Source organism: Bacillus sp. JZ109, assembly GCF_053903135.1.
This window is the reverse complement of the sequence record NZ_CP096388.1, coordinates 633,365-864,050: the sequence shown is the minus strand read 5'-3', so window position 1 is coordinate 864,050 and position 230,686 is coordinate 633,365. Positions and strand designations below refer to the sequence as shown.

The following is a 230,686-nucleotide window of genomic DNA, read 5'->3' as shown; positions in this document are numbered from 1 at the left end:
TTTTTGGATACATCTGCTTGGATGGCGAAGGCTTGCCAGCCAGCTTTTCGAATCTTTTCCACTGTTTCCTCCGCTTCTGATTGCGAGCGTGAATAATTCACCGCCACAATCGCCCCGCGCTTTGCCAATTCCATACTGGCTGCTTTTCCGATTCCTGTGCCGCCCCCCGTTACGAGAGCTATTTTGTTCAAGACATTCATTGCCGCCACTCCTTGCTGTTGACTAAAGTATATTTCTGATTCCATTGTAATCCAGCTTTGATGTTACGTATAATGATTGTTAAAGATACTAGATATCACTTAGATTGATAGCAAACGAACGGAGGAGTTCAAAATGGAAAGCGGAGATTTACGTGTGTTTCAAATGGTAGCTCGTGAAGGAACCATTACGAAAGCAGCCCTGCAGCTTGGCTATGTACAATCGAATGTCACGGCCAGAATTCAGCAATTGGAAGCTGAGCTGGGTACCACACTGTTTTTGCGCCATAATCGGGGCATGACACTTTCTGCAAGCGGAAAATTGCTGCTGGACTACGCAAATAAAATTATCGGCCTGCTTGATGAAGCGTCTAAAGCGCTCTCATCCTCCGCAGAACCAAGCGGGCCGCTTATGATCGGCTCCACTCAGACAACCGCCGCGGTAAGGCTTCCAAAGCTCCTGGCATCTTATTATGAAGAACATCCAAACGTCCAGCTATCTTTAACAACAGGACATACGCAATTTCTCCTTGATAAAGTTCTTCGTTATGAATTGGATGGCGCGTTTATCGGATGCGAATGCCATCATCCTGAGCTCGAATCCTATCCTGCGTTTGAAGAAGAACCAGTAGTTGTTTCGGCTGCCTCCGTGCCCGATGTTGAGGAAGCCATCACAAAGCCGATTCTCGTTTACAGCACAGGCTGTTCGTATCGAGAAACACTTGAAAAATGGCTGCGTTCCGTCGGTGTCACACAGCCGGTCATTATGGAATTTGGGACGCTTGAAGCAATTATCGGCGGAGTTACAGCAGGTCTTGGCATCTCGTTGCTGCCAAGAACGGTTGTGCAGAAACATGAAGCAGAAGGATCAATTCGATTGTACCCGCTGCCTGAAGCGCTCAGCCAGATGAAAACAGAGTTTATTGTTCGAAAAGATTCGTTTATCAGCAGCGCGCTGAGAACCTTTATGGATTCCTTTACGCCAGATAAAACGGCTGAATCACAAAAAAGCAGTCTGCAATAATGAACAGACTGCTTTTTGGCTATTGTTTGTTTCGATGCGCTTCATTTAATTCCTTAATATGCTGAATGATCTCTTTAATGCCCTGCTTTGCATCAGGGTATGTCGCATTCCAATGCTTAGCGAGCGGAGGCATGCTTTTGGCTATATGGGTGTACAAAATCCATTGCTTCACTTCTTCTTTTAGCTCATCGTTTGTCTCACCAAGCAGAAGCTCAGTATACTTCTCCAGCAATCCATCCAGCTGCTCCTGAAGTTTTTGTTCCATTTGCCATCTTCCTTTCGAAAAAACAGCAAGGAGCTTTCTCAATTGAAAGCTCCTTCGCTGCGTTATTTATCCATGCGATGTGAAAGCCGCTTCCTGGACAATGCATCTGCCCCTGCCATGAGGAATGCAAAGAGGCGTTCCGAAGAGCGGGTCCTGTGTAACCTGACAGTTCATAGAAAATACATTTTGCACAAGATCACAAGTGATGACCTCTTCCGGACGGCCTTCTGCATAAATCCGTTTATCTTTTATGGCCACAAGATGATGCGCATAGCGGCACGCCAAGTTTAAGTCATGGAGTACCATAACAATCGTCCGGCCTTCCTTTTCATTCAGCTCAAACAGCAAATCAAGAATTTCAATTTGATGCGTCATGTCTAAATACGTCGTCGGCTCGTCAAGAAGGATGATATCCGTTTCCTGGGCAAGCGTCATCGCAATCCAAGCCCGCTGGCGCTGTCCGCCTGACAAAGAATCAACGGCGCGGTCAGCCATGTCCTCAAGCTTTGTTGCTTTAAGCGCTCTTTCAACTGCTTCCTCATCCTCTTTTGACCACTGCTTCAGCCAGTTTTGGTAAGGATATCTTCCTTGCTTCACCAGCTGATGCACCGTCAGCCCCTCAGGAGCCGAAGGACCTTGAGGCAGGATAGCGAGCTCTTTTGCGACTTCCTTCGTCGGAAGCTTGGCAATCGCTCTTCCTTCCAGCAGCACTGAACCGCCTCTCGGCTTCATCAGGCGCGCTAATGAACGTAAAAGTGTCGATTTTCCGCAGCCATTGCTGCCAATAAATACGGTAATTTCACCTTTGGGAATTGTTAAATTCAACTCATCAATAATAACGGCATCCCCGTATCCTAAGCTCAGCGTTTCTGTAGAAATTGCACTCATACCCATAACCGCTCCTTTTTGCTGGCTTTTTAGCAGCACTATGTATTGCACGTTTTCTATATACATGCTTTTAAGTCAATTATCATCAATGCAAGTGATTCCGATATTCAGCCATTTGATATGGTCATATATCCCTCATTGTAGCAGAAAACACTGACTTTGAAAATCATTTTCAATTAGTTTTATGGACATAATTGACGTTTATGGGTTTTTTATCACAAGATTACTTCTTGATTTCTCTGATGGAGCCGTCCTTCAGCTTCAATTTTAAATCGATATGATCATAATGACTGTCCAGATTAAATGCTGCCAGCACACTGTGTATCACTTCTGTTTCAGCCATTTGGTCTGTCACGGAAAGCTCGCTCAGAATCATTTTCATCTCATCCAATGCTTCTTCTCCCTCCTGATTGACACCGGAGAGCTTATCCTGTATTTCCGCTTTTTCCTGAGTCCCGTTCTTTGTATAGATTCCTTCATAACGGTTATGCTCACCATCCCCGTAGCTCACACGAAGCGAAAAATTGCTGTAGGGAACGGACTTCAGCTGGGTGACGGCTGTATTTTCTCCTTCTGCCTGCTGCTGGTCTTCATTGAAACGGCAGCCCGCAATCAGAACCACTGCGAGACATACAGCCCCGGCTGCTCTGATCAAATGCATATGTTTCTCCCCCCTGTAGGATTCCATTTATTTTAGGTATATCCAGAGAATGAAATCCTCATTCAGAGAAGAATTGAAAAAGCCGGGGCATATAACGCCACGGCTTTTTCTTTAAGATTCGGTCATTTGTAAAAAGGTTTCGGCGTCACGCACAGCCAGCTTGATGGCATTCTCCCAGAAATCGCGCTTTGTGATGTCAGCGCCCAAATGCTTCATCGCCAAATCCTCCACTGTCATAGAAGCCGTATCGCGCAATAGCGCCATATACTTCTCTTCGAATGCATTTTTTTCTTCAAGCGCCAGCGCGTAAATGCCAAGAGAAAACAGGTAGCCGAATGTATAAGGGAAATTGTAAAACGGCACCCTCGTGATGTGAAAATGAAGCTTTGATGCCCAAAAAAGCGGATGATATTCTTCTAACGCATTGCAGTATGCCTCTCTTTGCGCCTCTTCCATCAGCTCATTCAAGCGGCTGGCCGGTACCACTCCCCGCTTTCGTTCCTCGTAGAATCTCGTTTCGAATAGAAATCTTGCGTGAATGTTCATGAAGAACGCAACGCTTCTTTGCACTTTATCCTCCAGAAGAACAAGCTTTTCTTCCCTCGTCTCGGCCTGCTGGACAGTCGCGTCCGCCACTATCATCTCTGCAAACGTTGAAGCTGTTTCTGCAACGTTCATGGCGTAGGAACGGTTTAACGGCCTGACGTTGAGCATTGCTTCCTGATGGAACGCGTGCCCGAGTTCATGCGCAAGGGTAGAGACATTTGAGGCGCTTCCCGAAAATGTCATGAAAATCCGGGATTCCCCGCTGTCCGGAAAACTGGTGCAAAAGCCGCCGACTCTTTTTCCGCTCCTGTCTTCCGCCTCAATCCAGCCGTCCCGAAACGCTTTTTCAGTGAATGAGGACAGTTTTTTGCCAAACGTTGAAAACTGGCTGGTAATGATATTTGCGGCTTCATCATACGAATAGACCTTTCCGTCAGAACCGATCGGTGCCTCGACATCGTACCAGCTGAGTTTTTCAAGGCCGAGCATGGATGCTTTCCGGTTCAAAAACTGAACGAACGGCTTCTTGTTTTCAGTGATGACCTGCCACATCGTATCAAGTGTTTCTTTTTTCATCCTGTTAATTTGCAGCGGTTCCTTCAGGACATTCTCCCAACCGCGCGCTTTATAGGTTTCAAGCCGGAATCCCGCCAAATGATTCAGCGTGCTGCTGAAAATATCTTGCTTACTCTCCCAAGCTTGGCGGAAACGTTCATATACTGTTTTTCTGACAGTACGGTCTTGATGGTCCATCATATTCTCCGCCTGACCGACAGACAATTGCTTGTTTTCACCGTTTTCCTCATACGGGATCGTCATTTTCCCGACAATCATATTGTATAAGTCACTCCAAGCGTGATATCCGTCCACCGCAAGGTTCCCGATCAGTTTTTCTTTACCGGGGCTAAGCTTTTCGGCAACCCTCTGTCTTCTTTCATTTAATATGTAAGAAACATCGCGCAATCCCGGTTTTGTTAACAACCTATTCCACACTTCTTGATCAATGTCCACAAGTTTATGATCTAATGTAACGAGCGACGATTGAAAATCTGCGGAAAGCCGGTTCATGAGTGCCTGATGCTCTATAGCCTTTTGATCATTGATATTCTGGGCCTGAAGACAGGCAACAAACGCGCCGGCCTGCTGAAGCTTGACGGATGTCTGTTCGAATAAATCAAGCAACGCGGTCAGCCCTTCAGCCTCTTCAGGCGATTCAGGCACCTGAAACGCATCAGTCCTGTCTTGAAATGCACGCAGACTTTGTGACAGCTTCTCAATATAACCTTTGAATTCTTCCGATTGGCTCCCGCCCTTAAAAAATGAATCAAGATCCCATCTTTGGCCTACCCCTTGCAGCGCCATATCACAAAACCCCTTTCCTTCTTTCGTTCTATTATAGAACAATTCTGAATTGTTGTATAAAAATTTCTTTTTACAGGCGTCATCTCCTGTTCAGGATAGTACAATAGCTGTAGCCGTTTAATAGGAGGTATAGGATGAATAAAAAAATAGCCATCGTAACAGGAGCGTCCAGCGGCTTCGGTCTGCTGGCAGCTGTAAAGCTTGCCCGATCATTTTTCGTGATAGCCACATCAAGACAGCCTGAAAAAGCGGAACAGCTTCGAGAATTGGCTGCAGCACACAATGTGTCTGATTCTATTCACATTACAGCTCTCGATGTCACCGATGAACAATCTATAGTCTCATTCGGAAAAGCCATTAGTGCTTACGCCCCGATCGACTTACTCGTTAACAACGCCGGAACGGCTTATGGAGGATTTATCGAGGATGTGCCGATGGAACATTTCAGAGAACAATTTGAAACGAATGTCTTCGGTGTGATCCATGTGACAAAAACCGTTCTCCCTTACATAAGAAAGCATGGCGGCGCAAAGATTATAAACGTGAGCAGCATCAGCGGACTGACCGGATTCCCAGCGCTGTCGCCATATGTTTCTTCCAAGCATGCATTGGAAGGTTTTTCTGAAAGCCTGCGTATCGAGCTGCTTCCGTTCGGTATCGAAACCGCTTTGATCGAGCCGGGCTCATACAAGACATCGATCTGGTCAACGTCATTATCAAATTTTATGTCGGTGCCTGCTGACGATTCAGCCTATCATCAATACTATAAAAAGATCCTTTCCTACGTTGAAAAAAACGGAGAAGAAAGCGGAGATCCCCAAGAGGTTGCCGACCTCATTTATCAATTGGCAACAAAACAGCATATCAAGAAATTGCGATACCCGATCGGAAAGGGCATCAAGCTCACCCTGCTGTTCCGATCGCTTTTTCCTTGGTCTGCGTGGGAGTCTATCCTGAAGAAAAAGCTATTCAGCTGATCTAAATTATAATTATTATAATTTAGTATTGATTTTTATTTAGTATATGATATAATTAAGTCAACAGATCACAAGGAGGACGTTATCTTATGAAAACTGAAAACGCAAAAACAAATCAAACATTAGTTGAGAATTCAATGAACACACAATTATCAAACTGGTTTCTTTTATACTCTAAGCTCCACCGTTTTCATTGGTATGTGAAAGGGCCTCATTTCTTTACATTGCACGAGAAATTTGAAGAACTTTATGACCATGCGGCTGAAACAGTGGATACCATCGCTGAGCGCCTGCTGGCGATTGGCGGACAGCCTGTTGCCACAGTGAAAGAATACACTGAGCATGCATCTATCACAGACGACGGAAACGAAACATCAGCTTCAGAAATGGTACAAGCATTGGTAAACGACTACAAACAAATCAGCAGCGAATCTAAATTCGTGATCGGCCTGGCTGAAGAAAATCAAGACAATGCGACAGCGGACTTGTTTGTCGGATTAATTGAAGAAGTTGAAAAACAAGTGTGGATGCTTTCCTCTTACTTAGGATAAAAAAAGCTGAACCCTATTTGGGTTCAGCTTTTTGTTTTTTTCTTAGCTTGAACTGCTTTCTGTCTGCTTGGTCAGTGTCGCGTTCAACGTTTTCGTTTTTCCCTTTCGCAGCACTTGGATTGTTGTTTTATCTCCGACTTTTAAGTCTTTGTAAAGGATCTGACGGATATCCGCACTGCTTTCCACGTCTTTACCGTTTAGTTTGACAATGACATCCTCAGATTTAATACCTGCTTTTTCTGCCGGCGAATTTGCTTGAACTTCTTTTACATAAACACCTTTGCCCAATTGATCTCCAAACAGGCCGAGCGTATTTTCCTGATAGGTTTCAGGAACTTGTGACATGTCAATCATCTGCACGCCTAAAAACGGACGGTCCACCTTCCCGTTTTGCAGCAGCTGGTCAACAATCGGCTCGACATCATTGCTTGGGATCGCAAATCCAAGTGATTCCACGCCGCTTTCGCTCACCTTCAAGCTGTTGATGCCGATGACCTGGCCGCTTGCATTGATTAATGGGCCTCCGCTGTTCCCCGGATTGATCGCTGCATCGGTTTGCAGCACGTTCATTTCCACCGTCCCTTGTGTTGTATCCACATCAATTGTCCGGTTCAGTCCGCTAATGATGCCTTGTGTCACCGTACCGGAAAACTGCTGTCCGAGCGGGTTACCGATAGCGATTACCTTTTCGCCAGTGCGCAGCTGTGAAGAATCACCAAAGCTCGCCACTTTTTTGACGTTCTTGCTGCTGATTTCCAAAACTGCCAAATCAGTAATGGTATCGCTGCCGACAAGCTTGGCAGTTTCCGTTTCTCCGTTGTATAGCGTAACAGTCAGCTTGTTCGCGCCTTCAACGACATGGTTGTTTGTAATGATATACGCTTTATCGCTGTCTTTTTTGAAAATAACACCTGACCCGGTTCCGCTTTCACTTTCTGAGCTGGAGCCTCCTCCCGTGCCGAATGTGTTATTTTGAGAGGTTTGGATATTTGAGATTCCGACAATCGTAGGCTCTAAATCCTCTACCATATCAGCGATGTTTGATGCGTTCGTTATCGGCGCCGTTGTAAAATTATCAGACTGCACCTGTTTATTTGCGGAAGCGGTTTCGGTCGCCTGATTTTGGTCTGACGGCAGATAAGGCGCGATGCCAAGCATGAGGCCCCCGCCGATAATACCGCCTAAAATCGGGCTCAGCCATGCGGCTCTCCGTTTCTTTTCTTTTTTCACAGCCGTTTCTTGCTTTTCCATTTCTAAAGCAGAAGCCGTTTCCTGCCGTCCCGCTTCATACGACACAGGCGCGTCAAGCAATTCTTGTTCAGAATGTCCAATCAGCTTCTGGTTTTCTGTATTCTGCTGTTCTGTATGTGAAGGTTCAGTTTGATGTTGATCGTTTTGGCCATCACGTCGATAATCCATGTTCTTACACTCCTTTAACGGTTATTCATTTATCGTTACATATTCATCGCATGTACAAGTTCAATTGTCCCAATAATGAGGAGAAAAGCAAAGCACCAAAATAGAATATGTTTGATCATCCTACATCTTCCTCGCTCTTTTTCTCTTCCTTTCTTCCCTTATACATATCATAAACAAACATTGTGGGATAAAAATGAAAAGAATATGTGAAATTATGAAAATTGCCTGCCGTATGTTAAAACTAGTTTATAATGACGTTGAAAGGATGTGAAGAGCCTTGTCATACACCATTTATCTAGTTGAAGATGAGGATAACCTGAATGAACTGCTGACGAAGTATTTAGAGAATGAGGGCTGGAACATTACATCTTTTACGAAAGGTGAAGACGCCAGAAAGAAAATGACACCGTCTCCCCACCTATGGATTCTCGATATCATGCTGCCGGATACCGACGGCTATACATTAATAAAAGAAATCAAGGCGAAAGATCCTGACGTGCCGGTCATTTTTATTTCCGCCCGAGATGCGGATATTGACAGAGTGCTTGGCTTAGAGCTTGGCAGCAATGACTACATTTCCAAGCCGTTTCTGCCGCGGGAGCTGATTATCCGTGTGCAAAAGCTGCTGCAGCTCGTATATAAGGAAGCTCCTCCTGTCCAAAAAAATGAAATTGCCGTCTCCTCGTATCGGGTTGCTGAAGACGCCCGCGAGGTTTATGACGAAAACGGGAATATCATCAATTTGACGTCAAAGGAATTTGATCTGCTGCTATTATTTATCCATCATAAAGGGCATCCGTACTCTCGTGAGGATATCCTCCTAAAAGTGTGGGGACATGACTACTTCGGAACAGACCGGGTCGTTGATGATCTCGTCCGGAGACTGCGCAGAAAGATGCCTGAATTGAAGGTGGAGACGATTTACGGTTTCGGCTACAGGATGATGTCATCATGAAAAACAAGCCGCTCGCGTTTCAGATATGGGTTGTCATATCCGGCATCCTGTTAGCGATATCGATTTTACTGCTTGTGTTATTTTCAAACACGCTGCGAGATTTTTTCACTAATGAAACGTATACGACGATTGAAAATGAGCAGCATGTTCTGACAGAGTACCGCCTGCCAGGTTCGATTGAAAGGCGCTATTACAGCGAGGAAGCGACGGCACCGACAACTGTCCGCTCCGTACAGCACGTGCTCCTTCCTGAAAATGAAGAGGCTTCTTCAGACAAGGATTTAAGCATTCTGTCATCTTCATTTATCCACAAGGTGTACAAGCTGGCTGATAAGCAGGAAGCTAAAAAGAAACGTTACAGCGCCGACGTCAATGGAGAGAAAGTGTTTTTTGTCATTAAAAAGGGACTTTCAGTCAATGGACAATCAGCGATGATGCTCTCTTACGCGCTTGATTCTTATCGGGACGATTTGGCCTATACCTTGTTCAAACAGCTTCTGTTTATTATAGCTGTCGTCATTTTATTAAGCTGGATTCCGGCTATTTGGCTTGCAAAGTATTTATCAAGGCCTCTTGTATCATTTGAAAAACACGTCAAACGGATTTCTGAACAGGATTGGGATGACCCAGTAAAAGTGGACCGGAAAGATGAAATCGGCAAATTGGGCCATACCATCGAAGAGATGCGCCAAAAGCTTGTGCAAAAGGATGAAACAGAAAGAACTCTATTGCAAAATATCTCTCATGATTTAAAAACGCCGGTCATGGTCATCAGAGGCTATACACAATCAATTAAAGACGGGATTTTTCCCAAAGGAGACCTTGAAAACACTGTAGATGTTATTGAATGCGAAGCTCTTAAGCTGGAGAAAAAAATAAAGGATTTATTATATTTAACGAAGCTGGATTATTTAGCGAAGCAAAAAGTGCAGCACGACATGTTCAGTATTGTGGAAGTGACAGAAGAAGTCATCGAACGATTGAAGTGGGCGCGGAAAGAACTATCGTGGGAAATTGATGTAGAAGAGGATATTTTGATGCCGGGCGATCCGGAGCAATGGAACAAACTCCTCGAAAACATTCTAGAAAATCAAATCCGCTATGCTGAGACAAAAATAGAAATCAGCATGAAACAAGATGATCGAAATATCGTGATCACCATTAAAAATGACGGTCCGCATATTGAAGATGAGATGCTCTCCAGCCTCTATGAGCCTTTTAATAAAGGGAAGAAAGGCGAATTCGGCATTGGTCTAAGCATCGTAAAACGAATTTTAACTCTTCATAAGGCATCTATCTCAATTGAAAATGACAAAACGGGTGTAACATACCGCATAGCAGTGCCAAAATAGACTGTAGATGTTTTGCAGTCTATTTTTTTATGTGAAAGAATAGCCGTTAAAATCTCTGTAATTTGTTTTGAGCGGCTGTTTGCATTGATGAACCCATTTTTTCTCTGACAAGGTCTGCTTCGGATATTTGACTTTCTCCACTTTGATTCCTCTGTTTCGCAAGCGGCTGATCATTTCGTCCAATTCTCTCATTCTAGATTCACCCTTTCGCTTGAGCTTTGACCATTCGGTCATCTCAATTTATAATATAAATAATACATGATAAAAAAACAAGTTACAATAAGGTTAATTTTATAACAGACGGTGTGACTATATGGTCATATCCTAGCAGGCCTCCGGGCTCCGAAAGGGTGGAACCATTGAAGGAAAAAGAAAAACTGATTATTGAAACAGCCTTAAAACTATTTGCCCAAAAAGGATACAACTCAACATCAGTCCAGGAAATCGCAAAAGAGTGCAAAATATCTAAAGGCGCTTTTTATATTTATTTTCCTTCGAAAGAAGCGCTTCTTCTCTCTATGCTGAACTACTATTATGATAAAACGTTTACCCGAATTTTAAATATTAAAACGAAGGGCGACAGCCCCAGAACGGCTTACCGTAAACAGCTGACCGTCCTCTATGAAAACATTCTTGAACACAAAGATTTTATCAGCATGCAGTTGAAGGAGGGTTCTCTGCCTTACACAGAAGAAGTGGAGCAATGCGCAAAAAAAATCCGCCAGTCCTCACTTCAATTTCATATCGACAGCCTGCTGAACATCTATGGAAAAAAAGCGGAACCGTACACTGCTGAGCTTTGTTTTTTAATAGAGGGCATCAGCCAGATTTACCTGGAATGCATGATTTTGCTCGGGTACACTGTGAAGCCGTCTCAATTAGCTGATATCATTATGAATCGAATTGATGATATGGTAAAAGGCATGTCTGAACGAAACGATAAGCCTTTCATCACATTGGAAGAGGCGAGCTCTTTATTCGGGCCTCTTACGCACGGACGGCCTGACCCGCTGACTGAATCGATTGTGAAAAGCCTACGTGACAAAATTAACAGCTTAAACACAAACTCCTCTCTTGAATTATCGGAGAGCTTGGACATACTTGAAGCAGAAATGAAGAAAAAAACACCGAAGCTGGCGATCATAAAAGGAATGATTCATAATCTGACGGAGTCTGAAGCTCTCGCCAAAGATGCGGAACAGCTTAAATATTTATTAAAACAGCAACATATTTAGAAGAACGGCTGCTTAAAAAGCAGCCGTTCTTTCTTACTATTACGCCTTTGGTTTTACCATGTCTTCCGGCTTAACCATTTCGTTAAATTGCTCCTCTGTCAGCAATTCAAGCTTCAAAGCTGCTTCTTTGAGCGTCAATCCCTCTTTATGTGCAAGCTTGGCGATTTTCGCCGCGTTTTCATAACCGATATGCGGGTTCAGCGCCGTAACAAGCATTAATGAATTTGACAGGTTTTCCTGAATGGTTTCTTTATTAGGCTCAATACCGACAGCACATTTATCATGGAATGAATTCATGCCGTCACTGAGCAGCTGCACAGATTGCAGGAAGTTGTAAATAATAACAGGCTTAAACACGTTCAGTTCAAAGTTTCCCTGACTCGCAGCAAAGCCGATTGTAGCATCGTTCCCCATGATTTGCGCTGCGATCATTGTTAACGCTTCGCTTTGTGTCGGGTTGACTTTACCAGGCATAATGGAGCTTCCCGGCTCATTTTCAGGAATGACGATCTCCCCGATGCCGCAGCGAGGTCCGCTTGCGAGCCATCTGACATCGTTCGCGATTTTCATTAAGTCAGCCGCAAGCGCTTTTAATGCGCCATGCGCATAAGTGATTTCGTCATGGCTTGTCAGCGCGTGAAATTTATTCGGTGAACTGCTAAACGTTTGGCCGGTCAGCTTAGTGATCTCTTCTGAGACAAGCTCTCCAAACTCTGGGTGGGCGTTGATACCCGTTCCGACAGCCGTTCCACCAATTGCAAGCGCACGCATTTTATCTGTCGCTTCCAAAATCATTTCCTTCGAACGGTCCAGCATGTGAACCCATCCGCTGATTTCCTGTCCGAGGGTCAGTGGCGTAGCATCCTGAAGATGCGTGCGTCCGATTTTGACAATATCATTGTATGCTTTTGCTTTTTCATCCAGTGTATTGCGAAGCTGATCAAGCGCCGGCACAAGCTGCTCGTAAACAGCCAAAACAGCGGCAACATGCATCGCCGTCGGGAATGTGTCGTTTGAGCTTTGGCTTCGGTTCACGTCATCATTTGGATGAATCGTTTGATCAGAGTTCTTCTCTTTTAATAAAGCAGTCGCACGGTTGGCTACCACTTCGTTCATGTTCATATTGCTTTGTGTGCCGCTTCCGGTCTGCCATACGACAAGCGGGAAGTTGTCATCGTACTTGCCTTTGAGCACATCATCACAAACCGCTGCAATCGCTTCTGCTTTTTCAGCATCCAGATTGCCGAGGCGTTTATTAGCTAAAGCAGTGCTTCGTTTTAAAATTGCAAACGCCTTCACAACACGCATCGGCATTTTTTCAGAACCGATCTTAAAGTTCTCCTTACTTCGCTGTGTTTGGGCGCCCCAAAATTTATCAGCAGGAACTTTTACTTCTCCCATGGTGTCTCGTTCAATTCTGTATTCCATTTATGTATCCCTCCATAACGGTTGCTTCAATAGATCATAATTCGCCAATGACACAAAAAATCCTTTTTATTTTTCGATCTTGGCAGATTTTAATTTTAATTCAAGATATACGCGGGAATCCTTTGAATATTTGTATTTTGGATTCGTCCTTCCGTACTCCTTTGATGTATAAGAGACATCATAATGCTTTTCAAATGATCTAATGAGCTGTTCAATTTCTTCTTGTTTTCCAGCTAGCCTTACCTGTGCCACTTCGTATCCTCCGCTTTCATAAAAAAACTTACTCCATGAAATACTCTAACACAGTATATCATTTTTTTAACAGGAAAAGATAACCTCTACTAAGGTTTTGGATAAGAGGTGACCTCATTGGAACAAACAGAGTTTAAGGAATATATACACGATAATTTAGCATTGGTGCTGCCAAAATTAAAAGAAAACGATGATCTGGTGAAAAACAAAAAAATGCTTGCGAACGGACTGGTTTTTTACTATCTCTATTTCAGTGAACTGACTGATGAGAATAAGGTGTCAGAAGCCATTAAAACTTTAATTAAAGATGAGGAGACCTTAACGCTTGACCAGGTCAAAAAACGCCTTGACCAGCTTGACGCAAGACCTGTTGAAACCGCAAAAAAAACGATTGAATCGATTCTCAACGGCAATTGTGCTGTGTTTATCAACGGATTGGATAAAGCCTATATTCTGACCACAGGAAAGAAAAAAACAAGAAGCCTGACAGAGCCGACAACTGAAAAAGTGGTACGCGGCCCAAAAGTTGCGTTTGTAGAGGATATTGATACAAATCTCGCTCTGATCAGACAAAGAACCTCTCATCCGAAATTGATCACCAAAAAAATCATGATCGGCGAAAACAAGCTGAAGCCCGCAGCCATTATGTACATTGAGGGCAAAGCGAAAAAGTCCGTCATAAAAGAAGTGAAGGCGCGGCTTAAAAATATCCAGCTGGAAGATATCCAGGACAGCGGAACGCTCGAGGAGCTCATTGAAGATAATAAATATTCACCATTTCCGCAGATACAAAATACGGAAAGACCTGACAAAGTATCTTCAGCCCTGTTTAACGGCCGTGTGGCAATTTTGGTCGACAGTTCACCATTTGTGCTGCTGGTGCCGGTTTCTCTCGGCATCCTGATGCAATCCCCGGATGACTACTATGAACGCTGGATTTCAGCATCTCTTATCCGGTCGCTGCGCTTTGCTTCTATCTTTATCACCTTGTTTTTGTCATCGATTTATATAGCACTTGTTTCCTTCCATCAGGGGCTGCTGCCGACCGCGCTCGCCGTTACAATTTCGGCGAACAGGGAAAACGTGCCGTTCCCTCCGATATTTGAAGCCCTGCTGATGGAAGTCACCATCGAGCTGCTAAGGGAAGCCGGACTGCGACTCCCCAATCCGCTCGGACAGACGATCGGCCTCGTTGGGGGCGTAGTCATCGGACAGGCTGCTGTAGAAGCGAATCTCGTCAGTTCGATTATGGTCATTGTCGTCAGTGTCATTGCCCTGGCATCCTTTACCGTTCCTCAATACGGAATGGGTCTGTCTTTCCGGGTGCTGCGTTTTATTTCGATGTTTTCCGCCGCTATTTTAGGGCTGTACGGCATTATTTTATTTATGCTTGTCGTTTATACGCACTTAACGAGACAAACGAGCTTTGGGTCTCCGTATTTTTCGCCAAACGGATTCTTTAGCCTGAAAAATACGGATGACTCCATTATCCGTCTCCCAATTAAAAACAAACCAAAAGAGGCGAATAATCCAAATGAGCCAAAAACAGACTCCACTGAAACTTAATACCTTTCAAGGTATTTCTATTGTTGCAAATACAATGCTTGGGGCCGGACTTTTAACATTGCCGCGAGCGCTGACCACTAAGGCTAATACGCCTGACGGCTGGATCACGCTGATATTAGAAGGTTTCATTTTTATTTTCTTCATTTATTTAAACACGCTCATTCAGAAAAAACATCAATACCCTTCACTCTTTGAATATTTGAAGGAAGGGCTTGGGAAATGGATCGGCAGCATCATCGGCCTTTTGATCTGCGGCTATTTCCTCGGCGTAGCCAGCTTCGAGACACGGGCAATGGCTGAAATGGTGAAGTTTTTCCTGCTGGAGAGAACCCCAATTCAAGTCATTATTTTAACGTTTATTTGCTGCGGTATTTATTTAATCGTCGGGGGTTTAAGTGATGTGTCGCGGCTGTTTCCCTTTTATTTAACGGTAACCATTATTATTTTGCTGGTTGTGTTTGGGATCAGTTTTAAAATTTTTGATATTAATAATTTGCGTCCTGTTTTAGGCGAAGGCCTTGGACCCATTGCAAACTCCCTTACCGTCGTTTCCATCTCTTTTTTAGGAATGGAAGTGATGCTGTTTCTTCCTGAACATATGAAGAAAAAGAAATACACGTTCAGATATGCGTCTCTAGGATTTCTGATTCCGATTATCTTATATATCCTTACGTATATTATCGTTGTCGGAGCTTTGACCGCTCCCGAGGTAAAAACGCTGATTTGGCCGACTATTTCTCTCTTTCAGTCCTTTGAGCTTAAAGGCATATTTATTGAACGGTTTGAATCGTTTTTACTGGTGGTCTGGATCATCCAGTTTTTCACCACATTTGTCATTTACGGATACTTTGCCGCTAACGGGCTAAAGAAGACATTCGGATTATCGACTAAAACAAGCATGGTGATTATCGGCATAACGGTCTTTTATTTTTCTCTCTGGCCGGATGACGCCAATCAAGTCATGGTGTATAGCGATTATCTTGGCTATATTTTTGTCTCCCTGTTTCTGCTTCCCTTCATTCTCTTTTTCATTGTAGCTCTCAAGAGGAGGATTACAGCAAAATGAAAATCCGGATTTTATGTATGTTTATATGCACCCTATTGCTGTCCGGATGCTGGGACAGTGAGAATATCGAGGAATTAAGCTTAGTGATCGGAGTAGGGCTAGACAAGCCTGACGATGAAAACTTAGAGCTGACACAGCAAATTCTCGTGCCGAAAAAAATTAGTGCCAAGGAGGGCTCTTCATCTGATCCGACACAGCTTTCTATCACAAAGGGTGAAACTGTCCATCAAATGATGAGAACCTCTGCATTAAAGCATAATCCTACGTTTTCACAGCATTTGCGTCTCATTCTGCTTTCCAAAAGCGTGATTGCGGATCAAATTGGAATGGACGCGATCATTAACCAGTTTGTCAGAGACAACGGAACAAGGAGGAGTTCCTATGTCTTTATCACCAACGGCCGAACTAAGGATATATTTAACATGAATGATGAAGGCGAACCCGCATCCAACGTGATATATGATCTGACAGAGAATAATAAGGTGACGATCAGAATGATGGAGCCAGTTACATTGGGGGAGATCTCAGAACACTTAACCTCTGACGATTCATTCCTCATCCCTCATGTCGGTAAGGAAAACGGCAAGCTCGCGATAAACGGAGCCTCTATCATCAAAAATAAATTATGGCACCGGGATCTCACCCCGATTGAGGTTCAAAATATTAACTTATTTTCAGGCACTGTCGAGGGAGGCGTCATTGACTTGAAGCGCGATGGCCATCTCTTTTCTTATGAAGTATATTCGAGCAATCGGAAGATCAAGACGGCCTATAAGGACGGAAAGTTCAAATTCACCGTCACCCGCACTATTGAAGGTCGTCTATCTGAGGACTGGAATCCCAGTGAAGATTCGTTTAAGGATTCATATATTAAAAGCATTGAAAAGGCAGTCGAAAAACGAATACACAAAACAGTAACGACATTTATTACAGAGAAGCTGCAGAAAGAGATCAAAGCGGATGTGACCGGATTGGGAAACCAAGTCAGAATTCATTATCCTCAAAAGTGGAAAAAGATCGCAAGAAAATGGGATGATGATTATTTCAGCAATGCGGAAATAGACTACCGGGTCAATGTGATTGTCAGAGACTTCGGAACGAAAGGCGCAAACAAATAGGAGCCGCCTATTTGACGAGATGATTTCGATGCGCGTACACCGCCGCCTGCGTCCGGTCACTGACATCCAGCTTTGATAAAATATTGGTAATATGTGTTTTGACTGTTTTAATCGTAATAAACAGTTCCTCGCCTATTTCTTTGTTTGTCTTTCCTTCTGCGATCAGGCAGAGTATTTCGAGCTCCCGTTTCGTCAGCGATTCATGCGGGAGCGCGTTTTCACCTGAGTGGCGCAGCCTGGATAATACTTTTCCCGCCACTTTTGACTCCAGCTTCGGCTCTCCCTTGCTTGCGGCGCGGATGGCATCGGCGATTTCTGCCGCTTTTGAGGTTTTCAACAGATAGCTGAGCGCGCCAGCTTCAATAACCGGGTACACTTTGTCATCATCAATGAAGCTAGTGAGCACAATAATTTTCGGGTCGGAAAGCTCCCGGCAAATTTGCTTTGTAGCTTCAATGCCATCCATGCCCTCCATGACAAGGTCCATTAAAATGACATCCGGCGACAGTTCCGCAGCAAGCCGAACACCTTCGCTGCCGTCCGATGCTTCGCCGATGACTTCAATATCGGGCTGCGCCTCCAAAAAAGCCGCGAGCCCCATTCTGACCATTTCATGATCATCAATCAATAATACTCGAATCACGTTCGTTCTCTCCTTTTTCTTCCGGGAAAATCGGGACCTTCACTTCAATTTGGGTGCCTTTTCCTTCTACTGAAATCACTTCGGCGACCCCGCCGATTTCACTTGCACGTTCCTTCATAGAATTCAAGCCGTATGAGGATGCTTTCACCTGGTCCATTTTAAAGCCTTTTCCATTATCAATCACCTTCAGACGGAGCTGGCTGTTCTTTATGCCCAGAATCACGGTTACTTTTGACGCTTTTGAATGTCTAAATACGTTTGAAAGGGCCTCCTGCACGATTCTGAACAAGTGGTCTTCAACACCCTTGGATATCGCTGTGTCCTGTATATCCCACTCAATATCAATCGGCTGCTTTTTTCGGAACTCGTCCAAAAGCTCCGTAAGGCCCTCCTTCAGCCCTTTTCCTTCAAGGGTAACAGGCCGTAAATGGAGCAGCAGCGCCCTCATCTCATTTTGGGCTTCGCCTGCCATATGCTCGACCATCCTGATCCGCTTGACTGTTTTGTCATCAGCATCCTTGACATGTTCCAGCACGGCTGATGTCATCATCGATATGGCAAAGAGCTGCTGGCTGACCGCATCATGAAGATCTCTAGCCAATCGCTGGCGTTCTTCTGAGATAACCGACTTCTTCATTTGAGCCTGCCATTCCGCACGTTCATTGGAAAGTTTCTGGAGGGATGCGACTTGAAGCTCCACGCGCTTCGCCATTTCGTTCAGCTGATCAGCAGCCAGGCCGATTTCATCATCACCGAGCGGCGGTATCCGATAAGCGAAATTGCCGTTTTCAAAGGTTAAAATGGATTCAATTAATGTATCAATCCTTGTCTTCAACCGGTTGCCGTACATATACCCTGAGGCGAAACCGACGGTCACGCTGATCAGAAGCAAAATCAGGATAAACGGAATTCCGAACCAGCTTGATGACAGCAAAACAAGCGGATCGAGCCGATAGTAAAACATCATAAAGGAAATCAGGCAGGCAAAAAGGAGCAGGCTGATTCCCGTTGTCATGCGGATGGCGCGCCACTGGAGGCTGGCAAGCATTTTTTTTCTCATACGTACTTCACATCCACATCACCGATAAATAAGGAAACGGACACTTTGACACGGCGCTTTGACTCGCTGAAATCGGTTGACGCGGCATATACCTTCGTGCTTAATCCGCTTTTCTTCGAGCCGATCAGATTGATGTCACCTATAAAAACAGCTGAGCTGACAGCCACTTCAAGGTCCGATGGTACATAAATATCAACGTTACCAATGACTCCGCTAATGACGATTGTACTTTCTCCCTCGGGAATCATCGCTTTAGATAAATCGATTTTGATATCACCGATAAAACCAGAGACATTTAAATCATTCAGGTCAAACGGCTGCTTCATCATTTGCAGCTCACCGATAAAAAAGCTGCGCATGTCGGGATGTTTTACATCTTTTGGCGGATCATGATGTTCTTTTTTATTGAGGTTGACCTGTTTCTCATTCGGTTCGAATATCGGCTTCCCTTTGACAAGCCTGTAGCCGGCGTAAATCAGAAATGCGGCAAACGCATAGCCGAATAAATTAAAGGTGATGCTGAAGAGGTTTTTCAAAAATAGAAACGCGGCAAAGATATACATGACGGAGCCAAGCCAATCACGGGAATATTTTTTAAGGAAATAGCCGGCAATCAGAAAAAAGAGCGGCCAAAACAGCAGATCGCCTATTCCGATAATTTGCAAAAACATACTGATGCCGAATAAAGCAATGATCAATCCGAGAAGCTGTTTTTTTGTCATTCCTGGTGTCCGCCTCCTTTCTTCTGCCTGGTGCTACCGTATCGCTAGATCCCCGCTGTCCGTTTTGATGTCGATTGGATGCCGGCCGCTTCCTTGCGTGCCTGTGATGTGATGCTGTTCTTTATGTGCTTTGTCAGCAAATGAATACGGCGAACTGACGTCACCGCTTGCTGATAAAGCATTGACTGCAAAGCTGCCGTTTTGGGGAAGGCTTACATTAGCATCACCGCTTGTCAGCGTGACAGATACGGGACCGGTTACCTTTTTCAATACAGCATTAAAATCTCCTGAAGTCATTTTCACATCAAGAGAGCCTGATACATGAACCAGATTTGCGTCCCCTGAAGCTAAATCAATGCCGGCTGTTTTGGAGACGGTATTTGAAATGGAAACATCCCCCGATGATGCCTTCACTTTCAGGTCTTGAATGCGGACGTCCGTCACGCTCGTATTTCCGCTCGCAGATACTGCGTTCAGCCCGGAAAGCGCAAGATGGTCATTCCCGGCCACAGACACGTCACCGCTTGAGGTTCGTACTGCCAGATCACCTTTATAATCATACGGAAGCCTGACGATAAGAGTTGAACGGTTAAACCCATTCAAAAATTGAAATTCTTTTTCCTTTACGGTCAGCTCCAGTTTTCTTTTGTTTTCAGTAACAAATAACTTTCCTGAGTCTCCTGAAATGCCTGCCGATATGTCACTTCGTTCTTCCGCTATAATCCGGACATCCTTGCTATCCGACTCAATGACCATACTGTCAATGTCCCGCGGCGATGCGCTGGCTGAATCGGCTTCTGTGCCATTTATGAAACCCAGGCCTGCAGCAAACACATCTTTTACGACGACGGCGAAAAAAACCAGAATACCGGCAGTGATCAACAGTTTGCCAAGCATTTTTTTCATTCGGTTTCATCCTTCTCATTCATTCTATTATAAAGGAAAAGCTTGCGAATTGATACGTGCGGAAGGGAAGGACTTGACCGCAAATCCTTCCCCGTTCCGCTTATTCATTTGCCGCTTGTGTCTGGTCTGATTTTTGCAGTGAAAGTGTCCGCATTTTTTCAATCTCTGCTTCCACATCGTCTGCGAATTCTTTACGTGTAAGTTCTGCGCCGGCTTCCGCTGACTTTGAATAATTCGCGCGGATTTCCATTTCTTCAATACGATTTTCAATACGCAAAAATTCACGATACGCGCTTTCACTGTCAATTTTGTCAAATGTCGTATTCATATGCTCTTTAGCTTTCGCCGCATTTGCCCGCGCAATCAGCGCCTGTTTTTTATCCTTTACGTCCTGAAGCTTTGTTTCAAGTGCAGCCAGCTGCTCTTTCAGATCGGCCAGCTGACTGTTTGCCTGTTCATAGGAAGCTTTATGCCCAGCCGCCTTTCCTTCTAAATACTTCATTTCAGTCAGCGCCTTTTTCGCCAGTTCTTCTTCACCTGCGTCAAATGCGAGCTGTGCCTGATTTTTCCGTTTGCCAGCCACTTCAGCGGCTTCTTCATATTTTTTCTTAAATTGATAGACAATCGTGTGCTGTTTCACAATTGTTTGCTTTGCTTTTGCGATGTCGCTTTCCATATCGCGTACATATTGATTCAGCATCACCTTTGGATTCTCCATTTTATCAAGTCCTTCATGAACTGACGCAACAAACATATCTCTGATTCTTTTTAATACCATACCTAATTCCTCCTAATATATTGATATTATTTTTTCTTCAAAAATTCTTCCCATTCGTCATCAAAGTGAGATTGGTAGGCAGCAGAAGCCGGTTCAGGATCAAAAGATGATACACCGTTATCAGCTGATCCGTTTTTCATCAGCTTCCAGCCGTAATACACCATAGCGGCCGCCAATGCGATTCCGACGACAAACGGAAGTGAGCAGATGAGCATAATGGCCCCGATACCGCCCACGATGATTCCCGTGATGGTTTTTCCCGCGGCAAACCTTTTGATTCCTGCGTATGTCATCAAGCTCCCGATGGCGAGCGGGATGATAAAGCCGAAGCTTCCTCCTCCAAAAAAGACAGAGATCCCAAATACAATTAATAAGAATCCGCCTATTGTTTTCTTGTTTATCTTCATGCAGATCCTCCTTTCGTTTTCCTTGTCTTCATCTTATACAAGTTGGAAGATATGCAAAACGAATCAGAGATTGATTTTTATATAAGACCGGAGTCGTATCTCGCACCGGACCCATCGGCACAAAAAAAGCCATGCACGAGGCATGGCGTTTTAAAACCCTTTACAGATGAACACTTGCTTCCCTTTCTTTAATCAGGTCGGACCTTTCTGCTTTGGCCAGTTTTGTAAACAGCAAAATTCCGATACCCGCAATAATTTCGACAATCCCGCCGGCAGCAATCACTTTACCTGAGCCGAAAGCATTAGCGGCATACCCGCAAATGACAGCTCCAGCGGGGATCGAAATATTTGAGATCATATGTATAACGGCGTAAACCTGCGGCTGATCCTCACTATCCACAGACGTCTGGATAATCGTGTACTCAGGAACATTAACAGCACTGACTGCGGCACCAAAGGTAAAAGCAGCGAAAAAGACGAGCGGCAAAAAGGTATTCATCCCGGTAATAAAGAAAGCAAATCCTTCAATAATGCCAGCAGTGACGAATAACAAGCCGTACCTGTTTACCTTGACTTTCGCCAGCACAAACCCTAATAAAAACGCGCCCGCGGCGGTGGTGGCCTTTAAAAGCGAGTATACGATCGGCTGGCCGTTTAAATCTTCCGCTACGTATACGGCAGAGAGCGCTTCCCATGGGGCAGCCGCGAAATTCATAAAGATACAGTAAATGGCGAGCGGATATAAAATCTGGTGTTTTCTGACGAGCCTAAAGCCGCGTTTCAGTCTTCCGATATATGTGCCTCTCTGTGTAACAACCGCAGACTCTGATTGAGATTCAACCGCAGTGTACTTAATAAAAAGAACGAGAAAACCTGACACCAAATAGAGCACAAGTGCGATAAGCATGGTATAAGAAGGACTGATAAATGTAAGAAAAGCGCCGCATAATGTGACAGCCCCGAGCCTGACAATTTGAGCGGAGGACTGCAGCACAGCATTTGCTTTTTGAATGCCCTGTTCATTGACGATTTGAGGAATCAAAGCGATAGAGGCGGGATTGTAGGCAGCTCCAGTAGCTGAATGCACAATCATAAGCGTCATGACAAACCACAGCGGAGAGAAGCCCGCAAAATGACATAGAGGGATAATCAAAACAATCGCCGCCCTTGTCAGATCTGAAAAGTACATCCAAAATTTCAGCGTGGTCTGTTTCATAAAAGGCCCCGTCACAGGCGCCAGAACGGCTTCCGGCAAAAAAGTGACAGCAATCAATAAAGCAGTGCCGATCGCACCTTTGCCGTCATAAATTAAAAACCATAATATTGAATTAAATGCGAACATATCGCCGGATATCTTGACTATTCTTGAGAAAAACAGATAATTGAAATTTCTCTTCCAGATGCTATCACTTTCAATCAATTTCACCATCCATCAGAGCCCCCCGTTGCCTATTTTTTACATCTATTTATTACAATATCTCATTTTTCCATTTTTCAGTCAATAATTCATAAGGTTCATTTTTTGTCGTAAAATGGGAAATTGACAGAGTGAAAAACAAAAAAGCCGGCATGTATTTGAACACGCCGGTTTTCGTTTTCACTTTTTATGATTCACTGCTGTCTCGGTCCCGAAACACAATGGCACTTCTTTCATATTCTACATCGCCAATACCGTTTCTTGCATTCACAACCCGTGCGGCGGCAAAGAAATAATCGGACAGACGATTGAGATAACGCAGCACTGTTTCATGAATCTCCTCCGATTTCATCAGCGCCACCACTCTTCGTTCTGCCCGCCTTGTAATAGTGCGTGCGATATGGAGAAGCGAAGCACACTTTGATCCGCCTGGAAGAATAAATTTCTTCAGTTCCGGCGCTTCTGCTGTATAGGCATCAATGCGCGTTTCTAAAAAGGAAACAGATTCTTCCGTTAGTTTGTAGTCTTTTCTTTCTGTGACGATTGCCAGATCGCCTCCGCAGTCAAACAGCTCATGCTGGATGGTCAGCAGCTCGGCTGTCAGATCTTCAAAGCCGGGCTGCCCGGAAAGCTCTGCCAAAGCAAGCCCGATAAAGCTGTTAAGCTCGTCAATCGTGCCGTAGCTTTCGACGCGTAGGCTGTCCTTGTCCGTTCTGCCCCCGACTAAGCCCGTTTGTCCCTTATCGCCTGTTTTTGTGTATAGTTTCATACCCTGAATCTCCTTTACAGACTTATTCAAACAACTCAGCAGCCTCTTTTATACATTCAGCTGTCCCTTTCTTTATCAATTGATTCAGCCGATGTTCTATGTTTTCGGATTGCTGAGTTTGAGTCGCGGCGATGAGAATATCACCTGTGCCTCCTCCGTCTCCCAGCACTTTCGTCCGTTCTGCTTCGGCAGCCATAAGAGCTTTGATGAAGAATTGATCTGCCGCATAGCCGTTTATCAAAATCCAAATCGAAAAGCCGGTCTGAACGCATATGAAAACGGATAACTCTCTGTCTTCATACGTTCGATACACGAAACGGTCAAGTCTTTCTGAAGAAGCCATCGCACACGTCTCCTGCAGTTGAAAACCGCTTTCTGAAAGACAGGCCGTAAGTCCTTCTATCGGATCTGGCTGATCTGGCAGCCGTTTATGGATCAGCGTCCTGCTCCACGAAAACCCTGCACCGATAGGCGTCGAGGACAATGTTCGAAGCGGGATTTCCGTTTGCAGAAGAATGTTATCACGTCCCGCTTGGAGCAATGCTTCAAATGGGATAGACTGCCGCTTCGCGCTATCTTTTTCAGGCTGAATCACAATCATCGGTTTAGGTGAGCTTTGATGTACCAAGGCGGTGACATCTGTATCGTACACCGCCTTTATGCTTTGTTCTGTGACAGCATATTCCGGTTTTTGCTTAGGACCAGCGGCACCGTTTTTCATAAACATGAGCTCATCACAGTACAGGCTTGCGGTGTTCAGATCATGAAAAACGCTGACAGCTGCCAATCCGCTTTCTCTCGTCAGGCGTTTGATCAGATCAAGCAGGTCTTTTTGATAAGCCAGATCGAGAAAATTAGTCGGCTCGTCCAAAAATAAAATACGCGGCTGCTGCGCCAAAGCTTGTGCCAAATACACCCGCTGCTGTTCCCCTCCGCTTAGTTCGCGAATAGGCTTTTGCGCAAAATCGGCCACTCCTGTTTGCTCCATTGCTTCCTGTACAATGGCTTCATCCTTTTCAGTCTGCTGTCTGAACAGCCCCGTTTGGAATGGATATCTGCCAAAGGCTACAGTTTCTTCGACGGTAAAGGTGAAGGCTTGATCCGTTTTTTGCGGCAGGACGGCCATGATTTGCGCCAGTTCCTTCGGTTTATAGTCCGCCAGCAGTTTTCCGGCCAGATAAACGCTGCCTTCCTTGGCCGGCAGCGTACCTGTCAGCAAGTGCAAAAGCGTGGTTTTTCCGCTTCCATTAGGGCCAAGAATTCCGAGAAATTCTCCCTTCTCCACTGTTAAGCTGACATTGTTGATTAGGCGGCTGTCGCCGTATCCTCCCGACAGCCCTTCTGCCTTCATCATAAGCTTCTCCTCCCGCGGTGCTGCCGAATTAAAATAAGAGCGAACACAGGCGCTCCCGCCAAGGACGTAATGATCCCGATCGGCAGTTCAATCGGCTCAATGATGGTTCTGGAAAGCAGATCGGCTAAAACGAGAAACCCTGCCCCTAGCAAGGCGGACAGCGGCAGTAAATGCCGATGGTCCGTTCCCCACAATAGCCTTGTGATATGCGGAATCACAAGGCCGACAAAGCCAATCGTACCCGATACTGCCACAGCGCTTCCCGTCAAAAGAGATCCGGCTATTAGAATCATCATCTTCCTCTGCTGAACGCTGACTCCAAGAAGCTTTGCTTTATCTTCTCCATATGTCATCACGTTCAGTTCCCTTCCGTTTATAATCAATAAAATGGTTCCCAAAAGAAAAAACGGGAGAAACAAAATAACATAGCTCCAGCCCCTCATTGAGACGCTGCCAAGCAGCCAATGCACAATCGGAAGCAGGTTGTCTCCTGTCAAGGCGATGATAAGAGAAATAAATGCGCCCAAAAAAGAGTTGGTGATGACACCGGTCAAAATGAGGGTGGAAACAGACATCGAAGCATGAACGAGGCGGCTGAAGAAAAGGACCGCCGCCATCGTGGCAAGTGCCGCGGCTACACTCACAACCGGGAGTGTAAACCCTCCGATGACAGGAAGGTGCAGACCTAAGAACAGAGTCACAACAGCTCCGACTGAAGCACCGGATGACACACCTAGCGTATAGGGATCAGCAAGTGGATTTTTCAATAATCCTTGAAAAGCGGCCCCTGCAATAGAAAGAGCCGCCCCCACAAGGGCGGCCAGCACAACTCTCGGCAGTCTGATATTCATCATAATATTAGTGTACATCGGATCATCAGAACCAATGGAGCCGCCGAAGCCTTGATGCCAAAAGACACGAAAAACAGCGGGAATAGGAATATGCAGGCTGCCGCAAGAAATTCCTAAGATGATGCTCACGGCTAAAAATGAGAAACCAATGATATATGCGGCATAACGATTATTCCTTAAACGTATCCGGGTAAATGCTTTCCGCAAGTTCTTCGACCCCTTCGATCAGACGGGGACCGGAACGTGTCACAAGATCAGGGTCCACATCATATACACGATGATGTTTCACAGCATTGATTTCGCTCCAGCCATCGCGTTTTTCCACAGCTTTCGCTTTCACACCGTCCGTTGTAACAATTGCATCAGGATTGAGTTTTACGATCGCCTCATCTGTCATTTGCACCCATCCTGTCTGATCCGCAGCTGCGTTTTTAGCATGGATGACATTCAGCATTTCATTCATAAACGTATCTTTTCCGGTTGTATAAATGTCAGGATCAGGAGAAACCTCGATAAATACGCTTTTCTCCTCGTCTTTTGAAATGGTTTTCGCTTTTTCTTGAATATCCTTTAGATCTGATTTCATGCTTTTCACGAGCTGATCGGCTTTTTTCTCCGCCCCGCCAGCTTCTCCGATCATTTCGATTGATTTGTACACCTCGGAGAATGATTGTGCATCATTGACAGTCAGCACTGTAATGCCCGCGTCCTTCAGCTGTTTGATGGCATCTGCTGATGCTGACATGGAAGACTCATGGGCCAGAACGAGATCTGGTTTTAGAGAAATGACTTTTTCAACGTTTACATTCATATCTCCGACTTTCTCAACCTTTTTGACTTCCTTTGGATAGGTATCGTTTGTGGTGACACCGACCACTTTGTCACCAAGGCCGAGTGCGTATGTAATTTCTGTGTTGCTCGGCATTAATGAAACAATCTTTTTTGGCTCTTTTTTGATGGTTACATCTTGATTTGACGCATCATCAATGGTGACAGGAAACGCTTCTGTTTTTTGTTTTGCCTTTGAATCCTTCTGATCCGCAGGATTGCCGCAGCCTGCCAGCATAACAACAGCCAACAGGAGCGCAGTCCATATCCCGGCTCGTTTTTTCATAATCTTTTCCTCCTAAACGAACTAAAAAAGCATCTCTACGACGGTAAAGATGCTGTAAACAACACAAAAAAGCCTATTGTTTACACATCATCTGTCCTCGCAGAATTCGTGCTGATCAAACAGGCAGGTATCCTGGCTCTTAGCGCTTGGCCAATTACAGTGGCGGGACCGCACCGGCTTTTACCGGTTTCCCTTTTAAGCCGGCTGTTGTTCACGGACCGGCACCTATTTGACATTCGTATCCTTTTTTCGGAGTAATTATACTATATGACTGACAGGCTTGTATATGTGTCCTGAATGACTTTTCCCCGTATTGTGTATGGGAGCAAAATCCTCGTAAACACTAAATTTGATCTTGTATACTTAATACCATCATCAATCAAAAGGAATGATTCTTATGGATTTACAGCTAAAAGACAAACTCGTCTTAATCACCGGCTCGACGTCCGGTATCGGGAAAGCCGCCGCAAAAAGCTTTCTGCAAGAGGGTGCGGCAGTCATTGTCAACGGACGCAAACAGGAGACTGTCGATCGCACCATTGAAGAGCTTTCTGGCTATGGAACAGTGCACGGTGCTGCTGCCGATTTGTCAAAAACAGATGAAGCAGCGGCTTTTATCGAAAAAGTAAATGAAATCGGTGATATCGATATCCTTGTCAACAACCTTGGTTTCTTCGAGGTAAAAGACTTCGCCGATGTGACAGATGAAGAGTGGAATCAATATTTCGAAGTGAACGTGATGAGCGCCGTTCGGACAAGCCGTCACTTCCTTCCAAAAATGCTTGCCAAAAACAGCGGCCGCATTTTAAATATTGCAAGTGAAGCAGGCGTCAAACCGCTGCCAACGATGATTCCATACTCAATGACAAAAACGGCGCTGATCAGCCTTTCAAGAGGAATGGCTGAAATGACAAAAGGCACAAATGTGACGGTTAACTCAGTGCTCCCGGGACCTACTTGGACAGAGGGCGTGGCATCCTATATGGAAGGTGCCGCACAAGCAGCCGGCCAGGATACAGATTCATTTATCAAAGACTATTTCAAGGTCAATGAGCCAACCTCACTTATTCAGCGATACGCGACAGCAGAAGAAGTCGCTAACACAATCGTATTCCTCGCGTCTGACGCCGCATCCGCCATTAACGGCACGGCACAGCGTGTGGAAGGCGGCATTATCCGTTCTCTGTAGTATAAAAAAACGCATCCGTGTTTCGGATGCGTTTTTTTTATACGTCTCCAGCAAATGGTACCGGCTGATATCCGCCTGTTTCCAGTTGTGCTGAAAACAACCCTCCAGCGTGAGGCTGCTCGTATCTCTCTTTTTCTGTCATTTGTTCTGTTGCCGTTGTAATGTAAAGGGTTTTTAAGTCTCTGCCGCCGAACGCGCAGCACGTGACATATTTAGCCGGCACGCTGATTGAATTGATTTCTTTTTTCTGAAACGGGTCAATGTGAACAACGCGGCTGCCGCCAAACAGCGCCACCCACAGCATGCCATTTTGGTCAATTGTCATGCCGTCCGGCAATCCGTCTGACTGATCAAAACGATAGACAGGTTCTGGATTCGAAACATCTCCGCTTTGAGGATCATAGCTGTAACGCACAATCTCCTGCGTCGGCGTGTCGATGTAATACATCAAATTCCGCTCGCGGTCCCAATCCAAACCGTTTGAGGTGGAGACTTGATCCTTGATTTTGACAAGACTGCCGTCTAGATTCAAACGGTACAGCGACGCCTGTTTTTGCTCGCCTTCCATGCTCGTTGTCCCCGCCCAAAGCCTTCCGTACGGGTCACATTTAGCATCATTAAATCTCAGGCTCTCATGCATGTCCTTCGGCTGTTTAATTTTTTCCAAGCTGTCATCCCGAAGATGATACAGGTAAAACCCGTCCTTCATCGTCATAATCAGTTCATCCTTTGAATATTTCGCAAGCGCCGTCACAAAGGATTTGAATTTGATTGATCGGTTGATTTTTTCTTCAGGGTCAAAGATATGGAGCTCGCTCCCCAGGATATCAACCCAATATAAGCGGCCGTTTTCTTCATCCCATAACGGGCCTTCTCCAATCACTGCCCGAGTGTCTGCTTCCAATACTGCATCCATGTGTTACACCTCTTTAGCTTCAGTCTATATATTGTTATTCCCGGCAAAGAGGTGTCCAAACCACTTGATGTTTATTGTTTTTTAAAAAGGATGGTAATGACCGTTCCAATGTTCATTCTGCTGTTCACATGGATCGTTCCGTTATGGAGATGGACAAGCTCCTTGGCAATCGCGAGCCCGAGACCCGTTCCGGCAGTTGAATCTTTTGTGTTCGTCCCTCTGTAGTAACGGTTAAACAAATGGGTAATCGTTTCTTCATCCATTCCTTTCCCATTGTCCTTCACCTTTAAAGATATATGATTTTTTGTTTGCTCCAGAATGACTTGAATCTCTGTTCCTTTGTCGTTGTGCTTCACGGCATTCCCAAGGAGGTTTTCTAATATGCGCCTGAACCACGCTTCATCAAGGGCAAATTCAATATGTTCTTCTTTGGATACAAACGAGATATCATAGCCTTCAGAAAACGGATTTTTCTTAAAATCCTCAATGACATTTTTAAAAAACGGGATAAGGCTAGTGAGATTTCTCTCAATAGGAAGAGCATCATTTTTCAGGCGATACGTTAAATTTAAGTCTTCAATCAACTTGGACATGTATTCAGATTTTTCTCTGACAACCTGCCCCATTTCTTTCACTTCTTCCGGCGACCAGTCATACTGCTTCGACTCGAGCATCATGCTGTAGCCGTAAATGCTGCTGAGCGGTGTTTTTAAGTCATGCGACAAACCGGCAATCCATTCTTCCCTTGTCGCCTGGATTTTTTCTCTGTTTCTTTTATCCCTTCTCAGCGTTTCAGTCAGCTGATCCATTGATTCAAATATCTCACCGAAGAAGCGGTACGGCTGTTTGATTTTTCCCTTTTTATTTTTGCTGACAGGACGGCCGTCCCGGTTTCTGGGTTCCTCAAGCTTCCCTTTTGACAGATTGACCAGCCATCTAATCGTATGAAAAATCGGCAGCCCGAATCGGAACATATACCAAACGGTCATCCAAATGATATACATGAACAAAACGGCCATCACGAGAAACATCGCTTTTAATACAACCTTCAGGAACGATTTGTTAAACTCCTGATCGGTTACATAGACTGGGTTTGGCACCGTAGCGACCATCCATCTGTCTTTATTGAGGATCTTAACGGAAATTTCCCGCTTATAGTTCCAAGGTTTAGAGCTGTATTTAAGCAGCTCCAGCTGGTTCATCGTTTTTCTTTCGCTTTTTGTGCTGTTGATGCTGTCGAGAATCTTTCCATTACTGTCTAACAGGTAAATGGCGCCTTTTTTCCGTTTAATATAGTCGATGGTACTAGACTTATAGTGCGCTAGTGAGTCTATCTTTTGTTCGCGCTTTTCAACGGAAGTCAGGAGCTGTTCACTTTTTGATTTCCAGCCGGACAATAGAAGATACGACTTATCTTCAATATTGATGGCCCAATAATTCAGTTTATAGTTATGAAGCTTTTTGGTTTTATAAATAGACAAAAGCTCTTTCTTGGTATAGGTGCCCGGCACGTCTTTTGGCACGCCGTAAGAATAATCAGTGTTTCCTTCCGAATCAATGATTTGCATCCAGCCGTGCTGTTTATCAACAGATTTCTTCAGGAAATTATCCACTTCCCATGTCCCGTCTTCGTTTACATCGAGATATGCCTCAAGTGTGTCGGTCGTTGCCTTCGTCAGCCCTGAATTGGATTCCGCATCGCTAAAACGAGCGTCTAAATAGAAAAACGACGCAACAAGCATAACCGTAAGCAGCAGGATCACAATCAGCATCTGGCCGAAAAAGTGAAACAAAAACTTCCATCTTAACCTCATGACCGCTTGCCTTCAGGATTTGGGATAAAACGATAGCCGAGACCTCGAACGGTTACAATATACTCCGGATTGCTCGGATCGCGCTCAATCTTCTCCCTAAGCTTGCGAATATGTACCATGACGGTGTTGTTGTCACCGTAGGAAGGATAGCCCCATACTTTTTCATATATTTGATCTTTGGAAAGCACCACGTTAGGGTGTTCACAAAAATACTGCAAAAGCTGCAGAAGCTGGGCTGAACAGGCAACGGCTTCCCCGCCTACGATCAACTCGGCATTTTGCGGAGAAAAAGTAAAGTAATCATATGTGTAGGTTTGATTTGAACTCGTTTCTTTCGATTGATATGTACGCTTGAGATGCGCTCTGATCCGCGCCGCTAATTCCAGCGGATTAAATGGTTTTGTGATATAGTCATCAGCTCCAACCGCAAAGCCCGATAATTTGTCCGCGTCGGATGATCTTGCCGTCAGGAAAAAAATCGGAGCGTCTGAATACTCTCTGATCAATGTGCAGGCTTCAAAACCGGACATTCCGCCCATCATGACATCCAGCACAATCAAGTCAACCTTATTGGCCTTCACAACGGGAATCGCTTCTTCTGCGCTTGCCGCATTCAGTATATTTCGATAACCTTCTTTTTCGAGAACGCGTTTGATCATGTCCACAATCGCTTTCTCATCGTCTACGATTAAAATTGACGCATTTTCCACTTTTATGTTCCTTTCTGTCACTGTTTTTTTTCATCTTATCATTATATCGTTTATTTATGGTACATTTTTGAATACATTGGAGCTTGGCAAATCAAAACAGCAAAAAAGGAGCAAACAAGCGCTCCCTTTTGATGTTTTTTCATATGAAAATATTATGAGTTCTCATCTACCATGTACAAAATAAACTCCCAAAATCCCGGGACATCCTGACATAAAAGCATATCAGCTTTTTCAAACATTTTGATCTTCAGCTCTTGCTCTAAATCTTCTCTTTCTTGATAGGACGTATTGCTGAGTTTTTTTCTGATCATCGGTGAAAAGCATGCAATCAGATGCTCAATGTCATAAGTCTCGTCTTTTTGTTTCTTTTTTTGTTCAAACTGGCCGTCCACAGCTTACTTTTCCCCCTTTTTTTGCGCCGCTAGCTGCTTTCTAATATTCTCCAGCCCCTTTTTATGAATGTTGGAAATGTTTTGTCGGGACTCCCCTAATGAATCTGCAATCTCCTGCATCGTGGCACCGTGAAGATACACTTTCGTCAGCACACTTTTTTGTTTGTCAGTCAGATTCTGAATCGCTTGGTAGAGCTGATAATCCTGAACATGCTGGCTCAAATCATCCTGCCTGTCTAAAAATTCTTCAAATGCATCGCTTCCTGTTTCGGAAGGAAGCCGATCTCCTGCCTCCGGATGATCAACCGTCAGCGGATACCGTTTTTGATTTTTGCGAACCCGCTTATCAAAATCAATAGAAAAGATGCGAATCATTGAATTCATATACTTGACGATGCGGATTTCTTTATAAAACTGCTTAAATAGCTCGTCCAATGATTTTGCATCTTTTTCGTTAGGGCTTTCCATTACGTTTTTGAACAAACGGTAATGCTGAGGATTGCTCAAAAAATGCTTCACGATGGGATGCTTCATTATCTCCTTACATTTTGACCGTAAAAGACTTTGATAGTCCATCAAACCGCCTCCCTACTAAATTAAATGAAGGAAAGCAAAAAAAAGTAAACTACTACTTTCCGACTAGTGTCTTCCAAAATACTTTGCAGCAGTTTACGTTTTATCGGTTTTCCTTCACTTACATACATGACTGCAGAAAAAGAAGGGAGGTATTTTCCTATGGATCAGGTTTTTATAGAGGAAGTCGTAAAACAGATCGGCAATTTGGGGTTTCCCGCGCTGATTGCAATGTATCTGCTGACCCGATTCGAAAAGAAGTTTGATCAACTAATAGAACTAATGACAGAACTGAAAGATCATGCAAAAAAATAATTTTTCAATCGAAGTTGACTTTTCACTGGTTTTTTTCACTTAACAAAACAGAAGGGAAAACGAAAGGCCTTTCACCTTCTCTTTCTGCTATCACATTTAAATGTAAGGAGGAAATATTTCATGAAAAAACAAAATGACATTCCGCAGCCAATTAGAGGAGACAAAGGAGCAACGGTAAAAATCCCGCGCAATATTGAAAGAGACCGGCAAAACCCTGATATGCTCGTTCCGCCTGAAACCGATCATGGCACCGTCAGCAATATGAAGTTTTCGTTCTCTGATACTCATAACCGATTAGAAAAAGGCGGATATGCCCGTGAAGTGACAGTACGTGAATTGCCGATTTCAGAAAACCTTGCATCCGTAAATATGCGGCTGAAGCCAGGTGCGATTCGCGAGCTTCACTGGCATAAAGAAGCTGAATGGGCTTATATGATTTACGGAAGTGCAAGAGTCACAATTGTAGATGAAAAAGGGCGCAGCTTTATTGACGATGTAGGTGAAGGAGACCTTTGGTACTTCCCGTCAGGCCTGCCGCACTCCATCCAAGCGCTGGATGAGGGAGCTGAGTTCCTGCTCGTGTTTGACGATGGATCATTCTCTGAAAACAGCACGTTCCAGCTGACAGATTGGCTTGCCCACACTCCAAAAGAAGTTATTGCTGCGAACTTCGGCGTGACAAAAGAAGAGATTGCCAATTTACCTGACAAAGAAAAATATATATTTGAAAACCAACTTCCTGGCAGTTTAAAAGATGATATTGTGGAAGGGCCGAATGGCGAAGTGCCTTATCCATTTACTTACCGCCTTCTTGAACAAGAGCCGATCGAATCTGAGGGAGGAAAAGTATACATTGCAGATTCGACAAACTTCAAAGTGTCTAAAACCATCGCATCAGCGCTCGTAACAGTAGAACCCGGCGCCATGAGAGAACTGCACTGGCATCCGAATACCCACGAATGGCAATACTACATCTCCGGTAAAGCTAGAATGACCGTTTTTGCATCTGACGGCCATGCCAGAACGTTTAATTACCAAGCCGGTGATGTCGGGTATGTACCATTTGCAATGGGTCATTACGTTGAAAACATCGGGGATGAACCGCTTGTCTTTTTAGAAATCTTCAAAGACGACCATTATGCTGATGTATCTTTAAACCAATGGCTTGCCATGCTTCCTGAAACATTTGTTCAAGCGCACCTTGACTTGGGCAAAGACTTTACTGATGTGCTTTCAAAAGAAAAGCACCCAGTAGTGAAAAAGAAATGCAGTAAATAAGAGACTTGCGGCTTGCAGAGAGCACTCGTTCTCTGCAAGCCTTCATAAGGAGCTGAACCAGTGAAACATCAAAACCCTTCAAAACGCTTATTGCGGCTCTCCATAAAGTACTTGCTGGCCGCAGCAGCAGTGGTGTTGACCTATTTTGCTGTCATCTATATATTGTTTTCTTTAGCGGGAACGAGCTACCGCTCAGCAGCTCATGTCCTGCTTTTTGCCGTGGTATTCCTTGTTCTAGGATTATGCTTTGAACCATTTGAAAGGCTGATGATACATAGCTTTACATTTTTCAAGACAGGAAAACGTCTATTCATTCTCCTTGCCGGCATCGTACAGCTGCTGTTTTTGTGGATGACTGCTCATACAACAGACCAATTGATCAGCGACATCTGGCTGTCCACCACAGAAGAAATGATTGTCGCAGCCGTTTTTTTGATTTTAGACAAATGCAACTCGGCTCTTCCCAGCTAAAAAAAGAACGCATTCCAATTGGATGCGTTCTTTTTATTCATAGCGAAGCGCGTCTACAGGCTGAAGCTTCGAAGCCTTGATAGACGGAAGCAAGCCGAAGATAATGCCGACTGCCATTGAAAAGATGAGTGCTCCGACAACAGCTGGAATGGAGACGATAAAAGGCATCGGAAAAATGACCGTCAGCAGCTTGGCGATGCCGAAGCCCGCCAGCACACCGAGTATTCCGCCAATGCTTGTCAGCACAACAGCCTCGGTTAAAAATTGAAATAAAATCACACGCCGCTTAGCACCGAGCGCTTTCTTAATTCCGATTTCCCTCGTGCGCTCCGTTACGGAAACGAGCATAATGTTCATGACGCCGATACCGCCCACCAAAAGTGAAATACTGGCGATTCCGCCAAGCAGCAATGCAAATGACTGATTAAAGGACTCCACTTCCTGCGCGATCTCCTGAAGATCCATTACACTGTACTCTGCTTTTTCCAGCTCAGCTTCTGACAGTCCCTGATTTAAAAGATCTGCAGCCATTACACCCGCTTCTTGGATATGCTCAGAAGAATCAGCCTGCACGGCAATCTGCGTTGGCGCGTCAAACCCTTCAATAAGCGGCCACACTTTTTTCGGCACGTACAAAACCGGGTTCGCGTAGTCGCCTTCAAACATGCTTTCCTGTTGATTTTTTTCTTTAAAAACACCGACGACCTTAAACGGCACACCATTCATCTCAATGCTTTTATGCAGAGCTTCTCCGTCCGGAAACAGTTCATCTCTGACAGCTTCATTGATCATCACCACTTGGTGTGTGCTGTTTAAATCATTTTCCGTCAGCTTTCTCCCTTCGGTTATTCGGATTGGAAACATGTCGAAGTAATCATCGTCCACTCCATACACTTGGGGATACGAAACGTTTGTTAAATGAAAAACGCTCGCGCCTTCTGACAAGTAATATAAGGATAATCCTTTGACCATCGGATCTGATTTGATCGCCTTTACTGTTTCTTCCGCTACAGGCGGCGCGGACGCATACGACACCTGAGGGCCGCCGCTCTCCTCTTCTCCGCCAGACGGCTGGTAGACAACATTGATGGCGTTGTTTCCCATGCCGATCATACTTTGCTTTAATTGCTCACTTTGGCCCTTCAGCATTGAAACAATCGCGATGATTGCCGCTATGCCGATAATCACGCCGAGCATTGTCAGAATCGATCTTAATTTATGAGAAAAAATGGATTGAAAGGAGATGCGAATATGTTCAAGCATGGCTGATATCCCCTCTCTCATCTAATACCAGCTCTCCGTCTCTGATAAAAACGGTTCTGTCAGCTTTTTTGGCAACGTCCGGGTCGTGGGTTATCATAATAATGGTTTTGCCTTCCCGATGCAGTTCGGAAAACAGTGACAAAATTTGTTCACTTGATTTGGTATCAAGCGCCCCGGTCGGTTCATCAGCTAAAATAAACCTCGGCTGATTGACAAGGGCCCTCGCTATCGCCACCCGCTGCTTTTGGCCGCCGGACAGCTTAGGCGGTTTGTAGGAGACCCTGTCTTTTAATCCGACTTTTTCCAGCGCTTCATATGCCCGTTGTCTTCTCTCTTTTTTCTTCACTTTATTGTAGATCATCGGCAGCTCGACATTTTGCAGCGCGGTGAGACGCGGCAGCAAATGGAAAGTTTGAAACACAAACCCGATTGATTCATTGCGAATTTCGGCTAAAGCCCCGTCTTTCCCTTTCAATATATCGATCTGGTCAAGCATATAGGTTCCTGAGGTTGGCCTGTCCAAACAGCCGATAATATTCATTAACGTTGACTTTCCAGAACCTGAAGGCCCCATAATAGCTAAAAACTCCCCCGCCTGAACAGTCAGATTGATATGTTTCAAGATTGGAACTTCTTCTTTTCCCAGCTTGTACGACTTCGAAATATTATTCAGTGTCAGCATTGACTGTAACCTGCTTTCCTTCCTTGACCGCGGGATCAGGATAGATCACATAATCTTCCGGCGTCAGGCCGCTCTTAATTTTCACCATGTCATTTTCATCAGTCTCTCCGATTTCAACAGGCTGCTTAACCGCTTTGTGATTCTCATCAGCTTTCCACACATACGGTTCGCCGTCATCCTGAATGACCATGTCGGACGGCAGCTTGATCGTATCCGCATCAGCATTATCACTCATCACTTCGATGTTGACATGATAGCCGACTTCAAGACCTTTATGGCTGTCTAATAAAATGGTGAAAGGATAGTTAGAGGACTGGGGGTTCATTTCTTCATCAGCAAAGCTTTCTGATTCTTCACCCTCGCCTGCTCCCGCTGGAAGCTTGCCGATCGAGGTGACCTTTCCTTTCCACTCGCCCTCACCGCCTGTTTTCAGCGTGACCCTGACTTTGCTGCCTTTTTTGATCGTGTCCATTAACAGCTCATTGATTTGGCTTTTGACCAGATATTTGCCCGTCGAAACAATCTGGATATACGGGCCTGCTGCCTGGTCACCTGTTGCACCGTCAGCGATATCCTGATTGACGCTTTGAACGATTCCGTCATGCTTGCTTGTAATGACATTGGAACCTTTGTTTTTCGTCAGGCCAGCCAGTTCTTTTTGATGCTGCTTCAGTTCGAGCTGGCTTGTTTTCAAATCGAAATTGGCCTGATCAAGTTCATCTTGAAGCTGGGTTTTCTCTTCTTTTCCTGCCGCTTTCAGCTTCTTTTCCGTTTCCGTTATTGATTTTTGCAAACGGTTGATTTGCAGATTTGTCATTTCAATTTGCAAATTGGCTTGCTCCACTTCATCAGAATGATCCTCGCCCTCATACTCAAAAAGCTTATCGCCCTTTTTAACCTGATCGCCTTCTTTGACGTATGTTTTTTTAATGCTGCCTTTTTCTGAATCTATGTATACTTTCTGCTGTTTCTCAGGTTCAACCTTTCCAGAAAACGTTTGGCCTGATTCTGAATCTCCTCCCATGTATACCGCGACCGATTCAGCATAGGGCTCCGATGATACGGCAACTTGGTTCATGTGGGTAAAAAAGTAAAAACCGCCAGCGCCGATCCCAGCCAATACAAGCACACCGGCACATATCGCACCGCCAATAAGCCATTTTTTCTTCTTGGACACAACGATCTCCTCTTTCTGTAAACTATGTAATATTTTCGAAACATTCTAACCAATATTATCTATTAATTCAAAAAGACTTGCAATCCTTTTATTGAAATGACGGCATCAAATAGAAAAATTGTATTTTCAAAGCCGAATAAAAAAAATCCCGGCTTCAAACCGGGATTTTTTCATACAGTAACTAGCTCTTTTTCATTTTTAATCAAGTCATAGGTCAAGCATACAGGTTTATTTGTACGGGGATCAGTCACGATTTCGGCATCAATCTGAAATACCTGCTTCAAAATGTCCGGTGTCATGACCTCCAGTGCAGTTCCTTCCTTGATGACCGTGCCTTTTTTGAGCGCGATCATATAATGAGAAAAACGAGCTGCATGGTTAAGATCATGAATGACCATTAAAATCGTCCGCCCTTGCTCTTTGTTGAGTCTGTCAAGCAGCTGCAGAATTTCAAGCTGATGTGCAAGATCAAGATACGTTGTAGGTTCATCCAGCAGAAGCAGTTCCGTACCTTGCGCAAGCGCCATGGCAATCCACACGCGTTGACGCTGTCCGCCTGACAATGCCTCAATCGGCCGTTCAGCATATTCAGCCATGCCTGTTTCTTCAAGCGCCCATTTGATAATCCGGCGGTCTTCGTCATTTAATCTGCCGAATCCTGATTGATGCGGAAACCTGCCGTACGACACCAATTCGTGCACTGTTAGGCCGCTCGGCGCTTCAGGTGTCTGTGGAAGAATCGCCATATCTTTCGCAATGTCCTTTGTAGACATTTTATGAATCGCTTTGCCGTTTAAATAGACGGCACCTGCATGTGAACGCATAATTCTGGACATTGTTTTTAAAATCGTTGATTTCCCGCAGCCGTTCGGGCCAATTAAGGTGGTAATTTTCCCTTTAGGAATCGATATATTTAAATCCTCTACAATCACCCTGTCGCCATAACCGATTCCAAGCTGTTCCGTTGATAATGAATTCATATTCGGCCCCCTCCTCTAATTCGCTTTCATCAATAAATAAATAAAGTAAGGCGCACCTAGCACGGAAATGACAAGTCCGACCGGAATTTCTGATGGTGCCAATACATTTCTCGCCAGCGTATCAGCAAGCAAAAACAGGAATGAGCCGATGAAGGCGGAGACCGGTATCAGCGTCTGGTGACGTGGACCGGTCAGCCTTCTAGCCACATGCGGCGCGATCAATCCGAGAAACGCAATGCCCCCCGCAGCTGCCACGCATGAAGCGGCAAGAGTGACCGCTGCCAGAAGAAGAATCCGTCTTTCCTTTTCAACAGCGGTGCCCAGCCCGGTCGCCAATTGGTCTCCGAGCTGCATAATGTTCAAATAGCGTGCCTTATATAAAGTAAACAGAAGCAAGATCACAATCCAAGGGAGAATCGCCCAGATCATATTCCAGTTCGCCCCCCATATTGAGCCGGATATCCAAACCGCGGCTTGCATAAAATCATGAGGGTCCATCTTAAGCTGAAAAATCAGCAACAGGGCATTGAATCCGGCATTCACCCCTATGCCGACTAAAATCAGCCGAATCGGTGTCACGCCTTTTTTCCATGCCAGAATATAAATGAGAAACGCAGCGAGGATTGCTCCTGCCAAAGCACTGAACGGCAGCATAAATGTTCCGAAAAAGCTGAGATCTGAAGCTGACCCTTGAAAAAAGTATATAAAAAGCACTACAGCAAGTGAACCGCCGGCGTTAATTCCGAGAATACCAGGCTCGGCAAGTTCATTTTGAGACACGCTTTGCAAAATGGCTCCAGCTACGGAGATCCCTGCTCCAACAAGCAAAGAAAGGATGATCCTGGGCAGCCTGAACTCAAATAAGACAAGTTCATCACGCGCCGTTCCTTGGCCGAAAAAGACCTGAAGCGTTTTAAGCGGTGCAATTTTGATAACGCCCAAATTGAGACTGATAAAAAAGACCACCACGATAAGCAAAAAGGTCACAGCCATTACAATAAGCGGTTTGTTTGTTTTTGTTTTCATTACAGCCCTCTCCTTTCACGACGTGCCAAATAAAAGAAAAAGGGAACGCCGATCAGAGAAGTCAGCGCGCCGACAGGCGTTTCAAAGGGCGCATTTACGAGTCTGGCCGCTATGTCAGCAAAAACAAGCAAAACAGCACCGAGCACCGCCGAGCAAGGAATGATCCACCGATAATCCACACCGACCAAAAAACGGGTAATATGCGGAATGATCAGCCCGATAAATGCAATGGTGCCGGCAATGGAAACCGCAGCTCCGGTCAGAATTACTACAATAAGCATGCCAACCAGTTTCACCGCTGATGTATATTGTCCAAGCCCTTTTGCCAGATCGTCACCGAGACTTAACACTGTCACAGACCGGGCGATGAAAAACGCGAGCGTTAAACCGACAGCCCCTGCAATAAGCAAAAGCTGGACCCCCGGCCATTTCACACCCGCTACCCCGCCTGCGTACCAAAAGCTGATATCCTGAGCGACATCAAAGCGGATTGCAATGGCAGTTGAAATGCCGGTAAAGAAATAAGTAACTGCCGTACCCGCCAGAGCAAGCTTTACAGGCGTAAGTCCGCCCCTTGAAAACATGCCTATGCCCATTACCGTCGATGCCCCCAGCCCCGCTCCCGCAAAGGACCATAGCACAAGCCCCATTGCAGAAAGCCCGGGAAAAAAGGCAAACGCAATCGAAACCGCAAACGCAGAGCCTGAAGTCACACCCATAATCGAAGGCTCTGCCAAAGGGTTTCTCGTCATCCCCTGCATGATTGCTCCCGACACTGCCAACAATGCGCCTACAAGCGCGGCAGCCGCCGTTCTAGGCAGTCGAAGATCATGTATAATTTGGTGAGATGTCTTTGTCGGCTGATAATGAAAAATGGCGTCCCATACAGTGCGCAAATGAATATCCGCTGCACCGAGGGATATGGATAAAAATGCGCCAAGGCAAAGCAGGCATAGACCTGCAATAAGGACGATGATCGCGCCATATGTCCTTGACGTCCATTGGATTTCTTCTGATGCAGTCCGTATATTTTTATGTTGACTCAACTGCCGTACTTCCTTTCTGTTACTGATAATGATTATCAATTGCTGTTTCAGTATATCACTTTTTTCAGCTGATTTAATAGAGTGTTTTGAACAAAAATGAAAATGCATTTGCAAAAATATCGTGTCAACCGGCACTTGCAGTGGTATAATCACAGATGATAATGATTCTCTTTTTCATCTATCTTTTAGAAAGAAGGTATGAGATATGACCCATATATACAAGAAACTCGGAGCCGCGTTTTTTGCCCTGTTATTGATTGCAGCGCTGGCAGCCTGCGGGAATAACTCAGAAAGCAAAGGTTCTGCCTCTGATTCAAAAGGCGCAGAAACCTTTACATACAAGGCTGAAAACGGAAATGTAAAAATCCCGAAGCATCCTAAACGGGTGGTTGTCATGGCAGACGGCTATTACGGCTACTTCAAAACACTCGGCATCAACGTTGTCGGTGCGCCTGAGAATGTATTTAAAAACCCTTACTACAAAGGAAAAACTGACGGCGTCGAAAACATCGGAGACGGCACTTCGGTTGAAAAGGTCATTGATTTGAACCCTGACCTGATTATCGTCTGGACAACACAGGGCGCTGATATTAAAAAGCTTGAAAAAATTGCGCCGACTGTCGCAGTAAAATACGATAAGCTCGACAACATCGAACAGCTGAAAGAATTTGCAAAAATGACGGGAACTGAAGATAAAGCTGAAAAATGGCTGGCCGAGTGGGATAAAAAAGTTGCGGCCGCTAAAACAAAAATCAAAAAAGCGGTCGGTGACAAAACCATTTCCATTATGCAAACGAACGGAAAAGACATTTACGTATTCGGTAAAGACTTTGGAAGAGGCGGAAGCATCATTTACAAAGACCTTGGCCTGCAGGCTACAAAGCTGACAAAAGAAAAAGCCATTGACCAGGGGCCAGGTTATACAAGTATTTCATTAGAGAAGCTCCCTGACTTCGCCGGAGATTACATTTTCGCGGGCCCATGGCAATCAGGCGGTGATGATGGCGGCGTTTTTGAAAGCTCCATTTGGAAGAACCTGAATGCCGTTAAAAATGGCCATGTCTACAAGATGGATCCGATCGGATTCTATTTCTCTGACCCGATTTCATTAGAAGGACAACTGAAGTTTATTACGGAAAGCTTGACTAAATAAACAAAAGAGCCGCCTGCCCGCGGCTCTTTTGCTTATTTATAAGGAACGGCTCAATTTGAATCATATCGGATATTTTCTTTGAGCCATTCATATTAAGCTGCATCCTCAACACGATCAGTTTTTTTATGCTGGAGAGACTGAAAAACGTTTTTTGCATATTTAACGAACGGATTCCTAACAGGAGAAATTGTGATTTTATAAAAAAGACACCTGAGCAAATCAGGTGTCTTTTCATTATGCTTGTTTTTCTTTCTGGAACTTTTTACTCACAAATGGATAAACGATTAAGCCGACAAAGAATAAACCGATGCCGAGGATAAATGTCGTTAAATCTGCTGTGCCTGTTACGATAACAAACACGGAGTATGCACACGCCAGTATTGCGATCAATCCGTCTCTTACACGGGAGCCTTTCAGCTGGTCATACGTTTCACCTTTGATGACTACCTTCAAGCTGTAGATTGCAGATACTAGATACGGAATTAAATATGCGAGTGTAGCCGCTGTCGTTAAAAATGTAAATGCGTCACTTATTGTCCGGGAAATAACCGAGAAAATGAAGACCTGTGACATGACGTTTGTAATAATGAGTGCAATGACCGGACTTCCCTTTTTATTCGTTTTTGCAAAAAATGCCGGGAAATCTCCCGCTTTAGCTGCTTGGTATGGCACCTCAGAGCCAAGCAAAATCCAGCCGAGCATCGTTCCGAATAAACAAAGGATAGCCAAAAGCGCCATAATCACGCTTCCCGCGTTTCCAACAATCGCATAGAGTACATCAACAAATGGTTTTTCAGAGCCGACAAGCTTATCATGCGGCAGAACACCCATCGTAATTAAAGTCACAATAATATATATGCTCAAGGCAATCAGCAAGCCGGTAATTGTCGCACGTTTCACATCACGCTGAGAGCGCGCACGGCCGGACAGGATCACCGCGGATTCAATTCCGACAAACGCCCACAGTGTAGAAATCGCGGCGTTATGAACCTGGCCGCCAATTCCAATGCTTGTGCCGTTTTCTCCTTGAACCGGGAAATAAAAATGACCGAATAATGTCGTTTGAAACACAAATAAACCAGCAACGATAAAGAAGACAAAACCTAATACTTTAGAAAGCGTTGTGACAAAGTTTAATTTACTTGCGCCGTTAATGCTGGCAACAAGAATCGCGTGCGTTCCCCATAACAAGATCGTACATACGGCAAACGTCAGTAATTGGCCGAGTGTCACCTCTTGCCCGCCGATCGAAAACATCTCACGTTTATCAACCAAGATCGGGAAGAACGAAGTCAAGTAACCGGCGAGACTTGTGATGATCGCCACGTTACTGATCCAGCTCGCCACCCAGTAGCCCCACACCATTGTGAAACCGGCAGCGTTGCCTTTTTTCGGGTCAGAAAACAGCGCTCTTGCATAACTTTGCGGTCCCGCTGTCAGTTCAGGCTTGCGAATGGACAAGTGTCCGAACACAAGTGCAATCATCAGCACGCCGGCACCTGTCAAAAGCCAGGCGGACGTAGCTCCAAACGGACTCGCAATTGAAGCAAGCGAGCTCGGCAAGGAGAAAATTCCTGATCCAACCATATTTCCAACGACAAACGCCGTTAATAACCAAAAACCCCATTTTTTTGTCTGTTCCATTCCAGTACCTCCATGATTCTTTGTACGGACCAGACCCCGAGATCATATAAACGCAAAAAAAGCCTGAACAAAAGTCCATGCTTAAAGAAACACACACCCTTGATCTCCGGATAGCCCTCCGCGAAAAAGCACGCGGCAGTCCTGCACTTATTCAGATACAGTCCCAGCATAGAGAAGGATCGGCTTTCTCCACACTTCGGCGCTGATGCCTTTTACACATGTTTAACAGCTCCTGTCAGCCTGGCATGTGTGACTTATCATCCGCGCAACCTCTACCTCACTGAGAAAGAGTGAGGATTTAATTATTCAGTTACTCCCAGAAGGTTATCAAAGAAAGGATGATCTGTCAAAGGGAACAGATGGAAAATACGGATAGAGCCAAGCTCTATCCGCATGTGGTTATCGATTATTTTTCTTTTTTTGCACAGCTTCTTGAAGCGGATCATCTTTTAGAGCTGAACCAGCATCTTCAAGAGCTCCTTGGATTACGTTTTTTTCTTTTTCGGAACGTTTTCCTTTATCTTTATTAAAGAAACCCATTCGTATCACCTCTTTTAAAAAATAGGTACATGTTTAAGATGCCTCTTTCCTGAAAAATTATGCGGGATATTTTTTATCGTCCAAAGTCCTGTTGATCAAACATACATTCTCTTGATATATTTGTAATTCAGAGATTTTTTGCAAAAGATAAAAGGAGAAGCGGCAAATGACAGGAAAAACACACATCATGGGAGGCATCGCTTCTTGTACGGCAGCGGCTTATTATTATGGATTTGATCCAGTGCTTATGGCTGCGTCAGGCGCGGTTGGAGCATTAATACCCGATATCTGCCACACACAAAGCAAAATCGGGAGAAAATTTCCTATTTTATCGAAAGTGGTCAGCTCCGTTTTTGGCCATCGTACATTTACACACAGCTTGCTGTTTATGCTCATCATGTTTTTTATCACTTCTACATACATTCCAGATAAAAACATATCAGCCGGCCTGATGATCGGAATGGCGAGCCACTTGTTTCTTGACGCTTGGACGGTGAACGGAATCAAATTATTATTCCCTTCAACGATCCGCGTTCGGCTTCCATTATATATGAAGACAGGCAGTTTTTCTGAGCAGCTCGTGCTAGCCGGCCTGACCCTTGCTTCATGTTACTACTTTTATATGCTGTTTCATGGGCGCATGTTTTAAACACATGAGTGCTGAGACTTGTCTGAACCGGCTGTTTTTAGTAGGTTTTACTTAAGAAGCATTTCATGCAGATGATCAAGAAAACGTGAGGAGTCATATTGATGAAAGGAACCTTTTTTCACAATCAGCGGTTTTTATGTTTTTCGATCTTATTTATGTGGATCAAAACGTATGTGATATATAAACTCGGCTTTGATTTGCAAATCGATACTCTGTTGGAGGAGCTAATGCTGCTGGTCAACCCGCTCAGCTTTATTCTTCCTTTATTCGGGATCGGCCTGCTTCTGAAAGGAAACAAGCAGCGGGCTTTTTTGCTGATTGCCAATTTGGTTCTGACTGTTATCTTGATCTCTAATACGATTTTTTACGGCTTTTATATCGATTTTATTACCATTCCGGTTTTATTTCAGGCGAGCAACATGAGCGATATGGGAAGCAGTGTAAAAGAATTGTTCCATCCTCTGTTTATCGCCCTGTTTGTGGATTTGGTTTTTCTGCTGCTGTTCGCCAGAAAAACCAAACACCCACAGACAAAAGCCGCTCCCCGCACGATCAAACGGTACTATGCAGCTTCCTGCGGCATGCTTTTATGCACACTGGCACTTGCAGAAGTACAGCAGCCGAAGCTTTTGGCACATTCTTTTGACCGGGAAATGCTAGTCAAAAGCATCGGCCTGTTTCAGTTCCATATTTACGATACAATTTCTCAGACTGTTAATATCAGCGCGAAAGCTTTTGCCGATGAAGACAGTATAACTGCCATTAAAAACTATACAGAGGCTGATTACAGCAAGCCTGATCAAAGCAAATTCGGTCTTGCAAAGGGGCGCAATGTCATCTTTGTAACACTTGAATCGACCCAAAGCTTTGTTCTGAATGAAAAAGTAAATGGAAAAGAAATTACCCCATTTATGAATGATCTCATTAAAAAAAGCTATTCCTTTGATCATTTCTATCAGCAAACAGAACAAGGGAAAACATCTGATTCAGAATTCATCGTTGCTAACTCGCTGTATCCTTCCCTTAGCGGCGCCGTCTTTTTCACGAAAAGCGACCATCAATTTCATACGATGTATAAATCGCTGAAGCAGCACGATTATTATTCAGCCGTCTTTCATGCTAACCATAAAACATTTTGGAACAGAGATGTCATGTACGATACATTTGGCATTGACCGCTTTTTTGATGTTGATGATTTTCATGTCACTCCCGGGACATCGACAAGCTGGGGCTTAAAAGACAAAGAATTTTTAGAGCAGTCCGCCGAAAAGCTGAAAAGCCTGCCGCAGCCGTTCTACAGCAGTTTTATCACGTTAACGAATCATTTTCCGTTTGAGATTGATGAAAAGGATCAGCTGATAGATGAATTCGATTCAAGCAGTGATCTGTTAAACCGCTATGTGACCACGGTTCGCTATGAGGATGAGGCATTGAAGCATTTTATCAAAAAACTGAAGGACGAAGGCTTATACGAAAATTCGATGATCGTATTTATGGGAGATCATTACGGCATTTCTGAAGCCCATAACGAGGCCATGGCTGAGTTTTTAGGGAAAGACGAAATCACACCGTATGACAACGTTCAGCTCCAGCGGGTGCCGTTTATCATACATATCCCGGGAATCACCGATCAAAAGCCGGAAACCATCCCTGATGCCGGGGGACAGGTCGACGTCAGGCCGACGCTGATGCATTTGCTCGGCGTTGAGACAAAAGGCGATATCCAATTCGGCAATGATTTGCTGTCGGGCGACCGCACCCCATTCGCCGTTCTGCGAAACGGCAGCTTTATTACGAACGATTATATATACACAAAGAACACGTGCTATAGCCAAAAAACAGGTGAAGTGCTGGAAGATCAGGATGCGTGCCTCCCTTACAAGGAGAAAGCAAACGAAGAACTTTCTCTCTCTGATAAAATTTTAAATGGTGACCTGCTCAGGTTTTCCGAATGAAAAAATCCCTCTATCAAGAGGGATTTTTTACGTTTCCAACATCACCTTGCCAGTCAGCTTCGTTTCATAGCCGTTTAAATGAGACAAATTCGCCTTGTATTCCTCAGAATTCAAAATCTCCTTCACGGCTTTCAGCAGCTGCTCATGTTTTTTCAAAACAACGATATCATATTGTTCGTCGATGAGCGGGATAAAATCAACACTGCCCATATGTGCCGCGTGCTGCGCCCCGATTCCCGCGTCAGCCTGTCCGCTTGAAACTTGTGAAGCGGCAGCGTAATGATCGGTCACGATATCGCCGTATCCCTTTACATCAGCCGGATTCACACCAAACAAGCCAAGCTGTTCATCAAGGAGCACCCTTGCGCCAGAACCCTTTTCCCTGTTGATGATCCGGATATCGGCTCTTTTCAAGTCTTTCCAGCCTTGAATGTTTTTCGGATTCCCTTTTTTCACATACAGTCCTGCTTTGCGGAGAACGACATTGATGAGACAAAACGGTTCACCTGTCAAAATCCGTTTTACATAAGGAGCGTTATACTGGCCCGTTTCAGCATCGTACAAATGGAGGCTGACAATGTCACACTTGCCTTGATACATATCAATCAGGCTGTTTAAGCTTCCTTTGTATTTACGGAGCGGCGTCTCCTGAATGGCATTCTCCAAATGCTTGCTGAGAAGATCCATCGAAATGTCCTGTCCGCTGATCATGACATTCGGTCTGCCGTCCGGCTCAGCCTCCTGCACCTGTTTCGGCGCTTCTGTTGCAGCGATGGGCTGAGACATTCTCATATTCGTTTTATATTGCTTTAAATCTTCTTCATCCACACGCATCTGCCTTCCGACACGATAAGCAGGCAGCACGCCTTTTTTAATCAAATCATAAACGGTCAGCTTTGATACCTTCAGCAGACCTGCAACTTCTTCTATCGTATAGGAAGAGGTTTCATTCATCATCATCACTCTCCTATTTTATTATACCTTTTCGCCGAATGTAAAAAAACCCACATAAACCAAACATAATCAGTTATAATTAGTTATATCTAATGATAAGGGGTGCAATCATGTTTAAGAAGTATTCTATTTTCATCGCAGCCTTAACTGCTTTTCTCCTTGCAGCAGGCTGTTCTTCAAACCAGTCTTCAACGGACAGCGAGAAAAAAGTAACGTTAACCATCTCAGCTGCCGCCAGCGCGCAGGATGCACTTGAGGAAATCCAAAAAAATTATGAAAAAGAGCATCAAAATATTACCATCCAAGATAACTATGGCTCATCCGGCGCCTTGCAAAAACAGATTTCTCAAGGAGCAGGAGCAGATCTGTTCTTCTCAGCTGCTGAGGATAAATTTAAAAAGCTGGTGGATGATGGAGATATCGCAAAAAAAGACAGCACTGATTTAGTCGGTAATGAAATTGTGCTGGTCGTACCGAAAAACGGAGATTCACCTGTGACAAGCTTCAGCAATCTGGCTGAATCAGAAAAAATCGCCCTTGGCACTCCGGAATCCGTACCGGCAGGAGCTTATGGGAAAGAATCACTGACAAAGCTGTCTTTATGGGAAAAAGTGAAGGATAAAATTGTGTATGGAAAAGACGTTCGCCAAGTTCTTTCTTATGTTGAAACCGGCAATGTAGACGCAGGTATTGTTTATAAAACAGATGCCCTGGTCTCGAAAAAGGTCAACATTATTGACGAGGCAAAAGCAGATACACACAGCCCAATTGTCTATCCGTTAGGAATCGTAAAAGATACAAAACACCGTAAGGAAGCGAAGGAATTTTACGAATACCTGCAATCTGATGAAGCAATGAAAGTATTTGAGAAATATGGCTTTACTGCCGAGTAGCATAAGCACTTCAGAATTTTTCACACCCGTTGTGCTTTCCTTTCAGGTGGCGGCAGTTGCCGGAATTGTTGTCATTATTCTCGGAACACTTGCTGGAGCATGGATGTCACGGGCATCATTTTTCGGAAAAACGGCACTCGAAACATGTTTTATGCTTCCGCTCGTTCTTCCGCCTACTGTTGTCGGTTTTATTTTGATCGTCATTTTCGGAAAGCACAGCTTCATCGGACAAGCCATCGAGTGGATTTTCCAGCAGCCTGTCATTTTCACCTGGTGGGCCGCTGTGATCGCCTCGGCTGTTGTAGCCTTTCCGCTTATGTATCAATCAGCCAAAACCGGATTTGCTGACATTGATCCCGATATACAAGGTGCGGCAATGGTAGACGGCGCTAGCAGATGGAAAGTGTTTATCCATATCTCCGTCCCGCTTGCCTATCCTTCGTTACTGACCGGAAGCATCCTCAGCCTTGCGCGGGCGCTCGGAGAATTTGGCGCAACACTCATGTTTGCAGGAAACATCCCCGGTGTTACGCAAACACTGCCGACGGCGATATATGTCGCATTGGATTCCGGCAACAATACCCTTGCTTGGGCGTGGGTCGTCTGTATTGTTGTCATTTCCTTTTTGATGCTATTTTTCATTCAACAGAAAAAAACGCACTAAAAAAACTCCCCATAACGGGGAGTTTTTTGATTAAAACAGAAGCTCATCAGGATTTGGGCCGACACGCTCATCTTTATTTAATGCGTCAATTTTGTCCATGTCTTCTTGAGACAATTCGAAATCAAAAATATCAGCGTTTTCGATGATACGGTGTTCTTTAATGGATTTTGGAATGGTTACAACTTCATGCTGCAGATCCCAGCGCAAAATCACTTGAGCCACAGATTTATTGTGTTTTTCAGCAATCTGTGTCAGCACTTCGTTATCCAAAAGCTGTCCCTGCATGAGCGGAGACCACGCTTCCAGCTGAATGCCTTGCGCTTTGCAGTAATCTCTTAATTCTTTTTGCGTCAAACGAGGGTGAAATTCAACTTGGTTCACCATCGGTTTGATTTCAGCATCTTTCAACAGCTCTTCTAAATGATGAACTTGGAAGTTGCTGACGCCGATCGCGCGAATTTTGCCATCTTTGTACAGCTTTTCAAGCGCGCGCCATGTATCTTTATATTTATCTTTGCCAGGCCAATGGATCAAATATAAATCTAAGTAATCAAGCTGTAATCTTTCCAGGCTTTTTTCAAAGGCAGCAAGCGTTGTTTCGTAGCCTTGATCTTCATTCCACACTTTTGATGTGATGAAGAGCTCTTCTCTTGCCACACCGGATTCTTTAATCCCGATGCCAACGCCTTCTTCATTTTTGTAGATCGCTGCTGTATCAATACTGCGATAACCATTTTTAATTGCCGCTTTCACTGATTCAGTCGCTTCATTACCATTTTCTACTTTAAAAACACCCAGACCGAACCAAGGCATTTCAACTCCGTTATGTAACTTTACAGTATCTTTTAAACTTGTTGGCACTTGAACATCCACCCTTTCACTGAAATGTAAGCGTCTATATTATCTCACATTCCTCTCAGCCGATACCAATAATACGCTTAAGACCCTCTTTTTGCTTCTTTTTTCACAGCACAGGCAAATTCAAACACTATTTTTTTCCTATTTTAACAATATTGAGATTACAAATACATTGAGCAGGGTATGCGTGTAGTGTAACCAAATGAAAACAAAGGAGGAAACAACTTGAAACGTATTCGTATCCCAATGACACTTGCTCTTGGTGCCGCTTTGACAATTGCCCCTTTGTCCTTTGCTTCCGCTGAAGAAAATCCTGCTCCGAAGATGTCGCAGACAACTACTGCTGGAACAACTGCCGCTGATGTAGGTTTAAACGTCAACCTGGATGTACTTGGAATTGCCAACCAGATCGCTGATGCCATCAAATCCGCACAGAATAGGGATGGCTTTGTGAAAAACCTCATGGAGTCTTCCTTCTACGCGTCCGGCCAAAAATATAACGTCATGGTCTTTAATTTAAGCCAGGAATATGAAGATCATTTGAACGGTGTGCAATTTTACGGCTCAGCCGTTTACGACGGCATTACGTATGGCATTTGGGTATTTGAAGACGGAACCTTTACAAACAAAGGCGATGGCGGCTGGATCAACTGGGCCTTCAGAGGCTGGTTCGACCGGGATGGCAGCACTGTCGCATTTCATCGCCCTTAATATAAAAAAAGCTGGCGCTCTAACGCCAGCTTTTTTGCTGCATTTATTCGCCGCCTTCAAGCATGGCGGCTTCGACATCATTAATGTATTGGCGAAGCTCATGGGAGATGTCCCGGGAAATTTCTCTTTCCTCGAAAAGTGTTTGAATTTCATTTCTGATCGCCTGTACAGCCTTCAGCTTCACTTCCAGCTTCTGATTTTCAAAATGGGCGCTTGATTTCAGCTCATGATGGCTGTGCTCCAGCCTGAAAATTAACTGTTTATAGAATGTAATGACAGATAAAAACACTTCTTTATGCTCTTCCGTCTTGTGTTTTTCCAGATATTCTATCGCTGCTTTTGCCGTTTTCACTCTTGTTGCCCGTATCAATCCCGCTTCATTTAAAATCGACATCTCCGGCTTTTTATGTTCACCGAAGAAAATCCAATACATCAGCCTCTTGAGCCTTGTTTTTGATAATCCGACTTTAAACGGGTTCGCATACAAAATTTCCAACTCGTTAAATCGTTCTTGCAGCACATTTGCTGTTTCTTCCGGGATGTCTCCCCGCTCCAGCATTTTCATCAGCGCCTCTTGCTCTGCCTTAACCCCTTGGGCACGGACTTTACGCTCGTGCTTTTTGATGCGATTAGACGATGTATATTGCTGAAAACGAAGATTTTTCATTTTCTCATTGTATTCAGCTATCACCGCAAGAGAGGCCGTTTTGTTTGTCTCATTCATGTCCTCTTTAATCGTTTGAAGGGCTGTTTTGATCAATTTGCGTCTCGCCGTCAGCAGCTTCTTGTTTCGTTCCTCGTCCTCTTCTTCTTTTTCAGTCAGAATCGGCAGCACAACGGTAGCAATGACAAGCGTGCATAAAATGACGCCGGCTGCTAAAAAGAGAATCAGATTTCTTTCCGGAAACGGCGTGCCGTCCTCCAGGAAATACGGAATGGAAAAAGAACCTGCAAGCGTTACTGCTCCACGCACACCGGAAATCGAAATTAACAGCGTCGAACGAAGACCCGGTTTATAGATGTTCTGATCTTTATTAAAGAACCATTTGCCGTTCCAGAAGAACAGCACCCACAGGAATCTCAGGAGCATTAACGTAAATGTGATGACTAGGATATAGCCGATCACCTTCATGTTGCTGATGGCAGTGTCGTTAAAGATAACAGAAATAACATCAGGGATTTGCGTACCGAGAATAACGAAGACCAGGCCGTTCAAAATAAATAAAATAATGTTCCACGTACTTGAGGAGACAATTTGCAGCTTGATCATCGTTGATTCCAGACGATCCTGTTCAACCGCATGGGTAATACCGCCAGCCACAACAGCTAAAATGCCGGAAACGCCGATTTCTTCAGCTGCCAAATAAATCACAAACGGCGTCAGAATTTGAATCAGCATATGCATCGTGACATCCTGCATGCCAAGGCGGCGCAGAAATAGGCGAAAACGAATAATCAAAAATGAAATGACAACCCCGCACAGCAAGCCTCCGAGAGAAATAAAGACAAAGCTGACAGCCGCTTGTGCTAATGAAAATGCACCAGTCACTGCCGCTGCAATCGCAAACTTAAAGGCCACCAGACCTGATGCATCATTCATCAGCCCCTCACCTTCCAGCAGGCGAAGAATCCCTTTTGGCATTTTCACTCTTCCTGATAATGCGCTGACAGCGACGACATCAGTCGGTGAAAGAATGGCCGCAAGTCCAAAGGCCGCTGCCAGCGGAATAGCAGGAATCATCCAGTGAATCGTGTAGCCGCCTACAATCACAGTCGCAAATACAAGGCCGAGTGCAAGCAATAAAATCGGAGCCCTTAAATTCCAAAGCTCTGCCCGCGGTGTCCTCTTTCCATCATTAAATAGCAGAGGCGCGATAAACAGAACAAAAAACAATTCGGTGTTTAATTCAAAATGAAGACCCTGTGGAAATGAGGCGGCAAGAATCCCAAGAGCCACTTGAATCAGCGGCACCGGAATAAACGGAATAAACCGGTTCACGATATTAGAAATCGCAATAATCGTTAATAATACGAGCACAACTAAAAATATGTCCAAATGCATGACCTCCTTCGTCTGTTGTGTGTCGGCATGATGAGCCAAAAAATCTGTTTGTCTAAAAGCCGCTAAGCTAGTCTGGCCTTGCATCCGCTATGTGGTTTCGCAGGAGTTCCCTCCACACTTGTCTTCTTTTATAGTACCCTTTTTAGGGTATTTTTTCTCATGATATGCTCACAGTGAACTTTTTTGCAGCAGAGCAAATTACAGAAAAAAGAGACAGGAAGCTATTCCCTGTCTCTCTTCTTAGTTTTCTCAATCATGAAAATTCGTACCGTCAGTTGTTGCTTTAATAATGCCCGCACGGATGACGAAGTCACCGAAATGCTCGCCTTCCTCGCGTTCTTTCGCATAGCGGGAAAGAAGGACGCGCAGCTCGCTTAAAATGTCTGCTTCACCGATGTTTTCACGATACATTTTGCTTAAACGGCTTCCGTCAAACGCAGCGCCAAGATACATATTATATTTGCCCGGCGCCTTTCCGATAAATCCGATCTCACCGAGCGCATGACGTGCGCAGCCGTTCGGGCATCCTGTCATGCGAATGGTGATTTCCTGATCACGAAGGCCATTTTCGTCAATAATCTCTTCAACCTTATCTAACAGGGTCGGCAAATAACGTTCTGCTTCAGCCATTGCCAATCCGCAGGTCGGAAGAGCGACGCATGCCATCGAGCTGCGGCGAAGCGCTGAATAATGCTTGCCGTCAGTTAATCCGTATTGTTCAATTAAAGCACTGATTTCTTCTTTTTTATCGCTTGAAACGTTCGCAATCATTAAGTTCTGATTGGCCGTCAGCCGGAACTCGCCTGTATGAACTTTGGCGATTTCCCGCAAGCCTGTCATCAGTTTATAGTCATCGTAATCTGTTACACGGCCGCCTTCGACAAACAGCGTAAAATGCCATTTATCCTCAATGCCTTCCACCCAGCCGTAACGGTCGCCGTTATGATCGAAATGATACGGCTTCGCTTCTTCCAGGCTCCAGCCGAGACGGTTTTCCAATTCTTCTTTTACGTTTTCTAAACCGAGGCGGTCAACTGTGTATTTGAACCGCGCATTTTTACGGACAGAACGGTTGCCGTAATCACGCTGAATCGTAATCGTTTTTTCAGCAACGTCATACATTTGCTCAGGCCGGCAGAATCCGATCACCTTGGCTAATTGCGGATATGTCGCAGTATCGCCATGCGTCATTCCCATACCGCCGCCGATCGCCACGTTAAAACCGATCAGCTTGCCATCCTCGACAATCGCAATGAATCCCAGATCTTGAGAAAAGACGTCAATATCATTAGACGGCGGAACGGCAATACCGATTTTAAACTTCCGCGGCAGATAGAGCGGTCCGTACATTGGCTCGACTTCTTCCTCCGGCGTGCCGGCAACTCTTTCCTCATCAAGCCAAATTTCATGATAGGCTCTCGTCCGCGGCAGCAGATCATCACTTAACTTTTTAGACCACTCGTATACCTCTGAGTGGATTTCAGATTGATAAGGGTTTGATGCACACATGACGTTACGGTTTACGTCTCCGCAGGCTGCGATCGTATCCAAAAGTGCTGAGTGGATCGTCTGAATGGTTTTCTTCATGTTCCATTTCAGAATTCCGTGCATTTGGAATGTTTCACGTGTCGTCAATTTTAATGTGCCGTTCCCGTATTTCTGGGACAGGTCATCCATGACAAGCCATTGTTCAGGCGTCGAGACGCCCCCTGGCATACGCACGCGCAGCATGAACTGATATGCGGGCTCAAGCTTCTGCTTTTGGCGTTCATTTCGGAGGTCGCGGTCATCCTGCAAATAACTGCCGTGGTGTTTCATCAGGCGGTTGTCATCATCCGGAATTCCGGCACTGATTCGATCGAGCATCACTTCTTTCAGCGTGCCGCGCAAATAATCACTTTCTTTTTTAATGCGTTCAACATCACTTGGAGAGCCGTCCGGTGCTTTTAGAATTTTGGTCACCATGTTGAAAAACTCCTTTCAAGTCAAATCAATATACATCACGCTGATAGCGTTTTTGCTGCTGCATATCGGCAAGATAAGCCTCCGCTTCTTCGCGGCTCATATTGCCTTCTTTTTCGATAATTTCAAGTAATGTGTGATGGACGTCATGCGCCATATGCTTTTCATCTCCGCAAATGTAAACAGCCGCTCCTTCTTGAAGCCATTCAAACAATTCTGCGCTGTGTTCGAGCATGCGGTGCTGCACATATACTTTTTCTTCCGTATCACGTGAGAACGCCACATCCATTTTTGTCAGCACACCGTCTTTGAGCCAATTCTGCCACTCTGTCTGGTAAAGGAAATCCGTGACAAAGTGCTGATCGCCAAAGAACATCCATGCCTTTCCTTCCGCTCCCGTCTCCTCACGCTCCTGCATAAAGGAACGGAAAGGTGCGACGCCTGTCCCAGGGCCCACCATGATAATCGGTGTTTCAGGGTCTTTCGGAAGCTTAAAGTTTTGATTGTGCTGTACATAAACCGGCAGTGTGTCACCCGGCTGCAGACGTTCCGCGCACAAAATCGAGCAGACGCCTTTTCGTTCACGGCCGTGCGCATCGTAGCGGACTGCGCCGATTGTTAAATGCACTTCATCCGGATTTGCGGATAAACTGCTTGCAATCGAATAAAGGCGGGCAGGCATTTTTCGCAAAATAGAGACAAACTCCTGCGCAGATACACTAAATGGGCCATAGTCACGGACGAGATCAAGCAAATCGCGCCCTTCAATATAGGCTTTTACATTCTCCTCATTTCCCGGGGCTAAAAGCTCTCTAAGCTCATCGTTCCCTGTCAGCTGGGCTGCCTGTTCAAGAAGCGGTTTTGTGAGAACGGTAATCTCATAGTGATAAATCAGCGCTTCTTTCAGCGGACGGACATCACCTTGCTTATTAAGCGTCACAATTTCTTCCGGGTCCCAATTCATTTCCTTTAGGAGCAGCTCGACAAGTTCCGGATCGTTTTCCGGATAGACGCCGAGGCTGTCACCAGGCTCGTAAGTCAGGCCAGATCCTTCAAGAGACAGCTCCACATGGCGTGTTTCTTTATTTGATCCTCTGCCGTTTAAATTTAAATTTTCTAACACTTCAGCCCGAAACGGGTTTGTTCTGGAATACGAAGACTCACCGGTTTGTGACGCAGCCGCCGGCGCAGGCGCGGCGCTTCCGACCCCAGCTTCATTTAATCCCTTCAATACACCCTCAAGCCATTCGGCTGCCGGTTCATCATAGTCAAGATCGCAATCAACGCGCGGAGAAATCCGTTTTCCGCCGAGTTCTTCTAAGCGCTGATCAAATTCTTTCCCTGTCTGGCAGAAAAACTCGTACGAACTGTCACCAAGCGCCAAAACGGAAAAGCGCAGGTCTTCAAGCTTAGGCGCCCGTCTTCCGTGCAGAAATTCGTGAAACGACAGCGCGTTATCAGGCGGCTCGCCTTCTCCATGCGTACTGACGACGATTAAAAGATTGGTTACCTTCTTCAGCTGATTCGGCTTAAAATCGCTCATGGATGAGACGGTCACTTGAAAACCGCTCTGTTCAAGCTGCTTGCCGGCATTTTCTGCAAGCCCCTGTGCGTTTCCCGTCTGTGAACCATAAAGAACGGTCACTTCTTTTGAAACGGCCGGTGCTGGTGCTTCCGCAGACACAGCTGCCGCCGGCGCACCCGCAGCTTCTTGGGCGGAAACAGATTGAGCGGATAAATATCCGCTCAGCCAGATTTTCTGGGATTCGGTCAAGGTCGGCAGAAGGCGGTTAAGGAGCTCTGCCTGCTCCTGATTAAACGGACTGTTCATTACCTGAAGTTGCAACGTATCCACCTCACAAAGTTATAAACTGATCGAAAATTGCATCTAATTGAACTTTACCGGAATACTAGGCTTAAGTAAAATATATTTACATGATGATAACTATTAAGAATCCTAATGATAAAACGGCTATGCTTCATGTAAATAGAAAAAAGAGAAGGACTCCCTTCTCTTCATTCAGCAATCTGATATAAGTGAGGCGGCACAGCGGTTACAAACGGACTGGCTTCACCTGTATAAAATACCGCCAGCATGTGCATCGCACGGGTGCACGCAGTATATAAAAGCCTGCGGTCGTGCTCTGTATGATAGTGTTCTTCAGATGCATCATAGACAAGCACTGCGTCAAATTCAATTCCCTTCGCTAAATACACCGGAATCACGCAAACACCCTTTTGGAATGGTTGATTTTCTTTATGAATCAGGCGAACATCTGTATATTCACTCATGTGGGCGTGCGCCTGTATGCATTGCTGCGCAGCCTTGCAGATGACGGCTATTGTTTCGTGCCCTTTTTTCTTGAGCCGGCCAATTTCTTGCGCGAGCTTTTGGCAAAGGCTCTCATGTCCTTCAGTTTTGACAACGAGCGGCATTTCCCCGCTTCTATTAAACGGCTCAATATCCGCTCCATCTTGAAGCATCGCTTTGGTAAACTCGACAATCTGCCTTGTTGATCTGTATGTTCTCTTTAAACGAACATACTCAGCAGGATCATCCTCAAAGCACGCATCCATACGCTGATCCCCGTGTATGGTATGCGCGTAGATGGACTGATTGATATCACCGAGCACTGTCATGCTGGCAGCCGGAAAAATACTTCTCATGTAAGCCATCTGAAACGGTGAATAGTCCTGGGCTTCGTCAATAAATAGATGTTTGATCTTCGTATTTTTCTTTCTGCCCTCAATCAGATCCTGCATATAAAGAAACGGTGCCGCGTCCTCATAGAGCAATTTATTATCCGTAAATGCCGAACGGGTCAGCTCACCTATCACGGCCATCTTCTCATGCTGAAATTTCCCTCCCCAGCCAGAAAACAATTGCAAATACAGCTGTGAAACATCAAGAAATGCAAGGAGCCTGACTGCCTGCTTGAGCGGTTTGAAAGCTTTTTTCACAATGATGGCGGCAAGCAGCTGCTGCTCTCTTTGATAATCGTTAAACGTACTCTCGCTGAACCGTTTCCTTTCTTGCAGTTTTTTGTACACGTCCAAGTAGTCCTCTTTGTCAAGCAGCTCAGCTTCATGAACGACCCAATCCTTTCGCCGTTCCTTTTTCTCAAGCTTGTTAAGCTCACTCAGCAGCCACTTCGCGGTTTGCTCCATCCGATTCGGAATGGAGTGATTTTGATCCAATGAGTAAAAATAGGATTGAATTTGCTCCTTTGTGATCAGCTTTTGTCCGCGGAATATAATATTTTTAAAAATCATCCCTTCAGAGGAAAGCCGTGTGACGTATTCATTAATGAATTGCTGAAAGGATAAACCCGCCTTCCATGTGATTCCCGCAAGCCTTGTTGGAAAATCGCCTCCCTTTGTTTCGGTCAGGCAATATTCGAGCTGATCAAAGGGGCTTTCACATTTGAACTTGCGGCCAAGACGATGCTCGATATATTCCTGAAACGTCGCCTGCTCCATATTCTCTTCTCCTAACTCCGGCAAAACAGAGGAGACATAGCTGTTAAATAAGAAGTTGGGAGAAAACAAAACGATTTGTCCGGCATCAATGACGCCACGGTGCCTGTATAACAAATAAGCGACACGCTGAAGCGCAGCCGATGTTTTCCCGCTGCCAGCCGCTCCCTGCACGATCAGGATCTTGCTTTTTTCATTACGGATAATCTGATTTTGTTCTTTCTGAATCGTAGACACGATGTTTTTCATTTGGGTATCGGAGTGATGGCTTAATACCTCTTGCAGCATTTCATCACCAATCGTCATATCGGTATTAAACATCGCCTTGAGAGTGCCGTTTTTGATCATAAACTGGCGTTTCAGCACCATTTCCCCTTCTATCGTTTCACCGGGCACCTCGTACTCCGCTTTACCTGGGGAATAATTGTAGTACAAACTTGATATCGGCGCCCTCCAGTCATAAATCAGAAAGTGTTCCTCCTTCTCATCCAAACAGGAAGCTAAACCGATATAAATTCGCTCTGCCTGCTCCTCGCCGTTTTCAATAAAATCAATCCGGCCGAAATAAGGCGATTTTTTTAATTGATGAATTCGTTTGAGCTGCTGATCCATGCGCCGATGATTGTGTTCCCGATCAGACAGCAGCTCTGCCTGCTGCTTAATGCTTGCCATCGTTTCAATCGCTTCATGGGCATCATCAAAATTAACCTTAACATCCTCCCAAAAGCTTTTTCTTAATCCGATGATATCATGCTTCAACCCGCCCGCAGACGTTTCCAGAAACCGCTCTTTTTTTTCGAGCTCCTGCAGCACCTCATCTATTCTCGACTGCTCTTCCTTCCATTCCTTATCCTGCTGATTCATGAACGGCACCTCCAGAAAATAGTTGACAAACATAGATGAAATACTGTAAAATATAATTGGATACATATATCGAATGTATAACGAAACTGGCAAATACAATTTATCTTAGCACATTCACCCAATACCAATCAAGGTTTGGGTTATTTATATGCAGAAAAAACCGATTTCAACTCGAAATCGGTTTTTTCTCTTATGATTTCACATTGATCACTGTTGGAGGTGCTTTTCTTAGGTTGCGAATCTTCTCTTTCATCAGTATCGATTCCTTATTCCATTCAATCTTCGATATAATATTTCTTTTTCATTTTAAAAACACCGCAGAGCTTTACCGTGTTTGTCTGTTCATCTAACGTGAAGAATGACTAAACTGGCTGTTATTGTCATCTTCCATAAAGCAACTACATCCTTGCTATCGTATCTATAGTCGCAGTAAAATAGTCATTTTTCATCCAATTTCGACATATTTCAACAAATTGAAGTTTTTCATTTGGGAGAATAGGACGATGTTACATTATTTCTCTCGGTTTATGATATAAACATGAAGAAAGAACCAGAATTAGTTAGGAGGAAATACTCAGTGAAGAAAAAGCTATCTATGATGTTGCTGGCATTCGTCGTAGCCGTAACAAGTTTTACGGCAATTGACCTAGTAAACAACAAAGCGGAAGCTAAAGATTGGGTTAAAAAAGGTCAAATATGGAGTACTCATTACCATTCGGGCTCATTTAAAAACTATACTTACTCGCCAACATTTCAGATTTATTATCCAGGACGAGGAACTTGGGCCAACATGACAGCAAACGGATCAGGCAGCGGGAAAATTACAGCAACTCTGCAACAAAAGACAAATAAAGGCTGGAAAAATGTTAAAACTTTTTATGCAACGAAAAAAGGCTCTACAAATTTAAGTTACAAACAAGCTTCTAAAAGCTACAAAACAAAATACAGATTCAAATTCACTAACACAGGAACTAAAAAAACCATCAGCTATACCTTTTGGGCTACCTATTAATTTTCAATAGCTTTGCTCTGCGCGTCAGCATTCGAAAAGGACTTTTTATTTGATCCCGGCAGGCTACCATAAAAGAAACCTCTCCATGACGGAGAGGTTTCTTTTATTTTACTGACTATCTAAGCGAAAAGAACGGTTTGGCAGCTTCCAATTAAACATATAGGAACAAACCCGGCAAACAACGAGCACGAAAAACAGAACGTACAAGCCGAACGAGTTTCCCAGCCAGCCCAAGCCGACGATTAAACCGCCGAGAGCCGCCCAGACTGCATAAATTTCTGCCTTCAGCACAAGCGGTTTGCGCCCGGCAAGAAGGTCGCGGATGATTCCGCCCCCGCTTCCCGTCAGCACCGCAGCCACGATCACGGCACTAAGCGGATGGCCCATTTTGACAGCATACAGTGCGCCTTGGATAGCAAAGGCAGCGAGGCCGATCGCATCTGATAAATTGCCCCACTTATTCCAATGCTTCAGCAGCAGCTTCGGAAACAGAAACACAATTGTAATAGATAAAAGCGCGATTTGAAAGTACGCTCCCTGCTCCCATAGCGCTGACACCGGAACACCGATCAGCAAATTGCGGATCGCTCCTCCTCCAAAAGCGGTGACAATCCCTAATATATAAACTCCTAAAATATCATATTCCTCTTCCATCGCAACAATTGCGCCGCTGACTGCAAACGCAATGATGCCAATCACACTGAGCAGCTCCCAAGCCATTCTGATGACTCCCTTTTATGTTTGTTAAATTTTCTGACGACCTCTAGATTTTATAATCGCTCCAGCGTAAAATCAATAACATTTTTATGAGAAAAAAAGATAAATTTAGAGGGAATACGGCTATTGCTGATGGACATGAGTTTGCGAAATTAAAAAAGCGCCCGGCATACGCGGGCGCTTTTTTTGTTATTCAGATTTTTCGCCTTTCAGCAGGCACATAAAAACGATAATCAGGATAAAAGCAATCAGGGCCAGGAATGGAATCGTAATAAAACCAAACCAGTTAATATATTGGCCCGAGCACGGCACGCCGCTTACACACGGCTTAATGCCGCTAAAACCGGGCACTTTTTGCTCTAAGTAATGCATAGTCGAAATGAATGCCCCTATAATCGCCATCGGGAGCACATATTTTTTCACTCGTATGTCCCCTTGAAAGGTGGCGATGCCTAAAATCAGGACGAGTGGATACATGAGGATACGCTGGTACCAGCACAGTTCACATGGAATAAACTTTCTGATTTCACTGAAATACAGGCTGCCCAGCATAGCGATAAGAGCCACAACCCAGGAAGCATATAAAAATACGATTCTATTTTTCATATCGTTACTTCCCTTTCAGCTCTTTTTCTATTGTCTCTTTGATTTCATCATAATTCGCAAAATTTTTGATCACTTTATCATTGACGTAAATCGTCGGTGTTGCCTGTATGTTCATTTTTTGATTAAGGTCAGAATCCTTTTCCACTTGAGAAGCGAATGTTTCCTTATCAAGATTTTCCTTGAGTGTCTCAGGTTTTATCTTTGTGGTGTTTTTTGCAAGATCACCAAGGAGGCCTGGGGTTACCCATTCCTGTTCCGTATCCGGCTGTTTTTCGAACAGCTTTTCATGGAAATCCCAGAAAGAGTCAGGGTCTTCCTTCCATACTTCTTCAGATGCAAGAGCCGCTAATCTTGAACCTTTTCCATGGAACATGACGTTCACGAAAGAAAATTTCACATCGCCCTTATCAATAAAGTCTTTTTGTATTTTTGGAAAGATGTCACTGTTAAACACCTTGCAAGACGGACATTTGTAATCTCCGAATTCTACTACAGTTACCGGTGCATCGTCCTTGCCAAGCACAGGCTGCCCTTTGATAGACGGCTGCCCGGACACCGCATCATTACCTTGTTCCGTTTTGTTATTAATGATGACAATGGCTGCTAGCAATACAACAACCACAACCGTAAGGATGACCGCGAATTTCGCAGAAGACTGCTGTTTCTTTTTCACTCCGACACCTCATCGTTTTAAAATTAAAAAAGAAGCGGATCGCAATTGACCCACTTCTTTATTTTAACAAGACAAGCGCTGATAAGAAAACCCCGAAAAAATGAATTCTCTCCGACAATTTATTTGTTTTTGAGACGCATGACGCGCATGGCGTTCGCCACAGCAAGCAGTGTAACGCCGACATCTGAGAAAACCGCTTCCCACATGGTCGCAATTCCAAATGCACCAAGAATGAGAAAGATCGCTTTCACACCTAAAGCAAAGCCGATGTTTTGCCACACGATTCGCCGTGTCCGTTTCGCAATCCGAATCGCTTCCGCTATTTTTGACGGCTGATCTGTCATCAGCACGATGTCTGCGGCTTCTACTGCGGCGTCTGAGCCAAGGCCTCCCATCGCGATCCCTATATCTGCGCGGGCAAGCACCGGCGTATCATTGATGCCGTCACCGACAAAAATGAGTTTTTCATTAGGTGAAAGCTTAGCTTCCAATGCTTCGACCTGCGCGACTTTATCTTGCGGCAGCAGCTCTGCATATACCTCACCAATCCCAAGCTGTTTTCCGACGGCTTCTCCCGTTTGTTTCGAATCACCCGTCAGCATAGCTGTCTGTTTGATCCCAAGCGACTTCAGATCAGCAACCGCTTGTGCTGCGTCTTCCTTTATCTCATCCGCTATGATGATTGCTCCGGCATAGCGTTGATCAACAGCAACGTGTACGATTGTTCCAGCATTTTCATCCGGGACATCCTCAATTTGTTCTCTTTCCATGAGCTTTTTATTCCCAGCAAGGATCTCAGTTCCATTTACCTTTGCAAAAATGCCGTGGCCAGAGATTTCTTCGTATGACTCAATCTCATCGGAGGAAAGCATTTTCCCGTAAGCTTTACGCACAGATTCAGCAATTGGATGCTGTGAATGAAGCTCAGCGTATGCCGCCGCTTCAAGTAATCTATCCTTTGTAAAACCTTCCGCGGGTTTGATTTCTGTCACTTCAAAGCTGCCTTTTGTTAGTGTTCCCGTTTTATCAAACACCGCGTATTTGACTTGATTCAAAGCTTCTAAATAATTGCTTCCCTTTACAAGCACTCCGGCCTTTGAGGACGCTCCGATTCCGCCGAAGAAACCGAGCGGAATGGAGACAACAAGCGCACAAGGACAAGAAATCACTAAAAAGATAAGCGCGCGGTACACCCAATCGGAAAGCGCGGCGCCAGAAAGAACAAGCGGCGGAACAAAGGCCAGCAATACCGCGATGATCACAACAGCAGGTGTATAATACTTGGCAAACTTCGTGATAAAGTTTTCTGTCCGGGCTTTACGGCTGCTCGCATTCTGAACCAAGTCTAATATTTTTGATACTGCTGATTCCTGATAGCCCTTTGTAACTTCAATATGCAGAACGCCGTTTTGATTGATAAAGCCTGACATTACATCTTGTCCTTCCGCAGCTTTTCTCGGAACGGACTCACCTGTTAAAGCAGATGTATCAACCATCGCTGACCCTTGCACGACCTTACCGTCCAGGGGTATGCTTTCTCCCGGATTAACCACAATGATGTCTCCTGTCTGAACATCCTCCGGGGAAACCTGTTCGATGCCGTTCTTTGTTTTGAGATTGGCGTAATCAGGCCGTATGTCCATTAACGCACTAATTGATTTTCTGGAACGGCTGACCGCGGCACCTTGAAAAAGCTCACCGATTTGATAAAACAGCATAACGGCGACGCCCTCAGGGTATTGCTGAATCAGAAAGGCGCCGATTGTAGCAAGAGCCATTAAGAAATGCTCATCAAACACCTGACCGCGGATGATGTTTTTGACTGCGCGGATCATAATGTCACCGCCGATGATCAAATAAGCAGCGAGGAAAAGGAAAAGTTCAATGGTTCCCGAATGAACCAAATATGCCGCTGCGCCGAGAATGACAGCCGCCGCCATTCTGATCAGCATATTGACCATTCGATTACGATAGCCATCATCAGCTGATTTCTTTATATGCTTTTGGCGAACCGTTACATGCGGATCAATTGATTTCACTTTTTTCTCTACTTTATTCGTGACCCATTGCTCTTCTTTCCCATCGGCTGAGACAGTTAAGGTGCTTGCCGCAAAATTTACCGCGCATCCGTCAATGCCTTTTATGCCTTTGACTCCATTTTCGATTTTTTGGGCACAATTGCTGCAATCCAAACCGTCCAGAACGTATTCCTGTTTCACTAGTCTCACCTTACCTTCCGATTTAGGGTTCCCTTTTCAAAGCGTATCAATGAGTATTGCATTCATTTTAATATATATGAGCATATACTCATATATAAGTTACACCTATTATATGTTGTTTTCCAAGAAAGTGTCAATGAAAAACAAAAACCGGCATATAGCCGGTTTTTCATTTTACTTTTTGCAGACGAAGAGCATTCAGAACAACGGAAACGGAGCTGAATGCCATTGCTGCTCCTGCTATCCACGGTGCTAAAAATCCAAGTGCTGCGATTGGGATGCCGAGGCTGTTATAGCCAAGCGCCCAGAATAAATTTTGTTTAATGTTTTTCATTGTCAATCTGCTCATGCGGATTGCGTCGGCAATACTGTTCAGATCGCCGCGAATCAGTGTAATGTCTGCTGTTTCCATGGCAATGTCCGTGCCAGTTCCAATCGCCATGCCGATGTCAGCTGTGGCAAGCGCCGGCGCATCGTTAATTCCGTCGCCTACCATTGCTGTCTGGCGGCCTTCTTTTTGCAAGCGGGCAATTTCTGCTGCCTTTTGTTCAGGAAGGACTTCCGCAATGATATTCGTAATTCCCGCTTCCTTCGCGATGGCTTCTGCGGTTCTGCGATTGTCTCCTGTCATCATGATGACATCAAGGCCCAACTCTTTCAGACGGGCAACAGCCTTCCGTGACGTATCCTTAATCGTATCTGCAACCGCTACTAGCCCCGCTGCTTCTCCATCAATGGATACAAGCATAACTGTTTTCCCTTCGGCCTCTAGCTCTTCCATTTGGGCGAGAAGAGCACCATGCTCAACCTGTTCGCTCTCCATTAATTTTCTTGTGCCGACGAGAATGCTTTTTCCTCCGGCTTCAGCCAAAATGCCTGCGCCGACTTTTGCTTCAAAGCGGGTAAGCTTCGGTATCTCAAGCCCTTTATCTTTCACGCCAGCAATAATCGCTTCGCCAAGCGGATGCTCTGATCCCGTTTCCGCTGCCGCTGCAAATTGAAGCAAATCTTTTTCTTCAAAACGGCCGAATGGAATGGCATCCGTCAGACGCGGCTTCCCGTTTGTCACGGTTCCGGTTTTATCAAGAACAATGGTATCGAGACGATGTGTTTTTTCTAAATGCTCGCCGCCTTTAAATAAAATCCCGAATTCAGCAGCGCGTCCAGATCCAGCCATTATGCTCGTCGGAGTGGCAAGACCGAGGGCGCAAGGACAGGCAATGACAAGAACCGCAATGAACTTGCTGATCGCTTCAGCAAAATCGCCAGGAGCCGCCCAAAGATACCAAATGAGAAAAGTGAGAACGGCAATCCCCAATACAATGGGTACAAAAATGCCTGAAATCTGGTCAGCGAGACGCTGGATCGGCGCTTTTGACCCTTGTGCTTCCTCAACAATTTTGATGATATGAGAAAGCGCAGTATCCTTTCCGACGTTGACAGCTTTAATTTTCAGGAAACCGTTTGCGTTAACGGTTGAACCTGTCACGCTGTCACCAGGATTTTTGTCAACAGGAAGACTTTCTCCTGTAATCATCGATTCGTCAACCGCTGAACGGCCTTCAACCACTTCTCCGTCGACAGGAATTCGTTCGCCAGGTTTGACGTAAACAATGTCATTAACAAGCACTTCGTCGATCGGGATGATTTGCTCCTGTCCGTCTCTTACAACAGTCGCTGTTTTCGCTTGAAGCTTCATCAGCTTTTTAATCGCATCCGAGGAACGGCCTTTAGCTTTTGTTTCAAACAACTTGCCTAATAAAATCAGCGTCAGCAAAATCGCGCTTGTTTCATAGTAAAGGCCATCTGTATGCCCGTGAGAGCCAAGGCTTTGAAAAGTAAGATAAAGGCTATAAGCGTAAGCAGCCGTCGTACCGAGGGCGACCAATACATCCATATTGGCGCTTTTATTTCTGAGCGCCTTATACGCACCCACATAAAACGGCCAGCCGATCAGAAATTGGACTGGTGTCGCCAGCGCAAATTGCATCCACGGATTGAGAAATATATCGGGTACCCAAATGAATGATGTAAATGTAAAATGGCTCACCATCGCCCAAAGCAATGGAAACGACAGGACAGCTGAAAAAATCAGTCTCGCCGTTTGCTTCCGTTCTTCTTTCTTTTTAGCAGCAGCAGCCTCACTGTCCTGTTCCCCCTTCAACTTTAGCTTATATCCAAGCTTATCTACCGCTTCTTTCAAATCGCTGACAGACGCTTCTTTTGGATTGTATTCGACCGTAACTGTTTCTAAAGCGAAGTTTACTGGAGCATTTGCGACACCTTCTATTTTGTTAAGCCGTTTTTCAATCCGATTGGCGCAAGCCGCACAGGTCATGCCCTCAATATCGAATTCAGCTTTTTCTGTAACGACGTGATAGCCCAACTTCTCTATTTTTTCCTGAATCGCTGCAGTCCCTGTTTCAGCAGGATCGTAGATTACATTTGATGTTTCCGTTGCCAGATTAACATTTGCATCCGTGACACCGGGCATCCGCTTCAGGCCTTTTTCAATTCTGGCAGCACATGCCGCACAGGTCATACCAGAGACCTGCATCGCGATTTCCTTTTGTTCACTCAACATACTCACTCCTTTATATACACCTGGGGGGTATATAAAAATGAAAGAAATATCGCGCCTCCCTAAAGGCGCGATACCTTGAATCACTCAGCTACGTCATAGCCCTGATCTTCTATCGCATCCGCAATATCTTTGACTGATACTTTGTCAGCATCAAACGAAACATCGACTTTACCCGCTTCCAGATTGACATGAACGGCACTGACGCCGTCCAGTTCTCCTACGCTTGTTTCTACTGCTTTGACGCAGTGCTGACAAGACATTCCTTCAACTTGCAATGTTTTTTGTTCCATAATCAATTCCTCCTGTTTATTCTTTCTATTTTCATCCTACCATACCCCCGTAGGGTATTACAATAAAAAAACGCTTTATGATTTTGTGAACTTTTTAAATACGTCCAAAAGCTCAGAAATGGCCTGTTCCCCGTCTCCGCTTTTGATGGCATCTGCTACACAATGATGGGCATGATCCTCAAGCAAATGAAGCGCCACATTTTTCATTGCCGCCTGAACAGCTGAAATTTGCACAAGAATATCTACACAATATCTGTCGTTTTCCACCATGTTTTGAATGCCTCGGACTTGACCCTCAATCCGCTTAAGCCGGTTTGTAATCTGATCTTTTTCTTTCGAGCTTTTATGGTTTAATGTTTTATGTTCGTTATGCTTTTCCATGCGTACACCTCTGTTTAATGATATTAATTCCCATTATACTGATTGTCCAAACGGTTGTCTAAGCATGCCGACGCAAAAAATGAATCAGTTAGGTTTTACCATTTGATCAGGAGGGTATATACTTCTGTTGATAACGCTTTTAAAGGGGAGAAGAAAAGTGGATACGATCAAGGTTGGAATATTAGGATACGGATTGTCCGGTTCTGTTTTTCACGGGCCGCTGCTGGATGTTCTGGATGAATATCAAATCAGCAAAATCATGACATCTCGGACAGAAGAAGTGAAACGGGACTTTCCAGATGCTGAGGTTGTACATGAGCTTGAGGAAATCACAAATGACCCTGCCATTGAGCTTGTCATTGTCACCACCCCGAGCGGCCTTCATTACGAGCATGCTATGGCATGCATACAGGCCGGAAAACATGTTGTGATGGAAAAACCAATGACAGCAACAGCCGAAGAGGGGGAAACATTAAAAAGGGCTGCCGATGAAAAAGGCGTATTATTAAGCGTATATCATAACCGACGCTGGGATAACGACTTTTTAACGATTAAAAAGCTGATCTCTGAGGGATCTCTTGAAGATATCAATACATATCAAGTTTCCTATGACCGCTACAGACCTGAAGTTCAAGCGCGGTGGCGGGAAAAAGAAGGCATTGCCACTGGTACGCTGTATGATCTCGGCTCCCACATCATAGACCAAACCCTGCATTTGTTTGGGATGCCTAAAGCCGTGACTGCAAACGTGATGGCCCAGCGGGAAAATGCCGAAACGGTTGACTATTTTCATTTAACCCTGGACTATGGCAAGCTTCAAGCCATTCTATACGGGGGATCAATCGTTCCGGCAAACGGACCTCGTTATCAAATCCATGGAAAAGATTCCAGCTTTATCAAATACGGAATTGACGGACAGGAAGACGCACTCAGAGCGGGAAGAAAACCAGAGGATGACAGCTGGGGTGCAGATGATCCGGAGTTTTACGGACAGCTTACAACCATTCGTGGCTCCGACAAAAAAACAGAAACGATTCCATCAGTAAATGGCTCCTACCTTACTTATTACCGCAAAATAGCGGAAAGCATACGGGAAGGTGCTGCGCTGCCAGTCACTGCTGAGGAAGGTATTAATGTCATCCGCATCATTGAAGCCGCGATGAAAAGCAGTAAAGAGAAACGAACCATTATGCTGGAGCACTAAAACAAAAGCCTCCCCAAATAAGGGGAGGCTTTTTCATTAGAATGTTTTTCCTGCTTCTTTCGCACGCGCAATCGCGTCTTCTTTGATTTGCTGTGCTTTATTAGGCTCCGCATTATGTCCCTCTACGAAAATGCCTTCGAATGATGGTACGCCGAAGAAGTTCATCATGATGCCGATGTAGCGGTGTCCCATTTCCATCTCAGCCGCAGGGCCTTCTGAATAGTAGCCGCCGCGAGCTTGGATATGAATTGCTTTTTTATCAGTCAACAAGCCGACAGGACCTTGTTCTGTGTATTTGAATGATTTTCCTGCAACAGCAACAGAATCGAGATACGCTTTCATCACTGGCGGGAATGAGAAGTTCCATAAAGGTGTAACAAATACGTACTTATCAGCTGATGCAAATTGATCGCTAAGCTCTCCCAAACGGCCTACTTTCGCTTTTTCGCTTTCAGAAAGCTCTTCAAAGCCTGTACCTGACTGAAGCTTTCCCCATCCGCTGAATACATCTGCGTCAATGTGCGGGATGTTTTCTTTGTACAAATCGATATGTACAACTTCATCATTTGGATTTGCTTCTTTGTAAGATTCGATAAATGCTTTACCTGTTGCCATACTGTACGAAGTTGCTTCGTCATGCGGATGAGCAGTGATATATAATACTTTTGCCATTTTTACCAGCCCTTTCGTTTTTAAAAATCACACACCAATTATTATCATACAGATGCATAATGATTATTCTGTCTCTCTTAGACTTTATTATAGAGACAAAGAAATTTACTTTCAAGTAAAACATCTCGAATTAAAGATTATTTAACTTTCCAAACAGCTTACTTTTCAAAAGCTGTTCTCAAGCCTGAATACAGCGCGGACAATTCTTTACTGATTCGAGGATAATGAGGAACATGCGGCACTTGAATATCCGCAGGTATCCTTTTCATGATAAAGGATTGCTGAGCCTGTTCAAAAAACGCCCGCAGCTGGTTGATCTCTTCATCAGAAAACGGAGCAGGCGGACGGCGGTGAGCTTGGGCCGAGAGCAAATAGTACCCTAAGTGCTGAGCACCGGAAATGGCAGGCCAGAGCGCATCAGCATTCGCATGAGGAAACTCTCCAAGCGCCTTGTCATACGCATCCCGAAGCCTGACAAGGCTCACCCTTAACTTGTGTTCGTCGGCTTTCTGCCCGGTTAACAGTTTCTCCATAAACTGCCCTTCCAACCGGATGACGTTCCTCATCAGTTCAGGCAGCCGCTTTGTTGAAAACCGCCGCCACAAAAGCATTGTTCCCAATAGCCCGATCACGCTGCCGACAGCTACGTCCGTCAGCCTCGCTATCATAAAATAACCGGCTCCCGCGCCGCCATGCATACTTTCTGTGATAACAAGCGCATTTGCGGTTAAAAAGGGAACAGCCAGCGCATAATTGCGGACGATCAGCATCTCAAGAAGACATTGCAGCGCTGCAATACATAACGCAATATAAACACCGCCCGGCTTAAAAAACAGGATTGCGCCAGCCAGCATTACCCCGATCACCGTTCCGGCCGAACGCTGAATAGCCCTGTGAAGCGTAAAAACAACAGTAGTGCCAAGCATGACTGCTGCTGCCGAAAGCGGAATCCAATAGGAGCGTGCAAAGCCGAATGCGAGGGCAAACATATCGGCGGCAAACAGAACAATTCCGTACTTTAACGCTCTAATCAAAACCGGAGACTTCCAGTCAAAGGCATTTCTCAAAAAGTAAAAAGAGGATGGCAGGCGGCTCGGTTCCCCGTCAAGCTGCTTATCAAAACGTCCTGAAGCGATATGCAAAACCTCATTGATTTCTTCAAACAGCTTCCGCCTAGGCTCAGATTCATTTTCATTAATCTGAAACGTATTGAAAACCCGTGCATTCGCAAGCATATCTCCGGTTTGGCGAAGTGCCTTTTCAATCTGCGCGGTCTCTCTGTCCGGCGTTTCAGCTGAAAAATGAATAATGGCAATGAATATATCGTCAGCTTTTTCAAGGAGGCGGAAAAATCGTTCATCATGCTGCGATTTTTTCCATTTATCCCCTTTCCCAAGAACCGTTTGGCGGGCTGTTCTAAGCATGAGCACGGTCTGATGCTGTGCGTTATGAAAACCTGGCGTTCCGACGGCTGAAAGACATGCAGCCAGCTGATGATATGTTTTTTGCAACACCGCTTCCTCCGGTCCATGTTTGTTCCATAACCAGCCGATTAGCGCGATGCCCATGGCGAAAATGCCGCCGAGAAACGTCAGTCCCGCTCTGAACAGCGCTTGTGAAGGATCGGCCGGCAGCCCGGAACTGACTAAAAAGGCAAGGACAAAAAACATCGGCGCAGGGCCTTGAATGCCGAGCGCGCTAAAAATAAACATCGCCGCTGCACCGACCAGCCCCAAAACAGCCGCCATTATCCAAAGCGTCCCGGACAAAAGCGTCCCTAAACCAAATGAGAGGGCGATCCCAATAGAAACCAAGAGCAGCTTCAAGGCGCGCTTTTTGTACGATTCACCGCCCGCATATAAATAAACAAAGCCTCCGATACTTGCAATTAATCCGTAATCCGTGTGACCTGCCAATGCACCGACCAGCACAGGAAACCCTGAAGCGAAACCTGATCCGATAGCCTTTTTCCAAGGAAATGGATTTGCATGAATGCGAAAGGCATCCTTCACGATAGGCATGATTCTTTGATTGTTCGCAGCAGTTTTGTTCATTTGACAAAATCCTTTTCAATGAATGTGTAGAACTTTTCCCGTTTCTTCGCTTTAGTATGCCCAAAAACACGGTTAGCTTCTCAATTGGTGCGCCCGATAAAAAAACAGAGACTTATACCGTCTCTGCTTCATTACATCAGTTTATTATCATAAAAGCGGCACCTGTCAGGACTGTTTTGTCCTTCTGCCTTCCTTCAAGAGCAGGTGAATAAAAAATAAAGGATAAATCAATAGATACCCATTAAACAGCCACCACACAAGATCAAAGTCACTGCTGAATGTCCAGAATGATAGCGCCTGCAGACCTGAACAACAGGTCAGCATAAGAGAAATCAGCGCCATCAGCTTCCAGTCAGCACGATTCACCTGCTGTAGGTACAAGCTGTACAACCCTGTGACAGAAATCAGGATATCCAGCGGAAAAAAAGACCAGTTCCAAGCGATCATAAACGGATGGTCATGATGTTTAAAAGCCCAGCTTTCCGGTATGAGCGAAAACCCGGCTGACAACCAGTACAAGATAAAACCGATATCAGTCACGAGAAAAAACAGCTTCATATATCTCATTTGTACTGCCCGCTTTTATGTACCGGCTCAGACACCGCAGCATGCTCGATCAGGTTTAAAGACACAACACCGGCAATAATCAATCCAATTGAAATGACTTTGATGACACTAACATGTTCTTGAAAAAACAAAAAACCAACGACTGTAATCAGGACAATTCCCATCCCTGACCATACAGCATAAGCAACTGATACATCAATGGATTTAAGCGTAAGCGTCAGAAAGAAAAGACTCCCTCCATAAAAGAAAATCAACAGCAAACTGGGAGTAAGCTTTGTAAAACCAGACGATAGCTTCATGCTGACCGTTCCCGCAACCTCAAACAAAATCGCCAAGCATAGAAACACCCAATTCACGTGGCATCAGCCTCCTCATCAGCTGTTATACCGTTAAACAAAACATCTACAATTGATTCAAGTACCTCTCCTGTCGTGAACTGATGTTTCAGTGGATATTCAGGGTCATACACTTGGTTGATGCTCCCTATATACATGTGAATAAACAGGTCCGGATTAATGTTTCTGATTCTCTTTTGCTGTTTGCACTCGTTTAATAATGCTAGGACAATGGCCCATTCTGCCTTAATAAACGTGTCTAATGTAAGCCACGCATCGTAATGGTATTTCTTTAGTTCATTTAATAATCCCATGTTCAGCAGTTCCATCCCCTGCGGAAGGCTGAGCAGCATTTTTTTCACCTTTTCAAGCACATTTAAACTTTCATTTTCATAGATGTCTCTTTCCATTTGCTTCATTTCGGCTAAAAATTGTTCGACAACCGCCTCAACAAGCTGATCTTTAGATGAATAATATGCATAGAGCGTCCGTTTGCTCGTTCCCAGCGCTGCAGCCAAATCATTCATCGTAAATGAAAATCCTTTTTGCTTGATCAGCCGGAAAGTTTCCGCCAGAATTCTTTTATCCATATTAATCCCCCGCTTTCGGTACCAAGAAAACTATTTCGGTACCAATATTATACGGCAGAAATTTATGGAAATCAACAATATATAAAAAACCTCTCCTGTTGGGAGAGGTTTAAAAGACACTGCGGACCAAACCGCCGTCCGCCCGAAGTGCCGCGCCATTGATCGCAGAGGAAAGCGGGCTGCTTAAAAATGTAACGAAGTGGGCGATTTCTTCCGGACGGATCAGTCTTTGAATAATAGATGTCGGCCGGTTTTCTTTCATAAAACGTGCCTCAGCTTCTTGAACAGTCAGGTTTTCACCAGGATACAGCGAGTTCAGCATGGTTTCCACACCCTCTGTTAAGGTAGAGCCCGGCATGACGGTGTTGACTGTGACATTCGTGCCGGTTGCCAGCTCCGCCAAACTGCGGGAAATGGACAGCTGCATCGTTTTTGTCGCACTGTAATGGGCCATTTCCTGTGACGGCATAATCGCCGCTTCACTGGCAATGAAAATCACACGCCCTTCTTTTTTCTCTATCATGTTATGCAAATACCTGCGTGTCAGCCTTACACCGCTCATAATATTCACTTCAAAAAAACGAAACCATTCATCGTCGGGAATATCAAAGTACTCCGCCGGTTCAAAAATCCCTAAATTGTTGACCAAAATATCAACCTCTGGATATGCCTGAAACAGCTCATTGCAGCCTTCTTCAGTTCCCAAATCAAATGCGGCCGGATAAAGAACCGCTTCAGCATGTTGTGTTTTCAGTTCATCTATCGTCTGATTCACTTTCTCTTCCCGGCGTCCGTTAATGATCACTGCCGCACCTTCTTCAGCTAACGAAGAGGCAATAGCTTTTCCGATCCCTGATGTCGAACCGGTCACCAGTGCGGTTTTTCCTTGTAAATTCAGCTTCATTATTCATCCCTCCGTTTTTGATTCCTCTTATTTATTGACAGAAATCTGATTGGTGAAACATCTGCTCTGCAATCAGTATGAAACAGCTGGGTTTGAAATGGAAGTACGCACTTTTTGGTGCCTGTGGTTTGGAGAAAAAATAAAGCAGAACCTCTTAAGAGGTTCTGCTTTATGCTCATTATGTATGGAGACAGCGGGAGTCTATTACCATGGTATAGTTATGTTTTAAAATAGTTACAAACCGTTGATATATAAGCCTTTACGTATGATAAAAAATCAGTTTAAAAACTATAATTTTATATTTTTGTTATCAAAATGTTACCGCAAATGTCATGGACCTACACACATACTCAATGCCTTGAATTCTGCTACGATGCGGTAGGTCCATTTACCGATCGTTCCCCTCCCTCCTCATTTTCCCTGTTCTGGTCCATAATCACCTTATCATTCAACCTAAGGGTAATTTTTACATGATAGCTAACACTTTGATTTGATTTATTTTAAAAATAATTCTTTGTTTATCAATATACTCATTATCTAAATCTACTTTAAAAAATGGAACCGCCCTTGTAGAACTTTCTGCCTGCAAATAAAAAGGGCCTTCACTAGGAAAGGGCCTTTTCCATTCCTCTCTAAAAATGGAGGAACTTGATTCCAGATTGTAATTCTAACATTTTAAAAGCAAAGACAAACATTCCTTTAAAATGGTTTCCGCCAAAAAGTCTCACTAGATATAATTGAATTATGTGCATATGTGCTTTAAAGATAGAGGTGAATATATATGAAATTAACTTTGATCCGCCTGTTGATATGGGGTGTGGGTGATACAGAAAACACAAATGAGCATGACAAATTTTGAACGCAAGTTATATCAGTTTTTTGTTAATATGCGGCTTTACAGAAAAAAAGAAAGACCGTAAAAAGTGAACAGGAAATACGTGATACCACGAAAACCTTATCCGAAAAATGGATTGTTTAGAAAGTCCTACTCGATGAGGACTTCTTTATGAATAGGCTAAATTCTCTTCAAAATAAATTTTACATTTGGTAAAATAATGGATATATGAAGGAGAGTGATTGATACATGTTGCTATTTATAGGTAAATTCATATTGCTCTATATCTTCTGTTCTTTTGCTTATTATTTATTTAAAGTCGCTTATTACAATATTGGTAAAAAATTAGCGCTAAGCACATCGGAAGGAACTAAAGCGAATTGGGTCGCAAACGTGTTTATTAAAAACGGTACTAAGCTAACTGATGGTGATTATTTTATGGTTGCAGTTGTTTCAGCATTGTGGCTTTTACTTAGGTAAAATAACAAGCCTCCCTTTACAGGAGGCTTGTTTTTATTCAGTTGGATAACCATTTGCCTTACAGAAACTCTTAATATATTTGTTTTTGCTAGCAAATTTTCTGCAAGCTTTATTCATCCCAGCGTTATAAACTTCTTTCAAGAATTGTTGAGCTATCCCAGCCAGACCAATTGCAGTAAGAAGAGCAATAAGCTCTTGCAATCCAATATATACTACCCACGGGAGTGCTGGAACAATTGCAGTGGAGGCATCTCCAACTTTGACTTCTTGTCCTTTGTTTTGCTCTAACCATTTAACCTGTTCAGTTGGAATGCTAGCATAAAATAATGAAAGGTTAAAGATTTCATCACCAGTATAACCAATTTGTTTAGCTTTTTCTTTATCTACGCTGTATGTAAAATCATCGTTGAGTTTTAAAGCTTCTTTGACAAATTTCTCTGCTTTCTCAAAATCAGCTTCCGTTGCATGCTTTAATGCCTCGCTTACCTTCTCTTTCGATGTTAAATTGTCCATAATTGATTTTGCTTCTACGGTGTTGGCAGGAGTGCTTAAGAGGACAGTGACTAAAAGGGCAAAAGACGACAAAATGACAATTATGCTACTTTTTAGCTTACTCATTCCTTTAATCATTCCTTTCTACTAATTTGTTACATGCTAAATATTATCATATTTGGAATTTAATTTACATTACAAAACTGTGACATTTAAACTTTTTACACATCAAAAAAGCCCTGCTCATACGAGGGGGCTCAATTATTATGCGGACGATATTTTTTATTTGTTTCAAGCTATTCTTTCAACGCCTCCGCATCTTGCTAGTAAAGACAAACTTGTTCCCTATCTTTTTTTTTACAGCTTCAATGCGTTTGTCACTTATCAATTTACTCATGCGCTGCTTATTTCCCCCTAAAATCTCGGCAACTTCAGAAGTGCTGAGGACCTCAGTTTTCAGGAAGCCTTCAACCTCCTCACGACCGCCGAAACATTAAACACGTATAGTCACCTTTATCCGTCTGCACAACGTGAGGTTATTGGCTTTATGAAAAACGAAAAATTTTAAAAGTGTTACCAAAATGTTACCGCAGTGCCCTCAAAAGCTTTAAAAGCCTTGATAGCACTGCGGTTTCAAAGTATGTATGGAGACGGTGGGAGTCGAACCCACGTCCAGAAACATCGATTACTTAAGCGTCTACGAGCGTAGCCTGCATATTTATGGTTTCACTCATCTTCTTGCCTGCGGGCGGGCCTTCCGAGAGCTAGTCTGTTCATCTCTTCTTACGTTCTCAGACAGGAACGCAAGCGTAGCCTACTTGGATGTGCTCTTCACAGACACATAGGCAATGTCAGGAAGAGCTCGCTGCGCTTATTAGGCAGCTAATGCTACGTTTTGGTTAAAACTGTTAGTTTTGCCAGTTATATTTAAGTGCGTGTTTACGAGATCGCCTCTCGGCTCGCAGCTCAAGCTCGATCCATCCCTGTCGAATCCGTAACGTCCCCTTGGTATAAGGGAAATACGGGAGAAAATATCAAGCTCTCACTCAAACTGGCTATAGTCTTATTATAACATGATCACGGCTCTTTTCAATTGTCAAATCCTTCAAATGAATAGCGACGTGATCTGATCGTGAACACAGTATAGCACAGGCCTGATTTTCGAATCAAGCACTATGCCTTTAGAAGCCTTTTTGACTGTCTCTGAACGCTCTTTCGATTTCCCGCTTCGCGTCCTTGCGCTTCAGATCTTCCCGTTTGTCATAGTTCTTCTTCCCTTTTCCAAGGCCGAGAAGCACTTTGGCAAAGCCGTTTTTTAAATACAGCTTCAGCGGAACGAGAGAATAGCCTTTTTCCTTTGTTAACCCGATCAGCTTATTAATCTCCTTGCGGTGCATTAACAGCTTTCTTGTCCGAAGCGGATCGTGGTTATAGCGGTTTCCCTGCTCATATGGGCTGACGTGCATATTGTGGAGAAACACTTCTCCCCGTTCGATTTTGGCGAAGGAATCCTTAAGGTTTACGCGGCCGGCGCGAATCGATTTGATTTCGGTTCCTTGCAGAACGATGCCTGTTTCATAGGTTTCTTCTATAAAATAATCGTGATTGGCTTTCTTATTTTGAGATAATACTTTTCCTGACCCTTTTGGCATGCCAGAACCTCCTCTCTCTAAGGAAAAACTGTCCACCTTTTGCGATACGCTCTATTTTACCAAATGTCACGTACTGCTACAATGAAAAGATGTTTCCGAAAGAAAGCAAATAGAGCGCTGCGGCCCTATTTGCTGGTTGAGCTGCTATTTCTTCTTTTTCCGTTTCTGTTTCGGAGCATTCTGGAAGCCGCGTTTTTTCTTTTTCTTCTTCGGCTTAGTGAACCACTCCCCTTTTTCCTCAGACGGAGCTGGAGAAACAGGTGTATTGGTGCTTTGAACACGTTTTCTGGCAGGCTTTCCGCGTTTTCTGCTCCGGCTGCTGTCCAATTCTCTCGGACGCCGCGGAGTGCCCTTCATGCCGACAATTTCAAAGTCGATATTGCGCTCATCTTTATTGACATCGACAACCTTGACTGTGATTTCATCCCCGATGCGGAAGACGTTGCCTGTCCGCTCGCCGATCATTGCGAAATGCTGTTCGTCAAAGCGGTAGTAGTCATCTGTCATAAAGCTGACGTGGACGAGTCCTTCAATTGTATTCGGCAGCTCGACGAACATTCCGAAGTTTGTCACAGAGCTGATCATGCCGTCAAACTCTTCACCGATTTTATCAAGCATGTATTCCGCTTTTTTCAGATCATCCGTCTCACGCTCGGCGTCAACTGCACGGCGCTCCATTGATGATGTATGTTCGGCGATATCCGGCAGGCGTTCAGCCCACTTTTCCTGAGTCGCTTCATCGACTTTGCCGTTGATCAAATACGTTCGGATCAGGCGGTGAACGATTAAGTCCGGATAACGGCGGATCGGCGATGTGAAATGCGTATAGAATTCCGTTGACAGACCGAAGTGCCCCAAGCTTTGCGGGTCGTATTTCGCCTGTTTCATCGAACGGAGCATAACAGTAGATATAACCGTTTCCTCTGGTCTGTCACGCACAGCGTCCAGAATGCTTTGCAGCGCGCGCGGATGAATATTCCCCGCCGTTCCTTTCACCACATAGCCAAATGTCGTCACAAATTCTAAAAACTTTTGCAGCTTTTCAGCATTCGGCTCTTCGTGAATCCGGTATATAAACGGGACGTTCATCCAATGGAAATGCTCTGCCACTGTTTCGTTTGCTACAAGCATAAATTCTTCAATCAGCTTCTCGGCGACAGAGCGTTCTCTGATCACAACGTCTTTAACCGCTCCTTCGTCATCAACAAGCACCTTTGCTTCTTTGAAATCAAAGTCAACGGCGCCGCGGTCCATCCGCTTATCGCGAAGAATTTGAGCCAGGCGCTCCATGTCTTTGAACATCGGAACAAGAGGCTCGTATTTTTGCTTCAGCTCTTCATCATCGTCAACAAGAATTTTATTCACATCTGAATATGTCATTCTTTCCGTTGTTTTGATGACACTTTGGAAGATCTCGTGCTCTGTCACCTGTCCCTGACTGTTAATTGTCATTTCACAAGAAAGCGTCAGGCGGTCAACCTTTGGATTTAAGGAGCAGATGCCGTTTGACAATCTGTGCGGAATCATCGGGATGACACGGTCAACCAGATACACACTTGTCCCTCTTTCAAGCGCTTCTTTGTCAATCGGTGAGTTTTCGGTTACGTAATGGCTGACATCAGCTATGTGAACGCCAAGCTTGTAGCTTCCATCATCAAGCTTCGTCACGGTAACTGCATCATCCAAATCCTTCGCATCCGCACCATCAATGGTGACAATCACCTGGTCACGGAGATCACGGCGGTCTTTCAGATCTTTTTCATCGATAGTGTCAGGCGTACTTGATGCCTGTTCCATCACTTCAGCTGGAAATTCACCCGGCAGGCCGTGCTTATGAATGACCGATAAAATATCAATGCCCGGGTCGTTTTTGTGGCCGAGAATGGTTTCAATCTCACCCTCAGCGTTCATGCGGCCTTCAGGATAGCTCGTCAGCTTGACAACAACCTTATGCCCTTCCGCAGCTCCGTTTTTCCCATTTTTCGGAATGAAGATGTCACTCGTGATTTTTTTGTCATCCGGAATGACAAAGCCGAAGTTTCTCGTTTCTGTATACGTGCCGACAACCCGCTGAATCGCTCTTTCTAAAATCCGTATGACGGTTCCTTCCTGCCTGGAGCCGCTTGACTGTGAATTCAGACGAACCATGACGATATCGCCGTTCATTGCCGTATTCAGCTCATTAGGCGGAATAAACACATCACTTAACGACGTATCCTCAGGCAGCAAAAAGGCGAATCCTTTCGCATGCGCTGAAATCTTTCCTTTTATTAAATTCATCTTCTCCGGAATGCCGTAACGGTCGCTTCTCGTCCGTACGATAAGCCCTTTTTCTTCCAAGGCGACTAACGCTTTGACGAGCTCTTTAAACTCCTCGGCTTCCGTAATATTTAACATCTCCTCAAGTTCCTGAACGGTCAGAGGTTTGTACGCCTCTTCCTTCATAAACGAGAGAAGCTTTTCCATAAATGCTTCTTTTTCCATTATCCGACCTCCTGTTGATTACCAATCGAGCTTCTCTAAAAATTCATACACATCCTGATGGACGAGGTCACGTTCTTTGTCGAGTGTAATGACATGCCCTGATTCCTCGTACCATTTCAGCTGTTTATCATCAGTTTCCACTTCGTTGTAAATAATATTGGCGCTTTCGGTATTAATCATGTGGTCATGACGGGCCTGCACCACAAATGTCGGTGAATAAATCATATCGACATTATTCCGCACATCAGCAATTAAGTCTTGCAGCGCCTTGAGGGTATTCATCGGCGTTTTTTCGAATTCCTTCATTTCCTCTTCAATTTGCTCCGGGCTTTTCCCCTCAAACTTTTTGTAATTGCGAGCGTATGAAAGAACGCCCTGATACATGACCTCTTCACTCTTAATATGCATCGGTGCGCACATTGGGACAATTCCCTTTATGGGTACAGTGTAACCCAATTTCAGCGAAAAAACCCCGCCAAGCGACAGTCCGCAGGCAGCAATGCTCTCATAGCCTTCAGATTTTAAGTATTCATAGCCATCCATTACGTTTTTCCACCAGTCTTCGGGCCCCGTATGTACAAGTTCTTCAGGCGGGACGCCATGTCCTTCATATTGAGGCGCGTGGCACGTATAGCCGCGTTCATTCAAATATCGTCCCAGCATCCTTACATCCGCTGTATTTCCTGTAAAGCCATGCAGCAAAAGCACCGCTTTGTCTCCGCCTTTAAATGTAAATGGTTTTGGTGTCACAACTTTCATGCTCATGTCTCCCTTTCTATCTGCACGATCATTTTAGTTTTCCACAGTTTAATCAGAAAAAAACGTTTTGAATATCATCCAGAAACGTGAAAAAGGCCTGACTTCACATCAGACCTTATACAAACATTGCCCTATAGGATATAAGCAAGCGCAATCGTTAACACGAAAAACAAGACTGCCAGCACTACCGTAATGCGGTGCAAAATTAAATCAAGACCTCTTGCTTTTTGTTTCCCGAAGAGCTGCTCCGCTCCGCCTGAAATCGCACCAGATAATCCGGCGCTTTTACTAGATTGAAGCAAAACGACAATAATAAGTGCAATGCTGACGATAACCAATAAGGTAATCAAAACTGCGTGCATCCCATACACCTCCAGACTCACTGGCTACATTACTTCTATTTTACATGAAAAGGGTTGGCATGTCACGCTGTATCAGACGCCAAAAGGCTGGATAAGACGTTTTATCTTGGTTACCCTATTCATATGAAAAGGTCAAAGGAGAAAAGCGATGCCGCTTATCAGCATAGACAGCAGGAAACATCTTTTTTATGAAGAATATGGACAGGGAATCCCTATCATTTTTATCCACCCGCCGGGCATGGGACGCAAGGTTTTTTATTATCAGCGCCTTCTATCCAAGCATTTCAGGGTGATTTTTCCCGATTTAAGCGGCCACGGTGATAGTGATCACATCGATCAGCCAGCGTCTATTTCCTATTACGCAAACGAGATCGCGCAATTCATGGACGCTTTGCACATTGATAAAGCTGTGTTATTCGGGTATTCTGCCGGAGGCTTAATCGCGCAGCATATCGGCTTTAACCGCCCGGACAAAGTGTCACACCTTATTCTGTCCGGCGCCTACCCAGCTGTTCATAACGTAATCGGCCAGAAGCTGCACAAACTGGGAATGTATCTGCTTGAAAAAAACCCCGGTTTGCTCATGAAAATCCTCGCTGGCAGCCACACAAAAGACAGACAGCTTCGCAGCATATTAACAGACCATATGAAAAAAGCAGACCAGGCCCATTGGCATCAGTATTATCTGGATTCGCTTGGCTACAACTGCATTGAACAGCTGCCCCGCCTAGACATGCCAATGCTGTTTATGTATGGCGGCCTGCGGGACTGGACCTTTACGAACGCAGGCTATTACCGAAGATCGTGCAGACATGCCGAATTTTTCAGATTGGAATATCAGGGACATCAATTGCCGACAAAACAATGGAAAACGTGCAATGAGCTGGTGACAGGGTTTGTGCTGACACATCATTCATAGGAATAGAAAACGCTTGGCTTCCTTGCGTTTTTTGTTACTTTATTGACTTTTGTCAATAAAGTCATAGTAAAAAAGATCCTCAAATTTCAAATTAAAATAGTGAAGCATTTTACCGATCACAAGCTGCCCCGGCCGTCTTTCTCCATTCAGCACGCGGCTCAGTGTGGCGGGTGAGACTCCGATTTCCAGCGCAAGCTGATTAAGGGAATAATCGTTATTAACCATATACTGCAAGACATAATCACGTCTAATCTGTATCTTTTCTACTGGCACTTTCCTCACCTTCCATTCCTGAAAAACTTTTTTCTATACTTTTACATTACGGCTTATGTTAACTTTTGTCAATACATTTCCAGTCCACCTATTCCCTTTAGTCAATAAACATACTAAAATATGAGTAACAGTGAGGGACGGGGTGAGATATATGGAAAGCTTTGGCGAACAATTACGGGCATTGCGTGAAGAGAGAAAGTTAACAGTCAACCAGCTGGCGACTTATTCAGGCGTAAGCGCGGCCGGCATCTCCAGAATCGAAAACGGAAAACGGGGCGTTCCCAAACCTGCCACCATCAAAAAACTGGCAGAGGCCTTAAAAATTCCTTATGAGGGGCTTATGTACAAGGCTGGTTACATCGAAGAAGTGCATGAAGCCAAGGCTCCTTATGAAACGAAGTGCAAGCTGCTCGAAAAAGCGGAGGCCTATGACCTGAAAAACCTTGCGCTTCTTGAGAACGAAAAATGGCAATATCTCAATAAAGAAGATTTGCTCATGCTGGATCATTATTTTTCGTTTATTTCAGACGAAGCCAAAAAACGGTCTGCTGATGACTGACTCTTGATAGAAATGTGAGGCGATAGACCATGTCACCGTTCGGACAGCAATTACGGGAGCTGCGCCGCGCCCGCAAACTGACAGTGAATCAGCTTGCGGTGTACTCAGGCATCAGCTCGGCCACCATTTCAAAAATTGAAAACGGCAAACGCGGGACGCCAAAACCCGCCACGATTAAAAAACTGGCAGCCGTCCTGAAAGTGCCGTACGAAAACCTAATGGCCGCCGCAGGCCATATTCAGGCCTTTCCTGAAGAAATCCGCGAAGCATCTGAAAGCTATCAATCCGTTTATGAAATTTACCAGACAGCTGTCACGCGCGGAGCGGAGCACCTCCCGATTTTCAATAGCCGAAAATGGGAACATCTCTCAAAGCAGGATATTGAAAATCTCAGCAAATACTTCGATTTTTTGTCTTCAGAAGCAAAAAAACGCGCCTCTTCCTCATAATCCCCTGTTTCTCTTTCTATATTTTATCAATCACGCTTGCATACCCTCCCTCGTTATTTGCGTTATAATAGTGACAGACGAGGTGAAAAGTATGAACCAATCAGAAATGTGTCCTAGATTTGAAAAAGCAGTCGACATCTTAAGTAAACGCTGGGTCGCTTTAATCGTATTTCAGCTCTTGAACGGGTCTCAGCGATTTAGCGAAATTGAAGCAGCACTTCCAAATCTAAGCGGCAGAGTTCTGTCAGAACGGCTGAAAGAACTTGAGCTTGAAGGAGTAGTGAAGCGGGATGTCATCCCTGAAACTCCGGTTCGCATCGAATATTCATTGACTGATAAAGGAAAGGCACTAGCACCCATATTAGGTGAGATTTCTAAATGGGCGACTGAATGGATTGACCCTTCCTTTCTTGACTAATTGCTAAAACGGTTCTGATCTCAAAGACGAGAAAAGAGCCGTTTTTTATTTTTTTCCAGGTAAAAAAACGATTTCTCAGCCGATATATAGTACATCCACACATTACGTTTTTAAAGGAGACCACTATATGCGACTGACGATTTCCCGTAAATTCAGCCTGGTATTTTTGACACTGATCCTGATCAATTTACTTGTAGACGGAATAGGCGTTCTTAATATGCAGCATATCATTCAAAAAACAGATGAAATCAACACAAAATGGATTGACGGCATCAAAGGAATCACTTCAATTAATTATGTAACCGAGCACCTGTCTTCTAAAGAAAAGGACTTTCTGATTTATACAGACAAAAGCAAAATGGATACACTTGATCAAGAAATGAATCAAATCATGGAAGACATTAACCAAAAGCTCGATAACTACGAAAAAACGATCTCCACTGATAAAGAGCAGAAACTGTTCGAGCAGCTTCAAACTGAAGTGAATACCTATATGGATATTCATGCGCAAATTATCGAAAGCGGCCGCACGAATGACATGGACAAAGCAAGAGGTTTATTGGTTCAGACTGAGGCCAGCTTTGAGGATATGAAAAAAACAATCACTCAGCTTGTTGACTTAAATCAAGAAGGCAGCAACACAGCGGTAAAAGAAACGAAGGCCGTCTATCATAAAGGGCTCATTTACACTGCTTTGCTTGTGGCAGCATCGATCCTCATCAGCATTTTCATCTGGCTTTATATCACGCGAAACATTGTAAAGCCTATCATTCGCATGAAGGAATCTGCCAATCATATTGCCGAAGGCGATCTGTCGAACGATATGGAGCCGCTCAACTCAAAAGACGAGCTGGGTGATCTGAATGAAGCGCTGCAAAAAATGGTAGGGAATCTGAGAGATATTGTCGGATATTCTAAAGACATATCAAGCCGGGTTCTTTCTTCTTCACAGGTGCTTGCAACCGCAACGAATGAAACAAGATCCGGCAGCAAACATATTACCGAGACGATGAACGAAATGGCTGAGGGCTCTGAACAGCAGGCCCAAGACGCCGTGACGATTGCCGAATCGATGAATGAGTTCACTGAAAGCATTGATAAAGCCTATAATCACGGCATCACCATCAGCGATACGTCGCAAAACGTTCTCGAACTCGCGGTAAGCGGAAACGAAAATATGGCTACGTCATTACAGCAAATGAAAACCATCCATCATATTGTTGAAGAAGCCGTGCATAAAGTGAGATCACTTGAACAGCATTCTCAGGATATCAACAAGCTCGTTCAGGTCATCAACGGGATTGCCGAGCAGACGAATTTGCTGTCCCTTAACGCCGCGATTGAAGCTGCCCGCGCAGGAGAAAGCGGCAAAGGCTTCGCCGTTGTGGCAGAGGAGGTCAGAAAGCTGGCTGACGGCGTTTCTGATTCCGTGCAGGATATTACCCGGATTGTAGGCGGGACACAGCAGGAGATCCACACTGTCATTACGTACTTGGAAAGCAGCTTTACAGAAGTCGAAAAAGGAACGGAAAACCTGACAGACACCGGACAGGCTATGCGGCATATCAAGCAATCCGTCACTCATGTTGCAGACAGCATTAAGGAAGTAACGGATGGCCTGAAGCAGTTAACAAACCAATCGATTACTATCAATCAATCGATTGAAAATATCGCTTCTGTATCCGAAGAGTCGGCCGCCGGCATTGAAGAAACATTTTCAATAACCGAGCAATCCGCCCATTCGATGGATCAAGTGCTTCAAAATGCTGAAGAGCTTGAGCAGCTGGCGAAGGAGCTTAATGAGAAGATGGGGCAGTTTACGATTTAAAAATAACCCACGTCCAGATAGGGCGTGGGTTTAATGATTTCTATATAAGGGTATTTTCACTCGCACTTCTCCGCCACCCTCTATAGTGTTTCCAAGAGTAAGTTCTCCATTATGAAGATTCACAGCATTTTTTGCGAAGGTCAACCCCATTCCATAATGACCTTTAGACTGACGGGCCTTGTCATCCATGTAAAAAAGTTCTGTTGCTTTTTTTAGCCCGATTTCCGAAAATCCATTTCCTGTGTCTTTTACAAAAAAATAAAAAGTATCAGAATCGCATTCAGCATGCACCGAGACAGTCCCATCCTCCGGTGTATAATCAACTGCATTTGTTAAAATATTCAATAACGCCCTATGTAACAGTTGCCAGTCTATTTCCGCCACTTTCTTGAGATTTTCTTTTTTAAATGAAATATTTATTTTTTTATTTCCTTTATAGGCGGATATATCTTTCTGTAGAGTTTCTGTCAGCTTATCTACAAAAGCTTTCTCCAAATGAATAGTTAAGGAATCCTCCGTTCTCGAGAGATGAATCAGCTGAGAAATATATTGTTCAATTTGATTTCCTGCTCCAAGAATATATTTTGTATATTCAGCTTGTTCTTCGTTTTGAATAGACAAGCTGAGTAATTCAGCATTTCCCTTAATAATGGTAATCGGGATCTTGATATCATGTGCTAAAGCACCAATTTGCTCTTTCTTATTTTTTTCTAATCGCCACTGAGCTTCGAGTGATGACCGAAGAGCATCTCTCATTTCAATTAAGGAATCAATTACATCATCAAATTCCTTAATATGTGTAAATTCGGGAGTAAACTGCAAATTTTGCTCTTTTATATATCGAGTAATTACGTTCAGTGTCTCAAAATGTTTTCTTAATCTATTAGCAAAGTAAGTTGTTATAATAGAAATGACTACAATGAGTAAGACTATCAAAATACAAATACTCGTTAATTCATAATTAGGAAGGTATTTTCTTAATAAAGGTGAGCTAAAATCTGCACGTAATGAATATTGCAAAATACAATACTCTTCATTTCTATCTATAACCAAATATCCTTTCTGTTTATAATTGACATACGGTTTTTTTTCAATCTTCTTTTTAACCAGTTGCAGATCTTTTTCTTTAATGGTTCCAGCTGTTTTTTGTTTTGTTTCTTTATCAAGGATGGCATATGACATTGTATCTGGAATCATATCAGCAGTGACTTTATCTGTATTTTCCAGCTTTGGCGCAAGTTTTTCTGCTTCTCGTTCATTATAATTCGCGGGATGTGAGAAACCCGTATTCATTGCGATTGTATTTATAAATAAATATAGCAGAGCCAGTACAACTAAACTTATACATAACGTGACCATATACTTTATCAGTTCTCTAAGAAGTGTTTTCTGGCCCTTAAAACCTATTCCCATTTGTACCCAACACCCCATACCGTTTTGATAGGGTCTGTATTATGCTCTTTACATTTTTTTCGAATCGTTCTGATAAATTCAGTAATTGTTGAATACAAAGCATTCCCCTCTAATCCATATATCTCCTCGTAAATTTGTTCTCTTGAAAAAGTTCTCCCTTTATGTTGAGCTAAAAATTCACAGATTTTATATTCATTTTTTGTTAGGTTAAGTTTGTGGTTATTGATAAATACTTCTTTACTATCAAAATGAAATAAAAAACCGGAGATGACTCTTTTCGATTGATGTTTATCTCTCCGTTCCCTTCTTAAGTGAGCATTAACTCTAGCACTAAGCTCTCTAACACCAAATGGCTTTGTAATATAATCATCTCCGCCGGTAATAAGACCTTTTACTATCGCTTCCTCTTCTGTTTTAGCCGTGAGGAATAAAATTGGACAATCAACCAAAGGACGTATCTGTTTACATAGCTCAAAACCATCAATATCTGGCATCATAACATCCAGCAAAATTAAATCATATCCTTGAAATACGTCAGGCGGCTGTCCTTTAACACGATCTAAAATGTCAACTTGATGCTGGTCACGGCGCAAAATATTTTGTATCAGTACAAGAATATCTTTTTCATCATCGACAGCAAGGATTTTGGCCATTTCCTGTCCCCCTCATACTATTCAAACGTTTTTCTGCCTTCCCATTTACTAAACCATATTAGACTGGCAACGATTATACATATTATACCAAAAATCATAACCAATACCCCTGAATTTATTTCATGCATTAATAAAGGATTATCCCCTTTTTCTTTAAAGTGGAGTACCCCATTTAAACCTGACAATCTAATACCCCAAGCCCAAGGGTTATATTTCCATATAGCATCTCCTAATCCAGTATTCATTAGAGCGGTCATAAGCAGGCCAGCTCCGCCTATCAGGACAGAAGCACCCATTCCAAACATACAGCTGATAAAAAAGTAAATACAATATAGGGCTACACTACCCGCAACTAGCCAGGCACCACCTGTTATAAAAATATCGTAAGACAAATCCGGCACATGTAAAATAAATTTTAATCCTATTATATAAATGAAAAGCGCTATACCAATAGAGCAAAGTTCCATGAAAAGCAGCATTAACATTTTGCTGGCATAAGCAATGACTTTTGGAGACGTACTCCCTAGTAACACTTGAAATTTCCCTGCCTGTTCTTCTAAGGATGCAGTCATTCCGCATAACACCCCTATAAGCAGCGGCAATGCAACTGCAATAGCTTCCATAAAAGACTTATACAAGTGAAATTGACTCTGATCTCTCTCATAAAAATACAGAATCAATACAGTTGAAAAAGCTATAGGAATAATTAAATGGAGCCACATAAAGGAGGTGTGTTTGCTTTTCTGGAAATCAGCTTTTAAACACCTCAAAAGTAATCTCACCTTATATCGCCCCCTGCTTTTTTGTTCTGTAATCGATTGAAGGGGCAAACGAACGGCTAGTCAAAAACGCTATTATTAAAAATAATAGAATAGAAATCAATATAGCAGGAGGGACGACCATCCAACTCAACAAAGGATCATTTTTTTCAAGCAACAGACCGTTAGGATGAATACCTATTGTGGGACACATCATTCGAATTGGCCAGCTCCAAGGAATAAACCACCAAAAGGAACGAGATGCCGGCATTATACCTAGAACAAGGGTTCCTATAAGATTTAACATTACCGCTATTGTAAGCCCCCACTTTTTTGCCACAAATAAACAAAGTGGAATTTGCCAAAGGCTTGTTACCCAAAGCAATAAACTTGCGGCAATTGTAGAAAGCGTAACAATAGCAAAATCAGCTATAACAAACCCCATTAGTAACATAAACACTAAAAATACAATTTGAGATAATAGCGAATAAATCATAATAATTACAATCTTAGAGTACCATAATCTTCCTAAATCAATAGGCAATGAATACGTACCATTATAATTAGAGGCCTTTTTTTCTTTTTGATGAGATAAAGAACAAAATAAAGCTATCATCACCGGCATAAATATAATAGACCACCAGTTAAAAGTACCGGGAACAAAAAATTGAATGTTCATCAAAAAAGAAAAACCTATATTAAGCAGCGGCACTAAGATAATCATTTTTCTAGAAAAGGTCCTTTTAAACTTCAGGTTTTCGGCCTTCATATAATTCATCATCTTTTTACACCCTCTTTTTCACGGCTTGCCTTTACAACTTCCATAAACAAATGCTCTAAATCATCAGTCTTGTTTATTTCCCCCTGGTACCCAAGATGACCGCCGATGATAATCCCAATATGATCTGCTATTTGCTCGACTTCTGAAAGTATATGACTAGATAAAATCACGGTTATTCCTTCCTGAGGAAAAGAGCGAATAAGATCTCTGAGCTCCTGAATGCCGATTGGATCTAGCCCATTCGTAGGCTCATCAAGAATTAATAATTTAGGGTGATTTAATAAAGCAATAGCAATTCCCAGCCGCTGCCTCATCCCCATCGAAAACTGCCCTGCTCTTTTCTTTCCAGCATGCTGCATATCTACTGTCTTTAGCACGCTGTTTATGCGATCCTCAGATAGGCCCAGCAACGTTGCATGTACTTTTACATTTTCAAATGCTGTTAAATTATCGTAAAGGGGTGGAGCTTCTATTAAAGATCCGATATTTTGCAAATCAGAACGTTTCCATTTATGTCCGTCGAAGAAAACCTCACCAGAAGTTTTCCGTAAAATTCCTGTTAAAATTTTAAGTGTCGTCGATTTTCCAGCTCCATTTGGTCCAAGCAGACCGTAAATGCTGTTTTTTTGAACAGTTAATGAAACATCTGAAACAGCTGTTTCTTTGCCAAACTTTTTTGTAAGACTTTTGGTTTCTAATAGGACTGTACTCATGTCACACTCTCCCTTATCCCTTTTCATTCTTAATCAAAACCGCTCGATAATACTCGCGATTAAACTCCACAATGATTTCATCTTTGGCATCAGTATCCTCGTTCGCACTGTAAACCTTCCCATAGCGTAGAGGTTTTTTCTCTCTGGTTTCATCCGGATCATTAGAGATATACGGTTCTTTCAGTTCTTCTTCAGACCATCTCTTTCCCTCACTATCTACAAAGAAGGTTTGACCTATTGCCCCTATTACTTTTCCTTTTTTGTCTTCATCAACTTTATCTTTCATCTGATAAAGTTTTTCGTTATAGACCACTTGATCGAGCTTTCCCTTATCAATCAAGCTCTCCATTGTTTCAGATGTTTCGTTGTTATCCTCAGTAAAATGCACTGTTTTTTTTGTTTCTTCAACAGTTTTATCTTTAAACTTCGTTAATGCTTGACAAGCAGATAACATAAATAAAACAATAAAACAGCCTGAAATGTTTACACATCTTTTCAAAAACACGTACATCACCTCAATCTTATGAATTTTCCCCAATAGATGTTAAAGATAAAATGAATTCTTCCTCTGCGCGGTATCTATGTGGGATGTTGATCATTCTAGAATACTTTTATCAAAATTTAATCAAAATACTTTTTCTAACTGGAAACTTAAAGCATTTGGGCTTCTGGCAACACGATAAACTTGTCTAAATAAAAAAGCGTGATCAGGTCACACTGTTTACTCCAGATAGATCTATCTCATATTGATCTATCCATTAAAATATGAATTTCTGAGGAATTTCCTTAAATTGTCTGTACATGATAAAAAGACTGACTTGGGTATGTATTAGAGTGTTGTTTAAATCGACTTATCCATCATCCCCCTTGTTACTTTTTTCCACATGAAAAACGGGTGTGAAATTTAAACTCATTCACACCCGTTACTTTTTACATCATTTTTAGGCCCTAACTCTATGAAAATAGTATGTATAACGCTCAGGAATGCAAGGAGTCAGAGCAAAGTGATTCAATGGTTTTACTTATTTAGAGATTTTGCAGTTACAAGTTATTGTTTGAAGGAAGCAAGTTTGCAATACACCAGTTACACACCCAGGTGTACAAAGTGATTCACTTTTCCATTGAGGAGTGATTTTAGAGTCTTGTTTAGAGACTTTTACTACATCCAAATCGAAATCATCGAACTTTGACATATTGGTCACCTCCTTTCAATACCTATATAGTAACAGAAGAATATCAAGATTTTATCATTTTTTCCTTTTTTTATTAAATAAGTAATGCTTTTGTCCAATCTGTTTTTGAGCCTAATTCCATGTTTAATAGCCCTAATCCTACACCTACAGCTCCATCCAATAGACCGACGTACTGCAAAGGTACTGCTTCATTCCCTTCAATTGATTCATAATTGTGGAACCCAAAGATATAATCCTTGTCATAGTAGCTCATAATTTTTTGTTTGATCTTTTGAAGCTCTTCGTTAAAAAATTCTTGTCCAGTGAGTTGATTCACTGCAAGCAAAATCTGGCTTATTCCACTATAGCCATGGCATATCGTAGGAGAAAAAATCCCCTGTATATCAGATGCTGTGCACCTTAAATTCTGTACACCTATATTTAAAAATCTAGTATTTTGAAGTGCTTTTCCCGCTTTAACAATCGCAAGACATACTCCAGGTCTCCCATAGCACCAAGCATCTCTACTAAAATTTAGAGCGTTAGGTGGAGATCCGTATTGATACTCCTCAAAGCTTATATTTCCTTTCCAAAACAAGTTGCCTTGATCTTTTTCAGAAAATCCCAGTAAGAAATCTACCATTTTTTCAATTGCACGTTCTTGACCCTTTACTTTAATTCCCTGCATGAGTGCTGAAGATAGAATGCAAATAGGACCAGGTATCCCATGTGCTAATCCCATATTAAAGTTTCCATTTGGATAAGCTTTTTTTTCGATATCTGTAAACTGATGTTCAGATGGAATATGCCATCCAGGAACTTTTTCTCCATTCATGGTAATGTCTTCAGTTAATCTAACCAGATACTTTAAAATATCAATTAACAAATCCTTCATTGCCTTATCTTCTTGAAATAGCAGAAGATAACTTGCAATTCCACTGACACCTTCTATTACATCGTAGTCACTCATATACACTTCCCGCTGAGAAAATTCAGTTAACAATTGAGGTACTACTTCAGCCAAATATTCGTTAATACGGGAAATGAAACCTTTGTAATAGGTGAAATGTTGCGATAAACAGACAGCTGCAAGTCCAATGCCAGCTGCTCCGGAAAACATAGATGGAGTATGCAGCCCTTTTTCTTTTATTTCATTTACTAAAATCGATAAATATTTGTGTCCTAAATCGTCCCATCCTTCCTCAGGAAAATGAGCGTGCAATTCGCCATACAGCATACATATGCCTGGTATACCATGACTCAATGCGGTCGGCTTCCAAGGTATAAGAGGAACTTCACCAATACTGAGGAAGTTATCTTTTTTATTCACTATTTCAAGTACTTTATCGTAATTAGAAACTTGTCGAGCGATTTCCTTCACCAGTTCAACTTCTATCCCTGATACAGCGCCTCTTCCCATTTAGTACCGTCCTCCTCTAGCGGATTCATATAGTTCTCGGATTCATCCATCTTTTTATACAGTGGACATGTTTTTAATAACTCTTCATGTGTTCCTATTCCTACTATTTCCCCTTTATCCATAACAATGATCCGATCTGCAAGTTTAGCAGCAACCAATCGATGGGAAATAAATATTCCTATTTTATCTTTTGACAAACTGAAAAAAGTATCGAAGGTTTCTTTTTCTGCAATTGGATCCAGCGCAGAACTTGGCTCATCCAAAATATACAAAGAAGCTTCCCTAAAATAAGCCCTAGCCAAAGCAATCTTTTGCCATTGTCCGCCGGATAATTGCCTTCCTTCATCAAACCATAATCCAAGCTGTGTATCGAATTGATAGGATGAATGACCTTTTAAAAAATCAGCTTTTACAATATCGAGGACCTCATGCATTTTATTTGTCTGATGTAGTTTATCAATTTGTCCAAATCCTATATTTTCCTTTAAGGTCATTTCATATTTCATGAAGTCTTGAAAGAGTGCCGCAATTTGTTCCATATAACTGTCCATATCCAATTCTTTAATATTTACTCCATTAACCAAAATGTCACCTTGCTGAACTTCATATAATCCGGTAAGGAGCTTAATGAATGTACTTTTCCCTGACCCGTTTGGCCCAACAATGGCTATTCGTTCTCCTTTATTCAATGAAACATTAATATGATTCAGTGTCTGTTCTCCTTGATTAGGATAGATAAAGCTGACATTCTGAAAGATAACAGAATGAATAGGCTCAACAATTTGCTTCTTATGACCTTGATTTTTCTCTTCTCTTAATTCCAGAAATTCATACAATTGATTCATATAGAGATTGCTGTTATAGATGGAATAAATGCTAGTCATGATAGACTGTGAGTGACTTTGCACCAGCGAAACAGATCTGATATAACTCATCACATTACCGACCATTATTTTTCCCGCAAAAGCAGACATAATAGCAATAAATATAATGACAGCTCCAACTAATTGCACTGCAATCTCATATATTAGGTTCAAATAAGTTTTCTTTCTCAATATTTTTGTATCTTGATCAATAAAGGATTTTTTAATATCCCAGTATTTGTTTAATAAATAATCTTTAAGGTTATACAATTTTAATTCTTTAAAAGAAAAATCGTGTGTGAGTATATAACTGATATACCACGATTTCCTTTCCTGTCCTGCTCGTTTCCAATGTATAAAAAATTCTTGCTGTCCAATCTTCAAAAAATAGAATAGAGAAATCACTGGAATAACCAACAAGAGCAGCGAAACTTTAGGGTTCCATGACATCAAAAATGCAATTGATGAGAGCAGAGTCACAAATGATGTGGTCATTGTAATGATGGCTTGAATGATTTGGTAAGGTTTATAGCTGATTTCCTTAGTTACCCTTTCTAATTTGTCATATATTTCAGGATTTTCGAAATCCTTCAATGCTAGATTACTGCTCTTTTTCATGACTTTATAGTTTAGTTTATAACCAATATTTAATTGGAATTTGCCATTATAATATTCAGAAACCTGAGAGATCAGTTCCGAACAAAATGATACGCCAAGATATGTTAAGAAAATGGAGATAACAACTGAAACATCTTTGCGTATAGTCACAAGGGAATTAATCAATTCTTGTGAAATATAGAGTGAAACAATTGGCAGAATACCGGTAATAATACTGAATAAAATTAACTTTAAAAACAGTGATCTTTCTAAGGTGAAAATTAATTTGATAGTCTTAGGCATTTGTTTCATGATAAACAGCAGCTCTTTTAGCTTTAGTTGTTCCTTTACTTCCATGCTAAACTACCATTCTTCTTTTGATATCTCTGCGCATATAAAGAGTGCCTGCAAAGTGTAAGTATTTTATTTTCCATTTCTCTATCAGTTCCGAATAAACGATTGCAATGTAGGTGAATTACACTACCTATGCGTGAATATACTGCTTCTTTGTTATCAAATGCCTTGTTTATTAAGCATGCATAATTAGCTGCAGCTATTTTTCTAGTTTTCAATATTTCATATAATATTCTGCCATCACTTGTTTTTCTGAGATTATCCCAATCTCTATCAGAGTTGCATATTTCAATATACATTTCTCTATCCTTCTTAAATTCAGTACGATACTCATTCTGCAGGCAATTTTTTTCTAAAAACGCTAACTGCTCTTCGAACGTAAGCTCGAACTGTTCTAAAAAAAGTATGACAGAAACCATACCTGCGATTTCCTTGCTTATCGCAATATCCTTCATGCGATGCATTCTGATCATCGTTTCAACAACCTTGCTATCTTCACAGAAAACCTGTTCTGCAGCATCCATTAGGTCTAGCCCGCCATATCGTTCTATTTCCCGCTCATATTGGGTGATAACAAACTCAGTAACCAGTCCTTTTTCTCTTAAGCTTTTCAGCCAATTCAATAATTGTGGAAATAAACTGTACAGCACCTCTGCTTTTCCATTCAATCTAAGTCTTATATGAGGCTTCGGATCTCGATACCTCATAAAGAAATGTCTGACTGGATATTGATCAGAAATCTGGTTATAAATATCCGCTATTTCAAAAGCAATTAGCTCTTCTTCTCTAGTTTGTTTACAATAAAGTTTAATAAACAGCCAATCTTCAAATGGCATTTTAATTCTTTCGGATCCATTTTCCTCTACTGAGTTAAGGACCGGTAATTTCAATGGTTTTTCTGGTTTTTTCCTGATCAGCGGAACAACGATTTCCCCCGAATAGACATTTTGGTTTCTATCCTTTAAAGCATTTGCATCAAGCTCAGCAGCCACAAGTTGTAACGGATGGTTATGATTCGTTTTTTTAAGTTCCCAGAAAAAAACATCTAAAGTACGATCATCTTCTATATCAATTAATAATCGATTGTCTGCGTTAACGATATAAAATCTTTGCGGAAGATCATAAGTACGATGAAATTCAAAAAATGCAGATTTCACCTCGTCTATCGATGAATTCGAATGAATGCTTAAATCACTTTTGTGTATCAGCCATTGTTCACATGATAAGATTATTTCTTTATATTTGATTTCAGGAATATACTTAAAATCACTATAGATGCCCATCCACGGGAAATCATTCCACTTCCTTTTGCCATCTCTTGAAATTTCCAATAAAAATCGTAAGACATTTGGCATTAATAAAGGATTAAACATATGATTTGATTCAAAAGACAGAATTTCGCCAGTACATTTATGTTTGGCATAAAAGATATGTTTTTTATCGATTCCAATTAGAACATCTTCAGCTTTAACAGAATCATTGTGATGCAAGACACTGTTTGTAAAAAGGTTCATTTCTTTTTCCCGATAACTTACATTTCTTGTTACATTTCCAGACCTGACCTGATTAGGCACAATACTCAGCTCACAAATTTTCTTATTTTTGCCCGTTAACTCTTTTTCCTTATTATGTATTTTTTTTACAACGGCATTGATTGAATCAGATAAGTGAGTAAACCTTCCAAATGTTTTCCCTGCGCGTGTAGATCCGACATTTGGCCCTAAATAAAGCATGACTGTGCCATTGCGCAATTTAACAAAGAAATTGAGTTCAAATGATACTGGAATTTCTTCATCTGCAATTTCATAATTGCAGATTCTATGGAATGTTTCGTCATGTAATTGAATGGGAGCTTTCTTTCTAACTGATTCAAAGTATTTTTTCATAAAAAATTGTTTCATTTCAGGTGAAAATTGATCCTCAAATGATATTTCTTCGAAGAATTCATTAACAGGATTCGTGTAAGTAGCAGGGGCACCAATGCCAGCGTTGGAACAAAGCATTTCTAAAAGAGGAACTTCTCTTTCATACCCATAACGCTCCAAAAACACATTTTTGTACTTTTCTAAGTGGTCTAGTCTTTCTGCGGAGGGAGCAGCCATATAAGTAAACATACTAGCCAATTCACTTATCGCAAGAGATGTTTCATTATCTAGTTGAATGGAGGAGTCACCTAAACCCGTATCCACCTGCAGAGGAGATGAAGTCTTTATGAGTTCGTTCATTGTTTCAATCAGATTTAAATACTGGTCCTCTCCCTCTCCGATAGTGATCCGGTTATATTCATCTATTTGATATTGTATTTTCCTGCAAGCCTGAAGAAGCTCATTTGGAATTCGGCTGCTTTCCGCTTGAGCAATTAAATACTGAAATTGATCTGAAACAGTCATTGGTGGCCGTAAATTTGATATCAGGAACTCTTTGTCAATAAGATCTGCTACGTACTGATTAATTTTGCTTATTGGAGTATTTTCATAGTTCTCTGTCAAACTACGAATAATATCATGATAAGCAACACATTCACCACAAAGTTCATTGATTAGATGGAAAACCGATGTTGCACGAACACTAACCTCTTCAGATTTTCCATCTGTGCTATACAACAAGTAAGCACGATCACCTTTGATGTAACAAGCGGGATTTAATGTAAAAGAAAGCCGGTCGATGTATTCGTTTTCTAGTTTTCTCGTCAATTGATAGAGCCACTCAAAATCAACACGTGCTTTTTTGTAAAATGAATGCTGATTAAAAGATAATTGATTTTTATCGGAGAATGCCCCTATACCCACTGAAGAAAAAAGGCCAAAAGGCGTTGTTCTAGTTGCTCTTCTTGTTGCATACTTCAAAATAGCTTGCTGGAAGTTCCGCTTTTTTTTTCCTTTTAATTTATCAGGCGTTTGAAGGAAAATATTCATTGTGTCATATAGTGTCCTGCTAGATACCAGTATTTGTTCACGAAATAATGAATCATTACAAAGGTCATGCAATAACTGATCTGTATCCTGAGAGTTCTCATTTTTCAAGGCCTGATGTACCAAAGGAACCCGAATCATATAATAATCTGTAGGTGTATATAAGGATTTCATCTTAGTCTTTAACCTCCCATATTTATCCACTTCAATAACAACAAGAATTCAACATCCCTTCGTAAAATCCTCCATTTTATTCATTCCATTCTAAAATTTTCATAATATTCTATTTAAACTATACATTTGAAAAATCAAAAAAAAATCAAGATTCACCCAATAAATCCCATAAAAAAAGGACTCTTTTCCCTTTTAGAAAAGAATCCTTTTTGCTTAACTCAATACACGAATTAACTTTCTTCTATTTTTTTGTTTAACAGGGTTCAACAATCTTTCAATCCAGGCCATGAGCAAATCCGCCCCTACCGCCATCACCGCAGTTGGTATCGCTCCGGCTAGAATAATCGCAGTTCCGTTTGTTGCGTTTGAGCCGCGGACAATCATGTCCCCAAGGCCTCCGGCACCGACAAATGTGCCGATCGCAGTAATTCCAATGGCAATGACGAGAGCTGTGCGAAGGCCCGCCATAATGACAGAAAGTGCGAGCGGGAGCTCAACCATTCTGAGCACTTGGAATTTCGTCATGCCCATTGCTTTTCCCGATTCTAAGTAGGCATGCTCAATACTGATAATGCCTGTGTACGTGTTTCGAATAATCGGCAGCAGGAAATACAGAAATAATGATAGAATCACGGTATTTGCGCCGAGCCCCATAACAAGCATTAAGACGGCCAGCATAGCGAGCGCCGGGATTGTTTGAATAACGTTTGTTACTGCAAACACCCAGGCTGACAAACGGCGAAAATGCGCGATGAGGATTCCGGCCGGAACCCCGACGACAGCGGCAAATAAAACGCCGTAAGCCGACATGAGAAAGTGGCGGCCGAATTCATCCATGACGTAACTGCCATTCTGCGCGTAATACGTCATTAACTGTTCAAGCACGTTCATTGACCTCTTCCCCCTTTCACGATTCGAAGTAGTGATGTTTTTCTAAATATTCCTTGGCAACGACAGACGGTTCTTTGAGATTGCCGTCGACTTCATAGTTAAGCTCCTGCATCGTGGCTGTGTCGATTTTTCCGAGCATTTTCTTGATGATGCCTTCAAGCTCAGGATGTTCTTTGAGCACCTTTTCCGGAACAACCGGAGAACAGTCGTACGGCGGGAAAAATTGTTTATCATCCTTTAGCATTTTGAGACCATAGGACTTGATTCTTCCATCGGTTGAATACGCAAGCACAATGTCCATTTTTCCGCTTTTCACCGCGTCGTACACAAGGCCGATCTGCATCGGATACGTGCCGCCGAATGTCATGCCGTAGGTTTTCGTAAAATCCTGATAGCCGTTTCCTTTGAGCTTCATCCAATAGTTATCAACGCCCAGCTTTAATTGCGACGCCCATTTTTTAACGTCTGATACGGTCTCTAAATGGTATTGGTCGGCCAACTCCTTGCTGACTGTAAAGGCATATGTATTATCAAACCCGTAGGAGTCATACCACTTTAAATCATATCTTTTTTTAAACTCCCGCTGAGTAAGCGCCAGCGCTTTGTCCGGATCTTTTTCAGGTTCCATTCTCAGCGTGCCTGTCAGCGCGTCTCCCGTATATCTTGTGGCCGCAATGTCGATTTCCCCGTTCATTAAAGCCTGCTGCTGCACCGCGTTGGAGCCAAGGTTTTTAATCGTTGTTGTTTTGAGATCAGTATGGTGTTCGATCAACTGGCCAAGCATGCTGGCGATGATTTCTGATTCGCTCATGCTTTGCGCGCCGATTTTAATGGTCTGGTCTGCAGCAGCGCTGAGACCAGGAAGCGAACAGCCGCTCAGTGTCAGCGTTGCCGCAAGTGCTAAACCTATCATTAATTTGAGATATTTTCTTTTCATGAGCCGCCTCCTTATGACAATTCCTTCAATCTCTGCATGCCGGCAGGTGTCAGTTTTCGTTCAGCAACTGCCAGCACATAATCAATCACAATTGCCAATATCGTGACAGGTACCGCGCCCCCGATGATATATTCCGGCTGATACAAATTCAGTCCGATAAAAATGTAATCACCCAATCCGCCGCCTCCGATAAAGGAAGCAAGCGTGGCCCAGCCGATTAAGTAAATCGTCGATGTTCTGATTCCCGCCATGATCACTGGCGCGGCAAGCGGCAGCTCCACCAAGCGGACTTGTTCAGCCGGCGTCATTCCGATTCCTTTACCAGACTCGAGCAGATTTTTGTTGACGCCGCGAATGCCGGTATACGTGTTGCGAAGAATCGGCAATACGGAATAGAAAAACAAAGCCACAATGGCCGGAACCTTCCCTACACCAAGGAGCGGAATAAAAAAAGCGAGGATGGCCAGACTCGGCAGCGTCTGAATGATATTGACAATGCCGATAATGGTGCCGGCTCCTTTTTTCATTCTGGTAAGCACAACCCCGAGGGGGACGGCAACCAGCACGCCTAAGATCACAGCAATGAGCGATATCGTAATATGCTCGTATGTTTTATAAAGAAGCTCGCCCCCATTGGTTTGCAAAAATTGAACAATATGATGCATGACTTATCGCCCCTCCCTATGACAATGCTGCGAGCTGCTTTTCTTCTCCCCAGAGGGAGTCATACACGATGTCGACCAGACTTGCCCTCGTCACAATTCCGATCAGGCGTCGGTCTTCATCCACAACGGGAACATATTTGACACCCCGTTTTAAAATTTTGCGGACCGTGTCGCGCAGCAGTGTGCCGCCCAGTACTGTATATATATCTTCATGTAAAACTTCACTGACAAGATTGGCCTTTTTCCGGCATTGATCAATGATTTCAACATCGACATAGCCTTGCAGAACGCGCTCGTCATCGACGACCAGCAATGAATCGACCCGTTCCTGCCTCATCAGCTGAATGGCCTCAGAAAGCGTTTTATCCGCGGTGATCGTTACAGGCTGTGTGTTCATAATCTGGTCAACCCGTTCAACATCCGGGCTGGATGACTGAATCAGCCGCTCCTTGCCGATAAATTCCTCAACAAATTCGTCTGCCGGATTTCTTAAAATGTCATCGGGCGTTCCAACTTGAACGATTTCTCCCGCTTTTAAAATCACAATCCGGTCTGCCAGCTTAATCGCTTCATCCATATCGTGGGTAACAAATACGATGGTTTTATGTAAGGTTTTTTGCAGTTTTTTAAATTCTTCCTGGAGGGAATCCCTCGTAATCGGGTCGAGTGCCCCAAACGGTTCATCCATTAAGATAAGCGGCGGCTCCGCGGCAAGTGCCCGTAATACACCAATTCGCTGCTGCTGTCCCCCGCTTAATTCATGAGGGTAACGGTCTACATATTCTGGCCCCATATCGACCAATTTTAAAAGCTCACGCGCCCGCTCTTTCCGCTGCTGCTCCGGCCATTTCAGCAGTTTTGGGACGAGTGAGATATTCTGCTGAATGGTCATATGGGGAAACAGGCCGATCTGCTGAATCACATAGCCAATTTTGCGCCTGAGCTCTACAGGATCCTGGTCCATGATGTTTTCGCCGTCAATGAAAATCTTTCCGGCGGAAGGCTCAATTAATCGGTTAATCATTTTCATTGTTGTCGTTTTTCCGCAGCCGCTCGGCCCGATAAAGCAGATAAATTCGCCTTTTGCAATCTTAAGATTTACGTTGTTCACGGCTTTTTTGCCGCCCTTGTATGTTTTCGAGACATTTTCTAATGTCAGCAAACATCGCACCTCCAAAATTAAGTTTATTCAATTTGTTCAGTTTGAATTTAATTTTTCAGACAATTGAATGCTTTCCATTATAGAATAAAGTTTATAAAATAAAAAGTTTACAATTTGTTCATATTATTTATAAAGTATGTGTAAACGCTGATTTACCCGCATTGACGTGTATTGATCTCCTTATTGCTCCAATTTCCTGCCAAATTCTCTTTTGACAGCATTTTCGCCGTATCAAAAATGTGGTATATTGACATCGGAATTGTTAGCTGAAAGGATGAAACCGTTGGAGAAAGATCCGTTAACGATCATTGAACAAGCCGAGGACCATTTTATAGAAAGAATCGCGGAAAACATGCATGCATTTGGAATGCCCTCTACCGTCGGACGAGTGCTGGGCATTATTTATATGAATCGAAAACCGATGACGCTTACGGAATTATCTGAGGCCACCGGCATGAGCAAAACACGCATGAGCCAGGTAGTGCGGGAAATGCTTGATGCCAACATTGCCGAGAAGGTGTTCGAAAAAGGCGTGCGAAAAGATTTATATGAGGTTGAGCAGGACTACTATCAAACATTTATCACGCTGTTTTCAGCCACCTGGAGCAAAGTCGTCAGCAAAAACAAAATGATGCATAAAAAACTCAATCGGGAGCTGCTTAGCGTGTTGGATGAAGAGCTTACTCCTGAAGCGGAAGAAAAAGTGAATGAACTGCTGAAAGAATTAAAGGAATGGCTTGATTATTATAATTGGCTCAGCCGTTTGATTGAGTTTTTTGAGAGCGAAGAAATTTTTAAATATGTGCCGAAGCCGTAAAAAACGCCCTGTCATTACAAGGCGTTTTTTCTTATGCGGCACCTGCCAAGTTTTTCTTCTTTCTCTTTTTAATCGGGCTTAATGCTCGTTCAAGCCAGCCCATCACCAAATCGGCAATCACCGCCATCAGAGCTGTGGGGATCGCTCCCGCTAATATAATCGCGGTTCCGTTTGTGGCGTTTGATCCTCTGACGATGATGTCCCCGAGACCGCCAGCACCGACAAATGTCCCGATGGCCGTAATGCCGATGGCAATGACAAGTGCGGTGCGCAGGCCGGCCATTATGACAGAAAGCGCAAGCGGAAGCTCGACCATCCGCAGCACTTGAAATTTTGTCATCCCCATTGCTTTTCCGGATTCAAGATAGGCGTGCTCAATACTGATAATTCCAGTATACGTATTTCTGATAATCGGCAGAAGAGAATACAGAAATAATGACAATATCACCGTATTAGCGCCCAGCCCCATGACAAGCATCAGCACGGCGAGCATGGCGAGAGCCGGGATGGTCTGAATGACGTTCGTGACCGCAAAAACCCATCCGCTTAATCTTCTGTATCTGGCTATCAGGATGCCAAGCGGAATTCCAACAATGGCGGCAAATAAAACGCCGTACACCGACATCAGAAAATGGCGGTAAAATTCCTGCATCACGTAACCGCCGTTTTGCGAATAGTATGTGCCAAGCTGCTGTAGTACTTCCATATGATCCACCTCTTTTCTTAGTCAAAATAATGATGTTTCTCTAAAAATTCCTTTGCTACGACAGACGGCTCCTTCAGCTTGCCATCCACCTCATAATTAAGTTCCTGCATCGTTTCCGTGTCGATTTGCCCAATCAGCTTATTGATCACACCCTCAAGTTCCGGATGCGCCTTAAGCACCTTTTCCGGAATCACCGGTGAACAGTCATACGGCGGGAAGAAACGCTTATCATCTTTTAAGATTTTCAGATTATATGCTTTAATCCGTCCATCCGTTGAATAAGCCAAAACGGCGTCCATTTTCCCATTTTTGACTGCGTCATAGACAAGCCCGATCTGCATCGGATAAGTGGTGCCGAACTCAAAGCCATATGTGCTGACAAAGCCTTTATACCCGTCGCCTTTTCGTTTCAGCCAAGCATTGTCGACGCCTAATTTATATTGGGAGGCATTTTTTTTCAGGTCGGACACGGTGTTAATATGCTCCTTTTCCGCAAACTTTTTTGTTACGGTGAAGGCATATGTGTTATCAAAGCCGTAGGAATCAAACCATTTATAGGAAAAGCGTTTTTGAAACTCGTTCTGCACAATGTTCAGCGCTTTTTTCGGATCTTTCTCCGCTTCCTTGCCGAGGGTGCTTGTTAAATCTGTTCCGGAATAGCGCGTGGCTGAAATATCAATGTCACCGCCCAGCATCGCTTGGTGCTGAACATAGTTTGAGCCGAGGTTTTTCACTAAAGCAGTATTCAAATCTGTATCATGTTCAATAAGCTGCGCGATCATATTCGCTAAAATTTCTGATTCTGTCATGCTCTGCGCCCCGATTTTGATCGTATCGTCAGAAGCGCCGCCTAGACCCGGCAGAGAGCAGCCGCCTAGCAGCATGACAAAGACGAGAGCAAACGCGCCAAGCCATTTGATTTTTGTCATTTTCAACAGAGCCAACTCCTTACGAAACTTCCTTCATCCCTTGCAAGCCTTTCGGCGTCACTTTTCGTTCTGTCACGGCCAGCACATAATCAATGATAATTGCCAGAATTGTGACAGGCACGGCACCGCCAATGATATATTCAGGCTGGTATAGGTTCAGGCCGATAAAAATATAGTCCCCGAGGCCGCCTCCCCCGATAAACGACGCAAGTGTCGCCCAGCCAATTAGGTAGATCGTTGATGTGCGGATCCCCGCCATGATGATGGGAATCGCCAGCGGGATTTCAACGAGCCGAATCTGCTCCCAGCCGGTCATGCCAATTCCTTTCCCCGATTCCAGGAGGTTTTTATTTACACCTTTAATGCCGGTATACGTATTGCGCAGGATCGGCAGCACCGAATAGAAAAATAAAGCGACAATCGCAGGCACTTTTCCTACGCCGAGAAGCGGAATAAAAAAGGCTAAAATCGCCAGACTCGGCAGGGTTTGCACAATGTTTACGAAACCGATAACCGCACCTGCGCCTTTTTTCATTCTGGTAAGAGCAACGCCGAGCGGTACTGCAACGATAATGCCCAATACAACGGCTATGAGTGAAATATATAAATGCTCTCCTGTTTTATACAGCAGCTCTCCGCCGTTCGTTTGCAAAAAAGTCATCATTTGATTCATCTTAAAAGAGCTCCTCCCCTGATCAGATCGTCATGAGCTGGTTTTCCTCGTCGCCCCAAATGGAATCGTATACGATATCAACGAGGCTCGCTCTTGTCACAATCCCTGCTAAATGGTTCTGTTCATCGACCACCGGAACATACTTGATCCCCTGCTTCAAAATTTTTCGGACTGTATCGCGAAGAAGCGCCCCTTTTTGAACGGTATATATATCTGAACGGTATACATCGCCAACGATGCTCGCTTTTTTGCGGTTTTGATCAATCATTTCCACATCAACATAGCCCTTCAGCACGTTTTGCCGGTCCACAACGAGCAGCGAGTCAACACGTTTTTCTCTCATCAGCTGAATCGCCTGAGAAAGCGTTTTGTCCGCAGATACCGTCACCGGCGTTCTGTTCATCATTTGCTCTACCCGCTCGATATCCGGTCTTGACTGAATCAGGCGCTCTTTCCCGATAAATTCTTCAACAAACTCATTTGCCGGGTTTCGAAGAATCTCATCAGGTGTGCCGACTTGAACGATTTCTCCCGCTTTTAATATCACAATCCTGTCAGCAAGCTTAATCGCTTCATCCATATCGTGGGTTACAAACACAATCGTTTTGTTTAAGGTTCTCTGCAGTTTTTTGAATTCTTCCTGAAGGGAATCACGCGTAATCGGATCAAGCGCTCCGAACGGTTCATCCATTAAAATGAGAGGGGGTTCCGCTGCCAGGGCGCGCAGCACGCCGATTCTCTGCTGCTGTCCGCCGCTGAGCTCATGCGGATAACGGTCTAAATACTCTGGGCCCATATCCACAAGCTTTAACAGCTCGCGCGCCCGTTCTTTCCGTTTTTCCTCAGGCCATTTCAGCAGCTTTGGTACGAGTGAGATGTTCTGCTGGATGGTCATATGGGGGAACAAACCAATCTGCTGAATCACATAGCCGATTTTCCTTCTCAGCTCAACCGGGTCCTGTTCCATAATATTTTCTCCGTCGATAAAGATCCTTCCAGACGATGGTTCTATCAGTCTGTTGATCATCTTCATCGTTGTCGTTTTTCCGCAGCCGCTCGGGCCGATAAAACAGATAAATTCACCTTTGGCAATATCTAAATCAATGCTGTTCACAGCTTTTTTGCCGCCTTTATATACTTTTGACACTTGTTCCAATTTCAGCAATCCGTGCACCTCCGCAGGTTTCCTTTAAATTTTCTGAAAAGTATAATCCTTATTATAGTTTGAACTTTGTAAAATAAAAAGTTTACAATGTGTTGAAATTATATGTTATTTATAGATTATTTATTGTTATGACCGAGACGGAAAGGGTGTTCTTACAATTACGCCGGATACCTCCCACTTCCTCTGCATTCAGCTATTTTCAACACCAGGAAGAAATATGATATATTGACACCATCAATTGCCATTTGAAGGGATGATCAGCTGTGAAAAAAACCGCTCTCGACATCATTGAACATGCTGAAGAGCATCTCATTGAGAAGATTGCCGAAAATATGCATACGTTTGGAATGCCTTCAACTGTCGGACGTGTGCTCGGAATTATTTATATGAATCGAAAACCAATGACCTTAAGCGAGCTCTCTGAGGCAACTGGCATGAGCAAAACACGGATGAGCCAGGTTGTCCGGGAAATGATCGATGCCAATATCGCCGAAAAGGTGTTTGAAAAAGGCGTACGAAAAGACCTTTATGACGTCGAGCAGGATTATTATCAAACCTTCATTTCTTTATTCGCGGCGAATTGGACAAAGGTCGTGAGCAAAAACAAAGTGCTGTATAAAAAATTAAACCGGGAGCTGAGTGATCTTTTACAAAGGGACGGGCTTACCCCGGAAGCGGAAGAGAAAGTCAATCAGCTGCTGAATGAATTAAAAGAATGGCTTCATTACTATGATTGGCTAAGCAGGTTGATTGAATTTTTTGAGAGTGAGGAAGTCTTTCGGTATGTGCCGAAAACAAAAGAAAGCAGCTCTCTAAAATAAGAGAGCTGCTTTTTGCATCATGAGGTTAAGACCGGAAACATGCCTTTCAGCCCGGCACCAATCATCCCGACCGCAACCACGGCTAAGATTAATCCCATCAGTCTGGTAATCACATTCATCTCGGTTTTTCCGAGTTTGCTGCTGATAAAAGCAGAATAGTGGAAAAAGAGAAAGGTCAGGGCAATAACGGCGGCTATGCCGATCATGACAGCCGCATAATGACCAATGCCGCTATGACCGGCGGAAAGGCTCATCACTGTTGCAATCGTTCCGGGCCCAGCAATAATCGGAATGGATAAAGGTGTGACTGATATATCCGCTTTTTCCTTGCTTTCCTTATGTTCATCATGGTGAAGAGATTGCACGTGTGATTCTTTCGCATTCAATAGATTATAGGCAATGCCGAAAATGAATATGCCGCCCGCCACTCGGAGCGCGTGAATGTTGATATCAAACAGTTTAAAGATAAGATGGCCGAAAACCAAAAAAGCCGCGAGAATAAAAAAGGATAAAATAGCTGCCTTCCGGGCAATTGCTTTTCTTTCCGCTGCAGTATAGCCTTCTGTCAGCGTCAGAAATATCGGTACGTTTCCGATCGGATTCGATACTGCGAATAAAGAAATGAAGACGTGAACAATGAATGAGAACATCATATACCTCCTTGTTGATAGTCTCTGCACAGGAAATAGAATGATTCTCCACCCTTTTACCCGGAGGCGATTTCCCGGTAAACCTTTATAGCCTGTCAGAAACGCGCCATGCTACAATGAAGTGACAAATTGAATAGGAAGGACGTATACAGATGTTCAAAAAAATTGCGGCAGATGCCTTGGGCTTATCTGATATCGGAAAAATTATCGAACCTCAGGACTATGACAAAACAGACGCAGATGATTATGTCATGCATGAAGATAATGAGAAAATTTATTTCTTGATTAAAACAAAAGCAGACGAGTATTGCTTTACGAACCTGGCCCTGATCCATGTAGACGGCGAACGCGCCACTTCCTCGAAACGAACGTTGAAACGCTATCCTTATTCGCAATATAAAATCTCTGACGTTTTTCTTGAAACTGCCGGAAAAGTCGATTTGGATGTTGAAATAAAGTTTAAGCTGGGCGGAGAACAATTCGACATTGATGTCCACAAAGACCAGATTGAAAAGTTAAAAGACCTTTATAAAGCACTGCTTCGCATCGCTGAAACAACCTATGAAAATGACATTTTAATCAATCAAGCGGAGCAAAGCTTAGATAAAGCAGTGACGATTCTTCACCATACCCGCCCTGAGCACGTTAATATTGAAACGCAATACAAAGAGCTGACCGAATTCGGATTCACTTGGCTGACATCCGTTCGCTCGCAGTATCATATTAAGGATTTTGGGGATGTATTTGAGAAATATATTAATAACTAGATAAAAAAAGACACAGCTGCTATCGGGCTCGTGTCTTTTTTTGTATGAATATTGATTACTTTACAACTTTTTTCTTTTATAATAAAACTATTAGTCTATTTTCCCTATATTACAGATAAAGGAGTTATTTTATGTATTGTCCTCAATGCGGCCATCAAACAGATGGCGGAAATTTTTGTGAGAAATGCGGATCACCGCTCCCCGGTCAATCAGGCCACCAGCATGCAGCTCAAACTGGAGCCGCTGCAAAGCAAGCAGCAAAACAGTTCGGTTCATTTGTCTTATCCGTCCTGAAACGCCCTTATCAGGAATGTAAAGCAACAGGCGGAGAACAGCTGATCAGCGCAATCATTACGATGGTTCTTTTCAGTTTGCTGACCCCTTTGATGTTTTATATTCTTTTTTCAGACGGTCCCGGAAGCGTAAGCTTTACAGCAATCTTCTTAGAGCCAACCATTTATTTTATTTTATTTCTATTTGGCCTGCATGCATGCATCTTTTTCGCCCTGAAAATCGCGGGAAACCAAGTGTCTTTCAAGGATTCATTCTCAAGATTCGGAGCATTTCTTATTCCTTTTACGGCTATTTTGATTCTTGCCCTTTTCTTCTTTTTATTACATACAGACATTTGCTTTACTATATTAGCCATTGGTTTAATCGGTGCATTCTTCGCCATTCCTCCTGCGATGCTGAGCAGTTACCAGCATTCATATAAAGGGAAAATTGATGTCATTTACTCAACGATTGTGATTTATCTGATCATCTGCGTTACATTTCAGCTTATTATCGAACACTATGTCAAAGAAATTTTCCGTTATATGCTCTTTTAAAAACAATCCCATCACCTGCTGGTGATGGGATTGTTTTATTGAATAGACGTTAAGTAAATTCTTCCGTTCTTCACTACGCCGGTATAGGTCCAGTTATATGTTCTGAGCTTTGGACTGCCGCCTGATTTTGTGATTTCGAATTCTTCGTATGTTTTAATTGTAATATTCGAGCCGCTTTGGCTAAAGCTTTTGACCTCTACATCAATAAATACTTCAGTCGTCCCCTCGCTATACAATTTCTTAACTAGTTTCTGCTGATCAGCATATAATGTGCTTCCTTTTTCCAAATTACCTTCCATCACTGCAAATTCATTTAAACTCACAGCACTTGATTGATTTGTCAGATAATCAACCATAAATGATGTCACTTGCTCTTTTGTAAGTGTGTCGGAATTAACTTTGGCCTCATTTGATGACGCCCAAGCGGAGGTGTATATTTTAGGATTTTCATTTTTAAGAGTTTTTATATGGTCTCCTATGGAATCAGAAGTGGTCTCCGCACTCTCAAGCTTCCATTCTTTTTGTTTTTTATCATACGACAAATAATAACGATAAGCTGTATGTTCTTGTTTCATCTCAGGTTCTGTATAATCATCAAAATAAGCTGATTCGTGAAGTTCATTTCCGTTCACTGAAACAATCCATTGTCCCTTGTCACTTTGTGAAATAGCAAATGAATCAAGATCGTAATCTGTTTCTATATATTTATCCTTATAATACATATGATTGCTCTTCATCTCTGAAATTTGTTTTTTCGTTTGAGCTTTAACATCGGATACAGCTTTTGTCATCTGTTCGGTTTTCCCATTGGAAAAGGCAGCCGTGTATTGCTCAGTCGCCTTATTAATGGTTTCTATGATGTTTTCTTTTGTTTCTTTATCAGGAACTAATCTCATCTTCATGTCGCTACCTGTAATTGGCATTGCATCAGTCATTTGCTTTCCCCATGGAAAGTCAGTTTTCACAGTCGCCGTCATACTGCCATCAGTCAAAAGAGGGCCATATGTAAAAGTTTTGAACGGATCTTTATGAATTGATTTACCGTTAATCAGCAAATCTCCCTTCCCGCTCTTGATGTCATCCGCTAAGCTGAATGTCACATCGTCTGCTTCCAATGAGAGATCAACACGAAAGCTGCTATCGCCAACCGCCTGAATGTCTTCCTTTTTCACAAGATCGACGACATCGTTTTTCAGTTTGGCTGAGACTGTATATTCGCCGGGAATGTACGGACCAAGGGTTTGTGCTTGATCTGCTTTCTTTACAGATCCGGCTTCCTCTTTATTGACATATAGATCGGTATTTTTATAATTGCTGCTCACTTCAAAATAAACAGGTGCTACCTTTAAGTCATAATGGTCAAATACCAGCAGGCTTTTCCCGTCTTTTTCCGCATATACGATATCCTTCTGGGCTGTTTCATCCCGCAGCGATGCAAAAAGTTCATCTTTTTTGTCTGGATGATCCTTCAAATATGTAAGAAACGGTTTTACATTATTTTTAGTGAGTTTAAGATTGTCATTTACCGGTGTAAGTAGAGTCGCGATTTGGTCCTGATCCTCATCATTTACGGCCTGTTCAAACTTGTTAACTAACCTATCCTTTGAAGTAAAATACGCTCCGGTTTTATATGCGGCGAATAATATAACGCACGCCGCGGCAATGCTGCTCCATAAAATGATGGTTTTCTTAGGGATCGGTTTTCGCGAAACCTGCCTTGTTTCTGCAGTGCTAGCTGTTTCTTGATTCGCCTGTTTGCTGCCCCCTCCGATCGGGGTGCCGCATTGTTTACAAAACTTGGCTCCTTCATTATTTTTTTGACCGCATTCCTTACAAAACATGTGGCTTTCCTCCTGTTTGTTACCCGCTATATTTTGTGCTTATTTCCTATGTTACATATTTTATAATAGAATGGTAAGAAATTGGAGAAAATCATGAAAATATCTCTATAAACTATGAAAAGGTGGAATGATAATGCAACACCTCACCATTCAAAAAGCAACAAACTTTGATCAAGCGCTGTATGAGCTTCTGCTGCTCGCCGATCCGTCAAAAGAAATTGTTGATGACTACTTGGTCAGAGGAGAATGCTACACAGGTTATATATCAGGCGAATTAGCTGGTGTATACGTGATCATCACAACTAGGCCACAAACGGTAGAAATCGTTAACATCGCAGTAAAACAAACAATGCAAAAACAGGGCATTGGCAAGCTTCTTATCCTCGACGCCATTGAAAAAGCGAAACACATGGGAGCAAAGGTGATTGAAATAGGTACTGGAAATTCAAGCATCCATCAATTGTCTCTATATCAAAAATGCGGATTTCGCCTTCAAGCGATCGACCATGATTTTTTTATCAGACACTACGACGAGGAGATTTTTGAAAACGGCATTCAATGCCGTGATATGGTGAGGCTTTATTTGGATCTCTGAAAGCATAAAAAAAAGCCGCCGAGAAAATCCCGGCGGTCATTTTATTACTTGTTTAAGTTGTAGAAAGAGTTGATACCGTGGTATTGAGCAGTTTCAGCCAACTGATCTTCGATGCGAAGAAGCTGGTTGTATTTCGCAACACGGTCCGTACGAGACGGAGCACCTGTTTTGATTTGTCCTGCGTTTGTTGCCACAGCGATGTCAGCGATTGTGCTGTCTTCAGTTTCACCAGAACGGTGAGAGATAACGGCTGTGTAGCCTGCGCGTTTCGCCATTTCGATCGCATCGAATGTTTCAGTCAATGTACCGATTTGGTTTACTTTGATCAGGATAGAGTTGCCTACGCCGTTTTTAATACCTTCAGAAAGTTTTTTCGTGTTTGTAACGAAGAGGTCGTCACCAACAAGCTGAACTTTTTTACCAAGACGCTCAGTAAGAAGCTTGTGGCCTTCCCAGTCGTTTTCGTCAAGTCCGTCTTCGATAGAGATGATTGGGTATTTAGAAACAAGCTCTTCATACCAGTCAACCATTTCAGCAGATGTTTTCACAACGCCTTCGCCAGACAGATGGTATTTGCCGTCTTCTTTGTTGTAGAACTCAGAAGATGCAGCATCCATAGCAAGTTTAACTTCTTCGCCAGGTTTGAAGCCGGCTTTTTCGATTGCTTCAACGATTGTTTGAAGCGCTTCTTCGTTAGAACCAAGGTTTGGAGCGAATCCGCCTTCGTCACCTACAGCAGTGTTTAAGCCTTTTGCGCTTAATACTGATTTCAGGCTGTGGAAGATTTGAGCGCCCATGCGAAGTGCTTCACGGAAGTTAGGAGCACCTACAGGCATGATCATGAATTCTTGAATATCCACGTTGTTATCAGCATGCTCTCCGCCGTTTACGATGTTCATCATCGGTACAGGAAGCGTTTTTGAGTTGAATCCTCCAAGGTATTGGTAAAGAGGAATCTGTAAGAAATCAGCAGCAGCACGCGCACAAGCCATAGATACGCCAAGGATTGCGTTCGCACCAAGTTTGCCTTTGTTTTCAGTACCGTCAAGCTCGATTAAAAGCTGGTCGATTGCGTTTTGTTCAGTTACATCAAAGCCAAGAAGCTCTGGAGCAATGATTTCGTTTACGTTGTTAACAGCTGTTAACACGCCTTTTCCAAGGTAACGGTCTTTGTCGCCGTCACGAAGCTCAACCGCTTCGTATTCACCTGTAGAAGCTCCGCTTGGCACTAATGCGCGGCCGAAAGCTCCTGTTTCTGTATATACTTCAACTTCAACTGTTGGGTTGCCGCGGGAGTCTAATACTTCGCGTGCATAAACATCAACAATGTATGGCATGAGTTTTGTCTCTCCTTTTGATTTTCAAATTATTTTTGAATTAAAGATGTTCCTGTCATTTCTTTCGGTTTTTCAACACCAAGAAGGTCTAATAACGTTGGTGCAAGGTCGCCTAGGATTCCGCCTTCACGCAGCGTAATGCCTTCTTTCGTTACAATCACAGGGACTGGGTTTGTTGTATGCGCAGTGTGCGGTTCGCCTGATTCTGTAATCAGAATGTCAGCATTACCGTGATCAGCGGTAATGATAGCGTGTCCGCCTTTAGCAAGGATCGCGTCAACAACTTCGCCCAAGCATTCGTCCACTGCTTCAATTGCTTTAATTGTTGGTTCAACCATTCCGGAGTGGCCGACCATATCAGGGTTTGCGAAGTTAAGAATGATCGCGTCATGCTTGTCAGCTTCAATTTCTTTGACAAGCGCGTCTTTCACTTCATACGCACTCATCTCAGGCTTCAAGTCATACGTTGCAACTTTAGGCGAGTTGATGAGAATACGCTCTTCACCCGGGAATTCAGCTTCACGGCCGCCGCTCATAAAGAACGTGACGTGCGGATACTTTTCAGTTTCTGCAATTCGAAGCTGTTTTAACCCGTGCTGAGATAATACTTCTCCGACTGTGTTATCAAGATTTATCGGTTTAAACGCTACATAGCCGTCAACTGTTTCACTGAAGTGAGTCAGGCAGACGAAATACAGGTTCTTTGGATAATTCTCGCCGCGGTCGAAGTCACGGAAGTCTTTGTTTGTGAACGTGTTGGAAATCTGGATGGCGCGGTCCGGTCTGAAATTATAGAAAATCACAGAATCGCCGTCTTGGATTTTCGCAACAGGCTCACCGTTTTCTTTTGTGATGACAGATGGAATCACGAATTCATCGTAGATACCATTTGCATATGAATCATCAACAACATCCAGGGCGCTGCGGTAAGAAGGGCCTTCGCCGTACGCCATTGCGCGGTACGCTTTTTCTACACGGTCCCAGCGTTTGTCGCGGTCCATAGAGTAGTAACGTCCGGAAATGCTGGCGATTTCACCCACACCGATTTCCTTGATTTGATCGTTCAGCTGGTTGATGTACGTTTTCGCTGTCTGCGGACCTACATCACGGCCGTCAAGGAAGCCATGGATATAAACCTTTGTCAGCCCTTCTTTTTTCGCAAGCTTTAACAGTGCGAATAAATGATTGATATGGCTGTGCACGCCTCCGTCAGATAAAAGACCGAACAGGTGCAAGGCTTTGTTGTTTTCTTTCGCGTTGCTGATTGCGTCAAGGAATGTTTGATTGCGTTCGAACTCTCCTTCACGAATGGCAACATTTACGCGTGTTAAGCTTTGGTACACAATACGTCCCGCACCGATATTTAAGTGACCTACTTCGGAGTTCCCCATTTGCCCTTCAGGAAGACCTACAGCCTCGCCTGAAGCAGTCAATGTTTGATGAGGATACTGGTTCCAATAGCGGTCAAAATTCGGTTTTTTCGCTAAAGCGACTGCGTTCCCTACTGTTTCGTTACGTAATCCGAACCCATCAAGAATGATGAGTGCAGCTGGTTTTTTACTCATATTGACCTTCCTCCAATAATTGAACGAATGACTGTGGCTCAAGGCTCGCGCCGCCGACCAAAGCACCGTCAATATCGGACTCTGCCATATATTCTTTAATGTTTGCAGGCTTTACGCTTCCGCCATATTGGATGCGAAGCTTGTCTGCAGCTTCTTGGCTGAAGCTTTCAGCGACGGTTTTACGGATATGCGCACACACGTCATTCGCATCTTTCGCTGTAGAAGATTTGCCTGTTCCGATTGCCCAGATTGGCTCATACGCAATAACAGAAGCAGCAACTTGTTCTTCAGAAAGACCAGCAAGGCCTTTTTTCACTTGGTCAGCAACAAGATCATTTGTTTTGCCGGCTTCACGCTCTTCAAGCGTTTCACCTACACAGATGATCGGCACAATGCCGTGTTTGAAAGCTGCGTGTGCTTTTTTGTTAACTGTTTCATCAGTTTCAGCGAACATTTCACGGCGCTCAGAGTGGCCGATGACGCAGTAGTCAACGCCAAGATCTTTCAGAGCAACCGGGCTGATTTCGCCTGTGAACGCGCCGCTTTCTTCGAAGTGCATGTTTTGAGCGCCGACTTTTAGGTCAGTGCCTTTCACAGCAGAAGCAAGCTTTTCTAAGAAAAGCGCTGGCGCGCAAACAACAGCTTCAGCTTTGTCTGCTGCTGGAATGGAAGATTTCACTTCTTCAACGAAGCTGACAGCTTCGCCGAGTGTTTTGTTCATTTTCCAGTTACCGGCGATAATTGGTTTTCTCATCTGTTCCACTTCCTTATAGCAGTTTTGAGATTATTTATCGTTCAGTGCAGCTACCCCTGGAAGCTCTTTGCCTTCCATAAACTCAAGGGATGCGCCGCCGCCTGTTGAGATGTGGCTCATTTTGTCAGCAAGGCCGAATTTTTCAACCGCTGCCGCAGAGTCTCCTCCGCCGATGACAGAGTATGTATCTTTCGCCTCTGCCAATGCTTCCGCAACCGCTTTTGTTCCTTGAGCGAACAAGTCGATTTCGAATACACCCATTGGTCCGTTCCACACGACAAGTTTGCTGTTTTTGATGACGTCAGCATACGTTTCGCGTGTTTTCGTACCAATGTCGATTGCTTCTAAATCACTAGGGATTTCAGAGATCGGCACAATTTTCACGTTTGCATCGTTAGAGAAATCATCTGCAACGAGTACATCTTCAGGCATGTAGAAGTTAACGCCTTTTTCTTTAGCGCGGTCCATAAATGATTTCGCAAGCTCGATTTTATCCTCTTCAAGAAGAGATTTACCGACTTCATAGCCAAGCGCTTTTACGAAAGTATAAGCAAGACCTCCGCCGATGATCAGGTTGTCTACTTTATCAAGAAGACTTTCGATTACACCGATTTTGTCTTTTACTTTCGCTCCGCCGATGATCGCTGTGAATGGGCGGTCAGGATTGGAAACCGCTTTTCCAAGTACATCAAGCTCTTTTTCCATTAAGAAACCTGCAACTGCTGGCAGATGCTCGGCAATTCCAGCTGTAGATGCGTGAGCACGGTGGGCAGCACCGAATGCGTCATTTACATATACATCTGCAAGCTCAGCAAATGCTTTTGCAAGCTCAGGGTCATTTTTCTCTTCACCAGGATAGAAACGTACGTTTTCCAATACAAGAACGTCTCCGTCCTTCATCTCGGAAATTTGTGCTTTTACAGCATCGCCGTATGCTTCATCCGCTTTTTTCACTTCTTTGCCAAGCAGTTCGCCGAGACGTGCAGCGACAGGAGTTAAACGAAGCTCCTCAACCACTTCGCCTTTCGGGCGGCCTAAGTGGCTCGCAAGAAGGACTTTTGCGCCTTGGTCTGCAAGGTGTTTGATTGTTGGAAGCGCAGCACGGATACGTGTATCGTCTGTTACTTCCCCGTCTTTCATTGGAACGTTAAAGTCAACGCGGCAGAATACAACTTTGCCTTTTACGTCGATGTCTTTGAGAGTTTTTTTATTCATGCCTAGGAGATCCTCCTTCAAAATGGTTTGCATACAGCACGAAAAACGTGAAACCGTCTGTTCAAGCGATAACTCCGCTAGGGCAGATCGCAGTCTTTTTCGGCACAGGGCAGTTCGTCTAAAAGCCAGGGCAGCGGCCTTAGGCGAAAGCACCGGCAAAGCTGCTTAAAACGCGGTCGTTTCTCTATCACAGAGCGTTTTCTGAAAGCCGGTCTTCATGGAAAAAGGGAAAGGGAGTCCGTCCCCTTCCCTTGTCCGCTTTCATTATAGCGCTTCTATTCGAAAGAACCAAGTCAGGTCCTTTTTCAGCTATAAATTAAAGACCTTTTTTTGCGATGTAAGCTGCAAGGTCAACAACGCGGTTAGAGTAGCCGCTTTCGTTATCGTACCAAGAGATTACTTTTACCATGCTGCCTTCCATAACCATTGTAGAAAGAGCATCGATTGTAGAAGAGTTTTTGTTTCCGTTGTAGTCGCCAGAAACTAATGGCTCTTCGCTGTAGCCAAGGATTCCTTTAAGGTCGCCTTCAGCCGCTTCTTTAAGAGCTGCGTTTACTTCTTCAGCTGTTACTTCTTGGTTCAGTTCAGCAACCAAGTCAACTAGAGAAACGTTTGGAGTTGGAACACGCATTGCTCCACCGTTCAGTTTGCCTTTTAGTTCAGGAAGAACTAGAGAAACTGCTTTAGCAGCACCAGTTGATGTTGGGATGATGTTTTCAGCTGCTGCACGCGCACGACGGTAGTCTTTGTGCGGAAGATCAAGGATTTGCTGATCGTTTGTGTAAGAGTGAACAGTTGTCATCATACCGCGTTTGATGCCGAATTTATCGTTAAGTACTTTTGCAAACGGCGCAAGGCAGTTTGTTGTGCAAGATGCGTTAGAGATAACATCGTGGTTAGCCGCATCGTATTTATCTTCGTTAACACCCATAACGATTGTGATATCTTCTTCGTTAGCAGGAGCAGAGATGATTACTTTTTTCGCGCCAGCTTCTAAGTGTTTCGCAGCGTCTGCGCGTTTTGTGAAGAAACCAGTAGATTCAACTACGATTTCAACGCCTTGTTTGCCCCAGCTAAGTTTAGCAGGATCGCGTTCTGCAGAAACTTCAATTGTTTTGCCGTTAACAACAAGGTTGTTACCGTCAACTGAAACTTCAGCGTCTAATTTTCCGTGTACAGAATCATATTGTAAAAGGTGAGCCAGCATGTTAGCATCTGTTAAATCGTTAACCGCTACTACCTCAACTTCAGGATTGTTTAATGCTGCGCGGAATACGTTACGTCCAATACGACCAAAACCGTTAATACCGACTTTTACTGCCATGATTGTTTCCTCCTTTAAATAAGTGAGAGATATTTATATTGAGGGATTATTCATCCCTTAATAACTTCTTAGCGGCTCCTTCGTCTGTGACGAGAACCGTGTTGCGTGGCTTTTTAAAGTAAGCCTCGATCGCTTCGGCTTTTGATGATCCGCCCGCTACCGCAATAATATCGGGAATGGCGTCTATGTCATCCAGCTGCATTCCGACAGAATGCACTTTGTGAACCACTTCGCCGTCCGCGTTAAAATAGTAGCCGAACGCTTCTGTCACCGCGTCGTTATCATCTATTTTCTTTAAGTCTTCTAAAGGCGTGTTTCTGCGCTGAGCCATAGTTTTAGCTTCGCCGATTCCATGAACCAGCATACTCGCTGATTTAATGGTGTTCAGCACCTCTTTGACAGAAGGCTCTTCAATAATAGATGAATAGGCGCCTTGTGACAGCTGTCCCGGAACAAACAAAAGCCGGTAAGTGCCTGAAGCCTTCTCCGCCATATGCGCGCATATGGTGTTCGCCTGGTTTTTCACGTCTTCGCCTAAACCGCCTCTTGCAGGCACAAACAAAAGCTCGCGGTTTTTAGAATCCGGCGTCATCATTTCGGCGACAGCTTCAATTGTCGTACCGCCAGTTACAGCGACGATATTTTTGCCTGAAAATCTTTTTTTCATACATGCGACAGCCGCTCTTCCCATTTCTTTTTTGACCCATGGGGATTGATCGCTGTCTCCGGATACGATAATGGCATCCTTCAGATTTAAACGTTCTTTTAATGTCTTTTCCAAAAGAGTCAAACCTAAAACATCTTTCATCGTATCTTCCAAAACAGAAAGCAGTTCATAGCCCTCTTCTGTCAATGTCATGCCGTTTGTCTTAATATCGACCAGGTTCTGTTCCTTTAAAAACTGAACCTCGCCCCTCAGCACACGCTCGCTGATTTCGAGACTGGCAGACAGGCTTCTTCGCCCGATGGGTTCTGTCAGCCTGATATACTGCAAGATTTCAAACCTCTTTTGCATAACGAGCAGAAGATCAGGCAATAATTTTTTTTGAGCTTGTATTAACTGGTTCATGACTCAAACGTTCCTTCCTTTTTTGCTGGACATTATATGTCCCGCTATGACAAAAAACGTCCCGTCATAGCCAAAAAAAATCATTTCTGCTTTCTTTAATTATTTTAACAGGGTGGAATTGTTTATTCAACTGTTAAGAGCCAATTCATCGACAATATTCGCAGAGTTTTCATGCCGCGTCGTTTTATCCAGCAATATTTTATCCTATATATCTTTATCTTATACAGAAAGCGCCAAATGGTGCATCCCAATATAAACAGCCCTTCCCGTAGAAAGGGCTGTTTCATTAAAGCGTTTTCATTTTATCCAAAGCTTTTCAATTTCCTCAAGCGATTTGTTCTTCGTTTCCGGACAGATCGTAACGACAAACAGGAAACAAAGGATGTTAATCACCGCAAAGATCCAAAATGTATAGGCGAGCCCGAAAGAATCGATCATCATTGGCACAAACTGTCCGATCGCCCAGTTTGCTCCCCATAAAAAGATGGTCGCAATGCCCGCGGCCCGCGCACGCAGATGGTTCGGGAAGATTTCAGAAATCATAATCCATGTGATCGGTCCGACCGAGACACAGAAAGCAGCGACAAAACCTAATATAAGGACGATCATCATGATCCCGCTTGTTAACTCAAAGTAAAACGACGTCCCGATTAAAATCATAAAAATAGCCATAAAAGCAGAACCGATGGACATCAGTTTTTTTCGTCCGACTTTATCAATCAGCAACACCGCAATAACGGTAAAGATGACTTCTACAACCCCGACGATACAAGTTGTCACAAATCCGGCATTTTGCCCGAATCCCATCATTTTAAAGATTTCCGGCCCGTAGTAAGTAATGGCGTTCATGCCGATGACTTGGTTAAAGAGCGCCAGCAGGATTCCAATGACAAGCGCCTTTCTGAGACCCGGCTTAAACAGCTGGGAGAGCGACCCCATTTGTTCTATTTTTAATGAGTTCTCAATGTTCTTTAATTCTTCTTTTGCAACAGTTTCTCCATTAATACGTGTCAGGATCTTTAAAGCTTCATTTGATTTGCCCGCTTTCGCCAGCCATCTCGGACTTTCCGGGACGACGAGAAGGACAAGGAAAAAGATGACGGACGGCACCATTCCATAAGCAAGCATCCATCTCCAGCCGGTGTGCACGCCCCATTCGTATGTTCCGGACCGCTGCACAGCTAGATTAATAAAGTATGTTGCAGAAATACCCAGTATCGTAAAGAGCTGATATAACGAAGATAAACTTCCGCGTATGGCGGGCGGTGCCGCTTCTGTAATATACGTAACAGAGAGCGATGAGCCCATCCCGATTCCCAGCCCCCCGATAATCCTTGCAATGATTAAGGTGGACACGTCTTGAGAAAGCGCTGAAACGATTGCTGATATCGCAAATAACAAAGCGGCTGTCATTAAAATTTTTCTCCGGCCGAATCTGTCACTTAAAAATCCGGATATCCCGACGCCCACAACTCCTCCAATCATAATGCTTGAAATGACAAGTCCCTCCATAAACGGACTCAGGCTGTATAAATCTTTCAGAAAACCGATAGCGCCAGAAATCACTGCCGTGTCATAGCCATACAATAAGCCGCCAAGCCCCGCCGCACATGAGATCAAAATGACAAATCCCATTGAATGGCTTCTTGTTACAGGAACATTTGGTTCTAATTGTGTTGGAGTATTCTTCATTTCCCTGCCCTCCCGAATGTTGAGTAAAGCGTTTACATTATACTTTTCAATTGTACGTACTTATATTAAAATTTAACGAAAATTACATTTAATTAGTACGTACAAATATAGAATAATCTTGTTTGCATTTTCTGTCAATGTTTTCTTACAAAGAACGCTGTGATATACTGAAATTTGTCCGTATACATTTTGGAGGAATGGATATGTTACCAAAATACGCGCAAGTAAAAGAAGAAATCAGTTCTTGGATTAATCAAGGCAAAATACTGCCCGATCAAAAAATCCCTACCGAAAACGAATTAATGCAGCAATTCGGCGTCAGCCGGCATACCATCCGCAAAGCGATCGGAGACCTCGTATCACAAGGTCTGCTGTACAGCGTGCAAGGCGGAGGCACCTTTGTCGCTTCACGCTCTGCTAAGTCAGCGCTGCATTCCAATAAAACGATCGGTGTTTTGACAACTTACATATCAGACTATATTTTCCCGAGCATCATCAGAGGAATCGAGTCCTATTTAAGCGAGCAGGGGTATTCTATGCTTTTGACAAGCACAAACAACAACCCGGACAATGAAAGAAGAGGCTTAGAAAACCTGCTGTCCCAGCATATTGACGGACTCATCGTAGAACCGACAAAAAGCGCCCTTCAAACCCCAAACATCGGCTATTATCTGAACTTGGAGAAAAACGGCATTCCTTTTGCGATGATTAACGCGTCATATGCCGAGCTTGCCGCGCCAAGTTTTACCTTGGATGATGTGAAAGGCGGGATGATGGCGGCGGAGCATTTGCTTTCTCTCGGCCACACGCATATGATGGGTATTTTTAAAGCTGATGACACACAAGGCGTGAAACGGATGAACGGATTTATACAGGCGCACCGGGAGCGTGAGTTGTTTCCTTCTCCGGATATGATCGTGACATTTACAACGGAAGAAAAAGAATCAAAACTTCTGGAGAAAGTAAAAGCCACACTGGAGAAAAACAGCAAGCACATGCCGACAGCCATTCTTTGTTATAACGATGAAATTGCGCTGAAGGTGATTGATATGCTGAGGGAGATGGATCTTAAAGTGCCGGAAGATATGTCTATCGTCGGGTATGATGATTCACATTTCGCCCAAATCTCAGAAGTGAAACTAACCTCTGTCAAACATCCGAAATCAGTGCTTGGAAAAGCAGCCGCCAAATATGTCATTGACTGCTTAGAGCATAAAAAGCCGAAGCAAGAGGATGTCATATTTGAGCCTGAGTTGATCATTCGCCAGTCCGCACGAAAACTGAATGAATAAAAAAAGCAATGTATGGGTCTCCCCGCTACATTGCTTTTTTTTATAGCTGTTATCTGTTTTTCCAAACGTCAGCGATGATTTCAAACGAACGCATTCTGTCTGCGTGTTCAAAGGTTTCTGAGTTAACCATAATTTCGTCAGCCTGTGTCGTTTTGACGAAATCTTCAAGCTTCGCCTTCACTTCTTCCGGACCTCCGACAATCGTGGAGCTCAGCTGCTCATTGACCATCGCTTTTTCATACGGGCTCCAGATTTGATCCATATCCTCAACAGGCGGTTTAAGCTGGTTCGGCGTACCGCGGACAAGATCAAGAAACCTTTGATAATGCGAAGTCGCAAGGTGCTGCGCTTTCTCGTTTGTATCTGCCGCGATAATGGTGACACCGACCATCGCATACGGTTCGTCGAGCACGTCTGACGGCGTGAAAGAATTGCGGTAAAGCTCCAATGCAGGAACCGTATTCGCCGGTGAGAAATGAGCGGCAAAGGCAAACGGAAGACCTAGTTCACCAGCCAGACGGGCGCTGAAGCCGCTTGAGCCCAGCAGCCAAATCGGCACATCTATGCCCTCTCCGGGAATGGCGCGAACTTGATTGCGCACATTTCCTGACGGTTTAAAATAATTGCGCAGTTCCTCTAATTGTTCTGGAAAATCCTCCCCGCTGTTGATGTTTCTGCGGAGCGCTCTGGCTGTCAATTGGTCTGTTCCCGGCGCACGTCCAAGCCCCAGATCAATCCGCCCGGGATACAGTGTTTCCAGTGTGCCGAATTGTTCAGCAATGACTAATGAAGAGTGGTTCGGGAGCATAATGCCGCCGGAACCGACGCGGATTTTCTTCGTGCCTCCGGCAATATGGCCAATCAAAACTGCAGTGGCGGAGCTTGCAACACCTTCTATATTATGATGTTCAGCAAGCCAGTAACGGTGATAGCCCCATTCCTCTGCCCGGCGCGCCAAGTCCATGCTGTTTCGGAATGATTCTGCAATCGTTCCTCCCTGAACAACCGGAGATAAATTCAAGACAGAAAGCAAGGTATCTTTGCGTTGGTTGTTAGACATATTGTTCTCCTTTGCAAATGTGTTATCAGTAAACAGCCCAAAGCTGTCAGGTCATGATTGAAAGAACTTCTATCACACCATAACACAACTGCATTCAGGAATAAAAGAATTTGATTCGATGAAATTCGAACAATGTAAAACGAACGGTTTGGCCCGCTATTCTGCTCCAAACAGCTCCTTAGCCATCTCAATAAAGAGCTTAGCCGCCAGAGAAGCCTCCTTTAGCGACGGAACAGCAAGCTGCACATCACGGTATACCTGCGGGTCCAATTCCCGGGTCACCACATGCTCCGGAAGCGGCATCCCCGACATGGACATTTCTGATAAAATCGCGAGACCCAGTCCTTCTCTGATCATACTGATCGAGGTGTTGATGTTATAGACCGTGAAAGCTGGGTGTAGCGTAGCGCCCGCCTGCCTGAACATATCGACAAATGGTGATTCATAGCCTCCGTCACAGACGATCATCGGTTCATGGTCAAGATCTTTCAGCGTAATGGCCGAATGACTGGCAAGCGGATGATCGTCCCTGAGCACGACAGCCATTTTGTCTTTTTTCAAATGGATGTACTCCATCTCCTCTGTTGGATACAGAAGAATGCCGACATCTATCATCCGCGTATGAAGCCACTCCTTGACTTCATTTACAGTTCCCTCGTGCAGCACGAGCTCAAGTTTCGGATATTTTTGTTTAAATTCACTGATCAGCTTCGGCATAAAATAAGCCGAGGCAGTTGAGAATGTGCCGATATGGATCGTTCCCAGTTCAAGCCCTTTTTCCGCTGCTGCTACCTGCTCAACTTTTTCAATGCCTTTTAAGACTTCTCTGATGTGTACTAAGATCTGTTTTCCCGTATCTGTCAGCATCAGGCCATTGCGGCGGTCACGAATGATCAGCTTTACATCAAGCTCAGCTTCGATCGCAGAAATCGCATGGCTGACAGCCGGCTGTGTCATGTTCAGCGCCTGACCCGCTTTTGTAAAGCTTCCCGTTTCAGCTATTTTCACAAAAACCTTTAATTGTGTAATGGTCATAACAATTTACTTATGCTCCTTATAAAAAAGATTCATTTTATTTATCTTATGTTCTACCGTATCATATGATGGAAAAGTTCTACAAGGAGTGAATGAACAATGAAGCAGCTCTCAAAAACGCGGACAGCTCTCCTGCTCGCATTTCTCGTTATCATGTGGGGCGTCAATTGGCCGCTGTCCAAAGCCGCGCTCGCCTATTCTCCGCCATTATTGTTCGCGGGCATCCGAACGCTGATCGGCGGGCTTTTATTAGTCATTGTCGCACTGCCGCGTATTCATAAATTACGCTTAAAAGAAACGTGGCCGATTTATCTTGTTTCTGCTCTTTTAAATATTACATTATTCTACGGCCTGCAAACGATCGGGCTGAATTATCTTCCGGCCGGCCTGTTTTCTGCAATCGTCTTCTTCCAGCCTGTTCTGATGGGTGTATTTTCTTGGCTGTGGCTCGGCGAATCCATGTTTGTAATGAAAGTGATCGGACTCATCCTCGGTTTTGCGGGAGTAGCCGTCATTAGTGCTGCGGGCTTTGGCGGGCATATTTCTGTCATTGGGGTTCTGCTGGCTCTCGGCTCCGCAATCAGCTGGGCGCTCGGAACGGTATATATGAAAAAAACAGGCAGCCGCGTCGATTCCATCTGGATGGTCGCTCTGCAGCTGACGATCGGAAGCGTGTTTCTGCTTATATCCGGCTTTTGGACAGAAAGCTTTTCGGCGATCCAATGGACAGCTCCGTTTATCACGAGCCTGCTGTTCATCTCCGTATTCGTTATCGCGCTCGGCTGGCTTGTCTTTTTTACGCTTGTCGGTTCAGGAGAAGCAAGCAAGGTCGCATCTTATACTTTTTTGATTCCGCTCATATCAATCGTGGCCAGCTCCATTTTCCTGCATGAACCGCTCACCCTTAGCCTCTTGGCAGGGCTGCTGCTGATTGTCACGAGCATCTGTCTCGTGAATACAAAATCAAAAGCGCAGAAAGCTGCGGCGATTGGTATAAACGAGAAAGCTGCACAATAATAAAAACCCTCTTGCCGGATGCGGCAAGAGGGTTTCTTATTTACTGATGCTTGCGTCCTTTGACCAAATATGCAACTGTAATCAAAAGGTAGATCGCCGCAGTAATGCCGGTAATGACAATTGATGTTGTCATGATGACCCCGATTAGAATGGCGAGTAATGCCACAATAGCAAACCATGTCGTGTACGGGAACCATTTTACATAATAGGCCGGTGTTTCCGTTTGCTGTTTTCTCGATTTTAAATGAGCGAATCCGATGATCAGCCAAATGAATAAAACGGTATATCCCAATGATCCCATTAAATAATTAAATGTTTGGCTTCCTGCGAACAGAGAAATCAATACGCCAATATAGAGAGAAGAAGTGCACATCAGAATCGCAAACATCGGTACGTTTTTCGATGAAAGCTTCGAGAAGACCTTTGGAAGCCTTCCGTCACTTGCCTGTGTATATAAAATGCGTGATGATCCGTATAAACCTGAATTCATAGAAGAAATGATCGCCAGCAGGATGACTGCATTCATGATATGATCCGCGCCCGGAATGCCTACCATTTTAAAGACCATCACGAAAGGACTTTCCGGAACGGAATTGACTTGGTTCCATGGAATCAAGCTGACGATGATGAAAAACGGCAGCAGGTAAAACGCGACAATCCGTGTCAGTGTGCTGCGGACAGCTTTCGGGACAACCTTTTCCGGATTTTTTGTCTCTGCAAGCGTTACACCGATAATTTCTGTACCGCCGTAAGAGTAGATGACGACAAGCATCGCCGTGATCAGCCCTGTGCCGCCGTGCGGGAAAAATCCGCCGTGGTCTGTCAGGTTGGAAAATCCGGATGCTGTATGATCACCGAATGATACAAATAAGAGCAGCAATCCCAGAATAATAAAGATAATAATAACGGTAATCTTGATCATTGCCAGCCAATATTCAGTTTCGGCGAAGATTTTAACAGAAAGCAAGTTTACAATCGTGACGATAAGAGAAATTCCTAATGCCAACACCCAGATCGGGCAGCCCGGCAGCCAATATTGAATGAAAATCGCAGCTACAACAGCTTCAGCCGCAATGTTAAGCACCCACATTTTCCAGTAGATCCAGTCCAAAAAGTAAGCGGCGTAATTTCCCAATACCTGCTGGACAAGATCACGGAAGGTTCTGGCGTTACGATTTCGAACAGCCATTTCCGCCAGCCCCTGCATAATAAACAGCAAAATAATCCCGCCGAGCAGATATGCGATAATGACAGATGGCCCTGCCACATCGATCGCTGAGCTGCTCCCCTTAAATAAACCTGCGCCGATTGCTCCGCCCAGCGCCATCATCATAATATGGCGGGACGTCATCGTGCGTTTTAACGTTTGATTGTCGTTTTTCATCCTCTTCTACCTCTCCTTCTCGTTTTCAAAAACAAAAAAGCCCGCCGTCTCCTACCTAATCTAATAGATAAAGAGACGACGAGCCTTCGGCTGACCGCGGTACCACTCTTGTTGATTCTTCATGAAGAATCCTGCTTTTGACCTGTAACGAAGGTTAGCCGTTAAAACATAGGGAATATTCAATCTATTCCGTTCCGTCTTACCACTCCCGGGCGAGTTCAAAGAAGAATCAGGCTGCGTCGCACCACCCCGCAGCTCTCTGTTCTGACCACTTTCTTTTACTGCTCCCAATCTATGTGTTTTAGTTTTCTGAAAAACTCAAATTTTATGATCTGAATATATTAACATAATATACGTGCTTCTCTTTTAACTGTCAATAACTTCAGAGAAAAAAGAAACTGTTATTTTGTCCCTTTTCGAATGGCTTTCCAAAAGGATTCTGACTCGTTTCCTAATGCGTAAACTGAAACACCTGCTATTTTATATTGCTTTGCCAGATGGCTTTTCGTTTGAACGGTTTTTTCGTTTTCATACCACACGACATGTTTATGCTTCTTTTTGTCAACATAAGAAAACGTCATCGAACCTGATTTTTTGTTGAATGCCGGCTTTGCTTTTTGTTTTTTGATGAGGGATTTGAGCTCATTCCATTCCCTTATTGTGCTGGTACTTCCGTCTTTTACATCCCAGTCATAGCCGTACGCAGGGATTCCCATAATGACTTTATTGGCTTTGATCTTTTTGACTGAAAACTGCAGAGAGCTTTTGATCCAGTTTGTGCTTGCCACTGACCCCGGCTCACCCCAAATGCCGTGTTCATCGTAGGTCATAACTTGTACGAAGTCGGCATATTTGCCGATTTTCGCATAATCATACGGCCAGCTCCAGTCATCATTTTTATCATCGGCGCTTTTGGCCGGAACGGATACCATTGTTTTAATATGTTTCTTGTTCAAAGCCTGTGAGACATATTGAATGAAGTTCGAGTATGCAGCGCGGTCTTCTGGATTTACTGCTTCAAAATCGATATTGATTCCGTAATATGAGTGCTTTTTGGCCAGTGTAATTAACTGATCTGTGAATTGTTTTTTCGCTGTTTTATTACTCATGACTCGACTCGCTAAATCTCCGTCAAAGTCATAAATGGCATCATTATAGTTTGAAATGACAGCCCATGTCTTGATTTTTTTCTTTTTCGCATATGTCAGCTGCTTGCTTGGGGCATCGCCAATGATTTGTCCGTTTTTTTCAAACGCAAATGTATCGGTTGCGATGGCATTCATGTATGTATGATATTTCGTAAGAGAATTGTATGAAGCCGTATCCCCAGTCGTGTAGCCTAGTGTCATTCCGGCTGCCTTCGCTTCTGTTTTTGTATACATAAACAGAACAATCGCAATCGCCAGTGAAACCGCTATGATCAGCCATTTTTTCATCGCATTTCCTCCTATTTCAAGTCATACTCTTCTCATCGGCCAAAAAATTGGAAGTTGAAGTTTTTACAAGCAAAAAGCCCGGCATATGCCTGCCGGGCTTCCTGAGTTCAGCGGTCAGAGACGAGAATATATGCTGCCTTTACTGGTCCGTGCACCCCCACAACTAAATCCATTTCAATGTCGGCTGAGTTACTCGGTCCGGTAATGTAGTTGATACATGAAGGAACAGTGACACCGTCCGCAATGTTTTGGCGGATGATATCACTGGCTTGTGTCATTCTCGGTACAATGCTTGATTTCGGCACGATCGCAATATAAGTCGTCGGCAAAAGGCTGACAGAGCGGCCGATGTCTTTTGAGGAGAAGAGGACAACCGTCCCCGACTCAGCCAATGTAATTTCGCTGAATGTAATCCCTACATTGGCTTGCTCCGCTTTTTTGATATTTTCCTCGCCTTTGTCAGCATCCCACTCCCAGACCGGCGTTCCTTCACTCGGCCAGTCCTTGGTGAGCAGGCTTTTCAGTCCGTATTCTTCAAAGCGGGGGTCTTTCGGAATGATGACAGGGCCTCCGGAAAAGCGGCTGACTTGCTCGCGAAGGGCATCGTAAAGGCCGGTTGAATCCGTTTCAATCAGCTCTGTATGGATTTTGACACAATGGTTTTTGAGCACTTTGACTAAGTCATCCGCTGAATATCCTTCAAGTGTTTTATATTGCGGCTGATGCGCCCACTCAGGAACTGCCACGCCTCCTGTTCTTCTTTCACGGCTAAGGCTGGATGCGATTCGGTTTAAAAAGCTCTCTTGATTCTGAATGGTTCCCTTTGTCATCACTGCTCCTCCTTCGTGCGTTCACTTGTTTCTCTGTCCGCAAACCAGTCTCTGAATCTCGATTTATGCGGTGCCGGGAAGTCGCGGATCTGGGTCCAATTTTTAAGCGGGCCGGGCCCTTTCGAAATTTTTTCGTCCTCTGTAAAAGGCGTCATGGCGGCCGGCGCCCATTTTGAGCCCATTTTGTAAAGCGATAAGGAGGATGCGCCAAGTCCGAATGCTTTCATTGCAAGCTTTTCACTGATCGGCGCTCTGCCTTCTTTTTCGACGATATTCTGACGATGCTTGAGTAGCAGCTCATGAAGCGGGATTTTGACCGGGCAGGCTTCTGAACAAGCAGCGCATAGTGAAGATGCGTACGGCAGCTCCTTATAATCGTCATAACCGCCGAGCAACGGCGATAAAACCGCTCCGATCGGCCCCGAGTAGATTGAGCCGTATGAATGTCCGCCGACATGGCGGTACACAGGACAGACATTGATACAGGCGGCACAGCGGATACATTGCAGCACAGACTGGAATTCCGTTCCAAGGATATTGGATCGTCCATTGTCAACGATGACAAGATGGAATTCTTCCGGACCGTCCACTTCACCTTCCAGCTTTGGACCCGTCAAAGCTGTAATATAACTTGTCAGCCGCTGTCCGACAGCACTTCTTGTCAGCATGCTGACGAGCACTTCAAATTCAGAAAATGACGGGACAATCCGCTCCATTCCCATGACGGTAATTTGTGTTTTCGGCAAGGTGCTCACAAGCCGTCCATTTCCTTCATTTGTCACAAGGCTGACGGAACCCGTGTCAGCGATGGCGAAGTTACAGCCGGTAATGCCGATATCCGCTTCCAGAAACTTTTTCCGGAGAATGGCGCGCGCATGCATCACCAGCTCTTCCGGTTTTTCTGTATGTTGATAGTCCAGCCTTTCTTTAAACACATCGCGTATCTGCTCTTTATTTTTATGAAGGGCGGGCGCTACGATATGTGACGGCGGATCGTGATCATCAATCTGCAAAATATACTCCCCGAGATCGGTTTCTACGACTTCACAGCCTTCCTTCTCCAGCACCTCATTCAGATTGATTTCCTCTGTGACCATTGATTTAGATTTCACAATTTTCTTCCCGTTCTTCTTTTGAATGACATCGCGAATATAAGAAGACGCCTCTTCCGCTGTTTCAGCGAAATAGACATGTCCGCCTCTTTTCGCCACATTTTCGGCAAGCTGTCCAAGATAGAAATCAAGGTTTTCAAGGACATGCTGCCTGATTTCCTCTGATAATGAGCGCCACTCCTCCCAGTTTCCCAGTTCTTCTGCTGCCTCTAGGCGCCGCGTCCGCAGACGCTCCTGTGCACCCGAAACAGCGCCTCTCATAAATTCATTATCAATCCCCTGTGATACCCGCTCTTTAAAAGCGTCAGTACCGATTTTCATCGCCATGATCCTTTCCCCCTCTGTATCCAGTTTTATCTGCTGTTGAGCACTTCGGCGATGTGCATCACTTTGACATTCTTATCTTTTCGGCCAAGCCGTCCCCCGATATTCATCAAACAGCCGCAGTCAGCACCGATCAGCACCTCTGCTCCCGTTTCCTCCACACATTCGACTTTTTCATCGACCATCTGCTCAGAAATCTGCGCCATCTTGACGGAGAACGTTCCTCCGAATCCGCAGCAGTTATGTTTGCCCGGAAGCTCTGTAAACTGCAGGCCCTTCACATGGCTCAACAGCTTCATCGGCTCCTCCCGAACACCCAACAGCCTAGTCATATGGCACGACGTATGTAAGGTCGCTTTTGTATGAAGGGTCGCGCCGACATCCTCTACCCCAAGGACGTTCACAATAAAATCTGTCAGTTCATACGTTTTATCCGCCAGCTTTTGCGCTTTATCGGCCCATTTCGGATCATCCTGAAACAGGTGCGGATACTCCCGGAACATCGTTGTGCAGGAACCGGAAGGACTGACAACATATTCGGAATCCTGAAACGTTTCGATCATCCGTTTCATTGCTTTTTTGGCGTCATGTACATAGCCGCTGTTGTAAGCCGGCTGCCCGCAGCAAATCTGCCCTTCCGGAAAATCAACCTCGCACCCAAGCCGCTCCAGCAGCTCAACCGTTGCTTTTCCGACATTTGTTTGAAACATATCAACAAGACAAGTGACAAAAAGTGAGACTTTCATGATGAACCCCTCTCTCATCCCCAATATATGATCAGGTCATCTGATGACCTGAGTTAAAATAACTATATGAATATCGTACACTATTCTGACAATGGAAGGAAAGGGTTTTCTAGGGATATTTTCATTTGTGGCATATCAAAAACACTCCCGATCTCCCAGGAGTGCAGTATATGGTTAGATCCAGCCCTTTTCCTCAGCAATGCTGGCGGCTTCTGTCCGATTTCTCGCATTAAGCTTTTGGATGATTTCTGAGATATAGTTTCGAACTGTGCCTTGAGATAAATAGAGCTCAAGCGTAATGTCTTTTGTTGTCTTGCCTAAAGCCGCAAGCCTCAGAATTTCTTGCTCTCTAACGGTTAGCGGATTTTCGTCTCGCATCATATTAAACGTCAGCTCGGGGCTGAAGACACGTTTTCCCTTTACACATTTTCGAATGGCATCGGCCAGATCGTCAATTTCGCCGTCTTTCAGCAGATAGCCATGTGCACCGGCCTTTACTGCGCGTTCAAAATATCCGGGGCGGGCAAAGGTGGTTAAAATAATGACCTTGCTGACGCAGCCTTTTTTCATTAATTCCTCTGCCACATCCAGCCCGCTTCGAACCGGCATTTCAATGTCCATAATGCATACATCCGGCTCCAGCTTCAAAATAGCATGTAGCGCCTCTTCCCCGTTTAATGCTTGTCCGATGACTGTCATATCCTCTTCTAAATCAAGCAAAGATCCCAAAGCGCCTAAAAGCATTCGCTGGTCCTCAGCAATAAACAGACGAATCATTCTTTTCGTCCTCCAATCATTCTGCTTTTTTAATAAGCGGAATCGTCAGTGCCACAACCGTTCCGTTTTGATCTGAAACCGTTAATCCCCCTTCAATGAGTATGAGCCGTTCTTCCATTCCCCGCAGGCCATTCCCAAACATTTTCTCCTTCGGCGCTCCCTTTCCGTCATCCCGTATCACGATCCTCATTTTGTCAGCAAACTGAGAAATGGTGATGGCACAGTGGGTTGCTTTGCTGTGCTTGATAATGTTAGTCACGGCTTCCCGCATACACATACTGATAATATTTTGAGTGACGGGAGATATCGCTGAAAAGTCGTCGGCTCCTTCGTATTGAAAGGTAATGTTCCCCGCTCTTAATATGTGCTGAATGTTTACGAGCTCCTCTGTTATCGTGACCGTTCTCATATCAGAAACCAGCTCTCGAACTTGCTTGAGTGCGGAGCGTGAACTGGTTTCCATTTCTTTTGCCTCAAGCTTGGTCCGTTCTGGATCAGATGCAGCCAGCCGCTGAATGAGCTGGCTTTTTAATGTAAGCAGCGACAGGGTGTGGCCAAGGGTATCGTGAAGATCACGGGCGATTCGAACACGCTCCTCTCTTTTAGAGAGTTCTTTTATCTGTTCGTTGGCTTGTGCAAGCTTATTTTCAAGCTCAATCCTCCGAAACATAGAACGAATGCCGAATGGAGAAATGAGCATAATGACGAGAAACGGGAGAACAGAAAAAAGCTCCCGAAGCGAGACCGAATTCGCGCTAAATTGGTATAGGCATGGAAAAAGCAGTATAAAGATTAAAGCGCAGAACGCACGGTTAAAATTCGTTTTCTCTTTGTAATAACCAACAAAGTTTGCCGGGAAAAAACCTAAGTATATATAGGTGATATTGTAAAACACACTATATATCAAAATAACCGCCATTTGCACGATAAGCCAATATGTAAACGAAGCTTTGCCCACGCTGCAGAATAACTGGCGATATGCCGCTACAAAAAGGAGCAGCATGCCATATCCGATCCCCTGTTTGACACCTGATTCTTTTAATAAAGAGAGGAACGGCATAATCGTATACACCAGAAAGATATAAGGGAAAAACCCGAATTCCTTCGGGAAAATAGATATTGCCTTTTTCATGTATTACACCGCTTCTTGTTTTCTTCTTATATATTTAGATAGTAGCATGAAGAGCATCATATAAGCGATTAATATCAGAATATTTTTCCAAGTCGGACTCCCACCCCGGACAAGTTCCCACGCTCCGCTCCCGAAATGATAAGACGGAAGCCACTGGCCAATGCTCTGCATCATGTCAGGCATGACCTCAAACGGCATCCACATCCCTCCGCCTAAAGCCAGCAGCATATAAAGCACATTACTGATTCCGGCCGCTGTTTCTACTTTTCTCATGAGGCCGATTAGTGTGCCTAATGCTAAAAAAGGCAATGCGCCAAACAAAATCCACAGTCCGCTCATCATCCATTCAAACGGTGACAAGGCAATATCATTGATGATTGCGCCGAACAGAAATATGACGGTAATCGATAAAACGTGAATGACACTTTGGCCGATCATCTGAGCTGATAAATAGATATGATCCGGAAGAGGCGTAAGGCGGATAAAGGCGGTCCAGCCTTGTGACCGTTCTTGTACCATTCGGATGCCAAGCGTCATGATAGAGGAACCCATCACGCTGAAGACTGTCATCGACATCAGGTAATGGGCTTCCCATGCACGTTGATCAGGGACGTTGGTATTCACTACATTTGTAAAGAAATAATAAAAGGCAATCGGCATGATCAGAGACCAAAGCACAAAGTACTTGTTCCTAATCACCCTTTTCATTTCAGCGATGCTTTGCTTTTGCAGCATGTTCACTCACATCGCCTCCCTGTTGCCGTCAGCCAGCTGGCGAAATGCCTCATCGAGCGTCGCTTGCTCAATTCGAATATCTCGTGCTGGGATGTTTTCTTGAAAGATCAGCGCCAACACTTTATCTGTATTTGATGTCTGGATGATGGTTCTCTCATGCTCATGGATCACTCTCTCGACTTCCGGGTGACAAGACAGCCTTTCCAATGATTCACTTGAATGAAGCGTAAAGGAAACAGACTGTTTTTGAATTCTTGAGCGGATTTGCATTGGTGAGTCGTCTGCAACAAGCCGTCCATCAGTAAAAAATAGGATTCGCTGTGCGGCATCGTCTGCTTCTTGTAAATAATGAGTTGAAAAAATAATTGTTTTTCCTTGGTCCGACAGTCCGTGAATGGTCTGCCAGAATCGATGTCTTGATGAAGTATCCATGCCGACTGTCGGTTCATCAAGTATAAGCAGCTCCGGGTTCCCGGCAAGAGCCAAAGCAAAGCTCAAACGGCGTTTTTGTCCGCCGGATAATTTTTCTGCTCTTGTTTTCAAATCTTCTTTGGTGAGTGCTGTTAACGAAACGAGTTCTTTCATGGACAATGGATTCGGATAATAGCTCCGGAAGAGTTCAAGGATTTCATCCACCTTAAGGCCCGGCATGACACTTACTTCCTGAAGCATTACACCTATTTTTTCACGAACCTGTTGATCATCGGGAATCCGGTTAAATAGTTTGATTTCTCCCTCACTCGGTTTCAGCAATCCTAATATCATAGAGATGACGGTCGTCTTCCCTGCCCCATTTGGCCCGAGAATGGCTGCAATTTCTCCTTTTTCAATACTGAAGCTGATGTGGTTTACAGCGGTTTTTCGATGGAAATGTTTTGTCACGTTGCTTACTGTTATTGCTTCTTTCATCACATGAGCACCTCCTGATCGTTTACATTGATTGTAAAATGACAGAGAAGACGATGTTAGTATGGGGTGTCATGATGATGAAGTGACAAATGTCATTTTCTTTCTCACCCCGGTGTCTAGGTAATCCTCCTCCTGCATCTTCCAACTCATCCATCTTTTCTATCTCCCATGTCCTCTTTCTTTTAAACTGCTGTGCCATTCATAGAAAGATACACTCTTCAAACCATCCGAGTGTTATGATAGACATATTGAACTTTATATTACTTTCCGGCTGAAAGGAGCCAATCATGAACGAAGCGATTTTGTCTAGAAATCATGTGAAGGTGAAAGGCAGCGGCAAAGCATCTATCATGTTCGCACCTGGTTTTGGATGCGATCAAAGTGTGTGGAATGCCGTGGCACCTGCCTTTGAAGAAGATCATCGGGTGATTTTATTTGATTACGTCGGTTCGGGACATTCAGATTTGCGCGCATATGACATGAATCGTTACCAGACACTTGACGGCTATGCCCAGGATGTTCTTGATGTTTGTGAAGCTTTAGATCTGAAGGAAACCGTGTTTGTGGGGCACTCCGTCGGGGCCTTGATTGGGATGCTTGCATCCATCCGCCGCCCGGAGCTTTTTTCCCATCTGGTGATGGTGGGGCCTTCTCCTTGCTATTTGAATGATCCGCCTGAGTATTACGGAGGATTTGAAGAGGAGCAGCTCCTTGGCTTGCTGGAGATGATGGAGAAAAATTATATCGGCTGGGCAACTGTATTTGCGGCAACCGTTCTGAATCAGCCAGATCGGCCTGAAATTAAGGAAGAGCTTGAAAGCCGTTTTTGTTCTACTGATCCTGTCATTGCCCGCCAATTCGCGAAAGCGGCGTTTTTTTCTGATCACCGAGAGGATCTTTCGAAGGTAACGGTTCCCTCTCTTATTCTCCAATGTGCAGATGATATCATCGCACCTGCAACAGTAGGTAAGTATATGCATCAGCATCTGCCTTATAGCAGTCTGAAACAAATGGAGGCTCGCGGACATTGCCCTCATATGAGCCATCCAGATGAGACGATACAGCTGATCGGCGATTATTTAAAAGCACACGTGTGATATAGGAACGAAAGGGATAGAGGTGACCCTCTTAGATGGACAAACAATTGAATGATGCACCATGCGGTTTCCTCGCTTTGTCAGAAGAGGGGTCGATCATAGCTGCCAACCGCACCCTTATCAAGATTCTGGATTATGAACCGGAGCAGGTTATCGGCCAGCACATGAATATGATGTTGACCATTCCCGCACAGCTTTTCTGCCAGCTTTATTTTTTTCCGCTTTTGAAATTGGAGCATCACATCGAAGAAATATACATTTCCCTGAAAGCAAGAGATGGAGAAGAAATTCCCGTCCTTATCAATGCTATTGCGAGACACGATAGCGAGGCTTCTGTCTTTGATTGTGTTCTGATTCCAATGCGAAAGCGAAATGAATATGAAAATGAGCTGCTGATAGCCAGAAATGAGGCTCAGGAAGCTTTGCTTGCCAAACAGAAAGCCAATGCGGAGTTAGAAATTGCCTTGGAAACGCTGAAAGCAAAACAAGAAGAACTTCTTGAGATCAATAAACAAAATCAACAATTTAAATTAAACACCAAAAGAGAGCTTGAACTCGCCAGAAAGATCCAGAAAAACTCGTTGACTGAACCGATTGTAAACGATCAGGTTCAGATTGACTCTTATTACAACGCATCGAGTGAATTGTCAGGTGATCTTTACGGATATTATCAAATCGATGAACACCGTTACGGCATTATTATCCTTGATGTGATGGGGCACGGAATTTCATCTGCATTGATTACGATGTCTCTTCATCCTTTGTTCCAGCGCCAGATCACGCAAGGTCTCAGCCCCGTTAAAGTTATGAAGGAATTGGACCGGCACCTTCACAGCTTGTTTCAAAATGATGAGGAAGCAAGACATTATTGCACTGCTATTTATCTCGAGATTGATATAGCACGGCAAAGAATTGATTATGTCAACGCAGGGCATCCGCCGGCACTTTGGCAGGACGATAGCGGAACTCAACATCTGCTTCACGCGACCTCGCCTCCGATCGGGATGTTTGAAGACTTAGAGTTTCAGTCAAGCAGCCTTTCATACACGGCGGATGGAAGATTGCTTCTGTATACGGATGGCGTGATGGATCCTACGGCTTCATGTTATTTATTTGATTTACTAAAGGATCATCCTGATTCGCCAATCGCTGACCTGAAGGAGAAAATCCTTACATCACTGCAGCATCAAAAGGAAGCTCATCATAAGAGTGATGACGAATGTTTTATATTAGTTGATGTAAAATAAAATGATCCATGAGACATAACAATGATTTGTTACATCTCATGGATTTTTTTGTTTCAGCGTTTCTTTGGAATATGTCCTGACTCCGCATATTGAAACACCTGCAAGGAAGGCAGCGGGTGTCCATTAAAATCAAATAAAGCTTGATTATCTACAGCACTTCCCCCATACCACTTCCCGGCGTCTTCAGGGTCGTATTCAGCAGCATAGCTGGACGCCCACCCTGACCCGTATGTTTCCCATAACACTTTGTTTTTCTCTATCTGTGTCTTCGGCCCGACTGGAATCCACGCCGGCTCCCAGTAGAAAACACCAAGTCCTGCTTTGCCCGTATTCGCCACTGCCTCCATTACATCTCTTACTGCAGTTGCCTGGCCTTGAACAGAAATTGGATATGGCAACGTCTGCCCGCTTTTTGGTGCTGTATTTCCATGCCCATCGCCATCCTCAGCGGTATAGGTGTACGATGTCTCCGCCACCATGACTTTTTTGCCGTACGTATTGGCAACAGCCTTCAGCACGGAGGTCAAATTTTGTAATGTGCCATGCCAGAAAGGATAATAGGAGCTCGCAAACACATCATAATCCACTTTGTTTTTGCTGAGTGTTTCCGCAATAAATGAATACCTTCCAGCCGTTTCAGGATTGGTAAAATGCAGGGCGACCAAAATATTTGAATTTGTCTCCCTGACCGCTCGGCTTCCTTCATTAAATAATTGGCACATCTTCGTCCAATCAGTCTCACCGGCAAATCCTCCTGTTGTTTCATTTCCGACCTGAACCATGCCGATGTCAACGCCTTCCTTGATCATCTTTTGCAGGCTTTGTTTCGTATACTCATAGAGCTTTGCTTTTTTTGCTTCAAAGCTGAGATTCGCCCAGGCTTTGGGCACCTTTTGTTTCGCTGGATCGGCCCAGAAATCAGAGTAGTGAAAGTCGGCCAGCACCTTCATTCCGTTCGCTGTCGCTCTTTTTCCGATTTCGATGGCTTTTTGAACATCATTGTTTCCCCCGCCATACCCGTTGCCATTTGAATCATACGGGTGATTCCAGATGCGGACGCGAACATAGTTGACCCCAGCCTGTTTTAAAGTTGTAAAGATATCCTGGCGTTTTCCGCTTGTATTGTAAAAGGTGACACCGCTGTTTTCCAAAGCAATAACGCTGGATACATCTGCCCCTTTGATAAAGTCCTTGTTCATCCCCTCTACTTTTTTAACAAAAAGATCCTCTGTCCGAAGCTCTGACACGTGCTTCTCCTTCTCAATGGCAGCGGCATATCCTGTTGAACTACATGCACTCCACACGATGGCAGCCGCAAAGAACATTTTCACTTTGCTTTTCATGATTTCATCCCCCCAAGACTTAGTAAGCGTTTTCACTCTATAGAAAAAAGAATCCGCCCATATCGAGCGGAGCATCAGCCTAATGTGTGTTTACGACAATTCTCACTTCATACTTTTCCATCGTCAGGTCGCCTGACAATATGTCTCCTGTCATTATGTCCTTCACACTCTGATCAAACGTGACCAGCTGTTTTTCTTCCGTGAAATTCATGACAAAAATATAATCATTGTCCTGATCCTGCCTCGCTTGTACGGAGACGCCTTTTCCGTGCCGAACCGGAAAAACTGGAGAAAGAGACAGGTCTGTGATCAGACCCTCATAGAAATCACGCTGAAATTGATCCTCCAAACGCGCGCCGATAAAATACGCCTTGCCCTGCTGATACTCATGGCTTGTGACCGCTGGCGTGCGCGCATAAAAATCTTCTTGATACACCGCTTCCACTGAAGCTGTCTTTACATCAATCACGGTTGCATAATCCTTCATTTCATATATTTGGCTGCGGTAGCTGACAGCGTTTCGATCCTTCGGATACAGGGTGTCCGTTTCAAGAGGCTCAACTCCAAATATAGCTTGAAGATCCGGATGCCATCCGCCTGTGTATGTTAAGTCATGCTCATTCACAACCCCGCTGATATACGTCATGACTAAGGTGCCGCCATCAGCCGTAAACGCTTTTAAACGGGAAATGGTGTCCTCGCTGATTAAATACAGCATCGGGACGATCAGCAGTTTATATGGTGAAAAGTCTTGTTCTTTCGTGATGACGTCGACAGGGATATCGTGTTCCCAGAATGTGCGGTAATGCTGCTGAAGCGTTTGCGGATAACGTTTTGTCGCCTTCGCAAACCCCTGAGCATCCTCGAGCGCCCAATGATTTTCCCAGTCATATAAAATCGCGGTTTGAGCCGGCCTCTTCGTTCCGACAACTTCGGACAGCCGTTCCAATGTCTCGCCTACCTTGGCCACTTCTTGAAAGACGCGGTTCTTCGGGCTATTGTCATGATCCACAACCGCTCCGTGTAATTTTTCTGATGACCCGCGTGATTTGCGGTATTGGAAATAGAGAACGCTGTCCGAACCGTGGGCAATCATTTGCATGGACGACAGCAGATTCATGCCCGGGCGCTTTGCCTTGTTGACGTTATGCCAATTGACCGCGCTTGGCGTACACTCCATTAATAAGAAGGGCTGCTGCTTCAAGCTTCGGTACAGATCATTGATAAAGCCGACCTTCATCGCCAAATCAGCTGTGCTTTCCCAGTCATTGTGCCAGACAGGATAAGCGTCCCAGCTGATGACATCGACATGCTTTGCAAATTTGCTGTAGTCGAGGCCCTGATACGGGATCAAATCCGGTGTGTCAGCCATAAAATTCGTTGTGATAGGGATATCAGGCGTCAATTCTTTCAGCGGAATGATTTCATTTTTATAAAACGAAATCGTTTGATCGGTGACGAACCGGCGCCAATCTAAATTCAGGCCATGCAAGCCATTTTCACCGATCGGCGAAGGGCTTTCAATTTGTGACCAGTCATTGAACGTATGGCTCCAAAAAGGAGTCCACCACGCATGGTTCAACGTCTTGAGGCTGTTGTCATATTTCGATTTCAGCCACTCCCGGAAAGCATGCTGGCATAAATCACAGTGGCAATCTCCCCCGTATTCGTTTGAAATGTGCCACATTAACAGCGCCGGGTGATGTCCGTATCGTTCTGCTAATAAGCGGTTGATGTGCCGTGTTTTTTCTCGGTAGACTTTAGATGTGAGGCAGTGGTTGTGCCTTCCGCCGTGCAGCTGTTTGACGCGGGAAGCATTGACGCGCAAAACTTCCGGATAGGTTTGCGACAGCCAGGCCGGACGGGCTCCGCTCGGCGTTGCTAATATGACCCGGCCGTCTATACTGTGAATCCGCTCAAAAATATCATCCAGCCATTCAAATTGATATACGCCCTCCTCCGGCTCAAGTGCGCTCCATGCAAAAATGCCGACAGAAAACGTATTCGTATGAGAAAGCTTCATCAGTTTGATATCGTCAGCTAAAATATCGGGCCGATCCAGCCACTGATCGGGGTTGTAGTCTCCCCCATGGAGCATAAATTTCGCTTCTGTTACGTGCGTTTTTTCAAGCTTTGACATCACATTCTCCTCCTTATTCTCTTAGCCCTTCGTTCCGCCTGCGGTTAATCCGGACACAAAATTCTTTTGCAGCATAATAAAGATGACGGCAACCGGTATGCTGATAAGCAGGGCTCCGGCCGCAAATGTCGTATAGCTGGCCCCCATGACATCATTCACTAAATTGAATAGACCGACGGGCAATGTATATGATTCAGGCGTTCTCAATATGGTTGAGGACAGCACAAAATCTCCGAGCGGACCGGTAAAGCCGTTCATGGCCACGACTGCCGCCATCGGTTTTGATAATGGCAGAATGATCTGGAAGAAGATTCTGGTGCTGCTGGCTCCGTCAATCTTGGCGCTTTCGTCTAAATCCATCGGAATGGAATCCATGTACCCTTTCATCAAATACGTATTCATCGGGATCAGGCCGCCGATATAAAGCAAGATTAGCAGCCAGTGGCTATTGATCATTCCCAAGATTTGCGCCAGCACAAACAAGGCAATTAAAGCTGAAAACTGAGGAATCATCTGCAGCAATAAAAAGAGCGTTAAAGCGTATTTCCTGCCTTTGAAGCGAAAGCGCGAAAACGCATAGGCCGTAAACGTCACACAGAGCAAAGACCCTGCCATTGTAAACAGGCTGATCTTCATAGAGTTGACATACCACTGCACATATTGAAGGCTTTCCTTGCCCGCAAATAATTCCTTGTAATGATCGAATGTCGGATGCTTCGGAATGATGGATGTACTGATTAAGCTGTTGCCGGGATTAAAGCTTGCGCCTGCCGTCCAAAGGAGAGGATAAACAATGATGACCGCCATAAAGGCTAGCAACAAGTAAGAGAAAAGGAGACGGATATATTTTCTGACTTTCATATCTGCCAGCATACCTTATGCCCCCTCTTTAAAAGACTTTGTCTGTCTGAATTGCCACAATGCGATGGAGATAACAAATACAGATAATAAAATGGTTAAAGCCGCAGCAAGTGAATATTGGCTTGACTGCATTGTCAATTTATAAATCCATGAAACGAGGATATCTGTCCCGCCGGCTGTTGATCCGGTTACAGCCGGACCTCCGCCATTGAATAGATAGATAATATTAAAGTTATTAAAATTAAACGTAAACTGGGTAATGATAATCGGAGCCATTGCAATGAACACCATCGGAAGCGTGATGTATCTCAGCTTTGAAAAGACAGAAGCGCCATCAATCGTAGCTGCTTCATACAGATCGTCCGGGATGGATTGCAATACGCCTGTTGAGACGAGAAAGATGTACGGAAATCCGAGCCAGCCCTGCATGAGAATCAATGCAAGCCTCGACCAATTGGCATCTGTCATCCACGGAAGCGGATCTATCCCGAAGAAAGCCAAGATGTCGTGATTCATCGCACCGAAGCTATCATTAAACAGTCCCGCAAAAATTAAAATCGTCACAAAACCGGGAACGGCCCATGGCAAAATCAGAATCGTCCGAAAAAAACGTTTAAACCGAAGGTCTTTCTGGTTAACAATGATCGCGAGAAAAATCCCCAAGGTGACTTGCAGTGTGGATGCAGCAAGTGTCCAAACCACCGTCCAAGCCAGTACATCAAAAAAAGTCGACCTCCAAATATCAACTGTGAAAATATTTGCGAACGTTTGAAAACCGACCCAATCAATTAATTTTGCAGGAGGAGAATGATACAAATCATAGTTTGTAAACGCTAATGCAAAGCTGAATAAGATAGGAAAGATCACGGCGAAAATTAAAATAAACAAAGATGGGCCGCTGACGACATAAGGATAGCCCTCAGAAATGATATGCTGGTATTGTTCCTTTAAGGAACTTAATGGCTTATTTTCATCACGCTGTTTTCCGCTTTGGAACGCATCGCGAAGATTTACATAATACACCGCAAGGCCAAAGCAGGTCACGATGACAGCAATAATCCCTTCCGCCAGCAGAAAAACGGAATTATCCCGCGGCACTTCTGTTCCCAGTGTAAAGATTCCCCAAAACCCCATATTGAGCAGATCTCCAAAGACCGCAAAAAACGATGCGCCTAAGAAAAGAAAGACAATACCTTTTATCCATTGCTTGTTATAAAATTGCCCGAGTCCCGGAATGATAGAAAGCAACAAAGCGACTTGACGATGCTGCACCGTTTTCACCTCTCTTACAATACAAATCTAGCTTTCTCTTTATTTTCCGCTGTGCTTTGCCTTAATTTGTCCTTTGGCCGTTTCAGCTGCTTGATCCAATGCTTGTTTCGGATCTGCCTTCCCTGTTGCAACCGTCTGTAATGCTGAATCAGCCGGCGTCCATATTTCATTCATTTCCGGAATATTTGGTGTTGGCTCTGAGAAACGGGATTGTTCAGTAACAGCCCGTGCCGCCTCGCTTTTCATAATAGCCGGGTCATTGGCTAGGGATTTCACAGCAGGAACTTCTTTCGTTTCTTCAAATCGTGTTTTAGAATTTTTTTCATTTGCCAGAAAAACGGCTAATTCTTGCGCCAGCTCTTCATTCTTTGAAAATGCACTAACGTTGTAGCTTTTGACGCCGATAAAGGAGCTCATGTTTTTCCCATTTTCCAGCTTCGGCAGTTTCGTAATGCCATAATTGATTCCTGCTTTCGAAAAAGCTTCTACATTCCATGGCCCAGAGATAATTGCGGCGGCTTTTCCTTCTGTGAACAGCGACTCCAATACGTTAATCCCTTGTTCTCCAATAATGCCAGCCGGGAACAGGCCATCTTTGTAAAACTTCTGAATCAGCGCCGCACCTTTGACAGCTCCTTCATTATTGATTCCAATGTCTGACGGGTTATAGCTCCCATCTTTGGCCTTTCCAAAAATGTATCCGCCATATCCGCTCATCACACTTTCTGCATAATAAATTTGATCAAATAGGGCTAAAAAGCCAAATTTGCTGCCATTAGCAGTCTTTTTGGAATAGTCGTACCACTCTTCCAGCGTTTTGGGCAATTCCTTTTCGGAGATGAGATCTTTGTTGTAAAAAAGGACAGTCGTTTCGACCGCTTTTGGCAGTCCATAAAGCTTTTGATCTACCATTTGAGACTGAATGGAAGCGTCAGTATAAAGTGATTGAACGTCTTTTTTGACATGTAATTCCTTGAGTAATCCTTCCGTGACAGCGGTTCCGATTTGGTCCCCTGGCATTGTTAACACGTCAGGGCCTGTGCCGGCCGGTCCGTCCATTCGCAAATCTTCAATCTGCTTGGCATACGGTTTTTCAACGACTTTGACCTTCACATCATGCTCTTTTTCAAACGCAGCAACGGCGTCTTTAATGCCGATGCTCTTTTCTTTATCCTCCCATACAACAAGCTCTGACCCTTTTGAACTCGATTTGGCGCTGCTGCTTTCCTTTGGGCCGCAAGCCGCCAAGGATAAACTGACAGCTGCGCAGAGCATGAATACGGAACACTTTTTTGCCATTTTCATTGATTGTCACCCTTTCGGTAGGAATGAAAGCGCTTTAAAGATAATATAGCACGCCTAAGAAAATGTGTAAACAAACTATTTACCTCTTATAGTAAATTTTTTTACCCAAATAAAAAATGACTTAGTGTCCTAAGTCATCCTTCATTCATACTCTTCCTGACGATTAATTCTGCGCCCACATATAATGTTTTTACCGTTCTTCTCTTGTCCTGCACTTGTTCAAGCAGTAATTGAACAGCATTTTTACATAATTCATGTATATCAATATGAAACGTCGTCAGAGGAGGCGAGACATACTTCGCGAAGCTGATGTTGTTGATACTCACAATGCTTACCCTGTTTGGTATGGCAATTCCTTTTTCGTTCAGGGCTTGCAGGCAGCCCACTGCAATCGGGTCCGCTGCAATCATAAAAGCAGTCGGAAGCTGATCGCCTAATGTGTCGATCGCTGCTGACATCAGGCGGTAGCCGTTTTCTACAGAGAATCCGCGATGACAAAAAATATAGCGCTCGTCCAGCATGGCTTTTTCCCTCATATAGGATCTGAAGGTTTGTTCACGGATGTCCATTTCATCCTGATTGGTATTCGGATTTTTGTATGTGCCGCCGATAAAACCGATGCTCTTATGCCCCTTCTCAGTCAGGATGTTTACCGTCTTCCTTGTCATTTGTGCCAAATCGGGCCTTACCGAGTCAAAATGATCGGGATCAGGAGTTGAATCGATGAACACGCCATTTTCAGTGAGATTTCTGAGGAAAGCCAGCTCTTCATCTGAAAATGTGCCAACGGCAATAAACCCTTCCGTATGTTCAGGAATGCTCTCGATTCCATCCGCTATTTTATAAGTGGTCATATCGACATTGAATGCTTTCGCCAGTTTCTCTACTTCTAATCTCATCGTTTTAAAATAGACATCTTCTAATTCTTCTTTATCTGTCAGCCAATATAAAAACGCAATATGTTTCACTAGCGGCCTTACTGTTTTTTTGCGGTAATTGAGCTTCTCCGCCGCTTCATAGATTTTCTCCCGTGTCTCATCAGGAACAGAAAGGCTTTCATCGTTATTTAAAACGCGGGAAACGGTTGAGATTGAAAATCCCGCTTCCTGCGCGATATCTTTAATTGTCGCCATTGTATCTGCCTCCATTATTCAGCTCGGATTGTTTTAGTAAAATATTTTACTTTATTTTTCACAAATGTCAAGTGCACAAAGCCCTCTGGCTTCCATGTAAAAAGACTGAACCATTTGCGGCTCAGTCTCAGTTGTTCGTATCATTCGGAACCGGCGGAATTGCCCGGGAAATGAGTTGGTTATTGCACATTTTCCTCGAAATATCCCGAAAGCACATCTTCCACATTCGTCAAATGCGCCAGCATGGCGGCTTCCGCCTGTACACCGTTCCCGGCAGCCACAGCATTGTAAATCCGTTCGTGCTCCTCATACAGCCGCTGAACGGAGGTCTTCTTGGAAAACAGCCAGATTTTCCTCGTTTCCCTCATTGTTTCCAGCAGCAATGATGACACGTGATTCATCAAGTGTTTAAGAAGTTCATTTTGAGAAGCGTCCGCAAGCGCAAGATGAAATGCGAAGTCTGCTTTCTCTCCCAGCTCCCCGTCCGCTTCAATGCTGCCCATTTCCTTTAGTGCATCCTGAATTCTTTCGAGATCTGCTTCTGTCCTTTTTTCAGCCGCTAGTGAAGCCACGCCGATTTCAAGCAGTTTTCTGACCTCGAGCAGCTGCTTGACGTCCTCTTTTTTCATCAGAAGGGCCGCTGAGAGCGGCTGAGAGATTTGATTGAGCTCAAATTCCTTCAGATACGTGCCTTCTCCCTGTTTCATTTCGACAAGCCCCATCGCTTTTAGCGCAGAAAGTGCTTCGCGAACCGCTGAACGGCTGACTTGAAAGCTCTCAGCAAGCGCCTGAACAGAGTCCAGTTTATCCCCCGGCTTCAATTCGCCGTTTTTGATCATATCTAATAGGGCATCCGCTACTTCTTCATATATTTTTTTTGTTTTAATCTGTTTGTATTTCAATGCAATTCACCCCGTAACTTGTAGGTCTGGCTGTTTACGATCTATTATACTCTGTTTTGTGGGCCGCCAAAAGATTTTGACTATTTTGTCAAAAAGTCTTGTACTTTGATTTTTTTCAAAATATAATGCTAGGTAACTGGTCTTATTACCCAGTCATCAGATGATCATATCATCTATAGAAACCGCTTACATATGGCGCCAGTTTATGTTTCAAGGAGGGGTTTGGGATGCAATGGACACAGGCATATACGCCTATAGGGGGAAATTTGCTATTATCAGCGCTTGCCGCACTTGTACCGATTATTTTCTTTTTTTGGGCACTCGCGATTAAACGGATGAAGGGGTATACAGCAGGCTTGGCCACATTGGGGATCGCCCTTATCATTGCTGTATTGGTTTATCGTATGCCGGCGGAAAAAGCGCTGATGTCCGCGACACAAGGAGCCGTATACGGATTGTTGCCGATCGGCTGGATCATTGTGACGTCTGTTTTTTTGTATAAAATCACTGTGAAAACGGGACAGTTTGATATCATTCGCAGCTCTGTTCTCTCAATTACTGATGACCGACGGCTTCAAGCTCTCTTGATCGCTTTTTCATTCGGGGCTTTTTTAGAAGGGGCAGCAGGCTTCGGAGCGCCGGTCGCCATTTCTGCCGCGCTGCTGGTCGGTCTCGGCTTTAATCCTCTTTATGCTGCGGGGATCTGTTTGATCGCCAATACGGCGCCGGTTGCCTTTGGGGCGATTGGGATTCCAATTACAGCCGTAGAAGGGCCGACAGGGATTCCGGCGATGGAGATTTCGCAAATGGTCGGGCGGCAGCTGCCGTTTTTATCAGTATTTATTCCTCTTTATTTAATCATCATCATGAGCGGGTTCAGGAAAGCCTTGGAGATCTGGCCGGCGATTCTCGTATCTGGTGTTTCCTTTGCTGTTGTTCAATATCTCAGTTCCAATTTTTTAGGGCCTGAGCTGCCCGATGTTTTGTCAGCTCTTGTTTCAATGGCTGCACTTGCTGTGTTTTTGAAATGGTGGAAGCCGAAAACAACATTCCGGTTTGCCGGTGAACAAGAGTCGGCCGCCTCAATTGAAACGGCGCGCACAAATCCGGCGGCGCCTGCGTACAGCGGCGGACAGATTTTTAAGGCTTGGTCGCCATTTCTGCTGCTGACGGCGATGATTTCCGTATGGGGCATTCCATCTGTCAAATCTGCACTAACCGGGCATTATGAAGGCTCTGCGGTGTTCTTGAAGTGGCTGAATGCTGTTGGAGAAAAACTGACTTTTGCCCCCGGTGTGCCTTTTTTGAACAATCAGATTGTCAATGCTGACGGTACGCCGATTGAGGCGGTTTACAAGCTTGAGGTGCTTGGTTCAGCCGGCACCGCGATATTGATTGCCGCAGTGCTGTCAAAGTTCATCACGGCGATTTCGTGGAAAGACTGGGGAACCGTTTTTAAAGAAACAGTCCAGGAATTGAAGCTTCCGATTTTGACCATCGCTTCTGTCGTTGGTTTTGCCTATGTCACCAACTCCTCGGGAATGAGCACGACACTCGGGATGACACTCGCGCTGACAGGTTCGATGTTTACCTTCTTTTCGCCCGTCCTCGGCTGGCTCGGCGTCTTCATTACCGGCTCGGATACTTCCGCCAACCTGCTGTTCGGCAACCTGCAGAAAGTCACCGCATTATCAGTCGGCATGGACCCCGTTCTGTCTGTGGCCGCCAACTCTTCAGGCGGTGTCACAGGAAAAATGATTTCACCGCAGTCGATAGCGGTGGCGTGCGCCGCGGTAGGACTCGCCGGAAAGGAGTCAGATCTTTTCCGCTTTACCATTAAACACAGTCTGTTTTTGCTGCTGCTCGTTTGTATCATCACCTTTTTGCAGCATCACATATTCAGCTGGATGATTCCTTAAAAAAATCCTCCCGTCTAGGGAGGATTTTATTTATATCGCTTTCTCGCTGCCGATGACGGAATATTCATTTGGTCGCGATATTTTGCCACGGTGCGTCTCGAGATTTGGATGCCATGTTGTTCATACAGCAAATCGACAAGCTTTTGGTCTGAAAGCGGTTTTGTTTTGTCCTCTTGATTGATCAGGTTTTCCAGATGCGTTTTGACTGCATAATTCGACGCATCTCCATCACCTGAAGCCTCGGCTTTTGCTGAGAAAAAGAGTTTCATCTCAAACAGCCCGTAAGGCGTTTGTATTGTTTTCCCTTTAATGGCCCGACTCACAGTTGATTCATGAAGGCTTAGACAGTCCGCCACCTCTCTGAGAGTCAGCGGCTTCATTGCGCTTCGCCCTTTCAGAAAGAAATCCTTTTGGCGTGTGATCAGTTCATTGATAATTCTCGTGATTGTCTGTTTTCGCTGCCGCAGCGCGCGGCTCAGCCAGCGCCACTCCTGATATTTCGCAGATAAATAGGAGACAGTATCCTGACAAGAGCCGGATGATAAAAGCGTTCTGTACTGCGGATGCAAATCGATCTCGGGAAACGAGCGGGTATTCAGTTCCGCTGCGATGTGCCCGTTTTTTACGGTGATAAAAATGTCAGGCTCAATATACACATCTTGCTCTGGCCGGGCAAACAGAAGGCCAGGTCTAGGATGAAGAGCCGCGATATCATCTGAGATATCTTGAATGGTATGAAGCGGAATTCCTGTCTCTACTGAAAGCGCTTTCCATTTTTTTTGCGCAAAAGCATCAAAATGAGCTGAAACCAGCATTTCTGCTTGTTCATTTCTGTTCGGCAGCCGCTGTAATTGAAGAAGGATGCATTCCTGCAAAGATCTCGCACCGATTCCAGCCGGTTCTAATGACTGGAGTTTTGCCAAAACAGCCTCCGTTTCCTTAGCCGATACAGATAGGCGCCGTGCTGCCTCCTCCACATCTTCTTCCAAGTACCCGTTTGAATCAAGCGAATGAATCAGATAATTAAAAATCTTTTTTTCAGTGTTGGTCAGATTCATATCGAGTGACTGCTGTTTTAACGCATCCTGCAATGTTTTTTGCGGATCACTTAATTGAAGGCCCGCTTCCTGTGCATTCATCCTGTTTTTGTTTGTTTTATGGTAAGATAGTGGCGGTGTGTCTGTTTCCTTTCGTTCAATAAGAGGGTTTTCCAGTGAGAGCTCATCAATGTACTCGGCGAGTTCTGCCGAATGATAGCCAAGCAGTGTGATGGCCTGCCTGAGCTCCTGTGTCAGTTGAGGCTTTAATACTTGTACTTGCTGAAGTTTCATATCCATCATGCTCACTCCCCTTTCTTCATTGTACATGATTGAGATCACACCGTATACATTTATGAAAAAGGAGCTGCCAAAGAAATGTCTGAACTTTTTTCCGTCCCTTATTTTATTGAGAATTTAAAACAGCATATTGAAATGAATCAGTCTGAGGATAAAATCCACGCGATGAACAGCTACTACCGTTCCGTTGTTTCAACACTAGTGCAGGACCAGCTGACGAAAAACGCAGTTGTCCTGAAACGGATTCAGCATTTAGATGAAGCATACAACAAAGTCAAACGTGGAGAATCAAAATAAACCTTCCGCTCACATGTGAGCAGGAAGGTTTTCCTTCTTTGAGGCGTGCTGGATGAGCCGGGTGCCTGGCACTCCTTCCATCCAGGTATGAAAGTAATTGGCGTTTTTCCCATAGGAATTATCAATGACCGTGTTTTCTTTTTGAAGAAGAGAGGACAAGATGTGTCCGTGCAGCCTTGACGTTTCCACCGATTCGTAACGGCTGAAAAACCGAATGGCTTTTTGGACGATATAATCCGAGTATTTTCCCCATATATACGCAATGGGCAAAGGGTTGCCTGCTTTTTTATTCAGGACGTTCAGCGTTTGGAGAAAAGCAATCGTCCGGCGGTCTGAAGCTGACAGCACCGTGCGCCAGTCGTAGCTTTCCGCTTCTGTGTGTTCCTGAAGCGCCTGGTTTGCTTCATGATCTGTTCGGATAAATCTCAGCTTTTGATTGGACGGCTGCTGCGTGGGAATGACGGGAAACAGCTGATGAGCCATATCAGGCAGAAGCTGAATGTGATTTTTTGAAAAATAAGCCTGTGCCGTAGCATAGGAGGCTTTTTCCCTTGTCATGATGTGAAGGTTCGCATGCTTAGAAAATATCTCTGCCGTCCGTTTGAGGTTGTCTTTGTTTTGAAAATAAATCGATTGCGGCAGGATCACAATTTTGTGGTTCGGATAGGTTTGGACGATTTTCTCTCTAAAGCCTTGATAATACGGATACAGATCCCCGAAGTTTCCGCCTCCCTGGCAGACGATGATGAGATTAGGATCCAGCTTTCGCCCGACTGGAAAATTGTCAGGATTCCAGCGTTTTCTGACCCGAATCCCGTGTTCTTTAAAGAAGGCTTCTGTTCCTTTCATAATAAATAAATCCCCTACATTCCCATATAGAGGATAGTCAGCATATATAATCTCTGATTGTTTCGGAATGACGTCGAGCAGCCCGGACAGTTTCTGTTTCAGGCTGATCATCGAATGCTTGCTGTCCATTTCTTCACCTCGGCAGTTTGGAATAAGTGCAGTAGCACTTCAATGACCCGGTCTTGCTCATCTTCTGTCATATTGGACCCCGATGGGAGACAGATTCCTCGCTTGAACAAATCTTCGCATACGCTTCCTGTATCTTCATGAGAATAAAATAAAGCCGGATCGAATAGCTGCTGGGTATGGAGCGGCTTCCACAGCGGACGGGCTTCAATGTTTTCTTCAGCAAGACATTGAACTACGTCATATGGGCTGAGCCCGTTATCAAGTGTGAGCGTGGTGAGCCAGCGATTGGATACGCCTGCTGCGTACTCCGGCATAAAGCGGACGCCGGCTATGTGACCGAGCGCATTTTTGTATCTCGTGAAAATGGTCCTTCTTTTCTCCACTCGCTCATCCAGCACCTCAAGCTGGGCAATGCCGACGCCGGCTAAGATATTGCTCAGCCTGTAATTATGTCCAATTTGACTGTGTTGATAATGAACAGCCGGCTCTCGTGCCTGCGAAGCGAGAAATCTTGCTTTTTCCATTGCTGCTTCATCATTTGAAACGAGCATCCCTCCCCCTGATGTGGTAATGATTTTGTTCCCGTTAAATGAAAAAATGCCGAAGCGCCCGAAAGTTCCGCTTTGCTTCCCTTTATAGACTGTGCCGAGAGATTCGGCTGCGTCCTCAATGACAGGAACTCCGTATGCATCACACAGGCTTACGATTTCATCCATTTTCGCACTCTGCCCATATAGATTGACGGCAATCACCGCTTTTGGCAGTGTTCCGTTTCTTTTCGCTTCCTCCAATGCTCTTTCAAGGGCTGTCGGCGACATATTCCACGTATCAGGCTCAGAATCAATAAAGACGGGCACCGCTTTTTCATATAGAATCGGATTGGCGGTTGCTACAAATGTGAAGGACTGGCAAAACACGCTGTCACCTTCTTTTACCTCAAGCAAACGCAGCGCGAGATGAATCGCCGCCGTTCCTGAGCTGACCGCAGCAGCTGCTTTTACACCGACTCGTTCTGCCAGCTGCTCTTCAAATGAATTCACGAGCGGCCCAAGCGGCGCAATCCAGTTTGAGCGAAAGGCTTCTGAAATATAGTGCTGCTCCCTGCCGCTCATATGAGGGGGAGATAAGTAGATTTTTTTATGCATAGAATCATCCTTTGTTTGATGTTTGAATGGAAGAAATGATGCGTGCCGGAGCACCGGCCGCCGTTACCCTGTCCGGTATGGGACGGATCACCGCGGAGCCGGCTCCGACAATGCTCCAAGCCCCGATTGTGATCTGCGGTATGACGGATGCACCAGTTCCGACGTGAGCGCCTTCCTGAACGGAAACCGCTCCTGACAGCGTGACACGCGGGGACAGATGAACGTAATCGCTGATTTGATTGTCGTGCTCTGCCACTGCACCCGTATTGATGATGCAGTGGGCGCCGATGCGCGCATCCGCCTGAATGATCGCGCCCGCCATAATTACTGTCCCTTCCCCAATGACAGCCGACCTGCTGACGATGGCTGACGGGTGAATCAATGTAATAAAATCATCTTTCCTCAGTCCCAGTCGCTCCGCCAGCTGTTTTCTGACACTGTTATTCCCAACAGCAATCAGAAACAGCACATCAGGAATGAGCCTGCGTAGTTCAGTAACGGCTTCCGGCGGTCCTGTGTACCATTCTTTTCCGCCTTCGAACGTTTTGAATTTATCATCCAGCACCGCGGCTAAGCGCGTATCTGAGCGGGCGTTTATCAGCTCTCTGATCACCTTTCCGTGTCCGCCGTCACCCACAATGGCCACGTTTTTCATGAGGACACATCTCCGCTTCCGGTAAACCGTTCCGCGGTCACATGATTGGTTTGCTGAATCCCTTCTGAAACAAGGACCTTTCGCACCGTCAAACATAAAATTTTCAAATCAAGAAAAAATGACCGGTTGTCAACGTACCAAACATCTAATTCAAATTTCTTTTCCCAGGAAATCGCGTTTCTGCCATTGATTTGCGCCCAGCCTGTGATACCCGGCTTCACCTCATGGCGCCGTGCCTGTTTTTCTGTATAAAGAGGCAGATAGTCCATCAAAAGCGGCCGCGGCCCGACAAGGCTCAGATCGCCCTTCAGGACATTCAGGAGCTGCGGAAGCTCATCAATGCTCAGCTTTCTGATCAGCCTGCCTGTTTTCGTCAGCCGGACTTCATCGGGCAGCAGATTTCCCTCACCGTCCCGTTCATCCGTCATTGTCCGGAACTTATATAGGGTGAACGGTTTGCCGTGCAGGCCTGGCCTTACTTGCTTAAAGAAGACAGGTGATCCTATTTTCAGCCTGACAACGGCGATGGTGAACAGAATGATCACACTTGTACAGCACAACAAAAAAATGGCGGCCGTCAGATCAAAAAGTCGTTTCAGGATCAAAGATTCACAGCTCCTTTCGTTTTTCGAAACCGTTTTAATACCAGCTGTCTTTCCTCTTTTGTACAAACGAGCATAAAAGCGAAAACAGCGTAGAAAAAGCTGACTGTCACTCCCGTCGCTATCAATGACGGCCAGCTGTCAATCTTCACAATGAACTGAATTGCCTTACAGACCGTCCAGGCAAACACAGCGGCTGAAAGAGGCCCGATGATGCCTTTAAAGAACACGTGCTTTTTGTAGCCTGTAATGCGGGATACGTAAAGCGGCGTAAAGATGGCATTTTTTAAAATAAGAGAAATGGCCCCTGCCAATGTTATGCCGTACAGACCGAGATGAGCCGGCCCGCTCAGCGTGACCGCCAGCACCACATTCACCGCACCTAACAGCAGGGTAACAATCGCCGGTGTTTTTTGTTGATTAAAAGCGGTCCATATATAAAACAGCGGCATAAAGGCGAGACTGACAACCAAGTATCCGGCATGAATAAATAAAAGCGGTGCTATCGACGAAAAGGACGATCCGAGCCAGATTGTCAAAAAAGGCCCCGCCAATCCGCCCAATAAGGCAGCAGGAAGTGCAAGCAAAAGACCATTGAGCCTCACTGCCTTATTGGCGTAATTCATCAATCCGTCCATATCGCCTTTTGAATAATATGAAGTCATGATAGGCGCAAACAGGGATGCGACCGTTCCGGCCAAGCTGCGCAAAAGCAACGGAAACTGGATAATCGCCGCGTATTTCCCGGATGCGGACGCCCCAAGCATCAAATTGGCGGTTAACAGATCAATCTGCAAAAAAAGCAGGACGCCGATTTGATTGACGGAGCTCCATGCGCCCGCTTGAAACAGCTCCTTGCTTGTGCGGAATGAAAGATCCTTCATACGAAACGAAAACCACGGAATCAGCTTTTTGAAGAAATAGAAAGACAGCACAGACGCAATGACAGCACCAGCTAAAGCTGCAAGCTGGATCTGCCAGATTTTCGGCGCAAAGCATGCAAACAGGAGCAGCACAGACAGCACCCGTATAAGCATTTGCACCGCCTGAATGGAACTGGTGATATAAAGGCGGTTGGCATAAAATGGTGCAGCACCGAAACCCGCCATCAGAAACGTTAAAATAAACAGCACACTGCCGATTAAAATCGACAAACGCACATCTGCCAAAAGCGCTTGCGGCACATTCATGACGCGGTCAATAAAAAAAGCCGAACCCGCAAGCGGCAGCAAGAGCAGCAATGAAATCAAAACAGAGGCCGCTAAATAATTGCTGATATACGCATTTGCTTTCTCCCGCTCTCCCCTGTGGGCAGCAACAGAAAAGAATCGAACGACAACCGAGCTGAGCGCCACGGTGATAACCGAAAAGTAATTAATCACATTTTGTGTCAAGTGAACAAAGCCAAACGCTTCCACACCAAGCGTTTTGACAATAAAAGGCGTCATCCAAACCGATAGGAAAACGGACAAGAGAAAAGCCGTGAGATTAGCGCTGAAGTTTATCGTGAATTTCATGCCTGCTTCGCACTGCCTTTCATTGTCCCCCGATGCTCGAAAAACAGCTTGATGAGAAAAGTGAGCCGCCATTTACACAGTGCTAATACCAAACGCTCTCCTCTTAATAATTTCTCATGCTGAAACGGTGTATGTCTGACAGCCTGCCGCACCATGTCATAGGATAAAATCTGTCTGATCTTCTTTTTGATGTCTTTCGGCGAATTCGGAGAAGCACAGGCATTTGCCAAAAGCATCGGAAGCTGGTGCCTGCAAATGTACACATTCAAATCTTCTTTACATGCGCCTGCTAAGCCGTAGTGATTGTAGAATGCGATTTTAGCCTGATATTGTTTTTGAAGATGTTCATCCATCGCCGGCTTATAAGGAATTTCTGTCAGGCTGTTCGGGTTTTCACGATAAATGTACAATCCTTCATCAAGCATTTTCACCCGCTCCGCTTCGCAAAAAGCGGACAAATTGAAGGGAGAGTCTTCAGCAAAACGGATGTCTTCATCAAACAACAGATTCGCCCTTTCAAAAAGCTCACGACGGTAAAGATAACGCCATACATACCAGATAAATCTCGTTTCGTGAGCATGTTTAAGCTGTTCAGTCATTTCTGGTTTCGTCAGCACGCGGTTTGCCTCAAGCTGCGGTGGCACATATGTCCGCCTGTCCGATGACTGCTTGTAAAAACCGCATCCGACGATGTCAAGCTGATTTTGCTCCGCTTCTTCAGTCAGCCTCTGGAACATGGCGGATGATACATAATCGTCTCCGTCTACAAAGCCGATGTAAGTGCCCCGCGCGGCCTTTATTCCCGTATTTCGTGCTGAACTAAGCCCGCCGTTTGCCTGATGAATGACCCGGATTCTCGCATCCCGTTTTGCATAGTCCTCTGCAATCTCGCCTGAACGATCCGGTGTTCCGTCATTCACGAGGATGATTTCAATATCCGAAAGCGTTTGGCAAAGCAAAGAGTCAATGCACTCCCCTATAAATGGTTCAACATTATACATCGGGACAATAATGCTGACGAGCGGGGTCATTGCGCTTCACCGCTGATTTTGTCACGCAGACCTTTAAAATACACATCTCTCGGAAAGCCTGCACGGGTTGTTTCTTTTGTTAAAAGCTCATTGACTGCGGCTATTACGCGCTCTGGCTCCGGATGTTCTATCAGCTTCATGAACGGGATGTCTTTAAGCCATTGATAGCCCTCCATCACCTTATGGTCAAAGGAGCGAATGACAACACACGGCGTTCCTGTCAGCGCGCAAAAAATCATGCCATGAAGCCTGTCAGTGACGACGGCTTCTGCGCTTTGCAGCTTAGACCACAGTGCTTCAAGTTCTTGTTCGCGTGTATCCCGGCTGACCCGGCGGCCGATCGTTGTCGTAAAGGATTTGATCTCGCCGAATTCCTCAAATAGCGCAGCCTTGACCCGGTTCCTCTGGTCCTCCTGAAGCACGCTTTCCTGATCCTCGCGCAAACACATATAAACCCCTTCGCGTTCTGCGGGGGTCTTGCTTCTGTCTAAATACAGCACCATGTCCGGCTGCTTCAAAATTGTTTTTTCATGAAAATGCTGTTTCATAAATTGATACGTTGTTTCATCCCGTGCCATGAGCAATAGGCCGGGGTGCGCATTATAAATTTTCTGTGCCCGTTTCAGCTCTTTGCGCCCCTTTTTCGTGTCAGAAAAATGAGCCGTTGCCGGAAGCTGGACAACCCGATAGTCATGGAATGTTTTAATGATGAAGCGGCGCGTCCACTCCTCATAACGGTATAAATCCCCCATATTTCCGCCGCCGATGATAAAGACCATATCCTCCGGATGGCGCGAGCGGATCAGGTTTTTTGCTGATTTGTAAATGTCCTTCATATCGACCTCGACGATGTCAAAGTCCGGGTATTCTTGCTCAAGAAATGCCTTGCTGGCATAGGCAATTGCGTGATCTCCCAAATTGTCATGGGACGGCAGCAGGGTCAGTATGATTTTTTTCTGATGTGCTGCGGCCTTTACCGGTTGATCTGCCGCTCCCAGCCAATATTGGGACGGGTATTTGACCTTTAGCAGCAGCCATTCTGCAAAATTGATTTTCAACGATTGTAACGACATGTCCTCACCCTCTGTTTCTCATTTTGTACTCGATCACCCGCTGATACACAGCCGATGCCATAGCGACGAACGGAATCATTCTGTATTTCGCCATCAGAAGCAGGCATGACAGTTTTGCGTCAAAAGGAGCGGTACCCGTTTTTGAAAGACTTTCTTGAAACACCGGGTCCGCGCATATCACGCCAACATTTCTAAGCTTTTCAAACAGCCGGCGGCTGCCGCTCGTTTTCCATTCATTCAGCATACAGATGCTGCTGTGAAGAACGATAAAGGTATCAAGCTCCTTGCGATACTCCTCCAGTTTGTTGTTCTCCTGTAAAAACGCCGCATTCGCCTCATACAGCGCAAGTCCTGATTCAAACAATTTTTTCTGATAGCGCTGCACAATGGAGGAAAGGTGAATTCGATAATGATAGAGCGGCGTTTTTACGTAGGATACTGAGCGGGCGAAAAAGTGAGCCCTGAAGCTGAAAAACTGATCCTCGACATGCTCCAGCTCGCCTCGGAGCGGAAACGACAGCCGATGGGCTTCAATCATGCTTCTTCTGTACAGTTTGTTCCATGAAAACCCTCTGACCTTCCCTTCGAATAACGCCTTGATATAGTGCTCCTTCGGCTGATCCTGATAGGTTTGGGCAATGTCTGAGTCCATGGTTTTGCCAGTGTCCTCAAACTCTGCGGCGTAATTGCAAATGACCAGATCAGTTTTATCGCCTGCTGCCCGGAGCATCTGCTCGCAATAATCAGGCTCAATCCAATCGTCTGAATCGATAAACGCGATAAATTCGCCGCGTGCCGCCTCAATGCCTTTATTCCGAACCGCACCGAGACCCTGGTTCTTCTGATGAATCACCTTGAACCTGTTGTCCATTTTGGCGTATTCTTCTGCGATATCCGGGCTGGCGTCTGCTGAACCGTCATTAACAATGATGATTTCTATATTGTCCACTGTCTGGTTCCGCAGGGATTCGAGACACGTTCTGATATATGTTTCTGTGTTATAAACAGCGACTAACAGACTAACCGCAGGTGTTTCCATAATGACCGGCTCCTCTTGCATAAATTACCGGGAAAAAATCGTTCTGTAAGGCAGAACCGATGAATCGACCGGCATAAGCAAATAACTGTAAAGAAAATAACAAACAACGATAGCGATATAGATAAGAGCGTTCGATTTTTCATCAAATATCCTGACGAAATAAGGGACTAGGATCATTTGATACAGACCGAAATAAATATTGAATCTGGCAAAAATCACGTCCTTTGTGGCCAAAAGGCCGAACAAAAAACCTAGCAGGCACAAATTGACGACAATATCAATTTGCGGCCACAGACTCCGCAGTCGTTCTTTATAGCAAAATGCAAGGAACAGCGGCAGAACCAAAACAGCGATTTTGATCACATTCATTCCATTTGTGTTCGTCATGAGCCATTTTTCATAATGGCTGTATGAGCTGTTTTCAAGTACAACGACAAACACAGAAATAAATTTTTGATATAAAAATGTCATTCCGAGAAATAAAGCGGATAGGCCGAATATCGCCGGAGACCAGGCTTTTCTTTTGACAATAAAGTACACCGGAATCATAATCAGCGCGGACGAATGAAAGAGCGAGCTGACCAGCACAATCAGGAAATATCGCTTCCAGTTCCCGCTGATGATATAACGGATCGCCCAAAACAAAACAGCTGCCACCATGTACTGCCTGATGCCGTTAAAAGACGCGTAGTAATGAAAGGTTCCCAAAAATAAAAAGACACTCAGCTCAAACGGCCTGCCATAGTCGGCGAGTGTCTTCATAATAAAGCTGTAGGTCACGACCGCCACCGTAAAATACATGATTTGAGGATCTTCCGTGATGAAATTCATCAGCCAAAGGAGTGCGGTAAACCCCGGATCTGTCGCTGTTTTTGCTGTGCCGAAACCGAATATCTGCCACACATTTTGATAATCGCCCGCCAATTCGTACAGCAGCGTATACGTCTGAAAATCCGTGCCGACTCGATAGCGGAGACCTGACACGAGCACAAGTGAAGCGAGCGGGATCCAGATCAAAAGCTTATTCGGCCGATACCCCGTGGCAAGCGAATCGTCACGGCCGCCGCACATTTTAGCGAACCAAGACCAAATAAATACAATCCCCATATTGACGGCATATACAATCATCGGTTATGGTCCTTTTCCGTGCTGATGTTGTATACATTCAGCAGCGCTCCTACATTTTGCTGTGCATCGTAGCCAAGTTGAGCGAGTGTTTCTTTGATGAACTCACGCTTCGGCCTGCCTGCGGCGGCGGCCCTTGCAATGGTTTCAGCCCAGACGCTGATCGGCTCAGAAAGACTTAATCTTGTGACAAGCCCGAGACCGGCGTCGACTTTTTCTGTAATGCTGTCTGAAATGATGCATGGAAGCCCCGACGCCTGCGCTTCCACAAGCACAACCGGCAAGCCTTCGTACAGAGACGGCATGACAAATACATCGAATGTTCGCATCAGTTCATGGATCCGTTCTTCCGTGCCTAAAAAGAGGACGTCTGATAGCAAATTCTGCTGCCGCGCCTCCTCCTCTATCTCCCCGCGCAACGGCCCGTCTCCCGCCAGAACGAGCTGAAAGCGAACGCCTCTTTCCTTGAGATGTGCGGCAAGCTTCAACAGGAACGCGTGGTTTTTCACTTCATGAAACCGGGCCACATGGCCAATGATGAGCCGGTCGGCTGCAATGCCGCGTGCTGCTTTTTCTTCATCAGCCGCCTGCCCATTTGGGGCGAACAACTCAAGGTCAATCCCGTTAGGAAGAAGGTGAACACGCTCCCGCTCCATATTGGACTGTCCAAATAAAAACCTGCCCGCATCCTCTCCGCAGGCACACAGCGCTGTCGCATTTGCCAAAATGAGCCGCCTGAACACGAGCAGCTGCAATCGATCCTTCCAGTTGAAGCCGGTCTTCCAAGACGTATTGTGGGAGTGGCATACCCTGACCGGCACTCCGGCGAGCCTTGCCGCAAGGGCGATAAAACCCGTTTGGAAATCCGTGTGCGCATGAACGGCGCTGAACGGCCCATTTTCTTTTATCACGTTTCTCACATTCCTCACAAATGTAAGGGGATTGCTTTGCCCAATGCTCGGGACATAAAAAAGCCGCCCGCCTAAAGATAAAATCTCTTCATCATAAGCGCACGGATCATTTCGATACGTTAAAAAATCAAATTGCACTTTGCTTTTGTCCATCTTCCGATATAAATTCATTACCATGGTTTCCGCGCCGCCCCTGTTCATGCCGCTGAGAACATGGAGCACGCGCTTTTGGCTGCTATTCATGCTTGACAAGCCCTTCCTTTTGGTTCATCACTCTTTTTTTATGGTAGCGATTCATCACAGCTGCAGGCATAAAGGCGCGAATTAACGGTTTTGCGATATATATGTAATCAGATAAAGGAAGCTTCAAGCGTCTGCACGCCTGATAGACAAGAATGGCATTGTCGATTGAATACGTAAATGACCGCCGTTTGAATGCATCGCTGTCTTCCCTCACTTTATACAAGGCTTCCTGAAGATTATAGCCCCTGAAGCCCTCTTCAAAAAAGCGAAGCCACAAATCAATATCTTCCATTCGTCTCGTCCGCCGCACCGACCGGTAGCCTTTCAGCGTGCGGTAGGCACTCGCTCTCATCATAATCGTGCCGTGGCAAAATGGAGTCCCTTTTGCCATGATGCCCGGCTCCGGAACAGAAGGCAGAATGCGGGTGCCTCTTACGCCAAATTCATCAAACACAAGCATGCCGGTGCCAACCACCTGATAGTGTCGGTGCTTTTCTAAAAACGCGACCTGCTTTTCCAGACGGCGCGGAAACGAAAGGTCATCTCCGTCCTGACGTGCGATATAATCGCCTGTCGCATGCGAAAGACAATGATTTAATGATGCGGCAAGCCGCTTATTTGTTTTGTTTTGAATCAGTTTGATGCGGTCGCTGTAATGAGCGGCATACTGCTTCGCGATACGGAGCGTGCCGTCTGTTGACGCATCATCGCACAAAATCAGCTCCCAATTTTTATAGGATTGGCTGAGAATGGATTCTATGCTTTCTGCCAAAGTGCGTTCGCAATTATAAATGCCCATAATGACAGAAACTTTCGGTCCTGAGTTCATACGCTTTTCTCCTTTGTATCCATATCCATGTACGCGGAATAAATATCTGCCATTTCTTCCACCGTTCGCGCCTCCGAGAAGCGCAAGGCTGTTTTTCGGCCTTCCTGTCCCAGCTTTCGGCAGATCTCCGGCTTATGGTAAAGCTGTTCAATCCGGCGGGCAAAAGCAGCACTGTCACCGATTTTGATCAGAAAACCGTTTTCTCCGTCGCGAATGATTTCCCGATGCCCGCGATTATCTGTGGCGATCGCCGGTTTTTCTGCCGCCATTCCCTCAAGCACATTCATGCCGAGGCCCTCTCTAATGCTGGATGCGACAGATACATCCGCAAGCTGAATCAGCTCATGTATGTCGCTGCAAAAGCCGTAAAAACAGACATTGGCGGAGGCACCAAGCTTTTCAGCTAACATTTGATACGTTTGTTCCATTGCCCCTTCCCCGGCAAACACAAGGCGGAGCGAGGGAATTTTTTCTTTTAGCAAGGCTGCGGCTTCAATTAACTGCTTCTGGTTTTTGTTCAGATTGAGCTCAGCCGGATAAACCAATATAAAATCATCTTCACGGAACCCGTGCTTTTCTCTGAGTCTTTGCTGCTCTATCGGACTGACAGGCCGGAAACGCTCGGTGTTGACGCCAATGCCGTGAATTTTCTGCGTCCTTCCGCCCGGCCTTTGAAGTCCTTTCGCCCGTTTATAATCCTCTTCATTAATCGTAATCAGGCAGTCCGTATATGCTGAAAGCCATTTCTCGACCGGATAGTAAAGAAGCCAATTTTTCATTGGTGCTCCTTTGCAGAAGTGAAATCCGTGCGCTGTATACAGCACCTTTGTTCCGTGCCGCCGTGCCTGCCTCGCCGCCAGTCTGGCGAGAACGCCGCCGACCGGTGTATGGCAATGGACAATGTCGTATTCATAAGTGTCGATCACTTTCTTCAACTGCCTATAAACGGCCAGGTTCTGAGGGTCAAAAGGTGACCTGCGAATCGGGATGGAGAATTTCTCATCTACATACGGCAGCTTGGTTTGTCCGTTCGCGGCGACATGAACCTCCCAGCCCCTTTGTTTAAACCATTTAAAATAAGGGAGGTGAAAGGCCTTAAAATGATAATCAACAGTCGCGCAAAACAAGATCTTTTTCGTCATTTTCACTCCCCCTAATGAACACTGGCAGCCGTCATTTTGTCTGATGTATTGATTGCCGCAAACAGCCTCGCTCTCAGGTCGGCTTCCGACAGCTCATGAAAATCCTCGATAAAGCGCATCAGCACCGGCCAATCACCGTCCACCGCTTTACCGATGTGAATTTTCGGAAAGATTTGTTCAGCATGGACTTCATTTTTGTTCAGTAATTCTTCATACATTTTTTCGCCCGGACGAATGCCTGTGAATTCGATTGGAACCTGCTCTGTCGTGTAGCCGGACAAATGAATGAGGTTTTTGGCAAGATCTACAATCTTTACGGGCTCTCCCATATCGAGAACAAAAATCTGACGCCCTTTCGCCAGTGCCCCAGCCTGAATCACAAGCCTTGATGCCTCGGGAATCGTCATGAAATAGCGGGTCATTGCCGGATGTGTTACTGTCACCGGGCCGCCTTTTTCAATCTGTTTTTTGAAAATCGGAATGACGCTGCCTCGGCTCCCGAGTACATTGCCGAAGCGAACAGCGACAAATTTGGTTCTGCTGACTTTCCCAAGATTCATAATAATCATCTCTGCGAATCGTTTTGTCGCCCCCATTACGTTGGCTGGGTTCACCGCTTTGTCCGATGAAATCAGCACGAATGTCTCTGTTCCCGACATATCGGCTGCTTCCGCGACATTTTTTGTTCCGATAATATTGTTTTTGACCGCCTCTTCAGGATTATGTTCCATTAAAGGCACATGCTTATGGGCAGCTGCATGATAGACAACATGCGGCTCGTATTTTTTCATCAATGTAAACATTTTATCGCGGTCCTGCACATCAGCGATTTCCGTATGGAACACAATGTGTTTGCCGAATCGTCCGTTCAGCTCTGTATAAATTGAATGAATGCTGTTTTCCCCATGGCCGAGCAGAATAATTTCCTTAGGCTGAAACGCACTGATCTGCCGGCAGATTTCTGAGCCGATTGATCCGCCCGCTCCCGTGACGAGAACTGTTTTTCCTTTGATGCGATTCGAAATTTCGCTAGTGTCGAGGGTTACCGGCTTTCTGCCGAGCAAGTCCTCAGCTTTTACATCTCTAATTTGTCCGGCAGTTCGTGTGCCAAGCAGCATTTCATCAAAATGAGGCATAATTTTAATGCTTACTCCGGTTCGCACACATTCTTTATATAACACCTGAAGCTCATGGGTGCGGAGTGAAGGAATGGCAATAATAATAAAATTAATTTTGAGCTTTTGCACCGCAGGCATGATACTTTCTTTTCCGCCGATTACGGGCAGCCCCATAATTTCTAATTTATGCTTCGTTTGGTCGTCATCAATAAAAGCGACAGGTATGATATCTGGTTCATCTTTCGAAAGCAGCTGCCTGACCATCAGAGTCCCACCTGAGCCCGCCCCGATAATCAGCGCGCGGGACGAGGCGCAGCGTTTTTTCCTGATGCTTTCGTTTAATACTCTGGATAAAATACGGGTCCCTCCAATAGACAAAAGCTGAAGCACCCAACACGCGGTTAACAGTCGGAAGAACATCGTGTGATACACAGCATACTGAATGACGCCGGTCACAGCGGCTGAAAGCGTAATGCCCTTAAGCAGAACAATCAGCTCGCCAAGTCCGGTGTATGTCCACACCTGTTTATACTGATTGAACAGGAAAGCACACACATGATAGCTGAGGAGCAAGCTGACAGCGGTAAGCAGTAATGCTCCGGAGTCATAAAATTGATAGGAATCTTTTAAAAATTGATATCCTGCAATAACTGAATTTAAAACGAGGTAAGTATCCAGCGCAATAATCATTGACAGTCTTCTCCGGTAACTCAACCTTTTCCCCCCTAATTCTTTTATCGGTTTAGCTGCGGCGGTTTTCGTCTCTCCAAAAAATCAGCAGCAGCTAAACCGACAATACGTCCTATGTATATATCAGATAAGTGGGCATTTAACCCATCCTCACGCCCCGCCAGCGACGACCAGCATCTAAGGCAGCAACTTCAGCTGCCCACAGCAGAGCCGAGTGCCTCCATTGATACAGGTCAGGAGACATCACCTTTACAAAAACTAGTAGGAATAGTGTTCCGATTTTTTCATTTTCTTTTTGTTTAAAAGAGCGCCTAACAGCTTCGCATTGGATTGTTCCAGTGCATCCTTTGCTTTCAGAACGGTATCGGTTTTTGTTTTTCCGCTTAAAACGACGAGCACGCTGCCGTCTGTTTGATTTGCTAGAATCTGAGCATCTGCAACAGCCAAAAGAGGAGGGGAATCAAAGATGACGAGGCTGAATTGTTCATAGATCTCAGATATTAAATCTCCCATTGCTTTTGAAGACAGCAGTTCTGCCGGGTTTGGCGGGGTCGGCCCGCTTGTCAATACATATAAGTTATCGATCGGCGTCTTTTGCACCGTCTCACTGAGTGAAGCATTACCGACCAGCACATTTGTCAGCCCGGTTACATTATCAACCTGAAACGTCTGATTGATGGTCGGCTTTCTTAAATCGGCATCCACCAGCAGTACTTTCTTTTCCTGCTGCTGCGCAAAGACAGCCGCAAGATTCGCTGCACTGAACGATTTACCTTCACCAGGCACAGAGGAGGTGACGAGGATAGATCGCAAGTTGGTCTGGACAGATGAGAACTCAATGTTTGTCCGAATGGTGCGATATTGTTCCGCAACAACTGATTTATTGTGTAAAACAGATATTTGAGCCAAACCTCGCCTTGCTTTCTTTTTTCTAAAGATCACTCGCTTCACTCCCCGAAATGTTTTATCCCGCGATTCCGCCCTTTGTGGACATCAGGAACGGAGCCTAAGCATGGCAATCCGGTTCTCTCGCTGAGCTGCCGTGCGCTTTTGCACGTATCATCGAGAAAATGCAGAAAAAATGCCAGTGTAATGCCGCCCATGACAGCAGCGCCAAAAGCCATGACCATATTTCGCAGCCTGGCCGGCTTGATCATCGGGCTTTCAGAAGCCTTCGCCTCTGATAATATATGTACGCCTTGTACATTCATTCTTTCATCTACTTCTTTTTCAAACTTGTTCACTAACGTGTTCGCAATCTCAGCCGCTTTCGCCGGATCGTGATCCTGGACGGCAACGTTGATAATTTCTGATTCATTTTCACTGCTGGTGATTACTTTTCCTTTCAGCGAGGAAGCCGATTCAGATAGGTGCAATTCCGCCTTAACTTCTTCCATCAAGGCAGTGCTTTTCATAATCGATTGGAACGTGCTGCTATACTGAAGATTTCGCTGGATGTCACTGAGATTCGAGTTTTCTTCACCGTCTGATTCATGAACCAGCACCTGTGTCGACGCCTGGTAGGTCGGTGAAATGACCTTAAATTGTACAAAACCCATCATAAGGGTGACGCCGATTGTGATGAGCAGAATCAGCACGAATCTGTGTCTGACAATCGCATATAATTCTTTGAAACTCATATTCTCATTCATGTATTCATAGCCTTCAGCCTTCCCGCGGCTGGCTTCCCGCGCCCCTTTCTGTTAATGATTGGATTATAAAAGAAAACGTTATTATTTAAAAATTGCAAAATAAGCCAATAAGTTCTCTTTAGAGAACAAAATCATGATTTTCCTCTAATTTACTGCACTTCCCTTATTATTTTAAATTTTATAAAGAACGAAAAATTCCTTATAATGAACGAAATAACGACAGGAATAGAGGAGAATTTCATATTATGATTGGAAGAATTATCCGTTTGTACCGTAAAAGAAAAGGCTATTCTATTAATCAGCTGGCTGTTGAGTCAGGCGTATCCAAATCCTATTTAAGCAAGATTGAAAGAGGCGTTCACACGAATCCGTCCGTTCAATTTTTAAAAAAGGTTTCTGCCACACTGGAAGTTGAATTAACAGAATTATTTGACGCAGAAACAATGATGTATGAAAAAATCAGCGGCGGTGAAGAAGAATGGCGCGTACATTTAGTGCAAGCCGTACAAGCCGGGATGGAAAAGGAAGAATTGTTCACTTTTACGAACAGACTCAAGAAAGAACAGCCTGAAACTGCCTCTTACCGCAACCGCAAACTGACGGAATCCAATATAGAAGAATGGAAAGCGCTGATGGCGGAGGCAAGAGAAATCGGCTTGTCTGTCCATGAAGTCAAATCCTTTTTAAAAACAATGGGAAGATGATGATCGATTAAAGGGCTAACGTTCGCATCTATAGGGGAAATCTGTTTATAATGGGGGAAAAAGGGAGAGAACACAATGACTCATCAAATAGTAACGACTCAATACGGCAAAGTAAAAGGCACAACGGAAAACGGTGTACATAAGTGGAAAGGCATCCCCTATGCCAAGCCGCCTGTCGGACAATGGCGTTTTAAAGCACCTGAGCCGCCTGAAGTGTGGGAAGATGTGCTTGATGCCACAGCGTACGGCCCTATTTGCCCGCAGCCGTCTGATTTGCTGTCACTGTCGTATACAGAGCTGCCCCGCCAGTCCGAGGATTGCTTGTATGTCAATGTATTTGCGCCTGACACTCCAAGTCAAAATCTTCCTGTCATGGTGTGGATTCACGGAGGCGCTTTTTATCTAGGAGCGGGCAGTGAGCCATTGTATGACGGATCAAAACTTGCGGCACAGGGAGAAGTCATTGTCGTTACATTGAACTATCGGCTGGGGCCGTTTGGCTTTTTGCACTTGTCTTCATTTAATGAGGTGTATTCCGATAACCTTGGGCTTTTAGACCAAGCCGCCGCACTGAAATGGGTGCGGGAGAATATTTCAGCGTTTGGCGGTGATCCCGATAACGTAACAGTATTTGGAGAATCCGCCGGCGGCATGAGCATTGCCGCGCTGCTTGCTATGCCTGCGGCAAAAGGCCTGTTCCAGAAAGCAATCATGGAAAGCGGCGCTTCTCGAACGATGACGAAAGAACAAGCGGCGAGCACCTCGGCAGCCTTTTTAAAGGTCCTTGGGATTAACGAGGGCCAACTGGATAAATTGCATACGGTTTCTGCGGAAGATTTGCTAAAAGCGGCTGATCAGCTTCGGATTGCAGAAAAAGAAAATATCTTTCAGCTGTTCTTCCAGCCCGCCCTTGATCCGAAAACGCTGCCTGAAGAACCAGAAAAAGCGATCGCAGAAGGGGCTGCTTCCGGTATTCCGCTATTAATTGGAACAACCCGTGATGAAGGATATTTATTTTTCACCCCGGATTCAGACGTTCATTCTCAGGAAACGCTTGATGCAGCGCTCGAGTATTTACTAGGGAAGCCGCTGGCAGAGAAAGTTGCCGATTTGTATCCGCGTTCTCTGGAAAGCCAAATTCATATGATGACTGATTTATTATTTTGGCGCCCTGCCGTCGCCTATGCATCCGCACAGTCTCATTACGCCCCTGTCTGGATGTACAGGTTCGATTGGCACCCGAAGAAGCCGCCGTACAATAAAGCGTTTCACGCATTAGAGCTTCCTTTTGTCTTTGGAAATCTGGACGGATTGGAACGAATGGCAAAAGCGGAGATTACGGATGAGGTGAAACAGCTTTCTCACACGATACAATCAGCGTGGATCACGTTCGCTAAAACAGGAAACCCAAGCACCGAAGCTGTGAATTGGCCTGCGTATCATGAAGAAACGAGAGAGACGCTGATTTTAGACTCAGAGATTACGATCGAAAACGATCCTGAATCTGAAAAAAGGCAGAAGCTATTCCCTTCAAAAGGAGAATAAATATGGGGAAAACAGGATACATTGGTGCTGCCATTGTTGTGGCAGCTTGTATCATTATTTTGTCGGCCGTGGTATGTTTACGAGACACAGTCTATTACCAGCCTATGCGCTGGACTGGCATCATACTGTTTTTCGCGGGAATTGTGATGGTTCCCGCATACTCAGCAAAAAGAAAACCCGGAAAAGAGAAGTAATTCTCTTTTCTGGGTTTTTATGTTTATTATAATCTTCCCGCGCGAATATCGTCTGTCATTCCCTCATAAGGAGCCTTCGAAATCACTTCTTCGTTGTCGACTCCTTCATTTTTCAGAAATGTAATTTCCGCAAATTCAGGTACAACGTATTTTGGATACGTTTCATATTTTTCGCGGGATTCTTTCATCAAATCAATGTGGTCATTTTGGTAGCAAACCGTAATTTCAGGATGTTCATGCACCCATTTCGGGAAGAAAATAATGCCATGCATGCGTTTTTCATTTGGCATAAAGTTTAATGAAACATCCGTGCCAGTCGGCTCTGTCCAAGACACTTTATATACGCCTTCTGTCAGTTTGACAATATTCACTCCCTGATCCCGAACCCAGCGTCCGGCAACCATTCCGCTATGAATTCTATAATCAATTGTATGGTCGTTTTTAATATAAATCTCGTATTCCCATCCGTTTTCATACGTATAAATCATGTGGCTTCCGATAAAGTTTTCCATCTTACACACTCTCCTTAGTCTTTTACTGTACTTCATAAATGTCTAGTAGAACGTAATCAGGGGTTCTTTCTGCGGAACCGATAAACAAGCGGTCATGGAGCCATTGATAGACTTCACTGCCTGTTTCAAACGTCGGTACCGTACGAAAATAAACATGCTCCGGTTCAATAATTTCCCCGGCTGCCGCTTGTTTTCGAAACGGCTCGCTGACTTGCCGTATTCCATTGTTTTCAATGTAAATCAGTTCATGATCTGCTGTTTCAATCACATACCTGGCAGATAAATCTGTTCTGCCGTTAGCGCGAATCATTTGTGAATCGGCACCGCCCGGCAAAATACGTCCCTTTACTTCCCCGGTTATTGTTCCCGAACAAATCGGAATGAATCGTCTCAGTCCCAGGCTTGTCTCACCAATCGTGATAGGCGGATCAACCTTGATTTCTAAAGAGGCGAATGGTTTTAAAACCGGCTTCTTCACGAGAACCACCTCACCTTCAGAAAAAATCATGTAACTATTTACATGTTCACTTTAACATCATTGCAGTTAACTGTCAAACAATAGGAACATAAAAAAACAAGGACTGTTTGAAGATAGCCCTTGTTTGAAGCTAGCTTTGATAAGCAAGATATGTGCTGACAGTGCTTTTGGCAAGACAGGCAGAGGAATCTATAATCGGAATCTCACTTTGAATATGATCTAACACCGCATTTAAATCCGTGCAGGCTGAAATGATGATGTCTGCATGCTGACTGATTTCTTCATATAGCGTCTGCCACAATGCTTGTGTATGCTGCATATGATTTGGCTGTTTGATTGCGGCGATAAGCTGGTTCACAGCCTGCTGCCAATGGTCCTTGTGAATAACTTCTTGTCCATTTCCCTTCAGAACTTTTTGGTAGATGGCGGATTGGATGGTTGGCTCTGTTCCTAAAACCACCGCTTTTTTTGCGGGATGCGGAATCTCTTTTATCGTTTCCTCAACAATATGCAACATAGGAACCGACAATGCCTGCTGAATCTCTTCATAGTAGACATGCGCCGTATTACAAGGCAGCGCAATGAAATCCACTCCTGTTTTCTCAAGCTTTGCCGCTCCGTCGATAATCGCTTTTTTCATCTCATCATGGTCAATTGGACGATCTGCATAGAAGGGCGTCGGGCATGAATAGATCATCATGTGCGGGTAGTCAATATCGTTTGAAGCCCCATACAGCTTCTGACAGTAATCAATCACCTTATCAATAAACGGCGAGGTCGATTTCGGCCCCATTCCGGCTAATATTCCGATCATCAAATTCATTCCTTTCTACTTCGTACGGACCGCTTCTTCCTCTGAGCCATCCTCATAGAGGATAAAGCTTTTCGCAGCATCCTCACCTAACGTAAACTCGACTTCAACAGACAATGCTCGCAGAAAGAAACGGGTTTCCGAGGAAGGAAATAACTCCAGTCTCAGCTGTCCGGCGATCTCCAAATAAAGCCGTTCATTCTCGGCTGTCACCTGTGCAGCCGTCCCATCCTGCAACAGGTAGCTGCCAACATAGCGGCTGTATATCGCCGTATCAATTGCTTTTTTCTTTTTATCAGCAGGACGTTCCGGGACCTCATATGGCTGGCCAAATAGAATATGTTCCGCCGCCTTCAGAATCGCTTGTTCATATTCAGTATCCTCTTCCTTATTACTCAAATAGATCAGTGTTTTACGATGATCGATATATCGGATCATCAACGTCGAATAGCCGGGCCATCCTCCGCTGTGGCTGACAATCCGCCCTTTTTCAGGACTGTTTTGCAGTACCCAGCCAAAGCCATAATCAATTGTTTCTCCATTGTTGAGGCGCACTGGAGAAAACGCAGATTCCTTAGAAGCCTTGCTGATGAAATCGTCCTGATATAAAGCCTGATCAAATCGAAACAAATCGCTTGTGACAGAGTTCACCGTCCCATCTCCCTGTATGCCATCGAGATACACAACATAGTTCGTTTCCTCCAGCTCATCAGGGAGGACGTATGTTTCGGAATGTACATCATACACATATCCATATGCATAATGATCAATTCGCTCAGGCGAAAGCCTCCTGTTATACACTCTTGTTTCATTCATGCCTGCCGGTAAAAAAATACTTGTTTTCATAAAATCCGCATAGCTCATGCCAGATGCTTTTTCAATGATAACCGCCAGCAGCACATACCCCGTATTGCTGTACATCCAGCCTTCATTCGGTTCAAAATAACCAGATAGCCCCTCATTCATCAGCATATCGACAATATCCTGATTCACCGCAATCTTGTGCGGATCCCAATTGGCAAAAAACCAACCCATATAATCAGGAAGCCCTGACGTATGGTTCAATAAATGCCGAATCGTTACACCCTGGTACGGAAAACCGGGCAGCCAGCGATCCACTTTATCTTCATAGCCAAGAATCCCCTTCTCTTCTAGCAAGATGATTCCCAATGCTGTAAAAGGCTTTGACAAAGACGCTAACTCAAACAAAGAGTTGGTTTTCAACGGGCGTTTTTCCGTCATTTCCGCATAGCCAAAAGAGTGGTGATATAAAATATCGCCACCCTCCGCAGCCAGAACCGTCCCGTTAAACTGATGTTTTTCGCCTAATGTCTCAAATAACGTCTGAAGATTCTTTCTTTTATTCTGCTTCATTCCTCCACCTCCCATATCTCTGTACGTTACTAACCTACTAACGTTTCAAATATTTTGAAAACAATAAAAAAAGCTGATTAATCCTCAAATAGGAAAAATCAACTTTAATATAGCGGTATTAGATCTGCATGAATCAAAAAATCCTCTTTTATGAAGTCGGAGAAGGAACTCTAGCGGCTGCAAAATGGGTTCTCGTAGTCGCTTGAATGACTCCTGCGGCAGTACTCCTCATTGCAACTGTCACCGTATCTCCGGCGTTTAACTGAAGAATTTCCGTAATGGCTACGACAGCGGGGAGATTCCCTGCTTGAAATTGGTTATTTCCGCCGCCTACCACATCTTGATTCACGAGAAATACGACTTCTAAGTTGAAGCCAACATTCGCATTCGCTTGAAATTCAACTGATGCATTAAGAGAATACACGCCTGCTGTTCTCGGGGAAAATGTAGATGTGCCGGGGTTATATTCATTCGCCAAATCAAATTGGACATTTTGAAAAAGAACTCCGCTGGCTGCATTTGCAGCAACTGACAGATTCATATTGCTGGTGGCTCTGAAAGCAGAAATAGGCTGGTTCGTCATTGGTGCGAAGGACTGGTTTTGTTGAGCTGATGGGGTATTTCCATTTGTGACACTTGGTGATAAAAGAGGTTCCGGTCGATCGTTCCTCTTAATCCATTTAGTTGGCCGGGGCTGCATAACTTTTTCCTCCTTATAAGCCTTACGCTTCTATCATTTGTTTGCTAGTTAATACATTATTATATTAATCGTTACAGACATTGAAACGGTATCTGCCCGACTGTATTCAAAAATAGAAATCACAGCAGCATGTTCCCAAAACAGATTACTGCTTTTGATCCAAGAGGCATGCTTCATCAAGGCATCAGACGATCTTATATGAAAGACCTCAGTTAGAGATCCTTTTTAACCCATCACATATACCTGCCGTTCACTATTATTTAGTGAAATGAGATATTATGATATTTTCTGAATTGTGATTAAAAAGGCAACTTTATGCCCATGTGACAGAATTATAAAAAATCGGAGAACGAAAAGAAACAGATAGATTTTTTAGTTCTTTAGGCCCGTAGTCCGTAAATCCTTTTATGATTTTCTATCAAACAAAAGAGGAAAATAGACCAGTTGCAATCCAAACGAGAGTCTAATAGAATGAGGTCGAAAAGTAAATCGAGCGGGTTTGTTACTGATAAAGCAGGCAAGACCTAAAATGTGTAAAGGGCAAAGTGTATACTTTGGCGTCGCCCCTTACATATTTTAGGTCTTTTTTTATTGTGCGTAACTAACTTGCCATCTTCAAATAGGAGGGCTGGAAGAAGCAGACCGCTAACACAGTACATAAAAAAGGAGACATGAACGATGAACATCAAAAAGTTTGCAAAACAAGCAACAGTATTAACCTTTACTACCGCACTGCTGGCAGGAGGCGCAACTCAAGCGTTTGCGAAAGAAACGAACCAAAAGCCATATAAGGAAACATACGGCATTTCCCATATTACACGCCATGATATGCTGCAAATCCCTGAACAGCAAAAAAATGAAAAATATCAAGTGCCTGAATTCGATTCGTCCACAATTAAAAATATCTCTTCTGCAAAAGGCCTGGACGTTTGGGACAGCTGGCCATTACAAAACGCTGACGGCACTGTCGCAAATTATCACGGCTACCACATCGTCTTTGCATTAGCCGGAGATCCTAAAAATGCGGATGACACATCGATTTACATGTTCTATCAAAAAGTCGGCGAGACTTCTATTGACAGCTGGAAAAACGCTGGCCGCGTCTTTAAAGACAGCGACAAATTCGATGCAAATGATTCTATCCTAAAAGACCAAACGCAAGAATGGTCAGGTTCAGCCACATTTACATCTGACGGAAAAATCCGTTTATTCTACACTGATTTCTCCGGTAAACATTACGGCAAACAAACACTAACAACTGCACAGGTAAACGTATCAGCATCAGACAGCTCTTTGAACATCAACGGTGTAGAGGATTATAAATCAATCTTTGACGGCGACGGCAAAACGTATCAAAATGTACAGCAGTTCATCGATGAAGGCAACTACAGCTCAGGCGACAACCATACGCTGAGAGATCCTCACTACGTAGAAGATAAAGGCCACAAATACTTAGTATTTGAAGCAAACACTGGAACTGAAGATGGCTACCAAGGCGAAGAATCTTTATTTAACAAAGCATACTATGGCAAAAGCACATCGTTCTTCCGTCAAGAAAGTCAAAAACTTCTGCAAAGCGATAAAAAACGCACGGCTGAGTTAGCAAACGGCGCTCTCGGTATGATTGAGCTAAACGATGATTACACACTGAAAAAAGTGATGAAACCGCTGATTGCATCTAACACAGTAACAGATGAAATTGAACGTGCGAACGTCTTTAAAATGAACGGCAAATGGTACCTGTTCACTGACTCCCGCGGGTCAAAAATGACGATTGACGGCATCACGTCTAACGATATTTACATGCTTGGCTATGTTTCTAATTCTTTAACTGGCCCATACAAGCCGCTGAACAAAACTGGCCTTGTGTTAAAAATGGATCTTGATCCTAACGATGTAACCTTTACTTACTCACACTTCGCTGTACCTCAAGCGAAAGGAAACAATGTCGTGATTACAAGCTATATGACAAACAGAGGATTCTACGCAGACAAACAATCAACGTTTGCACCAAGCTTCCTGCTGAACATCAAAGGCAAGAAAACATCTGTTGTCAAAGACAGCATCCTTGAACAAGGACAATTAACAGTTAACAAATAAAAACGCAAAAGAAAATGCCGATATCCTATTGGCATTTTCTTTTATTTCTTATCAACATAAAGGTGAATCCCATATGAACTATATAAAAGCAGGCAAATGGCTAACCGTATTCCTAACCTTTTTAGGAATATTGCTGTTTATCGACTTATTTCCAAAAGAAGAACATGACCAAAAAACAAAATCAAAACAGAAGCCGGACTACCGGGCGGCATATCATTTTACGACGCCGGATAAATGGAAAAATGACCCTCAAAAACCGATCTATTTTGATGGCAAGTATCATTATTTCTATCTATATAACCGGGATTACCCAAAAGGCAACGGCACAGAATGGCGCCATGCCGTCTCAGAGGATTTGGTGCACTGGACCGATGAAGGCGTGGCGATTCCGAAATATACAAACCCGGACGGTGACATTTGGACCGGTTCCGTCGTGGTTGATAAAGAGAACACAGCCGGCTTCGGGAAAAATGCGCTTGTCGCGATTGTGACACAGCCCTCAGCCAAAGACAAAAAACAGGAACAATATTTGTGGTACAGCACAGATAAGGGAAAATCATTCAAATTCTACAGTGGCAACCCCGTTATGCCTAATCCGGGCACAGACGATTTCAGAGATCCGAAAGTCATATGGGATGACCAGGATAACAAATGGGTCATGGTCATGGCTGAAGGATCAAAAATCGGCTTTTATGAATCCGATAATCTTAAGGACTGGCATTACACAAGCGGATTCTTCCCAGAACAGGCGGGAATGGTGGAATGTCCCGACCTCTACATGATGCGGGCAAGCGACGGAACGAATAAGTGGGTTCTCGGTGCCAGCGCGAATGGCAAACCGTGGGGCAAACCAAATACGTACGCCTACTGGACCGGAAGCTTCGACGGAAAAGAATTCAAAGCAGATCAGACTGAAGCCCAATGGCTTGACTATGGCTTCGACTGGTATGGCGGTGTGACGTTCGAAGACAGCAAAAGCACAGATCCATTAGAAAAGCGGTATGCGCTTGCCTGGATGAACAATTGGGATTATGCCAACAACACCCCGACAATGAAGAACGGCTTTAACGGCACAGATTCTGTCATACGCGAACTCCGACTGAAGGAGCAGGATGGAACATACAGCCTCGTCTCACAGCCGATTGAAGCTTTGGAGCAGCTGACTGTTTCAACTGACGAAATAGAGGATCAGGATGTGAACGGATCAAAAACATTGTCGATAACAGGTGATACGTACCAGCTTGATACGGATCTTTCTTGGTCCGAGCTAAAGAATGCAGGCGTCAGGCTCAGAGAATCAGAAGACCAAAAACGCCATATTGATGTCGGTATTTTCGCTGAAGGCGGCTATGCTTATGTCAATAGAGCAGCCATAAATCAGCCTGACAAAAGCAATACCTATGTCGAAAGCAAAGCTCCTTATGATGTAAGCAAACGTAAGGTGCATTTGAAAATACTTGTCGATAAAACAACGATAGAAGTATTTGTTGGCGACGGGAAAACCATTTTTTCAAATGAAGTCTTCCCAAAGCCTGAAGATAAAGGCATTACCCTTTTTTCTGATGGTGGCACAGCCTCCTTCAAAAATATAACAGTGAAACACTTTGATTCGATTCATAAATAAAAACAGGGGCGGCGCAAGCTGCCCTGTTTTTTTATTAGGAGCGGTATTCTCTGTTACATATTGGGCATTGTAAGAAATATAAGGCTGGTTTCAAAGGAGGAAGCGAATGTCTAAACAAGGAAATTTTCAAAAATCAATGTCGCTGTTTGATCTGATTTTGATTGGGATGGGAGCCATCTTTGGATCAGCGTGGCTGTTCGCTGTCAGTAATGTCGCTTCAAAAGCAGGGCCCTCCGGCGCTTTTTCCTGGATCCTCGGAGGAGCCATTATTTTGTTAATCGGGCTCGTATATGCAGAGCTCGGAGCCGCTCTGCCCCGTACCGGAGGCATCATTCGATACCCCGTTTATTCACATGGCCACCTTGTCGGCTACTTAATTTCGTTTGTCACGATTGTCGCTTATACAAGCTTGATTTCAATTGAAGTGACAGCTGTGCGCCAGTATGTGGCCTATTGGTTTCCCGGCCTGACCATTAAAGGGTCTGATTCACCGACCATTTCCGGCTGGATCTTGCAGTTTGCCCTATTATGCTTGTTTTTCCTGCTGAATTATTGGAGCGTCAAAACCTTCGCTAAGGCGAATTTCATCATATCGATTTTTAAATATATTGTGCCGATTACCATCATTATTGTGCTGATCTTTCATTTTCAGCCGGAGAATTTATCCGTTCAAGGATTTGCACCGTTTGGATTTACAGGTATTCAGGCTGCCATCTCGACAGGCGGCGTCATGTTTGCGTATCTCGGCCTGCATCCGATTGTATCTGTAGCAGGTGAAGTCCAAAATCCAAAACGCAATATCCCGATCGCTTTAATCATTTGCATCATCGTTTCAACCATCATTTATACTGTTTTGCAGGTCACCTTTATTGGTGCAATCCCGACAGAAACACTGAAACATGGCTGGCCGGCAATTGGCCGGGAGTTCTCATTGCCGTTTAAGGATATTGCGGTCATGCTCGGGTTAGGCTGGCTTGCAACGCTTGTCATTTTAGACGCCATTCTGTCTCCCGGTGGAAACGGGAATATCTTTATGAATACGACATCCCGCCTTGTTTACGCCTGGGCGCGTAACGGCACATTATTTGGCATATTCTCAAAGGTCAATAAAGATACGGGGACACCCCGCGCTTCGCTTTGGCTTTCGTTTGCCCTGTCCATTTTCTGGACACTTCCCTTTCCTTCGTGGAACGCGCTCGTCAATGTCTGTTCAGTCGCGCTCATTCTTTCATATGCGATTGCACCCATTTCTTCAGCTGCGCTGAGGGTCAACGCGAAGGACTTAAACAGGCCGTTTTATTTAAAGGGAATGAGCATTATCGGGCCGCTTTCCTTTATATTTACAGCGTTTATCGTGTACTGGTCAGGATGGAAAACAGTCTCCTGGCTGCTCGGTTCACAACTCGTGATGTTTTTGATCTATCTCTGTTTCAGCAAATATACGCCTAAAGAAGATGTCAGCCTCGCTCAGCAGCTGAAATCAGCCTGGTGGCTTATCGGGTTTTATATTATGATGCTGATCTTTTCCTACATCGGTTCTTTCGGACATGGTTTAGGGATTATCAGCAATCCCGTCGACCTCATTTTAGTCGCGATCGGCTCACTTGCGATTTATTACTGGGCAAAGTATACCGGGCTCCCAAAAGCCGCCATTGATTACGATAAATAAAGAAGCAAGAGGTTTTCTTGCTTCTTTATTCTTTACAAACATACATACACGCGATAAAATGAATGAGAGTCAGTCATTATCGGAGGTGTTCCTCATGCCAAAACAATCATCGGGCAAATATGAAAAAATTCTGCAGGCTGCCATAGAAGTCATTTCTGAAAAAGGCCTCGACAAAGCTTCTATTTCTGATATTGTCAAAAAGGCCGGCACTGCCCAAGGAACATTCTATTTGTATTTTTCATCTAAAAATGCCCTCATACCGGCCATTGCAGAAAATCTCCTCACCCATACACTTGATCAAATCAAAGGCAGGCTGAATGGAGACGAGGATTTTTGGACCGTTTTAGATATATTAATTGATGAGACATTTCTCATTACAGAACGCCATAAGGATATTATTGTCCTCTGTTATTCCGGGCTTGCGATCGACCACTCCATGGAAAAATGGGAGACGATCTATCAGCCTTATTATTCCTGGCTTGAACAAATCATCAACAAGGCCATTGCAAACCATGAGGTAACGGAAGGAATCAATTCAAAATGGACGGCCAGAACGATTATCAACTTGGTCGAGAATACTGCGGAACGATTCTATATCGGATTTGAACAAGATGAAAATGTTGAAGTGTATAAAAAGGAAATTTTCACTTTCTTAAAACGGAGCTTAGGTACTGCTTAAAAAATGACTGGGTAACACCGCTCATTTTTTAATGCCCTAAAAATGACTGACGTTCATTCATAAAATAGAGAGGTGTTTCATTTGAATTGGGTTCTTGTTTTTATTGCAGGGCTTTTAGAAGTTGTTTGGGCCTCTTCCCTCAAACATGCCGATTCGCTTTTGGATTGGATCATCATTTTTATCTTAATCGCGGTCAGCTTTATCCTGTTGATCCGCTCTTATCAAAAAATCCCGATGGCCGCGGCGTACACTGTGTTTGTCGGAATCGGAACCGTCGGAACATATCTGACTGGAATTGTTCTGGGCGAATCCTTCTCAGCAGCCCAAATGTTCTTTTTAGCTTTATTGCTGGCTGGCATTTTAGGAATGAAATTATTTACGAAAGAAAGCAAATCTCAGCCGGGAGGTGAACAATAATGGCATGGTTTTTATTAGTGATTGCCGGCATAGAAGAAATTATAGCTGCCATTGCCATGAAATATATAGACGGAACAAGAAAAAAATGGCCGATCATTGTGATGACTATTGGATTCGGCTTATCATTTTACTGCCTGTCCCAAGCGATGATCGTCCTGCCTGCCGGAGTCGCATATGCCGTCTGGACTGGCATTGGAAGCATTGGTGTTTCGGCGGTCGGGCTCATTTGGTTTAAGGAGCGGTTTCAGCTATCACAGGTGATTTCACTTTGCCTTATCCTAGCCGGCGTCATCGGCCTGCGTCTTACGTCATCTTCATAAAATCAAGGCATATACAGCTGTATATGCCTTTGCCATTAAGCTTCGTGATGTTTTTGAAGATGAAGCGGCGGCGGGATAAGCCAGCCTTTGTTTTTTAGCAGCCTTAAGTATTTTGCGCCGGTTGCCGCTTTCGACATATGAAATTGCCCAAACATCATGGCAATATCCTCACGAATCGATTGCCCCATCATTTTGCTGCATGTCACAAGACCTGCAGCATTTTGTGCTGCCGCGGAGGCCGCCACATCCGGATCGAGAAACCGTGCGCCAGGCGGAATATCGTTAATATCTGCTGTCGGCGGTTCAGGAGAAGCCGGCGGCAGCGCCACCCCGTTTTCTTTCAGGATCGTGCTGACCTGCTTGATTTCATCTTGGCATTTCTCAATAGACTCACGAAGCAGCTTCTTCAGGTCGTCATCACCGACATGATTCAATAGCATTTGGTAATTGCCGACCATTTTATTGCCCGCCATCACATAACTCCATAAGCCGAATACCTCACCATAATGCATCGGTTCATCCTGCGGATTTCCGCTTAAAATACCCATGTTCATCCTCCTCGCAAATTCAATATCGCACACATTCCATAACGTGCCCGAGAGAAGGAAAATTTATGTTTCAGCGTGAGAGATTTATGAAACAAAACAAAAAAGACAAGAGCGGCAAATCGCCAAACCCTTGTCTTTCCTGTTGTTCTATTGGACGCGCTCGGAGGGATTCGAACCCCCGACAGACGTGGTACCGGAAACCACCGCTCTATCCAACTGAGCTACGAGCGCAGAATGACTGCGTTATGAGAACGTCAGCACAACTAATTATACGATAATTCCATTCAAATAACAACCCTCTATTTGTGAGAGGCCGTTTTTTAAATAGACAAAGCATCTTAATTGGCAATCTGACATACGATGGTTTGAACCCCTGTATTTTTGGGGAAAATGGGAAAAAGAGACGACTTTGCATATTAGGCCAGCTTTTTGTTTGACCTTTATTGACCAAAAATGTATCATGTAACTACATACTTACCTAAAAGGTGAAGGAGGAGCATTATGAATTTAATACCTACAGTCATTGAACAAACGAACCGCGGAGAAAGAGCGTATGACATTTATTCTCGTCTATTAAAGGATCGTATCATCATGCTTGGATCTGCGATTGATGACAACGTTGCGAACTCCATCGTGTCACAGCTTTTATTCTTAGCAGCAGAAGACCCTGAAAAAGAAATTTCTCTTTACATCAACAGCCCGGGCGGCTCTATTACAGCCGGTATGGCGATCTATGATACCATGCAGTTTATTAAGCCGAAGGTATCTACAATTTGTATCGGTATGGCTGCGTCAATGGGCGCGTTCCTGCTTGCAGCCGGCGAAAAAGGCAAACGCTATGCGCTTCCAAACAGTGAAGTCATGATTCACCAGCCTCTTGGCGGTGCGCAAGGTCAAGCGACAGAAATTGAAATTGCTGCGAAACGCATTCTCTTGCTTCGCGACAAATTAAACAAAGTCCTAGCTGAACGTACTGGCCAGCCGCTTGAAGTGATCGAACGTGACACAGACCGTGATAACTTCAAGTCTGCTGAAGAAGCGCTTGAATACGGCCTGATTGACAAAATTTTGACTCACACAGAAGACAAAAAGTAATAACACAACCTGCAAGAGCTGCGTCTCTTGCAGGTTTTTTTCATTTAAACACTTTTGATTCTAAACTGCTCCCATTCCTCGTGTAACAGCTCAAGTGTTAGATCATTCGTCTGCCTCACAACCAGATCAGCACCAAGCATCGGCTGTCCTTGACCGACACCAACCGCAAACATCCCTGCAGATTTGATTGCAGAAATGCCTGCTTCTGCGTCTTCTATTGCCGCGCAATCAGCAGGGGAAACATCGAGCATCGCTGCAGCTGTTAAAAAGATGTCAGGATCAGGCTTCCCCTTCGCAAGAGTCGTCGGATCAACAATGGCATCAAAATCATCGATAATTGCCAAACGTCTTAAAATCTTAGGAGCATTGCGACTTGAAGATGCTAACCCGATTTTTATATTTTCGTTTTTCAATTGACATAGGAGCCTGCCAATCCCCGGTAAAAGATCTTCCGGCGTCAATTTGCTGATCAACGTTTGATAATCGTGATTTTTCCGATGCATTAGTTCTTGTTTCTCCGCATTTGTATACTTTGTTTCCGCACCGCCAGAGATCAATATGCTTTCAAGTGACTCTTCTCTGCTGATTCCTTTTAGCCTTTCATTCATGTCTCTGTCAAAGGGGATATTGATTTGTTCTGCGATGTGCTTCCAAGCGAGAAAATGATATTCAGCAGTATCTGTTATCACTCCGTCTAAATCAAAAATGACCGCTTTCATATACTAATGCCCATCACAGCTTCATAAGGTTTGAGGCTAATACTCTTTAAGTCAGCCCGCTCCTGCGGATAGTTAAAAATCAGCACTTTCCAACGCTCATGAATCAGTTCTGGAGGCGCTTCGAACAGAGCCTTTTCTTCCGATAAATTCACAACGACAAGAAGCTTTTCCCCTTGATATTCTCGAAGGTAAGAAAAGACCTGCGGATCATTCTCCTGCAAAAGCTGATAATCGCCATATATCATAATCTTATATTGCTTTCGTAATTGAATGAGCTTCTGATAGTAAAAGAAAATCGAATCTTGATCTTTCAAGGACTCTTTCACATTGATATCTTGATAGCGGGAATTTACCGGTATCCACGGGTCTCCGGTTGTGAATCCCGCATGTTTTCCGGCATCCCACTGCATAGGTGTTCTCGCATGATCCCTTCCTTTTATCATCACGGCTTTGACAAACTCTTTTTCTGACATCGTTTTGTTTTCGACGACTAGTTCACGATATGCATTCTTTATTTCAAGATCATCATACATCTCCAGCGGCATATCGCTGTTGACCATGCCGATTTCTTCTCCCTGGTAAATAAACGGCGTTCCTTTCATGCCGTGCAGAACCGTTGCAAATGCCTTCGCACATTCCTTACGCAGCTTCCTGTCATTGCCCCAGCGGGAAATAACCCTCGGCTGGTCATGGTTCTCAAAATACAGGGTATTCCAGCCGACATTCATTAACCCGGTCTGCCACCTTGTCATCGTCTTTTTTAAAGCAATCAAATCAAACGGCTTGATCTGCCATTTCCCATTTGGCGAGTTTTGTTCTGTATCAATATCCATATGTTCAAATGTAAAGATCATATTCAGCTCTTGCCTGCTTGCATCTGTGTACTTTATCGCCTCTTCAATATCTGAGCCGTTTGCCTCTCCGACTGTCATGCAGTCGTAATGAGAAAGCACTTCCCTGTTCATCTCTTGAATAAACTCATGAAGACGTGGGCCGTTAGAGTGATAACGGCCGACAATATAGCTGCGGCTGTGATTCGTTTCGTAGTCCGGAAAATCGGTGTATTTAGAAATAGAGCCGATCACATCCATCCGCCAGCCGTCAACGCCTCTATCCATCCAGAATCTCATTACATCATAAACTTCCCGGCGAACGGCTTCGTTTTCCCAATTTAAATCAGGCTGTTTTTTCGAAAAGTAGTGCAAATAATACTGCCCTGTTCCTTCATCGTATGTCCACGCTGAGCCTGAAAAGATCGATCCCCAATTATTCGGCTCTGAGCCGTCCGGTTTAGGATCTTTCCAAAAATAATAATCCCGGTAAGGATTGTCCTTCGACTTGCGGCTTTCAGCAAACCAAGCATGCTCATCTGATGTGTGGTTCACGACCAAATCCATGACGATTTTCATTCCGCGTTTATGGGCTTCATCAATCAGCTGAAACATATCTTCATTTGTCCCAAACTTTTCATACATGTTTTTGTAATCGCTGATATCATATCCGTTGTCATCCTGCGGGGAATCAAATACCGGGGAGAGCCAGATGACATCCGCCCCGAGATTTTTGATGTAATCCAGCTTTTGAATCACACCTTGCAAATCCCCGAATCCATCTCCATTGGCATCATAAAAACTGCGCGGGTAAATTTGATAAACGACAGCTTCTTTCCACCATTCACTCATTAGGCGTTCTCCTTTCACATCGTCCCTGTAGGACAACTGGTTCCTCATAAACGTTCATGTGCAGCGGCTCGCCTTTTACAAGCTCAAAAATAACGCGCTTTTCGTCAACCGTCACATTGATTAATCGATTTCGATAATTGATGTTGAATGAATATTCGTCCCATTCTTTCGGCAAAAACGGAGCAAATGACAGCGTCTCATTCGCGGTGCGCATGCCTGCAAAGCCATGAACGATTGCCAGCCAGCTACCCGTCATTGAAGTAATATGCAAGCCTTCTTCCGTATCATGATTGTAATTATCAAGATCAAGCCTTGCTGTGCGCTTATATAATTCGAGCGCTTTCTTTTCCAGCTTGAGTTCGGCTGCGAGAATCGCATGGACAGAGGGCGATAGGCTTGATTCATGAACAGTCATCGGCTCATAAAATTCAAAATTTCGCCGTTTTTCTTCCATTGTAAAACGGTCATTAAAAAGATAAATGCCTTGGAGAACATCTGCCTGCTTAATAAAATTGGAGCGGAGAATCTTGTCCCATGACCAATTCTGGTAAAGAGGCCGTTCCGCTGGATCTAATTCGTCAACTGCTTGCAGGTCTTTATCCAAGAACGTGTCATGCTGAACGAAAATTTGCAGTTCTTCACTATACGGATAGTACATGTGCTGGATGATTTCTCTCCAGACTTTCAATTCTTCTTCCTGTACATCCAGAAGGCGGCGTTTCTCCGCTGAGATACTTTCGAGACTTTGTAGAGTATACTCCAACGTCCAAGCCGCAATGACATTCGTATACCAATTGTTGTTAACGTTGTTTTCGTATTCATTCGGCCCTGTGACGCCATGGATCATATACTTATTTTTTCGTTTCGAGAAGTGAACACGGTCGGCCCAAAATCTGCTGACTGCCACAAGTACGTCTATCCCGTATTCTTCCATATAGTTACGGTCGCCTGTATAATTGATATAATTGTAGATCGCATAACAGATCGCGCCATTGCGGTGAATTTCTTCAAAGGTGATTTCCCATTCGTTGTGGCATTCATCACCTGTGAACGTCACCATCGGATAAAGTGCCCCCTTCATCCCCAATTTTGCAGCGTTTCGTTTGGCAGCCTCCAACTGATGATAGCGATACAAAAGCAGGTTTTTCGTCACCTCCGGCTCGGCTGTCGCCAAATACATCGGAACGGCGTACGCCTCTGTATCCCAATATGCGGCACCTCCATATTTCTCGCCAGTAAATCCTTTCGGCCCGATATTCAAACGGGCATCGCCCCCGTAATATGTCGAGAATAACTGAAAGATATTGTAGCGGATTCCTTGTTGAAGCTCCTCATCTCCTTTAATCTCAATGTCCGCTTTTGCCCATCTTTCCTTCCATCGATCAGTGTGCCTCCGTTTTGCATCTTCATAGCCGTTCTCTACCACATCCGCCAAAAGCTCCTTGGCTTTCGATAAAAGCTCTTCCTCCCGAAAATCACGGGAAGTCGTGACAATCACAAACTTTTTCAATGATGCCTTCGTTTGATAACTGTAGCAATTCTCGACATACATTTCAGTCGTTTTAAAGCTTTCATGGACAAAACCCTCCGTCTCGTTTGCCATTGCGGCTAATACCGTGAAGCGCGGTGTTCCAAATGGATTTTCGATCGTTTTTGCCGCTAAATGGCCGCTGTGAGAATCAGCACCTTTCGCTTCCTCCTGCCAAAACTGTTCTTGGTAGTTAGAATCTTCATTTGCCACGTTTCCATCCAGGTAAGGAACAAGCGTAATGACAGCATCTCCCGTCAAGCACTCCGCTTCATAATGAATCGCACAGAGTTCTTTTACAGCAAGGCTAAGAAACCGCTCAGACCTGATTCTGACGGATTTATCTTGAATGCGGACAACAGCGCTTCGCCGCAGAATCCCCTCTTTCATATTGAGCTCTACCTCAAATGATTCAATTGGATTTTGATAGAGATCGATTTTTTCACCGTCAACATATAAGCCTATGCCCATAAAGTTCATCGCATTGATCACTTTTCCGAAATATTCTGGATACCCGTTTTTCCACCAGCCTACTCGCGTTTTGTCGGGGAACCACACGCCTGCAATATATGTGCCTTGGTGACTGTCGCCTGAATAGCCTTCTTCAAAATTCCCTCTGACCCCCATATAGCCATTGGCAAGAGACGTCAGGCTTTCCAGCAGCCGTGTATGCTCCTTATTAAATGTATTTGTTTTGATTTTCCATTCATCAATCTCAAATAACCGCTGATTTATCATCATTTCCTCCCGAATGTAAGTTTCCATTATCACGGCGGATTTTGGTCAAATATCTAAATGCAAAAGAGATCATCAAAGTAACGCCACACGAATGGATCATCAATACAGTAATCAAATCAAAATGAACCATGCCGATAGCAGCTGCCGCAAATGCCGGCAGTGCTGATGCGCAAATCGCTATAGAGGCCGCTTCCTTGAATGATGCAATAGAGACCATGTTTGATATTTTTGTGATCCAGAGACCTCCGGCAAGAACAAACGTTAACAAAAGCTGGATCATAGAAACCACCGTATATGCCAGCATCATGATCATCGGCTTATACTGTGCCAACCACAATGTATCGATCAAGACCTCTACATCATGGACGTTTGGTTTCTCGAGCTTAACGTCCATTTTCGCATAGCCAACAGAAAACCCCGTTTCGTTTTGATCGGTGATCACCAGTTGATCAGGTTGAAATATGATGGCGTTTTCAAATCCAGTTACTTTCAATCGCCCATTTTCACCGCTTGTCTCATATTCATGCTTCATATCGACTGCCATCACATTCTGCCCATCTTCAATTCTCTCAGAGCTCTTCCCGCCTGTTAGTTTTCCGTTCCTGATTTGAAAACCCTGCAATTGATCAGCAAATTGATCATTAACCCCTTGAATCGCTGACGGCATGAAAGATGCAACGCTGAAGCGATCCATTTTCACAAACGAAACCGCTAACGGCGTCATTAAGCAGGCCGTTAAAAACATAAAGAGAAAAGAGAGCTGCAGCCAGCTGAAGGTATTCCCGTAACGGCAAACACCTGATGGGGATGCAGCCGCCTTCAGGCAGCGGATGATAAAGCTTTTATTCTCCAGATTCTTCATTTGCATTACCCCTTTGTTCCGCCGGCTGTCAAACCGGACACAAAGTTCTTTTGGAGAAAAAAGAATAGAACGCATATCGGCAGTGCGGCAAGGATGGCACCGGCTGCAAATAGAGCTACTTTTTGCTGCTGCGGATTAGAAATAAAGGATTGTAATCCTACAGCGATGGTCAGCCTTTCCGGTGAGCGAAGCAGAAATTTCGCCAGCAAATAGTCGCCAAACGGTGCCATAAACGCCCAAAGCGCTTGTACCGCGAGCATTGGCTTAACAAGCGGTAGAACAATTGAAGCGAAAATCCTCAGATGTCCCGCTCCGTCAATTCGCGCGGCTTCATCAATTTCTCTCGGCACAGTATCAAAATAACCTTTCATCAGCCACGTGTTCATCGGAATCCCGCCGCCGATATAGATCGCTGTTAAAAACCAGTATTGATCGAGTGCGCCTATTAGCATCGCCAAGACATAAAAAGCAGTCAGCGCCGCCATTGTCGGCACCATTTGAATGATTAAAAAGAATATCAGGCTCTTTTTTCTGCCTGCAAACCGATAGCGGCTGTACGAGTACCCGGCAAGTGTCACAATCGTAACCTGCAAAACCATGACCGATAGCGCGATGACAAGTGTATTGCTGTACCAATTGAGATAAAGCGTTTCGTCAAATAGCCGCTTAAAATGATCCAATGTCCAAGGACCCGAAAAATCGAGCTGAAAAGCCGCCGAATTCCCCACACGGAAGGCTGATGATGCCGTAATCAGCAACGGATATATAATGACAATACTTAAAAGCGTCAAAAATAAATACGTACAGATTTTATTAAGCATTCTGGCAGTGCTCGCGTTCACCTACATAACCTCCTCATTGCCAAAAGCATTCGATTTTTTGAAAGCAATCAGTGAAATTCCAATGACAATGAAAGAAATTAACAGTGTCACAGCCGCCGCAACGGAATATTGGGGTGATGTGCCTGTTGTCAGTTTATAAATCCACGAAATTAAGATATCGGTCGATCCGGCCCCGGCTCCCACACTGCCTGGCCCTCCCTCATTAAATAAATAGATGATCGAGAAATTATTGAAATTAAACGTATACTGAGTAATCATCACGGGTGCTGTGGCAAATAAAATCATCGGGAATGTAATATGCCGAAAACGCTGAATAAAAGTGGCCCCGTCAATCTTTGCCGCTTCATACAATTCACCTGGAATCGCCTGAAGCACTCCCGTTACCATGACATATATATATGGAAAGCCGAGCCACGTTTGAATCATAATGAGGGCTGTCTTTGTCCAGAAAGGATCGGTCTTCCACGCGATCGCAGGCAGCTCGACAAACGGCAGGTGATTGAATAATGGTATCACCTGTGCATTCACCGCTCCTATGCTGTCGTTAAACATGTTGGAAAAACTCATGATTGTAATAAACGCCGGAACAGCCCATGGAAATAAGAAAATCATTCGAAATATCCGCTTGCCTTTTATAAAATCCTGATTGACGAAAAGTGCCGTCACAATACCTAAAATGATTTGCAGCGTTGTTGCACAGATTGTCCAGATAACCGTCCAGCCCAGTACATTCACAAATGTTTCACGATAGGAGCCAAGGAAAAAAATATTCAAGAAATTTTCAAACCCGACCCAGTCAATCAGACGATTAGGCGGAATATGATAAAAATCATAGTTTGTTAATGCAACAAACAGAGTCACCAAAACCGGAAAGATAATCACAAACACCATCATGATATATGCCGGCAGTGTAAATAGATATGGAAACCCTTTATCGCCCGCATGACAGATCATATCCTTGGCTGTTGTATTGACTTCCAAACCCGCCGCTTTCATTGCGGCGGTCTTACGCGAATCATGAATATTAAAGATATAGAACATGAGGAAAATCATTGTCACGATCAATTGCAGCGTGCCTTCAATCAGCATAAACAGCGAGTGATCTTCACCGGGAACACTTCCCAATGTCATCAATCCGGTTAGCGCCTGTATACCGAAAACGCATAATTCAAAAGCAAACAAGCCTGTGATGGCAAGAAATAAGAGCCCCTTTGACAACTGCTGATTCGCAATCTGCCCAAGTCCTGGAATGATCGATAAAAGCCCTGCCTTTCGTTTTTGCTTTGTAAGTGTGTGATGTTTATTCATTTTTCCGCCCTCTATTCTTCCGGACGCTATCCCGCCGTTTTATTTCACATACTTTTCTTTAATATTTTCCTTTATGACGTTTACAGCATCATTCGCTGATGTTTGTGTCGATTTTTTTCCTGAAGCTGCATCAAAAATTAAACTTTCCGCTCCTGTCCATACTTCAGCCATTTCCGGAATATTTGGAGTCGGCGTTGCTGTTTCATATTGTTTAATCACAGCTGACGTCAGTTCATTCTTTTGCTCATCGGCTTTCTTCCTTGCAGCCGTGTTGGCCGGAACTTCGTTTGTATCCTCATAAAAAGCGTAAGCATTGGCATCATTTGCAGCATACTCAAGCCATTTTTCAGCCAGCTCGGGCTCTTTTGTATATTTCGAGGCAACCCAGCCCTTCCCGCCAGCAAAAGGGGCGTATTCTTCTCCATTTGGCAATGTCGGAATGGGAGCCGCTCCGTAGTTCAATTTAGCCTCTTTATAGTTGGCAGCTGACCAAGGACCGCCAATGATCGCAGCCGCTTTGCCTTCTAAAAACATCTGCTGAATAAAGTCGTCTGCGCTTGAATTGTCTTGCATTCCTTTCGGCCAATATGTTTCAAACCATTTCTCCGCATATTTCACCGCTTCTACAGCTCCTTTATTGTTCAGGCCGATGTCCCCGGAATCTGTGCCGTTTTTTCCAAACACATATCCGCCGTATCCAGCCAATAAGCCGTACGACATATAAAAGTCAGTCCATTTTGCTAAAAATCCGGTTGATTTTCCTTTTTCCGAAGCAAACGCGAATCGAGGATCTTCCGTTAACTTTTCAAGGTCTTTAAATGTTTTTGGCGCTGTTTTTAAAAGATCTTTGTTGTAATACAAAATAAGTGTCTCAATGACTAGCGGCATTCCGTACACTTTGCCGTCAACTGTCACCTGCTGCATTTCTTTATCACCAAAGCTTTTTGTATGAGATGGCTTAATGTCAAGCAAATGTCCTTGCTGTCCCAAACCGCCGATCCGGTCATATGCAGCAAGCATAACATCAGGCGCATTACCCGCCGGGCCATCAAGAGGAAGCGCTTCTAACTGTTCGAACATTTGCTTTTCAACAATTTTTACTGTGACGTCATTCTCTTTTTCGAACTTTGTTTTTATGCTTTCAATGTATTCTTTATACGTTTCTTCGACAGACACAGTCAGCACCTTTTTACCATCAGAGCTTGCTGGATTTTTTGAATTTGAGCAGGCGGCAAGGCCGATTGCCAGGAATGATGCCGCCAATATGGCGAACCCCTTTTTTAAAAGAACCATCTCTTTTCCCCCTTCTATTTACGAAACTATAACAATTGTATTGTCCTATAGAAAGCGGTTACAACAACTTTCGATTTGTTACCGATAACAGAATGTTATACAGGGGCGGCAGCACTCAAAATCAAAAATTCTCCCGGCTGAACGGCAATGACCTCGTGATGCTGTAGCGGCTGCTCTGTCCATGCATCACAGATCCTCTTATTCCTTTCAATATTCAAATCTAGTAAACTGACGTGTTGAACCACATTCCCTTGATTAAAGAAATAAATCACTATTTTTTCATCAAGAGTCCGTGAAAAGCTAATAAAATCGTTTTGGTCATCCAGCAGATTCCACTCAAGATGTCCTTCAGTCAATAAAGTGCTTTCCTGCTTGCGTAAAGCAATTAACCGTTTCATAAATTGCAGCATGTCTTGGTTTTGCTTCTCCTTTTCCCAAACCATACATTTCCGGCATAATGGATCATTTTCGCCGTCCAGCCCGATTTCCGTTCCGTAATAAATGCATGGTGAGCCTGTCTGGGCAAACATAAAGGCCAGCAACGCGCGTGCTTTCTTCTCATCATTGCGGCATCTGGTCAAAAGGCGCTTTGTATCATGGCTATCCAGTAAATTAAACATCACCTCATTGGCCTGCTTCATTCCATTCATCAAATGTGCATTGACACGGTAGGCCATACGTGAGGCTGGGATCGTCCGGTCAGCAAAATATTCAATCATAGGCTCAGTAAAAGGGTAATTCATCGCCGCATGAAATTCATCCCCTCTAAGCCAGGGTTCGGCAGAATGCCAGATCTCACCTAAAATATAAACGTCAGGCTTTTCAGTAGATACAGCCTGCCTGAATGTCTTCCAAAACACGTGATCCACTTCATTTGCGACATCCAAACGCCAGCCGTCAATGTCAAATTCGCGAATCCAGTACAAAGCAATATCAAGCAAATATTTCTGCACTTCGGGATTAGCCGTGTTTAGCTTCGGCATATCAGCTGTAAAAGCAAACCTGTCATAATTGTCGCCTGTGACGGGAAAAGAGTGAATATGGAACCAGTCTTTATAGCGGGATCGAGCTCCGTTTTTGACGACATCCTGCCATTGCGGAGACGCGCTTCCTATATGGTTAAAAACCGCATCTAGCATAATTCTCATCCCCCGCTGATGAAGCTGGCTGACCAATGTACGAAAAATCTCTGGATCCCCGAAATGCGGATCAATAGAAAAGTAATCCAGCGTGTCGTATTTATGATTAGAAGGCGCGGAAAAGATCGGCGTCAGATAAATGCCGTTCACCCCTAAATCCTCTAAATAATCAAGCTTGTCAACAATCCCTTGCAAATCTCCTCCAAAAAAATCATTGACGCCCGGGTCCTTGCTCCCCCACGGCAATGCATTCTTCGGTGACAAGTCTTCTCTTCCATTTGCAAAACGCTCCGGAAAAATTTGATACCAAACCGTTGACTTGACCCATACAGGCGCTTGAAATGTATCAGCCTCGTGAACAAACGGAAATTTAAAGTAATAATGAATCGTTTCCAGTGTTTTTTCGTTATAAGGGCATACACCCGAACTTCCGAAAAAGATGTCTTCATGATCGTCTGTTACAACAAACGCATATTGTAAACGCCTAAATGGCGGCACCACTTCAGCAAACCAATAGTCATGCATTTCTGTTGCAGCAATTTTTCTCATCGGCTGCTCGTTTGCCGACCATTTGCCGTCGTTGTACTCATAGGGATCACCCCAAATGAATCGAATGTGATCTGCATCACCTTTTTTCGTCCGAATCTTGATATGCACAGTCCGCCCATCATAAGAATAAGCATCTGTGCTGAATGGCTGGTGGTGAATCGCTGCATATTCCATCATGTTTCCCCCTTTGATTTCCGTTTTATTGAAGCCGGCTCATAGTTTGAAAGTATCATGATGAAATTGTGGGAACAATCCTTTTCACCCTGTTACCGATAACAGAATACAGCGCTTACAGCGTTGATTCTCGTACAATTAACTCTGGTTCAAAAAATAGACTTCCTTGTGCAGCACCGTCTTCATTCATTTTTTTCAGCAACATTTTCGCACAGGCTTCCCCCATTTCAACAACAGGCTGTCTGACCGTAGTCAAGCGCGGCGAGGAGATGCGATCAAGAAACACACCGTCATTCCCGGTAACCGCAACGTCTTCTGGAATTCGCTTTCCAAGGGATTGCGCCGCACGAATGACGCCGAGCGCGATTCGATCAGATGCGCAGACAAATGCGGCCTGATTGTCCATGGATTTCAGCAGTTCTCTTGCAAGGTCTTCACTTTTCTTAGAACTGTTGTCGATCCGAAACATATTCGATTTTTTAAAGCTTTTATTCATCGCCCGTATATACCCCTGTTCTCTTGCACGTTCGAAAGGCTCATCTAAATCAATGCCAAAAAAGACAACTTCCCGCTCCCCCAGCCCCATAACATGGCGGGTTGCCATAAAAGTGCCTTTCTCGTTATTCACATCGATAAAGTCATAGCCCATTTCATTTTGTCCAAATACGACGAGCGGCTTCTCAAACGCTTTTATTACACCTTCAAAATCGTTCTTTCTCAAGCCGGTGGCAATAATGCCGTCACATTGGCCAATATTAAGAGAATTTCTTGTCACAAGCTGGAGAGCATAGTGATTGCGATCCAGCTCCCTGCTGATTCCTGTCAGCAGGTTCATGTAATATGGTTCTGTCGTATCCATTTCCTCAAGTATCAATAGTTTCACAACCTGTGTTCTGTTTTGCACGAGCGCTCTCGCCGCATAATTAGGGATGTAATTCAGCTCTTTCATCGCAGAATGAACAAGCTTTTTCAATTCATCTGTCACCGTCTCAGGGTGATTGATCACTCGTGATACCGTCATTTTCGAAACATTTGCTTTTTTTGCCACATCTGACAATGTTGCCATTTTCATCCCCTCCTTATCTGTGCTTATTATCCAAACTAGTGATAAAGTCCTCTATTACTGTTAAATATACGATGCAGGCAAAAGAGAAATAAAAAAGAGATTTCCCTTAAGGAAACCTCACTTTGTTAAAAACACTCGATATTTCATGGATCATACGCTAGGTGGCAGACTCATTCTCTCCACTTCCATGAGAAAGTCTCTTTTTTAAATTTCTGTCCACTTTTTTTCTAAAATCGGATAAGAATAATTTTGCATTTGCTCAATTAACTCATCCGGCCGTGACGAGCTGTGAATCAGTTTTAGGTGCGATTCGTTAGAAAACCCTTCTTGAATGCTGTATTTCACCATTTTCATCATCGGTTCAAAATATCCGTTTACATTGTACAGTCCGATTGGCTTTTGGTGGATGCCGATCTGTGCCCAGCACAGCACTTCAAATAATTCTTCATATGTACCGAAGCCGCCCGGCATCGAGATAAAGCCGTCCGCCAGCTCGCTCATTTTAGCCTTTCGTTCATGCATCCCGTTTACTTCAATCAGCTCAGTCAGGTTTTGATGGACAACCTCCCCGCTGAACAAACCGCTCGGCATGACCCCGATTGCAGTTCCGCCGTTTTCCATAATCGCGTCAGCAATCGTGCCCATCAAGCCTACGCGGGAGCCCCCATAGACAAGGCCGATTCCCTGCTCAGCCATGTACGTGCCAAGCTCTGCCGCTTTTCTTTTATACGCTTCATTTCCCCCAGGGTTTGATCCCGCAAATACACAAATGGTTTTCATCTTGTCATCTCCACATCTATATATCGTGTTAAATATTCAAAAACATACTATATATTGTCCCATCTTCATGTGATAATATCAATATGAAATACATAAAGAATGCAGGAGTGATGAGGTTGCAGCTGGCTGATGCAGAAAAATGGATGAAAGAGTTTTACGAAAAAAGAGGCTGGACAGAATACGGACCTTTTATTCGCGTCGGCTTTTTAATGGAGGAAGCCGGAGAATTGGCCCGGGCTGTCAGGGCGTATGAAATCGGCAGAGACCGGCCGGATGAGAAAGAATCGTCACGCGCTGAGCAAAAACAAGAATTGATTGAAGAAATGGGAGATGTCATCGGAAATATCGCCATTCTTGCTGATATGTATGGTGTCTCTTTAGAAGACGTCATGAAGGCCCACCAAGAAAAACTGACAAAACGATTTGAGCATGCATAAAAAAGCGGCCGCGATGGCCGCTTTTTTTAACCTGTGATTTCATCATGGTGATCAAAGAAATGCTGCTTTCCTATTTTGTGAAAAAGGCCTGTTTTATGCAGCAGCTCCTTCGGCTGCGATTGCAATCCTACAATCATCAGCTTTCCATTGTGGCGTTTAATTCGATTCATAATGTTCCCAAGCACCGCTTCAGCTGACGTATCCATATAGTGCACCTTATTCATGAGCAGAATGAGGGTTTTCGGTTTTTTCTGTACATGCTCCAGCAATGACGATTCAAGGGAATCAATTGACCCGAAAAACAGCGGCCCTTCTATGGCATACATGCTGACAGATGGATCTTCTCTCTTCGCCAGAACAGGATGCGATTCCTGATTGTGGATGCGGGTCGCTTCGCTCATTCTTCTGATAAAGAACACAAATGCGAGCAGCAATCCGGTTGCCACACCGATGATTAAGTCAAACAGAACCGTAAGGGCGAAGGTCGCCGCCAAAATAAAGGAATCAGCATTTTTCAGTCTCAGCATGTTTGCGACTTCCTTGCGCTCACTCATATTCCATGCGACCACCATGAGAATCGGTGCCATACTGGCGAGCGGCACATGGGACGCATAAGGCGCAAATACAAGCAGGACAAGGAGAACGACTACGCCGTGAACGACGCCGGAAACTGGAGAAACCGCTCCGTTTTTTATATTGGTCGCCGTTCTCGCAATCGCTCCTGTAGCCGGGATTCCGCCAAACAGGGGCGCTGCCATATTCGCAATCCCCTGACCGACAAGCTCCTTGTTGCTGTCATGCTTTGAGCCCTTCATGTTATCGGCGACCATTGCGGACAAAATCGACTCAAGTCCTCCAAGAAGCGCGATGACAAGCGCAGCCGGAAACAGCATAACCATTTTATCCAGAGTAAGCTCAGGAAACTGAAATTCAGGCAAATGGCGGGGGATTTCTCCATAAGTTGACCCGATCGTTGCCATGCGGTCAGGGAAAAAGACAACCGCGACCACTGTGGAAATAAGAAGCGCCAACAAAGCGCCCGGCACTTTAGGCATCACCTTGGCGGATACAAGCAAAATGACGAGCCCGATCACAGCTGTCAAAATGGCATACACGTTAAAGGTGCCGAGCTGCTGCACAATTTCAAACATGTTGTGGTGAAAGTTCTCATGTTTTTCAACATTTCTCAATCCGAGAAAATTAGCGATTTGTTCCGTAAAGATTAACACGGCAATTCCTGCTGTAAAACCGACGATAACGGGTTTAGGCACAAATTTCATTATTTTTCCGAGCTTAAACAGCCCAAACAGCACCAGCATTACCCCTGCCATAAACCCTGCGATCAGCAGATTCTCTAATCCGTACTGCATGATAATGCCGAACAGTATCGGGACAAAGGCGCCTGTCGGACCGCCAATTTGATATTTAGATCCCCCGAACAAAGAGATACAAATCCCCGCTATAACAACAGTGTACAGCCCGTATTCGGGCTCGACTCCCGAGGCAATGGCAAACGCCATTCCTAAAGGAATTGCCACGACACCTACTACGATACCTGCAATTAAGTCTTTCTGAAATTTCTGTAAATTGTATCCCTTGAATCTCCCTGAGAATCGCATATTTTGTTATAACCTCCCTTATGAGTGATTGTTTATTAGCTCAGTTTCATAACCGTTAATGACCACATCAAGTTTTCCTGTTTCAGGGTGAATGACAAGCCCGTGAACCGGCACTTTTTTTGGAAGCAGCGGATGGTTCTTAATCATGTTCACACTGTGGGAAACGCTTTCTTCCACGCTGTGAAAACCGGTCAGCCACGTTTTCAAATCAAGTCCGGCGCTCGTCAGCAAATTCAGGCAGCTATCCTCCACCCCGCGTTCCTTTGCTTTCTCAAGAATCGAGGACGCATTCAGCCCTGACATTCCGCACTCATGATGGCCGACAATGCATACCTCTTCAGCCTGCAATTCATAAATCGCGACCAGTATGCTTCGCATCACGCTTCCAAATGGGTGAGAAACGATGGCTCCCGCGTTTTTTACAATTTTAGCATCACCGTTTCTAAGCCCCATTGCTTGCGGAAGAAGTTCTGTAAGCCTTGTATCCATACAGGTGACAATGACGAGCTTTTTCGAAGGAAACTTTGTCGTTTTGTACGGTTCATACTTCTTCTCTCTGACAAACCGCTGATTGTGTTCCAAAATTGATGTTAAAGAAACCATTTGATTCATCTCCCATCCATATGATTTTGCAAGCCTTCTTACCCAGCTTACAGTAAGGAATTATAGCATAGGAATAAGCCAAGAAAAGGATTTCAAAAAAAGACACTATAATTGGACTGTAGAATCAAAACATAAACATTTATATCTTTCAAAGATAATAAAATTTATATTTAATGAATCCTATAATCCGGCTGCTGCTCGCATATTGATGATTTGTCTGACAAAAAATATGGGTGAATTCTGATAATTAAAAAACTTTTTTAAGCAGATTTAGCTGTTCGATCTCCATTTTAAGTTCAAAAGAACCAGAAAATAAAAAGAACGCAGCTATATTTTTAACATCTATTTATTTCCGATATAATGAAATAGACAACAGCCATAAAGGGGGAGCCTTGTTGAAACCATTTGTATTTATCACAAAACCGATTCCTGAAGAGATTGAAGCATTCATCGGTGAACATTGCCGTTATGAAGTATGGCAGGAGGATACGCTTCCGAGTGACGTGCTATTTGAAAAATTAAAAGATGCGGAAGGGCTTTTAACGTCAGGGACTTCCGGGACGTCAATCAATCGTGAGTTGCTGGAACACGCGCCTAAGCTCAAAGTGGTCAGCAACCAATCAGTAGGCTACGATAACTTCGATATAGAAGCAATGAAAGAAAGAGGAGTCGTCGGGACTCATACACCTTATACACTGGATGACACAGTTGCAGATCTGGCTTTTTCACTGATTCTGTCTTCCGCCAGACGTGTTGCCGAACTGGACCGTTTTGTCAGAGCAGGAAAATGGGGAACCGTGGAAGAGGAAGCGCTTTTCGGAATTGATGTTCATCATCAAACGTTAGGCATTATCGGCATGGGCAGAATTGGAGAACAAGCAGCGAGACGCGCCAAATTTGGTTTTGATATGGAAGTGCTTTATCATAACCGACATCGCAAACAAGAAACAGAAGACAGCATCGGCGTTAAGTATGCAGAGCTTGATACATTGCTGGAGCAATCTGATTTTATTCTTCTCATTACGCCGCTGACTGATGAAACCTATCACATGATAGGAGAACGTGAATTTAAGTTAATGAAGGATTCAGCAATTTTCGTCAATATTTCCCGGGGAAAGACAGTCGATGAAAAAGCACTGGTTCGCGCTCTTCAGGAAGGCTGGATCAGGGGAGCCGGCTTAGATGTATACGAAAAAGAGCCTGTCACCCGAGATAATCCGCTTCTGCAGCTGGATAATGTCACGCTGCTTCCTCATATCGGTTCAGCAACAGCTAAAGTGCGCTTCAACATGTGCAAACAGGCCGCCGAAAATATGATTGCAGCCATTCAAGGACAAACACCGAAAAATCTCACAAGAGAATTTCAATAAATCAAAAATCCGGTCTGATAACAGACCGGATTTCTATTACATACGCTGAAGAACAGCACGCTTATAAATATGGCGGGTGACGATATAATAAACAGCCTGGAATACAAAATAAATGAAGATGACAATTACGGCCTCAAGAAATAAATTGGAATTCAGCATATTACTTAACGCTGCATACGCAAAGCCGGCGTGAATCGTACCTGCGATAAATGGGATGAAGAATAAAAATCCTATTTGCTTTCCAAGGATCGAGTGAATCTCTTTGTCCGTAACCCCTATCCTTTTTAACGCTAACACCTGCACTCTCGTATCTTCTATTTCCGTAAACATCCGCAAATACAGCATGCTTCCTTGCACGATAAAAAACAGCACGCTGACAAACAGACCAATAAACAGCATTAATGCAACTCCCTGCTTCACAATTTGATAACTAGGAGCACGTGTTTGAAAATCAGATGTATGTTCTTTCGGCACCATGTTTTCAAGCTTTTCAGAGACATCCACCGTCTCCTGCCAATGCTCAAGCTCATAACCTACCATTCTCATCTGTTCCTTCAGCGGCACATCCTGTGACAGACTGTCAAAGCTCTTTTCGCTGACAACCAATAAACGGCTGACTCCATCGACAGACATCAATATCCCTTTGTTTTGCTGCTTTTTCATGACGTAGGAAAGAGTTTTTCCTGACTTCATATGAAATGCTGCTGTTTCCCCTTCTCCAAATGTGTCTTTCACCATCATTTGAAAAGAAACATTAATAAATGCTTCATTTTCTTGTAAATGAATAACTGGGAACCCTTTTTCCTTTGCGACTTGATTATAGACCTTTTCTGAAATCAGCAAAGCTTCCGCTTCCATCTTCTTATTTCCATACGGCAAGTCTGACTGAAAAGTGACAGGAATCCCAGTGGCATCCACCTTATACTTGATAACAGCATGAGCTTTTTTCAATGTATTCTCAGCCGTCTCAGGCTTCATGACCTGAAAGCGGGAAGCATCCTTTTCCACCCAGGAAACAGACTGAGGAATGCTTTGCTCCTCCTGCCTTTGTAAATCGGAATAAAACATATAGATGACACCTGTAGCTGTTAATATGACCGCTGTAATGACAGAGGTTAAAAACAGCATGCGTGCATGATCCTTCAGCCTGAATATCATGTTGGAACGCACAATGATATTTGTGCCTTTGTAGAAGCTGTGTTTCTTTCGGTACAGCATGCGGAAAAACGCCACACTGCTTTGTGTAAAAAAGAAATACGTGCCAATTAACACTAAAATCAAAATTGGAAATACCCGAAACATCATGTCAATTGCATTGGCTGTTGCAGATAGATAATAACCGCTGCCAAGACATAGCAAAGACAATACAGTGAGCCATTTCGAATAAACCGGCAAGCTTTTCGGCTTTTTGGCCGATTTAATCAGTTCAATGATTTCCAGTTTCCGAATCCGTCCCAGTGATAAAATGAGCAGCGTCTGAAACAGGATGAGAAAGCCGGCAATTGTCATCACAAACGCTTTCGGCACAATGGCAAACGAAATCGGCACCTTCACGCTGAGCATCCATGTCATGATCATAAAAAACAGTTTTGAAAATAACAGGCCTGCTCCAATGCCGGCCGCAATCGCCGCAAGAGAAATAAGTGACTGCTCATAATAAATCATCTTGCGAAGCTGCTGCTTTGATGTGCCAAACAGTGTCAGCAGTCCAAACTCTTTCTTTCTTGCCTGCAAAAACGCTGAATTGGAATATGTGATGAAAAATATACAAAACACAATGATGACGACAAGAGCTGCGCTCAAGCATGTTTTGACAAGGCTTCCGCCATATATATTGTCTTCATTGACATCAGGATGAAAAATAAATGATGTGAAGACAAAAAACACCGAAACGGCAAACACACAGCTTAAAAAGTAGGCCACATACCGTTGCAGATTCCCAAGAATGTTTTTACGGGCGATAGTTCTCAAATTCATGAAAATCGCCTCCCAACACACTCAAGGTATCCAATATACTTTGATAAAACACCTGCCTGTTTGTTCCTCTGTGAATCTCTGAAAAGAAACGTCCATCTTTAATAAAAACAATTCGTTTACAGAAACTTGCTGCTGTGGCATCATGCGTAACCAACAGAATCGTCGCTTCCTTTTCCTCATTCAGCTGAGCCAGTGTGTTCATCACTTGCTTTGCCGATTTTGAGTCGAGGTTTCCTGTCGGTTCATCGGCAAGAATGAGCGCCGGATTGTGAATAATCGCTCTGGCACAGGCTGCCCGCTGCTGCTGTCCGCCCGACACCTCATATGTGCGGTGATCGAGAATGTGCTTGATTTGCAGCGTATCCGCCAGTTCATCCAATCGGGCTTCCATTTCTCTCAGCTTTACCTTATCCAATGCGAGCGGCAAGAGAATATTTTCACGAATCGTCAGCGTATCAAGCAGATTAAAATCCTGAAAGACGAAGCCGAGTTCTCTTCTGCGAAACAAAGCCAGCTCTTGGTCCTTTAACGTTTTCGGCTGAATGCCGTTGATCATCATCTCGCCCTGGGTCGGCTTATCAATGGTAGCCAGCAAATTCAAAAGCGTGGTTTTTCCGCTTCCCGACGGCCCCATAATCCCGACAAATTCTCCTTTTGACACACTGAGATCAAAGGCGCTGAGCGCTTGGTATGATATTGTTCCTTTATTTGAATAGTACGTTTTCGATAGGTTCGTTGTTTGCAACACATTCATGTTCTGCTCCTCCTTTTTCTTTATTATAAAAAGGAAGTCAGCATCCTCCCATCGAACTTTCTTGCAATTCCGCTCCCCAACCTTACAATGCTGTCACATTCACGAGGGTGTCACTTGAAAACACGATGGTCATCACAGTGCCAGCCCCTTCTTTTGATTCCGCATACAGCTTATGGCCGAGACGGCTGCACACCTGTTTTGCCAAATAAAGGCCCATTCCAGTTGCCTCTTTCATGGTTCGTCCGTTTTCTCCGGTAAAAAACGCGTCAAAAATCCGCGGCAGATCCTGCGGCGGTATGCCGATTCCTTCGTCGGCAACCGACAATCGCGTCTCATGTCCCTGCGTTTCAATACGGATTGTAATAGGGTCTCCCACACCTTGCTTTGAATATTTTAAGGCGTTGAAAAGGATTTGCTCAACAACAAAGGAAAGCCACTTTTGATCACTGGAAATCTGAATGACATTTGGCGGCACATGTAATGTTGGAAAAAGGCGCCGTTTAATAAACTGACGTTTTTCCTGATTGATCAGTGAACGAACCATTTCTGTCAAATCAAAGGTTTGCGGTTTTACATCAAATGCAAATTCCTCCAGCCGAGCCGTTTGCAGCATCATATCAAGACCGTGGCGAAATCTCTCATTCTCATCCTCTAGCTCCTCTAAAAACGTCGGAAAAGAGGATGAGGTTCCGTTTTTTCCTTCCTGAATCATTAAGGATATGACGGATACCGGTGTTTTCATATGGTGGACCCATTGGTTGGTGAAGGTATAATGCTGTTTTTGCTGATTGATATATTGTGAGAGCCTGCTTTCGTATTGCTGCCCGAGTGCGTTGATCATTTTCGTCCAAAGCGCTTGCTCTCCTGTTCTTGGCTTTCGGGCTTTCAAAGACTGTCCGATGTCATTCGAAGAAGAGGCTTGTTCTGCAAGCTTTTTAACATATGTGAGAAAGGAAAATTGCCGAACATAATCAGCAGCAAAACCTGCGGCTAAAAGAGTACCGGGCAAAATCCATATGTACATCATATTTTCTTTGGAAGGTTCTGCGCCGCTCTCTACAATGCTTAAATACGCAATCAGCATGGCGGACCCTATCCCTAATAATGAAAATAGAATAATGGCTAAGCGGTCGATGAGATAAGTTTTTAACACTCCGCTTCATCCTTCCGATTGACTTGAAATTGATAGCCTTGTCCTCTGATTGTGGAAATGCAATCTTTCAGTCCTGCATTCTCCAGTTTTCTCCGCAGCCGGTTGACATTGACCGTTAACGTATTGTCATCGACAAAATCAACGTCATCCCATAACGCCTCCAATAGTTCATCACGAGAGACAATTTTTTTATGCTCCCTCACAAAAATCGAGAGAAGCTGGAATTCTTTTTGGGAAAACAAAATCCGGACGCTGTTCCACTCCGCTTCATTTTGATCAGGATAAATCGTTAGCCCGCCAAGCTCCACTATTCTTGATTCCTGCGGCAAAGAGGGCGAGTATTCACCATATGTGCGGCGCAGGACGCTTTTGATTTTGGCCATCACTACCTCTAGATGGAACGGCTTTGTGATATAATCATCGCCGCCATTTTCAATCGCCATTACCTGATTCAGCTCATCGGTCCGTGCCGATATAAAGATAATCGGCGCATTGGAAATGGTACGGATTTGCCTGCACCAATAAAACCCGTCAAAAAAAGGCAGGTTGATATCAAGCAGCACAAGATCAGGCTTCATTTCTGCAAATTCCAATTTTATATCATTCAGCTGTTCAGCAATTTTCACTTCATATCCGTATTTTTGAAGATGACCGCCTAGCAAAGAAGCAATCCGCTCATCATCTTCCACAAGCAAAATCCGATACACGTTGATCCCCCTTATATGTACATCACGATGATTTTTCTAGAAGATTCCAAAATTATTATAGCATAAGGGAAACCAAGCGATTCAACTTGCCTATAGAAAGCAGTCAAAATAGGTAAAGTTGTAAAAGCCAATAAAGTGATATTTTAACCGAAATATATAATATAGTTGAGAGTTTTTAGTAAGTTCTCTTTTTCAATTAATAAAAAATTCATTTAATTTTTTTATTGCCTTTGGTTAAGTTATGTGCTTTTTATAATAAAAAAAGCTTGTGACTAAATCCAAACAAATGGATATAATCAACAAGCGAAAAAGTCTATAAAATATTCTAACAAAACCAAAATAAAAACTATTTTCCTGTAGTACCGTTAGTAGCTACTAACTTACCATTCACGATCCTTACTAGACTACCTTGTTTAACCATACTTCTTAAGACACTGCTATATTTTACGCTACTATATGTATAATAGTTTTCAGTAGCAAGAAATCTCCCAGTTTCATTGTTCATAAGATCCATCTGTTTATCTAAACCTGAAGACTTTGATTCATGTGCCGTTGCCCATACTTTTGCTCTATTATACCCATGGCTTGGTCCTCCGCCAAACGATTGTACTAGACGAGCATTCCAATAACTATGGCGAAATGCATCTCCATTTCCTTTCCCAAGTTGTTCTTTACCATAATATTTTTCCGCTTCCGCTTTAGCTTCTTGTGCAGCATTACCATACTTCACAAATTCAAGCGGATTACTTTTTGCTAAACGAATCTCTGCATCAGTTAAAGCTCCAAAACCGGGAATACTGTAATCCATAGCTGAAAAAGAAGTTGATTTATTTTGAATTGCTTGCTGAATTGCTTTAGCAGCAATTTGATTAAGTTCTTCTTCTGTATAATTTTTGTTAGCAATCTTTTTTTCTAGTTGATCATTTACTTTACTTAACATATTGAAGTCCGTATTTCTGAGTTCCTGTTCAGTTAAATATAATTTATTCTTTTTTGTGTGTTCGGTCTTTGAATATTGTAGTTTATCTGGTGAATATTCTTTGGCTAAAGCCGTTGATGAAGTAAAAATTGTTGCTGAAATTACTACGCTTGATAACAGAATTATACTCTTTTTCACAAATTAAACCTCCAAATAATGTAATAACATGTAAAATTTTATCATATCAAAATTGTATTATCAACAATTATTTTCACAAAAGGTATTTTTTGATATAGTTGAAATAAACTGTGAGAGGGTGATTTATTTGAAAAAAATGTTAATGCTAATTTCTGTCCTCTGTATAATTTCTGGTTGTGAAAAAAATTACACAGGTAAATTCACTGAATGGGGAGATACAGTAACAGAAGATAACAAAAAATGCTTTAAAGAAAATCAAATTCCTTATAAGATTGACAACGGTAAAATATATATTCCCGAGGATGCTTTTGATATGGCTATTAATACTTGTTCCTGATAGGTCACAACTATCTTCTTTGTTCACAAAAAAAGCTTGCAGACATGCTGCAAGCTTTTCATGTTACAAAAAATAAGTATTTAATTTCTCTTCAAATTCTGAAGGGCCAATGTCACTTTTTTGAATGTCACTGCCGTTTTCATGAATCGTAAAATGGCGCTCTGACATGACCATCCTTCCGCTCGGTGTCAGCTTTGAGGCAAGCGGGGATTTGTTAAAAGGAGATTTTTCATGAGAGTGAATGATGTCCTTCATGTTATCTAAATCACCGAGATCACTCTCTTCAAGAGTAAAGGCGTACCCGATTTGCCAGCCTTCTCCCTTGTCCATCAGCAGAACATGGCTGCCCTTTTCTGTCTCTTCTCTTTTGATTCGGAATGACCCGACTGGTGACTGTACCGTTTCTCCGGAAAGCGGTATCGGCTGGAGCGCCAGGTTGATGCCGAAGCCGATATCAACGAGGTAATCGCCGTTTTCGGCAGACAGCCATACAGCAGCATGCGTCCCTTCTAGTGCCCATCCCTCTTGATTGCCTGCATAAACCGTTCCTCGAATGAGCTTCACATGAAACCCGGCCTCATGCAAGACAAAATAAAGGAAACCATTTAGATCGTAGCATAGGCCGCCATGCTGATCTTTGAGCAGACGTCGCCATAACTCTTCTTTTGTGATCTTATAATTCTCTTTTGCAAGTACGGCACGGTTTTCGAATGGAAAACGGTATGCCATTGCTTTGAGAAAAAGGGGAAGATCGCCGAAGCTGACATGATCTTTCTCCCAGCCAATTTTCTGAAAGCAATCTTTTAGAAAGTCACTCATTTTTATCACCTAAACTTCTTCTTGAACGTAAGCAGCCAGCTTCTCCAGCGCCTCTTGTTCATCTTCTCCCTGGGCAATCAAGATAACCTCAGTGCCTGTGCTTACCGCAAGGCTCATCAGCCCCATGATGCTTTTGGCGTTTACTTTTTTCCCATCCTTCTCAAGAAACACATCTGACGTAAACCGGTTTGCTTCTTGTACAAACAAAGCAGCAGGACGTGCTTGCAGTCCTGTCTTTAATCGAACTTCCACTTTCTGTTGAACCATAAGATCTCCCCTTTTCTTTACGGTTATTTTAAAGTGACGGTTTGCCCTGTCCGCAGCTGTTCTGCGATTTCGTCAAGTTTTCTCAGCCTGTGATTGATCCCTGATTTGCTGATTTTCCCGCTTGCTACCATTTCCCCCAGCTCTTTCAGCGTCACTTCCTGATAATCAATCCGCAGCTGCGCAATTTCCCGAAGTTTTTCAGGCAGCGCCTCCAGGCCGATTCTTTCATCGATGTATTTAATATTTTCCACCTGTCTCAGCGATGCGCCGATTGTTTTGTTTAAGTTGGCTGTTTCACAATTGACGAGGCGGTTGACCGAATTTCTCATGTCCCGGACGATTCTGACATCCTCAAATCGCAGAAGCGAATTGTGAGCGCCAATTACGTTCAGAAACTCTGTAATCTTTTCAGCCTCTTTTAAATAGGTAATGTAGCCTTTTTTCCGTTCAAGCGTTTTGCTGTTTAACTGAAACTCATTTAACAGGTCGCATAATGAATCGTTATGCTCCTTATAAAGAGAGAAGATTTCTAAATGATACGAGGAGGTTTCCGGGTTATTGACCGAACCTCCTGCCAAAAATGCTCCTCTCATATAAGAACGCTTGCAGCATCTCTTTTTGACCAGCTCTTTCGAAATACTTCGTTCAAACACAAAATTCTCCCCGAGTATTTTTAAATCCTCTAAGATCGTTTTTGCATTTTCTGAAAAACGCACAATATAGACGTTATTCTTTTTCAGCCGCATTTTCTTTCTGACCAGCAGCTCGACCGACACATCATATTGTTTTTTCAGCAATGTATAGATGCGGCGGGCAATCGCCGCGTTTTCGGTTTGAACATCGAGTACGAGATGGCGGTTTGTAAATGATAAAGCTCCATTCATCCGAATGAGTGCAGACAGCTCGGCATTAATGCAGCAGTCCTTCACTTCCAGATTCGTTAATTCTTTTTTTGTTTCTGATGCAAATGACATATAGCCACCTCATTTCAAGGCTTCATTCTTTCAGTAAATCAACAAGAAGAGAGGCCACTTTATGTGTATCGTGACGTATTACGTCATTTTTATACGTTACAATTTGATCTCTGATGACTTCAAGCCCCATCGCTTTCAGCTCTTCGATATCAAAATCAACAGGACGCGCCGATTCCATTTCGTACTTACGTTTTATTTCGTCGGGAATGTCTTCACTGTTCACTAATATCGTATCAATAAAACCGCAGCCCATATGCTGATTGAGGGCTTTCACATGATCAGCAGCGGTGTAATGGAGCGTTTCGCCGGGCTGAGTCATCACGTTGCAAATGTATACTTTTTTCGCCGGCGCCTTTATCACTTCTTCCCCGATTTTTGGGACGAGCAAATTGGGAAGAATGCTTGTATAGAGGCTTCCCGGGCCGATAATAATCAAATCCGCTTCCCTGATCACGTCTATTGTTTCCGGCAGCGGATCAATCTGTTCAGGCGTGAGAAAAACACGCTTAATGCGCTGTCCGTATTCTGGGATCGTTGACTCGCCTGAGACCACGCGGCCGTCTTCCATCTCAGCATGCAAAACAACACTGGCATTGGCAGCCGGCAAAACCTTTCCTCTTACATTCAGCACCTTGCTCATTTCAGTGACAGCGTGAAAAAAATCACCGGTTATATTTGTCATCGCTGCCAAAATCAAATTCCCGAGAGAATGGCCTGTTAAGTCATTCCCTTTATTGAAGCGGTGCTGAAAAAGATCTTCAACAAGCGGCTCCACATCGGATAAAGCGGCAAGCACATTTCTGATGTCTCCGGGAGGCGGAATTTTCAGTTCATTCCGCAGACGGCCAGAGCTTCCCCCATCATCGGCAACTGTTACAATGGCCGTGATGTCAACAGGTTTATGCTTTAAGCCCCGAAGCAATACAGAAAGACCTGTACCGCCGCCAAAGATTGCAATTTTCGGCTTATGTCCCATCTTATTTCCGGCTTCTCTTTTCAATGTCCCGGTGAGTAACATGAGTATAGTAATCCTTTTTGAAATAATCAGCTAAATTCTCGGCTAATGTCACAGAGCGGTGCTGGCCCCCTGTGCAGCCGATCGCAATGACAACCTGGCTTTTTCCTTCTCTTTTATAAGATGGAAGCATAAAGCTCAGCAGATCAATTAATTTCTCATTGAACTTTTGTGTTTCATTCCACTTCATGACGTAAGAGGAAACCTCTTTATCCTTGCCAGTCAGCGGCCGCATGCTTTCGATATAGTACGGATTCGGCAAAAATCTGACATCAAAGACAAGATCTGCATCAATTGGAATACCGTATTTAAAACCAAATGACATGACATTCACGGTAAATGTCTCTCCTTGGTTTGTCGCAAAGTGCTTCACGATTTTTTCACGCAAATCACGCGGCTTCATGTCAGACGTATCGTAAATGATTTGAGAGCGGCCTTTTAATTCCTCAAGCAGCTCTCGTTCTAGCGCGATGCCTTCAAGCGGCAGGCCAGTCGCTGCCAGCGGATGCGAGCGTCTCGTTTCTTTATATCTCGTGACGAGAATGGAATCCTTCGCGTCCAGGAATAAAATTCGCGGTGTGATCCACGGATTTTCGGCCATTTCATCCAGCGCTTCAATCAGCCGGTCAAAAAATTCGCGGCCGCGCAAATCCATCACGAGCGCAACTTTGCTCATTTTCGAATTTGATTCCTTCATCAGCTCTAAAAACTTCGGAAGCAATGAAGGCGGAAGATTATCGACGCAGAAATAGCCGAGATCTTCAAAGCTTTGGATCGCGACAGTTTTCCCCGCTCCCGACATTCCGGTTATAATGACAAGCTGAATATCATGTGATTCACTAGCACTCATCTTTCTCCCCCCCTGACTTGTCTTTCTATTTGATGTGCTGCGGGTCTAAACGATAACTGAGCAGCTCAAATTCCGGTGTATACGTAAATGTGCCGTGCAGCAGCCCTTGTCCCTTCATCATAAAATCAAGGATATGGCCGTCTCCAGGGGCCATAGGCAGGTTCTGAATGTCATTGACATCGTGCCACTGCAGTTTGCCCTCCTCTGATTCTGATACATTTTGTCCTGTATATGAATCAGCGACAAACGTAAACATCATCCACTCGGAGACAATGTGGTCACCGTCTTTAATAATAAAGGTAAAAACGCCTTTTAATTGAGGATTTATGATATAGATACCAGTCTCTTCTCTGTACTCTCTGATGACGGAGTCTCTGACTGATTCTCCGCTCTCCATCTTGCCTCCCGGCGCGACCCACCATCCGCGTCTCGGCTTTTGAAGCAGAAGAACTTTGTCATCCGTCTGAAGCACACAATTTGTCACTCTTTGCAAGTACGTCACCTAACCTTCGTCCTGTCATCGTCTCTTTATTATACCGCTTCAAGATGCCTCCCACAATGAAGAGACATTGACAATCTTTTCTTCTATTTTACAGCATATTCATTCCTTAATTCAGATGATTTTGCTGTAACTGGCATTCATCTTTTATTTATGGACAAAAAAAGGACACGGATAACTGGAGAATCCGTGCCAAAAAAGTGTATTCATTATAAAAAGGGGGTCAATTACTTTATTAATCATAACCGAAAAGCATTACACATGTGTTACAGCGGAATTAAAACCCAGTAACGTAATGTGAAACTCGTATGACAGCCCTTTTTATTTTAAGGTTTTCAGCGTTTCTTGAAGCTCTTCGACATAATGCTGTACGCTTTGTGCCGCAATGCTTCCGTCTCCTGTAGCCGTTACGATTTGGCGCAGTGATTTTTCGCGAATGTCTCCGGCAGCGAAAATTCCTTCAACCTTTGTCTCCATGCGGTCGTTTGTTTCGATATAGCCTTCTTCATTCGTAATGCCCAGGTTTTCAAACGGTTTAGACAGAGGAAGCATGCCGATGTAAATGAATACGCCGTCTGTTTTGAATTCACTTTCTTCACCGGTTACCGTATCGACAAGCGTTACGTTACCGACTTTGCCGTTTTCCTCATGAATTTCCTTCACGGTTTTATTCCATAGGAAGTCAACTTTTTCATTATCAAATGCTCTCGCTTGAAGAATACTTTGAGCACGGAGTTTATCACGTCTGTGAACAATCGTTACTTTTGAAGCGAAACGAGTCAGATACACGCCTTCTTCAACCGCGGAATCTCCGCCGCCAACAACGACAAGTTCTTTGCCTTTAAAGAAAGCGCCGTCACATACTGCACAATAAGATACACCGCGGCCGCCCAATTCTTTTTCGCCAGGCACACCGATTTTTTTATATTCCGCACCAGCAGCAATGATAACAGCACGGGCTTTATATTCTTTTGAACCGGCTTTGACTACTTTGTACTCTTTGCCGTCAACGACTTCTTTAATATCGCCATAAGCGTATTCAGCGCCAAATTTTTTCGCGTGTTCAAACATTTTGTTAGAAAGCTCAGGCCCAAGGATACTTTCGAATCCAGGATAGTTTTCTACATCTTCCGTATTGGCCATTTGTCCGCCAGGAATTCCTCTTTCAATCATTAATGTCGATAAATTCGCTCTCGATGTGTATACAGCGGCCGTCATCCCAGCAGGGCCCGCGCCGATTATAATCACGTCATAAATTTTTTCTTCTGACACACTATTCACTCCTTAAACCATCTTTTCAAGTTTGGGCTCTTTCTTATATGATAAGAATCCCCATCAAACGTATTCCTTACCCATATCCTATAAAATCTCATGGTGATACGCTATTTTTTTGCTCATTTTTTTCGAAACGCGATTAAATGTATTTCAAAAGGGTATGTATATTAATAAAGAAAGAGCCTTCTGTTTATAGAAGGCCCATGTCTTAGTTATTATTGAACAACACGTCTTACATTACCATTGAAGTATTTTTTCCAGTAAGGGTTATTCATAGAATCAATTGAAACACCATGTGAAGAATTGTCGTTAAGGAACGTTCCGTTTCCTAAATAAATCCCAACGTGACCGTTTACTTTGTATGTGTCAAAGAAAACTAAGTCTCCGCGCTTCATTTCTGACGGGCTGACAGCTCTTCCTTTATTAATTAAAGTGTCAGTGCTCGTTCCGCTAACAGGTCCAAGGTTAACACCTGCAGAAGCGTATGCCCAGCGTACAAATGATGAGCAGTCAAAAATACGGTTGTTGATATCAGACTGAGTGCGTCCGCCACCAAACTTGTACGGAGATTGTCCTACAATGCTTGAACCAACGCTGATCGCGCCTTCAATTCCGCCGGAGTTGCTGATAACAGTGCCGCCTGAATTGCTGTTTGAGCCGCTGCTCTTCTTAGAAGATGATCCGTTAGACGAACTGTTTGATGAACTGTTAGAAGAATTGTCTGAAGAATCATCAGATGAGCTTGCTTTTGCTGATTCAGTTGTAGCCGTTTGGCTGTCATCTGTTTGTGTTTCATCAGATGCTTTTTGTGCTTCTTCCTGCTTTTTGATCAAAGCAGCCGCTGCTTCTTGTTCTTTTTTGATGCGTGCTTGTTCAGCTTCAGTATTTGCTTTTTGATTTGCAAGTTCAGACGCCTCTGATTTTAATTCAGAAATCGCTTTAGCCGTTTTCTTCTGGCTTGCCTTTGCTTCGTCGAAAAGCTTGTCTTTTTCATTAAGCTGTTTATCAAGGTCTTTTTGCATTGTTTCTAATTTAGCCAATGCAGCTTGAACTTCTTTCAGCTTGTCATTCAAATCCGCTTCAGAATCTTCGAGCTTCGCTTTATCCTGTTCTTGCTGTTTGATTAAATCTTTGTCTGCGTCCACAATAGATGAAACCGCAGTCGCACGAGAGATAAAGTCACCAAAGCTTGTTGATCCTAAAAGAACATCTATGTATCCTTGAGATCCGCCGCTTTCCTGTAAAGAACGAACGCGTTTTTTCAGGATCTCATTGCGTTTTTCGATGCGTGCTTCTGTTTCTTTAATCTCTTTTTTCAGTTTTTTGATTTCTTCTTTTGTTTTATCATTTTCTTCTTTTTTATCTTCAATCTTGTTGCTTGTATCAAGCGCCTTATCATTAATGTCTTTCAGTTCTTTTTCAATCTTTGATTGATTTTCCTGAAGCTCGGTTAATTCTTTTTCCTTCGCTTCAATGCTGGAAGCAACCTCAGATTGCTTGCTTTCGATTTTTTGTTTCTTTTCATCTAATGTTTCCGCCGATGCAGTTTTACTTGTAAATGGGATCAAAAAACTGCTTGTCCCGATGACGGAAGCCAAACCAAGTGTAATTAAACTCTTTCTCACTTTTTATATCCTCCCTTTTACTGTGAACCTGTCCTCATTTGGAATCGTATTTTGAACATCAAGTTTCGTTCCTCATACTCTACGAGGAATGATGGTTGTTTATGGTTAATTATTCTGTGCATCTCTTATTCTGGTTGTATAGCGTTTATTTCACATCATATGTAAAAAACACTAATTCCTTATGTACGAGAATCATTATACCATCAAGTTTCGACAAATTAGCGATAAATTTTATTACATTTATGTTTCAAACAGATGTCAAGTCACACATCATTTGTCATTTTTCTTAAGCGTGTAAAAAAACTGTCGATATTATTTTCTTAATATAATCTATCAAACAAAAAAAGAGTCGATTAAATAAATCGACTCTTTAAAATTTACTATTCTAGAATATCATCAATATATTTCATATATTTCGTCAAAGTTGCCGGAGAGATGCCGAATCGGGTCGCTGTGTCTTTTTTCGTGTCTTGCTTGCCATGGGCTTCCTTCCAAATATAACAGATGGCTGCTGCCCAGCCTTTCTCATTCTTCAACGGAGCGGCTGCACGAATTTGCTGGATGACATGGAAAACCCAGCAGCTCATGACTTCTGTTTTCATCTCTTCTTTTTCAGCTTGCTCTAATAATTTGACCGTTTGATAAGCGAAAAGTGCATCCTCTGAAACGTCAGCAGCAGCAGAATCTCCATTCAGAAGCAGCTTTACAAAATGATTTTCAAAAGGAGCGGTAATTCTCTTTGAGCGTATCACCGCTTCAAGATGCTCTGTTTCTCCCTTTGTGCTGCTGATATAATAGGCTGCGAGACGCTGCTCCACAGATGAAGGAAGAGCTTCCCTCCGCTCAATCCAAGGCGCCGGGCGGTCTTCGCCGGGATATTGCGACTCGACTTTTCTCCAGATCGTCTCGGCAAAGTCGGTATGTCCCGTAAAATAAGCAGAGCAGGAAAGCCAGTAAAAGAAGGTGTCGTCCCCTTCAAAGCCGGTTTTATATAATGATTTGAGCCATTTATATCCGATCTCGTAGCGGCCGACAAGCGCCAAAGTAGCACCCAATTTATAACGCTGCTCCATTAGCATCGGATAGACATTGGAGAGCTGATCACTCAATTCCGCCACTTTTTCGTCTTCTCTTTCATAATAGTAGAAAACGAGAAGATTGCATAAGGCGTGAAGATTTCCTTCATTATGAGAAAGCACTTCATAAGCGGTTTGCTTCGCTTTTACAACGTTTCCTGAATAGAAATAGGCAAGCGCGAGATTGTTGTATGCTGACCAAAGCTCCGGATATTCAGCTGTGATTTCCTCAAGCGCCGCAACCGCTTCAGCAAGCTGGCCGCTTTCCAGCAATGACTTTGCCCGATCCTGTTTCACCAGCAGTTCATCCTGATCATACAACGAATCCTCAATGCCGTCGTCTCCTAAATCGAGCAAATCCAGCAGACTATCGTTTTCTTCGGCGAATTCACCATCCGGGTCCGCATCAGAATAAGCGGCCGCTTCTTTATAAGCTTCCTGGAAGAGCCCCAGATGGGCAAAGTTATTCGCTTTAAAGTAATGGCACTCCGGCATTTCGGCCTCCAGATTTGCCATGATATAGTCAAGAAGATCGTTCGACTCTTGATACTGGCCCATTTCCGAATAAATGACCGCAAGCTGTGAAAGCATCTCTGAATCCTCCGGCTCCAAATGAACCGCGCGCTGAATCAGTTTGCTTGCCCGTTTTAGATTGCGCTCTTTATACGCTTTCAAGCCTTTATGAAAAAAATATTGTCCATCTTGAAGCAGCTGGACAATTTGTGCGTGATTTTTATGTTCAGAAGTGTGTTTTCCCACAACTACCCTCCGTTTTATACAATATTACCGTCAGTAGTATACCATAAATCGTAAGCCCCTCAATAGTTCAAAAGGAAGGATTGGGAAAATCCCTCCTCTTTTTTATTGGCTGATTCGACCAAAATTTACCCGGCTTTGTTTTCTAAGTCTGCATTCATTTTCAGCTGCTGTTCAGCAAAATCCCGATAAAGGCCATGGGAAGCCATTAACTCATGGTGTGTTCCACGACCGGTAATTTCCCCTTTTTCAACAAACAAAAGCTGGTCCGCATCTACAACGGTAGATAGGCGGTGAGCGATAACAATCGTTGTGCGGCCCTCCATCAGCACCTCCAGTGCCTGCTGAACTGATTTTTCAGATTGGCTGTCGAGACTTGAGGTAGCTTCATCGAGCATAAGAATGCTTGGGTTACGGAGAAGTGCTCTCGCAATCGCGATTCTTTGCCTTTGTCCGCCTGACAGCATAATGCCGCGTTCGCCTACTTCTGTATCAAACTGATTCGGCAGCTCCTTTATAAAATTGAGCGCATATGCCATCTCCGCGGCTTTTTCGATCTCAGCATCCGTCACATCTCGTTCTAACCCGTAGCAAATATTTTCTCTGATTGTCCCGGACATTAACGGGCTTTCCTGTGATACATACCCGATATGCTCCCTCCACGATTCAAGCGAGTAAGTATCGACCGGCTCGTCCCCCAGCCGAATGGTCCCTGCAGTCGGAGAATAAAAGCGTTCAAGCAGCTTAAACAGCGTCGTTTTTCCCCCGCCGCTCGGACCGACGATCGCTGTGACTTTCCCTGCTTCAATGACGGCGCTGATCTCTTTTAAGATCAGCTGATCGGGCTTATATCCAAAAGACACGCGATCAAGCTGGATAGGCAGATGCGCATTTTCGATTTGTTTTCCCGTCACTGTATCTTCCTCTTCCTCTGCCAAGATCTCAATCATTCGTTCTGTTGCACCGATTGATTTTTGCAGCTGTGTAAAGAATGTTGTAATTTGGCCCATCGGCATAATAATTTGGAACAAATATAAAATAAAAGCCACGAGCGCTCCGGCCGTGAGCTCGCCTGAAGATACCTGCATGCCGCCATATCCGATGACTGCGACAAGGGCTGCCATTAACACGAGTGAGATAAGCGGGCCGACAAGTGATTGAACCTTAGCTTCTCGAACGCCAAGCTTAAATAATGAGGAAATCCCTGTTTTCCCGCGGCCGTATTCGACATCCTCCGCATTTGAAGCTTTGACAAGTCTGATTTCCGGGAGAATTTGATTCAGCAGGCCTGTAAAACGGGCTGTTTCATCTTGTGTTTCCCGTGAAATGGAGAACATTTTCCGCCCAATCGGCACCAAAATAAGAGCGGCCAGCGGAACGACCACTAACACAAGCAGTGTCAGCTTCCAGTTCATAATAAACAAGATTGTCAATGATCCAATGACAGAAATGATGCCTGTAATAAATCCGCTGATATGGGTTGTAATCAATTCTTTGACAACCATCGTATCGTTCGTTACACGGCTGACTGTTTCTCCGGAAGCATTTGTATCAAAATAAGAGACAGGAAGCTTAATTAGTTTCTTCCATAATAAATCCCGCAGCCCAGAGATGATTTTTTGTCCATTATAGTTAAGGGCATAGGTGGCATAAGCGCTTAAACCCGCCTGAACGAAAAACACCAGCGCGATCAACCCGATTTGCGTGCCTGACAGATTTGACATAGAAAAACCATCGACAAGCTGCTTCGTTAATAATGGAATGAGCAGGCTGACCAGTGTGGTTACAACACTGAGGGCAAGCGCAAAGGCGAGCTTTCCATAAGAAGGATTGGTCCGTCTTACTAAGGCAAAAAAGGGTTTCAATTTACTTTTAGATTTTTGTTTCTTGGTTGGCATATATTTTCCTCCTGTTTCAGCGTTCAGAAAGGTGAAAAGTCATAGCAAAAGGATGATTTTTACTCTTTCTCAATCATATCAATGGCGAGAGACTTTTTCAGTATATTTTTGCCGTGATGAAAATAAAAGATCTCCCACTCATTGTTTGAATAGGAGATTTTTTATGTTAGACATCTTTCACAGGCTTCTTTTTTCTATAAGTCAATGTTACATCCTGCTGTCGCAGGTCTTCAATTATCATTTTGTACCGATCAACTTTTGCGGTATGTTCCTCTTTTATCATCTCAAGGGCAGCTTTTCGTTTTTCGCTTTTCGACTCAAGTTCTTCTTTTATTTTTTTTACAATCAATCCTTTTTGTCCTTTGATTTCCTCTTTTAATGAAGACTCAAATTTCTTTGTCAGGCTGAGAAAGTCGTTGATCGGTTGATTGAGGGTGCCCGCTTTCCCCTTCATTTCATCTTGAGTAAGAAACATATAGGTCGTTGATACAATTTCTGTTTCACTTTCTGAAAATAAGGAAGTCACTCTTCATATTCCTCCTAAGGCTGAAAATCAAATAACTGAGAAATCATTTCTTCTTTTTCAAACAGCTTTTCAATACTCTCACGGATATTTTTGATAAAATCTCTTTTTTCTGTTGTCTGTTTTTTTAATTCAGCAACAATTCCATCATTAGCAGGAAGCGCACCTGTGTGGAATGATTCATGAACAGAGATTTTCTCCAATTTATCGAATGTGTGGCTGAAACCAGCTGCAAGCCGGAATTGAAGATCGAAGGCATAATGCGAAGGGTTTTCTTCCATATGATGAATCGCCGTGGTGATCGCCTGTTTTTTATCTATGAAGTCTTCATCGATTTCCTGACTGTAAACCTTCTGGTACTTAGAAATCGCATCTTCCATATCTTCAACGATTTTCATACCGTTTTGATAGATTCTGACAGCGGATGAGAGATTGACTTGAATCGTTTCTCCCGAGCCGCTCTTCCCTGTAAAATAAATATCGGAGCCTTTATAGCTGAAGCCTTTTTCCTTTGACAAGGCGTTGAGCATTTGAACGATACTGTGGCCGTCGACGATAAGTTTTAGTGCGTCTTTTGTTTCTGTGTCGAGTGTTTTCAATGAGGACAGAATTGATTTTACGTAGTCCACTATTTCACCAACGTCTTTTAAAGCTTGCATAAATTGGCCATGCTTTAGATGGTCAATGAAATGTTCGTACCGTGATTCTATGCCTCGCATACTCGCATTAATATTCGTTAATTCTTTTTTGATGACTTTCTTTTGCGTTTCATCAATATAACCATTTTCAGCTAACTGATCTACGACCGGTCCGCTGTTTCTCAACAAGGTATGAAGAAAACCTAAAAATGAAGGCAGTTCTTCTTTTATTCGGCCATACATTTGCTTAACATCATCAAAATGCTCATATAGGACACTTACTTTCTTTAAAGCGCCGTCTGTGTTTTTCACTTTTTCAATCAGGTCTATGTCTATCCCGCTGGCTGCCTTTATAAAACCGTTCAAGCCGTCTTTTTCATAGTCATCCTTATATTTTTGAAGGAATTTTTGAATTGACCTCACATCTTCGTCAGGAACCCCATCCATAATATTTCGGATGCCTTTTACACTTGTATTTGTATCTGCCATCTTCACATCACCGAATGTAATGAAATCGGCCTTGCCGCTGACTCCATACAGCGGGTCATCTTTTGAGATGCGTTGGGTGATGTTTGCTGTCACGCCTTTGTCTTCATAATATTTTTGGATTTCTTTTTTTAACTTTTCTGGCGGGATATCATTAATATCTTTTAAGCGTCTAATATGAAATTTATGCATTAACCTATCTCTCAAATTCAAATCAGTTGCTAGTAGGTGGTCAACGCTTATTTGAGCTCCGTTAACCCCATAAACTTCATCAAATTCTCCGTCAATTAATTGAACCATCACCTGATTATTATTTGCCAGTGAGTGCCCCATAGCAAAGGTCTTTAAATCATTAGAATTCTCTGTTTCTCTTTTGGCATTTCTTACAAACTCTTTTGTCGCTTGGTACTGGCTGTCATCTATCCCTAAAAAGAGACCAAAGAAATTGTATGACCAGTCTTCGTTATCAGCACTCCCCTCTGAAATAATATGAAGTTGATTAACGTGTTGTTTATCATCCTTAATATAAATAGCTGTACCATCATATCCGGACTCTCTTATTGATGTATCTATTTTCGAATTTTTTTTAATAAGTTCATTAGATGTGTATATTTCCAGATTTTTTGGAAGATCTCGATGTGTTTCTTCTTTGTATATTCGACGCACCTCGACTTCAAAATCTGTTTTAGCTCTCTTTATTTCACTTTCAATATTAGAAGCGAATTTTTCTTTATAATCGTACTCCAAATCAATTAAACGCAGCTTTACATTTTCATTTTCAAATATATTCTTATTTTCCATTTTCTCTATTTCTCCTTTTTAACTTTTAAAAAGGTAATAGAATCAATTATTTTTCGAACTTTTTTTTCTGCTTCTTCTTTCTTTAATGAACAAACCTCTTTACCCTTATAGCAAGAAAAACGAAAAGAATACTCTATTCCTAAATATTCCTCTTTTTTAGATTTAACATAACCAAAAAATCTATAAGAAAAATTATTCTTTTCATCCACATCATCAAAACTGCTTTTCTTTTGAGCAGAATATACAATTTTATCAGATAGCTCTCTTTCTTCGTATTTTCCTTTATAGCTATTTCTGCCACTTACAATGTCAAGCATTGTATCCTTGTCATTCGCAAAACTTTTTTCTTGATGATAATCTAATTGCCCGTCATATTGAATGTTAGTTTTTTTATTGAAACTATCAAATACTATTGTTTCCTCATTTTCACCTTTACTTGAAAGATCAGGTACATACTCCCCATCCTCCGGAAACAACATCCTAAAACCTTTCAGCTTAGATTCCAGCAAATAATATCCTGGTTCCTCTTCTTTTGTTGACACCATGTACTCTCTCGTTTTCTCGTCCTGAAACGCAGGTACTTGAGGCAGATCCTTGGGATCCATGTCTTTTGGTTTTACCGCTTCTGTTTTATTGTCATTTGTGGTGTTTTTATCATTGTCATTCATACTGCATCCTCCTGTCAGGGCAAGTAATAAGCTGAAGCAAATAAAGATGATCTTTTTCATTACGAACCTCCACGGGTTTTGTGAGAATAGTATTCTATTTTTATATCAAAAATAATTCTATTGACCTGGTTAAGAGATGATTATTTCATCCTTTTTCATGTTACATCATGGCGGAATTTGGATAAATAGGAAATCAGACTCGGTTTTGATCTCCTTTTATTAACTAATCATATATAACACCCCATATAAATCTAAATACCTATTACTTTTTTCACAAAACAAAAAGAGCCGTATCATACGGCTCTTTACTCTTCTTTCTCAGAATGGCGTTTTTTCAATACGTCAAGCACATCATCCAGCGGCAAGGCTTGTTCTCTGAGCAGGACAAGCAGGTGATACAGCAGGTCTGCCGCTTCCCATTTGAGTTCCTCGTGGTCCCGATTTTTCGCGGCGATGATGACTTCGGATGCTTCTTCACCGACTTTTTTCAAAATCTTATCGACGCCTTCACGGAAAAGGTAAGTAGTATAAGCTCCCTCAGGCATTTCCGCTTGGCGTTCCGCTATCACACGCTCCAGTTCGTTCATGATGCCGAATCGGCCTGCGGCCTGTTCTTCTGTTTGTTCCTTCATAAAACAGCTGTAGCTGCCAGTGTGGCATGCCGGGCCGGATGGCTCTACAAGTACGATCAATGCGTCCTGGTCGCAGTCATACCGGATACCTTTGACGGCTTGCGTGTTCCCTGAGGTTTCTCCTTTATGCCATAACGCTTGGCGTGAGCGGCTGTAAAACCATGTTTCCTTCGTTTCCAGCGTTTTTTCGTACGATTCCTTGTTCATATACGCAAGTGTCAGCACTTCTTTGCTTGCCGCATCCTGCACGATGGCAGGAATTAATCCGTCCTCGTTAAAACGCAGTTCATCTGCCTGTTTCATCTCACATTCACCCCGTATTCTTTCAAGTATGATTTCACTTCTTTAATCGATGTTTCTTTATAATGAAAAATTGAGGCGGCCAGCGCGGCGTCAGCTTTTCCTTTTGTAAAAGCCTCAAGCATATGCTGTGCGTTTCCCGCGCCTCCCGAGGCGATAACAGGGACGGGGACAGCTTCGGAAACAAGCTTTGTCAGCGTGTGGTCGAAGCCTTTTTTCTCACCGTCAGAGTCCATGCTTGTCAGCAATATTTCTCCTGCCCCGCGTTTGACGCCTTCTTTTGCCCACGCGGTGACCTCCCAATCTGTTTTCTTTCTGCCGCCGTGCGTATAGACCTTATATGTGTCAGATTCTTTGTCATACTTGGCATCAATGGCAAGAACGATGCATTGCGAACCGAAAAACTCGGCTCCTTCTGCAATCAGCTCAGGGCGAAGAACAGCTGCCGTGTTCACCGACACTTTGTCCGCTCCGGCACGCAGTATCGTTTTCATATCGCTGAGCTGATTGATGCCGCCGCCGACTGTAAACGGAATGGCAAGCTTCGCGGCAACCTGCTCCACAACGTCAACCATCGTCTTTCGTCCTTCGTGCGAGGCGGAGATATCAAGAAAAACAAGTTCATCCGCACCTTCCCGGTCGTACACTTCGGCGAGTTCAACTGGGTCACCGGCATCCTTCAATTCGAGAAATTGAATTCCTTTGACAACGCGTCCTTCTTTGACATCAAGGCATGGGATAATCCGTTTTGTGATCATTTGCGCTTCACCCTTTCAAGCGCCTCACACAGCGTAAACTGATTGGTATACAACGCTTTTCCGATGATTGCTCCAGAGACGCCGTCCGCCTCATAGCGGGCGAGGTCTTCGAGATCCGTGACGGAGCTGACTCCGCCTGAAGCGATCACCGATTTCCCCGTTTCCTTAGCAAGCTCGACCGTGCTTTTAACATTGGGGCCTGACAGCATTCCGTCTGTCGCGATGTCAGTAAAAATAAAGACTTCCGCACCTTCATTGGCAAGCTCTTTGCCCAGTTCAGTTGCCTTAAGGGTTGATGTTTCCAGCCATCCCTCTGTTGAAACAAAACCGTTTCTCGCATCCAGTCCGATTGCAATTTTCTCGCCATATTGTTTCAGCATTTTTTTGACAAACGGAGGGTTAGAAACTGCTGAGCTTCCCAGGATCACCCGATCGACTCCTGCTGATAAATATTCATAGACGTCTTTTTCGGAACGGATCCCGCCGCCGATTTCGACTTTCAGGTTCAGCTTTTGCGCAATCTCAATCACATGGCTGTCATTCACTCTTTTCCCTTCTTTGGCCCCGTCGAGATCAACGAGATGGATCCATTCGGCACCCTCTCTCGCAAATAACTCAGCCATCTCGTACGGTGAATCGCCATATATCGTTTCCTTATTATAATCCCCTTGAACAAGGCGGACACATTTGCCATTTCTCATATCAATTGCCGGATATAATGTAAAAGCACTCATTTTTTCACCTTCTGTTCTGCTGCCATTTTCGTAAATTGGGTTAAGATAGACATTCCGACCGTGCTGCTTTTTTCCGGGTGAAATTGGGCGCCGAAGACGTTCCTTTTTCCAACTACAGCAGGCACTCGCACACCATAATCAGCGCTTGCCAGGAGCGAGTCCTCCTGCATCCCGTCAATGTAATAAGAATGCACGAAATAAGCGTAGCCTTCTTCTGCTTCAGCCAGCAGCGGAGATTCATTATGAAAAGAAAGACGATTCCAGCCCATATGCGGAACCTTCAGCTTGTTTCCTTTTTCATCTTCTGCTTTCAGCCTGACTGCTTTTCCTTTTAACAGCCCGAGTCCTGAAGCGGTGCCGTTTTCTTCGCTTTCTTCAAATAAAAGCTGCATGCCGAGGCAGATCCCTAGAAGCAGCCTTCCCTCTGAGACCATATCGTGAATCAATTGATCAAGCTTCGTGTAGCGCAAATTGTCCATCGCGTCTCCAAATGAACCGACTCCCGGCAAAATGAAGGCATCAGCTTCTTTCAGCTCCTCCGGCTTTTCAGAAACAAAATACGGCACGCCGACACGTTCAAGCGCCTTTGAGACACTGTATAAATTCCCCATTCCGTAATCTATCACGCCGATCATTTACAGCATCCCTTTCGTTGACGGTATTCCTTTAACTCGCGGATCGATCGTTGTCGCTTCATCAAGCGCACGTCCCAGTGCTTTAAAAACGGCTTCAATCATGTGGTGGGTGTTTGTGCCATAATGAACGATGACATGCAGGTTCATTCGAGCTTCGAGCGCCAGCTTCCACAAAAATTCATGTACAAGCTCCGTATCGAAAGTTCCGACTTTAGCAGCCGGGAAGTCAGCGCGCATTTCTAAGTGCGGCCGGTTGCTTAAATCAATCACAACTTGAGCAAGTGCCTCATCCATCGGCACAAACGCCGATCCGTAGCGTTTGATTCCTTTTTTATCGCCCAACGCTTCGAGCAGCGCCTGCCCTAAGCAGATGCCGATATCTTCAGTCGTGTGGTGATCATCTATATCAACATCGCCTTTTGCGTTAATGGAAAGATCGAATTGGCCGTGTTTCGTGAATAAATCCAACATATGTGTCATAAACGGCACATCTGTTTTGATATCCGCTTGTCCCCCGCCGTCTATTGTAAATGCCAGCTCAATATCTGTTTCGTTTGTTTTCCTGACGCGTTCCGCTTTTCTCATTTAGAAATCCTCCGTTCTCTCGCTTCAATTGATCTGGCATGGGCTTCTAACCCTTCCAGTCTGGCAAAAGCCGCGATGCTTTCAGCATGTTCTTCAAAGGCTGATTGACTGTAAGAAATAATGCTCGATTTCTTTTGAAAATCAGTTACGTTTAATGGACTTGAAAATCTGGCTGTTCCGTTTGTCGGAAGCACATGGTTCGGTCCGGCAAAATAATCACCGACAGGCTCAGGGCTGTATCTGCCTAAAAAAATTGCACCCGCATGTTTGATACTGCCAAGCAAAGCTTCCGGAGACTGTGTTATGATTTCTAAATGCTCTGGCGCGAGTGTATTGACAGTATCAATCGCTTCCACCATTGTTTCCGCCACATATATACAACCGTAATCTCTCACTGAAGCTTCCGCTATTTCTCTTCGCGGCAAGGTTTTCAGCTGCTTACTCACCTCGGCTGAAACCGCCTCGGCCAGCGCCATGGAATCTGTGACAAACACACATGAGCTGAGCTTATCGTGTTCCGCCTGTGACAGCAGATCGGCTGCAATTTCGCTCGGAATCGCTGTTTCATCAGCCAGCACGACGATTTCACTAGGTCCGGCAATCATATCGATATCGACATCGCCGAACACTTCCCGTTTGGCAAGCGCGACATAAATGTTGCCCGGACCCGTGATTTTATCCACTGGCTCAATGGTTTCTGTTCCGTATGCTAACGCCGCAATCGCCTGAGAGCCGCCCATTTTGTAAATGTCTTTTATGCCCAGCTCGGCTGCAGCAACCAAAACTCCAGGAGACAGCAGACCGTCTTTTCCCGGAGGCGTGACGAGAACGATTCTTTCAACGCCCGCTACAAGCGCCGGAATCACATTCATCAAAACAGATGAAGGATATGCGGCCGTTCCCCCCGGCACATATACACCGGCGGAATCCAGCGCCGTCACTTTCTGCCCCAGCATTGTGCCGTCCTTTCTGTGATAAAACCAGGAGGATTCAAGCTGTCTTTCGTGATATTCCCTAATATTTTCGATTGCCTTCCTAATCACCTGAAGAAGACGTGGATCCAGTGAGGTGTATGCCTCCTCAAATTCTTCTTTTGTGACCAGCGGGCTGTCTATTTCGATGCCGTCAAATTTCGCCGTGTAGCTGCGAACCGCCTGATCACCGTTTGCTTTAACATCTTCAATAATGGACCGGACTGTCTTTCTTTGCTCTTCCGTTCCGGCATCGATGGAACGCTTGAGAGAAAGCCGTTCCGCTCCGCTGATGGTTTTGATCTTCATTTTGCCGTCTCTCCTTCCACAACGAGAGATAGGCGGGATGCCATTTCGTCAATCACATCGTCTTTCATGCGATAGCTTACCGGGTTAACAATAAAGCGAGAGGTAATGTCACAAATGTGCTCCGTTTCAATAAGCCCATTTTCCTTCAGCGTCTGTCCTGTGGAAACAATGTCCACTATCCGATCTGCAAGCCCAATGAGCGGAGCCAGTTCAATTGAACCGTTGAGCTTAATAATCTCGACTTGTTCTCCCTGCTCTCTGAAATAACTGGAAGCCACATTCGGATACTTTGTCGCGATTCTTGGCGCTACGCCGCTCCAGTCTGTATTCGGAAGTCCGGCGACAGCTAAGTGGCATTTGCTGATTTTTAAATCCAGTACCTCATACACATCGCGTTCCTCCTCCAGCATGACATCCTTGCCCGCAATTCCGACGTCTGCCACGCCATGCTCCACATACGTGGTTACGTCCATCGGCTTCGCTAATATGAAACGAAGATTTTCCTCCGGCACATCGATGATCAGTTTTCTCGAATCTTCAAACTCCTCAGGGAGCCTGTAGCCTGCCTGCCTCAGCAACCCTGCCGCTTCTTCAAATATCCGGCCCTTTGGCATCGCCATTGTGAGTAACTTACCCATTTTGCTCTTCCTTTCTGGCACCGATAAAATAAGTGACGTTTGCAAAAGATTTTGTCATCTGGTCGATATTTTCTATTCCCGATAAATCTTGAAGAACCACTTTGTTCCCTTTCATGCGTTCTTCATTCGCATAAGCGATGGCTTGCGCCCGCTGCTCTTTGCTGAAAATAACAGCGTCTATATCACAAGGTTCTTCTTTCATATGAAGGGCTTCAATCAGCCGGTCGATCCGAAGCCCGAAGCCTGTTGCCGGTGCAGGTGAATCAAAATGGCCCAGCAGCTTGTTGTAACGGCCACCGCTTCCAATGACAAAACCGACATTCTCGGCGTACACTTCAAATAAAATCCCTGTGTAATAGCTCATGTGGCTGACCATATTCAGATCTAGGCGGACATTTTCCGTACATCCGTAATCCTCAAGAATGTCCCACAGCGCCTTCAGCTCATCAACCACGCTTTTTCCTTGCGCAGAATCGACGATTTCCTCGGCACGTCCGCATACTTCTATACCGCCCCGCAGTTCAAGGAGCTCAAGCAGCCTGCTTTTATCAATGGAGGAAAGCGGGAGAGACTTGACATGCTCTCTGTAGCCGACGTAGTTCTTTTCATATAAGAACCTCCGCAGCACATCAGCTCGTTCAACGTTCCCGAGCACCTCAACAAACAAAGCATCCGCAATGCCGGCATGGCCAATGGCAATTTTAAAGGATGCCAGCCCAGCGTTTTTCAATGCCCCGACGACTAAAGCAATGACCTCCGCATCCGCGCTCGTCGTGCCGTCACCGATTAACTCCACTCCGACCTGCTCAAACTCAGCCGGACGTCCGCCTTCACGCTCCTGAGCCCTGAATACATTTGCCGCATAGCCGACTCTTAGCGGATGACCGTGTTTCAGAAGCTTCGATGCCGCCACCCTTGCAATCGGCCCCGTCATATCCGGGCGAAGCACCAATGTCTTGCCGTCCTGATCAAGTAGCTTAAACAGCTGTTGCTCTTCAATTGCTGACTGGACGCCAACGGTATCGTAAAACTCCAGTGTCGGCGTTTCCATAAATTGATATCCCCATTTATCAATCAAATCGGTTAACGATCGTCTCACCTTTTTTTTCGTTTCGTATAAACCGGGCAGTGTATCTCTCATGCCGTGCGGTTTTTCAAACATAAACATCAACCCGAGCACCTCCGCTGTTATCTTATGAAGGAAAATTCCGAATCCTTTAGTTCGCTAATATGATAATATGTTAGCAGATGAAAGAATGAAAATCAACGCTTAACTTCAGTAAGGATTTTTTTAGTTCAAATATCCTTCTCCTCATTATGAAAAAATCATGAACAATGTATTAAAGGTACGTAATATCTCAAATTCTTTATGTTTGGCATGCTATAATACAAATCAAATAGAGAACAAGGAGATAAAGATGAAAACACTGCGAACTCTATGTGTCCTGATGATTCTTTCAGGCGTTATTTTTTTCGGACTTAAAATAGATGCAAAAGATATAGATATTCCTTTTTTGAACAGCCTTAAAAAAGTGGTTTCTTATAGCGATACAGACTCAGCTGCGAATAGCAAAAAGGAGCTGAAGGGAAGCGCAAAACCGCTGGATGTCATCCTTTACAATCAAATGGACGCACCCCGGCTCTATAACGGCTGTGAAGTAACAAGCCTTGCGATGGTGCTGAATTACGCAGGATACGACGTGACAAAAAACACCCTGGCAAATCAGGTTGCCACAGTGCCTTTGACATACAGCAGCGGATTAAAGGGTGATCCGAATGACGGATTTGTCGGGGATATGGCGAATGGCCCTGGTCTCGGTGTCTACCATCGACCGATCTATCAGCTGGCGAAAACCTATGCGGGAGACAAAGTGTCTGATCTGACTGGAAAAAGCATTTCTGCTGTTTATGAACAGCTTGAAAAAGGCAATCCAGTTTGGGTTATTACGACAGCCAACTTTACGCCAGTTGACAACATGCAGACATGGAAAACGCCAAACGGAACGATAGAGATTACGTACAGCGAACACAGCGTCGCCGTTACGGGATATGATGATAAATATGTGTATCTCAATGATCCGTATGGCTATAAAAACAGAAAAACCGATAGAACAAGCTTTGAAAAAGCGTGGAAACAAATGGGCAGCCAGGCCGTAGTTATTCAAAAGTAAACACCTGAAGCCTCACTATGCTCTATCCTGAGCAAATACGACAATATTCATGCTTTTTGTTTCAATCGGTAAGATCGATTCATTTTCCATTTATCATCCAGAATTGTCTTTACTTTCAGGCTATCTGTTTTTATGATTAAAGCAGATTCAGCCTTGCCCCGATCTATGTGAGAGAAGCCGGTGCAAGTTGCTGACGCTTCTCTTGCAAAAAATGAAAGATATCCGGGGAGGATTTATCATTGAAAAAATTCGTGTCTATCCTATTTATGTTCGGTTTGGTTATGGTGTTCAGCCAGTTTCAGTCATCAACCGCTTTTGCAGCAGACAAAGTGGTGCACGAAACAATTATCGTACCAAAAAATACAACATATGACGGGAAAGGACAGCGGTTTGTGGCAGGGAAAGAATTAGGCGACGGAAGCCAGTCAGAAAACCAAGACCCTGTTTTTCGTGTGGAAGATGGAGCAACCCTGAAAAATGTGGTGCTTGGTGCACCTGCCGCTGATGGCGTGCACACTTATGGAAACGTTAACATTCAGAATGTGAAATGGGAAGATGTTGGTGAGGATGCGTTAACGGTGAAGAAGGAAGGAAAAGTGACGATCGACGGCGGTTCTGCTCAAAAAGCGTCAGATAAGATATTCCAAATCAATAAAGCCAGTACATTCACAGTGAAAAACTTCACGGCAGACAATGGCGGAAAGTTCATAAGACAGCTTGGCGGTTCAACCTTCCACGTTGATGTGATCATCGATAAGTGCACCATCACAAACATGAAGGAAGCGATATTCCGGACGGACAGCAAAACAAGCACGGTCAGAATGACAAATACACGCTACTCTAATGTCGGTCAAAAATGGATTGGTGTTCAGCATATTTACGAAAACAACAACACTCAATTTTAACAAAAAAAGTCCGCTGATGTTATTCAGCGGACTTTTTCAATCTTTCTTGCATTTCTTCCTTCGTATAGATGATCCGCATCGGATTTCCGCCGACAAATGCGCCGGCAGGCACGTCTTTATGGACAAGTGTTCCGGCGGACACAACTGCGCCATCTCCTATTTTCACCCCGGGCAGAATGGTCGTGTTGGCACCAATCATCACTTCGTCTCCGATCAGAACTTTGCCGATCCGGTATTCGTGAATCAAATACTCATGGGCCAGAATGGTCGTATTGTACCCGATGATTGTATTTGTTCCGACTGAGATCTTTTCCGGAAACATGATATCTGGCATCACCATGAGGGCAAAGGATGTCTGATTTCCAACCTTCATCCGCAGAAATGTACGGTACAGCCAGTTTTTCATCCCTATAAACGGCGTATATCTCGCAATTTGAATGACAATGAAATTTTTGACGACCTTTAAAAAAGGTACCGTTTGATAGACATGCCACAGTGAGTTGGCTCCCGAGACCGGATGACGATCTGTTTTTCTCACAGATTACTTCACTCCAACGATTTGTAATAGATCACTCATTTTCTCAAGCATAAAATCCGGCTCATACTTCGCCAGCATTTCCGGCCCTTTAATCGTCCATGCGACTCCTGCCGTTTTTGTACCGGCGTTTTTCCCTGCCAGCACATCATGGTAATTATCACCGACCATAATGGCTTCCTCGGGCTCGCTTCCTAGCTGTTTCAGCGCTAACAGCACAGGCTCGGGATCAGGCTTTGCATTCGTCACATCATCAAGGGTGACAACTGTTTCAAAGAATTCGCCGATTCCCGTGAACTTGAGGCCCATATTGACAGTATCTCTTAATTTTGTTGTCACAATCCCTAATGTAAAGCCGGCTTTTTTTAATGCATCCAGGGTCTCATATACCGTTTCATATTCAGTCACGAGTGAATCATGCATGTCATGATTGTACGCTCTGTACATAGCGATCATATCCTCGCATTTATCAGGGTCCATCGAAGAGAACGTTTCAAAAAGAGACGGCCCGATAAATGCAAGGACATCTTCTCGTTTATACTTGCTCGGATAATAATGCTCCAGTGTATGCAAAAAGGACGCGATAATTAATTCATTCGTATTAATAAGCGTTCCGTCTAAATCAAACAGAATCGTCGTTACTTGTTTGTCACTCATATTGCTTCCTTTCCAACCGCTGAGGGTTTCCACTTTTTCCATGTATGCGCAATAGCCATTGTCAGCAGAACTGCTGTGGTGACACGAATCAAAAGAAGCGGCCAGACTGGTATGCCGAGCGGAATAAAGACAAGTGTATCTTCCACGACCGCGTGGCAGGCAACGAGAAATATAAATGCCAATGTCATATCCCGCCTGCTCACGCCGTCATCCTCGACAGCTTTGATCATGACACCCGCTCCGTAGGCCAGACCAATCGTCAGTCCCGCCACCATTGTCATAGACGTATTTTTATTCATGCCAAGCAGCTGCGTAAACGGAGACAGCCACCTGGAGAACCGATGCAGCCAGCCTAAATCTCTTAAAAACTGGATGATGATCATCAGAGGTATGACAATTGCCGCCAGCTGCAAAACACCAAGTCCGGCTTTCGTTAAGGCTTCTGTCAGCATTGCCAGCCAGCTGTCTGGCGCCACGCTCTTCGCAGCGATAAAACCGTACTGCGCCGTTTCCTGTCCGCCATGCCAAATAAGGTTGATGACGATGGCTGACACAGCGGCTAAACCGATGCGCACGGCCAATATGACGCCAATTCTGATGCCAACCTTTGCGGCAACTGTCGATTCGATAATCAAGTTATGACAGAATGAAAGCATAACAGCTAAAATAAAGACTTCTTTCACAGATAAATCCAATGTTAAAATCCCGGCAATTCCCGCATACAGATTCAGCATATTTCCCAGTACAAGCGGAATGGCCGCTTCACCAGAAAGCCCGAAGAGACCCATTACCGGTGTGATCAGCCGTACAAGCCAATCCATGACAGGGGTATGCTGAAGCAAAGTGACCAATAGCGTTACCGGGAAAATCACTTTACCCAGCGTCCATGTTGTTTGAAAACCTGCTGCAAGACCGGCCAGAAAGATTTTCTTCATGCCTCATCCCCCTTTGTTGACGTCTACTCCGCGTACCGCTCCTTCGAGTATCCCTTGACGCGTCTGAAGATGATGGCTGCCACAGCCAAAACAATCAATACGATTGAAATCACCTGAGCGATGCGAAGTGAATCTGTCAGCATTAAGCTGTCAGTCCGCATTCCTTCAATAAAGTATCTTCCGATTGAATACCAAATGATATAGATCAAGAACATCTCGCCTCTACGCAAATTCGCTCTGCGAAGCAGCAGTAAAACAATGACGCCGACAAAACTCCATAGTGATTCATATAAAAAAGTAGGATGATAATATTGCCCATTGATATACATTTGATTGATGATAAATTCAGGCAGGTGCAGGTTTTCTAAAAAGGCTCTGCTGACAGCCTCGCCGTGCGCTTCCTGATTCATGAAGTTCCCCCAGCGGCCGATCGCCTGGCCGAGCAAAATGCTGGGCGCGGCAATGTCCGCAAGCTTCCAGAACGAAAGTTTTTTCACTCTCGAAAACACATAACCCGTTAAAATGGCGCCGATTAATCCGCCATGAATGGCAATGCCGCCCTTCCAAATCTTAATGATTTCTCCCGGATGTGCCGCATAATAGTACCATTCAAAGGCAACGTAATAAATTCGCGCGCAAATAATCGCAATCGGAATGGCAAACAGGACAAGATCAATAAACGTATCTTTCTGCAGCCCCCGTTTTTCACTTTCCCTCATCGCAATCCACAGCCCGAGCAAAGCGCCGAGACCGATAATGATTCCGTACCAATGGACGGCTAACGGCCCCAGCTGAAATGCTATCGGATTGAGTGGTTCTATCGCTTCATTCATTTAACGCCAACTCCTATTCTTCTTGTTCACCGTCTTCAATGACGTCCGCCAGCTTGTTGGTAAATTGTTCAGCGGCATTCAGCCCCATCCGCTTCAATCTGAAGTTCATTGCTGCCACTTCGATGATGACTGCAAGATTTCGGCCTGGGCGGACGGGAATCGTCAGTTTTGTAATTTCTGTATCAATGATTTTCATGGTCTCTTCCTCAAGTCCGAGCCGGTCGTATTGCTTGCCCTGCTCCCAGAGTTCAAGATTCATGACAATCGTGATTCGTTTATTGCTTCTGACCGCGCCAGCGCCAAATAGCGTCATCACGTTGATAATGCCAAGGCCCCTGATTTCAAGGAGATGCTCAATTAATTCCGGAGCGTTTCCCACAAGAGTATCCTGATCCTCCTGCCGAATTTCAACGCAATCATCGGCGACAAGGCGATGCCCTCTTTTCACAAGCTCCAGCGCTGTTTCGCTTTTTCCGACGCCGCTCTTTCCTGTGATCAGCACGCCGACACCATATATATCGACAAGAACACCATGAATTGCTGTGGTAGGCGCCAGCCTGCTCTCAAGGAAGTTGGTTAAACGGCTTGACAGTCTTGTCGTTTTCAGCGGCGATCTGAGGACAGGCACCCCATTTTTCTCGGAGGCGTCAATCAGCTCCTGCGGGATGGGCATATCTCTAGAAAGAATAATAGCTGGTGTTACATCAGTGCACAGAGAATCCATTCGCTGTTTTTTCTCCTCTTCAGGAAGCTGTTCAAAGAAAGAAAGCTCTGTTTTTCCGAGAAGCTGCACGCGCTCTCTCGGGTAATATGTAAAATATCCGGCAATTTCAATGCCTGGTCTTGATAGGTCACTCATTGTAATCGGGCGGTTAATTCCTTCTTCTCCGCTGATTAATTCCAAATTGAACTGTTCCATTACGTCTTTTGTGCGAACCTTTGCCACGATATGTTCCTCCTGTTCCGGGCTGCCCCGAGCTTGCTCACAATAATTTCATTTTATCACTTTCAGGCTTGAACCTAAAACAGATTTTATAAAAGGCGGGAAAACACCTCAGCTGGTCTAGATCACTAGTCTGAAAAAGAGTAAAATAAAGGTATTCAAATTCCAGAAAGGCGGATCATCTATGGCAGAGAGTCTTCTTATCAAAGACATTGCGATCGTGACAGAAAATGAAGTAATCAAAAACGGCTATGTCGGAATCAATGACGGAAAAATCAGCACAGTCTCAACAGAACGGCCCAAGGAGTCATATTCAAAAGAAATTCAAGCACCTGCGAATTCCGTTTTGCTTCCCGGCATGATTGACATTCATATCCACGGCGGCTATGGCGCAGATACGATGGATGCAAGCTTTTCTGCGCTCGACATCATGTCATCAAGACTTCCCGAAGAAGGCACGACGAGCTTTTTAGCCACAACAATTACCCAGGAACATGGGAACATTTCTCAAGCTTTGGTGAACGCAAGAGAGTGGAAAGCGGCTGAAGAGTCCTCTTTATTAGGTGCAGAACTGCTCGGCATTCATTTAGAGGGCCCCTTTGTTTCACCTAAAAGAGCCGGAGCGCAACCAAAAGAGTGGATTAGGCCTTCGGATGTTGCGCTTTTCAAAAAGTGGCAGCAGGAGGCGGGCGGACTGATCAAAATTGTTACACTTGCGCCGGAGGAGGATCAGCATTTTGAACTGATCCGCCATTTGAAAGAAGAATCGATTATCGCGTCCATGGGGCACACGGATGCCGATTCCGCAATGCTGTCGGATGCCGCAAAAGCAGGGGCGAGCCATATGACCCATCTGTACAACGCGATGAGCCCGTTTCATCACCGAGAACCCGGAGTGATCGGAACGGCGCTGGCCCATGATGGGTTTGTGACAGAGCTAATAGCCGATGGCATCCACTCCCATCCTTTAGCGGCTAAGCTTGCTTTTTTGGCGAAAGGCAGCAGCAAGCTCATTTTAATTACCGATTCCATGAGGGCAAAAGGACTGAAAGACGGCGTATATGAGTTCGGCGGCCAAAGTGTGACGGTAAGAGGACGAACAGCTCTTCTTTCAGACGGAACCCTTGCCGGTTCGATCCTCAAAATGAACGAGGGCGCACGGCATATGCGTGAGTTTACAAATTGCTCTTGGACGGATATAGCTAATATAACTTCTGCAAACGCGGCCAAACAGTTGGGCATCTTTGACCGAAAAGGCAGTGTGACTGTGGGAAAAGATGCAGATTTAGTGATTGTCAGCAGTGATTGCGAGGTGATTCTCACCATTTGCCGCGGAAACATTGCATTTATATCCAAGGAGGCTGACCAGATATGAAAGTAATAGAATGTCAAACGTATGAAGAGCTAAGCCAAAAAGCAGCCAGAATAACGGCAGATACAATCAAAGAAAAACCTGATGCCGTTCTCGGGTTAGCGACGGGCGGCACACCGGAAGGCACTTATCGCGAGCTGATCCGCCTGCACCAAACTGAGAATCTCTCATTTCAAAACGTCACTACAGTTAATTTGGATGAGTACGCCAGACTTTCAAGCAATGACCCGAACAGCTATCACTTCTATATGAATGACCGTTTATTTCAGCATATCGACAGCAAGCCTAGCCGGCATTTTATTCCGAATGGAAATGCAGACGATTTGGAAGCCGAATGCAGACGGTATGAACAGCTAGTCGAGTCCCTCGGCGGCACTGACATTCAGCTTCTCGGCATCGGCCGAAACGGACACATCGGCTTTAACGAACCGGGAACCTCTTTCAAGTCGCGAACTCATGTTGTGACATTAAATGAGCAAACCCGCCAAGCGAATGCCAGATATTTTCCTTCCATAGACAGCGTGCCGAAAAAAGCACTGACAATGGGAATTCGAACGATTCTCTCAAGCAAACGCATTCTGCTGCTTATTTCTGGGAAAAGCAAAGCAGAAGCTGTTCGTAAGCTGTTAGAAGGAAACATAAGCGAAGATTTTCCCGCATCTGCTTTGCACCTGCATTCCGATGTCACGGTTTTGATTGATCGTGAAGCCGCGTCATTAAGACCTTGAAAGGAACATGCTGACTTATGAATATCAATAAACAATCGCCTATTCCGATTTATTATCAGATTATGGAGCAATTAAAAACCCAAATTAAGAGCGGAGAACTGCAGCCGGATATGCCTCTTCCTTCTGAGCGCGAATATGCCGAACAATTCGGGATCAGCCGGATGACAGTTCGCCAGGCGCTTTCTAATTTAGTTAATGAAGGCTTGCTCTATCGCCTGAAGGGGCGGGGCACCTTTGTCAGCAAGCCAAAAATGGAACAAGCACTTCAAGGGCTGACAAGCTTTACCGAGGATATGAAAAGCCGCGGGATGACACCGGGCAGCAG

226 protein-coding genes, 1 tRNA gene, 1 other RNA gene, 2 riboswitches and 1 other annotated feature (2 of these 231 cut by a window edge) are annotated in these 230,686 nt (G+C 44.2%); of the genes, 56 read left to right on the top strand and 172 right to left on the bottom strand.

Annotated elements, in window-relative coordinates; all coding sequences use genetic code 11:
• On the bottom strand, positions 1-200 hold the beginning of the coding sequence (locus M1D94_RS04365) for an SDR family NAD(P)-dependent oxidoreductase (protein WP_456270433.1). Its footprint begins 541 nt before the window's first position; only the first 200 of its 741 coding nucleotides appear in the window; it begins with the start codon at positions 198-200; its stop codon lies beyond the left edge, outside the window.
• Positions 201-333: 133 nt separating this feature from the next.
• Here M1D94_RS04365 and M1D94_RS04360 point away from each other — a divergent pair, with 133 nt between their 5' ends.
• Entirely contained in the window at positions 334-1,221 is an 888-nt protein-coding gene (locus M1D94_RS04360) for a LysR family transcriptional regulator (RefSeq protein WP_021480567.1), read from the top strand.
• 19 nt (positions 1,222-1,240) lie between these two features.
• Here M1D94_RS04360 and M1D94_RS04355 read toward each other — a convergent pair whose 3' ends face one another.
• The 4 genes from M1D94_RS04355 to M1D94_RS04340 form a co-directional block, all read right to left on the bottom strand.
• Positions 1,241-1,528, bottom strand: a complete 288-nt coding sequence (locus M1D94_RS04355) for a YusU family protein (protein ID WP_021480568.1) — start codon at positions 1,526-1,528, stop codon at positions 1,241-1,243.
• Positions 1,529-1,552: 24 nt separating this feature from the next.
• A complete protein-coding gene (locus tag M1D94_RS04350) occupies positions 1,553-2,380 on the bottom strand; it encodes an ABC transporter ATP-binding protein (RefSeq protein ID WP_080265401.1) in 828 nt (275 codons plus the stop codon).
• 217 nt (positions 2,381-2,597) lie between these two features.
• Entirely contained in the window at positions 2,598-3,035 is a 438-nt protein-coding gene (locus tag M1D94_RS04345) for a YusW family protein (protein WP_014477935.1), read from the bottom strand.
• 111 nt (positions 3,036-3,146) lie between these two features.
• Entirely contained in the window at positions 3,147-4,943 is a 1,797-nt protein-coding gene (locus tag M1D94_RS04340) for a M3 family oligoendopeptidase (RefSeq protein ID WP_072175788.1), read from the bottom strand.
• A gap of 134 nt (positions 4,944-5,077) precedes the next feature.
• Here M1D94_RS04340 and M1D94_RS04335 point away from each other — a divergent pair, with 134 nt between their 5' ends.
• Complete coding sequence (locus tag M1D94_RS04335) at positions 5,078-5,920, top strand: oxidoreductase (protein WP_072173519.1); 843 nt, start codon at positions 5,078-5,080, stop codon at positions 5,918-5,920.
• 89 nt (positions 5,921-6,009) lie between these two features.
• A complete protein-coding gene (mrgA, locus tag M1D94_RS04330; RefSeq protein WP_064671603.1) occupies positions 6,010-6,471 on the top strand; it encodes a metalloregulation DNA-binding stress protein MgrA in 462 nt (153 codons plus the stop codon).
• Between the two features lie 42 nt (positions 6,472-6,513).
• Here the strand turns inward: mrgA and htrB are convergent, their stop codons facing one another.
• Positions 6,514-7,890, bottom strand: a complete 1,377-nt coding sequence (gene htrB, locus M1D94_RS04325; RefSeq protein ID WP_032726833.1) for a serine protease Do-like protein HtrB — start codon at positions 7,888-7,890, stop codon at positions 6,514-6,516.
• A 277-nt stretch (positions 7,891-8,167) separates the two neighbouring features.
• Between htrB and cssR the strand changes: the two genes are divergently transcribed.
• Both cssR and cssS read left to right on the top strand, forming a co-directional pair.
• Complete coding sequence (gene cssR, locus M1D94_RS04320) at positions 8,168-8,845, top strand: secretion stress-responsive two-component system response regulator CssR (protein WP_003228529.1); 678 nt, start codon at positions 8,168-8,170, stop codon at positions 8,843-8,845.
• Positions 8,842-10,197 (top strand): secretion stress-responsive two-component system sensor histidine kinase CssS, encoded by a 1,356-nt coding sequence (cssS, locus tag M1D94_RS04315; protein ID WP_003228527.1) that lies wholly within the window; start codon positions 8,842-8,844, stop codon positions 10,195-10,197. Before cssR ends, cssS begins: the two co-directional genes overlap by 4 nt.
• A gap of 27 nt (positions 10,198-10,224) precedes the next feature.
• Here the strand turns inward: cssS and spxO are convergent, their stop codons facing one another.
• Positions 10,225-10,389, bottom strand: a complete 165-nt coding sequence (gene spxO / locus M1D94_RS04310; RefSeq protein WP_003221681.1) for an anti-adapter protein SpxO — start codon at positions 10,387-10,389, stop codon at positions 10,225-10,227.
• Positions 10,390-10,556: 167 nt separating this feature from the next.
• On the opposite strand from spxO, the gene M1D94_RS04305 reads away from it, so the two are divergent.
• On the top strand, positions 10,557-11,432 hold the full coding sequence (locus tag M1D94_RS04305; protein ID WP_003243192.1) for a TetR/AcrR family transcriptional regulator: 876 nt from the start codon (positions 10,557-10,559) through the stop codon (positions 11,430-11,432).
• Between the two features lie 39 nt (positions 11,433-11,471).
• On the opposite strand, the gene fumC is transcribed toward M1D94_RS04305, so the two are convergent.
• Together fumC and M1D94_RS04295 are read right to left on the bottom strand one after the other, a co-directional pair.
• Complete coding sequence (gene fumC / locus M1D94_RS04300; RefSeq protein ID WP_003228523.1) at positions 11,472-12,860, bottom strand: class II fumarate hydratase; 1,389 nt, start codon at positions 12,858-12,860, stop codon at positions 11,472-11,474.
• A gap of 66 nt (positions 12,861-12,926) precedes the next feature.
• Positions 12,927-13,112 (bottom strand): YvzF family protein, encoded by a 186-nt coding sequence (locus M1D94_RS04295; RefSeq protein ID WP_003221676.1) that lies wholly within the window; start codon positions 13,110-13,112, stop codon positions 12,927-12,929.
• A 117-nt stretch (positions 13,113-13,229) separates the two neighbouring features.
• On the opposite strand from M1D94_RS04295, the gene gerAA reads away from it, so the two are divergent.
• Genes gerAA through gerAC form a run of 3 tightly spaced genes read left to right on the top strand, consistent with a single transcriptional unit; the run spans position 13,230 to position 16,862 of the window.
• The gene (gene gerAA / locus M1D94_RS04290; protein WP_032726836.1) at positions 13,230-14,678 is read left to right on the top strand and encodes a spore germination receptor protein GerAA; all 1,449 of its coding nucleotides are present in this window, start codon (positions 13,230-13,232) and stop codon (positions 14,676-14,678) included.
• Positions 14,647-15,744, top strand: coding sequence for a spore germination receptor protein GerAB (gene gerAB, locus M1D94_RS04285; RefSeq protein ID WP_021480573.1), 1,098 nt, complete (start codon positions 14,647-14,649; stop codon positions 15,742-15,744). Before gerAA ends, gerAB begins: the two co-directional genes overlap by 32 nt.
• Positions 15,741-16,862, top strand: a complete 1,122-nt coding sequence (gerAC, locus tag M1D94_RS04280) for a spore germination receptor protein GerAC (RefSeq protein WP_021480574.1) — start codon at positions 15,741-15,743, stop codon at positions 16,860-16,862. Before gerAB ends, gerAC begins: the two co-directional genes overlap by 4 nt.
• A 7-nt stretch (positions 16,863-16,869) precedes the next feature.
• Here the strand turns inward: gerAC and liaR are convergent, their stop codons facing one another.
• The 11 genes from liaR to M1D94_RS04225 form a co-directional block, all read right to left on the bottom strand.
• The gene (gene liaR, locus M1D94_RS04275; RefSeq protein WP_021480575.1) at positions 16,870-17,505 is read right to left on the bottom strand and encodes a two-component system response regulator LiaR; all 636 of its coding nucleotides are present in this window, start codon (positions 17,503-17,505) and stop codon (positions 16,870-16,872) included.
• A complete protein-coding gene (gene liaS / locus M1D94_RS04270; protein ID WP_014480831.1) occupies positions 17,483-18,565 on the bottom strand; it encodes a two-component system sensor histidine kinase LiaS in 1,083 nt (360 codons plus the stop codon). Before liaS ends, liaR begins: the two co-directional genes overlap by 23 nt.
• A complete protein-coding gene (gene liaF, locus M1D94_RS04265) occupies positions 18,562-19,287 on the bottom strand; it encodes a LiaRS two-component regulatory system accessory protein LiaF (protein ID WP_003228510.1) in 726 nt (241 codons plus the stop codon). The genes liaS and liaF overlap by 4 nt, the downstream gene beginning before the upstream one ends.
• Before the next feature lie 33 nt (positions 19,288-19,320).
• Positions 19,321-20,193: a LiaG family protein gene (liaG, locus tag M1D94_RS04260; protein ID WP_021480578.1), complete on the bottom strand. Its 873-nt coding sequence runs from the start codon at positions 20,191-20,193 to the stop codon at positions 19,321-19,323.
• Positions 20,194-20,293: 100 nt separating this feature from the next.
• Positions 20,294-20,971 carry a stress responsive protein LiaH gene (gene liaH, locus M1D94_RS04255; RefSeq protein ID WP_456270432.1) on the bottom strand — a complete coding sequence of 226 codons (678 nt, stop codon included), beginning with the start codon at positions 20,969-20,971 and terminating at the stop codon, positions 20,294-20,296.
• A gap of 26 nt (positions 20,972-20,997) precedes the next feature.
• Positions 20,998-21,378, bottom strand: a complete 381-nt coding sequence (gene liaI / locus M1D94_RS04250; RefSeq protein ID WP_003243447.1) for a cell envelope stress-induced membrane anchor protein LiaI — start codon at positions 21,376-21,378, stop codon at positions 20,998-21,000.
• Positions 21,379-21,538: 160 nt separating this feature from the next.
• Positions 21,539-22,807, bottom strand: coding sequence for an MFS transporter (locus tag M1D94_RS04245; RefSeq protein ID WP_029318421.1), 1,269 nt, complete (start codon positions 22,805-22,807; stop codon positions 21,539-21,541).
• Positions 22,808-22,982: 175 nt separating this feature from the next.
• Positions 22,983-23,564 carry a cob(I)yrinic acid a,c-diamide adenosyltransferase gene (locus M1D94_RS04240; RefSeq protein WP_072173516.1) on the bottom strand — a complete coding sequence of 194 codons (582 nt, stop codon included), beginning with the start codon at positions 23,562-23,564 and terminating at the stop codon, positions 22,983-22,985.
• Positions 23,565-23,586: 22 nt separating this feature from the next.
• A complete protein-coding gene (locus tag M1D94_RS04235) occupies positions 23,587-24,915 on the bottom strand; it encodes an ABC transporter ATP-binding protein (RefSeq protein ID WP_072173535.1) in 1,329 nt (442 codons plus the stop codon).
• Positions 24,915-25,976 (bottom strand): FecCD family ABC transporter permease, encoded by a 1,062-nt coding sequence (locus tag M1D94_RS04230; RefSeq protein WP_019712959.1) that lies wholly within the window; start codon positions 25,974-25,976, stop codon positions 24,915-24,917. Before M1D94_RS04230 ends, M1D94_RS04235 begins: the two co-directional genes overlap by 1 nt.
• The gene (locus M1D94_RS04225; RefSeq protein WP_003228496.1) at positions 25,939-26,883 is read right to left on the bottom strand and encodes an ABC transporter substrate-binding protein; all 945 of its coding nucleotides are present in this window, start codon (positions 26,881-26,883) and stop codon (positions 25,939-25,941) included. The genes M1D94_RS04230 and M1D94_RS04225 overlap by 38 nt, the downstream gene beginning before the upstream one ends.
• Before the next feature lie 105 nt (positions 26,884-26,988).
• Positions 26,989-27,127, bottom strand: a riboswitch (cobalamin riboswitch).
• A gap of 153 nt (positions 27,128-27,280) precedes the next feature.
• Here M1D94_RS04225 and M1D94_RS04220 point away from each other — a divergent pair.
• The gene (locus M1D94_RS04220) at positions 27,281-28,072 is read left to right on the top strand and encodes an SDR family NAD(P)-dependent oxidoreductase (RefSeq protein WP_003228495.1); all 792 of its coding nucleotides are present in this window, start codon (positions 27,281-27,283) and stop codon (positions 28,070-28,072) included.
• Positions 28,073-28,109: 37 nt separating this feature from the next.
• Here M1D94_RS04220 and M1D94_RS04215 read toward each other — a convergent pair whose 3' ends face one another.
• From M1D94_RS04215 to sigO, 5 genes are all read right to left on the bottom strand, one after another.
• Complete coding sequence (locus M1D94_RS04215; protein ID WP_003228493.1) at positions 28,110-28,988, bottom strand: SMP-30/gluconolactonase/LRE family protein; 879 nt, start codon at positions 28,986-28,988, stop codon at positions 28,110-28,112.
• A gap of 71 nt (positions 28,989-29,059) precedes the next feature.
• Positions 29,060-30,802, bottom strand: coding sequence for a two-component system sensor histidine kinase YvrG (yvrG, locus tag M1D94_RS04210; RefSeq protein ID WP_072173515.1), 1,743 nt, complete (start codon positions 30,800-30,802; stop codon positions 29,060-29,062).
• Complete coding sequence (yvrH, locus tag M1D94_RS04205; protein WP_072173514.1) at positions 30,799-31,512, bottom strand: two-component system response regulator YvrH; 714 nt, start codon at positions 31,510-31,512, stop codon at positions 30,799-30,801. Before yvrH ends, yvrG begins: the two co-directional genes overlap by 4 nt.
• 152 nt (positions 31,513-31,664) lie before the next feature.
• Positions 31,665-31,904, bottom strand: a complete 240-nt coding sequence (rsoA, locus tag M1D94_RS04200; protein WP_003228484.1) for a sigma-O factor regulator RsoA — start codon at positions 31,902-31,904, stop codon at positions 31,665-31,667.
• A gap of 3 nt (positions 31,905-31,907) precedes the next feature.
• On the bottom strand, positions 31,908-32,438 hold the full coding sequence (sigO, locus tag M1D94_RS04195; protein ID WP_003228469.1) for an RNA polymerase sigma factor SigO: 531 nt from the start codon (positions 32,436-32,438) through the stop codon (positions 31,908-31,910).
• Between the two features lie 201 nt (positions 32,439-32,639).
• Between sigO and M1D94_RS04190 the strand changes: the two genes are divergently transcribed.
• The 3 genes from M1D94_RS04190 to rsiO all read left to right on the top strand — a co-directional run bounded on the left by M1D94_RS04190 (position 32,640) and on the right by rsiO (position 34,541).
• Positions 32,640-32,792 (top strand): YvrJ family protein, encoded by a 153-nt coding sequence (locus tag M1D94_RS04190; RefSeq protein WP_003244090.1) that lies wholly within the window; start codon positions 32,640-32,642, stop codon positions 32,790-32,792.
• Between the two features lie 120 nt (positions 32,793-32,912).
• Positions 32,913-34,070 (top strand): oxalate decarboxylase, encoded by a 1,158-nt coding sequence (gene oxdC, locus M1D94_RS04185; RefSeq protein ID WP_086344303.1) that lies wholly within the window; start codon positions 32,913-32,915, stop codon positions 34,068-34,070.
• Positions 34,071-34,130: 60 nt separating this feature from the next.
• On the top strand, positions 34,131-34,541 hold the full coding sequence (gene rsiO / locus M1D94_RS04180; RefSeq protein WP_003243579.1) for an acid stress-sensitive anti sigma factor RsiO: 411 nt from the start codon (positions 34,131-34,133) through the stop codon (positions 34,539-34,541).
• A 33-nt stretch (positions 34,542-34,574) separates the two neighbouring features.
• On the opposite strand, the gene M1D94_RS04175 is transcribed toward rsiO, so the two are convergent.
• The 6 genes from M1D94_RS04175 to M1D94_RS04150 form a co-directional block, all read right to left on the bottom strand.
• Complete coding sequence (locus M1D94_RS04175; protein WP_003244568.1) at positions 34,575-35,804, bottom strand: ABC transporter permease; 1,230 nt, start codon at positions 35,802-35,804, stop codon at positions 34,575-34,577.
• Positions 35,797-36,486, bottom strand: a complete 690-nt coding sequence (locus M1D94_RS04170) for an ABC transporter ATP-binding protein (RefSeq protein ID WP_003228456.1) — start codon at positions 36,484-36,486, stop codon at positions 35,797-35,799. Before M1D94_RS04170 ends, M1D94_RS04175 begins: the two co-directional genes overlap by 8 nt.
• Positions 36,470-37,663: an efflux RND transporter periplasmic adaptor subunit gene (locus M1D94_RS04165; RefSeq protein WP_120028558.1), complete on the bottom strand. Its 1,194-nt coding sequence runs from the start codon at positions 37,661-37,663 to the stop codon at positions 36,470-36,472. The genes M1D94_RS04170 and M1D94_RS04165 overlap by 17 nt, the downstream gene beginning before the upstream one ends.
• A gap of 170 nt (positions 37,664-37,833) precedes the next feature.
• A complete protein-coding gene (locus M1D94_RS04160; RefSeq protein WP_003243882.1) occupies positions 37,834-38,643 on the bottom strand; it encodes an ABC transporter ATP-binding protein in 810 nt (269 codons plus the stop codon).
• 15 nt (positions 38,644-38,658) lie between these two features.
• On the bottom strand, positions 38,659-39,669 hold the full coding sequence (locus tag M1D94_RS04155) for a FecCD family ABC transporter permease (protein ID WP_003244298.1): 1,011 nt from the start codon (positions 39,667-39,669) through the stop codon (positions 38,659-38,661).
• Positions 39,669-40,715: a FecCD family ABC transporter permease gene (locus tag M1D94_RS04150; RefSeq protein WP_049139749.1), complete on the bottom strand. Its 1,047-nt coding sequence runs from the start codon at positions 40,713-40,715 to the stop codon at positions 39,669-39,671. Before M1D94_RS04150 ends, M1D94_RS04155 begins: the two co-directional genes overlap by 1 nt.
• A 205-nt stretch (positions 40,716-40,920) precedes the next feature.
• Here M1D94_RS04150 and M1D94_RS04145 point away from each other — a divergent pair, with 205 nt between their 5' ends.
• Positions 40,921-41,868, top strand: coding sequence for an iron-hydroxamate ABC transporter substrate-binding protein (locus M1D94_RS04145; protein ID WP_049139696.1), 948 nt, complete (start codon positions 40,921-40,923; stop codon positions 41,866-41,868).
• Positions 41,869-42,102: 234 nt separating this feature from the next.
• Here the strand turns inward: M1D94_RS04145 and M1D94_RS04140 are convergent, their stop codons facing one another.
• Both M1D94_RS04140 and sspJ read right to left on the bottom strand, forming a co-directional pair.
• The gene (locus tag M1D94_RS04140) at positions 42,103-43,512 is read right to left on the bottom strand and encodes an amino acid permease (RefSeq protein WP_021480593.1); all 1,410 of its coding nucleotides are present in this window, start codon (positions 43,510-43,512) and stop codon (positions 42,103-42,105) included.
• A 103-nt stretch (positions 43,513-43,615) separates the two neighbouring features.
• A riboswitch (Lysine riboswitch) is annotated at positions 43,616-43,795 on the bottom strand.
• A 116-nt stretch (positions 43,796-43,911) separates the two neighbouring features.
• Positions 43,912-44,052 carry a small acid-soluble spore protein SspJ gene (gene sspJ / locus M1D94_RS04135; RefSeq protein ID WP_003221612.1) on the bottom strand — a complete coding sequence of 47 codons (141 nt, stop codon included), beginning with the start codon at positions 44,050-44,052 and terminating at the stop codon, positions 43,912-43,914.
• A 166-nt stretch (positions 44,053-44,218) separates the two neighbouring features.
• Between sspJ and M1D94_RS04130 the strand changes: the two genes are divergently transcribed.
• A complete protein-coding gene (locus M1D94_RS04130) occupies positions 44,219-44,701 on the top strand; it encodes a metal-dependent hydrolase (protein ID WP_049139698.1) in 483 nt (160 codons plus the stop codon).
• Positions 44,702-44,802: 101 nt separating this feature from the next.
• A complete protein-coding gene (locus M1D94_RS04125) occupies positions 44,803-46,656 on the top strand; it encodes an LTA synthase family protein (RefSeq protein ID WP_049139699.1) in 1,854 nt (617 codons plus the stop codon).
• A 27-nt stretch (positions 46,657-46,683) separates the two neighbouring features.
• Here M1D94_RS04125 and M1D94_RS04120 read toward each other — a convergent pair whose 3' ends face one another.
• On the bottom strand, positions 46,684-47,610 hold the full coding sequence (locus M1D94_RS04120) for a substrate-binding domain-containing protein (protein ID WP_049139750.1): 927 nt from the start codon (positions 47,608-47,610) through the stop codon (positions 46,684-46,686).
• A gap of 110 nt (positions 47,611-47,720) precedes the next feature.
• Between M1D94_RS04120 and modA the strand changes: the two genes are divergently transcribed.
• Positions 47,721-48,503, top strand: coding sequence for a molybdate ABC transporter substrate-binding protein (modA, locus tag M1D94_RS04115; RefSeq protein ID WP_072173511.1), 783 nt, complete (start codon positions 47,721-47,723; stop codon positions 48,501-48,503).
• Positions 48,475-49,167: a molybdate ABC transporter permease subunit gene (gene modB, locus M1D94_RS04110; protein WP_120028560.1), complete on the top strand. Its 693-nt coding sequence runs from the start codon at positions 48,475-48,477 to the stop codon at positions 49,165-49,167. Before modA ends, modB begins: the two co-directional genes overlap by 29 nt.
• Positions 49,168-49,197: 30 nt before the next feature.
• On the opposite strand, the gene pgoN is transcribed toward modB, so the two are convergent.
• Positions 49,198-50,028 (bottom strand): glyoxal/methylglyoxal reductase, encoded by an 831-nt coding sequence (pgoN, locus tag M1D94_RS04105; RefSeq protein WP_015483687.1) that lies wholly within the window; start codon positions 50,026-50,028, stop codon positions 49,198-49,200.
• A gap of 222 nt (positions 50,029-50,250) precedes the next feature.
• Between pgoN and yvgO the strand changes: the two genes are divergently transcribed.
• A complete protein-coding gene (gene yvgO, locus M1D94_RS04100; RefSeq protein ID WP_003243913.1) occupies positions 50,251-50,736 on the top strand; it encodes a stress response protein YvgO in 486 nt (161 codons plus the stop codon).
• A gap of 43 nt (positions 50,737-50,779) precedes the next feature.
• On the opposite strand, the gene M1D94_RS04095 is transcribed toward yvgO, so the two are convergent.
• The 4 genes from M1D94_RS04095 to helD form a co-directional block, all read right to left on the bottom strand.
• Positions 50,780-52,792, bottom strand: coding sequence for a Na+/H+ antiporter (locus M1D94_RS04095; RefSeq protein ID WP_015714699.1), 2,013 nt, complete (start codon positions 52,790-52,792; stop codon positions 50,780-50,782).
• Positions 52,793-53,047: 255 nt separating this feature from the next.
• Positions 53,048-54,763: an assimilatory sulfite reductase (NADPH) hemoprotein subunit gene (gene cysI, locus M1D94_RS04090; RefSeq protein WP_038829347.1), complete on the bottom strand. Its 1,716-nt coding sequence runs from the start codon at positions 54,761-54,763 to the stop codon at positions 53,048-53,050.
• A gap of 25 nt (positions 54,764-54,788) precedes the next feature.
• A complete protein-coding gene (locus tag M1D94_RS04085; protein ID WP_064671595.1) occupies positions 54,789-56,606 on the bottom strand; it encodes an assimilatory sulfite reductase (NADPH) flavoprotein subunit in 1,818 nt (605 codons plus the stop codon).
• Positions 56,607-56,776: 170 nt separating this feature from the next.
• Positions 56,777-59,101 carry a DNA helicase IV gene (gene helD / locus M1D94_RS04080; RefSeq protein WP_456270431.1) on the bottom strand — a complete coding sequence of 775 codons (2,325 nt, stop codon included), beginning with the start codon at positions 59,099-59,101 and terminating at the stop codon, positions 56,777-56,779.
• A gap of 577 nt (positions 59,102-59,678) precedes the next feature.
• Here helD and M1D94_RS04075 point away from each other — a divergent pair.
• A complete protein-coding gene (locus M1D94_RS04075; RefSeq protein ID WP_014477979.1) occupies positions 59,679-60,113 on the top strand; it encodes a hypothetical protein in 435 nt (144 codons plus the stop codon).
• Between the two features lie 108 nt (positions 60,114-60,221).
• Here the strand turns inward: M1D94_RS04075 and M1D94_RS04070 are convergent, their stop codons facing one another.
• From M1D94_RS04070 to csoR, 7 genes are all read right to left on the bottom strand, one after another.
• Complete coding sequence (locus M1D94_RS04070) at positions 60,222-60,833, bottom strand: trimeric intracellular cation channel family protein (protein ID WP_003228419.1); 612 nt, start codon at positions 60,831-60,833, stop codon at positions 60,222-60,224.
• Positions 60,834-61,019: 186 nt separating this feature from the next.
• On the bottom strand, positions 61,020-61,436 hold the full coding sequence (locus M1D94_RS04065) for a disulfide oxidoreductase (protein ID WP_124059102.1): 417 nt from the start codon (positions 61,434-61,436) through the stop codon (positions 61,020-61,022).
• Between the two features lie 4 nt (positions 61,437-61,440).
• Positions 61,441-62,109: a disulfide bond formation protein BdbD gene (bdbD, locus tag M1D94_RS04060; RefSeq protein ID WP_124059103.1), complete on the bottom strand. Its 669-nt coding sequence runs from the start codon at positions 62,107-62,109 to the stop codon at positions 61,441-61,443.
• Between the two features lie 119 nt (positions 62,110-62,228).
• A complete protein-coding gene (locus M1D94_RS04055) occupies positions 62,229-64,337 on the bottom strand; it encodes a heavy metal translocating P-type ATPase (protein ID WP_151870056.1) in 2,109 nt (702 codons plus the stop codon).
• Positions 64,338-64,497: 160 nt separating this feature from the next.
• Positions 64,498-66,909 (bottom strand): copper-exporting P-type ATPase CopA, encoded by a 2,412-nt coding sequence (copA, locus tag M1D94_RS04050; protein WP_456270519.1) that lies wholly within the window; start codon positions 66,907-66,909, stop codon positions 64,498-64,500.
• An 83-nt stretch (positions 66,910-66,992) separates the two neighbouring features.
• Positions 66,993-67,202, bottom strand: a complete 210-nt coding sequence (gene copZ, locus M1D94_RS04045) for a copper chaperone CopZ (protein ID WP_003228406.1) — start codon at positions 67,200-67,202, stop codon at positions 66,993-66,995.
• A gap of 75 nt (positions 67,203-67,277) precedes the next feature.
• Complete coding sequence (gene csoR / locus M1D94_RS04040) at positions 67,278-67,583, bottom strand: copper-sensing transcriptional repressor CsoR (protein WP_003228404.1); 306 nt, start codon at positions 67,581-67,583, stop codon at positions 67,278-67,280.
• A gap of 127 nt (positions 67,584-67,710) precedes the next feature.
• Here csoR and iolW point away from each other — a divergent pair, with 127 nt between their 5' ends.
• The gene (gene iolW, locus M1D94_RS04035; RefSeq protein ID WP_029725934.1) at positions 67,711-68,787 is read left to right on the top strand and encodes a scyllo-inositol 2-dehydrogenase; all 1,077 of its coding nucleotides are present in this window, start codon (positions 67,711-67,713) and stop codon (positions 68,785-68,787) included.
• A gap of 36 nt (positions 68,788-68,823) precedes the next feature.
• Here the strand turns inward: iolW and azoRB are convergent, their stop codons facing one another.
• From azoRB to M1D94_RS04005, 6 genes are all read right to left on the bottom strand, one after another.
• Positions 68,824-69,459, bottom strand: coding sequence for an FMN-dependent NADH-azoreductase AzoRB (gene azoRB / locus M1D94_RS04030; protein ID WP_151870055.1), 636 nt, complete (start codon positions 69,457-69,459; stop codon positions 68,824-68,826).
• A gap of 158 nt (positions 69,460-69,617) precedes the next feature.
• Complete coding sequence (locus M1D94_RS04025) at positions 69,618-71,513, bottom strand: FUSC family protein (RefSeq protein ID WP_167568117.1); 1,896 nt, start codon at positions 71,511-71,513, stop codon at positions 69,618-69,620.
• Positions 71,514-71,678: 165 nt separating this feature from the next.
• Complete coding sequence (locus M1D94_RS04020) at positions 71,679-72,080, bottom strand: YvaD family protein (protein ID WP_151870053.1); 402 nt, start codon at positions 72,078-72,080, stop codon at positions 71,679-71,681.
• Entirely contained in the window at positions 72,077-72,436 is a 360-nt protein-coding gene (locus tag M1D94_RS04015) for a DMT family transporter (RefSeq protein WP_021480607.1), read from the bottom strand. The genes M1D94_RS04020 and M1D94_RS04015 overlap by 4 nt, the downstream gene beginning before the upstream one ends.
• Positions 72,433-73,005, bottom strand: a complete 573-nt coding sequence (locus M1D94_RS04010) for a TetR/AcrR family transcriptional regulator (protein ID WP_151870052.1) — start codon at positions 73,003-73,005, stop codon at positions 72,433-72,435. Before M1D94_RS04010 ends, M1D94_RS04015 begins: the two co-directional genes overlap by 4 nt.
• A 109-nt stretch (positions 73,006-73,114) precedes the next feature.
• Positions 73,115-73,909: an SDR family NAD(P)-dependent oxidoreductase gene (locus M1D94_RS04005; RefSeq protein WP_003228388.1), complete on the bottom strand. Its 795-nt coding sequence runs from the start codon at positions 73,907-73,909 to the stop codon at positions 73,115-73,117.
• A gap of 1,084 nt (positions 73,910-74,993) precedes the next feature.
• On the opposite strand from M1D94_RS04005, the gene M1D94_RS04000 reads away from it, so the two are divergent.
• A complete protein-coding gene (locus M1D94_RS04000) occupies positions 74,994-75,224 on the top strand; it encodes a hypothetical protein (RefSeq protein WP_021480611.1) in 231 nt (76 codons plus the stop codon).
• Positions 75,225-75,257: 33 nt separating this feature from the next.
• Here M1D94_RS04000 and M1D94_RS03995 read toward each other — a convergent pair whose 3' ends face one another.
• The 7 genes from M1D94_RS03995 to secG form a co-directional block, all read right to left on the bottom strand.
• Positions 75,258-75,842, bottom strand: coding sequence for a hypothetical protein (locus M1D94_RS03995; RefSeq protein ID WP_032726854.1), 585 nt, complete (start codon positions 75,840-75,842; stop codon positions 75,258-75,260).
• A 178-nt stretch (positions 75,843-76,020) separates the two neighbouring features.
• The gene (locus M1D94_RS03990) at positions 76,021-76,113 is read right to left on the bottom strand and encodes a hypothetical protein (RefSeq protein ID WP_250620017.1); all 93 of its coding nucleotides are present in this window, start codon (positions 76,111-76,113) and stop codon (positions 76,021-76,023) included.
• A gap of 245 nt (positions 76,114-76,358) precedes the next feature.
• Positions 76,359-76,721, bottom strand: a transfer-messenger RNA (tmRNA) gene (ssrA, locus tag M1D94_RS03985).
• Positions 76,722-76,897: 176 nt separating this feature from the next.
• Complete coding sequence (smpB, locus tag M1D94_RS03980) at positions 76,898-77,368, bottom strand: SsrA-binding protein (protein WP_003220025.1); 471 nt, start codon at positions 77,366-77,368, stop codon at positions 76,898-76,900.
• Between the two features lie 144 nt (positions 77,369-77,512).
• A complete protein-coding gene (gene rnr / locus M1D94_RS03975) occupies positions 77,513-79,852 on the bottom strand; it encodes a ribonuclease R (RefSeq protein ID WP_049139740.1) in 2,340 nt (779 codons plus the stop codon).
• Positions 79,853-79,870: 18 nt separating this feature from the next.
• Positions 79,871-80,611, bottom strand: coding sequence for an alpha/beta hydrolase (locus M1D94_RS03970; protein WP_003242610.1), 741 nt, complete (start codon positions 80,609-80,611; stop codon positions 79,871-79,873).
• A gap of 131 nt (positions 80,612-80,742) precedes the next feature.
• The gene (secG, locus tag M1D94_RS03965; protein WP_003220028.1) at positions 80,743-80,973 is read right to left on the bottom strand and encodes a preprotein translocase subunit SecG; all 231 of its coding nucleotides are present in this window, start codon (positions 80,971-80,973) and stop codon (positions 80,743-80,745) included.
• Between the two features lie 148 nt (positions 80,974-81,121).
• Here secG and M1D94_RS03960 point away from each other — a divergent pair, with 148 nt between their 5' ends.
• The gene (locus tag M1D94_RS03960) at positions 81,122-81,892 is read left to right on the top strand and encodes an alpha/beta fold hydrolase (protein ID WP_049139742.1); all 771 of its coding nucleotides are present in this window, start codon (positions 81,122-81,124) and stop codon (positions 81,890-81,892) included.
• A 39-nt stretch (positions 81,893-81,931) separates the two neighbouring features.
• Here the strand turns inward: M1D94_RS03960 and M1D94_RS03955 are convergent, their stop codons facing one another.
• Positions 81,932-82,165 carry a helix-turn-helix domain-containing protein gene (locus tag M1D94_RS03955; RefSeq protein WP_003220031.1) on the bottom strand — a complete coding sequence of 78 codons (234 nt, stop codon included), beginning with the start codon at positions 82,163-82,165 and terminating at the stop codon, positions 81,932-81,934.
• Between the two features lie 151 nt (positions 82,166-82,316).
• On the opposite strand from M1D94_RS03955, the gene rghR reads away from it, so the two are divergent.
• From rghR to M1D94_RS03935, 4 genes are all read left to right on the top strand, one after another.
• On the top strand, positions 82,317-82,724 hold the full coding sequence (gene rghR, locus M1D94_RS03950) for a transcriptional repressor RghR (RefSeq protein WP_014665397.1): 408 nt from the start codon (positions 82,317-82,319) through the stop codon (positions 82,722-82,724).
• A gap of 29 nt (positions 82,725-82,753) precedes the next feature.
• Complete coding sequence (locus tag M1D94_RS03945; RefSeq protein WP_167568476.1) at positions 82,754-83,173, top strand: helix-turn-helix domain-containing protein; 420 nt, start codon at positions 82,754-82,756, stop codon at positions 83,171-83,173.
• Between the two features lie 91 nt (positions 83,174-83,264).
• Positions 83,265-83,591, top strand: coding sequence for a catDE operon transcriptional regulator CatR (catR, locus tag M1D94_RS03940; RefSeq protein ID WP_003242888.1), 327 nt, complete (start codon positions 83,265-83,267; stop codon positions 83,589-83,591).
• Positions 83,592-83,718: 127 nt separating this feature from the next.
• Entirely contained in the window at positions 83,719-85,419 is a 1,701-nt protein-coding gene (locus M1D94_RS03935) for a methyl-accepting chemotaxis protein (RefSeq protein ID WP_456270430.1), read from the top strand.
• A gap of 30 nt (positions 85,420-85,449) precedes the next feature.
• On the opposite strand, the gene M1D94_RS03930 is transcribed toward M1D94_RS03935, so the two are convergent.
• The 14 genes from M1D94_RS03930 to opuBA form a co-directional block, all read right to left on the bottom strand.
• A complete protein-coding gene (locus M1D94_RS03930) occupies positions 85,450-86,832 on the bottom strand; it encodes a HAMP domain-containing histidine kinase (protein ID WP_160244617.1) in 1,383 nt (460 codons plus the stop codon).
• Positions 86,823-87,485 (bottom strand): response regulator transcription factor, encoded by a 663-nt coding sequence (locus tag M1D94_RS03925; protein WP_032726858.1) that lies wholly within the window; start codon positions 87,483-87,485, stop codon positions 86,823-86,825. The genes M1D94_RS03930 and M1D94_RS03925 overlap by 10 nt, the downstream gene beginning before the upstream one ends.
• Before the next feature lie 17 nt (positions 87,486-87,502).
• On the bottom strand, positions 87,503-88,267 hold the full coding sequence (locus M1D94_RS03920) for a lantibiotic immunity ABC transporter MutG family permease subunit (RefSeq protein ID WP_038829371.1): 765 nt from the start codon (positions 88,265-88,267) through the stop codon (positions 87,503-87,505).
• Position 88,268: 1 nt separating this feature from the next.
• On the bottom strand, positions 88,269-89,024 hold the full coding sequence (locus M1D94_RS03915; RefSeq protein WP_032726860.1) for a lantibiotic immunity ABC transporter MutE/EpiE family permease subunit: 756 nt from the start codon (positions 89,022-89,024) through the stop codon (positions 88,269-88,271).
• Entirely contained in the window at positions 89,021-89,737 is a 717-nt protein-coding gene (locus tag M1D94_RS03910; RefSeq protein WP_038829373.1) for a lantibiotic protection ABC transporter ATP-binding protein, read from the bottom strand. The genes M1D94_RS03915 and M1D94_RS03910 overlap by 4 nt, the downstream gene beginning before the upstream one ends.
• Positions 89,738-89,750: 13 nt before the next feature.
• Complete coding sequence (locus tag M1D94_RS03905; RefSeq protein WP_032727099.1) at positions 89,751-90,242, bottom strand: NisI/SpaI family lantibiotic immunity lipoprotein; 492 nt, start codon at positions 90,240-90,242, stop codon at positions 89,751-89,753.
• Positions 90,243-90,759: 517 nt separating this feature from the next.
• A complete protein-coding gene (locus M1D94_RS03900; RefSeq protein ID WP_032726862.1) occupies positions 90,760-90,930 on the bottom strand; it encodes a gallidermin/nisin family lantibiotic in 171 nt (56 codons plus the stop codon).
• Between the two features lie 73 nt (positions 90,931-91,003).
• Complete coding sequence (locus M1D94_RS03895; RefSeq protein ID WP_051129459.1) at positions 91,004-92,329, bottom strand: lanthionine synthetase C family protein; 1,326 nt, start codon at positions 92,327-92,329, stop codon at positions 91,004-91,006.
• The gene (locus M1D94_RS03890) at positions 92,302-94,146 is read right to left on the bottom strand and encodes an ABC transporter ATP-binding protein (RefSeq protein ID WP_041850530.1); all 1,845 of its coding nucleotides are present in this window, start codon (positions 94,144-94,146) and stop codon (positions 92,302-92,304) included. Before M1D94_RS03890 ends, M1D94_RS03895 begins: the two co-directional genes overlap by 28 nt.
• Positions 94,137-97,229 (bottom strand): lantibiotic dehydratase, encoded by a 3,093-nt coding sequence (locus M1D94_RS03885; RefSeq protein WP_456270429.1) that lies wholly within the window; start codon positions 97,227-97,229, stop codon positions 94,137-94,139. The genes M1D94_RS03890 and M1D94_RS03885 overlap by 10 nt, the downstream gene beginning before the upstream one ends.
• A gap of 213 nt (positions 97,230-97,442) precedes the next feature.
• A complete protein-coding gene (gene opuBD, locus M1D94_RS03880; protein ID WP_456270428.1) occupies positions 97,443-98,120 on the bottom strand; it encodes a choline ABC transporter permease OpuBD in 678 nt (225 codons plus the stop codon).
• Between the two features lie 16 nt (positions 98,121-98,136).
• Positions 98,137-99,057 (bottom strand): choline ABC transporter substrate-binding lipoprotein OpuBC, encoded by a 921-nt coding sequence (opuBC, locus tag M1D94_RS03875; protein WP_103804443.1) that lies wholly within the window; start codon positions 99,055-99,057, stop codon positions 98,137-98,139.
• A gap of 11 nt (positions 99,058-99,068) precedes the next feature.
• Positions 99,069-99,722: a choline ABC transporter permease OpuBB gene (opuBB, locus tag M1D94_RS03870; protein WP_003228370.1), complete on the bottom strand. Its 654-nt coding sequence runs from the start codon at positions 99,720-99,722 to the stop codon at positions 99,069-99,071.
• A gap of 16 nt (positions 99,723-99,738) precedes the next feature.
• The gene (gene opuBA / locus M1D94_RS03865; protein WP_003228368.1) at positions 99,739-100,884 is read right to left on the bottom strand and encodes a choline ABC transporter ATP-binding protein OpuBA; all 1,146 of its coding nucleotides are present in this window, start codon (positions 100,882-100,884) and stop codon (positions 99,739-99,741) included.
• A gap of 283 nt (positions 100,885-101,167) precedes the next feature.
• On the opposite strand from opuBA, the gene M1D94_RS03860 reads away from it, so the two are divergent.
• On the top strand, positions 101,168-101,701 hold the full coding sequence (locus M1D94_RS03860) for a GbsR/MarR family transcriptional regulator (RefSeq protein WP_014478002.1): 534 nt from the start codon (positions 101,168-101,170) through the stop codon (positions 101,699-101,701).
• A gap of 31 nt (positions 101,702-101,732) precedes the next feature.
• On the opposite strand, the gene opuCD is transcribed toward M1D94_RS03860, so the two are convergent.
• The 4 genes from opuCD to opuCA are packed head-to-tail and all read right to left on the bottom strand — an operon-like array spanning position 101,733 to position 105,174.
• Positions 101,733-102,407, bottom strand: coding sequence for a glycine betaine/carnitine/choline/choline sulfate ABC transporter permease OpuCD (opuCD, locus tag M1D94_RS03855; protein WP_015714713.1), 675 nt, complete (start codon positions 102,405-102,407; stop codon positions 101,733-101,735).
• Positions 102,408-102,424: 17 nt separating this feature from the next.
• On the bottom strand, positions 102,425-103,336 hold the full coding sequence (gene opuCC / locus M1D94_RS03850) for an osmoprotectant ABC transporter substrate-binding lipoprotein OpuCC (RefSeq protein ID WP_080351427.1): 912 nt from the start codon (positions 103,334-103,336) through the stop codon (positions 102,425-102,427).
• 19 nt (positions 103,337-103,355) lie between these two features.
• Positions 103,356-104,009, bottom strand: a complete 654-nt coding sequence (gene opuCB, locus M1D94_RS03845; protein ID WP_003228349.1) for a glycine betaine/carnitine/choline/choline sulfate ABC transporter permease OpuCB — start codon at positions 104,007-104,009, stop codon at positions 103,356-103,358.
• A 22-nt stretch (positions 104,010-104,031) separates the two neighbouring features.
• On the bottom strand, positions 104,032-105,174 hold the full coding sequence (opuCA, locus tag M1D94_RS03840) for an osmoprotectant ABC transporter ATP-binding protein OpuCA (protein WP_003243370.1): 1,143 nt from the start codon (positions 105,172-105,174) through the stop codon (positions 104,032-104,034).
• A gap of 263 nt (positions 105,175-105,437) precedes the next feature.
• Here opuCA and opcR point away from each other — a divergent pair, with 263 nt between their 5' ends.
• The gene (opcR, locus tag M1D94_RS03835; RefSeq protein ID WP_003228345.1) at positions 105,438-105,995 is read left to right on the top strand and encodes an opuC operon transcriptional regulator OpcR; all 558 of its coding nucleotides are present in this window, start codon (positions 105,438-105,440) and stop codon (positions 105,993-105,995) included.
• Positions 105,996-106,012: 17 nt separating this feature from the next.
• Here opcR and M1D94_RS03830 read toward each other — a convergent pair whose 3' ends face one another.
• Positions 106,013-106,648 (bottom strand): NAAT family transporter, encoded by a 636-nt coding sequence (locus M1D94_RS03830; protein ID WP_010886614.1) that lies wholly within the window; start codon positions 106,646-106,648, stop codon positions 106,013-106,015.
• A gap of 149 nt (positions 106,649-106,797) precedes the next feature.
• Between M1D94_RS03830 and M1D94_RS03825 the strand changes: the two genes are divergently transcribed.
• Positions 106,798-107,412 (top strand): PH domain-containing protein, encoded by a 615-nt coding sequence (locus M1D94_RS03825; protein ID WP_003243118.1) that lies wholly within the window; start codon positions 106,798-106,800, stop codon positions 107,410-107,412.
• A 131-nt stretch (positions 107,413-107,543) separates the two neighbouring features.
• On the top strand, positions 107,544-108,242 hold the full coding sequence (locus M1D94_RS03820; protein ID WP_185183964.1) for a zinc ribbon domain-containing protein: 699 nt from the start codon (positions 107,544-107,546) through the stop codon (positions 108,240-108,242).
• 35 nt (positions 108,243-108,277) lie between these two features.
• On the opposite strand, the gene M1D94_RS03815 is transcribed toward M1D94_RS03820, so the two are convergent.
• Complete coding sequence (locus M1D94_RS03815) at positions 108,278-110,083, bottom strand: zinc ribbon domain-containing protein (RefSeq protein WP_456270427.1); 1,806 nt, start codon at positions 110,081-110,083, stop codon at positions 108,278-108,280.
• Positions 110,084-110,210: 127 nt separating this feature from the next.
• Here M1D94_RS03815 and M1D94_RS03810 point away from each other — a divergent pair, with 127 nt between their 5' ends.
• Complete coding sequence (locus M1D94_RS03810) at positions 110,211-110,678, top strand: GNAT family N-acetyltransferase (protein ID WP_076457576.1); 468 nt, start codon at positions 110,211-110,213, stop codon at positions 110,676-110,678.
• A 44-nt stretch (positions 110,679-110,722) separates the two neighbouring features.
• On the opposite strand, the gene eno is transcribed toward M1D94_RS03810, so the two are convergent.
• From eno to araE, 7 genes are all read right to left on the bottom strand, one after another.
• Positions 110,723-112,015, bottom strand: coding sequence for a phosphopyruvate hydratase (gene eno / locus M1D94_RS03805; protein ID WP_003228333.1), 1,293 nt, complete (start codon positions 112,013-112,015; stop codon positions 110,723-110,725).
• Positions 112,016-112,044: 29 nt separating this feature from the next.
• Positions 112,045-113,580: a 2,3-bisphosphoglycerate-independent phosphoglycerate mutase gene (gene gpmI / locus M1D94_RS03800; protein ID WP_003228330.1), complete on the bottom strand. Its 1,536-nt coding sequence runs from the start codon at positions 113,578-113,580 to the stop codon at positions 112,045-112,047.
• Entirely contained in the window at positions 113,573-114,334 is a 762-nt protein-coding gene (gene tpiA / locus M1D94_RS03795) for a triose-phosphate isomerase (RefSeq protein WP_003243394.1), read from the bottom strand. Before tpiA ends, gpmI begins: the two co-directional genes overlap by 8 nt.
• Positions 114,335-114,364: 30 nt before the next feature.
• Entirely contained in the window at positions 114,365-115,549 is a 1,185-nt protein-coding gene (locus tag M1D94_RS03790) for a phosphoglycerate kinase (protein WP_003243051.1), read from the bottom strand.
• A 316-nt stretch (positions 115,550-115,865) separates the two neighbouring features.
• Positions 115,866-116,873 carry a type I glyceraldehyde-3-phosphate dehydrogenase gene (gap, locus tag M1D94_RS03785; RefSeq protein ID WP_003219957.1) on the bottom strand — a complete coding sequence of 336 codons (1,008 nt, stop codon included), beginning with the start codon at positions 116,871-116,873 and terminating at the stop codon, positions 115,866-115,868.
• Positions 116,874-116,919: 46 nt separating this feature from the next.
• On the bottom strand, positions 116,920-117,942 hold the full coding sequence (cggR, locus tag M1D94_RS03780; RefSeq protein WP_017695173.1) for a gapA transcriptional regulator CggR: 1,023 nt from the start codon (positions 117,940-117,942) through the stop codon (positions 116,920-116,922).
• A 297-nt stretch (positions 117,943-118,239) separates the two neighbouring features.
• Positions 118,240-119,634: an arabinose-proton symporter AraE gene (gene araE / locus M1D94_RS03775; RefSeq protein WP_446014650.1), complete on the bottom strand. Its 1,395-nt coding sequence runs from the start codon at positions 119,632-119,634 to the stop codon at positions 118,240-118,242.
• Between the two features lie 203 nt (positions 119,635-119,837).
• On the opposite strand from araE, the gene araR reads away from it, so the two are divergent.
• The gene (gene araR, locus M1D94_RS03770; RefSeq protein ID WP_003243070.1) at positions 119,838-120,926 is read left to right on the top strand and encodes an arabinose utilization transcriptional regulator AraR; all 1,089 of its coding nucleotides are present in this window, start codon (positions 119,838-119,840) and stop codon (positions 120,924-120,926) included.
• Positions 120,927-120,975: 49 nt separating this feature from the next.
• Here araR and M1D94_RS03765 read toward each other — a convergent pair whose 3' ends face one another.
• Both M1D94_RS03765 and M1D94_RS03760 read right to left on the bottom strand, forming a co-directional pair.
• A complete protein-coding gene (locus tag M1D94_RS03765) occupies positions 120,976-121,986 on the bottom strand; it encodes an LLM class flavin-dependent oxidoreductase (RefSeq protein WP_003228318.1) in 1,011 nt (336 codons plus the stop codon).
• A 156-nt stretch (positions 121,987-122,142) separates the two neighbouring features.
• The gene (locus M1D94_RS03760; RefSeq protein WP_003228316.1) at positions 122,143-123,021 is read right to left on the bottom strand and encodes a LysR family transcriptional regulator; all 879 of its coding nucleotides are present in this window, start codon (positions 123,019-123,021) and stop codon (positions 122,143-122,145) included.
• A gap of 99 nt (positions 123,022-123,120) precedes the next feature.
• Here M1D94_RS03760 and M1D94_RS03755 point away from each other — a divergent pair, with 99 nt between their 5' ends.
• Positions 123,121-124,038, top strand: a complete 918-nt coding sequence (locus M1D94_RS03755; protein WP_029946021.1) for a DMT family transporter — start codon at positions 123,121-123,123, stop codon at positions 124,036-124,038.
• Positions 124,039-124,078: 40 nt separating this feature from the next.
• Here M1D94_RS03755 and M1D94_RS03750 read toward each other — a convergent pair whose 3' ends face one another.
• From M1D94_RS03750 to M1D94_RS03705, 10 genes are all read right to left on the bottom strand, one after another.
• The gene (locus tag M1D94_RS03750) at positions 124,079-125,422 is read right to left on the bottom strand and encodes an amino acid permease (protein WP_003228313.1); all 1,344 of its coding nucleotides are present in this window, start codon (positions 125,420-125,422) and stop codon (positions 124,079-124,081) included.
• A gap of 68 nt (positions 125,423-125,490) precedes the next feature.
• Positions 125,491-125,726, bottom strand: a binding site (T-box leader).
• Between the two features lie 97 nt (positions 125,727-125,823).
• Positions 125,824-126,858, bottom strand: a complete 1,035-nt coding sequence (locus tag M1D94_RS03745) for a glycosyl hydrolase family 18 protein (RefSeq protein ID WP_038829398.1) — start codon at positions 126,856-126,858, stop codon at positions 125,824-125,826.
• Positions 126,859-126,965: 107 nt separating this feature from the next.
• Positions 126,966-127,688: a LutC/YkgG family protein gene (gene lutC, locus M1D94_RS03740; RefSeq protein WP_212082452.1), complete on the bottom strand. Its 723-nt coding sequence runs from the start codon at positions 127,686-127,688 to the stop codon at positions 126,966-126,968.
• The gene (gene lutB, locus M1D94_RS03735) at positions 127,688-129,127 is read right to left on the bottom strand and encodes a lactate utilization iron-sulfur protein LutB (RefSeq protein ID WP_014480926.1); all 1,440 of its coding nucleotides are present in this window, start codon (positions 129,125-129,127) and stop codon (positions 127,688-127,690) included. Before lutB ends, lutC begins: the two co-directional genes overlap by 1 nt.
• A 26-nt stretch (positions 129,128-129,153) precedes the next feature.
• Positions 129,154-129,870, bottom strand: coding sequence for a lactate utilization iron-sulfur protein LutA (lutA, locus tag M1D94_RS03730; RefSeq protein WP_014478017.1), 717 nt, complete (start codon positions 129,868-129,870; stop codon positions 129,154-129,156).
• Positions 129,871-130,044: 174 nt separating this feature from the next.
• Positions 130,045-130,647, bottom strand: a complete 603-nt coding sequence (gene yvfU / locus M1D94_RS03725; protein ID WP_072173489.1) for a two-component system response regulator YvfU — start codon at positions 130,645-130,647, stop codon at positions 130,045-130,047.
• A 16-nt stretch (positions 130,648-130,663) separates the two neighbouring features.
• On the bottom strand, positions 130,664-131,779 hold the full coding sequence (gene yvfT, locus M1D94_RS03720) for a two-component system sensor histidine kinase YvfT (protein WP_456270426.1): 1,116 nt from the start codon (positions 131,777-131,779) through the stop codon (positions 130,664-130,666).
• 3 nt (positions 131,780-131,782) lie between these two features.
• Positions 131,783-132,520 (bottom strand): ABC transporter permease, encoded by a 738-nt coding sequence (locus M1D94_RS03715; RefSeq protein WP_038829404.1) that lies wholly within the window; start codon positions 132,518-132,520, stop codon positions 131,783-131,785.
• Positions 132,521-133,426, bottom strand: a complete 906-nt coding sequence (locus M1D94_RS03710) for an ABC transporter ATP-binding protein (protein ID WP_456270425.1) — start codon at positions 133,424-133,426, stop codon at positions 132,521-132,523.
• Between the two features lie 19 nt (positions 133,427-133,445).
• Positions 133,446-133,577, bottom strand: coding sequence for a hypothetical protein (locus M1D94_RS03705; RefSeq protein WP_021480633.1), 132 nt, complete (start codon positions 133,575-133,577; stop codon positions 133,446-133,448).
• Between the two features lie 133 nt (positions 133,578-133,710).
• Between M1D94_RS03705 and rsbQ the strand changes: the two genes are divergently transcribed.
• Together rsbQ and rsbP are read left to right on the top strand one after the other, a co-directional pair.
• The gene (rsbQ, locus tag M1D94_RS03700) at positions 133,711-134,520 is read left to right on the top strand and encodes a sigma factor SigB/phosphatase RsbP regulator RsbQ (RefSeq protein WP_038829406.1); all 810 of its coding nucleotides are present in this window, start codon (positions 133,711-133,713) and stop codon (positions 134,518-134,520) included.
• A 35-nt stretch (positions 134,521-134,555) separates the two neighbouring features.
• Entirely contained in the window at positions 134,556-135,767 is a 1,212-nt protein-coding gene (gene rsbP / locus M1D94_RS03695; RefSeq protein ID WP_456270424.1) for a phosphoserine phosphatase RsbP, read from the top strand.
• A gap of 53 nt (positions 135,768-135,820) precedes the next feature.
• Here rsbP and ganB read toward each other — a convergent pair whose 3' ends face one another.
• The 7 genes from ganB to lutR form a co-directional block, all read right to left on the bottom strand.
• Complete coding sequence (ganB, locus tag M1D94_RS03690) at positions 135,821-137,110, bottom strand: arabinogalactan endo-beta-1,4-galactanase (protein WP_163136673.1); 1,290 nt, start codon at positions 137,108-137,110, stop codon at positions 135,821-135,823.
• Positions 137,111-137,189: 79 nt separating this feature from the next.
• Positions 137,190-139,253 (bottom strand): beta-galactosidase GanA, encoded by a 2,064-nt coding sequence (ganA, locus tag M1D94_RS03685; protein WP_456270423.1) that lies wholly within the window; start codon positions 139,251-139,253, stop codon positions 137,190-137,192.
• A gap of 18 nt (positions 139,254-139,271) precedes the next feature.
• Positions 139,272-140,123 carry an arabinogalactan oligomer ABC transporter permease GanQ gene (gene ganQ / locus M1D94_RS03680; protein ID WP_014478026.1) on the bottom strand — a complete coding sequence of 284 codons (852 nt, stop codon included), beginning with the start codon at positions 140,121-140,123 and terminating at the stop codon, positions 139,272-139,274.
• A 3-nt stretch (positions 140,124-140,126) separates the two neighbouring features.
• Positions 140,127-141,383 carry an arabinogalactan oligomer ABC transporter permease GanP gene (gene ganP / locus M1D94_RS03675; protein ID WP_014480936.1) on the bottom strand — a complete coding sequence of 419 codons (1,257 nt, stop codon included), beginning with the start codon at positions 141,381-141,383 and terminating at the stop codon, positions 140,127-140,129.
• 39 nt (positions 141,384-141,422) lie between these two features.
• On the bottom strand, positions 141,423-142,688 hold the full coding sequence (ganS, locus tag M1D94_RS03670) for an arabinogalactan oligomer ABC transporter substrate-binding protein GanS (protein WP_456270422.1): 1,266 nt from the start codon (positions 142,686-142,688) through the stop codon (positions 141,423-141,425).
• Between the two features lie 134 nt (positions 142,689-142,822).
• Positions 142,823-143,821 carry a galactan degradation operon transcriptional regulator GanR gene (ganR, locus tag M1D94_RS03665; RefSeq protein WP_014480938.1) on the bottom strand — a complete coding sequence of 333 codons (999 nt, stop codon included), beginning with the start codon at positions 143,819-143,821 and terminating at the stop codon, positions 142,823-142,825.
• Positions 143,822-144,000: 179 nt separating this feature from the next.
• A complete protein-coding gene (gene lutR / locus M1D94_RS03660; protein ID WP_021480640.1) occupies positions 144,001-144,723 on the bottom strand; it encodes an L-lactate utilization/bacilysin biosynthesis transcriptional regulator LutR in 723 nt (240 codons plus the stop codon).
• A gap of 227 nt (positions 144,724-144,950) precedes the next feature.
• On the opposite strand from lutR, the gene lutP reads away from it, so the two are divergent.
• Positions 144,951-146,642, top strand: a complete 1,692-nt coding sequence (gene lutP, locus M1D94_RS03655) for an L-lactate permease LutP (protein WP_048654993.1) — start codon at positions 144,951-144,953, stop codon at positions 146,640-146,642.
• 26 nt (positions 146,643-146,668) lie between these two features.
• Here the strand turns inward: lutP and rpoN are convergent, their stop codons facing one another.
• Positions 146,669-147,979: an RNA polymerase factor sigma-54 gene (rpoN, locus tag M1D94_RS03650; RefSeq protein ID WP_326354278.1), complete on the bottom strand. Its 1,311-nt coding sequence runs from the start codon at positions 147,977-147,979 to the stop codon at positions 146,669-146,671.
• Positions 147,980-148,057: 78 nt separating this feature from the next.
• On the opposite strand from rpoN, the gene yvfG reads away from it, so the two are divergent.
• On the top strand, positions 148,058-148,276 hold the full coding sequence (gene yvfG / locus M1D94_RS03645) for a protein YvfG (protein ID WP_003219905.1): 219 nt from the start codon (positions 148,058-148,060) through the stop codon (positions 148,274-148,276).
• Between the two features lie 9 nt (positions 148,277-148,285).
• On the opposite strand, the gene M1D94_RS03640 is transcribed toward yvfG, so the two are convergent.
• The 15 genes from M1D94_RS03640 to M1D94_RS03570 form a co-directional block, all read right to left on the bottom strand.
• Positions 148,286-149,254 (bottom strand): polysaccharide pyruvyl transferase family protein, encoded by a 969-nt coding sequence (locus tag M1D94_RS03640; protein WP_032726893.1) that lies wholly within the window; start codon positions 149,252-149,254, stop codon positions 148,286-148,288.
• A complete protein-coding gene (locus M1D94_RS03635; protein ID WP_283933790.1) occupies positions 149,233-150,399 on the bottom strand; it encodes a DegT/DnrJ/EryC1/StrS family aminotransferase in 1,167 nt (388 codons plus the stop codon). Before M1D94_RS03635 ends, M1D94_RS03640 begins: the two co-directional genes overlap by 22 nt.
• Positions 150,400-150,403: 4 nt before the next feature.
• Positions 150,404-151,054 (bottom strand): acetyltransferase, encoded by a 651-nt coding sequence (locus tag M1D94_RS03630; RefSeq protein ID WP_014480944.1) that lies wholly within the window; start codon positions 151,052-151,054, stop codon positions 150,404-150,406.
• Complete coding sequence (locus tag M1D94_RS03625; RefSeq protein ID WP_015251185.1) at positions 151,051-151,659, bottom strand: sugar transferase; 609 nt, start codon at positions 151,657-151,659, stop codon at positions 151,051-151,053. The genes M1D94_RS03630 and M1D94_RS03625 overlap by 4 nt, the downstream gene beginning before the upstream one ends.
• A complete protein-coding gene (locus tag M1D94_RS03620; protein ID WP_085185724.1) occupies positions 151,656-153,173 on the bottom strand; it encodes an MATE family efflux transporter in 1,518 nt (505 codons plus the stop codon). The genes M1D94_RS03625 and M1D94_RS03620 overlap by 4 nt, the downstream gene beginning before the upstream one ends.
• On the bottom strand, positions 153,170-154,204 hold the full coding sequence (locus M1D94_RS03615) for a glycosyltransferase (protein ID WP_321541206.1): 1,035 nt from the start codon (positions 154,202-154,204) through the stop codon (positions 153,170-153,172). Before M1D94_RS03615 ends, M1D94_RS03620 begins: the two co-directional genes overlap by 4 nt.
• Positions 154,201-155,277 (bottom strand): polysaccharide pyruvyl transferase family protein, encoded by a 1,077-nt coding sequence (locus M1D94_RS03610; RefSeq protein ID WP_249852315.1) that lies wholly within the window; start codon positions 155,275-155,277, stop codon positions 154,201-154,203. The genes M1D94_RS03615 and M1D94_RS03610 overlap by 4 nt, the downstream gene beginning before the upstream one ends.
• Positions 155,278-155,281: 4 nt before the next feature.
• Positions 155,282-156,316 carry a glycosyltransferase family 2 protein gene (locus tag M1D94_RS03605; RefSeq protein ID WP_456270421.1) on the bottom strand — a complete coding sequence of 345 codons (1,035 nt, stop codon included), beginning with the start codon at positions 156,314-156,316 and terminating at the stop codon, positions 155,282-155,284.
• Between the two features lie 24 nt (positions 156,317-156,340).
• A complete protein-coding gene (gene epsG / locus M1D94_RS03600; protein ID WP_122894738.1) occupies positions 156,341-157,444 on the bottom strand; it encodes a biofilm exopolysaccharide biosynthesis protein EpsG in 1,104 nt (367 codons plus the stop codon).
• Positions 157,441-158,595: a glycosyltransferase family 1 protein gene (locus M1D94_RS03595; protein ID WP_041850509.1), complete on the bottom strand. Its 1,155-nt coding sequence runs from the start codon at positions 158,593-158,595 to the stop codon at positions 157,441-157,443. The genes epsG and M1D94_RS03595 overlap by 4 nt, the downstream gene beginning before the upstream one ends.
• Entirely contained in the window at positions 158,588-159,424 is an 837-nt protein-coding gene (gene epsE, locus M1D94_RS03590; protein ID WP_003228255.1) for a glycosyltransferase EpsE, read from the bottom strand. The genes M1D94_RS03595 and epsE overlap by 8 nt, the downstream gene beginning before the upstream one ends.
• On the bottom strand, positions 159,421-160,566 hold the full coding sequence (locus tag M1D94_RS03585; protein WP_032677035.1) for a glycosyltransferase family 4 protein: 1,146 nt from the start codon (positions 160,564-160,566) through the stop codon (positions 159,421-159,423). Before M1D94_RS03585 ends, epsE begins: the two co-directional genes overlap by 4 nt.
• Positions 160,567-160,577: 11 nt before the next feature.
• Positions 160,578-162,398 carry a polysaccharide biosynthesis protein gene (locus tag M1D94_RS03580; RefSeq protein ID WP_172861509.1) on the bottom strand — a complete coding sequence of 607 codons (1,821 nt, stop codon included), beginning with the start codon at positions 162,396-162,398 and terminating at the stop codon, positions 160,578-160,580.
• A 234-nt stretch (positions 162,399-162,632) separates the two neighbouring features.
• The gene (gene epsB / locus M1D94_RS03575) at positions 162,633-163,316 is read right to left on the bottom strand and encodes a protein tyrosine kinase EpsB (protein WP_003228249.1); all 684 of its coding nucleotides are present in this window, start codon (positions 163,314-163,316) and stop codon (positions 162,633-162,635) included.
• Positions 163,317-163,321: 5 nt separating this feature from the next.
• A complete protein-coding gene (locus tag M1D94_RS03570; RefSeq protein WP_021480654.1) occupies positions 163,322-164,026 on the bottom strand; it encodes a YveK family protein in 705 nt (234 codons plus the stop codon).
• A gap of 245 nt (positions 164,027-164,271) precedes the next feature.
• On the opposite strand from M1D94_RS03570, the gene slrR reads away from it, so the two are divergent.
• From slrR to M1D94_RS03555, 3 genes are all read left to right on the top strand, one after another.
• Positions 164,272-164,730 (top strand): HTH-type transcriptional regulator SlrR, encoded by a 459-nt coding sequence (slrR, locus tag M1D94_RS03565; protein ID WP_014478046.1) that lies wholly within the window; start codon positions 164,272-164,274, stop codon positions 164,728-164,730.
• A 75-nt stretch (positions 164,731-164,805) separates the two neighbouring features.
• Positions 164,806-166,275 (top strand): para-nitrobenzyl esterase, encoded by a 1,470-nt coding sequence (pnbA, locus tag M1D94_RS03560; RefSeq protein WP_321541204.1) that lies wholly within the window; start codon positions 164,806-164,808, stop codon positions 166,273-166,275.
• Between the two features lie 2 nt (positions 166,276-166,277).
• Positions 166,278-166,469 carry a hypothetical protein gene (locus M1D94_RS03555; protein ID WP_003228241.1) on the top strand — a complete coding sequence of 64 codons (192 nt, stop codon included), beginning with the start codon at positions 166,278-166,280 and terminating at the stop codon, positions 166,467-166,469.
• Positions 166,470-166,495: 26 nt separating this feature from the next.
• Here M1D94_RS03555 and padC read toward each other — a convergent pair whose 3' ends face one another.
• From padC to M1D94_RS03530, 5 genes are all read right to left on the bottom strand, one after another.
• Entirely contained in the window at positions 166,496-166,981 is a 486-nt protein-coding gene (gene padC, locus M1D94_RS03550; protein ID WP_326243086.1) for a phenolic acid decarboxylase, read from the bottom strand.
• Positions 166,982-167,003: 22 nt separating this feature from the next.
• Positions 167,004-167,459: a DUF3237 domain-containing protein gene (locus tag M1D94_RS03545; RefSeq protein WP_456270420.1), complete on the bottom strand. Its 456-nt coding sequence runs from the start codon at positions 167,457-167,459 to the stop codon at positions 167,004-167,006.
• A 130-nt stretch (positions 167,460-167,589) separates the two neighbouring features.
• The gene (gene racX / locus M1D94_RS03540; RefSeq protein ID WP_049140394.1) at positions 167,590-168,273 is read right to left on the bottom strand and encodes a broad specificity amino-acid racemase RacX; all 684 of its coding nucleotides are present in this window, start codon (positions 168,271-168,273) and stop codon (positions 167,590-167,592) included.
• A 15-nt stretch (positions 168,274-168,288) separates the two neighbouring features.
• The gene (locus M1D94_RS03535; RefSeq protein ID WP_326243084.1) at positions 168,289-169,644 is read right to left on the bottom strand and encodes a serine hydrolase; all 1,356 of its coding nucleotides are present in this window, start codon (positions 169,642-169,644) and stop codon (positions 168,289-168,291) included.
• A gap of 148 nt (positions 169,645-169,792) precedes the next feature.
• Positions 169,793-170,344, bottom strand: a complete 552-nt coding sequence (locus M1D94_RS03530) for a C1q-like domain-containing protein (RefSeq protein WP_029946010.1) — start codon at positions 170,342-170,344, stop codon at positions 169,793-169,795.
• 678 nt (positions 170,345-171,022) lie between these two features.
• On the opposite strand from M1D94_RS03530, the gene sacB reads away from it, so the two are divergent.
• The 6 genes from sacB to M1D94_RS03500 all read left to right on the top strand — a co-directional run bounded on the left by sacB (position 171,023) and on the right by M1D94_RS03500 (position 177,153).
• Entirely contained in the window at positions 171,023-172,444 is a 1,422-nt protein-coding gene (sacB, locus tag M1D94_RS03525) for a levansucrase (RefSeq protein ID WP_001022105.1), read from the top strand.
• Between the two features lie 73 nt (positions 172,445-172,517).
• On the top strand, positions 172,518-174,068 hold the full coding sequence (gene levB / locus M1D94_RS03520; protein ID WP_277709049.1) for a 2,6-beta-fructan 6-levanbiohydrolase: 1,551 nt from the start codon (positions 172,518-172,520) through the stop codon (positions 174,066-174,068).
• A gap of 106 nt (positions 174,069-174,174) precedes the next feature.
• Positions 174,175-175,737, top strand: coding sequence for an aspartate/proton symporter AspP (gene aspP / locus M1D94_RS03515; protein ID WP_003228228.1), 1,563 nt, complete (start codon positions 174,175-174,177; stop codon positions 175,735-175,737).
• 94 nt (positions 175,738-175,831) lie between these two features.
• Positions 175,832-176,416: a TetR family transcriptional regulator gene (locus tag M1D94_RS03510; protein WP_095252540.1), complete on the top strand. Its 585-nt coding sequence runs from the start codon at positions 175,832-175,834 to the stop codon at positions 176,414-176,416.
• 81 nt (positions 176,417-176,497) lie between these two features.
• On the top strand, positions 176,498-176,833 hold the full coding sequence (locus M1D94_RS03505) for an SMR family transporter (protein WP_014480966.1): 336 nt from the start codon (positions 176,498-176,500) through the stop codon (positions 176,831-176,833).
• Positions 176,833-177,153, top strand: a complete 321-nt coding sequence (locus M1D94_RS03500) for a DMT family transporter (RefSeq protein ID WP_095252539.1) — start codon at positions 176,833-176,835, stop codon at positions 177,151-177,153. Before M1D94_RS03505 ends, M1D94_RS03500 begins: the two co-directional genes overlap by 1 nt.
• Before the next feature lie 35 nt (positions 177,154-177,188).
• On the opposite strand, the gene M1D94_RS03495 is transcribed toward M1D94_RS03500, so the two are convergent.
• Both M1D94_RS03495 and M1D94_RS03490 read right to left on the bottom strand, forming a co-directional pair.
• Positions 177,189-177,701 carry a DUF3231 family protein gene (locus M1D94_RS03495; RefSeq protein ID WP_072175092.1) on the bottom strand — a complete coding sequence of 171 codons (513 nt, stop codon included), beginning with the start codon at positions 177,699-177,701 and terminating at the stop codon, positions 177,189-177,191.
• Between the two features lie 155 nt (positions 177,702-177,856).
• Positions 177,857-177,932 (bottom strand) — tRNA-Arg (locus M1D94_RS03490).
• 270 nt (positions 177,933-178,202) lie between these two features.
• Here M1D94_RS03490 and clpP point away from each other — a divergent pair.
• On the top strand, positions 178,203-178,796 hold the full coding sequence (gene clpP / locus M1D94_RS03485) for an ATP-dependent Clp endopeptidase proteolytic subunit ClpP (protein ID WP_003228214.1): 594 nt from the start codon (positions 178,203-178,205) through the stop codon (positions 178,794-178,796).
• Positions 178,797-178,840: 44 nt separating this feature from the next.
• Here clpP and pgmB read toward each other — a convergent pair whose 3' ends face one another.
• The 10 genes from pgmB to M1D94_RS03435 form a co-directional block, all read right to left on the bottom strand.
• A complete protein-coding gene (gene pgmB, locus M1D94_RS03480; protein WP_072175093.1) occupies positions 178,841-179,515 on the bottom strand; it encodes a beta-phosphoglucomutase in 675 nt (224 codons plus the stop codon).
• A complete protein-coding gene (malL, locus tag M1D94_RS03475; protein ID WP_456270419.1) occupies positions 179,512-181,197 on the bottom strand; it encodes an oligo-1,6-glucosidase in 1,686 nt (561 codons plus the stop codon). Before malL ends, pgmB begins: the two co-directional genes overlap by 4 nt.
• Positions 181,190-183,463: a maltose phosphorylase gene (mdxK, locus tag M1D94_RS03470; RefSeq protein WP_103803422.1), complete on the bottom strand. Its 2,274-nt coding sequence runs from the start codon at positions 183,461-183,463 to the stop codon at positions 181,190-181,192. The genes malL and mdxK overlap by 8 nt, the downstream gene beginning before the upstream one ends.
• The gene (locus M1D94_RS03465) at positions 183,441-184,325 is read right to left on the bottom strand and encodes a DUF1189 domain-containing protein (RefSeq protein WP_101501489.1); all 885 of its coding nucleotides are present in this window, start codon (positions 184,323-184,325) and stop codon (positions 183,441-183,443) included. Before M1D94_RS03465 ends, mdxK begins: the two co-directional genes overlap by 23 nt.
• Before the next feature lie 5 nt (positions 184,326-184,330).
• Positions 184,331-185,167 (bottom strand): maltodextrin ABC transporter permease MdxG, encoded by an 837-nt coding sequence (mdxG, locus tag M1D94_RS03460; RefSeq protein WP_021480666.1) that lies wholly within the window; start codon positions 185,165-185,167, stop codon positions 184,331-184,333.
• A complete protein-coding gene (gene mdxF / locus M1D94_RS03455; RefSeq protein WP_163117134.1) occupies positions 185,168-186,475 on the bottom strand; it encodes a maltodextrin ABC transporter permease MdxF in 1,308 nt (435 codons plus the stop codon).
• Positions 186,476-186,514: 39 nt separating this feature from the next.
• Positions 186,515-187,768 carry a maltodextrin ABC transporter substrate-binding protein MdxE gene (mdxE, locus tag M1D94_RS03450; protein ID WP_424934917.1) on the bottom strand — a complete coding sequence of 418 codons (1,254 nt, stop codon included), beginning with the start codon at positions 187,766-187,768 and terminating at the stop codon, positions 186,515-186,517.
• Positions 187,769-187,863: 95 nt separating this feature from the next.
• Positions 187,864-189,633, bottom strand: coding sequence for a maltogenic alpha-amylase (gene mdxD, locus M1D94_RS03445; RefSeq protein WP_456270418.1), 1,770 nt, complete (start codon positions 189,631-189,633; stop codon positions 187,864-187,866).
• A gap of 112 nt (positions 189,634-189,745) precedes the next feature.
• Complete coding sequence (locus tag M1D94_RS03440; RefSeq protein WP_032726916.1) at positions 189,746-190,696, bottom strand: LacI family DNA-binding transcriptional regulator; 951 nt, start codon at positions 190,694-190,696, stop codon at positions 189,746-189,748.
• Positions 190,697-190,900: 204 nt separating this feature from the next.
• Positions 190,901-191,476, bottom strand: coding sequence for an LOG family protein (locus M1D94_RS03435; RefSeq protein WP_014665480.1), 576 nt, complete (start codon positions 191,474-191,476; stop codon positions 190,901-190,903).
• 116 nt (positions 191,477-191,592) lie between these two features.
• Between M1D94_RS03435 and M1D94_RS03430 the strand changes: the two genes are divergently transcribed.
• On the top strand, positions 191,593-191,913 hold the full coding sequence (locus M1D94_RS03430; RefSeq protein WP_003242570.1) for a MazG nucleotide pyrophosphohydrolase domain-containing protein: 321 nt from the start codon (positions 191,593-191,595) through the stop codon (positions 191,911-191,913).
• A gap of 26 nt (positions 191,914-191,939) precedes the next feature.
• Here M1D94_RS03430 and M1D94_RS03425 read toward each other — a convergent pair whose 3' ends face one another.
• Together M1D94_RS03425 and M1D94_RS03420 are read right to left on the bottom strand one after the other, a co-directional pair.
• The gene (locus M1D94_RS03425) at positions 191,940-193,532 is read right to left on the bottom strand and encodes a SulP family inorganic anion transporter (protein ID WP_003228175.1); all 1,593 of its coding nucleotides are present in this window, start codon (positions 193,530-193,532) and stop codon (positions 191,940-191,942) included.
• Between the two features lie 18 nt (positions 193,533-193,550).
• Positions 193,551-194,144, bottom strand: coding sequence for a beta-class carbonic anhydrase (locus M1D94_RS03420; protein WP_003228173.1), 594 nt, complete (start codon positions 194,142-194,144; stop codon positions 193,551-193,553).
• A 383-nt stretch (positions 194,145-194,527) separates the two neighbouring features.
• Here M1D94_RS03420 and M1D94_RS03415 point away from each other — a divergent pair, with 383 nt between their 5' ends.
• Positions 194,528-195,505: a 2-hydroxyacid dehydrogenase gene (locus tag M1D94_RS03415; RefSeq protein WP_456270417.1), complete on the top strand. Its 978-nt coding sequence runs from the start codon at positions 194,528-194,530 to the stop codon at positions 195,503-195,505.
• Between the two features lie 36 nt (positions 195,506-195,541).
• Here the strand turns inward: M1D94_RS03415 and psdB are convergent, their stop codons facing one another.
• The 5 genes from psdB to M1D94_RS03390 form a co-directional block, all read right to left on the bottom strand.
• Positions 195,542-197,482 (bottom strand): lantibiotic ABC transporter permease PsdB, encoded by a 1,941-nt coding sequence (psdB, locus tag M1D94_RS03410; RefSeq protein ID WP_032726921.1) that lies wholly within the window; start codon positions 197,480-197,482, stop codon positions 195,542-195,544.
• On the bottom strand, positions 197,457-198,236 hold the full coding sequence (gene psdA / locus M1D94_RS03405) for a lantibiotic ABC transporter ATP-binding protein PsdA (protein ID WP_003228167.1): 780 nt from the start codon (positions 198,234-198,236) through the stop codon (positions 197,457-197,459). Before psdA ends, psdB begins: the two co-directional genes overlap by 26 nt.
• Positions 198,237-198,318: 82 nt before the next feature.
• Positions 198,319-199,389, bottom strand: a complete 1,071-nt coding sequence (gene psdS, locus M1D94_RS03400; protein ID WP_456270416.1) for a two-component sensor histidine kinase PsdS — start codon at positions 199,387-199,389, stop codon at positions 198,319-198,321.
• The gene (psdR, locus tag M1D94_RS03395) at positions 199,383-200,096 is read right to left on the bottom strand and encodes a two-component system response regulator PsdR (RefSeq protein WP_003228163.1); all 714 of its coding nucleotides are present in this window, start codon (positions 200,094-200,096) and stop codon (positions 199,383-199,385) included. The genes psdS and psdR overlap by 7 nt, the downstream gene beginning before the upstream one ends.
• A gap of 346 nt (positions 200,097-200,442) precedes the next feature.
• Positions 200,443-201,213, bottom strand: a complete 771-nt coding sequence (locus M1D94_RS03390) for a DUF6973 domain-containing protein (protein WP_043940202.1) — start codon at positions 201,211-201,213, stop codon at positions 200,443-200,445.
• 136 nt (positions 201,214-201,349) lie between these two features.
• Here M1D94_RS03390 and M1D94_RS03385 point away from each other — a divergent pair, with 136 nt between their 5' ends.
• The gene (locus M1D94_RS03385) at positions 201,350-201,550 is read left to right on the top strand and encodes a hypothetical protein (RefSeq protein ID WP_373569463.1); all 201 of its coding nucleotides are present in this window, start codon (positions 201,350-201,352) and stop codon (positions 201,548-201,550) included.
• A gap of 63 nt (positions 201,551-201,613) precedes the next feature.
• On the opposite strand, the gene M1D94_RS03380 is transcribed toward M1D94_RS03385, so the two are convergent.
• From M1D94_RS03380 to M1D94_RS03280, 21 genes are all read right to left on the bottom strand, one after another.
• On the bottom strand, positions 201,614-202,378 hold the full coding sequence (locus M1D94_RS03380) for an arylamine N-acetyltransferase family protein (protein WP_456270415.1): 765 nt from the start codon (positions 202,376-202,378) through the stop codon (positions 201,614-201,616).
• Entirely contained in the window at positions 202,379-202,636 is a 258-nt protein-coding gene (locus tag M1D94_RS03375) for an HPr family phosphocarrier protein (protein ID WP_077671033.1), read from the bottom strand. It abuts the gene before it with no gap.
• Positions 202,637-202,659: 23 nt separating this feature from the next.
• Complete coding sequence (whiA, locus tag M1D94_RS03370) at positions 202,660-203,610, bottom strand: DNA-binding protein WhiA (RefSeq protein WP_003228147.1); 951 nt, start codon at positions 203,608-203,610, stop codon at positions 202,660-202,662.
• Positions 203,611-203,632: 22 nt separating this feature from the next.
• Complete coding sequence (mgfK, locus tag M1D94_RS03365; protein ID WP_049140423.1) at positions 203,633-204,586, bottom strand: gluconeogenesis morphogenetic factor; 954 nt, start codon at positions 204,584-204,586, stop codon at positions 203,633-203,635.
• Between the two features lies 1 nt (position 204,587).
• Positions 204,588-205,475 (bottom strand): RNase adapter RapZ, encoded by an 888-nt coding sequence (rapZ, locus tag M1D94_RS03360; RefSeq protein ID WP_003228143.1) that lies wholly within the window; start codon positions 205,473-205,475, stop codon positions 204,588-204,590.
• 25 nt (positions 205,476-205,500) lie between these two features.
• Positions 205,501-205,977 carry an 8-oxo-dGTP diphosphatase gene (locus M1D94_RS03355; RefSeq protein ID WP_010886622.1) on the bottom strand — a complete coding sequence of 159 codons (477 nt, stop codon included), beginning with the start codon at positions 205,975-205,977 and terminating at the stop codon, positions 205,501-205,503.
• Between the two features lie 318 nt (positions 205,978-206,295).
• Complete coding sequence (trxB, locus tag M1D94_RS03350) at positions 206,296-207,246, bottom strand: thioredoxin-disulfide reductase (RefSeq protein WP_003228139.1); 951 nt, start codon at positions 207,244-207,246, stop codon at positions 206,296-206,298.
• Positions 207,247-207,464: 218 nt separating this feature from the next.
• Entirely contained in the window at positions 207,465-208,874 is a 1,410-nt protein-coding gene (cwlO, locus tag M1D94_RS03345) for a peptidoglycan DL-endopeptidase CwlO (RefSeq protein WP_041850491.1), read from the bottom strand.
• A gap of 380 nt (positions 208,875-209,254) precedes the next feature.
• On the bottom strand, positions 209,255-210,709 hold the full coding sequence (locus M1D94_RS03340) for a tetratricopeptide repeat protein (RefSeq protein ID WP_212082494.1): 1,455 nt from the start codon (positions 210,707-210,709) through the stop codon (positions 209,255-209,257).
• A 125-nt stretch (positions 210,710-210,834) separates the two neighbouring features.
• Positions 210,835-212,604, bottom strand: a complete 1,770-nt coding sequence (gene bmrA, locus M1D94_RS03335) for a multidrug resistance ABC transporter ATP-binding protein/permease BmrA (RefSeq protein ID WP_032726926.1) — start codon at positions 212,602-212,604, stop codon at positions 210,835-210,837.
• A 166-nt stretch (positions 212,605-212,770) separates the two neighbouring features.
• On the bottom strand, positions 212,771-213,130 hold the full coding sequence (locus M1D94_RS03330) for a hypothetical protein (protein ID WP_032726927.1): 360 nt from the start codon (positions 213,128-213,130) through the stop codon (positions 212,771-212,773).
• Positions 213,131-213,144: 14 nt separating this feature from the next.
• Complete coding sequence (locus tag M1D94_RS03325; protein WP_032726928.1) at positions 213,145-215,052, bottom strand: DUF6792 domain-containing protein; 1,908 nt, start codon at positions 215,050-215,052, stop codon at positions 213,145-213,147.
• Positions 215,053-215,057: 5 nt separating this feature from the next.
• Complete coding sequence (locus tag M1D94_RS03320; RefSeq protein WP_032726929.1) at positions 215,058-215,780, bottom strand: hypothetical protein; 723 nt, start codon at positions 215,778-215,780, stop codon at positions 215,058-215,060.
• 245 nt (positions 215,781-216,025) lie between these two features.
• Positions 216,026-216,655, bottom strand: coding sequence for a bifunctional phosphoribosyl-AMP cyclohydrolase/phosphoribosyl-ATP diphosphatase HisIE (hisIE, locus tag M1D94_RS03315; RefSeq protein ID WP_003228125.1), 630 nt, complete (start codon positions 216,653-216,655; stop codon positions 216,026-216,028).
• A complete protein-coding gene (gene hisF / locus M1D94_RS03310; protein WP_015714777.1) occupies positions 216,652-217,410 on the bottom strand; it encodes an imidazole glycerol phosphate synthase subunit HisF in 759 nt (252 codons plus the stop codon). The genes hisIE and hisF overlap by 4 nt, the downstream gene beginning before the upstream one ends.
• Entirely contained in the window at positions 217,407-218,144 is a 738-nt protein-coding gene (hisA, locus tag M1D94_RS03305; RefSeq protein ID WP_041850488.1) for a 1-(5-phosphoribosyl)-5-[(5-phosphoribosylamino)methylideneamino]imidazole-4-carboxamide isomerase, read from the bottom strand. Before hisA ends, hisF begins: the two co-directional genes overlap by 4 nt.
• Positions 218,141-218,779 carry an imidazole glycerol phosphate synthase subunit HisH gene (hisH, locus tag M1D94_RS03300; protein WP_021480686.1) on the bottom strand — a complete coding sequence of 213 codons (639 nt, stop codon included), beginning with the start codon at positions 218,777-218,779 and terminating at the stop codon, positions 218,141-218,143. The genes hisA and hisH overlap by 4 nt, the downstream gene beginning before the upstream one ends.
• Positions 218,780-219,364, bottom strand: a complete 585-nt coding sequence (gene hisB, locus M1D94_RS03295) for an imidazoleglycerol-phosphate dehydratase HisB (RefSeq protein ID WP_003243389.1) — start codon at positions 219,362-219,364, stop codon at positions 218,780-218,782. It abuts the gene before it with no gap.
• Entirely contained in the window at positions 219,361-220,644 is a 1,284-nt protein-coding gene (gene hisD, locus M1D94_RS03290) for a histidinol dehydrogenase (protein WP_041850486.1), read from the bottom strand. Before hisD ends, hisB begins: the two co-directional genes overlap by 4 nt.
• A complete protein-coding gene (gene hisG / locus M1D94_RS03285; protein WP_021480688.1) occupies positions 220,641-221,282 on the bottom strand; it encodes an ATP phosphoribosyltransferase in 642 nt (213 codons plus the stop codon). Before hisG ends, hisD begins: the two co-directional genes overlap by 4 nt.
• Entirely contained in the window at positions 221,275-222,450 is a 1,176-nt protein-coding gene (locus M1D94_RS03280) for an ATP phosphoribosyltransferase regulatory subunit (protein ID WP_014481016.1), read from the bottom strand. The genes hisG and M1D94_RS03280 overlap by 8 nt, the downstream gene beginning before the upstream one ends.
• A gap of 250 nt (positions 222,451-222,700) precedes the next feature.
• Here M1D94_RS03280 and M1D94_RS03275 point away from each other — a divergent pair, with 250 nt between their 5' ends.
• Positions 222,701-223,453, top strand: a complete 753-nt coding sequence (locus M1D94_RS03275) for a C39 family peptidase (protein WP_077671024.1) — start codon at positions 222,701-222,703, stop codon at positions 223,451-223,453.
• Between the two features lie 239 nt (positions 223,454-223,692).
• The gene (gene pelC / locus M1D94_RS03270) at positions 223,693-224,358 is read left to right on the top strand and encodes a pectate/pectin lyase PelC (RefSeq protein WP_021480690.1); all 666 of its coding nucleotides are present in this window, start codon (positions 223,693-223,695) and stop codon (positions 224,356-224,358) included.
• Between the two features lie 19 nt (positions 224,359-224,377).
• Here pelC and hprF read toward each other — a convergent pair whose 3' ends face one another.
• Genes hprF through hprK form a run of 5 tightly spaced genes read right to left on the bottom strand, consistent with a single transcriptional unit; the run spans position 224,378 to position 228,264 of the window.
• Positions 224,378-224,896, bottom strand: coding sequence for a heptaprenylglyceryl phosphate O-acetyltransferase (gene hprF / locus M1D94_RS03265; RefSeq protein ID WP_021480691.1), 519 nt, complete (start codon positions 224,894-224,896; stop codon positions 224,378-224,380).
• 3 nt (positions 224,897-224,899) lie between these two features.
• Positions 224,900-225,550 (bottom strand): pyrophosphatase PpaX, encoded by a 651-nt coding sequence (gene ppaX / locus M1D94_RS03260; protein WP_424926111.1) that lies wholly within the window; start codon positions 225,548-225,550, stop codon positions 224,900-224,902.
• On the bottom strand, positions 225,547-226,485 hold the full coding sequence (locus M1D94_RS03255) for a nucleoside recognition domain-containing protein (protein ID WP_021480692.1): 939 nt from the start codon (positions 226,483-226,485) through the stop codon (positions 225,547-225,549). Before M1D94_RS03255 ends, ppaX begins: the two co-directional genes overlap by 4 nt.
• Before the next feature lie 23 nt (positions 226,486-226,508).
• Entirely contained in the window at positions 226,509-227,318 is an 810-nt protein-coding gene (lgt, locus tag M1D94_RS03250; protein ID WP_456270414.1) for a prolipoprotein diacylglyceryl transferase, read from the bottom strand.
• Between the two features lie 13 nt (positions 227,319-227,331).
• Positions 227,332-228,264 (bottom strand): HPr(Ser) kinase/phosphatase, encoded by a 933-nt coding sequence (hprK, locus tag M1D94_RS03245; protein WP_003228097.1) that lies wholly within the window; start codon positions 228,262-228,264, stop codon positions 227,332-227,334.
• A 181-nt stretch (positions 228,265-228,445) separates the two neighbouring features.
• Between hprK and nagA the strand changes: the two genes are divergently transcribed.
• The 3 genes in view from nagA to nagR are tightly spaced (at most 17 nt apart) and all read left to right on the top strand, a layout consistent with a single transcriptional unit that may run on beyond the window.
• The gene (gene nagA / locus M1D94_RS03240; protein WP_021480694.1) at positions 228,446-229,636 is read left to right on the top strand and encodes an N-acetylglucosamine-6-phosphate deacetylase; all 1,191 of its coding nucleotides are present in this window, start codon (positions 228,446-228,448) and stop codon (positions 229,634-229,636) included.
• Complete coding sequence (gene nagB / locus M1D94_RS03235) at positions 229,633-230,361, top strand: glucosamine-6-phosphate deaminase (RefSeq protein ID WP_088467414.1); 729 nt, start codon at positions 229,633-229,635, stop codon at positions 230,359-230,361. The genes nagA and nagB overlap by 4 nt, the downstream gene beginning before the upstream one ends.
• 17 nt (positions 230,362-230,378) lie before the next feature.
• Positions 230,379-230,686, top strand: the 5' portion of a protein-coding gene (nagR, locus tag M1D94_RS03230) for an N-acetylglucosamine utilization transcriptional regulator NagR (protein WP_072175108.1). 424 nt of this gene lie beyond the right edge of the window; the window shows 308 of its 732 coding nt (coding positions 1-308); its start codon is at positions 230,379-230,381; the stop codon falls past the right edge of the window.

Bases quoted from the DNA above. Each gene is read 5' to 3' on its own strand.
- M1D94_RS04225 (WP_003228496.1), bottom strand. From the start codon at position 26,883: ATGAAAAAACGAGCCGGGATATGGACTGCGCTCCTGTTGGCTGTTGTT.
- lgt (WP_456270414.1), bottom strand. From the start codon at position 227,318: ATGAATGAAGCGATAGAACCACTCAATCCGATAGCATTTCAGCTGGGG.
- liaI (WP_003243447.1), bottom strand. From the start codon at position 21,378: ATGAAGATAAACAAGAAAACAATAGGCGGATTCTTATTAATTGTATTT.
- sspJ (WP_003221612.1), bottom strand. From the start codon at position 44,052: ATGGGTTTCTTTAATAAAGATAAAGGAAAACGTTCCGAAAAAGAAAAA.
- M1D94_RS03745 (WP_038829398.1), bottom strand. From the start codon at position 126,858: ATGAAAAAATGGCTGATCATAGCGGTTTCACTGGCGATTGCGATTGTT.
- M1D94_RS03425 (WP_003228175.1), bottom strand. From the start codon at position 193,532: ATGCGATTCTCAGGGAGATTCAAGGGATACAATTTACAGAAATTTCAG.
- copZ (WP_003228406.1), bottom strand. From the start codon at position 67,202: ATGGAACAAAAAACATTGCAAGTTGAAGGAATGTCTTGTCAGCACTGC.
- psdA (WP_003228167.1), bottom strand. From the start codon at position 198,236: ATGAATGTGTTGCAAACAACGAACCTATCGAAAACGTACTATTCAAAT.
- opuBB (WP_003228370.1), bottom strand. From the start codon at position 99,722: ATGCATCATATTGTTCAATTTTTGCAAACCAATGGGGGCGAGCTTCTT.
- M1D94_RS03555 (WP_003228241.1), top strand. From the start codon at position 166,278: ATGGGGAAAACAGGATACATTGGTGCTGCCATTGTTGTGGCAGCTTGT.
- M1D94_RS04120 (WP_049139750.1), bottom strand. From the start codon at position 47,610: ATGAATGAAACCTCTTCCTATACGATAGAAGAAGTTGCAGGTCTGCTG.
- racX (WP_049140394.1), bottom strand. From the start codon at position 168,273: ATGATCGGAATATTAGCCGGAATGGGGCCGAAATCGACCTCGCCGTTT.
- M1D94_RS04020 (WP_151870053.1), bottom strand. From the start codon at position 72,080: ATGAGATATATGAAGCTGTTTTTTCTCGTGACTGATATCGGTTTTATC.
- M1D94_RS04160 (WP_003243882.1), bottom strand. From the start codon at position 38,643: ATGAATTCATTATCAACGGAACAGCTTGGAATCGGTTATGGCGACAGG.
- M1D94_RS03830 (WP_010886614.1), bottom strand. From the start codon at position 106,648: ATGATGTTCTCATTCATTGTTCACGTCTTCATTTCTTTATTCGCAGTA.
- modA (WP_072173511.1), top strand. From the start codon at position 47,721: ATGTTTAAGAAGTATTCTATTTTCATCGCAGCCTTAACTGCTTTTCTC.
- ganR (WP_014480938.1), bottom strand. From the start codon at position 143,821: ATGGCGACAATTAAAGATATCGCGCAGGAAGCGGGATTTTCAATCTCA.
- M1D94_RS03960 (WP_049139742.1), top strand. From the start codon at position 81,122: ATGCCGCTTATCAGCATAGACAGCAGGAAACATCTTTTTTATGAAGAA.
- yvrG (WP_072173515.1), bottom strand. From the start codon at position 30,802: ATGAGGTTAAGATGGAAGTTTTTGTTTCACTTTTTCGGCCAGATGCTG.
- liaF (WP_003228510.1), bottom strand. From the start codon at position 19,287: ATGACAAAAAAACAGCTTCTCGGATTGATCATTGCTTTATTCGGCATC.
- M1D94_RS03895 (WP_051129459.1), bottom strand. From the start codon at position 92,329: ATGGGAAGAGGCGCTGTATCAGGGATAGAAGTTGAACTGGTGAAGGAA.
- M1D94_RS03615 (WP_321541206.1), bottom strand. From the start codon at position 154,204: ATGACCCCGCTCGTCAGCATTATTGTCCCGATGTATAATGTTGAACCA.
- M1D94_RS03255 (WP_021480692.1), bottom strand. From the start codon at position 226,485: ATGAAGAAAATCTTTCTGGCCGGTCTTGCAGCAGGTTTTCAAACAACA.
- yvfG (WP_003219905.1), top strand. From the start codon at position 148,058: ATGTCTGAACTTTTTTCCGTCCCTTATTTTATTGAGAATTTAAAACAG.
- hisA (WP_041850488.1), bottom strand. From the start codon at position 218,144: ATGAGTGCTTTTACATTATATCCGGCAATTGATATGAGAAATGGCAAA.
- M1D94_RS03375 (WP_077671033.1), bottom strand. From the start codon at position 202,636: ATGGTTCAACAGAAAGTGGAAGTTCGATTAAAGACAGGACTGCAAGCA.
- opuBD (WP_456270428.1), bottom strand. From the start codon at position 98,120: ATGAACGTGCTTGAACAGTTAATGACGTATTACGCGCAGAATGGCAGT.
- M1D94_RS04360 (WP_021480567.1), top strand. From the start codon at position 334: ATGGAAAGCGGAGATTTACGTGTGTTTCAAATGGTAGCTCGTGAAGGA.
- ganS (WP_456270422.1), bottom strand. From the start codon at position 142,688: ATGAAAATGGCAAAAAAGTGTTCCGTATTCATGCTCTGCGCAGCTGTC.
- M1D94_RS03630 (WP_014480944.1), bottom strand. From the start codon at position 151,054: ATGAAAAACGTGGCCATTGTGGGTGACGGCGGACACGGAAAGGTGATC.
- helD (WP_456270431.1), bottom strand. From the start codon at position 59,101: ATGAATCAGCAGGATAAGGAATGGAAGGAAGAGCAGTCGAGAATAGAT.
- M1D94_RS04155 (WP_003244298.1), bottom strand. From the start codon at position 39,669: ATGAAAACAAAAACAAACAAACCGCTTATTGTAATGGCTGTGACCTTT.
- M1D94_RS03420 (WP_003228173.1), bottom strand. From the start codon at position 194,144: ATGAATCAAATGGTTTCTTTAACATCAATTTTGGAACACAATCAGCGG.
- eno (WP_003228333.1), bottom strand. From the start codon at position 112,015: ATGCCATACATTGTTGATGTTTATGCACGCGAAGTATTAGACTCCCGC.
- gerAC (WP_021480574.1), top strand. From the start codon at position 15,741: ATGAAAATCCGGATTTTATGTATGTTTATATGCACCCTATTGCTGTCC.
- M1D94_RS03915 (WP_032726860.1), bottom strand. From the start codon at position 89,024: ATGATGAATTATATGAAGGCCGAAAACCTGAAGTTTAAAAGGACCTTT.
- lutA (WP_014478017.1), bottom strand. From the start codon at position 129,870: ATGAAAGTCTCACTTTTTGTCACTTGTCTTGTTGATATGTTTCAAACA.
- M1D94_RS03495 (WP_072175092.1), bottom strand. From the start codon at position 177,701: ATGGGTATTTTAAGCGGAAATCCGCAGGATGAACCGATGCATTATGGT.
- araE (WP_446014650.1), bottom strand. From the start codon at position 119,634: ATGAAGAATACTCCAACACAATTAGAACCAAATGTTCCTGTAACAAGA.
- M1D94_RS04350 (WP_080265401.1), bottom strand. From the start codon at position 2,380: ATGGGTATGAGTGCAATTTCTACAGAAACGCTGAGCTTAGGATACGGG.
- M1D94_RS03535 (WP_326243084.1), bottom strand. From the start codon at position 169,644: ATGAAGCAGAATAAAAGAAAGAATCTTCAGACGTTATTTGAGACATTA.
- M1D94_RS04025 (WP_167568117.1), bottom strand. From the start codon at position 71,513: ATGAACAAAACTGCTGCGAACAATCAAAGAATCATGCCTATCGTGAAG.
- M1D94_RS04245 (WP_029318421.1), bottom strand. From the start codon at position 22,807: ATGGTGAAATTGATTGAAAGTGATAGCATCTGGAAGAGAAATTTCAAT.
- M1D94_RS04190 (WP_003244090.1), top strand. From the start codon at position 32,640: ATGGATCAGGTTTTTATAGAGGAAGTCGTAAAACAGATCGGCAATTTG.
- azoRB (WP_151870055.1), bottom strand. From the start codon at position 69,459: ATGGCAAAAGTATTATATATCACTGCTCATCCGCATGACGAAGCAACT.
- nagB (WP_088467414.1), top strand. From the start codon at position 229,633: ATGAAAGTAATAGAATGTCAAACGTATGAAGAGCTAAGCCAAAAAGCA.
- M1D94_RS03935 (WP_456270430.1), top strand. From the start codon at position 83,719: ATGCGACTGACGATTTCCCGTAAATTCAGCCTGGTATTTTTGACACTG.
- M1D94_RS03320 (WP_032726929.1), bottom strand. From the start codon at position 215,780: ATGAAAAAGATCATCTTTATTTGCTTCAGCTTATTACTTGCCCTGACA.
- gpmI (WP_003228330.1), bottom strand. From the start codon at position 113,580: ATGAGTAAAAAACCAGCTGCACTCATCATTCTTGATGGGTTCGGATTA.
- rsbQ (WP_038829406.1), top strand. From the start codon at position 133,711: ATGAACGAAGCGATTTTGTCTAGAAATCATGTGAAGGTGAAAGGCAGC.
- M1D94_RS03620 (WP_085185724.1), bottom strand. From the start codon at position 153,173: ATGAAATTCACGATAAACTTCAGCGCTAATCTCACGGCTTTTCTCTTG.
- M1D94_RS04005 (WP_003228388.1), bottom strand. From the start codon at position 73,909: ATGAAGCTGAATTTACAAGGAAAAACCGCACTGGTGACCGGTTCGACA.
- lutC (WP_212082452.1), bottom strand. From the start codon at position 127,688: ATGACAAAGGGAACCATTCAGAATCAAGAGAGCTTTTTAAACCGAATC.
- nagA (WP_021480694.1), top strand. From the start codon at position 228,446: ATGGCAGAGAGTCTTCTTATCAAAGACATTGCGATCGTGACAGAAAAT.
- epsE (WP_003228255.1), bottom strand. From the start codon at position 159,424: ATGAACTCAGGACCGAAAGTTTCTGTCATTATGGGCATTTATAATTGC.
- M1D94_RS04145 (WP_049139696.1), top strand. From the start codon at position 40,921: ATGACCCATATATACAAGAAACTCGGAGCCGCGTTTTTTGCCCTGTTA.
- M1D94_RS03585 (WP_032677035.1), bottom strand. From the start codon at position 160,566: ATGACGAAAAAGATCTTGTTTTGCGCGACTGTTGATTATCATTTTAAG.
- bmrA (WP_032726926.1), bottom strand. From the start codon at position 212,604: ATGCCAACCAAGAAACAAAAATCTAAAAGTAAATTGAAACCCTTTTTT.
- aspP (WP_003228228.1), top strand. From the start codon at position 174,175: ATGTCTAAACAAGGAAATTTTCAAAAATCAATGTCGCTGTTTGATCTG.
- M1D94_RS03750 (WP_003228313.1), bottom strand. From the start codon at position 125,422: ATGAAAAACGACAATCAAACGTTAAAACGCACGATGACGTCCCGCCAT.
- spxO (WP_003221681.1), bottom strand. From the start codon at position 10,389: ATGAGAGAATTGGACGAAATGATCAGCCGCTTGCGAAACAGAGGAATC.
- M1D94_RS03705 (WP_021480633.1), bottom strand. From the start codon at position 133,577: ATGGATGAGTTGGAAGATGCAGGAGGAGGATTACCTAGACACCGGGGT.
- M1D94_RS04220 (WP_003228495.1), top strand. From the start codon at position 27,281: ATGGATTTACAGCTAAAAGACAAACTCGTCTTAATCACCGGCTCGACG.
- M1D94_RS04070 (WP_003228419.1), bottom strand. From the start codon at position 60,833: ATGGCTTGGGAGCTGCTCAGTGTGATTGGCATCATTGCGTTTGCAGTC.
- secG (WP_003220028.1), bottom strand. From the start codon at position 80,973: ATGCACGCAGTTTTGATTACCTTATTGGTTATCGTCAGCATTGCACTT.
- M1D94_RS03530 (WP_029946010.1), bottom strand. From the start codon at position 170,344: ATGCAGCCCCGGCCAACTAAATGGATTAAGAGGAACGATCGACCGGAA.
- cssS (WP_003228527.1), top strand. From the start codon at position 8,842: ATGAAAAACAAGCCGCTCGCGTTTCAGATATGGGTTGTCATATCCGGC.
- M1D94_RS04000 (WP_021480611.1), top strand. From the start codon at position 74,994: ATGTTGCTATTTATAGGTAAATTCATATTGCTCTATATCTTCTGTTCT.
- mgfK (WP_049140423.1), bottom strand. From the start codon at position 204,586: ATGGGACATAAGCCGAAAATTGCAATCTTTGGCGGCGGTACAGGTCTT.
- M1D94_RS03995 (WP_032726854.1), bottom strand. From the start codon at position 75,842: ATGAGTAAGCTAAAAAGTAGCATAATTGTCATTTTGTCGTCTTTTGCC.
- epsG (WP_122894738.1), bottom strand. From the start codon at position 157,444: ATGATTGTATATGCCGTCAATATGGGGATTGTATTTATTTGGTCTTGG.
- M1D94_RS04130 (WP_049139698.1), top strand. From the start codon at position 44,219: ATGACAGGAAAAACACACATCATGGGAGGCATCGCTTCTTGTACGGCA.
- whiA (WP_003228147.1), bottom strand. From the start codon at position 203,610: ATGTCATTTGCATCAGAAACAAAAAAAGAATTAACGAATCTGGAAGTG.
- gap (WP_003219957.1), bottom strand. From the start codon at position 116,873: ATGGCAGTAAAAGTCGGTATTAACGGTTTTGGTCGTATTGGACGTAAC.
- pgmB (WP_072175093.1), bottom strand. From the start codon at position 179,515: ATGAAAGCGGTCATTTTTGATTTAGACGGAGTGATAACAGATACTGCT.
- M1D94_RS04170 (WP_003228456.1), bottom strand. From the start codon at position 36,486: ATGCTGACACTGAATAATATTTCGAAGTCGTACAAGCTGGGAAAAGAA.
- fumC (WP_003228523.1), bottom strand. From the start codon at position 12,860: ATGGAATACAGAATTGAACGAGACACCATGGGAGAAGTAAAAGTTCCT.
- lutP (WP_048654993.1), top strand. From the start codon at position 144,951: ATGCAATGGACACAGGCATATACGCCTATAGGGGGAAATTTGCTATTA.
- htrB (WP_032726833.1), bottom strand. From the start codon at position 7,890: ATGGATTATCGACGTGATGGCCAAAACGATCAACATCAAACTGAACCT.
- M1D94_RS04140 (WP_021480593.1), bottom strand. From the start codon at position 43,512: ATGGAACAGACAAAAAAATGGGGTTTTTGGTTATTAACGGCGTTTGTC.
- mdxD (WP_456270418.1), bottom strand. From the start codon at position 189,633: ATGATGGAATATGCAGCGATTCACCACCAGCCATTCAGCACAGATGCT.
- lutB (WP_014480926.1), bottom strand. From the start codon at position 129,127: ATGGCGATGAAAATCGGTACTGACGCTTTTAAAGAGCGGGTATCACAG.
- tpiA (WP_003243394.1), bottom strand. From the start codon at position 114,334: ATGAGAAAACCAATTATCGCCGGTAACTGGAAAATGAACAAAACACTC.
- cysI (WP_038829347.1), bottom strand. From the start codon at position 54,763: ATGGTGACCAAAATTCTAAAAGCACCGGACGGCTCTCCAAGTGATGTT.
- M1D94_RS03510 (WP_095252540.1), top strand. From the start codon at position 175,832: ATGCCAAAACAATCATCGGGCAAATATGAAAAAATTCTGCAGGCTGCC.
- hisD (WP_041850486.1), bottom strand. From the start codon at position 220,644: ATGAAGATCAAAACCATCAGCGGAGCGGAACGGCTTTCTCTCAAGCGT.
- rghR (WP_014665397.1), top strand. From the start codon at position 82,317: ATGGAAAGCTTTGGCGAACAATTACGGGCATTGCGTGAAGAGAGAAAG.
- csoR (WP_003228404.1), bottom strand. From the start codon at position 67,583: ATGGAAAAGCATAACGAACATAAAACATTAAACCATAAAAGCTCGAAA.
- rpoN (WP_326354278.1), bottom strand. From the start codon at position 147,979: ATGGATATGAAACTTCAGCAAGTACAAGTATTAAAGCCTCAACTGACA.
- opuBC (WP_103804443.1), bottom strand. From the start codon at position 99,057: ATGAAAAGAAAATATCTCAAATTAATGATAGGTTTAGCACTTGCGGCA.
- M1D94_RS04235 (WP_072173535.1), bottom strand. From the start codon at position 24,915: ATGAAGGCAGAAGGGCTGTCGGGAGGATACGGCGACAGCCGCCTAATC.
- rapZ (WP_003228143.1), bottom strand. From the start codon at position 205,475: ATGAGTGCTAGTGAATCACATGATATTCAGCTTGTCATTATAACCGGA.
- hisF (WP_015714777.1), bottom strand. From the start codon at position 217,410: ATGATCACAAAACGGATTATCCCATGCCTTGATGTCAAAGAAGGACGC.
- M1D94_RS04215 (WP_003228493.1), bottom strand. From the start codon at position 28,988: ATGGATGCAGTATTGGAAGCAGACACTCGGGCAGTGATTGGAGAAGGC.
- sacB (WP_001022105.1), top strand. From the start codon at position 171,023: ATGAACATCAAAAAGTTTGCAAAACAAGCAACAGTATTAACCTTTACT.
- M1D94_RS03970 (WP_003242610.1), bottom strand. From the start codon at position 80,611: ATGAAAGTTGTGACACCAAAACCATTTACATTTAAAGGCGGAGACAAA.
- M1D94_RS03990 (WP_250620017.1), bottom strand. From the start codon at position 76,113: ATGAGTAAATTGATAAGTGACAAACGCATTGAAGCTGTAAAAAAAAAG.
- opuCD (WP_015714713.1), bottom strand. From the start codon at position 102,407: ATGGAAGTACTACAGCAGCTTGGCACATACTATTCGCAAAACGGCGGT.
- M1D94_RS03325 (WP_032726928.1), bottom strand. From the start codon at position 215,052: ATGGAAAATAAGAATATATTTGAAAATGAAAATGTAAAGCTGCGTTTA.
- M1D94_RS04340 (WP_072175788.1), bottom strand. From the start codon at position 4,943: ATGGCGCTGCAAGGGGTAGGCCAAAGATGGGATCTTGATTCATTTTTT.
- M1D94_RS03280 (WP_014481016.1), bottom strand. From the start codon at position 222,450: ATGTTTATGTTTGAAAAACCGCACGGCATGAGAGATACACTGCCCGGT.
- slrR (WP_014478046.1), top strand. From the start codon at position 164,272: ATGATTGGAAGAATTATCCGTTTGTACCGTAAAAGAAAAGGCTATTCT.
- M1D94_RS03500 (WP_095252539.1), top strand. From the start codon at position 176,833: ATGGCATGGTTTTTATTAGTGATTGCCGGCATAGAAGAAATTATAGCT.
- levB (WP_277709049.1), top strand. From the start codon at position 172,518: ATGAACTATATAAAAGCAGGCAAATGGCTAACCGTATTCCTAACCTTT.
- M1D94_RS03825 (WP_003243118.1), top strand. From the start codon at position 106,798: ATGTTCAAAAAAATTGCGGCAGATGCCTTGGGCTTATCTGATATCGGA.
- M1D94_RS04065 (WP_124059102.1), bottom strand. From the start codon at position 61,436: ATGAAAAATAGAATCGTATTTTTATATGCTTCCTGGGTTGTGGCTCTT.
- opuCC (WP_080351427.1), bottom strand. From the start codon at position 103,336: ATGACAAAAATCAAATGGCTTGGCGCGTTTGCTCTCGTCTTTGTCATG.
- M1D94_RS04345 (WP_014477935.1), bottom strand. From the start codon at position 3,035: ATGCATTTGATCAGAGCAGCCGGGGCTGTATGTCTCGCAGTGGTTCTG.
- catR (WP_003242888.1), top strand. From the start codon at position 83,265: ATGAACCAATCAGAAATGTGTCCTAGATTTGAAAAAGCAGTCGACATC.
- cggR (WP_017695173.1), bottom strand. From the start codon at position 117,942: ATGAACCAGTTAATACAAGCTCAAAAAAAATTATTGCCTGATCTTCTG.
- M1D94_RS04010 (WP_151870052.1), bottom strand. From the start codon at position 73,005: ATGGATAAAAGAATTCTGGCGGAAACTTTCCGGCTGATCAAGCAAAAA.
- hisB (WP_003243389.1), bottom strand. From the start codon at position 219,364: ATGAGAAAAGCGGAACGCGTCAGGAAAACAAACGAAACAGATATTGAG.
- M1D94_RS03790 (WP_003243051.1), bottom strand. From the start codon at position 115,549: ATGAATAAAAAAACTCTCAAAGACATCGACGTAAAAGGCAAAGTTGTA.
- araR (WP_003243070.1), top strand. From the start codon at position 119,838: ATGTTACCAAAATACGCGCAAGTAAAAGAAGAAATCAGTTCTTGGATT.
- liaH (WP_456270432.1), bottom strand. From the start codon at position 20,971: ATGGTATTAAAAAGAATCAGAGATATGTTTGTTGCGTCAGTTCATGAA.
- padC (WP_326243086.1), bottom strand. From the start codon at position 166,981: ATGGAAAACTTTATCGGAAGCCACATGATTTATACGTATGAAAACGGA.
- hisIE (WP_003228125.1), bottom strand. From the start codon at position 216,655: ATGAAACAGGCAGATGAACTGCGTTTTAACGAGGACGGATTAATTCCT.
- M1D94_RS03900 (WP_032726862.1), bottom strand. From the start codon at position 90,930: ATGTCAAAGTTCGATGATTTCGATTTGGATGTAGTAAAAGTCTCTAAA.
- M1D94_RS03760 (WP_003228316.1), bottom strand. From the start codon at position 123,021: ATGACCATTACACAATTAAAGGTTTTTGTGAAAATAGCTGAAACGGGA.
- psdB (WP_032726921.1), bottom strand. From the start codon at position 197,482: ATGAATTTGAGAACTATCGCCCGTAAAAACATTCTTGGGAATCTGCAA.
- M1D94_RS04335 (WP_072173519.1), top strand. From the start codon at position 5,078: ATGAATAAAAAAATAGCCATCGTAACAGGAGCGTCCAGCGGCTTCGGT.
- hisH (WP_021480686.1), bottom strand. From the start codon at position 218,779: ATGATCGGCGTGATAGATTACGGAATGGGGAATTTATACAGTGTCTCA.
- M1D94_RS03595 (WP_041850509.1), bottom strand. From the start codon at position 158,595: ATGAATAGCAGCCAAAAGCGCGTGCTCCATGTTCTCAGCGGCATGAAC.
- clpP (WP_003228214.1), top strand. From the start codon at position 178,203: ATGAATTTAATACCTACAGTCATTGAACAAACGAACCGCGGAGAAAGA.
- M1D94_RS03755 (WP_029946021.1), top strand. From the start codon at position 123,121: ATGAAGCAGCTCTCAAAAACGCGGACAGCTCTCCTGCTCGCATTTCTC.
- M1D94_RS03465 (WP_101501489.1), bottom strand. From the start codon at position 184,325: ATGAAGAATCTGGAGAATAAAAGCTTTATCATCCGCTGCCTGAAGGCG.
- mdxE (WP_424934917.1), bottom strand. From the start codon at position 187,768: ATGGTTCTTTTAAAAAAGGGGTTCGCCATATTGGCGGCATCATTCCTG.
- rsbP (WP_456270424.1), top strand. From the start codon at position 134,556: ATGGACAAACAATTGAATGATGCACCATGCGGTTTCCTCGCTTTGTCA.
- M1D94_RS03765 (WP_003228318.1), bottom strand. From the start codon at position 121,986: ATGTCTAACAACCAACGCAAAGATACCTTGCTTTCTGTCTTGAATTTA.
- yvfT (WP_456270426.1), bottom strand. From the start codon at position 131,779: ATGAAAAAGGCAATATCTATTTTCCCGAAGGAATTCGGGTTTTTCCCT.
- M1D94_RS03885 (WP_456270429.1), bottom strand. From the start codon at position 97,229: ATGAAATCCTTATATACACCTACAGATTATTATATGATTCGGGTTCCT.
- M1D94_RS03925 (WP_032726858.1), bottom strand. From the start codon at position 87,485: ATGGCCAAAATCCTTGCTGTCGATGATGAAAAAGATATTCTTGTACTG.
- rnr (WP_049139740.1), bottom strand. From the start codon at position 79,852: ATGGAAAAAGAAGCATTTATGGAAAAGCTTCTCTCGTTTATGAAGGAA.
- ppaX (WP_424926111.1), bottom strand. From the start codon at position 225,550: ATGAGTGACAAACAAGTAACGACGATTCTGTTTGATTTAGACGGAACG.
- M1D94_RS04240 (WP_072173516.1), bottom strand. From the start codon at position 23,564: ATGAAACTATACACAAAAACAGGCGATAAGGGACAAACGGGCTTAGTC.
- oxdC (WP_086344303.1), top strand. From the start codon at position 32,913: ATGAAAAAACAAAATGACATTCCGCAGCCAATTAGAGGAGACAAAGGA.
- ganB (WP_163136673.1), bottom strand. From the start codon at position 137,110: ATGAAAAGCAAAGTGAAAATGTTCTTTGCGGCTGCCATCGTGTGGAGT.
- M1D94_RS03570 (WP_021480654.1), bottom strand. From the start codon at position 164,026: ATGAATGAGAATATGAGTTTCAAAGAATTATATGCGATTGTCAGACAC.
- opuCB (WP_003228349.1), bottom strand. From the start codon at position 104,009: ATGAATCAAATGATGACTTTTTTGCAAACGAACGGCGGAGAGCTGCTG.
- yvfU (WP_072173489.1), bottom strand. From the start codon at position 130,647: ATGATTCGTCTGTTTATTGCTGAGGACCAGCGAATGCTTTTAGGCGCT.
- M1D94_RS03945 (WP_167568476.1), top strand. From the start codon at position 82,754: ATGTCACCGTTCGGACAGCAATTACGGGAGCTGCGCCGCGCCCGCAAA.
- M1D94_RS03910 (WP_038829373.1), bottom strand. From the start codon at position 89,737: ATGAGTACAGTCCTATTAGAAACCAAAAGTCTTACAAAAAAGTTTGGC.
- malL (WP_456270419.1), bottom strand. From the start codon at position 181,197: ATGAGTGAATGGTGGAAAGAAGCTGTCGTTTATCAAATTTACCCGCGC.
- M1D94_RS04125 (WP_049139699.1), top strand. From the start codon at position 44,803: ATGAAAGGAACCTTTTTTCACAATCAGCGGTTTTTATGTTTTTCGATC.
- ganQ (WP_014478026.1), bottom strand. From the start codon at position 140,123: ATGCTGGCAGATATGAAAGTCAGAAAATATATCCGTCTCCTTTTCTCT.
- M1D94_RS03890 (WP_041850530.1), bottom strand. From the start codon at position 94,146: ATGGAAGTAAAGGAACAACTAAAGCTAAAAGAGCTGCTGTTTATCATG.
- M1D94_RS03820 (WP_185183964.1), top strand. From the start codon at position 107,544: ATGTATTGTCCTCAATGCGGCCATCAAACAGATGGCGGAAATTTTTGT.
- M1D94_RS04175 (WP_003244568.1), bottom strand. From the start codon at position 35,804: ATGCTTGAACATATTCGCATCTCCTTTCAATCCATTTTTTCTCATAAA.
- mdxK (WP_103803422.1), bottom strand. From the start codon at position 183,463: ATGATAAATCAGCGGTTATTTGAGATTGATGAATGGAAAATCAAAACA.
- mrgA (WP_064671603.1), top strand. From the start codon at position 6,010: ATGAAAACTGAAAACGCAAAAACAAATCAAACATTAGTTGAGAATTCA.
- M1D94_RS03610 (WP_249852315.1), bottom strand. From the start codon at position 155,277: ATGTCGTTACAATCGTTGAAAATCAATTTTGCAGAATGGCTGCTGCTA.
- M1D94_RS03385 (WP_373569463.1), top strand. From the start codon at position 201,350: ATGTTAATGCTAATTTCTGTCCTCTGTATAATTTCTGGTTGTGAAAAA.
- liaG (WP_021480578.1), bottom strand. From the start codon at position 20,193: ATGAAAAAAATGCTTGGCAAACTGTTGATCACTGCCGGTATTCTGGTT.
- M1D94_RS03810 (WP_076457576.1), top strand. From the start codon at position 110,211: ATGATAATGCAACACCTCACCATTCAAAAAGCAACAAACTTTGATCAA.
- M1D94_RS03440 (WP_032726916.1), bottom strand. From the start codon at position 190,696: ATGGCAACATTGTCAGATGTGGCAAAAAAAGCAAATGTTTCGAAAATG.
- M1D94_RS03275 (WP_077671024.1), top strand. From the start codon at position 222,701: ATGAAAACACTGCGAACTCTATGTGTCCTGATGATTCTTTCAGGCGTT.
- gerAB (WP_021480573.1), top strand. From the start codon at position 14,647: ATGAGCCAAAAACAGACTCCACTGAAACTTAATACCTTTCAAGGTATT.
- M1D94_RS03605 (WP_456270421.1), bottom strand. From the start codon at position 156,316: ATGGAAACACCTGCGGTTAGTCTGTTAGTCGCTGTTTATAACACAGAA.
- mdxF (WP_163117134.1), bottom strand. From the start codon at position 186,475: ATGAATAAACATCACACACTTACAAAGCAAAAACGAAAGGCAGGGCTT.
- M1D94_RS03640 (WP_032726893.1), bottom strand. From the start codon at position 149,254: ATGGACAGCAAGCATTCGATGATCAGCCTGAAACAGAAACTGTCCGGG.
- M1D94_RS03435 (WP_014665480.1), bottom strand. From the start codon at position 191,476: ATGAAAACCATTTGTGTATTTGCGGGATCAAACCCTGGGGGAAATGAA.
- pnbA (WP_321541204.1), top strand. From the start codon at position 164,806: ATGACTCATCAAATAGTAACGACTCAATACGGCAAAGTAAAAGGCACA.
- sigO (WP_003228469.1), bottom strand. From the start codon at position 32,438: ATGAAGCATCCCATCGTGAAGCATTTTTTGAGCAATCCTCAGCATTAC.
- M1D94_RS03815 (WP_456270427.1), bottom strand. From the start codon at position 110,083: ATGTTTTGTAAGGAATGCGGTCAAAAAAATAATGAAGGAGCCAAGTTT.
- M1D94_RS03635 (WP_283933790.1), bottom strand. From the start codon at position 150,399: ATGCATAAAAAAATCTACTTATCTCCCCCTCATATGAGCGGCAGGGAG.
- liaS (WP_014480831.1), bottom strand. From the start codon at position 18,565: ATGAGAAAAAAAATGCTTGCCAGCCTCCAGTGGCGCGCCATCCGCATG.
- M1D94_RS03930 (WP_160244617.1), bottom strand. From the start codon at position 86,832: ATGGGAATAGGTTTTAAGGGCCAGAAAACACTTCTTAGAGAACTGATA.
- hisG (WP_021480688.1), bottom strand. From the start codon at position 221,282: ATGGGTAAGTTACTCACAATGGCGATGCCAAAGGGCCGGATATTTGAA.
- smpB (WP_003220025.1), bottom strand. From the start codon at position 77,368: ATGCCAAAAGGGTCAGGAAAAGTATTATCTCAAAATAAGAAAGCCAAT.